Raw genomic sequence first — 226,187 nt, forward strand, 5'->3', positions numbered from 1 at the left:
AAAGCTAACCAAAGAAAAGGGCTCTCCTTGCAAGGGCACAGGCCACGAGTGCGATGCCGACGCCGGGATTTTTCGATAGGACATCCCTGTCCTATCGAAAAACGGCGCACGTCCTGTGCGCCGCCCTACGGGTCTACTGTTGACCGGTAAAGCAGATCAAAATCTCGGCAACGGCAACGGCAACGGCAACGGCAACGGCAACGGCAACGGCAACGGCAACGGCTGCCGTGCTCTTAGGGTAGGAGCGGCGCGAGCCGCGACCGCGAATCTACGGCCGGCGCGGGCGATCGTGGCTGTGCGGTCGCGGCTCGCGCCGCTCCTACTCCTTGTATCGTCGTGGCCGCAGGATCGCTGTTGCTGTTGCTGTTGCTGTTGCTGCTGCTGTGCGCCTCTACGCACTACAAAGGCAATAGAAGACCCGGAGGGCGGCCTGCAGGGATGCAGGCCGTTTTTCATCGGGACAGGGATGTCCCGTATGTAGATCCCTGCGGAGGCACCGCTCGTGCGGGCCTGTGATTCAAAACAAAGCATTTTTCTTTGGTTAGCTTTCTTTTGTTGCTTATGACAAAAGAAAGTAACCCGCCGCTTTAGCGGCGGAAGCTTTAGGCGTTTGATCTAGATCTAGATCTTGCATGAGCGTTGCGCCGCAAGACCAAAACAGCGTGGTCGCGGCTCGCGCCGCTCCTACCCTCGCGAAACTACGCCGCCTCAATGGCGGGCATCAGCGCTGTCGCCGCAGGGCGTAGCGGTCGCGGCTTACGCCGCTCCTACACGGGGCTGCGGCAAGTGGCGTCGCGAGATTGAAGCAGCGCGGTCGCGGCTCGCGCCGCGCCTACCCTCAAAGGCCAATTCCGCCGGAAGCGACGAACCGCTCAGCCGAAGCGCGCGCGGACCTCGGCGTCGCGCGGCATCGCCGCGGCTGCGCCGACGCGTTCGGTCGACAGGCCGGCGTAGCGGTTGGCGTAGGCGACATGCGTCGCGAACGGGGCCTCGCCGGGAGCGGCGAGCGAGGCGGCGAGAGCGCCGTTGAAGGCGTCGCCGGCGCCGGTGGTGTCGATCGCCTTGACCGCTGCCGCGGGGCAGCGGTAGTACGCGCGGTCGTCGCCGTGCAGGGCGCCGTCGGCATGGGATACGAAGCAGCCGGCCTTGCCCAGGGTCACGATCACGCTGCCATGCCCGAGCAGGCGGCGGCAATGCGCGTGCAGCTCGGCGTCGGGCAGGGCGCTGAGGCTGTCGGGATCGAGCGCGCTGCCGGTGCGCAGGCGCAGTTGCGCGCAGAACTCGGTTTCGTTCGGGGTGATCACGTCGGCCAGCGCCCACAGCGCGTCGCTGGCGACGGCGTCGGCCGGGGCCGGGTTGAGCAGGGTCAGGGCACCGATGCGGCGCGCCGCGGCGAACGCGGCCGCGGCCGATTCGACCGGCGTCTCCAACTGGCTCAACACCACCTGCGCGGTGCCGAGCAGGGCGTCGTGGCTGTCGACGAACTCGGGCGAGAGTTCGGCATTGGCGCCGGGGCCGATGACGATGGTGTTGCGGCCGTCGGCGTCGACGTAGATGCCGGCGGTGCCGGTCGGCGCGTCGCTGCGCAGATCGCGCAGGTCGATGCCGTCGGCGGCGGCGAGCGCGTGCGCGAGCTGGCCGCCGACGTCCTCGCCCAGGGCGCAGATGAAGCTGGCCTGCGCACCGGCGCGCGCGGCCGCGGTGGCCTGGTTGAAGCCCTTGCCGCCGGGGCCGGTGTGGTAGGTGCCGGCGAGGGTTTCGCCGGGCTGCGGCAGCGCGGCGAGGGTCCAGACGTGGTCGACGTTGAACGAGCCGACGACGACGACGCGACCTGCGGTGGCTTGGCTCATGGGCTTAGGCGGAGAAGTGGGTCAGCACGCCGGCGATGGTCGCGGTCATGAAGGTCGCGATCGAACCGCCGAGCACGGCGCGCAGGCCGAAACGCGCGAGGTCCTGGCGACGTTCCGGGGCCAGGCCGCCGATGCCGCCGATCTGGATCGCGATCGAGCTGAAGTTGGCGAAGCCGCACAGGGCGTAGGTGGCGATCAAACGGCCTTCGTCGCTGAGGGCGACGCCGGCGACCTTGCCGTTGACGATGTCGGCCAGGTGGGTATAGGCCACGAACTCGTTGAGCACCACCTTCTCGCCGATCAGGCCGCCGACCACGTTGGCGTCGGCCCAGGGCGTGCCGATCACCCAGGCGATCGGCGCCAGCAGGAAGCCGAGCAGGGTCGACAGGTCGGTCGGCTTGCCGATCGCCGCGGCCAGGCCGGTCTGTTCGCCGATCCAGGTCAGCGGCGCGTTGACCAGCGCGATCAGGGCGATGAAGGCCAGCAGCATCGCGCCGATATTGAGCGCGAGGCGCAGGCCGTCGCCGGCGCCGGCGGCGGCGGCGTCGATGATGTTGGCGGTGTTCTTCTCGACTTCCATCTTGACCGTGCCGCGGGTCAGCGGCTCACCGGTCTCGGGAACGAGGATCTTGGCGATCACCAGGGTCGCCGGCGCGGCCATGATCGAAGCGGCCAGCAGGTGTTTGGCGTAGAAAGCCTGGGCGTCCTGGTCGCCGGCGCCGAGCATGCCGACGTAGGCGGCGAGCACGCCGCCGGCGATGTGGGCCATGCCGCCGATCATCATCGTGATCAGCTCGGATTCGGTCATCTTGGGGATGTACGGCCGTACGGTCAGCGGCGCTTCGGTCTGGCCGATGAAGACGCTGGCGCAGACGCTGGTGGTCTCGGCGCCGGACACGCGCATCACCTTGGTGATCGCCCAGGCCATCGCCCGCACCACCGCCTGCATCACGCCGAGGTGGTAGAGCACGCCCATCAGGGCCGAGAAGAAGATGATCGTCGGCAGCACCTGGAAGGCGAAGATGAAGCCGAATTTGCTGACGTCCATGAGGTCGCCGAAGATGAACTTCGAGCCGGCGCCGACGAATTCCAGCACGTGCACGAAGCCCTTGCCGATCGCGTCGAACACGTCCTTGCCGCCCGGCACCAGCAGCACCACCGAGGCGAAGGCGATCTGCAGGGAGATGCCGATGGCGACCAGCTTCCAGTCGACCGAACGGCGGTTGACCGAGAACACCCACGCAATGCCGACGAGCACCGCCAAACCGAACAGGCCGAAGGCCACGCGCGTAATCGAATCCACTCCACTCTCCCCGGGCGCCGGAGCCCCGGCGGCTTGTTAGCGACTTATTAATCGGGGCAGCCTAGTGCAGTGACGGCGCCAGCGGCAAGCTGCGCCGCCGGGCTTGCCAGGGCCGGCTCGTTCAGATATCGCGGGCAACCACGCGATTGCGGCCGGATTGTTTGGCCCGCTGCAGGCGCAGGTCGGCGCGGCGGAGCAGGCGCGAGAGGTCGCCGCCTTCCTGCGGAAACGTCACCAGGCCGGCGCTGAAGCTCAGCCACAGCGGCTCGGCGCCGCGGCCGGGCTCGAACGGGCGCTCGGCGACGGTGCGGCGGATCGCGTCGACTTCCTCGAAGGCGGTGCCCAAGGGTTTGCGCATCACCAGCAGGAATTCGCCGCCGCTCAGGCGCACCAGCCATTCGCTGGGTTCGGCCTGCTCGCGCAGCACCGCGACCAGGTGGCGCAGGCTGCGGTCGCCGAGGCGGTGGCCGTAGTCGTCGTTGATGCGTTTGAAATGGTCCAGGTCGATCAGGGCCAGGGTCAGGCTGCCGCCGTCGCGGCGCACGGTGTCGAACAGGCGCGGGATGCGGTGGGTCAGCCAGGTGCGGTTCGGCAGCCGGGTCAGGCCGTCGGTGCCGGACATCTCGATCAGGCGCTGCATCCGGTACACGACCATCGAGGTGGCGATGGTCACCATCGCCAACAGGACGATGCGCTGCGACTGGCTGCCGACGGTGACCGCGCCGTAGTCGCTGGACATCAGTTCTTCCGGCGAGTCGGCGGCGGCGAATACGGCCACGATCAGCACAGCGTACTGGAGCAGGGCGAGCAGGCCGGCGAACAGGGTGACGCGGCCGTCGCTGCGCAGCGCGGTCATCAGGATCGCGAACAGATAGCCGCACCAGACGATCAGGCTGTTGAGCCCGGCCGGCAGGTGCTGGGCCGCGAGCGCGGCCAGGACCAGGGTGGTGGCGGTGACGTCGAAGCCGGCGGTGGTGAAGGGCAGCCAGCGGTAGCGGCGCTGGCGCCGGGCCAGGGCCAGCCACAGTTGCGAGAACACGTTGACGAAGACCGCCCCGCCCAGGCCGATCATGGTTTCCTTGACGCTGCCGCCGCCGATCGCGTTGAACAGCGGCAACAGCAGCAGCATCGCGGCGAGCACCGCGCGCAGTCGCGCCACCAGCAGTTCGCCGCCGGCGCCGATCTCCAGCATGATTTCGTCCGGCCGCAGCAACAGCGCCACCAGTACGCCGCGCAACCTTCCGCCGATGCCGTGCATCCCTACGCGATCCCCTTGCCGTCCGCGGCGAGCATAGCGCGAGAGCCGGTCGCCCGGCTCCTGCGTGAGCGACGGTGAGGCGGCCGATCAGCCGATTCCGCGCACCGCGACCCAGATCGCCAGTGCCGCGAACACGGTCGCGGCGACGTAGCGCGCGGTTTTCAACGGCAGGCGGTCGGCAAAGCGGCTGCCGAGCAGCGCCACCGGTACGTTGGCGAGCAGCATGCCGACGGTGGTGCCGGCGATCACCGCCCATAGCGGTTCGTAGCGGGTCGCCAGCAGCACGGTGGCGACCTGGGTCTTGTCGCCGATCTCGGCGAAGAAGAAGGCGATGGTGGTGGCGAGGAAGGCGCCGCGCGCCGAGAACTGGGGTTCCTCGTCGAGCCGGTCGGGCTTGAGCGTCCACAGCGCGACCGCCAGGAAGCTCGCCGCGACGATCCAGCGCAGCACTTCGGGCTGCAGCCACTGCGCGACCAGGGTGCCGAACCAGGCGGCGAGGGCATGGTTGAGCAGGGTGGCGACGAGGATGCCGGCGATGATCGGCCAGGGCTTGCGGAAGCGCGCGGCCAGCAGCAGGGCGAGCAACTGGGTCTTGTCGCCGATTTCGGCGAGCGCGACGGTGCCCGTCGAGACGAGGGTGGTGACGACCGAGGCCGGGAGAAAGGACAGATCCATGACAACTCCGGGGTCGGGCATTCGCGTGGACGCGAAGGCGGACGATGCACGGCCCGACCCGGGTTGCGCGCAACGCCTGCCTTCGGTCTTGCCCGTGGTCGCTAGCGCTCGGCGATGGGGTCGTGGACCCGGATCGTTCGCGCTGGCTGCCGCTCATGCGCCATGGCCGGTGGGCCAAGTGTGTTGACGCATGTCCCCGCGGGCCTTGGCGGCTGCGGGTGGGCTACTCCCCGGAGGAGGAAAGTGGGGCGGATTGTAGCTGGATCGAGGGGGTGGGTGGGGAATGAGAATCTTTCGCTGTTGGGGCCGTCGCGTTGGCGGCGTGGATCCATACGGAGCGCGTTTGCGCCATGGGCGCAGTACCCGATGGGACGAGGCCTTGGCATTTCAGGGTAGGAGCGGCGCAAGCCGCGACCAAGGGACGCGCAGAAAATCCAGCGCCGACATCATTGCTCGAAGCCACGAATCTTCGCGTGTAGGAGCGGCGCAAGCCGCGACCGCGTCGTTTCAATCTCGCGGCGTTCCCGGCCGTAGCCTGTGTAGGAGCGGCGCAAGCCGCGACCAAGGGACGCGCAGAAAATCCAGCGCCGAGGTCATTGCTCGAAGCCACGAATCTTCGCGTGTAGGAGCGGCGCAAGCCGCGACCGCGTCGTTTCAATCTCGCGGCGTTCCCGGCCGTAGCCTGTGTAGGAGCGGCGCAAGCCGCGACCAAGGGACGCGCAGAAAATCCAGCGCCGAGGTCATTGCTCGAAGCCACGAATCTTCGCGTGTAGGAGCGGCGCAAGCCGCGACCGGGTCGTTTCCCGTTGCGGCGTTTCTGGTCGTATGGCGTTGAAGCCACAGCTACAGCAAAGCTTCCGCCCGCTGACGCGGCCGGGTTACTTTCTTTTGCTAAGCCCAAAAGAAAGCTAACCAAAGAAAAGGGCTCTCCTTGCAAGGGCACAGGCCACGAGTGCGATGCTCGCGCCGGGATTTTTCGATAAGACGTCCCTGTCTTATCGAAAAACGGCGCACGTCCTGTGCGCCGCCCTCCGGGTCTCCACTTGACCGGCAAAGCAGCAAAGCAGATCAAAATCACGGCAACGGCAACGGCAACGGCAACCGCGAATCTCGCTCTAAGGGTAGGAGCGGCGTCCGACTGGATTTCCTTCGGTCGCAAGCCGCGACCGCGTAACCACGATCACCCGCGCCGGCCGCCATGGCTCGCGGTCGCGGCTCACCGCTCCTACCCCGGCGAAGGCACGTTGCTTCGATGGATAGCGTTGGCTTTGTTACTTCGGCGCGTCTTCTGGTCGCGGCTCACGCCGCTCCTACAGGGGATGGCGACGCCACAGTCCGATTCCCTCGATGGTTTTGGCTTTGGCTGTGGCTGTGCGTCGCCACGCATTAGCGAAGGCCATGGAAGACCCGAAGGGCGGCCTGCACGGATGCAGGCCGTTTTTCATCGGGACAGGGATGTCCCGTATGAAAAATCCCTGCGTCGGCATCGCTCGTGCGGGCCTGTGATTCAAAACAAAAGCATTTTTCTTTGGTGACTTTCTTTTGTTGCTTTAGACAAAAGAAAGTTACCCGCCGCTTTAGTGGCGGAAGCTCTTGGCGTTTGATCTAGATCTAGATATTGACCTTGATCTTGATCTGGCTTGAGCGATGCTTCGCAAGCCATCGCCGCCCTTATCCATGCGCGCGTCGAATCCACCGGCCACAACAACCACGTCACTGCGAACACGGGCTCTCGACGTTCTCGTCCGCATACAACGAGGCGAAGCCGGCCGGCATCACGCGCGGCATGCGTTGCAACGGCGGTTTCAGGGTCGGGAAGTAGTCGCGCTGCCATTGCGCGGCCAGGGCGACGGCGGCCGGTTCCAGTGCGGCATGGCGCGCTTCCGGGCGGTCGGCGGGCTTGCCGGAGAGACGGCCGATCAGCAGGCGCATGGCGCGGGCCTTGGTCGGGTCGTTCGGGATCAGGCCGGTAATCGGCGAGGAGTTGTCGCTATAGCCGACCATCAGGTCGAACACCGAGGGCAGGTAACCGGCTTCGAACGAGAGCTGCATCATGTTGCCGGCTTCCGCGCGCCAGCGGTCGAACTCGGGCGTGCCCATGCGCGAGTAGTCGATCAGCACCGAGTCGCCGCGGGCGTAGCGGTACATCGCTTCGGGTTCGCCTGCGAGGGCGGCCTGGCGCAGGTAGTGATTGCCTTGTTTCCAGGCATCGGCGGGCGCACTGCGGCATTCGGCGACCATGTGCCGCGCGCGGTTTTCGAGTTTGCTCATATAGGCGCGTTGCTCGGCCGGCATGTCCGGACGGGCGTTGTCGTCGGCCGCGGCCAGCACCTGCTCGGCGGCGGACAGGTCGGTGCAACGTAGCAGTTCCATGCCGAGCTGGCAGGAGGCGCGGCTGTCGCCGGCGTCGGCGCGGTTCTTCAGCTCGGCCAGGGCCGGGTTGCGGTAGTCGCCGGCGACAGGCTGGATCTTGCGCGGCGTGACGGCGGCCTCTGCGCTGTCGGTCGCTTCGGGCGCGTCGTCGGCGATGTCGGCCTGGATGGCGTCCGGTTCCGGCATCGCCGGCGCCGGCGTGCGCAGGCGCGATAGTTGCCAGGCCAACAATGCGACGGCGATCGCGATGAAGATCACGATCAGGCCTCGGGTTTTCAGGTTCGTCGTCGCCACATGCAGTCCTTTGTCGCATCGTCCAGGGGCGTAGCATGACGGCAGTCACCGCTCAGATTGGAGTGCATCCATGCAGTACCGTCGCCTCGGTTCATCCGGCCTCCAGATTTCGGCGCTGTCGTTCGGCGCCTGGGTCACCTTCGGCGCACAGATCGGCCGCGACACCGCCCGCGAGCTGATCGCCGCGGCCTGGGACCACGGGATCAATTTCTTCGACAACGCCGAAGGCTATGCCAACGGCGAGGCGGAGCGGGTGATGGGCGAGGCGATCGCCGATCTTCGCCTGCCGCGCGACGGCTACTGCGTGTCGAGCAAGGTCATGTTCGGCTCGGTCGAGGAGCCGGGGCCGACCCAGAAGGGATTGTCGCGCAAGCATGTCACCGAAGCCTGCCACGACGCGCTGCGTCGGCTGCGTGTCGAGCATCTCGATCTGTACTACTGCCATCGCCCCGATCCGGACGTGCCGGTCGAGGAAACCGTGTGGGCGATGGATGCGCTGATCCGCCAGGGCAAGGTCTTGTATTGGGGCACTTCGGAATGGCCGGCAGCGCTGATCCGCGAGGCGCACAAGATCGCCCGCGCTCACCATCTGCATGCGCCGACCATGGAGCAGCCGCAGTACAACCTGCTGCACCGCGAGCGGGTCGAGCTGGAATACGCGCCGCTGTATGCGGAACTCGGCCTCGGCACGACGATCTGGTCGCCGCTCGCGTCGGGCTTGCTGACCGGCAAATACCGCGACGGCATTTCCGCGCAAAGCCGGCTCGGCCAGGCCGACCAGCAATGGCTGCAACGGATCGTGCTCGGCAGCTCGGACCAGCGGCGGCCGCAACGCGCCGACGCCTTCGTCGCGGTCGCGCGCGAGCTCGGCGCGGAGCCGGCGCCGTTGGCGATCGCCTGGTGTCTGCGCAACCCGCACGTCTCCAGCGTGATCCTCGGCGCCAGCCGCACCGAGCAACTGCTGCAGAACCTGCAGGCGCTGGACTGGGTCGATCGCATCGACGAGGCCGGTTGGCAGCGGGTGGAGCGCGCGACGGCCTGAGACGGCCTGACGCGGCCTAAGTCGGGGAGGAGCGGACCGCGCATGACCGGGGTCGCAGAACCGGCGGTTGGGGTGTTGACTGTCAAATGAGAATCATTATCATTCTTGTCGAGCCCACCCCCAACGAGCCACCGTCATGTCTCTGCGCAATCCGGTGCTGCAATTGAAACCCCGTAGCGATCGCCCCCTGGCTGCCGTCGCGGCGCCCGTCGCCGTGCCCTCCATCGCTTCGGCCTCGGCGACCTCGGCCGTCGTCGCCGCCGCCCAGGGCGTCCTGGTCGAAAGCACGGCCTTGCTTCGCGGCGCGCGTGAAGTGTTGATCCGCCATGGCGGCGAGGTCTATCGCTTGCGTCACACCCGCAACGACAAGCTGATCCTCACGAAGTAATCCTGCGATGCAGTTCCACGTAACACCGCGATCGGCGTAATCCAAGTCACCCGGCGATTGGCGCGGTCCAGCCAAGCCCGTCCGGTCCCATCCGTTCTTTGAATGAGGATGGTGGATCGATGTCCGGATCGACGTTTGGATCTATGGCTCCATCGACGGTCCCAAGCCGATCGCAACGCAACGCCCGCGTCATCCGCCATACCGCGCTCCCGGCAGGAGGGCGGTATGGCGCGTCGGCTCCGGCCGACCCGCCAGCACCTTCTCTCTCAAGGCTGCCAGCCCCTCCGCTTTGCACAGTCGTTGCAACGGACGCCCGCTCGCCTCGGCCAATCCACTACCGAGTCCGACCGAATGTCCTGCGTTCTTACTACTGCTGTGCCCGCTCGTTCCGCTTCCCCGTCCCTGCGCGTACCGGCGCGCTGCGCGCTCGTCCTGGCCTTGTTGCTGGCCTTGCCGGCAGTGGCCGCCGCGGCCGATGCCGCCGACAGCGCCGACAGCGCCGACGTCAACGAACTCCAGCGCGTCGTGGTCAGCGCCACCCGCACCGAGCGTGCCGTGGAGGACGTGGCGGCGACGGTCGGCGCGATCGACCGCGAACGCATGGACCGCGAACTGGTCCGCGACCTGAAGGATCTGTTCCGCTACGAGCCCGGCATCGAAGTCGGCGCGAACAGCGAGCGCTTCGGCCTCGGCGACATCCGCATCCGCGGCCTCGGCGGCAACCGCGTGCGGGTGTTGGTCGACGGCATCTCGGTGTCCGACAGCTTCTCGATCGGCAGCTTCTCGAATGCCGGGCGCAATTTCGTCGACCTCGATACGGTCAAGGAAGTCGAGGTCGTGCGCGGCCCGAGCAGCGCTCTGCACGGTTCCGACGCGCTCGGCGGCGTGGTGTCGTTCGTGACCAAGGACCCGGCCGACTACCTCAAGGACGACGCCGGCAGCTACTTCGGCCTCAAGGCCGGTTACGACGGCAAGAACGAAAGCCTGTTCGGCGGCGCCACCGCAGCGTTCGGCGGCGAGCGCTGGTCCGGCCTGGTCGTGCTCAATCATCACCAGGGCGAGGAGACCGGCAACCAGGGCGGAAACGCCGCGCTGGACGCACGCCGCACCCGCCCCAACCCGCAGAGCAACGAAGGCCGCAGCCTGCTGACCAAGCTGGTGTACGCGCCCATCGACCGTGAGCGCTTCCGCCTGACCCTGGAAGGCAGCGAAGACCAGACCGATACCCAGGTCTTCAGTGCCCGCGGCACCGCCTTGTCGATGCCGGGCGCGCCGCAGGTGCGGGTGTTGTCGCAGACCGGCGACGACCACCAGACCCGCGCACGGGTCGCGTTCGCGCACGAAATCGACAGCCTCGACAGCGTGCTGGCCGATTCGCTGCGCTGGCAGGTCTATCGCCAGGACAGCGAGACTACCCAGCGCACTCGCGAGCAGCGCGTCAGCGTGATCGGCGGTCGCGAAGTCAGCCCGACCCTGCGCCTGCGCGAGTTCAGTTTCGACCAGCGCGTGTACGGCGCCGAGGCCACCGCGCACAAGGATTTCGCGACCGGCGCGGTCGAGCACACGTTGACCTACGGTTTCGAGTACGAGGACACCGAATTCCGGCAGAAGCGCGACGGCCGCGCGGTCAACCTGACCACCGGCGCGGTCAGCAGCGTGATTTCGCCCGATACCTTCCCGGTGCGCGATTTCCCGGTCAGCAAGACCCGCAACGCCGGCGTGTTCGTGCAGGACGAGATCCGCTTCGCCGACGGCAAGTTCCGCCTGGTGCCGGCGGTGCGCGTGGACCGTTACGAACTGCGTCCGCAGCAGGACCCGATCTGGAACGCCGACAACCCGGGGGTGAAGATCAGCGACCTCAGCAAGACCAGCGTCTCGCCCAAGCTCGGCGCAGTCTGGCACTTCGCCCAGGACTGGTCGTTGTTCGGCGGCTACCAGCGCGGTTTCCGCGCGCCGCCCTACAACGACGTCAACCTGGGCTTCACCAATCTGCAGTTCGGCTACACCGCCATCCCGAACCCGGACCTCAAGCCCGAGACCAGCGACGGTTATGAGCTCGGCCTGCGTTTCAGCGCCGCGGCCGCCTATGCGCAGTTGTCGGTGTACTCCAACGACTATAAGGACTTCATCGAATCCAACCGCCAGGTCAGCGCGCCGCCGCAGACGCCGCTGATCGTGTTCCAGTCGCAGAACGTCGCCAAGGCGCGCATCCGCGGCGTCGAGCTGCGCGGCGGGGTCGACTTCGGCCAACTCTCCGACCGCCTTGCCGGTTGGTCGCTGCGCGGCGCGGCGGCCTGGAGCGAGGGCGAGGACAAGACCGCCGACCGGCCTCTGGAGTCGATCGCGCCGTTGACTGCCACGCTCGGCGTGGCCTACGACCGCGCCAGTTGGGGCGTCGAACTCGCCGGGCGTTTCGCTCACCGCAAGACCGACCTGCCGGCGCCGAACCGCTTCGCCACGCCCGGTTACGGCGTGCTCGATCTGCTCGCGCACTGGGACTTCGCGCCCGGCGCCAAGTTCAACGTCGGCGTGTTCAATCTTGCCGACAAGAAGTACTGGGACGGCGCCAATCTGCCGGGCCTCAGCGCCGGCAGCGCCATCGTCGACCGCTACACCGCGCCCGGCCGCAACCTCGGCATGAGCGTGGCGGTGAGCTGGTAAGCCATGCGCGCGCCGTCGCCGACCGCCACGTTCGACCGCGCCGGCTTGCCGGCGCCGGAACGCTTGGCGGCGGTCGCGACGGTGTTGTGCGTGTATCCCTCGCGTCATCGCGACGCCCTCGACGGCTGGCTGCAGGCGCACAGCGCCGAGCGGCTGGTGCGTCACGACGGCGAAGCCTCGTGCGAGGCCTTGCTGTTCCGCAACGGCGCCGGCCGCGCCTGCTGGCGTTTGTATCTGCTGCCGGACAGCGATTTCCTGGCCTGGGACGATGCCGCCGCCGACTTGCCGGTGCATCGCGGCGCGGAGGCGCGCAGCGGCCTGGGGCCGCGCCTGCGGCGACGCTGGTGGCGCCGTCTGCGCGGCCGCTGGTGCGCCGAGGTCCTGCGCCTGCATGTGCTGCACGACGAAGCCGGGCACTGCGTCCTGCTCGCCGATGCGGCCGAGCTGTCTGACCTCGGGCATGCGCACGCGCGCCGCATCGCCGCCGGCGAGGGCGCGCGCCTGAGCCCGCAGGCGCACGTGTGCTGCTGCATGGCCTCGGGCCTGCGCGACGGCGCGCCGCCGCAGTACGCCTGAACCGACCGCTTCGTCTGTTTATTCCCAATCCTTCAGCCAACCGAGAACCATCGAGTTCAGCCATGACCCGACGTCTGTACCCCGCCAGCCTGCTGGCCATCACCGTTCTTGCCAGCCCCGCCGTGCTGGCCTTGTCTCCCGTGCCGGCCGCCGAGGCCTCGACCGAGCGCGACCGCGCTTCGATCCTGGCGATGAAGGGCGAATACATCGTCGACTTCGCCTTCGACGAAACCGTGCTGCTCAAACCCGGCTACGAGCGCGCCCCGGCGATGCGCAGCGGCGGCAACGAGACCGTCATCGTGGTCGAGGACAGCCCGCGCAAGCTCGTGCTGCAGCACATCCTGGTCGATGCCAAGAGCGGCCACGTGACCAAGCACTGGCGCCAGGATTGGGTCTATGAGGCGCCGCAGCGTTTCGAGTTCAGCGCCGATCAGACCTGGCACGTGCGCAAGATTCCGGCCGAACTCAATCGCGGCGCCTGGACCCAGTGCGTGTACGAGGTCAGCGATGCGCCGCGTTATTGCGGCACCGGGCGCTGGGAGTATCGCAACGGCACCGCGACCTGGACCAGCGACGCCAGCTGGCGCCCGCTGCCGCGACGCGAGTACACCAAGCGCAGCGACTACAACGCGGTCTCGGCGGTCAATCGCCACACCATCACGCCGAACGGCTGGACCCACGAGCAGTTCAACACCAAGGTGCTGCGCAAGCCCGACGGCAGCCAGGAAGAGCTGGCGCGCGAGTTCGGCTTCAACGATTACCAGAAGACCGCCGAGGTCGATTTCAAGCCGGCCTATACCTATTGGAAGGCGACCGAAGGTTTCTGGGGCAAGGTCCGGACGCATTGGGACCGTTATCTGCAGCGCGCGCCGGGCGTGCGGCTCAAGACCAAGATCGACGGCATGGCGATGATCATTCCCTTGTTCGAGCAGGCCGGAAAACTCGAGGACGGCAAGAGCGTCGGCGACGGCGAGATCGATGCGGTGTTCGCCAAGTGGGTGACGGCCGCGCCTGCGGAATAAGCGGCGCCGCTCGGCGCGGTGCGTCAGGCCGCGCGGAACGCGAACCAGAAACAGGAAAGGCCGGGCGGATCGCCAGGCCTTTCTTTTTACCTCTGCAGGCCGCTTCGCCCGGCTCAGTAGACCCGGTGCACGTGGGTGCCGCGAGCTATCGCCCAGGCCGGCGGTGCGGGCGGCGGCGGAGGCGCCTTGGCCTGCGGTGGCGTCGGCGGGGGCGGCGGTGCGGGCGGCGCAGGCGGCAGCGGCGCACGAGGTGCGGCCGGCGGCGCAGGCGGCAGCGGCGGGCGCGGCGGCGTCCACTGCACCGCCTTGGGCACCTTGAGCTTGGTGCTGGCGGTGGTGCGGTCGCGCAGATAGCCGACCTCGACCTGGGCGCCCTCGGCCTGGTTGCGCAGCGCTTCCATGGTTTGCCGCGGGGTGTCGACGCGCCGGCCGTCGATGCTCTGGATCACGTCGCCGGGTTCCAGGCCTTTCAGCTCGGGACCGGTGCTGAGCACCAGCACGCCGCGTTCGGCGCCGAAATAACGCCCGAGCTTGGCGTCGACCGAAGCCAGGTTGAGGCCGTTCCAACGCAGGGCGTCGCTGATCGTCGGCAGCAGGCAGGGCTTGTCTTTGCAATCCTCCGGGCCGAGCCGAACGATCTCGGTGCGCAGGCGTGGGGCGACCACGGCATCGGCCGGGGTGAATTCCATGCGGTCGCCGGAGACCTCCATCTCGCCGTCGACGGAACGGCGGATCATGACTTGGCCGCTGGTGACGAATTGCGAGCCGTCGCCGCTCTCGAACACCATCACCCGTTCGCCGAGCTGCGGGGTGACCTCGACCGTGACGTCGCGGCCGTCGCGTTGATAACGGATGCGCATCGGCTTGCGCGCTTCGAGCCGGCCGAGCAGCGCACGGGCGTCGGCCAGGCGCGCGTCGCCATCGGCGCCGGCGATGGTCTTGCCGCCGATCGCGAGCAGGCGGTCGCCGCTGCGCAGGCCGGCCTTGACCGCGGCGCTGTCGGGGGTGACCGCGATGATGCGCGCGCCGGCCTTGTCGTCCGGCGCCAGGATCACGCCCAACTGCGGGCCGCGAATCTCGTCGCGGATCAACACCGGCTTGGTCACCGGATCGGGCAGGCCGCGGATCTGTTGGACGACCTGCGGGCGCACCTGGGCGATCACCAGCGGACGCTCGCCGTGCGAGCGGCGCACGATCACTCTCGGGGAGGCATCGTCCTGCGGTGCCGGCGTATGGGCCGCTGCGCCGTTCGGCGTGCCTGCCGGCGCGTAGGCCAGGGCGCTGCCGATCGCGGTGGACAGCAGCAGTGCAGTCAGAGTGAAGCGGTGCATAAAGGTCTCCGGTGCCGCATGAAAGGGATCAGTCGACGCGAACCAGGGCGTCGTCGTAGCGTTCGCCGCGAGCGGCGAACCAGCGTTGCGTGCTTTCCACGCCGGCCAGGGTGCGCAGCGCGCCGACGCGCTGCTGCCACAGCGACAGGCGTTGCGCCGCAGGCAGCGAACCGGCGATCAGCGTGGCGTCGATCAGGCGCACGCGTTCGTCGAGTTCGGAACTCATCACCGTCGCCGAGGCGCTGCCGACCTGCTCGTCGCGGGTCAGTGCGACCAGGGCTTCGAGCTGCGCCGACTCGGCCTGCAGCTCGCCGAGTTCGCGCAGCAGGCGGGCTTCGCCGTCGGCGGAGGCGAGCGCGGTCGCGGCGATCGACGCCGTCTCCAGGGGTGTGGGTGCAGTCGCCGGCGTCGTGGTCGCAGCAACCTGGATCGAGGCGGGATCGGTGGCTGCGCCAGCGTCGTGTGCGGCCGAGCGAGTCGGCGGGGTTTGCGAGCGCCGCGGTACCGGTGTGGACGCGATGCGGTCGGTCGCCGGGCTCGGCGAGCGCACCGGCTTGGTCGCCATTGTCGGAACCTCCCGTGACGAGGCCTTCGGGGTCGACGCGTCGGCGATCCGGGTCGCAGGCACGGTGGCGCCGTGCCGCGGATCGAGGCCAGCGTCGGCGGCGGGCTTCGCGGTCGCTGGCTTCGCAGTTGGAGCGGCGCTGGAATGCGCGACGGCTTCCGCGCCGACGCCGGTCGGGTCCGAGTCGTGATTGCGCAGCGACAGCCACAGACCCAGGGGCAGGGCCGCGGCCAGCATCGCGGCCATCATCCAGCGCTGGCGCGGCCGTGCGTTCGCCGCGGCGCGCCGCGGTTCGACTTGGGCCGAACCGTTCCTTAAAGGATGCGAGCGGATCGGTTCGGCCGCGGAGGATTCGCCCGGCGTCGGCAGGACGCCGCGCTGGGCGAGAGTCGCGGCGATACGCGACCAGCCATCGGCCGGCGGCATCTCCGGCGGCAATTGCGCGAACGCCGACGACCAGTCCTGCGGCGCGGAAGGGGTGCGGTCAGGCATGGGCCTGCTCCAGATCGTTGTGCTTGATGCCCGACTCCAGCAACTGGCGCAGGCGTCGACCGCCACGAGCGAGTTGCGATTTGGAGAAGCTCGGCGTGCGCTGCATCAGCGCCGCGATCTCCTCGTGGGTGTAGCCCTCGGCGTGGTACAGCCAGAGCACGCTGCGGGTCGGCGCCGGCAACTGCGCCAGGGCGCGGCCCAGCGCTGCCGCATCGGCCGCCGCGGGCGGGGGCGGGGTGCGGTCGTCGGCGAGGTGTTCGTCCTCCGGCTCGACCGCATGCTCGTGGCGACGCTGACTGCGCAGGCGCATCAGCGATTCGTTGACCGCGATCTGCCGCAGCCAGCCCCAGAACGGGGTGCCGCTGCCGTCGCGGTGGCCGCGGAAGTCGCCGATCCGCGTCAGCACTTTGAGCATGGTGTCCTGCAGCACTTCGGTGGCCTCGTCGCGGTCGCCGGCGATCCGCATCGCCAGGGTGAAAACCGGCCGCTCGAACCAGCGGTAGATCTGCTCGAACGCGGCGCCCTCGCCGGAGCGGGCGCGGCTCAGCAACGCCTCCGGAACATCGATGGCGAAGCTCGACAGCGGGCGCGCCGGCTCGGGCGGGATGGACGGCAATGGCGGGGATTCGGTCGGCATTCCAGGGCAAGGATGCGCCAGGGGCGTGAAGGGTCGCAGCCGCAGCCAAGGCCTATACTGAGTCAACGGACAGGGAGGAGGGGAGACATGGGACCGACGTTGCTCGCTGCAGTGCTGGTGTTCGCCGGCGTGGTGCTGTTGTTCAAGACCGTGCGCATGGTGCCGCAGGGCTATCAATGGACGGTCGAGCGCTTCGGCCGCTACACCCACACCATGGACCCGGGCCTGCATTTCCTGATCCCGGTGATCTACGGGGTCGGCCGCAAGATCAACATGATGGAGCAGGTCCTCGAAGTGCCGAGCCAGGACGTGATCACCAAGGACAACGCGGTGGTCAAGGTCGACGGCATCGTGTTCTTCCAGGTCCAGGATGCGGCCAAGGCCGCCTACGAGGTCGCGACGCTCGAGATCGCGATCCTGAACCTGGTCATGACCAACATCCGCACCGCGATCGGTTCGATGGACCTGGACGAGTCGCTGTCCAAGCGCGACGAGATCAACACCAAGGTGCTCAACGCGGTCGACGCGGCGACCCATCCCTGGGGCTTGAAGGTCAACCGCATCGAGCTCAAGGACATCCAGCCGCCGCGCGACCTGGTCGACTCGATGGCGCGGCAGATGAAGGCCGAGCGCGAGAAGCGCGCCAACATCCTCGAAGCCGAGGGCTTCCGCCAGGCGGCGATCCTCAAGGCCGAAGGCGAGAAGCAGTCGGTGATCCTCGAAGCCGAAGGCGAGAAGGAAGCCGCGTTCCGCCAGGCCGAAGCGCGCGAGCGCCTGGCCCAGGCCGAAGCCAAGGCGACCGAGGTGGTGTCCAACGCGATCGCCCAGGGCAACGTGCAGGCGATCAACTACTTCATCGCGCAGAAATACATCGAGGCCTTCAAGTCGCTGGCCGAAGCGCCGAACCAGAAGTTCGTGATGATGCCGATGGAATCGGCCGGCATCATCGGCTCGCTGGCCGGCATCGGCGAGTTGGCCAAGGAAGCGCTGGAGCGCCAGCCCAGCCGCGCACCGGCGACGCCGCCGTTGCCGCCGCGCAGCGGAGGCTGAGCCATGTCGTGGAACTGGCAGACGGTGACCTGGGCCGCGATCGCGTTGCTGCTGTTCGCGGCCGAAGCCATGGCGCCCGGCGCCTTCATGCTCTGGCTCGGCCTCGCCGCGGCGGTCGTGTTCGGGCTGGTGTTGGTGTTCCCCGGGTTGACCGTGCTGGCCCAGGTGGCCGCATTCGTGTTGCTCAGCTTTGTCTCGATCCAGGTCTACCGCACCTGGTTCCGCGGCCGCGAGCGCCAGAGCGACCGGCCCTTGCTCAACCGCCGCGCCGAACAACTGGTCGGTCGCGTGGTGACCCTGGAGCGCGGCATCGTCCAGGGCAGCGGGCGGGTGCAGATCGCCGACGCGTACTGGGACGTGACCGGCCCGGAGCTGCCGGCCGGCGCCGCGGTGCGGGTGATCGGCACCGACGGCATGACCCTGCGGGTCGAAGCGGTGACCTGAGGCGATGACGGCCCTGCGCACATCGGCGATGGTCGCGTTGCTGTGCACGGTCGTTCCCTGCCCGGCCGGCGAACCGAACGGCAGCGAGACCTGGATCGGGCGCGTGGTGCCGCCGTTCCCGGACGGCTTCAAATCCAACACCGGCGGCTGCGTCGGCTCCGGCCGCAGCGCCGAGCAGATCTGCGCGCGCAGCATCGGCACCATCGACGACGCCGAGGACCGCTCGCTGAAGTTCTACGCCGCCGAGCTGGTCGGCCGTATCGGCAACGAGGCGCGCTGGAAGATCACCGACGTGGTGCCGTACCCCAAGCTGCTGCGCGGCGAACGCGTGTCGATTTCGACCTGTGTCATCGATGGCGTCGGCGATCCGGGTGTGATCGCCGTCATCGATACCGCGGTCGAAAACGCCGAAGCGCGCGAGATGTTCGAGGCCTCGCGTTGGGCGGTGCGCCTGGACCGCAATAAAGGTCGCTTCGTCGAAGTCCGGCCAACCGAAGTGAGCTGTTACAACGAAGGCGCCGAAGGGGAATAGCGCCGGCTGCGCAACAGCAGCCACCGTGCGACCGCGAAGACCGTCGCAGGGCCTCAGTTCCCGGCTCCGGCATCAGGTCGCCGCGAACCCTTCGCTGCCTGGCAGGAGCGATGCGAGTCGCGAGTGCAAGCCCTCGTTTTGGACCTCGCGCGTCGTCGGCACAGTTTCGCGGTCGCGGCTCGCGCCGTTCCTGCCCACTCCTAGAGCACGCGGCGCGCTTCCATGCGCTTGCGTACCGAAAATACGTTGCCACGGGCGGCGCGCGCTTCTGGGATAATCGCCGGCTCAACCTCCCCAGCAGAGCAGGCAGCGCCCCATGAGCCAGAAGACCATCCTCAACGACGCCCATCGCGCACTCGGCGCCAAGATGGTGGATTTCGGCGGCTGGGACATGCCGATCAGCTACGGCTCGCAGATCGAAGAGCATCACCAGGTGCGTCGCGACGCCGGCATGTTCGACGTCAGCCACATGACCGTGGTCGACCTGCGCGGCGCGCGCGTGCGCGAGTTCCTGCGCCACCTGGTCGCCAACTCGATCGACAAGCTGCAGAAGTCGGGCAAGGCGCTGTACACCTGCATGCTCAATCCGCAGGGCGGCGTCATCGACGATCTGATCGTGTATTTCCTCGAGGAAGAATTCTTCCGCCTGGTAGTCAACGCCGCCACCCGCGAAAAAGACCTGGCCTGGATCGGCGAGCAGGCCAAGGCCTTCGGCGTCGAGGTCAAGGAGCGTCCGGAACTGGCGATGATCGCGGTGCAGGGCCCGAGCGCGCGCGACAAGCTCATCGGCCTGCTGCGCGAGGAAGACCGCGCCCGCGTCGGCAAGCTCGGCAAGTTCGTCGCCGGGCAGGCCCAGACCGCCGACGGCATCGAACTGTTCGTCGCCCGCACCGGCTACACCGGCGAAGACGGTTTCGAAGTGGTCGTGCCGGAAGACCGGGCGGTCGCGCTGTGGGATGCGCTGCTCGCCGCTGGCGTGAAGCCGGCCGGCCTCGGCGCGCGCGACACCCTGCGCCTGGAAGCCGGCATGAACCTCTACGGCCAGGACATGGACGACAGCGTGTCGCCGTACGAAGCCGCGCTGGCCTGGACCATCGCCCTCGACGAAGGCCGCGACTTCATCGGCCGCCAGCCGCTCGAACAGCTCAAGGCCAGCGGCGCCGCGCGCCAGATGATCGGCCTGGTCATGGACGAGAAGGGCGTGCTGCGCCACGGCCAGAAAGTACTGACCGCGCATGGCGAGGGCGAGATCCTCTCGGGCACCTTCTCGCCGACGCTGAACAAGTCGATCGCGTTCGCGCGCGTGCCGGCCGGCGAGATTCCGCTCGGCAGCGCCGGCAACGTCCGCGTCGACATCCGCGGCAAGGAAGTGCCGGTGCGGGTGGTGAAGTTCCCGTTCGTGCGCGACGGCCAGGCCCAGGACGGCGTGCTGGTCTGACCCGCGCTGCGGCCATGGTCTTCGTCGACTACTACTTCAGCCTGATCTCGCCCTATGCCTACCTCGGGCACGCCGCCGTGCTCGAGGCGGCGCGGGCGAGCGGTGCGCGCCTGGTCTACAAGCCGGTGCGCATCTTCGAGCTGTTCGCCGCCAACGGCGGCCTGCCGCTCGGCCAGCGCGCGCCGGCCCGGCAGCGTTACCGTCTGTACGAGTTGCAGCGCGCACGCGAGCAGCGCGCGCTGCCCTTGAACCTGGCGCCGAAGTTCTTCCCGGTGGATCCCGGCCTGGCCGATCGTTGCGCGATCGCCCTGGTCGAGGCCGGCGCCGATCCGGCCGCCTACATGGACGCCGCGTTCCGGGCGATCTGGGCGCACGACCAGGACCTGGCCGATCGCGACACGGTCGCGCGCCTGTTGCGCGATCACGGTCACGATGCGGAGGCGACGATCGCCGCCGCCGAGACCGCCGAGGTCGCTGCGCGCTATCGGGATTACACCGCACAGGCGATCGCCGCCGACCTGCCGGGCCTGCCCGGCTACGTGCTGCACGGCGAACCGTTCTGGGGCCAGGATCGCGTCGAGGCGCTGCGCGAGGCGCTGCTCAGCGCTCGCGCGCCGTACCGGATCGACCACGGCGGGAGGGCGAGTTGAATGCGCCCGTCGCCCTCCCGGCCGCCGCCCCTGTGGCATGTCGCGCCCGCATCGTTAAACTACCCGCCATTACCAGCCGCTCCCGTCACGTTCGAGGCCAGCCATGAGTGAAATCCCCGGCGATCTGAAGTTTATGAAATCCCACGAGTGGGCCCGCGTCGAAGGCGACGGCAAAGTCACGGTCGGTATCTCCGACCATGCCCAAGGCCTGCTCGGCGACCTGGTCTACGTCGAACTGCCGAACATCGGCGACCGCGTCGAAGCCGGCACCGCCTCGGCGGTGGTCGAGTCGGTCAAGGCCGCCTCCGACGTTTATTCGCCGGTCTCCGGCACCGTGACCGCGGTCAACGCCGCGCTGGCGGACAAGCCGGAAACGATCAACGAAGACGCCTACGGCGAGGGTTGGATCTTCACCGTCGAGATCGACGAGCCGGACCAGCTCAACGAACTGCTCGCTCCGGACGACTACGCCGAGCTGCTCGAAGAAGACGACCACTGATCCCAGCCGATCCGGCACCGTCGCCCTGAGGGCGGCGGCAGCGGGGAGCGCAGAACCGGACCGCGATCGCGGCAGCCGGCTCTCCGCTCCCCGTTTTCGTTTTGGGCGGCGCGGCGGCGCGCGCGTTCGACTCCGGCTTCGCCGCGGCGCCCGGCGAACGCGGCCGACGAGCGGTCGATGTGGAGCGACGAGGCGGCGCCGAGCCGACGCCGAACCGGAGGTCGGCCGACGCGTTCCGGCGGCGGTCGACATCGCGACGCCGCCGATGCCGTCGCGTGCGTCGCCGGTTTGCCGGAACCCGCTCGCGTCGTCGCGAACCCGGCCGACGACGGCGCCTCACGCCGACACGACGTCCGAGCGCGACGCGTGGACTCGACGTGAAGAGCACGCCGCTCGCTCGCCGCGAACCTCGCGTCGCCGGCCTTCGCTGCCGCTCGCACCGAGTCGCAGCGGCGCGGTCGAGACCGGCGCGGCGCGCCCCTTGGCGTGCTCGTCGAGGCAGCGGGCCGAGTCGTGAGCGATCGATGCGCGCAACGCGGCAGTGCCGAAAACAAGCGGTTTTTTGCGAGCCGGCGAATCGTCGCGACGGGCCGGCGATGCCGTCGACGAACGCCGGACGCGGTCGTCGGGTCGGTCGTCGCGGCTGGCGGAAAACGCTTTCCACTTCGGCGCGTTCGCACCGCGTGGAGGTGCGAACGCGGCGGCTTCGGCAGACGAACGGTCGTCGCCTCGCGCGCCGATGTTGCCGTTCGTCGGCGCCGCCGAGGTGCTGGCACACATGCTCGGCGACGTCGTTCGTCGCCGTCGTTCGAGCGAGCGAGTCGTCGCGTCGGCATGCTCGTCGCTCCGACGAGGCGGTCGTCGAACGTCGCCGGAGGCCGAAAACGGTTCGCGCAGTTTCGCGCAATTCGGCTTGTGCGACGCGAAATCCGCGGCCGTCGCGGACCGGAATTTTTTCTTCCGGATTCGCCTTCGCAGATCGCCTTCGACAGCCTCGCGCGGCGATGCGCGTTATCGAAAAAACTCCGCGCGAAAAAACATCGCATCGCCGAAACCCGCGCCACGCTTGGGTTTCAGCGATGTCGAAAGAAACGCGTCGCGAATCGGTCGGATGCGCGCGCGCGCACTCGGCGAACGCGTGCGCCGCCGATGCCGCCGCCGTCGGGGCGGGCGGCCCGGAAAAAAAATAGGCTCGGTTGTTGACAGTATGAAAAAGCGTGATTAGGTTTCGCCCAGCAGACGTTTCCTGCAGACGAGAGTGAGAAAACCCAGCGCGACAACATGCAGCACAAAACGGACCTCCGCCCGGACAGTCAAAACGGTGGACGCAGGATTCGCTTCCTCTGCAGAAATGTTGACCGCACTCTCTTCGCCGATGACATCCAAAACCCAGATGACATCGTTGGCGTCCTGTTCCAAGCAACCCGGTTCGCGTTCGGCGGGCCGGGTTTTTGTTTGGCCGCGCCCCTTTGCGGCCCCTTCCGTCCGCCTTCCGGGCGGATGCGCCATCGGTCCCGCCGCGCCTGCGGCCGGATGCGATCCCCGATCCGTTCCGGCGCGCAGTGCGCGTCGGCGGTTGCACGCGGGTCCGACTCCCGCGGCTCTGTCTTCACAGAGTCCCTTTCCACTGGGCTTACCGCACCACCACTGATCAATCCCTGATCACCACTGACGAGGAGCCATCACATGGCCGTTAAGAAAGCTGCTAAGAAGTCCGCCGCCAAGAAGGCGACGAAGAAGGCTGTCAAGAAAGCTGGCGCGAAGAAGGTTGCCAAGAAGGCCACCAAGAAGACCGCCAAGAAGGCAGCCAAGAAGACCGTGAAGAAGGCCGCCAAGAAGACCGCACGCAAGGCCACCAAGAAGACGGCCAAGAAGACTGCGAAGAAGGCGACCAAGAAGACTGCTAAGAAGGCAGCCAAGAAGGCGACCAAGAAGACCGCCAAGAAGGCTGTGAAGAAGGCCGCCAAGAAGACCGCCAAGAAGGCGGCTAAGAAGGCTCCGAAGAAGGCTGCCAAGAAGACTGCCAAGAAGGCCGCCAAGAAGACTGCTAAGAAGGCCGCCAAGAAGGCCCCGAAGAAGGCTGCCAAGAAGGCCCGCAAGTCCAAGGCTGCAGCTGCGTTGCCGGCCACCCCGGCTCCGCTGATCTAAATAAGAAAAACCCCGATTAAGCCGTAATCAAGCTCTCTCCCCGCAGCCCAGGCGGGGGGAGAGTTTTTTTTTGGGGTGAGCAAAGGCGCTTGCGAGCCACTGGCTCGCGCCTTTGCGAACGCCCGAGCGCTACGCGCGAGGGCCGGGCGGGCGAACAGTTCCAGCCGGGTCGGCTTTTGCTTTCGCGGACACCCGGCTGCCACACGCTGGGGCACCAAGAGCAAATCTCCCCCACCCCCTCTTTTCCAAAGAGGGGAGTGCTGGCGCTGGGGCGGGTGAGTGAGCGAAGACTTCCGGCGCCACAGGCTGACACCGTCGCGAACGTCGGAAGGCCGAACGGGCCATGGGCACCAAGAGCAAATCTCCCCCACCCCCTCTTTTCCAAAGAGGGGAGTGCTGGCGCTGGGGCGGGTGAGTGAGCGAAGACTTCCGGCGCCACAGGCTGACACCGTCGCGAACGTCGGAAGGCCGAACGGGCCATGGGCACCAAGAGCAAATCTCCCCCACCCCCTCTTTTCCAAAGAGGGGAGTGCTGGCGCTGGGGCGGGTGAGTGAGCGAAGACTTCCGGCGCCACAGGCTGACACCGTCGCGAACGTCGGAAGGCCGAACGGGCCATGGGCACCAAGAGCAAATCTCCCCCACCCCCTCTTTTCCAAAGAGGGGAGTGCTGGCGCTGGGGCGGGTGAGTGAGCGAAGACTTCCGGCGCCACAGGCTGACACCGTCGCGAACGTCGGAAGGCCGAACGGGCCATGGGCACCAAGAGCAAATCTCCCCCACCCCCTCTTTTCCAAAGAGGGGAGTGCTGGCGCTGGGGCGGGTGAGTGAGCGAAGACTTCCGGCGCCACAGGCTGACACCGTCGCAAACGTCCGAACGCCGAACGCGGGGCATGGCGCCAAGAGCAAATCTCCCCCAACCCTTCTTCTTCAAAGAGGGGAGCAGTGGCGTTGGGGTGGAGTGCTGACGTGGGGTCGGGCTCCCGTACCGGGTCTCGGAAGGCCCCTGCGATCACCGTCGGCCATCGCCCCTGTCCGTCGTCGCAACTCATTCCGCCCGCGTGCTTTCAGCCGTCATCCCCGCGAAGGCGGGGATCCAGAGACTTCAGACCCATGCCTCGGTGAAGCCCTGGATTCGACTCCGCCGAAGTAAAGCGGAGCCCGCCTGCGCGGGAACGACAGCAGGTGGTGCGGTAACTCTCCCAGCCGTCATCCCCGCGAAGGCGGGGATCCAGAGACTTCACCGTTCTGCCGTGGAAAGCCCCTGTCGTCGGACTCAGCCAAAGTTAGGTGGAGCCCGCCGTCTCGCAGTGACGACCGCCAGGCGGCGCATCTGCGCTCTCATGTCGCGCCGCCGCCTCTCGTCGGCGAGCTTGCCGCAACCGCTTCCGATCGCCTCAGCAGCGGTTAGGATCGGGCCTGGTCCAACGCCCGGGAAGCGCCATGAAAGCCTTGCTGAAGGGATTGCTGTATCTCGTCGTACTGCTTGCTCTGGTGTTCGTGGTCGGCGGCTTCCTGCTGCCGGACAAGACCCACGTCGAACGATCGATCGCGATCGACCGGCCGCCCGGCGAAGTCCACGCCATGCTCGATTCCTACAAGCGCTTCAACGAGTGGTCGCCGTGGTACGAGCTGGAGCCGACCGCGAAATACGTCTACAGCGGTCCCGAAGCCGGCGTCGGCGCGTCGCTTGCCTGGGAGGGCAAGAAGGTCGGCAAGGGCAGCCAGCGCATCGCCGAGTCGGTGCCGCAGCAGAAGGTCGTCAACGCGCTCGACTTCGACGGCACCCAGGCGGTCGGCACCTTCGACCTCAAGGCTGAGGGCGACGGTACCCGCGTGACCTGGTCGCTCGACAGCGCGCACGGCAACAATCTGGTCTCGCGCTGGTTCGGCCTGGTGCTCGACAAGATGGTCGGCAAGGACTACGACAAGGGCCTGGCCAAGCTCAAGCGGGTGCTCGAAGAACAGCCGCGCTGACGGCGAGCCTGTGATCGGCGGGCGGCCCACGTTCGGGGCGCATCGCGGCCGCGCCAGCGGGTTTGAAACTCGGTCGCGCCATCGACACGCACCCAGCTCGAAACGAAACGGGCCGCGGCATTGCCGCGGCCCGTTTCGTATCCGGCCACCGGCCACGCCGGTGGTGCGCTCGCGCCTCAGCGCGGCGCGGCGGTCGATTTCTGCGCGTTGCTGCCGTTGGGATCGCGCTGCTGGGTCGGGTTGGACTCGGCGGCGTACAGACCCGGGTCGTCGAAGCCGACATCGATCCAGCGCTCCGGCGGCAGGCCGATGGCGCGGTCGAGGATCGTCGGCAGCAAGCCGGTCGGCAAACCGCTTTCGCTGTTCCACAACAGGGCGATGCCGAGGTCGCGTTCGGGCAGCAGGGCGACCACGCCGCGATAACCCTGCACCGCGCCGGCATGGAACACCATGCGGTGGCCGGCGTAGTCGTAGACGCGCCAGCCCAGGGCGTAGCCGGCCGAGCTCAGGCGCTGACGTCGCCAGCTCGAACCGCGGATCTCGGTCGGGGTGTCTACCAAGGGCTGGTGCAGCGTCGCCAGCAAGGGCAGCGGCAGCACATCGGGACGGTGGCCGGTCTGCGCGATCAGCCACTGCGCCATGTCGCTGGCGCTGGCGTTGACGCCGGCGGCCGGGGGCAGTTGGTAATAGGTCGGCTTCGGCGTCAGCGAGGCCCAGCCGCCGCGAGCGCGCACGTGCGGCTTGGCCCAGCGCGCGCTGGCGGTGATGCCTTCCAGGCCGAGGCTGGCGTCGTTCATGCCGAGCGGCTTGAACAGGCGGCGCTGCACTTCCTGGCTGTAGAAGTCGCCGGTCGCGGCGAACACGACGTCGCCGATCAGGCTGAAGGCGATGTTCTGGTAGCCGTAGCAGGTGCCCGGCTGGCAGGTCATCGGCGCATAGGCCAGCTTCTGGGTCAGCACGCGGTAGTCGGCGTAGTTTTCCAGATCGCGGTCGTAGGTGTTGTGGGTCAGGCCGACGCGATGGCTGAGCAGGTCGGCGACGGTGATCTGGCGCGCGGCGTTCGGATCGACCAACTGGAAGCTGGGCATGTAGTCGACCAGCTTGCTGTCCCAACGCAGGGTGCCGTCGTTGACGAGCAGGCCGGTCAGAGTGCCGGCGAAGCTCTTCGACAGCGAGGCCAGGCGGAACACGGTGTGGGCGTCGATCGGCTCGGCGTTGCGCACGTCGGTGATGCCGTAGCCGCGCGCGCTGAGGACCTGGCCGTTGTGCACGACCGCCATGGCCATGCCGGGAATGCGTTGGTCGGCGACGAGCTGCTGCGCCATCGCCTCGAATTGGCGGACGTCGAAATCGCTGGCGAGCGGTAACACGCGGCCGGCGGCATTCTGCGCCGGGACGATGTGCTGGCCCGGCGCGAGCGTGCCGTCGAAACCTTGCGCGCGCGCGACCGGTGCCTGCGGCTGCGGACTCTGCCAGCGCAGGGAAGTTTGTGCGGTCGAACCCAGGGTCAAGGTCAGCAGGGCAGCGAGCGTGCCGAGGCGCCAGGGATTGAGTGACCGCCGGGGCGAGCCCGGATTCTTGTCGTGTTTCATCGGTCGCAGCGCCTGCGTGAGCCGGGTTACAACGATTCTAGCGCCGATCTCAGGGAATTGGACAACAAGCGCATTCAGGATTCTGATTTTTCAGGCTTTAATGGCCTCATGAACCGGCCTTGTCGCGGCCTGGTTCAGGAACTTGTCGGCGCAGGCGACGAGCGGTTGCGGTGGCCCGACTGCAGGCCGCCGCGGTGGTGCCGCGACGCCCCGATTCGCCCGCCACCTTGCCTCAGATGCGCCCGCTGATCAGGTCCGAGGCGCGCTCGGCGATCATCATCGTCGGCGCGTTGGTGTTGCCGCCGATCAGGCTCGGCATGACCGAGGCGTCGACCACGCGCAGCCCTTCGACCCCGCGCACGCGCAGCCGCGAGTCGACCACCGAGGCGGCGTCGTCGCCCATGCGGCAGGTGCCGACCGGGTGGTAGACACTCTCGGCCTTGGCGCGGACGAACTCGACCAGCTCGGCGTCGCTGAGTTCGTCGCGGGCCGGGAAGATCGGTGCGCCGCGATACGGGTCGAAGGCTTTCTGCGCGAACACGGTGCGCGAGAGCTTGGCGCACTCGAGCATCATCTTCAGGTCGAAGCCTTCCGCATCGCTCAGGTAGTTGGCTTCGATGCGCGCCTTGTCGCCGGCGCTGGCGCTGGCCAGGCCGATGCGGCCGCGGCTGCGCGGACGCAGGAAGCAGGCGTGGGCGGTGTAGCCGTCGCCGGGCAGTCGGTGGCGGCCGTGGTCGTCGAGCATGGCCGGGACGAAATGCATCTGGATGTCGGCGCGCTCGTCCGGCGCCAGCGCCGAACGCACGAAGGCGCCGGCTTCGGCGATGTTGCTGCTGCCCGGGCCGCTGTGGCCGCGCAGGTAATAGTCGAAGGCGATGCGCACATCGCTGACGCGGTCGTAGGTCACGCGTCGGGTCGAGTGCTGCAGGGTGCAGATGTCGAGATGGTCCTGCAGGTTCTGTCCGACCTGCGGCGCGTCGTGCAGCACTTCGATGCCGTGCCGGCGCAATTCCTCGGCCGGGCCGATGCCCGACAGCATCAGCAACTGCGGCGAATTGATCGCGCCGCCGCTCAGCAGCACCTCGCGCGTCGCGTGCTGATGATAGGCGCGGCCGCCGACGCTGTAGGTCACGCCGGTGGCGCGGCCGCGTTCGATGGTGATGCGGTTGACCAGGGCGCCGGTGACGATGTGCAGGTTGTGGCGTTCGCGCGCCGGGTCCAGGTAGGCGACCGCGCTCGAACAGCGCGCGCCGTTCTTCTGGGTCACCTGGTAAAGACCGAAGCCTTGCTGTTCCGGGCCGTTGAAATCCGGGTTGGCGGTATAGCCGGCCTGTTGTCCGGCTTCGATGAAGACGCCCGACAGCGGATTGGTGTAACGCAGGTCGGAGACGTACAGCGGGCCGTGACTGCCGTGCAGGGCGCTGTCGCCGCGGCTGTTGCGCTCGCTACGGCGGAAGTACGGCAGTACGTCGTTCCAGCCCCAACCGCTGGCGCCGGACGCGGCCCAGTCGTCGTAGTCGCCGGGCACGCCGCGGATGTAGCACATGGCGTTGATCGAGCTGGAACCGCCGAGCACCTTGCCGCGCGGCCACCACAGCACGCGCCGGTTGAGCTGCGCCTCCGGGGCGGTGTCGTAATCCCAGTTCACCCCTTTCTTGCCGACCAGCTTGGCCAGCCCGGCGGGCATGTGGATGAAGGGATGACGGTCGCGCGGACCGGCCTCGATCAACAGCACTCGGGCGTCGGGATCTTCGCTGAGGCGGTTGGCCAGCACGCAACCGGCCGAACCGGCGCCGACGATGATGTAGTCGAACTCTTGGGGCATTCTCGGGCTGCTCTGCATCGGTCGCTTTACCGTGCGGCGAACGTAAGCGCCAAAACTAGAGCATATGCTCCCAATGGCGATGTCGCAGCCGCCAGACGCCGTGCTGGCGGTGTGGGACGCCTTCGGCTACCGTGCCGGCAACGAACGGGGCCGGCGCTGTCCGGCACCGCCAGCGGCGAGGATACCGGGCCCGGCCCGGCCGCGCCGATGACCCGCCAACCGTCGGCCATGCCGGCAGTCCCACACGGAGCGACGGAATGTCGGCAGTCCAAGGCGCCAGCCTGCAGACCGGGCGCGTCCACAGCGGGGAATGGCGCGCGGTCGCGTTCTCGCTGGCGTATTTCTTCTGCGTGCTGACCGCGTACTACGTGATCCGCCCGGTCCGCGACCAGCTCAGCGCCGCGGTCGGTTCGACCCAACTGCCCTGGTTCTACGCGGCGACCTTCGTCGCGACGCTGGCGCTGACGCCGGTGTTCTCGGCCCTGGTCTCGCGCTACCCGCGTCGGGTGGTGGTGCCGCTGGTGTACGGCTTCTTCATCGCCTGCCTGCTCGCCTTCGTGCCCTTGTTTAGCGCCCATGGCGTGCTCAGCCCGCGCGCGCTAGGCACCGTGTTCTTCGTCTGGATCAGCGTGTTCAATTTGTTCGTGGTGTCGGTGTTCTGGAGTTTCATGACCGACATCTGGAGCGAGGGCCAGGCGCGGCGTCTGTTCCCGTTGATCGCGGTCGCCGGCACGCTCGGTTCGCTCGCCGGTCCGGTCCTGACCCGGTTGCTGGTCGGTGTGATCGGCGTGGCGCCGCTGCTGATGGTCTCGGCCAGCCTGCTCGGCCTGGCCTTGGTGTTCGTCGCTTTGCTCGGGCGCTGGTCGCGCATCCACGGCACTCGCCGCTTCGAGGCCTCGCACGAATCGGCGATCGGCGGCGGCATGCTCGACGGCCTCAAGCAGGTGTTCGCCAATCCCTTCATGCGCTCGATGGCGATCCTGCTGTTGCTCGGCGACTGGATCGGCACGGTCAACTACGGCCTGGTGGTGGACTACTCGAAGGCGACCTTCGTCGATGCGGTCGCGCGCACCCGTTTCGCCGCCGACTTGGACCTGATGACCAACATGATCGCGCTGGCGGCGCAGTTGCTGTTGACGCCTTGGTTGCTGGCGCGACGCGGCGCGGCCACGGTGATCGGGGTGTGGTCGGTGGTGACGGTGTCGATCCTGGCGTTGGTTGCGCTGGTCGCCGACCCGCATGCGCCGCTGACGCATTTGTTCCCGGGCTACGGCGCGCTGGTGGCGATGCTGCCGCAGGGCATGGCGGCGATGCTGCTGCCGATGCCGGCAGTGGCGATGGCGTTGGTGATCAGCCGTGGGCTCGCCTACGGCATGGTCGGCCCGGCCCGCGAAAGTCTGTTCAGCAGCGCCGCGCGCACCCTGCGCTACAAGGGCAAGAACGCGGTCGACACCGCCGCCTGGCGCTTCGGCGACGTCGCCGTGGCGACGGCGATGGTCGGCTTGCGCGGCGTCGGTGTCGGTGTCGCCGGCCTGGCCGGGATCAGCGCCGCGGTCGCCGCCGGCGCCGGCTTGATCGGTTGGAACGTCGCGCGCTGGGTGCAGCGTGGCGGCGCCTCGGACACCCAAGAGACCCCGAAAGCATGAAACGCGGTTGGCGGCCGTGGCCGCGCCAGTTGTGGCTGCAGCGCTTGTTCGTCGGCGTGGTCCTGTCCGGTGTCGGATGCTTCGCCTGGGGGTTCTTCTGGGAACCGCGGCAACTGGTCGAGCGCGATTACGAATTCCGCCTGCCGCACTGGTCGCGCGACTGCGATGGCCTGCGCATCGACGTGGTCGCCGACCTGCATACCGGCTCGCCGCACAACGGCCTCGACCGGCTAGACCATATCGTCGAGCGGCTGGTCGCGAGCGACGCGCAGGCGGTGTTGATGGCCGGCGACTACGTGATCCTCAGCGTGCTCGGCGGCACCTACATCTCGGCCGAGCGGATGGCGCCGCATCTGCGGCCCCTGACCGGACGCAAGCCGGTCTACGCCGTGCTCGGCAACCACGACTGGTGGAAGGACGGCGTGCAGGTGCGCGCCGCGCTGGAGTCGGCCGGGGTGATCGTGCTTGAAGACCAGGCGCAGGCGGTGCAGCTCGGCGCCTGCCGGGTGTGGATGGTCGGCATCGGCGACAAATGGGAAGCCGCCCACGACATCGACCGCGCCTTCGCCGGCGTCGCCGACGATGCGCCGGTGCTGGCCTTGACCCACAACCCCGACCTGTTTCCCGAGGTCCCGCCACGCGCGTCGTTGACCGTCGCCGGACACACTCATGGCGGCCAGGTACGCCTGCCGTGGATCGGCACCCCGGTGCTGCCGGCCGACCAACGCTATGCCGGTGGCTATCTGATCGAAGACGGCAAGTCCCTGTTCGTCTCGACCGGCATCGGCACCAGCATCCTGCCGGTCCGCTTCGGCGTGCCGCCTGAGATTTCGCGCTTGACGCTGCGCGCGGCCGTGCCAGGTCGGGAGCGACGCGCGCCCGATTGAGCCGTTGTCTCAAGCTGGGACTACGGACTTTCGATAGGCGTCAGCGGCAGTCGAGCAGCGGTGTCGTCGAATCGTCCGGCCGGACCGGACCGGACTGGACTGGACCGGACCGAGGACGGCGCCGGTCCGGACCGAGCGACAGGCGCCTCAGCGCGCGATGGCCTGCGGTTGCGGATCGTTCGGGCCGCGCAGGCTCTGCGCTTCCTGCGCCTGCGAGGTTTGTGCCTGGAGCTTGCTCAGTCCCTGCGAAACCTGCTCCATCGGCGGGGATTGCGCAGGATCGGAGCTGATATGAAAGCCGGGAGTATGGCCGCCGACCCAGATCTTGCCGCCCACCAGGCCGATCTCGTTCGAGTTCACTTTCGATGGGTCGGTCAGGCCGCCTTGCTTGGCCAGCAACATCGCATGCGCCACGGCATTGTCCGGCACGCTGGCCGGCAGCTTGTCGCGCAGCAGTTGGAAGTAGCCGTTGTCCGGGTGGCCGAGGTCGCGGAAATCGCGCGAGGCCGTTGCAGGTGCGCTCGCCGCGGTTGGGGTGACCGGTGCCGGGGACTCGGCCGGAGCAGGCACGGCTGGGGTCGGGCGGGCCAGGCTCGGACTGGTATCGGTAAAGCTCGGCGGCAATCTGAGGCCGGTAAGGCCCAGTTCCTTGAGGTTGACCTTGATCTCAGGTGCGGGGTGGCTGGGGTTGCCGACTCTGGCGGCGGCCAGGGTCTCGCTCTCTATCTTGTTGATGAGGGCCAGAGACCGCGGGCCGTAGACCTTCGGGTAGCCGTTGGCCTCGTAGAAATGCTCGCCGATGGCATCGACATTCGCCTTCGTCGCGGCGATCTTGCCGTTCTTGTCGATCGTCAGCCCGGCTTTCGGTGTGTACTTTTCCTTTCCCGGCGTGCCGCTGACATCGAAGTACTGCTCCATCTGGTTGGAGGAGTGAAACAACTTGTCGTAAAGCTGTTCCTTGCTGGCTTTCGGGTTTTCCCTGCGCACGTGCGCGGCCAGCACGTTGAACCCGGCGATCTGGTCGTTCGCCTCGCGCTTGCGGCTCTCGGTATCGCGGTCTTTGACGAGAGTCGTGTAATCGTGCGGCGCCGGACCTTCGGCGATCTTCCTGACCTTGTCCTCGAATGCTTTGTTGCCGTCGGCGATGGCCTGCTTGTTGACGGAGTGTTCGATCTCGTGGCCGAACACCAGCCGCAGCGTATTGGCGTTGCGGGGATTGGTGTCGGCGCTGTTGAGCATGTCCATCGGCAGCGCGATGGATTTGTCGACCGGATTGAAACCGCCCATGACGCCTCTGGAGCGCAGGGCAGGGTCGAGCGGTTTGATCGTGTCGAGGTTGCCGAGTTCGATCGACTTGACGATGCGCGCTTGCAACTCGGGCGTGGTCTTGAGCAGGTCGCGCAGGTTCTTGCCACCGGCTGCGTTGGCACTCTCGAAATCCGTGAGCATCGCTTCCAGTTTTTCGGCGGGCGTGGCCATGGCGGGCTCCTTCAGGCCTGGGTGCTGACGGCGAGACTGGAAATGCAGGCTCGACCTTGCTCAGGGTCCTTATTGCCGTGGGTGTAGATCGCCACTTCGACCTTTCCGCGAACGAAGCTCCAGGGCTCGACCCCGCGGTAGCCGAAGCCGGGGTCGCTGCCGTCGCTGCTCGGCAAGCTCTGGGCCTGGAAGCCCGCCGAGGTCAATGCCTGGCTGTAGTCCTTGAAGTCCATGCTGCAAATCGGTGCGATGTCGACGGCGCCTTGGGCCTGGCTCAGGAAGCGGAAATCCAGCCGCGTGGGTTTTTCCCCCTGCCTGTACGACACCGAGGTCAGGCTGTACGACCACTCGTTCGTCAGCGCGCCGCCGAAGCCGTATTCGGTGCGGTCCTCGGAATGGATCTCGACCTTGATGCCGGTCTGCTTTTCGATGTTCTCGGGAGAGAGGTCCTGGGCACCGTGAATGCTGTCGATCAGTTTCAGCACGCGCTTGCCGATTTGTTCGGCATCGAGCCGAGCGCTGTCGGCGAGGGTCGGCGATTGCGTGGTCATGGCGGCATTCTCCTTGGCCGATGCCTGGGGCTGGGGCGTGGTGGTGCAGGATGCGGTCAGTGCGCAGAACATCAGTGTGCAGAACAGGGCCGGAAGCAGGCCGGCTCGAGCGGCGGTCGCTGCGGTCGCGCGCATGGGCATCCTCCGTTGATGCGATGGGGAATCCGCAGGCTACTGCCGCGGTGCCCCCTGGACAATCGAACCGGCGCCGAAACCGTGTTTTTCGGACGGCCGATTCAGGCTTTTCCTACAAATCACGCACATCGGCACGGAAACGACGGCCGGCTTCGCCGAGCTCGTTCAGGCCCAGGGGCGTTCGCTCGATCCGTTTGGGAACCGGACTGCGTCCCCGATCACGGCTTGCGTACGCCGAGGCTCGGAGCGTCCCCACCATGCCGAAGGTCGGTATGACCATCCGCAGGGGCCGCGCGCGGGTCCCGCGGCTAGTTTGAGCGGGGGAACGGGAGCAGCGACGATGCGCAAGCCGAGCGGGCACGACGGGGGTGGACGCGTATCCGCGTCGTTCGCCACGCGCTGTGCTCGTGCCGATGCGATCAGGGCACGGACATGAGCGCTGCGTCTGCCAATGCGCATCCGAGCCGGCGCCTGTCTTCGAATGCGCCGCTGTGGTGGTCGCTGCTGTACTTCTTCAGCCTGCTCTGCGGCTATTACGTGTTGCGGCCGGTGCGCGATGCGATGGGCGCTTCGGCCGATGCGGCCACGGTGTTTCCGCAGGCGATGATCGCCTGGGCCCAGGCGCACGGTCTGCAGCTCAAGGACTTCGTGCTGCAGGTGTTGTTCACCTGCACCTTCGTGACCATGCTGGCCTTGCAGCCGGTCTACGGCGCCCTGGTCGCGCGATTCCCGCGGCGGGTGTTTCTGCCGGTGGTCTACGTGCTGTTCATCGCCTGCCTGCTGGCCTTCCACTGGGCGTTCAATGCCGGCGTGCCCGGGCGGGGCATGGTGTTCTTCGTCTGGACCGCGGTGTTCAACCTGTTCGCGGTGACCGTGTTCTGGAGTTACATGGCCGACGTGTTCGACGATGCCCAGGCGCGTCGTTTGTACGGCTATATCGGCGCGGGCGGCACCGCCGGCGCGGTGCTCGGGCCGATCCTGACCCAGTGGCTGGTGCAGCCCTTGGGCGTGGCCAATCTGTTGTTGGTCTCGGTGGCGTTCCTGTCGATCTGCGTGCTGTGCATCGTGCGCCTGCGGCCGTGGGCGATCCGGCGCGAACGCGAGCACGGCCTCGACAGCGGCGAGGGCGCGATGGGCGGCTCGATCTGGGCCGGCCTCAAACTGGTCTGGCAGCGACCGGTGTTGCGGGCGATGGCGATCACCCTGTTCTTCAGCGTCGGCGCGGCGACCTTGCTCTACAACCAGCAGGCGGCGATCGCGCGCGAGTTCTATCCCAGCGCCGAGGCCGCGACGCGCTATTTCGCCCGCATCGACAGCGCGGTCAATCTGCTTGCGATCCTCACTCAGTTGCTGCTGACCCGCTGGCTGTTGAATCGCCACGGCGTCGCCCCGGCCTTGTTGATGCCGGGGCTGACCTTATTGCTCGGCTTCGGCGTGCTGCTGGCCTCGCCGTTGCCGGTGATGGTCGCGATTGTGCAGGTGCTGCAGCGCGCCGGCGAGTTCGCCCTGGCCAAGCCGGCCCGCGAGACCTTGTACACGCGGGTCGACCGGCCCTCGCGCTACAAGGGCAAGGCGGTGATCGACACCGCGGTGTTCCGCGGCACCGACCTGGCCTTCGTCTGGATCCACAAGGGCGTGGCCCTGTTCGGCACCCAGGCCGTATTCGCGGCCGGCGTGCTCGCCGCCGCCGGCATGACCGCGAGCGCCTGGAGCATCGTGCGAGCCCAGCGCGGCCTGCCGGGTGCCGCCTCGAATCTTCCTTCCGATATCCGCTCTCTACGAGGTGAAGCATGAAAACCAGTCGTCGTGATTTCCTGGTGGCCGGCGCGGCCGGTGCCGGGCTGCTTGCCTTGCCGTCGTTCGCACGCAGCCTACGCAAGCCGGCGCCGCTGAAACTGCTCGTGCTCGGCGGCACCGGTTTTCTCGGCCCGCATTTCGTCGAGGCTGCGCGCAAGCACGGCCACAGCCTGACCCTGTTCAATCGCGGCAAGACCAATCCCGGCAAGTTCTCCGGCGAGCAGTTCAGCGACATCGAGCAACTGCATGGCGATCGCAAGACCGACATGAAGGCGCTGGAAGGCGAGCGGCGGTGGGACGCGGTGCTGGACACTTCCGCGTATTTGCCGGCGGACGTGACGCGCTCGGCCAAGTTGCTGGCGCCGAGGGTGAAGCAGTACGTGCTGGTGTCGACGATCTCGGTCTACGCCAAGAACGATGCGCCCAGCGACGAGAATTCGCCGCTCGCGGTGCTGGCCGATCCCGACGTCACCGAGGTCACCGGCGAAACCTACGGCGGCCTCAAGGCCCTGTGCGAGCAAGCCGCCGAGCGCGAACTGCCCAAGCGCACCACCGTGGTTCGTCCGGGGCTGATCGTCGGTCCCGGCGACACCACCGATCGTTTCACTTATTGGCCGGCGCGCGCCGACCGCGGCGGCGAGATCCTCGCGCCCGGCAGCGCGCAGGACCCGACCCAGTTCATCGACGTGCGCGATCTGGCGGCGTTCCTGCTGGCGACGATCGAGCACGGCCACTTCGGCATCTATAACGCCGATGCCGCGCCCGGCGCCCTGAGCATGGGCGCGGTGCTGGCCGAATCGCAGCGCGCGGCCAAGGCGAAGTCGACCGTCACCTGGGTGCCGGCGGATTTTCTCGAAGCGCAGAAGGTGGCGCCATGGCAGGACATGCCGGCCTGGATTCCGGCGCGCGGCGAGTACGCCGGCTTCGGCCGCACGTCGGTGGCGAAGGCGCGCGCGGCCGGCCTGAGCTATCGGCCGCTGCGCGAGACCGTGCGCGACACGCTCGCTTATTGGCAGGGTCTGCCGGCCGAACGCCGCGCCAAGCCCAAGGCCGGGATCGCGCCGCAACGCGAGGCGGAGGTGTTGAAGGCCTGGCATGCGAGCGCAGACGCGGCGAAGGGGAAGGAGTAGGAGTAGGAGAAGTGAGTGCGGAGGAGTGAGAAATGAGCGAAAGCCGGCCGCCCGGGGCTTTACTCGTTCCTCACTCCTCGTTCCTCACTCCTTGGCGCCGACTCCCCCAGCTGCGCGGCGCCGGGCCGAGGCCTTATGCTGCGGTTCCGACACTCGCCTTAGCCTAGGAGCCAGCCGATGCACTGGATCGCCGTCGCCCTGATCGTTCTGGTCGCGCTGCTGCACCTGTACTTCATGGTCCTGGAGATGTTCCTGTGGACCCGGCCGCTCGGGCTCAAGGTGTTCCGTCAGAGCCTGGAGAAGGCCGAGCAGTCGAAAGTGCTGGCGGCGAACCAGGGTCTCTACAACGGTTTCCTCGCCGCCGGCCTGATCTGGTCGCTGCTGTGCACGCGCCAGGACGTCGCCTTGTTCTTCCTGGCCTGTGTGGTGATCGCCGGCGTGTACGGCGCGGCCACGGTCAATCGCCGCATCTTCTTCATCCAGGCCTTGCCGGCCTTGCTCGGCTTTCTCGCGGTGTGGCTGCACTGAGCGCGCTCGCCGCCTGGCGCGACACGGCCTGCCGGCTGCGGGCAGGCCGAATCCGTTTTGCGACCTCAGCCGCGCAGGATCGAATCGCCCGCGGCGAGGCGCCTGAGCACGCGGTCTTCGTCGAGCACGACGAACTCGTCGATGTCCTGGCCTTCGCGTTCGTCCGCGTCCAGGCCGTCCCATTCCTCGCGATCGAGCACGCCGTCGTCGACGAGTTCGCTGAGGCTGTGCGGAGGCAAGGGCAGGGGTTGCTCGTCGACGATGACGTAGGCGCTGGTACGCGCCACGCGCAGGCCGTCGGCGCGGTCGAGGGTCAACCAGCCGGCATCGCCGGACAGCAGCACCGGCGCCTGCACCGCGCCGGCGACATGGGCGGTGCTGTCGCGGAGGTCGGCGACCACGGCTTCGCTCGCGATCAGATCGCCGGTGACGACCAGATGGAAATCCTGGGCCACGACCAGGTTGCGGCAACGCAGGTCGCCGAGCACGATCAAGGCGCCGTGGTCGTGCTCGCCGGTGCCGATGACCGCATTGCCGGCGAGGTCGAGCGAGCCTTCGACGATCAGAAAGGCTTGGCTGGGGCGCCAGGCCGCGGCGGACGAGGCCTGGCCCCGGATCGAGGCCCAGTCGACATCCATAGCCAATAGCTCCCGTGCCTGAGTGGCGGCGGCGCCCTCGCCGATCAGCGGCAGGCGTTCGATCAATTCTCGTGCGGGAGACGACATCGTTGCGTTCCTTCGACAGGTGCGGGTCCGTGCGCGGCGGGACTGCATGCCGGGAAGCGGCTGCCGATGCGGCGCCGGAGAAGCGCGCAATGCCATCGGCAGTACCTGTCACACTCTACGTACGCAATCGCGTGGCCGACAGGGCCATGGTTTGCCGTAATCGGCCGAAATCCGCCGAAATTGGCCCGAATGGGCTGCAGCCGTCCGCGGTCGGCAACGAACCGGTGAGGCGACAGTCACACCGCCCTGCCGGTCGCCTGGCCGGTGTCGCTCGCTCAACCGTGCAGTTTCCTGGTTACCTCGGCGACTTCGCGGCCCTGGTAGCGCGCCGCGTCGAGTTCGTTGTCGCTGGGCTTGCGCGCGCCGTCGCTGCCGGCGATGGTGGTGCTGCCGTAGGGCGCGCCGCCGGTGACTTCATCCAGGCGCGTCTGCCCCGGGAAACCGTAGTTGAGGCCGACGATCACCATGCCGAAGTGCAACAAGTTGGTGATGATCGAGAACAAGGTGGTTTCCTGGCCGCCGTGCTGGGTCGCGGTCGAAGTGAAGGCGGCGCCGACCTTGCCGTGCAATACGCCCGAGGCCCACAGGCCGCCGGCCTGGTCGAGAAAATTGGCCATCTGCGACGACATGCGGCCGAAACGGGTGCCGGTGCCGATGACGATCGCGTCGTAGTCGGCCAACTCGGCGATCTTCGCGATCGGCGCCTGCTGGTCGAGCTTGTAGTGGGACTTGCGCGCGACCTCGTCCGGCACCAGTTCGGGTACGCGCTTGATATCGACCTGCGCACCGGCTTCGCGCGCGCCCTCGGCGATGGCCTGCGCCATCGTCTCGATGTGGCCATAGGCCGAGTAATAGAGCACCAGGATCTTCGCCATCGCCGTAACCTCGTCGCCGAATAGGACATCGAGCCTAGGCCGGCGCTGTTCGAGGTCGCGTGAGGGTTCGATGGCGCGGTGTGACGGCGATGCTGCCTCGTCAGCGACTCAGGCCCGATAGCCTGCCGTATCGCGTCGCTACCGACTAGAGCGCGATCCGGGATTGACAGTCCCGAATCGTCGTTAACCCGCGAATGCATGCGACGGCGCGGCTTGCGGCGATCGTTCGCTGTCCGGAACGATGAAAGCATGGCGATGCGGTTTATCCGCGCGTCGCGATTTTCTAGATTGGCCCCATGCGCCGCACACGGCGCGCTGCGATCTTCCCCCTCGTCCTTCCGCGCCGGCCCGAGCGATCGGGCCGTTGCGTCTTCGTCCCCGGAGCTTGTCGTGCTACTGCCCCTTCTATTGCTGTCGGCGGCCGGTTTCACCGTGCTGACGACCGAATTCATCCTGGTCGGCCTGCTGCCGTCGCTGGCGCGCGATCTCGGCGTCAGCGTGTCGCAGGCCGGCTTGCTGGTGACCGTGTTCGCCTTCGCGGTCGCCGCCAGCGGTCCGTTCCTGACCGCGTATTTCTCCCGCTTCGAACGCAAACGCTTGTTCATCGTGGTGCTGCTGTTGTTCGCGGCCTCGAACGCGGTCGCGGCGATGGCGCCCAACCTCGGCGTGATGGCGTTCGCGCGGCTGATCCCGGCGCTCGGCGTGCCGGTGTTCTGGGCCCTGGCCAGCGAGACCGCGGTCGACCTGGCCGGCCAGGAACGCGCCGGCCGCGCGATCTCGGTGATTTCCTTCGGCGTGATCTGCGCCACCGTGATCGGCGTGCCGACCGGCACCCTGATCGCCGATGCCTTCGGCTGGCGCGCGGCCTTCGTCGCCCTGTCGATCGCCTCGTTGCTGAAGGCGACCTTGTTGTTCGTGTTCCTGCCGGACAGCCGCATGGACAAGCCGCAGGTGAAGCTGAGCCAGCAGTTCCGGGTGTTGCGCGATCCGCGGGTGAGCGGGCACGTGCTGCTGTCGGTGCTGCTGTTCACCGGCATGTTCACCGCCTACACCTACCTGGCCGACATGTTCGAGCGCCTGGCCGGCTTCGACGGTTCGGTGGTCGGCTGGGCGCTGATGGCGTTCGGTGCGGTCGGCCTGATCGGCAACACCCTCGGCGGCCGCATCGTCGACCGCAATCCGCTGGCCGCCTCGATGATCTTCAGCGTGCCGATGGCGCTCGGCCTGGTGCTGGTGGTGCCGTCGATCCACTCGCTGCCGCTGTTCGCCGCCACGCTGGCGTTGTGGGGCGTCACCCAGGCGGCCTTGTTCCCGGTCAGCCATGTGCGGGTGATGAAGTCCGCGCCCGAGGCGCCGGCGTTCGCGGCATCGCTGAACATTTCCGGTGCCAACCTCGGCATGGGCGTCGGTGCCATCGTCGGTGGACGGGTGATCGATGCGATCGGCGTCGGCGGCCTGGGCTATGTCGCCTCGGCGATCGTGGGGGTGTCGGTGGTGCTGGGCCTGGTGCTGATGTCGGTGGGTGCCCGGCCGGAGCCGGTCGAGGCGGTGGATTGCGCGACGTGAGCGGCGATGGGTCGCGCGGTTCCGCCCGGTCGAATCGCGCGATCCTTATTCGAGCGGCAGGCTCGAACGAAAACTGTTCAACGAAAAACTGCCGAGAAGGCAAAACGGAAGGAATCGAAAACTGGGTCAGAGTGCCTTTCCGACAACGAAAAGGGGCTCTGACCCGGTTTTGGTGGAACGTCAGGTCAGCGTGCTTTTCTATAGAGTGGGGTGACGATTTCCTATAGCTGGGGGGATCAGCATCTTTGCTAAGAGCGGGGTGGAATGCTTTTTCGATAGGGCGCTGGAGTCGAGTGCGCCCGCGACCAGCATTTTGTCGATTTGCATAGGTCTATACTTGCTCGGCTACGACGCCGGCGGCAATGCGGTCAGCCGCACCTTCTTCCGGGGCAGCGTGGTGAGGGTGCAGAGCAAAACGGGGTCAGAGCCCCTTTTCCTGGAATTACCTCAATGACGCCGAGCGTGGCAATGGCCGCTGATATCGCTACTTCCTCCCGCTGCTATAGAACCATGGCTACCGGGCTAGGTTTAGTGGCATGCGCCTGCAATTCGTTCGCCGACGAGGCTTCAGCCGGAGACGAATACATGTACTCGGCAGGTATCGCGATGTATTTGGTGGGCTTCTACAGCATCCAACTGCTGGTCACGCTGGCGTTATCCGCATGGAAGCTTTTCGGAAAAGACCTTGGATCGGCCGCATCAATATTCGGCAGATCCCTTGTTTCGATGGCGGGTTCGTTGCTCGCGATCTGGATGCTGTCGCAAATGCTACCGGACTCGTTATTCGTGCTGTTTCTTTTTGCTATAGCCGTGTTGCCGCCTGCTTTCTGGTATCTGTCGTTCAGGCTGCGCCGTCGCTGAACGAACCAAAACGGGGGTTAGAGCCCCTTTGCGATAGAGCCAGCAGTTGAAAAGTAGCTCTGACCCCGTTTTCCCGCTTCGGGCTCGATCTCGTTCAGTCCCAATGGAGCCATCACCGCACTTCCCCAGGGATTTCGTTGAATGAAAACTTGCATCATTGACTCCGTGGAAATCGAGCCCGCGCTGATTAGAGTCGGCTCGGTTTCGTTCGGGCGAAATCCGGGAGTGGATTCGCTGCCCTACAGCATCCGCGTCGACGTGGACACGGCGGACGGCTGCTTTGGCGCGTACTTCAGCGACTTCCTGGATAGAGAGAGCGAAGACGACGGCTCGGGCTATGAGCCCAGCGGGATTTATCTGGAACTCAAATCCGCCGGTTATCCTGCTTTTCCAATAATGGCCGAGCGCGAGCCAGGGCTTCTGGCCCGATTGATTCTGGAGCAATTGCCCGCGGAGTTCGTCGGCTACCTGTACCAGGACAACGAATCGTCGTTCGAAAGCAAGAAATATATTCTTCAGACGCTTGAAGACGCATCCGTGTCCGAGGGCGTCATTACTTGCTCCGGTCTTGCGTTCGCCAATCCAAGATACGTGGGTTGAACGAGGTGGCGGTGAGTCGTCGACGCGGCTCGGTCCGGCCGTCGTGACGGCATGAGCGGTCTTTGCGACTTCAACTTCGCCGAAACCTCTGTAAGGCGGCCGAGCTGCAACTGCAGCAGTTGAAAAGAAGCTCCGACCCCATTTTCCTGCCTCGTAACAGTCAATCCATGTGGTAGAAGAAAGTAATGAGCGAGCGAGATGCCGTGCTTGATGATGTGCTAAGAAAAATAGACAAGTGCATGCTCGATTTTAATTATCTCGAGCTGGCGCAAGACATCTGGGCAGCTTCGAGGGAAATGGTTGCGCAGGAAGACAAGGTGTTTAGAGAGTACCTCCAGTGGCTGGAGGGAAATCTGGATACTTTGGTTCATATTGATGCGCCGAGCGACGCGTTGAATTCATTTTTGAGCAAGCAAAGGGACTTGTTGCGCATGGCCATGCGGGACGTCAATGTGCTGGAATCCGCGCATTGGGAAGGGGCGATTGAATATGTGGAGGGCAAGAACAGCAGCCAGGCATAGCGTCCACGACGCTCGATGCCTTGCCGTTGTATTAGCTGCCTTCCCGATGCGAGGCACATGCGTAGGGTGTGCCGAAAATCGCAGGCATGAAAAACCACCGGTGTTTCGGAGGCGTTGTGGGAGGAGTTTCTACGCTCCTTGGCGAAGATTGCTATCGCCAGAACACAGTATCAACTGTCGTATGCGCGACGATATTGAATGTGTTGAAACTACGGAATCGATAGTCACCCTCAGGGTGCAATCATGCCACTAGCAACAAAGGTATCGCGAAGATCGCAGCGCCGAGCACGAACAGCGCAGTCAACACATGAATCATCGGCCGGTTGATCCGCAGAAATACGAACTGCTCGATGGTTCGCCCGACCCAGAACAGCGACATGCCTGCCAGCACCGCGCGGCCGAGTGCGGTGCTGTGCAGTTCGTCGGTATAGACGAAGCACAACACAGCAATGCCGAGCAGTATGTAAATCAGGCGCAGATTGAGAATCTGCAGGATGGCGCGGTCGGCGACGGTGGCGGTCTGCAGGCTGCGGCGCCAGCCGAACAGTTTCCAGAACGCCATGTGGAAGACGGCGAAAGCCAGGCTGTGCAGGCCGCCTAGCCAGATCCAGGCGCTTGCGCTCATGAGGGGGCTCCCGGTGCGGATTGCTTCGGTTGGATGCTACGCCGGGCCCCGGCCGCGCGCTGTGCCGGGGGCGCGAATCAGCCGCGCTTGGGCTTGGGCGAGACGCGCATCGCGATGCGGGCGCGGAACACCGTGTCGCCGGCGGGGTCGGTGACGACGACCTCGACCGGCAGGTCGTAGGCGCTGTCGGATTCGACGATGGGGGCGGCCGGGGTGGCGACGGCGCGGACGCTGCCGACCGCCTTCTTGAGGTATTCCACGCTCATGCCGACCGGGATCCAGCGCATCGAGCGCGGGATACTGACGTCGGTCATGACACCGCCGGTGAGTTCGGCCAGGTTACACATGGCGATGGCGTGCACGGTGCCGAGGTGGTTGGTGATCTTGCGGCGGTGGCGCATGGTCGCGCTGCAGCGGCCGGGTTCGAGCGACTCGAAGCGCGGCGAGATGCTGGCGAAGTAGGGCGCGTTCCAGCAGATGGCGCGCGAGAACAGCCAGTGGCCGGCCGGCCAGCGGCTCATCTTGTTGTACAGGGACAGGACGTCGGTGCTCATGGGCGGTGGCCGGATGGGTGGTGGAGGGGGCGCGCGTTATTTCTTGCCCTCGTCCCCGCGCAGAAGGGGCGAATGGATGCGTTTGCGAGCCGCTGGCTCGCGCATCCATGAACGCCAGGGTGCTGTGCGCCCTGGCCGGGCGGCAGAGACTTCAGAGCCATGTCGCGATGGAGCCCTGGATCCCCGCCTTCGCGGGGATGACGGCAGGAGAAGACGTGGTGCGGTGTGGGTGCTGGAAACCGAGTTGTCGTTGAAGGTTTGAGTGCGGTGATATTTTCAGATCGTCGTCCCCGCGCAGGCGGGGACCCAGGGCTTTATCGCGACATAACTCTGAAGTCTCTGGATCCCCGCCTGCGCGGGGATGACGGTAGAAAGTAGTGCCGATGCGGGCCGGGAAACCCGGTGCGGATAGGCGGTCAGCCCGCAGGCCGGCTCGGCTTCAAACTAAAAACGGCGGACCCGAAGGCCCGCCGTTTCGTTCAAGCGTCGCGTCGCATGCGCGATTCCCGGGTCAGGCCGCGGCGCGGGCGTCGCCGTGGTCGGCTGCGTGCTGCGCCTTGTAGCCGGCCGAACGCAGCTCGGCGGCGTCGAAGTCGTCGACGCTGATCGCATCGATGGTCATCTCGCGCAGCTCTTCCAGTTGCTTGCGTTCTTCCGCGGTGATCCAGCCTTCGCGCACGCCCTCGTCGAGCTGGCTCGGGAAGTCCAGCGCTTCGATGTCGCTGTTCTTGAGCGCCTTGAGGAACTTGCGCTCGACCGGTTCGGCCAAGATGACCTTCTGCAGGTAGCTGTTGATGCGGCCGGCCGGGTTGTTCTCGCAGGGGGTGATGAACAGACCCTCGGCGAGGCGGTCGCGCGCGTCGTTCGGCGACATCAGCAAGGACGCGGCGCGGTGGCCGAGGCGGTCGCTCGGCGCCTGGGCGCGGCGGCCCCAGGGGAAGATCAGCGCCCACAGCAGCCAGCCGACCGGACGGATCGGGAAGTTGCGCAACGCGCCCGACAGCGCCAGTTCGATCTTGTGCACGGCGTCGTGGAAGGCCCAGGCCAGCAGCGGCTGGTCGCCGGCCGGACGGCCCTGGTCTTCGTAACGCTTGAGCATGCTGCTGGCGATGTAGAGCTGGCTCAGCACGTCGCCGAGGCGGCCCGACAGCGATTCCTTGAACTTGAGCTTGCCGCCGAGCAACAGCATCGAGGTGTCGGCCATCACCGCCAGGGTCGCCGAATAACGGTTGAGCTTGCGGTAGTAGCGGCGGGTGTAGGCATCGCCCGGGGCGGCGCCGATGCGCGCGGCGGTCAGGCCGTACCACCAACTGCGCACGGCGTTGGAGATGGCGAAGCCGATGTGGCCGAACAGGTTCTTGTCGAACTCGCGCAGGCGCTCGGTTTCGTCGGGCAGCATCGCCGCCTTCATTTCCTTGAGCACCCACGGGTGGCACAGGATCGCGCCCTGGCCGAAGATCATCAGCGAGCGCGTCATGATGTTCGCGCCTTCCACCGTGATCATGATCGGCAGTGCCTGCCAGTTGCGGCCGGCGTAGTTCTTCGGCCCCAGGATGATGCCCTTGCCGCCGTGGATGTCCATGACGTCCTTGGCGACTTCGCGGGCCATCTCGGTGCAGTGGTACTTGGCGATGGTCGAGGGCACGGCCGGGTTTTCGCCGCGCGCGACTGCGGCGGCGGTGGCCTGCGACAACGCGCTGACCGCGAAGGCATGGCCGGCGATGCGCGCCAGCGCTTCCTCGACGCCTTCGAAACGGCCGACCGACAGGCCGAACTGCTTGCGGATGCGGGCATAGGCGCCGGTGACGATGGCGCCCATCTTGGCGCCGCCGCTGCCCGAGGAGGGCAGGGTGATCGAACGGCCGATCGACAGGCACTCGACCAGCATCTGCCAACCCTTGCCGGCGTAGGCTTCGCCGCCGATCAGCTGGCTCAACGGAATGAACACTTCCTTGCCGCGGATCGGGCCGTTCTGGAAGGTGCAGTTGAGCGGGAAGTGGCGACGGCCGACTTCGACGCCGGCGGTGTCGCGCGGCAGCAGCGCCAGGGTGATGCCGATATCGCGCTTGTCGCCGATCAGGCCGTCCGGGTCGTACATGCGGAAGGCCAGGCCGATCAGGGTCGCGACCGGGGCCAGGGTGATGTAGCGCTTGTCGAAGGTCAGCTTGACGCCGACCACGCGCGCGCCGTTCCAGTCGCCCATGGTGACGATGCCGAAGTCCGGGATCGAGGTCGCATCCGAACCGGCCCAGGGGCCGGTCAGGCCGAAGCAGGGCACTTCACGGCCGTCGGCGAGGCGCGGCAGGTAGTGATCCTTCTGTTCCTGGGTGCCGTAATGCATCAACAGCTCGGCCGGGCCGAGCGAATTCGGCACGCCGACGGTCGAGCTGACCACGCTGGAGACCGACGCGAGCTTCTGGATCACCTTGTGGTTGGCGAGCGCGGTGAAGCCCAGGCCGCCGTATTCCTTCGGGATGTTGAGGCCGAAGAACTTGTTCTTCTTGATGTAGCCCCACAGCTCCGGCGACAGATCGGCATCGATGTGGGTGATCTGCCAATCGTTGGTCATCTTGCACAGCTCTTCGACCGGGCCGTCGAGGAAGGCTTGCTCCTCGGCGCTCAGTACCGGCTTGGGCTGGGACAGCAGTTGCTGCCAGTCGGGCTTGCCCGAGAACAGTTCGCCTTCGAACCCGACCGTGCCGGCCTCGAGCGCGGTGCGCTCGGTTTCCGACAGCGGCGGCAGGATCTTGGTGTAGAAGCCGAGCAGCGGCTTGGTGATCAGCGGCAGGCGGATCGCCGGCACCAGCAGCGGCACCGCGATCAGCGCGACCAGGGCCGCGGCGACGATGGTCGCGACCGGATTGGCGCCCAGCAGATAACAGCCCACCAGCACCGTCGCGGTCAGCGCGGCCCAGACCGGCAGGCGCAGGCGGTGATAGGCGGCGATGGCGCCGACCAGAAGGAAGGCAAGGAAGGGGATCGCGATACTCATGGCGGCGCTCCGGAGGATGCGGCTAAGACTCAAGCTGAGATTCAAGCTAATGGGGCATGTGTGATGTCAGTGCGGATAGCGATGCTCCCTGGCCGGCAAGCCGATCGGCATTCAAACGCTGGCATCAAACACTTAACATACGGCCGAGTATGGAATCGCCGTTTCGAGCTGTCAACCGAGGCGGGAATCGGGAATCGAGAATCGGCAATCGGCGTTGGGCACGCAGGCCGGCGCGGTTTCTCTGAATTGGGCTGCAGCTCTTTATTTGAACGATTCCCGACTCCCCATTCCCGATTCCCGTCGTTTTTGCTGCACTGCGTACTGTTCCCGACCGTGGCGTATGGTTAAACTTGTCATCCATGAACCAGCCTGCCTCGAACAAGCCCGAGCCGAAGCTCGACACCCCGCCCGCCGTCTCGGCCGCCGACGCCAAGCCGGAGGCTAAGCCTGAGCGCAGCGGCCGCCTCAGCGCCGACGACTGGGCCCAGGCCGCCCTCGACTTGATCGCCGAACAAGGCGTCGCTGCGGTCGCGGTCGAACCGCTCGCGCGACGTCTCGGCGTCACCAAGGGCAGCTTCTACTGGCACTTCCCGTCGCGCGATGCGTTGCTCGTCGCCGCGCTGGAGCGCTGGGAAAAAGTCGAACAGGAAACCGTGTTCGGCCAGCTCGAGCCGATTCCCGATCCGCGCCAGCGCCTGCGTTCGTTGTTCCACCTCGTCGCCCACGAGGTCAAGTCGCACATCATCTATTCCGAGTTGCTCAAGGCGCTGGACCATCCCGCCGTGCAGCCGGTGATCGGGCGCGTGTCCGAACGCCGCCTGGATTACCTCACCGCTTCCTTCCGCCAGGCCGGCCTCAGCCGCACCGATGCCCAGCATCGCGCGCGCCTGCTCTACGCCGCCTATGTCGGCTTCCTGCAACTGAACCTGCAGTTGCACCAGACCCGCATGCAACACGACGAATTCGAGGCCTATGTCGAGCACATGATGGCCACGCTGATTCCTTCGTCATGACCCTTGTTTCCACTTGATTCGCTTTTTTTCCCGTTCCCCCGGCTGGAGAGCAATGCCGTGAATGCCAATTTGAAAGACGCCGCCCCCGCGACTGCCGTGCCGGGGAGCGCGGGCAGCCTGCTGGTCGCACTCAACGAATGGGTCGCGCAAGTTGCTGCGCTGACCCGTCCCGACAAGATTCACTGGTGCGATGGCAGCGATGCCGAATACGACGCCCTGGTCGCCCGGATGCTGGCCGACGGCACCCTCGAAACGCTGAATCAGGACACGCACCCGGGCAGCTATCTGCACCGCTCGCATCCCGACGACGTGGCCCGTGTCGAACACCTGACCTTCGTCTGCACCAACGAGCGCGAAGACGCCGGTCCGAACAACCACTGGATGGCGCCGGCGCAGGCGCACGCCCAGATGGACGCCCTGTTCGACGGTTGCATGCGCGGCCGCACCCTGTACGTGATTCCGTACTGCATGGGCCCGATCGACTCGCCGCTGGCGCGTTGCGGCGTGGAAATCACCGATTCGCCGTACGTGGTCGCCAACATGCGCGTGATGACGCGCATGGGCGCGCAGGCGCTGGCCCGCATCGAGCGCGAAGGCAGCTTCGTGCGCGGCCTGCATTCGATCGGCGAGCTCGATCCCGAGCGCCGTTTCATCATGCATTTCCCCGACGAACTGGCGATCAAGTCGTTCGGTTCGGGCTACGGCGGTAATGCCTTGCTCGGCAAGAAATGCCACGCGCTGCGCATCGCCTCGCACCAGGCGCGCAACGAGGGCTGGCTCGCCGAACACATGCTGATCGTCGGCATCGAGAACCCGATCGGCGAGACCCATTACGTCGCCGCCGCGTTCCCGTCGGCCTGCGGCAAGACCAACCTGGCCATGCTGATTCCGCCGGAAGGCTATCGCCACGCCGGTTGGAAGGTGTGGACGGTCGGCGACGACATCTGCTGGATGCGTCCCGGTGCCGATGGCCGCCTGTACGCGATCAATCCCGAAGCCGGTTATTTCGGCGTCGCGCCGGGCACCTCGGCCAAGTCGAACCCGAACGCGCTCAAGTCGATCCAGAGCAACACCATCTTCACCAACGTCGGTGTGACCGCCGACGGCCAGCCGTGGTGGGAAGGCCTCGACAACGGGCAGACGCCGGTCACCGACTGGCGCGGCAACCCGTATGACGCCGCCAAGGGACCGGCCGCGCATCCGAACGCACGCTTCACCGTGTCGGCCAAGCAGTGCCCGAGCTATTCGCCGGAAGCGGAAAACCCCGCCGGCGTGCCGATCTCGGCGATCGTGTTCGGCGGCCGCCGCGCTTCGCTGGTGCCGCTGGTGTTCGAGGCCCGCGACTGGACCCACGGCGTGCTGGTCGGCGCCGCGATGGGCTCGGAAACCACCGCTGCCGCGACCGGCGCGGTCGGCGTCATGCGCCGCGACCCGATGGCGATGAAGCCGTTCTGCGGCTACAACTTCGCCGACTACTTCAACCATTGGCTGTCGTTCGACCGCGAAGGCGCGCAGCTGCCGAAGGTGTTTCACGTCAACTGGTTCCGCAAGGGCGACGACGGCAAGTTCCTGTGGCCGGGCTTCGGCGACAACCTGCGCGTGATCGAGTGGATGATCGGCCGCGTCAAGGGCGAGGCCGGCGCCACCGAGACCCCGATCGGCCACCTGCCGGATGCGCAGGACCTCAACCTGGCCGGTGTCAGCCTCAGCGACGAGGCCTACGCCAAGCTGTTCGGCTTCGACCACGCCGCTTGGACCGCCGAATTCGACAGCATCGGCGACTACCTGCGCGAGTACGGCCCTCGCATGCCGCAGGCCCTGCACGACGAGCAGCAGCGCATCGCGGCGGCTTTGAAGGCCTAAGCCACCCGCTGTTCCCTTCTCCCGCGCAGCGGGAGAAGGCGCCCGACAGGGCGGAGCAGGGCGAGCGAATCCAAGCGGCCCGCGTTGGCGCGGGCTAGCCCTCACCCCAACCCCTCTCCCGCAAGCGGGAGAGGGGTTCATCGTCAGGCCCGACGGGCCTGACCTGGCGGACCGGCGCCCCGTCGCTCAAGGCCGCAATTCTTCCTGTCAGCGCTTAAACCCTGGGCCGCGATCGCGCATCGGACTCAGTATGCTGACCGCCGTGAACGACCACATGCCAGACACCGCAGCCTCGATCGAAGTCGACGACGACCGTGCCCTGGTCGCCGCCGCGGCGGCGGGCGGCGTCGCCGCCTTCGAAGCGCTCTACCGCCGCCACGCCGGCCGGGTCCAGGGTGTGATCGCCCGCCTGGTCGGTTACCACGGCGCCCGCGCCGAGGACCTGACCCAGGAGGCCTTCGTCCGCGCCTGGCAGGCCCTGCCGAACTTCCGCTTCGAATCGGCGTTCGGCACCTGGCTGCACCGGCTGGCGGTCAATACCGCCCTGATGGAACTGCGCGGGCGGCGCAGCCGGCCGTTCGAGGACAGCGACGAGGAGGCCTTCGAGCTGATCGGCAGCGTCGACTCGGCCGGCCATGTGATGGCCTTGTCGATGGATCTGGAACGCGCCGTCGCTACGCTGCCGCCCCGCGCCCGTGCCGTGTTGGTGCTGTACGACGTCGAAGGCTGGAAGCATGAGGAGATCGCCGCCGAGCTCGGCATGGCGGTCGGCAGTTCCAAAGCACAGTTGCATCGCGCCCGCAGTCTGCTGCGGTCGCGACTTGGAGAGCAGGCATGAGCGACCACAACCGAACCCCAGAAGCGAACACCCCGGAAGGCGAGCTGCCCGACGCCTTGCGCTGGCAGCTGCGTGCGCTGCGCCGGGATGCGCCGCCGACGCGCGATCTGTGGCCCGGCATCGCCGCGCGCCTCGGCGAGCAGGCCCCGCCGGCCGCCGCGCATACGCCGGCGGTTGCCGCCGAGGCGCAAGCCACCGCGCCGGTGACTGCCCTGCGAGCGCGTGAAACCACCCGCAACCGTTGGATGGCGCCGTTCGCGCTGGCCGCCAGCGTCGCCGCATTGGCGATCGGCATTGCTGGGCAGTACCGCGCCCAGCCCGAAACGTCGGTGCCGGTCGCCGCTCAGGCCAAGGGGCCTGCGAGCCTGGTGCAGCGCGAAGCCGACGGCATGACCCGCCAGTACCAGGCTGCGATCCGAGAGATCGCCCCGGCCACCGAACAAGCGAAAGTGATGCAGCCGGCGTTCGACGAACTCGACCGCAACGCCGCGCTGATTCTCGATGCGCTCGCCCACGACCCCGATTCGCGACTGTTGCTCGAACAACTGCGCCGCACTTACGCCCGCCGCCTCGCGCTCGCACAGCGCGTGGTTTACACCTGATCCACGGAGGACGCCACGATGACCACCGCTCACCCCCGCAACCGCAGCGCTCTCCGCAATCGCCGCCATATCGCTCCCGTGCTCGGCCTGTTGGCATTGGCCCTGGTCGCGGCGATGCCCGCCTGCGCCGCGACGCCGATCAACGAGACCCGTCCGCTCGACCCGATGGGCAGCATCGATATCGACAACGTCAAAGGCCTGATCCAGGTCCGCGCCTGGGACCGTCCCGAGGTCAGGATCGAGGGCAGCCTCGGCGAAGGCGTCGAGAAGCTCGAGATCGAAGGCGACCGCGAGCATCTGTCGATCAAGGTCCGCTACCCCAACCGCGGCAGCGGCATGGGTTTCCTGGTCGGCGGCGACAAGAGCGAGCCGACCGAACTGCGCCTGACCGTGCCGCTGCAGGCCAAGCTGGAGATCGATGCGGTCTCGGCCACCGTCGACGTCAACGGCGTCGCGCCGCGCGATCTCAGCATCGACAGTGTCAGCGGCGATGTGATCGTCGCCGCGGCCCCGCGCGAGGCCGAAATCGAAAGCGTCAGCGGCGACCTGCGCCTGACCCTCAACAGCGCGAAAGTCTCGGCCCAGACCGTCAGCGGCGACCTCAGCCTGCGCGGTCGGCTCAATGGCGAGGTCGACATCGAGACCGTGTCCGGCAAGGTCGACGTGACTACCCGCGAATCGCGTCTGGCCAAGCTGTCGGGCAACTCGGTGTCGGGCGACCTGCGCGTGACCGGTGCCTTGGCCGACGGCGGCGAGATCTCGCTGGAAACGGTCAGCGGCGACGTCCGCCTGTCGCTGCCGCGCGCGCTGTCGGCGACCGTGCGCGGACAGAGCTTCAGCGGCGACCTGAGCGCGCCCGATGCGCAGATCGTCCGGCCCAAGCACGGCCCGGGTTCGAGCTTCGAGCATCGTTACGGCAACGGCAGCGGTTCGATCAAGATCGAGACCTTCTCCGGCGACGCGACGCTGGAGCTGAACTGAGCGCTGTGCGCGCGCCGAGACCGCCGGAATCGCCTATTCGTCCGGTGCGCAGGCCGTAACCGCGCACCCTGTGCGGCGCAACGCCGCCGGTGTATGTTCCTCGCCTAGGCGCGTCAGCCGCGCCATCGATGCAGTGCCGATCGCGCCCCTGGGACGCGGTCGCAGTTCCGTCCGGCGAGGGAAGCGGTCTTGAACGAACAGGTCAATCAACTCGTCCAGGCCGCCGGCCTGGCCTCGCGTGCGGGCCGGTGGCAGGAAGCCGAAGCGCTCTGGAGCCAGGTGCGCAGCCTCGCGCCGCAGCACCCGCTGGCGCTCTACAGCCTCGGCATCCACGCCCTGCAGCGCGGCGACACCCGCGGCGCGGTCGAACTGCTGCAGGCCGCGCATCGCGCCGCGCCGAACGATCCGATGATCCTGCTCTCGATCGGCATGGTCCAACGCGAACGCGGCGACGCCACCGCCGAGTGGGAGGCGATCAGCGCCGCGCTCGTCGCCGATCCGTATTTCCTGGCCGGCCTGTTGGCCAAGGCCGCCTTCCTCGAACGCACCGGCAAGTCGCGGGCGGCGGCGCAGGCCTATCGCAACGCCTTGACGGTCGCGCCGCCGGAGCCGCATTGGCCGGACATGCTGAAGACCCAGTTGCTCCACGCCCAGAGCAAGGTCCAGCAGTATTCCGACGAGTTCAGCGAGTTTCTCGCCCATCGCGTCGGCGGTCCGCGCGCCGCGCTGGAGGCCGGCGTGCATGGGCGCTGGGACGAGGCCGCCTCGATCATGGTCGGGCGCAGCAAGCCGTATCACGCCGACTGCAACCAGCTGTGGATACCGCGGCTGCCGGCGATCCCGTTCTACGACCGCGCCCAGTTCCCCTGGGTGCCCGAACTGGAAGCGCGCACCTACGAGATCCAGCGCGAGATGCGCGAGGTGCTGCGCAACGAGCAGGCCGAGTTCACGCCCTATATCGAATACCAGCCCGGCGACCCGGTCAACCAGTGGCAGGAGCTCAATCACTCGAGGCGCTGGAGCACCTACAAACTGTGGAGCTACGCGCAGCCGGTGCACGAGCACCTGGCGCTATGCCCGCAGACCCGTGCCGCGCTGGAAGCGGTGGAGATGGCGCAGATCGCGGACGTCTGCCCGAACGCGATGTTTTCGGCGTTGGCGCCGCACACCCACATCCCGCCGCACCACGGCGAGACCAATGCGCGCCTGGTGGTGCATTTGCCGCTGATCGTGCCCGAGCGTTGCCGTTACCGGGTCGGTTTCGAGCGGCGCGAATGGAAGGTCGGCGAAGTACTGATCTTCGACGACTCGATCGAGCACGAAGCGCACAACGACAGCGACGAACTGCGCGTGGTGTTGATCTTCGACGTCTGGAACCCGCTGTTGTCGCTGGCCGAACGCGACATGGTCGACGCGATGATGCGGGCGCACAGGGATTTCCTGGCGGGCTGACGGTGCTTTCGATAGGCCGGGGCGCCGAGTTGATGCTTGGCCCGGCTGGGTGCCGTTCCAGTTTCAGATTCGTTGCTAGCCCAGCCTGGCTCTAGCCGTGGCCGTGGCCGTGGCCGTGGCCGTGGCTGTTGCCGTAATGATTTTGCTGTTGCTGTGCGCCGATTCGCACTAGCGAAGGCAATAGAAGACCCGGAGGGCGGCGCGCAGGGATGCGCGCCGTTTTTCATCGGGACAGGGATGTCCCGTATGTAGATCCCCGCGTTGGCACCGTTCGTGCGGGCTTGTGCCCTTAAAGAAAAGCCCTTTTCTTTGGTTACTTTCTTTTGGGGCTTATGCCAAAAGAAAGTTACCCGCACCCTTTAGGGGGCGGAAGCTCTGCACTTTCTTGAAGAAAGGGCGCGCGTCCAGTTGGAGCGGCGTGAGCCGCGACCACGGGACGCATAGAGACGACAAGGCCGATGTCATCCATCGAAGCGGAGTGCTTTCGCGGGTAGGAGCGGCGCGAGCCGCGACCGCGTTGTGACAATCTGCGGCGTATCGCTCAAGAAAGATCAGGATCTAGATCAAACGCCAAGAGCTTCCGCCACTAAAGCGGCGGGTTACTTTCTTTTGTCATAAGCAACAAAAGAAAGGTAACCAAAGAAAAATGCTTTTCTTTGAATCACAGGCCCGCACGAGCGATGCCGACGCAGGGATTTTTCATACGGGACATCCCTGTCCCGATGAAAAACGGCCCGCATCCATGCGGGCCGCCCTCCGGGTCTTCTATTGCCTTCGCTAGTGCATCGCGACGCACAACAACTGCAAATCTTTACGGCAAGGGCAACGCCCAGGGCCAGAGCCAGAGCCAGGGCAGGGCACATCCCGATTACTTTTCCTCGCCCACAAAAAAAGGCGGGCCGAAGCCCGCCTCAATTCGACTCGGATGATGCTTTTTATTAGAAGCGCATCGTCAGGCCCAGGGTGTAGTAGCGACCCAGGGTGTCGTAGTACTGCGGGAACGTGTTGCCGCTGTTGAAGCCGGTGCTGCCGATGTTGCTGCCCACGACCGGCGGCTTCTTGTCGGCGACGTTGTTCACGGTGAAGTTGATGCGAGCGTTCCACGGCAGTTCATAGGCCATGGTCAGGTCGAAGTAGTCGTACGAATCGATCGAGGTGTAGTCCGGGAACCACTCGATCGGACCCGGTTCGACGTCGACTGCGCTCAGGTGACGCCAGTTGAAGCCGAGCTCGAAGTCCTTGATCGACCACACCGCGCGGAAGTTCGACTTGTAGTCGTACACGATGCCGGCGATGACGTTGCACGAGACGCCGTAGACGCCGACGCAGTCGTGCTTGCCGACCTGCGGGTCGCCCTGGTAGTCGTAGGTGTCGGTCTTGGTCAGATCGAGCGCGAAGTCCAGACGGCCCCAATCGTTGCTCAGCGGGATGCCGTAGCGAACGCCCAGGTCCCAACCGTCGGTGGTGATGCGGCCCTTGTTCGAGCGGTTGAGGAACGGACCGCGCGCTTCGCCGTTGAGCGAACCGTCGACCACTTCGCGCGCGCCGATCATCAGCTGGCACATCGGGTGGGTGATGCTGAGGGTCGGGTTGAACTCGCGGTCGTAGCAACCGAACAGCGCATCGCCGAGCACCGGACGGGTGATCGCGTCCTTGATGTCGATCTTCCAGTAGTCGAGGGTGATCGACAGCTCTTCCATCGGCTGCCAGACCAGACCCAGGGTCTGGGTGTCGGCCTTTTCCGGGCCCAGGATCGGGTTGCCGCCGATGAAGGCGTTAGCCTGACCCGCGCTCGGACCGTCGACGCCGCCCTGGCTGTCGAGGATCGCCTGCGGCACGCCGGTGGCGACGCAGAGCGCTGCGACCGAACCGGTCACGCCGCCATTGAGAGCCAGCTGCGAAGCTTCGCAGGGATCGACCGCGGTGTTGTCCAGACCGGTGACGACCGGCTGGAACAGCTCGTTGATGTTCGGGGCGCGGGTCGCGCGCTGGAACATGCCGCGGAAGCGCAGCGTTTCGATCGGAGCCCATTCCAGGCCGTACTTGTAGCTGCCGTAGTCGGTGTCGGTCTGGCCCGACTTGAACTCGGTGTGGCGGTAGCCGGCTTCGAAGTTCAAGGCGTGCGCGCCGGTCTTGCCGCTGATCAGCGGCACGATCGTTTCGAAGTAGGCTTCACGCAACTTCAGGCTGCCTTCGACGTCGGGATTGGCGCCGCCCGAGCCCTGCACTTCTTCCGGATCGCGCGAAGCCGCGTCGGCGCGGTTCAGCGCCGTCATCTTGCGGCCTTCCAAGCCGAACGCCATACCGATCGGGTAATCGGCCCACGGGCTCTTGAAGTTGTCGCCCAGGTCGCCGTTGACCGAACCGGACCAGACTTCCTGTTCGACGCGCTGGGTGGCGAAGGTCAACACTTCGAGGAACTTCTTCGAGTTCGGGCTGATCGTGCCTTCCACGCCCCACAGGTTCAGCGGGGTGCAGCCGTTGGTCGGGTCGACGCAGTTGACGCCGTCGGTCGACAACAGGGCCTGCTGGGTGCGGGCCTTGGACAGGAAGCCGGCCGACACGGTCAGCTGATCGGCTTCGCCGTGCGACCAATAGGCGTCATAACGCCAGCGGTCGTTGATCTCGCCGCGCAGGCCCAGGGTGGCCTGGAAGACCTTGTTCTGGAAGTCGGTCGAGCGGGTGCCGAGCTCGGTCGTACGACGGTTCAAGGTGGTGTTGACGGTGGTCGGGCTGCCGACGACGCAGTCGCCCGCGGCCACGCCGAACTGGGTGCAGATCTGCTGACGCGCCGGCTCCGGAATCAGCGGGTTGCCGATGCCCAGATCGAAACGGCCGCCGAACAGGCCGCCCGGGGCGATCTGCGAGAACACGTTCGAGCGCGTGTAGAGCAGCTGGGTGTAGGCCTCGGCGTGCTCGTTGATCTCGTAGCGGCCCAGTGCGGTGGCCTGCCAACGATCCAGCGCGGTCTGGTTGAAGTTGAACGGGTTGTAGTTGAACGGCGTGACGATGCGATCGAAACGGCCGGTGGCCGGATTGATCTGGCCGAGCGGGCCGACGCGGGTCGGGATCGAGGTGCCCGAACCGCCGGCTTCGCCGTTGGTCGAGTCGAGGTTGAACTCGGAGAAGCCGCGCGAACCCTGCAGCAGCGGGTCGTTGTCGGTCTTGCCCAGGCTCAGCACGAAGTTGCCGCGGCCGTCGTCCAGGTTCATGCCCAGGGTGACGGTGGTGTTGCGGCGGTCGCCGTCCTGCTTGCTGGACTGGCCGTAGCTGGTGTTGACCTCGACGCCTTCGAAGTTGCGCTTGAGGACGAAGTTGACCACGCCCGAGACGGCGTCGGCGCCGTACACGGCCGATGCGCCGCCGGTGACCAGGTCGACGCTGTCGATCAGCGCGACCGGGATGACGTTGGTGTCGACCACGCCGAACAGGTTGAACGGAACGACGCGGCGGCCGTCCATCAGCACCACGGTGCGGTTGTCGCCGAGGCCGCGCAGGTTGATCGTGGCGCCGCCGTTGGCGCCGTTGTTGGTGCCGGGACCGATGGCCGGCACGGCGCCGGGCAGGACCTTGAGGAAGTCTTCGGCGGTGACCGGCTGGTTGCGGTCGATCTCTTCGCGATCGACGGTCATGACCGGGCTGTTGGTGGTCAGGCCGGGAATGGAAATGCGGCTACCGGTGACCTGGATGCGATCCAGGGTGGTGGCGTCTTCAGCGGGCGCTGCGGCGGGTGCCGCGGCGTCCTGGGCGGAGGCAAGGCCGGTGCCGGCCAGGCTGGTCGCGCCCACGCACAACGCGAATACGATCGCGTCGCGCAGTTTGGTGGTCTTCAGGGTCATCTCTCTCTCCAAGTCTGTCCTGAACGAACGGGTCCCAAGCAAAGGGGCTAGCCAAACGGCGCATACGTAAAGGCCTAAATTGGCAAAGCCGGCCCGATAGTAGACGCCTTGGCCGAGTAATTAAAGTGTTGTTAAGTGCTTTTTTGTCGCAAAAGCCCCTGCGACCAGGTTTTCGGGGCACAAAAGAAAACGGCCTCCCGAAGGAGGCCGTTCTCGTGTTGCGGCAACGCGTGGTGCTTAGAAGCGCTGCTGGTACTTCATGTACACGAAGCGACCGATGTCGAACTGGCCCTGGTAGGACACGTTCGCGCTCGGCTGGCTGTACACGGTCGGGCCGACGTGATCGAACACGTTGTTGGCGCCGAGCGCGACAGTCGCATTCCACGGGGTCGCGAAGCGGACTTCGAGGTCGTGGAAGGTGTTGGAACCGAGCTTGTTGGTCGGACGGGTCTGAGCCGGGTTGGCGGCGCGGAAGGTCGGGTTGTCGCACTCGCTCGGGAAGAGCGTGGCCGACAAGCAGGTTTCCTTCATCGACGAGTAGTAACGCGCACCCCAGGTCGCGCTGACCGGGCCCTTCTCCCAGCTCAGGCTGGCGTTGGAGCGGACGCGGAACGTGCCGACGAAGCCCGGCGACGTCGCGTAGCCGACCAGCTGCTGCGGCAGGGTCGTCGGGTTGGTGTCGGTCTTGATCTCGTCCTGAGTGGTGTACGTCGTCTGCCAGTTCAGGTTGAAATTGCCGACCTGCGTGGGCAGGCGATAGTTCAACTCGAAGTCGTAGCCTTCGGTCTCGCGATAACCAGCGTTGATGCTGGTGAAGTTCAGGCTGTTGACATAGCCCAGGACCGGATCGCGGGTGAAGCCGGCGCAACGCGCAGCGTCGTTCTGAAGGTAGCAGTCGTTGAGCATCTGCGTCGGCGTGTCGGCGACGATGGTGTCTTCGATCTTGATCGTCCACCAGTCGAGGCTGACGTTCAGGCCTTCGACGAAGCCCGGGCTCCAGACCAGACCCAGCGTCTTCGATTCCGAGGTTTCCGGAATCAGGTTCGGGTTCGCACCGGAGAAGAACGCCACCGGCGTCTGCGCGTTGGTGCCCGTCGCCGGGACGAAGCCCTGCTGCAGCTGACGGAAGGCCGCTGCGTTGACGATATCGGCCGAGCAACGCGCGTTGCCGCGAGCGGCGCCGAAGGTCGTGTCGCAGGGATCGGTGAAGAACGAGAAGGTCTGCGAACCGCCACCGTACAGATCGTTGATGGTCGGAGCGCGGAAGCCTTCAGCCCAGGTGCCGCGGACCAACAACGAGTCGATCGGCTTCCACTTGAAACCGAACTTGTTGTTGACCGTGTCGCCGAAGGTGTCGTAGTCGGAGTAACGGCTGGCGACGCTGAAGCTCAGCTCCTTCGCGCCCGGCAGATCGGCGAGCAGCGGGATCGCGAGTTCGACGAAGAACTCGTCGACCTTGTACGAACCTTGGGTCGGACCGCCGGCGAGGGTGGTCGAGTTGCCGGTCACGGCCTGCGCGTCCGGGATGAAGCGACCTTCTTCCTTACGGTGTTCATAGCCGACCGCGAAGCCCAGGTCGCCGCCCGGCAGGGCGAACAACGAGCCGGCGAGGTTGGCGCTGTACACGCTGGTTTCGGTCTCGCCGCTGGAGTTCAGGCGCTGGAACAGGAAGTCCTGCAGTGCCTGGTTGCCGGTGAGGCCGCCGTCGCCGGTACGGCCGAACGGGATGTACGGATTCCACGGCACGCACTGGGTCAGCGGGATCGGCGATGCGGCCGAACCGCACTGGACCACGCCGTTGGCGTTGAGGAACGACGGGCCCACCGCTTGCTTGGTGCGCTCGATGTTCAGGTTGCCGTAGTTTTCCTGGGTAACCTTGTTGTTGTTGTACAGGTAGCCCACGTCCCAGTCGAAAGTGCGCTCGCCGATATCGAAGTTGCCTTCAAGGCCGGCAGCGAAACGCCAGGTGGTCGAGGTGGGCTTGTCGGTGCGCGGGATTTCCCAGGTACGGCGCCAGAAATTGACGTCCTGCGGGGCGCCATAGCCGTGGTGGCTGCCGACCGGGTTGTAGTAGCTGTCGCGCGACATGCGGAAGCCGCCCGGGATCGGACCGGCCGAGGCGCTCTGGAACGGATAGCCGGCGACCTGACGCTCTGCATCGCGCGACGAGTACAGGATGTCGCTGCGGAAGCGCAGCTTGTCGTTGATGTCGAACACGCCGTTGACGAACAGCGAGCGGCTTTCCAGCGGCGTACGCAGGTGCGTCTGCAGGTTGGTGTTGCTCTTGTCGATCGGCGAACCGTTCGGATCGGCAGCGGTGCCGCCGGTGTTGCCGTTCTGGGCGTGGTAGTTGGCGATGTTGCGGTAGTCGGCACCGGCGTTCAGCACGCGGTTGCCGCCGAGCGCGGTCGGCAGGTTGATCACGCCCCACTGGCTGACCGTGGTCCAGCCGCGGGTCGGGTGCATGCCGCCCTGCGGATAGGCCGAGAATTCGCGGTCGCCCGAGAACACGGCTTCTTCCTTGCGGTATTCGACGGCGGCGGTCAGCGAACCGCGGTCACCGGTGAAACCGAGGACGAAATCGGCTCGCGTGGTTGCGCCGTCGCCCTGGCTGTACTGGCCGTAGTAGGCGTTGGCGGTGGCGCCTTCGAAGTTGGTGCGGGTGATGATGTTGACCACGCCGGCGATGGCGTCGGAGCCGTAGATCGACGAGGCGCCGTCCTTCAGCACTTCGATGCGCTCGACCGCGGCGGTCGGGATCAGCGAGACGTCCTGGAGACCGCTGGTGCTGATGCCCAGGCGCTTGCCGTTGACGAGGATCAGGGTGCGGGTGGCACCGAGGTTACGCATGCTGATGAACTGGCCGCCGACGTTTTCGCCGGCCGACAGCGGCATGGCGCGGCTGATCGCCGGTGCGCCGACTGCAGAGATGTTCTGCAGGATTTCGGCGACCGACTGGAAGCCTTGCTTTTCGATATCCGCGCGGGTGATCGACAGAACCGGCTGTGCGGTTTCGAGATCGACCTGACGGATGCGCGAACCGGTGACCTCGATGCGATCGAGGGTGGTCGCTTCCTTCTGGGCGGGGGCGCTCGCTTCCTGCGCGCCGGCGGCACCTGCGAGGGCCGTCGAGCCCACTGCGAGCGCGAAGGTAATCGCGTCGCGGAGCTTGGTGGTTTTAAAAGTCATTCTCTCTCTCCGAATCGGTCTGGTGTACCCGTGTATCCCGCCGGAGGAGTCAAATCAGACGCCAAGGCCGGCAAGGTTCGCCGATCCTAACCGCGCCTTCGGAAAAATTAAAGTGTCGTTAAGTGTCTATTTGTGACGTATGCGGTGCGAGGGCTGTGAGCCCGTCTCCACCGTACTTTCGCGTACATTTTCTGGGAGCGGCCATCACGTTCGGCTAATGTGCCTATTCAGCTAGCTGACGCGGTCGAGTGGCGCGGGCATGGTTGGCGGCAGGCCTGAGGCGATATCCGCCGCGCCGTCGATGGAGCGAGGTCCGCTCGTCGAAAAGTTTGCCCCTGAATGATCGCTTCGCCGCCGCGAGCAGGCAGAACGGCTGGCGAGGCCAGGCCGATGCGCAGTTCTTCACCGCCGCGGCCGTCATGGCCGAGGTCGCTCAGGAGATGTTTTGAAGGAGGCGTGCCGCCTCGGATCGAAATAGCCGGTCGGGTCGGAACCCGATCAGAGATCCTGCTCGTAGCGGACGTAGGGCACGGTGCCTTCGTCCTTCTCGCCGTTGCCCGGGGCGAACGGATTCTTGCCGCGCGTGACGACGTTTTCGGCGCCGACGGTGAGCTGGCCGCTCCACGGCGTGCGCCAGGTCAGGCCGACCCCGAGGCCTTCCCATGGGGCTGCTTGGCCGGGGGTGTCGACGACGCGGCCGACGATGTTGGCGCCGAAATTACCGACACCGATTCCGAGGGTGATGCTCTTGCTGCTCCAGCGATCGGCCACGCTGGGCATCTCGCCGGCAGGGATCAGGCGCGCACGCGCCCAGGTGCCGCCGATCGAGACCAGGGCGTCGCCGCTACCGACGTTCTTCTGGCCGTAGACGGTGAGGGTGTTCTGGTCGACGCGGTTGGTGCGGCTGTTCGGGCTCAACCAGGCGGGCATGGTGTCGCGTCCGTTGCCGACGGCGACACCGACGCGGCCGCCGGGGCGGCTGATGCTGGCGCCCACGGAGACCTGACGGCTGTCGTTGCGAGCGTCGTCGTCGTCGAGAGAGGCGAGCAGGCAGTGATTGGCGAGGTTGCCGACCACGCCGGCCAGGCCGGCCTTGCGATCGCAGACCAGGCCGAGGCCGTCGCCCCCGTCGAGGCCGAGCGCGGCGTTGAAGGTGTTGTTGCCGACTTTGAAGCGCGTACCGGCGGCTCGGTTGCTGTCGGGTTCCAGCTGCAGCAGGTATTCCAGCTTGCCGTTGCTCTGGTTCCAGACCGGCAGATAGGTGGCATCCGCACGCTTGCCCGGCAGTGCCTGCGCATGCGCGCCCGCAGCCACGCCGAAGGCGAGCGACAGGACAAGCGGCAATTGGCGCAGGTGCTTGAGCATGGATTCTTTAGGAGTGCGGACCGTCGTTATGACCGGGTGAAGCCGGCCAAGTTCCCCATTTCTTGCCGGTCGACTATAGCCGGTTTATGTTTATTTAACAATCGGAGCGATGTCTCAAATCCGACCGATTCACCCTCACTGTAGTCGGTCCGGAGCCTCTATTTCATGGGCCGCGGCGGCAAACAGGCCGGCAATTTGGTTGCGGTCGAAACCATAGCGTTGGCCGCAGAACTCGCAGCGGATCTCGGCCTCGCCGTCGGCCGCGGCGGCCTCGGCCTCCTCCTGGCCGAGCGAGACCAGCATGGCCTCGACCCGCTCGCGCGAGCACGAGCAGGCGAAGCCCAATGGCTTGCCGCCGAGCAACTGGATGCCGTCCTCGTGGAACAGCCGGGTCAGCAGGGTGTCGGTCGGCAGTTCGAGCAATTCCCCGGCGCTCAGGGTGTCGAACAGGGCGCCGACCCGGACCCAGCCGTCGTCGTCGCCCTCGTCGCCGGGCAGCTTCTGCAGCATCAGGCCGGCGGCCTGCCGTTCGTCGGCGGCCAGCAGCAGGCGGGTCGGCAACTGCTCGGATTGGCGGAAATAGCCCTCGAAAGCGCCGGCGAGCGAGTCGGATTCCAGCCCGACCAGGCCTTGGTAACGAACCGGTTCGCGGCCGTGCAGGCCGGGGTTCTCGATGGTGATGGCGAGCATCGCGTCTGGCCCCATGCCGCGCAGGTCGCGCGACACCGTGCCGGCGTCCTCGTCGAGCTGGGCGATGCCGCGCAGGGTGCCGGCGGCCGTGCATTCGGCGAACAGGGTGCGCAGCGCGCCATTACCGCGCAACTGCACCGAGAGCCGGCCGTCGACCTTGGCGTGGCCGGTGAACAACGCCGCCGCCGCGGCCGCCTCGCCGAGCAACTCGGCCGCGGCGGCCGGGTAATCCGAGCGTTCGCGGATCTGCTGCCAGGTATCGTGCAGGTGGACGCGCACGCCGCGGACGCCGGCGCCTTCGATCAGAAAGCGGGTCAGGCGGTCGCGGTCGTCGGTGTGGGCGGCGGGGCGGGCTTCGGTCATCGTCGTACTCTCGGTCGCGCGGATCGTGCGGTTATGCGAATGCGGGACGCGGCATCGCGGATAATGCGCGGGTTCCTGTGAAGGGGGGAGGTAAAGCATGCCGATGCGTTCGGAGCGAATTTCAGCCGTGCCGGCATATGGGCGCTTGCGCGGCCACCGGGCAAGAGTGGGGACGGAGGCGATGCGGTGCAAGGCTTGACCGAGCGTATGGCCGCGCCTCCCGGAGGCGAGCCGGCCGCGCCGGCACCGCGCCCGCGGCGTCTGCGGCGTTGGCTGCGCTGGCTGGTCGCCCTGCCGTTCCTGTTCGTGCTGGCCTCGGTGCTGCAGGTCGCCACCCTGCGCTTCGTCGACCCGCCGTTCTCGGCCTTCATGATGATCCGCCAGCTCGAAGCCTGGGGCTCGGGCGATTTCGGGTTTCGTCTCGCCCACGATTGGCGCGACCTCGAGGAGATGTCCTCGAACGTGCCGGTCGCGCTGGTGGCGTCGGAAGACCAGAATTTCGCCGAGCATTTCGGCTTCGACCTCAAGGCGATCGAGAAGGCGCGCAAGAACAACGCGCGCGGCCGCAAGGTCCGCGGCGGCAGCACCATCAGCCAGCAGACCGCGAAGAACCTGTTCCTGTGGAGTGGCCGCAGTTGGATCCGCAAGGGCGTCGAGGCCTGGTACACCTTGCTGATCGAATCGATGTGGTCCAAGCACCGGATCATCGAGATGTACGCCAACTTCGCCGAGTTCGGCGATGGCGTATACGGCGCCCAGGCGGCGGCGCGCACCTATTACCGCAAGGACGCGCGCCAGCTCGGCGCAGCCGAAGCCGCGCGCATGGCCGCGGTGCTGCCGAACCCGAAGCGCTACAGCATTTCCCGGCCCGGCCCCTACGTGCAGCGCCGCGCCGGCGCGATCCAGCGGCAGATGCGTTCGATCGGCGGCAACGGCTATCTGAAACAAATCGAGTGAGTCCGGATCGAATGCGTCCGGATTGAATGAGCAGGGTCGAGCGGGCCGCGGCCCGGCGGATCGGCCTGAGGTCGCGGCGTCTGCGCCACCGCCGATCGGCGATCACATCGGCGCGGCAGGCGTCGCCGCTACTATGTCGGGCATGAATCGCGATCTAGTCACCGTCGTCCTGGCCGCCTTCGACGAGGCGGCCAGCCTGCCGTTGCTGCAGCCGCGCATCGCCGCGGCCCTGGATGCGCTGGCCGCGCAGGGCGTCGACGGGCGGGTGCTGTATATCGACGACGGCAGCCGCGACCGCACGTGGGAGATCCTGCAAGGCATCGCCGCGGCCGATCCGCGGGTCGCGCTGCTGCGGCTGTCGCGCAATTTCGGCAAGGAAGCGGCCTTGACCGCGGGCCTGGACCGGGTCGAGCAAGGCGCCGCCCTGATCCTCGACGCCGACGGCCAGGACCCGCCGGAACTGATCCCGCAGTTCGTCGCCAAGTGGCGCGAAGGCTACGACGACGTCTACGGCACGCGCCTGGAGCGCGAGGGCGAAGGTTGGTTCAAGCGCGCCACCGCGCATGCCTTCTATCGCGTGATCGGGCGGCTCTCGCGCACCCCGATCCCGGCCGACACCGGCGACTTCCGCCTGCTGTCGCCGCGCGCGCTCGACGCGCTGCGGCAACTGCGCGAGCGCCACCGCTTCATGAAGGGCCTGTTCGGCTGGGTCGGCTACAACCGCATCGCCTTGCCCTATCACCGCGAAGCGCGCGTGGCGGGGACCAGCAAGTTCAACCTGTGGCGGTTGTGGAACCTGGCCTTGGAAGGCATCACCAGTTTCTCGACCGCGCCGCTGCGCCTGGCGACCTACCTGGGCCTGGCGACCGCGCTGGTGGCGTTCGCGTTCGGCGCCAAGGTCGTGCTGAAGGCGCTGCTGTTCGGCGACCAGGTCCAGGGCTGGCCGACGATGATGGCGGTGATCCTGTTCCTGGGCGGCGTGCAGCTGATCGCGCTGGGCCTGATCGGCGAATACCTGGGCCGGCTGTACGAAGAATCGAAACAGCGGCCGCTTTACCTCATCGACACCTGGCAGCCCGCGCCAGGAGTATCCTCGGACCAGACACGGTTTCCCCAGTTCGCGGAAGGAGACAGTCATGCGCACCGTAAGACAGTTGTTGGAGGCGAAAGCGCCTGAGATCCATGCGATCGGCCCCGACGCGCCGGTCATCGACGCGATCCGGCTGATGGCCGAGAAACGCATCGGTGCGGTGCTGGTGATGGACGGCGCGCGATTGGCCGGGATCCTGTCCGAGCGCGACTACGCCCGCAAGATCGTCTTGCAGGGCCGGTCCTCGGCCGATACGCCGGTGCGCGCCATCATGACCGCCGAGGTCGTGGTGGTCGGGTTGGGCGACAGCGCCGACCATTGCATGCAACTGGTCACCGACCAGCGCATCCGTCACCTGCCGGTGGTCGACGGCGGCCGCGTCATCGGCGTGGTATCGATCGGCGACCTGGTCAAGGCGGTGATCGAGGACCAGCAGGTCGAGCTGGATCAGCTGCAGCGTTACATCGCCAGTTAAAAGCCTCGCCAGTTAAGAGCCGCGCCAGTTAAGGGCGACGCCAGTTAAGAGCGGCGCCAGCTGAGGGTGGGCGGCAGGCGATGCCGCCGCGCCGCGATTCGCTGGCGGCGCCTGGCAGTGCGCGCACGGCCGCGACGGCGACGATCCATTCGCAGGAAGCCTGCGCGCGATGGGATGATGTCCGTCCCGCGTCATCCCTGTGAAGGATCACCATGAGCCGAAACCGTTTCGCCGCCTTGCGCCTGCCCGTCGCCGGCCTTTTTGTCGCGGCCCTGGTCGCCGCCGCGGCGGCAGGATGCGCGGCGTCGTCCGACGCGCCTGTCGAGGCGACCAAGACACCGGGCAAGACACCGGACAAAACCGGCGCGGCGAAGCCGCCGGGCCCGCCGCAGCGCCCGGCGCAGGCGACCGTCGCCGACGGCGGCAAGCGCATCGATGTGGCGACGGCGGTGCTCGATTTCCCGATCGATTTGAAGTCGGTGTTCGACGAACGCGCAGTGCGCATCGACCGCGTCGCAATCCTCGGGCAGGAAGATCGCGGCGAGCGGTTCGACCTGTTGTTGCGCATCGAAGGGCCGAGCGATCCGAAGGCCGAGGGCGGGCGCTGCCGCGACGGGCGCGAGATCGTACTGCGGGAGATTTCCTTCGACGGCAACGACAACATGGTCACCGGTTCGCAGAGCTTCGAGTCCTGCCTGAAGCGGATCCGCCCGGTCGCCGAACGCCGCTTTCCCGACGGGCGTGTCGAGTACGACCTCAAGCAGACTTATCCGGCAGGCGATACCTGGGATGTGTATCTGGAGTACGACTTGGTCCATCCGGGGGCTGGCGTGACGATGTAGGCGCGCAGCCGGATTCCACCCGATGTCGTGGATCCACCCTCTGTAGGAGCGACGTGAGTCGCGACCGCGGGACGCGCAGAGACAACAACGCCGATACCCGCTCATCGAAGCGGCATGCCGTCGCGAGGGTAGGAGCGGCGCGAGCCGCGACCGCGGGGTTCCCAGCCGCCGCGGTCCTTTCGATGCTGTCGCTGTCGCTGTCGCTGTCGCTGTCGCTCTCGCTCTCGCTCTCGCTGTCGCCGTTGCCTTGGCCTTGGCTGTTGCTGTGCGCCAATTCGCACTCGCGAAGGCAATCGAAGACCCGGAGGGCGGCCCGCATGGATGCGGGCCGTTTTTCATCGGGACAAGGATGACCCGTATGAAAAATCCCTGCGTCGGCATCGATCGTGCGGGCTGGTGATTCAAAACAAAAGCATTTTTCTTTGGTGACTTTCTTTTGTTGCTTTAGACAAAAGAAAGTTACCCGCCGCTTTAGTGGCGGAAGCTTTTATCGTTTGGTCTTGCTTCCATTAAAGCCACAGGCAAGTGCGAAGTACCCCTGTAGGAGCGACGTAAGTTGCGACCACGCTCTGCCGGCCTCCGGCACAACCCTTCAAGAAAGAGCAGAGCTTCCGTCCGCTACGCGGTCGGGTTACTTTCTTTTGCTAAGCCCAAAAGAAATGTAACCAAAGAAAAGGGCTCTCCTTGCAAGGGCACAGGCCACGAGTGCGATGCCCGCGCCGGGATTTTCCGATAAGACGTCCCTGTCTTATCGGAAAACGCCGCACGTCCTGTGCGGCGCCCTCCGGGTCTCCACTTGACCGGCAAAGCGGCAAAGCAGATCAAAATCTCGGCAACGGCAACGGCAACGGCAACGGCAACGGCAACGGCAACGGCAACGGCCACAGCCACAGCCACAGCCACAGCCACAGCCACAGCCACAGCGGTGCCGGATGTTTAGGTCATGGTTTAAACGTCAAACGACGACCGCTCAATTCACCACATGCCCCGCACAGCCCGCATCCTTGCCCGGGCCGAGTTCGATCGTGGCCAGCAATGCCGCCGGCGGCGCGATGCTGCCCAGCGCCACTGCGACGGCGCCGCGCAGGCCGAGGCGTTTGAAATCCGGGCGGGCGTTGGGGTGCTTGAAGCTGCCGGTGACGGTCAGCGGCGTGCGCAATGCGAACAGGCTGCGGTCTTTCGGGCGCGGACGGATCAGCAGGTCGAGTTTTTCCTCGCCCAGATCGATCGTGCCGCTGCCGACCAGGATCGTGTCGCTGGTGTCGAAGGCCAGCGCGCGCGCGGTCATGACGCCGTCGGCGACGGTGAAGTCGCCGAAGGCGCAGCGGATCGGGATCTTGCGGTCCTGGGTCAGCTTGAACTTGAGGATCTCGGCCAGGTCGAGTCCGGCGAATTCCATCAGCAGGTTGCTGATCTGGCCTTGGCCCATGCCGACGGCGACGTTGCCGTCGCTGCTGGCGAGCATCGTCGCGATCGAATTGCCATTGCCGGTCAGGGCGATGCGCCCGCCGACCTTGCCGACCGCGTCCTGCGCCAGCTTCACCTTCGGCACCAGCTTGGCGAGGGTCAGTTTGCGCGCGGTGATGTCGGCGCGGGTGCGGATCGGGGTGCGGCGCGCGTCCATCGTGACGATCGAGCGGATGTCGCCGTCGGCGACGCCGAAGTTCAGCGGGTCGAGTTTCAACAGGCCGTTCTCGAGCAGCAGATGCGCCTGCATGTCGTCGAGCGGCCAACCCGGCGCTTCGATACGCGCGGCCTTGAGCTTTACGTCCGCATCCATCGCCCGCAACTTGTCGAGCCGATACGGCGTGGCGGGCAACAGCTTCGGGCTCGCGTCCAGGCGCGCATGTTCGGCGGCGAGTTCGGGGTTGGTGCTTTCGCCGCGCCCGGTCTGCGGGGGCGCTCCGACGAAGCCGGCGAGGTCGTCGAGATCCAGGCGCTTGGACACCAGGTCGGCGCGCAGATAGGGACGCGGGCCGCCGGTATCGACGCTGGCGCTGCCGGCCAGATCGCTGTCGCCGACCTTGCCGGTGAAGCGGTCGTAATGCCAGCGCACGCCATCGCGGCTCAGGCGGCCGTCGAGCGCATAAGGCGGCGTCGGCGGAATCGCGATGCCGATCAGCGGATACAGATCGGCCAGGTTCTTGCCGGCGAGGGCGAGTTGCAGATCGAAATCGCGCAGATGGAAGGGATCGACGAGTTCGCCGCGCGCGTGCGCACGGGTGGCGCCGGCCGCGGCGCGCAGGTTCAGTCGATACGGGCGTTGCGCATCGCGCAGCGCCAGCGGCGATTCGGCGCGGCCTTCGAGGGTGAAGCGGTTGTTCTTCCAGCGTCCGCCGCCTTCGATCTCGACCGGCGGCGCGGCATCCTCGCGTTGCGCCGCACGGCTGGCGACGGCCAGGTCGATGTCGGTCTTGCCGGCGGCGTCGAGGAATTGCAGACGCCCGTCGTCGATCCAGACGCGTCGGAACACCGGCAATTCGCCGTTGCCGGCGCGATCGAACACCCAGTTGCCGCCGTGCTTGGGATCGGTCTGCAGATTCACTCGCGGCCGGATCAGGCGGATGTCGGGGATGCGGATGTCGCCCTTGAGCAAGGGCCAAAATTCCACCGCGATTTCCAGACGCTGCGCCGAAGCCATCAACGGTTGCTTGGCCCACTCGGCATTGGCGAAGCTCAGGCCGTCGGCGCGGATGACCGGCACGCGCCCAAGATCGACATCGAGATTGCCGGCGATCTCGAAACGCCGGCCGGTGCGCGCTTCGACCTGGCGTTCGACCGTGCCCTTGAACCAGTTCCAGTCCCACAGCAGGAGCAGCACGACGATGGCGAGCGCGAGCACGCCGAGCAGCGCGCGCCAGGGATGGCGGCGCAGATGGGTCCGCCACGACTGCTCGGCAGGCGCGGGCGCGGACGGGGGTGTCGGAGAGTCGCTCATGGCATGAAGCGCTTGGGCCGATCGTGCCGGCGATACCTACGCCATCGGCCCGCGCGGCGGGACCTGGTCGCTACGATGGCCTCACCATTGCGGCAGGGCGGTAAAGCGAAGGTGAATACGCCGTGGACGCGACGTGCGGTGTTCAGGCCGGCGGAGTTCAGGCCGGCGAGGGGACGACCTGGGCGAACACCGAGATGTAATGGCAGACGCTGCCGGCGACCACGAACAAATGCCAGATCGCATGTGAATAGCGCAGCGAGGGACGGTGATAGAACACCGTGCCGAGCGTGTAGCACAGGCCGCCGGCCAGCAACCAGCTCAGGGTCCAGACGTCGAGCGCGTTGAGCAGAGGTTTGATCGCGACCAGCACCAGCCAGCCCATCGCGATGTAGATCATCGTCGACAGCAGCTTGAAGCGGCCGGTATAGAACAGCTTGAACACGATGCCGGCGAAGGCCAGGCCCCAGATCGCCGCGAACAGGCCCCAGCCCCAGGGGCCTCGCAGGCCGATCAGGGTGAAGGGCGTGTAGGTGCCGGCGATCAGCAGATAGATCGCGCAATGGTCGAAGACCTTGAGCCGCCCCTTGAGCACGGGATGTTGGATCGCGTGGTACAGGGTCGAGGCCAGATACAGCAGCAGCAGGCTGATCCCGAATACGATCGCGCTGCCGAGTTGCCAGGCGTCGCCGTAGATCGCGGTCAGGGTGATCATGACGGCGCCGCCGGCCAATGCGGCGGTGGCGCCGAGACCGTGGGTCAGCGCGTTGGCGATCTCTTCGCGGATCGAGTGGTCGCCGTGAGCGGGGGCATGGGCGATAGGCATGGTCCCAGCATCCTAGCGCGGTCTGGAGCCAATGCTCGCAGTCAGGATGAAAGGACAGGGACGGTAAGGTGCCCGCGGTTCGGTTTCGCGACCCGGGTCACGGGCGCAGACAGGCCGGAGCGTCGGGCCTGCCGGAAGCACGGCCCTCGCGGAGGGCAGGGCGGGTCGATCCGGCCCGAAGCGGCGAGCCCCGGGCCGGATCGGACCGGAGACGCGGGTCAGGCGGCCGGGACCGCGGCCATGTGGCTCATCGACGGCATGCCGACGATCAACAGGACGATGCCGACGATGTAGATGATCAGCGGAATCTTGTTCTGGGCGAAGTTCATGATCGCAAATACCACGGCCACGAACGGAATCAGCAGCGAACCCAGTCCCCACCAGATGTTCTTGCGAAACGCGTTGACGACGATCCACAGGCCGCCGATCAGGCACAACACGATACCCAAGTAATACATACGTCCCCCTCCAGGTTGGATGCCGGCTCGACTGCCCGACGGGCCGATGCTAGTCGATGCTGCCGCGCAGCATCGGCGAAACGCGCGGCGTCGTCGCAAACACGCAGGGGAAACCGGACCGCAGAGCGTGGCGGGCGGCGACAGGCCGTATCAGGGGGCGTAGACCACGTTGTCGGAGAAGTACATCTGCGCGATGTTGATCGCAAAAAGCACGGATCCGGCGGCGGACAGCAGCAGCGGGGTCTTGCTCTTGTGCCAATGAACGATGCCGAAGACGAGCAGGACGGGTGAAACGAGCAACGAACCCAGTCCCCACCAGATGTTTTCCTGGAAGGCCAACACCAACAGCCATAGACCGCCGATCGCGAGCAGGGCCAGGCCGAGAACCAATAGCGCCAACATCATGTCGAACTCTCCTTGTGGCCGGCGTCCTGCCGGCGCGGCCATGCTAGCGAATTTCGAGTGTGCAGGGAGCGCCACTGGAAGGCCGCAGCGCCCAAGCGAGGGCCGCTTTCGCAGTGCCATGAGTGCGGACCGGAGCGTCGGAACCGCTGGGTCGCGGCGACCGGATCGTTCCGGTTCGATCAGTCGAGCGTGTTCAAACGGCGGACCCGGCGCAGTCGCCGCAGAATCTTGTGCGGCCGGTCGAAGCGGTATTCCTCGACTTCGACCGTCAGCCCGCTGTCTTCGCCGAGCGCCTCGCGCATCGCGTAGAGGCGGCCGTTGCCTTCGAAGGCGAGCCAGCGCTCGCCGTCGCGCACGACCTTGATCTGCGAAACCGAAGGGATGATCTCGTTCAAGGTCGCCAGGTCGAGTTGGCCGCGTGCGAGCAGTTCCTCGCGTCGCCCCCGCAAGGCCTGCGCCCGCGCATGGGTGGCTTGCAGCGCCGATTCGCGGTCGATGCGGTGGATCGGCTGCAGGGCGCGCAGCGGAACCATGGCCTGGGCCTTGCCGCTGCGCAGGCGATGGATGTCCATCACCACCTTGGCCATGTAGGCGTCTTTATAGTCGAGCGCGGCGACTTCGCTGCGCTTGCCCATCAAGTACAGCCACCACCGCCGCAGCGCCGACATCAGTCCAGCGCCACCGCGTGCGCGTGTTCGCGCGTGGCGAGGAATTCGACGCCCGGCGCACGCTCCTGGGCGAGCTGCAGGTTGACCCGGGTCGGCGCCAGATAGACCAGTTGCCCGGCCGCGTCGAGCGACAGGTTCAGCGCGTTCTTGTCGCGGAATTCCTCGAGCTTCTTGGCGTCGCTGCAACGGATCCAGCGCGCAGTCGCCACGCCGACCTGCTCGAAGCTCGCGTCCACGCCGTACTCGTCCTTGAGGCGATAGGCGACTACGTCGAACTGCAGCACGCCGACGGCGCCGAGGATCAGGTCGTTGCTCATCAGCGGCCGGAAGAACTGGGTCGCGCCTTCTTCCGACAACTGCGCCAGGCCCTTCTGCAACTGCTTGAGCTTGAGCGGATCGCGCAGGCGCGCGCGGCGGAACAGCTCCGGGGCGAAGTTCGGGATGCCGGTGAAGGCGAGCTGTTCGCCTTCGCTGAAGCTGTCGCCGATCGAGATGGTGCCGTGGTTGTGGATGCCGATCACGTCGCCCGGGAACGCGCTTTCGGCGATCTCGCGGTCGCTGGCCATGAAGGTCAGGGCGTTGGCGAGCTTCACTTCCTTGCCGGTGCGGGCATGGAAGGCCTTCATGCCGGCGCTGAACTTGCCCGAGCAGATGCGCATGAAGGCGACCCGGTCGCGGTGTTGCGGGTCCATGTTGGCCTGGATCTTGAACACGAAGCCGCTGAGCTTGTTTTCCGCGGGCTGCACTTCGCGGGTGGTGGTCTCGCGCGGCTTCGGCGACGGGGCGTGCTCGATGAAGAAATCCAGCAGCAGCTGCACGCCGAAGTTGTTGACCGCCGAGCCGAAGAACACCGGGGTCTGTTCGCCGGCCAGGTACTTGGCCTTGTCGAACGGATGCGAGGCGCCTTCGACCAGTTCCAGTTCCTCGCGCAGCTCGGCCAGCATCGCCGCGCCGATGCGCGCCTCGAACGCCGGATCGTCGATGGAGGCGTAGATGGTCGAGTCCTGGCGGGTGAAGTTGCGGCCCTGCTCGTACAGATGCACTTCGCCGCTGATCAGGTGGACCACGCCCTTGAGGCGCTGGCCCATGCCGATCGGCCAGGTGATCGGCGCGCATTGGATGCCGAGCACCGATTCGACCTCGTCGAGCAGATCGATGGGGTTCTTGCCTTCGCGGTCGAGCTTGTTGATGAAGCTCATGATCGGCGTGTCGCGCAGGCGGCAGACTTCCATGAGCTTGATCGTGCGCTCCTCGACGCCCTTGGCGACGTCGATGACCATCAGCGCCGAGTCGACCGCGGTCAGCACGCGGTAGGTGTCCTCGCCGAAGTCGGCGTGGCCGGGGGTGTCGAGCAGGTTGACGATGCGGCCCTCGTAGGGGAACTGCATCACCGAGGAGGTGACCGAGATGCCGCGTTCCTTTTCCAGGGCCATCCAGTCCGAGGTGGCATGGCGCGCGGCCTTGCGGCCCTTGACCGAGCCGGCCATCTGGATGGCGCCGCCGAACAGCAACAGCTTTTCGGTCAACGTGGTCTTGCCGGCGTCGGGGTGCGAAATGATCGCGAACGTGCGGCGGCGGAGGGCTTCTTGGGAGACTTCGGACATGGGAACGGCGCGCCCGGGGCGCGTCGGGAGGCAAGAGGAAGGGCGGAAGTATACCCGGGCGGCGCGCCGGGGCCGGGCGGGGCGTCGGCGATGGCCGGATCGCCGAGGGTGGGGCTCTTCGGGTAGGAGCGGCGCGAGCCGCGACCGCGGGGCTGCGTGCGTGGCGGTGGGGTCGCGGCTCGCGCCGTTCCCGCAGGGAGGCAGCCGGCAGGTGCCGGGGGTAGGAGCAGGTCTGCGGAGAGTCGCGCGGCGGTGAGGTGGGGCGCGGTCGCGGCTTATGCCGCTCCTACACGGACCCTCGCGTGCGGGCGCCTCAGCGCGTACCGCCGCTCAGGCGCAGCGGGCCCTGTGGGCCGCTCATGCGGAAGGGGATCGATTCGAGCTTCATGCCGCGATTGATCTGCACGGCGAAATGCAGGTGCGGGCCGGTGCTGAAGCCGGTGTTGCCGGACAGGCCGATCTGCTGGCCGGCGCGCACGCGCTGACCGGTGCGGACCAGCACGCCGCCGTCGGCCTTGAGGTGGGCGTACAGGGCCATGCTGCCGTCGTCGTGGAGGATGCGGACGAAATTGGCGCGGTCGCCGAACTTTTCCAGATTGAGCCCGGCCTTGTCGAAATCGGACTCGACCTGCATCACCGAGCCGTCGCGCGCGGCCAGCACCGGCGTGCCGATGTCGGCGGCGAAATCGACGGCGTAACGGTGTTCGGGTTCGGTATGGCTGAAATGGCCGCCATAGCCCTGGTCGATGCGGAATTGCTGCTGTTGCAACGGCAGCAGGTAATCGACGTTCTGCGCGCGCGCCGCCGGGTCGCCCGGCGTGCTGCGCAGGCTCAATTCGAAGTCGCCGCCGCGGGTCGGGTCCTGGGCGCTGAGCACCGCCACTACCGCACTGCCGCGTGCGGCAACGGTCGCGTAGGCGGGCAACGAGGGCGAGCCGGCGATGTTGTTGCTGTGGGTGAAGTCGAGGCGGACTTCGATCGGCCCGGACAGGCTGTTGTCGGCCCAGGCCAGGTAGCGGTCGCCGTCCTGCTGCACGCGCAGGCGCGCGATCGCGCCGGGTTCGGTGCGGAACGGGATCACCTGGACTTCCGACGGCGGCGCCGCCCCCGGCGGACGATCGCCGTAATGGCTGATGCCGCTGCGGTCGGTCCAGCGGTAAAGCTTGGCCGCCTGCACCACCGGTACGGCGAGCAGGCTGGCGCAAAGGAGGGTGGCGAGCAGGGCGGAAAGGCGCGGCATGGTCGGGTTCGGGTAACGGCGTCGGTGCAGCGTGGGACGGTCGATGCCTGGTGTTAGCTCAACGAGCGTCAGTTCAAACAGCCGGACTGCAGTTGCAGCGAGCGGGCGATGTCGCCGAGGTCGAACGCGGTCACCGAACGGTCGTCGTGCACCGCATACAAGGCGCCGGTCGGGAACGCGGTCGTGCCGGCGGCGTGCAGGGCGATGCCGTCGGTGTGGGCGGTGACCTCGCCGCTGAAGCTGCCTTGCGGCACCAGGGTGACGCGGTCGAACACATGGAAGATCGTACGCGGCATCAGCTGGTCCACGGCGATCCAGTATCCGGCGCCGTTCGGGCAACTCCACAAGGCCACGCCTTCGGCCTGGGCGTCGAAGCTGCGGTCGGGCAGGCGGCGGCCGGTGTAACGGCCGGCCAGGGTGTATTCGCGCAGGGTCGAGAGATGGCGGTCGTCTTCGTCGGCGATCAGCAGGCGGTCGTTGGCGGGGTCGCCGGCGATCGACTCGACCACGCGCAGGGCGGCGTCCTCGGTGGTGTCGCCGAAGGAACCGACGTACTCGCTGCGCATCGCATCGCCGTCGTCGAAGTGGATCTTGTAGCGGCGCACGCGCTGATCGAGTTCGGTCAAGGCCGGCACCCGGTCGAACTTGTCGCCGTACATGAAGCTGTCGGTGATATAGGCCTCGAGCTCGCCCGGGGCGATCTCGTTGAGCCACACGCCGTAGGGGCTGCGCAACTCGGCGTCGCCGAAGCTGCCGAGCGGGGCGAAGTCGGGCAGGCGCAACACCTGCACGCGGTGGTTGTCGCGCTCGACCACGAACAGGTGATCGCCGAACACGGTCAGCCCGTTCGGGCGCTTGAACTGGCCGAGCGCCTGGCCCTTCGCTCCGACCGTGCGCAGGCGTTGGCCGCTGTCGGCGTCGTAGACCGCCAGGCGATGAGTCGACTTGGCGCTGGCGATCAGCCAGGTGGCGCCGTTCTCGGTCGGCCAGGTCGCCAGCGAATCGAGTTCGTCCTCCGGGCTTTCGGCCGAAACGAAGCGTTCGGGCACGATCCGCACCCCGGCCGGACCGGCGCTGGTGGTGCGGGTTTCCGATTCCAGGACGGGGCGGGTGGCGCAGGCCGACAGCAGGACGGTGGTCAGGACGGCGGCAACGAGGCGGCTATTCATCATTCCAAGTGTATGCGCGGGCGATGGCAACGGGGTGGCGACCGTGAAGGTCGAGTGAGGCCACATGATAAATCGCTATATGCGGATGAAGCGATTGACACGCCTTCCGCCGGTCGGCAGACTGAGGCCATCCATCGAGACCGGCTGAGGGACAGGCCCTTAGAAGCCGGGGCAACCCAGCGCAGCGCAAGCTGCGTGAAGGTGCCAATTCCTGCGGCCCGCCTCATGGCGTTGGTCGGAAGATGGTTGCGAAGTGCGCTTCCGGCGCACTTGCGACTTGCAAGCTCGGTGGGCCCGTTCACTTCGGATGACCGCCATGAGCTTCGCCAACAGCCCCGCCGCCACGTTCGAACGCAGCGACAGCTTCGTTTCCTATGCGTCGCCTGCAATCGTTTCCCCCGACGTGTTCGAGCGCACGGGCCGTGCCGCCGCCACCCGTGGCGAGATCGCCGTCGAACTGGACCTGCGCCATTCCGGCCGCCGCAGCCTGACCTTGCGCTACGAAACCCAGGGCGACCGCAGCCTGCCGGCCTTGTTCGTCGCCGGCGGCATTTCCGCCCATCGCCACCTCGCGCCGAGCCGCGAGTTCGGCGAGCAGGGCTGGTGGCAGAGCCAGGTCGGCCATGGCCGTTCGCTGGACCCGTCCCAGCATTACTTGATCTCGTTCGACTGGATCGGGGCCGACGGCACCGTCGACGTGGCGCTGGATCCGGCCGACCAGGCCGACGCCATCGCCGCATTGCTCGACGCGCTGCGCATCGAGCGCCTGCAGGCTTTCATCGGCTATTCCTATGGCGCCATGGTCGGCCTGCAGTTCGCTTCGAGGCATGCCGCGCGCCTGGGTGAACTGGTCTCGATCAGCGGCACTCACCGCGCCCATCCTTATGCCGCCGCCTGGCGTGCGCTGCAACGCCGTGCGGTCGCGCTGGGCGCGCTGCAGTGCGACGAAAGCCAGGGCCTGGCGCTGGCGCGCGAACTGGCGGTGCTGAGCTATCGCACCCCGGAAGAATTCGCCGAGCGTTTCGGCAATGCCGAAGTCCGCGACGGCCGCGTCCGCGTCGCCGCCGAAGACTATCTCGACCATTGCGGCAACAAGTACGTCGCGCGCACCCCGACCACCGCCTTCCTGCGCCTGTCCGAATCGATCGACCTGCAGCAGATCGATCCCTCGACGATCCAGGTGCCGGTCACCGTGGTCGCGGTCAGCGAGGATCGTTTGATCCCGCTCAGCGAGTCCTACGACCTGATCGAACGCCTGCGCGGCGAAACCCGCCTGCGCGTGCTGCGTTCCATCTACGGGCACGACGCGTGCCTGAAAGAAGAATCCGACATCAACACCATCCTGCGCGAAGCGCTGGCCGACTGTACGCAGGTGGCCGCATGAGCATTCAGAACAACGGAGCGGCACCAGTGACCACGACCCCCAGCACGACCCCCACCCGCAGCACCTGCACCGCCGCCGTGCGCGCCGGCATCGACCGCGACACCGCCTTTGGCGCGGTGACGCCGCCGATCGTGCTGTCGTCGAACTTCAGCTTCGCCGGCTTCAACGACAAGCGCCAATACGACTACACCCGTAGCGGCAACCCCACCCGCGACCTGCTCGGCGAAGCGCTGGCCGAACTCGAAGGCGGCGCCGGCGGCGTGATCACCTCGACCGGCATGTCCGCGATCACCCTGGTGCTGCACGCCTTCCTCAAGCCCGGCGACCGCATCGTGGTGCCGCACGACGGCTACGGCGGCAGCTGGCGCCTGTTCAATGCACTGGCCGCGAAGGGCGCGTTCGAGCTGGTCACCGCCGACCTGACCGACCCGCGTTCGCTGACCGAAGCGCTGGCGACCAAGCCGGCCGTGGTCTGGATCGAAACCCCGTCGAACCCGTTGCTGCGCATCACCGACCTGCGCTTCGTGATCGAGGCCGCGCACGCCCAGGGCGCGCTGACCGTGGTCGACAACACCTTCCTGTCGCCGGCGCTGCAGCGCCCGATCGCGTTCGGCGCCGACCTGGTCGTGCATTCGACCACCAAGTACATCAACGGCCACAGCGACGTCGTCGGCGGCGCCGTGGTCGCCAAGAGCGCCGAGCATCACCAGCAGCTGACCTGGTGGGCCAATGCGCTCGGCCTGACCGGCTCGCCGTTCGACGCCTTCCTGACCCTGCGCGGCCTGCGCACCCTCGAGGCGCGCCTGCGCGTGCACCAGGAAAACACCCTGGCCATCGCGACCCTGCTCGACAACCATCCGGCCGTGCGCGTGGTGCATTATCCGGGTCTGGAATCGCATCCGGGGCATGCGCTCGCCGCGCGCCAGCAGAAGGGCTTCGGCGCGATGCTCAGCGTCGAGATCGAAGGCGGCGAAGATGCGGTGCGGGCCTTCGTCGAGGGGCTGACCTGTTTCACCCTGGCCGAATCGTTGGGCGGCGTCGAAAGCCTGATCGCGCATCCGGCGACCATGACCCATGCCGCGATGTCGCTGGAAGCACGCACCGCCGCCGGCATCAGCGACGGCCTGTTGCGCCTGTCGATCGGCATCGAGCACGTCGACGACCTGGTCGCCGATCTCGAAGCCGCGCTCGAACGTGCCGCCGCTGCGGTGGCCACGGCGGCGCGCGTCAAACGATGAGCGTCGCGGCCAGCGCCCTGCACGGGCAGGTTTCGCAGGCGCGGCCGCGCTCGACGACCGCCGCGGCCCACGCTGCGCCGGCGCGGGTCGCCTTGCTCGGCACCGGCACGGTCGGCGGCGCGGTGATCGCGCGCCTGGCCTCGTGGCGCGGCACCGCGCTCGGCGAGCGCCTGTCGCTGGTGCATGTGGCGAACTCGCGCCGCGCCGCGGTCGGCCTCGACGGCATCGCGCCCGAGCGGGCGGTCGCCGCCCTGGCCGATTCGGCGCAGGCCAGTGCGCTGAGCGATATCGCCTTGGCGCTCGAAGGCGAAGGCGCGCGGGTGGTGATCGATGCGACCGCGAGCGAAGCGGTCGCCGAGCAGCACGCACAGTGGTTGGCGCAAGGCATCCATGTAGTCACCGCCTGCAAGATCGGCCAGGGCACCACCCTGGCGCGCTGGCGCGCGATCCGCGAAGCCTGTGCGCAGGGCGCCAGCGGCTATGGCGACAGCGCCACCGTCGGCGCCGGGTTGCCGCTGCTGCGCAGCCTGCGCGAGTTGCAGGCTGGCGGCGACCGCATCCATGCCGTCGCCGGCGTACTGTCGGGCTCGCTGGCCTGGCTGTTCAATCATTACGACGGCATGCGCCCGTTCTCGGCGCTGGTGCGCCAGGCGCGCGATGCCGGCTACACCGAGCCGGACCCGCGCGACGACCTGTCCGGCGAAGACGTGCGGCGCAAGCTGCTGATCCTTGCGCGCGCCGCCGGCGTGGCGCTGGACGTCGGCGACGTCGAAGTGTCCTCGCTGGTGCCGCCGGAGCTGGCGATTCTGTCGCGCGACGGCGTCGACGCGGCGCTGCCGGCGCTCGATGCCCCCCTGCGCGAACGCTATGCGGAGGCCTACAAGAACGGCGAGAAGCTGCGCTTCATCGCCCGCCTCGAACGTGGCGACGATGGCCGCGTTTCGGCGCGGGTCGGCCTGGAATCTTTGCCGGGCGACCATCCGCTGGCCGGCGGTGCGGGCACCGACAACAAGGTCGCCATCTGGTCGGATCGCTACAAAGTCCAGCCGCTGGTGATCCAGGGCCCGGGTGCGGGTGCGGAAGTCACCGCAGCCGGCTTGTTGGACGATGTGTTGCGGCTGGTGGGGTGAGTTGGGAGTGGTTGCGTGCCGCTTGCACGGGTAGGAGCGGCATCCGACAGGGATCTCCTGCGGGTCACAAGCCGCGAAGACGTCGTCGCGGATTTGTGTCGGTACCGTCCGAGACCTCTGTAGGAGCGACGTGAGTCGCGACCGCGGGACGCGCAGAGAGCGCAATGCCGATGACGCCCATCGAAGCGACAAGCTTTCGCAGGGGTAGGAGCGGCGCGAGCCGCGACCGCAGTGTTTCGGTCTTGCGGCGCATCCATCAAGCAATACCAAGATCAAACGCTAAGAGCTTCCGCCACTAAAGCGGCGGGTTACTTTCTTTTGTCATAAGCAACAAAAGAAAGGTAACCAAAGAAAAATGCTTTTCTTTGAATCACAGGCCCGCACGCTCGATGCCGACGCAGGGATTTTTCATACGGGACATCCCTGTCCCGATGAAAAACGGCCCGCATCCCTGCGGGCCGCCCTTTGGGTCTTCTTTTGCCCGTCGCGAGTGCGAGGCTGCGCACAGCAACAGCAACAGCAACAGCAACAGCAACAGCGCGACGGCTTGCTTGAGGCTTTTGGGGTAGGAGCGGCGTGAGCCGCGACCGCGAATCCGCGGGTGCCGGCGCGGGTGATCGTGGTTGCGTGGTCGCGGCTTGTGAGCGAAGGAAATCCAGTCGGGCGCCGCTCCTGCCCTAAGAGCGAGATTCGCCGTTGCCGTTGCCGTCGCTGTTGCCGTGAAGAGCTTGGCGTAGTACCGAGCTTGCGAGAACAGCTGGAGACCCGGAGGGCGGCGCACAGGACGTGCGCCGTTTTTCGATAAGACAGGGACGTCTTATCGAAAAATCCCGGCGCGAGCATCGCACTCGTGGCCTGTGCCCTTGCAAGGAGAGCCCTTTTCTTTGGTTAGCTTTCTTTTGGGCTTAGCAAAAGAAAGTAACCCGGCCGCGTTAGCGGACGGAAGCTCTGCGGTTGTTGTTGCTTCATCGCCTTACGGTGAGAGACGCCACGGGGGGATGCTGCGCAGTCGCGACTCGCGTCGCTCCTACCCTCGCGACAGTCTGCGGCCTCGATGAATAAGGGCAGCGATACAGCCTCTGCGCGTCCCGCGGTCGCGGCTCACGCCGCTCCTACAAGAGCAAGGCGTCCAGCGCAAAAAACCAACGCGATCACGCGCCTCCAAAAACGAAATCGGAGCGCCGATCGGGGGGATGATCGGCGCTCCGTTGCATATCACCGCGACGTATCGCTCGCCGCGGCTTTGCAAAACTGTACCGAGGACGCGCCAAGCGGCGAGCCTTCGTAAATCGTGTCGCGTAGAACGGTTGCGACATCCACCTGCGGTGGGATGCGCGATTCGATGTCCTCATCCGCTAGCCCTCTCCCACGAGGGAGAGGGCATTGCCGGGTGCGGATTACTTCATGTCCTCTTACTTCAGGCCGCTTTACTTCAGACCGTCGCTGACCGCTGTGGCCAAGCTGCCCTGGGCGTCGTCGCCGCTGAACTCCCAGAAGAACGCGCCGCCGAGGTTCTGCGCCTTGACGTAGGTCATCTTCTGGCCGATAACGGCCGGGGTGTCGTAGCTCCAGAACGTGGTGCCGTTGTACTTCCAGCTCGCAGTGGCGTTGGCGTCGGTGTGGACGGTGCCGGCGAGGTTCTTGAGGACCTTGTAGTCCTCGATGCCGGCTTCGTAGGTGCCCGGTGCCGCGGTGCCGCTCTGGTACAGGCCGTTATTCACATTCGGCACGTTGGTCCAGCCGCGGCCGTAGAAGCCTATGCCGAGGTTGAGCTTGGAGGCCGGCACGCCGCGCGACAGGAAGGCTTCGATGGCGTCGTTGGAGTTGTAGAACTTCTGGTCGCCGGTCGAAGGATCGTTCGGCGAGGCGAACAGTGCGGAGTGATGGTTGGTCTTCGGATCCCACGCGCCGTGGAAGTCGTAGGTCATCACGTTGATGAAGTCGAGGTACTGGTGATACGCGGCCGGGTCGGTGACGCGGATCTTGTCGATGCCGGCGCCCACTGCGACGGTCAGCAACAGGCCCGGACGCACTGCATCGAGCTGCTTGCGGAACTCGGCCATCAGCCCGTTGAAGTTGGCCTTGTCCTCCGGCGCGCCGCAGGAGATGCCGCAGGCGACCGGGTACTCCCAGTCGATGTCGATGCCGTCGAACACGCCGGCTGCGGCACCCGGGCCGCCCGCGCTGTCGGTGACCGGCAGGTTGCCCTTGATGTAGGCGTCGATGCACGAGGCCACGAAGGCCTGGCGGTTCTCCGGACGCGCCGCGCTCGAGAAGCCGCGCGACCAGGTCCAGCCGCCGAGCGAAATCAGCACCTTGAGGTTCGGGTGCTTGGCCTTGAGCTGCTTGAGCTGGTTCCAGTTGCCGCGCAGCTTCTGGTCCCAGGTGTCGCCGACGCCGCTGACGCTTTCGCCGGCGGGGAAGGACTTGGTGTAGTCGGCGAAGGCGTCGCCGCCGACGCCGGTGTTCGGATCGGAAGGCACGGTCAGGCCGACTTCGCAGCGGTTGTTGCGCACGTTGCCGAAGGCGTAGTTGATGTGGGTCATCTTCGCCGCCGAACCGCTGGTGTCGATGTTCTTGACCCGGTAGCCGCGGCCGTAGATGCCCCACTGGACGAAGTAGCCGATCACCTTCTTGTTGCCGCCCGGACCGGTCGGCTTGGTGGTCGCGCTGAACGATGCGCTTTGCGCCGAGGCGTTGCTGGCGTTGTCGCGCGCACGCACGGTGAAGCTGTAGCTGGTGCTGGCGGCCAGGCCGCTGCTGACATAGCTGTTGCCGCTCGGCGAGCCGACCAGGCTGCCGTTGCGGTAAACGTCGTAGCCGGCCACGCCGCTGCCGCCGGCGTTGTCGGTCGATGCGTTCCAGGCCAGCGAGATGCTGCTGGAGGTCTGCGACGGCGAGGACAGCCCGCTCGGCACGCTCGGCGGCGTGGTGTCGGTGGGGCCGGCGCCGACGGTGATGCTGACCGCGGACGAAGTGGTGGTCGCGTTCTGGTTGTCCTTGGCCACCGCGGTGAAGCTGTGGTTGCCGGCGGTCGCGTTGTTCCAGCTCACGCCGTAGGGCGAGCTGGTATCGACGCCGAGCGAGGCGGTGCCGCGGAAGAACTCGACGCTGGCGATGCTGCCGTCGCTGTCGGCGGCGTTGGCGCTGACGGCGATGTTGGCGCCGGCGTTGTAGTTGGCGCCGTTGCTCGGTGCGGTCAGCGAAACGGTCGGCGATTGATTGCCGGGGCCGGTGCCGCAGACGCCCAGGTCGACGTACCAGCCGCAGCTAGGACAATGCGTCGGCGGCGTGTTCCAGATCTGCGTGGCGGCTTGATAGAGATGGTTCTGGTACGTCAGCTTGTCGCCGGCGTTGTAGATCGTGGATGGGTTCCAGGCAGGAACCCCGGTGCAGGACGCGCCCTGCGCATACGCCGTCGATAGCGACGACGCGGCGAGCATGGCGGACAGCAACAGCAGGTTGGCGGACCGTGCGTGTCTCATGATGCTTCCTCTCTCCCGTGCATAGTCAAGACAGTGCCGGCCATGACCGGCCAGCGGCAGTTCCCCGCCGTGTTTGAAGAAAGGCCGTGGCCTTCCGTCCTGCATGGGAGGCTCGTGCCTCCTCGAGTGATCGGCGCTCGCGCCGTCGTGTGCTGTGCTGCGGTCCTGCGGCGTACTGCCGCCGTGGCGGCGCGACCGGTGCGATAGGCCGGTCGTACGCGGTGTCGCTGTGCGGCTGGGCCGCGATCCCTCGGCATCCTCCCTGCGATGACGCTGCGTTGGGTACGCCCGGACGGGCGCCTGCTCGCTGGTGGGCAAACTGGGCTCGTGTGACAACGTTGTCAACTCGTCATTCAAGCCTTTGCGCTCTGGTTCACAGAACGCCATGACAACGTTCGCCGAATGCGAAGGAATTTGCTGCGTCGCAGCGCGAAACGAAACTTGTTGATCTTGAAAAACAGTGACATAGAGTGATGTCTCAAAGACATTACTGCCCATCGCAAGTCATTGCCGGCGCCAGTCGCGCGCTATGGCGCGGTGCAGCATCGGGAGTGCGCGAGATTGCGGCGATGCCGCGGGGCGTCGATGAGGCGTGCCGCCGGCGGCGCGCGATCGCGGCGCCGGCAGGATCGGTGCGACGTCGTCTTGGAAGACCGCTGTAGGAGCGGCGTCCTACCGGATTTCCTTCGGTCATAAGCCGCGACTGTGACCTGTCAATTTCGCGTCGATGCCGGTCTTAGCCTGTCAGGGTAGGAGCGGCGCGAGCCGCGACCAAGGAACGCGCAGAGACAGCAAGGCCGATGTCATCCATCGAAGCGGCGTGCCGTCGCAGGGTAGGAGCGGCGTGAGCCGCGACCGCGGGACGCGCAGAGGCGACAAGGCCGGCGGCGCGCATCGAAGCGGCGCGCTTTCGCCTGGGTAGGAGCGGCGTCCCACTGGATTTCCTTCGGTTACAAGCCGCGACCGCGCGGTTTCGGGTTTGCTGCGTTTCTCTCAAGCAAGATCAAGATCAAACGCCTAAAGCTTCCGCCGCTAAAGCGGCGGGTTACTTTCTTTTGTCATAAGCAACAAAAGAAAGGTAACCAAAGAAAAATGCTTTTCTTTGAATCACAAGCCCGCACGAGCGATGCCTCCGCAGGGATTTTTCATACGGGACATCCCTGTCCCGATGAAAAACGGCCCGCATCCATGCGGGCCGCCCTCCGGGTCTTCGATTGCCTTCGCTAGTGCGAAGCTGCGCACAGCAACAGCAACAGCAACAGCAACAGCAACAGCAACGGCAACGGCAACGGTAATCGTACGGCTGCGACGGCTTGGGGGTAGGAGCGGCGTCCGATTGGATCTACTTCGGTCACAAGCCGCGACTGCTGGGTGCGGCGAGTGCTTCGATGAGGCGGCGATTGAAGCGCTCGGGCGCTTCGGCTTGCGGCGAATGGCGGAGGTCGTCGAATTCGATCAAGGTCGAGCGCGCGAGCAGCGCCGGCAATGCGGCGATCGGGCAAGCCGACGCCCGGGCGACAGCATCGAGATCTGTTACAAATCGCCGCGCCGCTTGCCCCTATAGTCCGAGGCTTCCGGCGCACGGCCGGCCACCAGGGGACGAGCATGGATCTGCGAGTGTTGGGCGCTGTGGCGTTATGCGGTTTGATGGGGGCGATGCCCGCCTTGGCGACGCCGCCGGTGATCGTCGAAGCGCCGAGCTGTCCCCATCGAAAGCTCGATACGGTCGAGATCGAAGCCGGCAGCCGGGTCAGCGAGGGCACGATCGACCGTATGCCGACGCCGGTGAGTTACCGGCTGGCCTTCAACCGTCTCGCCGAGGTGGCGCAGGAAAAAGGCGCCAACGCGGTGGTGCTGCGCGGCCATCGCGCCACCTACTTCACCCGCGATGGCCGACGTTCGAAACAGGCCGTGCACGTGCAACTGCGGGGCGCCGCGATCCTGATCGAAGGCGATCCGGCGGACTGCGCGATGAAGCTGGTCAGCCCGCGCGACTACGCCACCCGCCCCGACGATCCGCGCATCGTCGAAACGCCATCGACCCAGGCCTACGACGACTGATGCCGGTGCGTTCGCCAGCGCCGGCGGCTTGAGCGCCGGCCGGGCTCAACGATGCTCCGACTCCGGCGTTGCCGAACGCAGCGCGTGTACGCGATCAGCGAGCACCGGCTCGTCGCGGCCGCCGTAGCGGGCGCGCAGCCAGTTCGCGAGTTCGGCGATCTGGGCGTCGTCGAGTTGCTCGGCGAAGCCCGGCATGTCCTGCATGCGTTCCAAGCCCGGGAGGTCGTGCTCGGGCATGCCGTCGAGAATGGCGACGATCAGGTTGTGCGGATTCGCATCGCGCAGGCTGCTGTTGCCGTGCAGGGCCGGGGCGACGTGCGGCACGCCTTGGCCGTCGCGGCCGTGGCAGCCGGCGCATAGGGCGAAATAGCGATCCTGCGCAAGCGAGGGGGCGGCTGCGGCGGTCGGGTGCGCAAGCGTCGTGGCGGGGCGGGGCGAATCGCCGGTCAGATAGGTTGCGATGGCATCGAGGTCCTTGCCGTCGAGCCGGCTGGTCGACAGGTTCACAACCTTGAGCATTTCGTCCGAGGCCACCGCTGGCACGGCGGTGCCCGTGGCGAGATAAGCGCGCAGGCTCGCGCGGTCCCAGCCTCGCGCCGCCAGGCCGGTTGGGGTGAGGTCGGGCGCGGCAAAGCGACCGAGCTCGTCGTTGCCGGTCAACGGGCGGTCGCGGTCGACCTGGCCGAGCCAACCGCGCGGGCTGTGGCATTCGCCGCAATGGCCGAGCGTTTCGACCAGGTACTCGCCGCGCTTCCACGCCGCCGAACTGCCTTGCGAGGCCGGCCGCGCGTCGGCGCCGGCGAACAGCAGGTTCCAGGCATGGATGCCGGTGCGGATGTTGAAGGGGAAGCCGACGCCGTTGGCGCGGTTCTCCTGCGGCACCGCCGGGCGCGTCATCAGATAGGCATAGATCGCATCGCTGTCGGCCCGCGCCAGGGTCTTGTAGGAGACGTAGGGCATGGCCGGATACAGCTGATGGCCGTCGCGCGCCTCGCCGCGGGTGATCGCGTGGAAAAATTCGTCGGCGCTGTAACGGCCGATGCCGGTCTGCGCATCCGGGGTGATGTTGGTGCCGTGGATGACGCCGAACGGCGAGGCCAGCGGCACCCCGCCGGCGAACGGCGCGCCGTCATCGGCGGTGTGGCAGGCCGCACAGTCGCCGGCCGCGACCAAGTAGCGGCCACGTTCGATCTGTTCGGCGCTGGCCTGGACCTGCACCGCCGGGCCGCGCTGATACCAGCGCTGTACCAGCCAACTGCCGAGCAGCCACACCAGCACGATCGCGGCGATCACCAGCGCCCAGACCAGCAGGCGTTTCCAGCGGCGCCGGCTCATGGCGTGCCCTCCCGTGGTTTGCGTGTGGACTCGGCATCGCGGACCAGACCGGGCGTTTCCAGCACCAGTTGTTTCACCGCCTGGTAATAGCGCACGTAACCGGTGCAGCGGCACAGATGCGGATCGAGCGCGTCGGTGATGGTGCGCTCGACCTCGCTGTGGGCGATGGGCCGCTTGGCCAGGCGTTCGAGCAGGACCGTCGCGGCGTTGACGAAACCGGGCGTGCAATAGCCGCACTGGAAACTGAAGTGATCGAGAAAGGCTTGCTGCACCGGCGACAGCGCCTTGAGCCTGCCGCTGTCGTCGCGTTCGGCGTGGCCTTCGACGGTGCGGATGCGCTTGCCGTTGAAGTAGTGCGCGCCGGTGATGCAACTGCGCACTTCGCGCGGCCCGTGTTCGTCGTCGACGATGACCGTGCAGGCGCGGCACACGCCCTGGCCGCAGCCGAAGCGGGTGCCGGTGAGGCCGAGATATTCGTGCAGGACATCGACCAGCATCATGTCCTCGGGCACCTCGAGCGGCCCGTGGCGGCGACCGTTGATGTCCAACGCGAGCGGGCGGGTGCGGATCGGCGAGGCGCTCATGCGCGGGCCTCCCGGGCGGCGCCGGCGGTCGAGTCGCTGGCGGCCGCGTCTTCGCCGGCCGCGCCTTTGCTGGCCTGGGCGGCGAGGATCTTGTCGGGAGTGACCGGCAGTTCGCGGAAACGGTGGCCGGTGGCATGGGCGATGGCGTTCACGATGGCCGGCACCACCGCGATCATCACCACCTCGGCCATGCCCTTGGGCGCATCGGTCTGCGACAGCGGCGGCAGGATGTCGCTGCTCTGCCGCCATACCGCGACGTCGTGCGCGCGCGGCAGCGTGTAGCGGTTGAAGTTCCAGGTGCCGTTGCCGGGGCCGTCTTCGTACAGCGGCAGGAATTCGTGCAGGGCGTGGCCGATGCCCATCGCCAGGCCGCCCTGCAATTGGCTGGACACCAGCTCGGGCACGATCGGCGTGCCGCATTCGAGGATCGAATGGTGGTCGAGCAGTTCGACCCGGCCGGTGGCGGTGTCGACCGCGACTTCGGCGAGGGTGCCGATGGCGCTGTAGTAGACGACGCCGGCGTTGTTGCGTTGCGGCGGCGGGTAGAACACCCGCGTGCGTTCGACCATGCGATAGCCGCTCGCGGTCGGCGTGCCGGGCCGTTCGCCCGGCGGCGGATCGGCGCCGTCGCCCCAGCGCAAGGCCAGGCCGTCCAGCGGCAGGCGCGCGTCGTCGCGCAGCGGGAATTCCGCCTCGGCCCATTGCCAGCGATTGAAGGTGTGCACGATCGCGCCGGTGGCGAGGCCCAGCTCGTAGGCTTTCGCGGCGAGTTGCTGCAGGTCCAATGGCGCCAGGCCGCCGGCGGTGAGTCGGCCTTCGACCCAACGCGCGTCCTCGCGCCGTATCGCCAGCGGCGAGAGTTGGCCGCCGCCGAAGCCCTGGCTCCAGATCGCCTGCGCGGCCGGCCACAGGCCCTGGGTGAAGAGCAGTCGCGCCGCTTCGCGGGTGGCGTGACTGAAGAAATACGCCGAATTGCTGGCGCTGCTGGGGCTGGCGTAGTTCGGCGTCCAGCGCGGATCGCCGACGTGGGCGTCCTGCACTGCGGCCGACATCAACCAGGGGTCGTCGGTGGCGAACATCGGCAGCTCGCGCCAGTCGGTTTCGCCGGTGCGGATCTCGTCGGCGGGCCGGCCCAGCCACTGCGCGCAGACCGCGGCCTGGCTGGTGGCCATGCCGGTGCCCATCTCGATGCCGATGTGGCGCAGGACGATGCGGCCGCCGCGGTCGAGCGCGACTTCGGCGAACGCGGCCTCGGCGCCGGTGCCGTAGTCCTTCTGCACACAGCCGAAGCCGACCCCGTAGCGCTTGCCCGGGTGCGCCGCCTCGTACTCACGCTTGCGCGTCGCGCGCCCGCTCCACAGCGGATGCTCGCGCGCCTTGCGCAGGATTTCTTCGGCGCGTTGCAAGCCGCCGGGGATCGCGCCCTGGGTGTTCTTCATACCGGTGGCGAAGACATTGCGCAGGCGCAGTTCGATCGGGTCGAGCCCGAGTTCGGCGGCGACCTCGTCGACCAGCATCTCGGTCGCGCCCATGCTCTGCAGGGTGCCGTAGCCGCGCGCCGAACCGGCATCGAGCGCATGCGAGGCGATCACCGTGCTGGCGAGGTCGCTGCGCGGAAAGTAATAGATCGATTGCGCCGCAGTCGCCGCCACCAGGCAGACCGAGGGCGAGAAATTCATGCGGCCGCCGCCGTCGCCCTGCATACGCCCCTGGAACACCTCGAACTTGCCGCTGGCGCGATCGAGCTTGAGCCGGTAGTGCATGCGGAAGCTGTGGCGTTTGAGGCTCGATTGGAATTGCTCGTAGCGGTCGTTGGCGAGCCGCACCGGCCGGCCGTCGCCGTACAGCGCGGCCATCAGCGCATAGAACGGGTAGGGATTGTGGTCCTTGGAGCCATAGCCGACCGTGTAGCAGGGATGCAAGACCAGGCGCTTCACCGCGAAGCGGCTGGCGGCGAGCATGCGCGCGCCGTCTTCGGCCACTTCGTTGGGCGATTGCGTCGCCGACACCGCATGCAGGGTGCCGCTGGCGGCGTCGAACCAACCATTGCCGTTGTCGAGTTCCATCGCCGCGGTGTCGATCGATTGCGAGAAGTACTCGCGCTCGAACACCTGCTTGCCGGCGCCGGGCCGGTCGAGTTCGGCCGCCATCGTCTCGGCATGGGCCATGCCTTGCGCATCGATCGCGCCCATCGCATCTGCGAGCGGCCACTGCGGCGTCTGCTTGCGGTAGCCGGACGGGAACAACGGCGTGTCTTTGAGGCTGGAGTACGCGTCGTCGTCGAACGGCGTCGCCCCGCCCACGCGCACGTAGCGGAAGCTGGCCCAGGGCGCGCGTTCGAGCGGGCCGCTCTGCGTGCCCCAGCGGATCAGCTCGTCGCGGAACTTGAGCCGGCTCTTGGCGGCGCGGAAGCGGGCGAAATCGTGCCAGATCAACAAGGCCACGGCGTGGCCCAGGTAGGCCGGGGTCTTGCCGGGCGGCAGCAGCATGTCCTCGCCGTAGAACTTCGGGAAGGCGACGCCGTCGCGTTGCAGGTCGGTGGCGGTGACGACGCGGTCGGGCTGCAGGCCGGGGTCGAGCGAGGACAGGTCGAAGCTTTCGAACACGCGATCGGCGCGGGTCACCCGCAGCAGCATCGCGTGGGCCTGTTCGCGCGGCCAGCCGGGCAGGTCGCGCGAGCGCATGTCGTAGCTGAAGAGCTTTTCGCCGGTGACCTTGGCGGTGGCGTCGCTGCGGTAGCGGATGTGCCCGGTCTTGGCGTCCCAGGGCAGCGGCCGGATGCGTTCGCGCTCGAACAGGGCGGCGATGGCGGCGCTGCCCGGGGCGGCGATGTACACCGTGATCCCGGCCACCAGGCTGCCTTTGAGGAAATCGCGACGGCTCAAGCGGGCTGGCATGGAGGCGACTCCGGCTGGCGCTGGCCGATAGTAGTCACATGTTGCGCGGCAAAATGCGGTGAAATCGCCGGGTCCCGGCAAACGGCGCATGCCGCTCACACAGCGAGGCCGGGCCGCGCCGTCGCGGGCCGGGCCTCAGTCGCCGCCTGCGCTCGCGAACTCGTCGCGCCAGGCGCGTATGGCCGCCGCCGCAGCGGGCGCGCGGGCCTGCAGCAGGAAATGCGGCGCGTCGATCTCGATGCAGCGCGCGTCCGGCCGGGCCTCGGCGACGCGCCGCCAGCTGTCGCGAGACACCAGGCGGTCGTGGCGGGCGCGCAGGTACAGCAGCGGGCAGGGGATCTCGGCCAGGGCCGCAGTGACGTCGGCCGCGCCGCCTTCGCGCAGGCGATGGCGCATCACCGCCGGGTCGAGCGAAGCCAGCAGCGGGCCCAGGCGCGCGCGCCATTGCGGCGAGGACCAGCGGCCGAGCATGGTCGCGGCGATCCAGCGCGTCGGCATGCGGGCCAGCGGCAGCAGCCCGGCGAGCCGCGCCAGCGTCGCGGCGTTCAAGGGCGAGCCCGGCGGCCGCGGCGCGCGGGCGAACGATGCGCACAACACCAGGCCGATGAGCCGCGGCGGCTTCGATGCGGCGAGGCGGATCGCGATGGGGCCGGAGAACGACTCGCCGATCAGCAGATAGGGTCCGTCGGCCGGCAACCGCGGCCGCACGAGTTCGACCAGTTCGTCGTAACCCAGGATGCGGTCGCGCGGGTAGGCGACGACCTCGGTGTCGAAGGCCGGCGCCATCGCCGCGACGAAATCCGACAGCAGTTCGCCGGTGCCGTCCATGCCGGGCAGGACGATGCAGCGCATCGGCGTCATGCGCGCTTAGGTGGGAACATCAGCGCGGCGAGCCGGTCGAGCGACTTCAGCATCAGCGGACGATGGCGCGCGAGTTTCATCCAGGTCGGCAGCCGCGAGATCATGCTCCGGTTGGCTACGATCCGGCGTTCGCGCTGGTCGGCGGCGATGTAGCGGCGCAGTTCGTCGAGGTGTTGCGCGTTATAGACCCATAGCAGGCCGGCTCGGGTCGTTTCGACCAGCCGCAGCGGCAGACCGAAATGCGGGTCGAGTCCGTCGCCTCCGCGTCGGCGCATGGCGTCGATCTTCACCTCGCTGCTGCGCTTGCAGATCGGGCATTGCACCGGCAGCGATTCGTCCAGCCCCGAAGGCGAACATTCATGCACGTGCCGGGCTTGCGTCGAAGCGGGGCGTATCCGGTCGATCCGCAGCCATTGATGGCCGCAGTAGCCGCAGGGTCTTCTTCCGTAGACACAGACCTCGCCGAACCAGTCGCAGCGTTCGTTGCGGGCCTCGAGCGCGCAATGCGTACAGACGAAGAGCGCATGCCATTGGCGGTCGCGCCAATCGGCGCGTACGACGCCGGCCTGACCGCAACGAGGGCAGGACACCTCGATGCGATCGGCGAAGACGCCGAGGCTGCGGCCTTCGTCCCGGTGCCGGAGCGGCGTGCTCACCCGTGCCTCAGCACTCGATGACGTTGACCGCCAGGCCGCCGCGCGAGGTTTCCTTGTACTTGTCCTGCATGTCGCGGCCGGTGTCGCGCATGGTCTTGATGACCTTGTCGAGGCTGACCTTGTGCTTGCCATCGCCGCGCATGGCCATGCGGTAGGCGTTGATCGCCTTGACCGCGCCCATCGCGTTGCGCTCGATGCAGGGAATCTGCACCAGGCCGCCGATCGGGTCGCAGGTCAGGCCGAGGTTGTGCTCCATGCCGATTTCGGCGGCGTTCTCGATCTGGCTCGGGGTGCCGCCGAGGGCGCCGACCAAACCCGCCGCGGCCATCGAACAAGCCACGCCGACCTCGCCCTGGCAGCCGACTTCGGCGCCGCTGATCGAGGCGTTTTCCTTGTACAGGATGCCGACCGCGGCCGCGGTCAGCAGGAAATTGCGCACGCCCTGCAGGTTGGCGCCAGGGCAGAAGCGGTCGTAGTAGTGCAGCACCGAGGGGATGATGCCGGCGGCGCCGTTGGTCGGGGCGGTGACGACGCGCCCGCCGGCGGCGTTCTCTTCGTTGACCGCGAGTGCGTACAGGTTGACCCAGTCGAGCACGGTCAGCGGATCGCGCATCGCCGCTTCGGGCTTGCTCGACAGTTCGTCGAACAAGGCCGGCGCGCGGCGCGAAACGTGCAGGCCGCCGGGCAGGGTGCCGGTTTCGCGGATGCCGCGCGCGACGCAAGACTGCATCGCGGTCCAGATCGCGTCGAGGCCGTCGTTGATTTCTTCGGTGCTGCGCCAGACCCGCTCGTTGGCCATCATCATCTCGGCGATGCTGAGGCCGCTGCGTTGCGCCTGCGCCAACAGCTCGTCGCCGGAATGAAAGGGATAGGGCTGGTCGGTGGTGTCGGCGACGATGCGGTCTTCGGCCGCTTCGTCCTGGTTGACCACGAAGCCGCCGCCGACCGAGTAGTAGTCGCGCGTGGCGATGACTTCGCCGGCCGCGTCGTAGGCGGTGAAGCGCATGCCGTTGGTGTGGAACGGCAGCTTCTGGCGCTTGTTCATGATCAGATCGTGCTTCTCGTCGAAGCCGATCTCGTGGCGGCCGAACAAACGGATGCGCTTGGTGCTGCGGATGCGTTCGAGCGCGGCCGGGATGATGTCGGGATCGATCAGGTTCGGCCAATGGCCTTCCAGCCCCATCAGCACGGCCTTGTCGGTGCCGTGGCCGCGGCCGGTCAGCGCGAGCGAGCCGAACACTTCGGCGCGCACGCGCGCGGTGCGGGCGAGGTCGGCGCCTTCGGCTTCGCTGTTGCAGCCTTCGATGAGCCAGCGCTCGATGAAGCGCGCGGCGGCGCGCATCGGGCCGACGGTGTGGGACGAGCTCGGGCCGATGCCGATCTTGAACAGGTCGAAACTGCTGACTGCCACGGGCTTGCTGCTCCAACGAAGGAAGAAGTCGGACGATGCTGGCGGACCGCGCGCCGCCGGCATCCGGACCGCGATGCCGCGGGAGGCGCGGAGCCGCTTATTCTACGCAGGTCGACCTGTTCCCGACGCCATACTGCGCCGCATTGCCGTGATCACGACCGCTCCTGCCTTGACCCTGTTCCAGCGCGACGACTGCCACCTGTGCGATCTCGCGCTGGAGGTGCTGGCGCAGGCGCGCGCGCCCGAGTTCGAGAGCGTCTTCATCGACGAGGACGAGGGCCTGGAGGCGCTGTACGGGATGCGGGTGCCGGTTTTGCGGGATGAGGCGGGTGGGGTGGAGTTGGATTGGCCGTTCGATGCGGCGGCGGTGGCGCTGTTGTTGGGGCGGACGGGTGAGGAATGAGGGATCGGTTTGCGTCTACTGGTTCTCGGCTGTCGTGTGCCGGGGGCTGAGCGACCACACGCTCCTCAGCGTGGACATTATTGAAATCCGGATTTGATGTTCTTCCACGGCCACGGCCACGGCCACGGCCACGGCTGTTGCTGTTGCTGTGCGCAGCCGAGCACTAGCGAAGGCAATCGAAGACCCGGAGGGCGGCGCGCAGGGATGCGCGCCGTTTTTTATCGGGACAGGGATGTCCCGTATGAAAAAGCCCTGCGTCGGCATCGCTCGTGCGGGCTTGTGATTCAAAGAAAAGCATTTTTCTTTGGTTACTTTCTTTTGTTGCTTTAGACAAAAGAAAGTTACCCGCCGCTTTAGTGGCGGAAGCTTTAGGCGTTTGATCTTGCTTCTCATCGAGAAGTCACAAGCAAGTGCAGAGCTTCCGCCCGCTACGCGGCCGGGTTACTTTCTTTTGCTAAGCCCAAAAGAAAGCTAACCAAAGAAAAGGGCTCTCCTTGCAAGGGCACAGGCCACGAGTGCGATGCCGGCGCCGGGATTTTCCGATAAGACGTCCCTGTCTTATCGGAAAACGGCGCACGTCCTGTGCGCCGCCCTCCGGGTCTCCACTTGACCGGAAAAACGGCAAAGCAGATCAAAATCACGGCAACGGCTGATGCCTGCCTCACGCTCGCTACCGCGCGCCGCCCACGAACTCACTTCGCCGGGGCGAAGATCACCTTGGTGCTGACCGCGACTTCGTTCGGGATGATCGAGGTGTCGGCCCAATCGCCCCCGCCCACGCCGAAGTCCAGGCGCTTGACGGTGGCCTTGCCGGTCAACACCGGCTTGGCGCCCGCGGCCCAGGTGAAGGTCAGGGTGACCGGCTTGGTCGCGCCGCGCAGGTTGAGGCTGCCGTCGGCGGCGTAGTTGTTGCCGCCCAGGCTGCGGAACTTGGTCGCGGTGAAACGGGCCTGCGGAAACTTGGCGATGCTGAAGAAATCCACGCCCTTCAGGGTGTCGTCGCGCTCGCTGTTCTTGGTGTTGGCGCCGGCCAGCGGGATCACCACGTCGAGCTTGGAGGTGTTCAGCTGCGCCGGATCGAAGCTCAGGCGGGCGGTGAAGCCGGGAAAGTTACCGGCGAAGACTTCGCCCTGGTACTTGGTGGCGAAGGTCAGGCTGGAACCGGTCTGCTGGACGTAGTCGGCGGCGAATGCGGGCGCGGTGGCGGCGAACAGCAGGCCGGCCAGGGCGAGGGATTTAATCGGCATCGGGGTGCTCCGGAACTTGCGAAAGAGAGGGGGAAGGCGAGGCGGCCGGGACGGGCTGCGGTTTGCGACGGCCCGGCAGCATCCGCGTCAGGGTGGCGTCGTTCTGGAACAGGTGGTGATAGAAGGCGGCGCCGGCATGCGCCAGGACCAGGGCGAGCAGCAGCCAGAAGCCGTATTCGTGGATGTCGTGGCTCAGGCGCGACAGGTCTTCGCTGCGTTCGGCGATGCGCGGCAGGTTGAACCAGCCGAAATACTGCAGCGGGTAACCGGAAGAAGAGTTGAACACCCAGCCGGAGATCGGCAGGGCGAACATCAGCGCGTACAAGGCCCAATGGGTCAGCGAGGCGATGCGCTCCTGCCAGTGCGGCGTGCCCGCGACCGGGCGTGGGGTGCCGGCATAGAAGCGCCACAGCAGGCGCAGCACGACCAGACTCAACAGGGTCAGGCCCAGCGACTTGTGCAGCGCGTAGATCTTGATCTTCGACGGGCCGTTGCTCATGTCGGTCATGGTCAGGCCGATGATGGCGATGGCGGCGATCAACAGCACGACCGCCCAGTGCAGCAACTGGCTGATCGGACCCCAGCGGTCGGCGGTGTTCTTGAGAGTCATCGGCGGGGCTCCGGTTCGGGCGTGGCTGCGCTGGAAGAGGGGTTGGGCGGGGTGTCGGTCGGCGAAGGCGGCGGCGCGCCTGGGTCGGGAATCGGTTTGCTGTCGGCCGGGGCGCCGGGCTCGGCATCGAGATGCCGGTTGCGCACCGCTTCGGCTTCGATGCGCAGCTCGACCTCGTCGCCGATCACCGACTTCCAGGCGTCGATGCCGAACTCGGCGCGGCTCAGGCGCGCGGTCGCCGAGAAGCCGGCGGTGTGGCGGAACGGCGGCAGCGGATGGCGCTTATAGGCATTCAGACGCACGTCCATGCACAGCGGGCGGGTGACGCCGTGCAGGCTCAGGGCGCCACAGACCCGGGCCCGGTCGGACGGGTGTTCGCCCTCGCCCGGCAGCGGCTCGACGGTTTCGGAAACGAACCGGGCGAGCGGGTGGCGCTTGCCGTCGAGCAGGTTGGCGGCGAGGGTGGCGGCGTTCCACTTGGCGTCGCCGAGGTCGAGCCGGGCCAACGGCACGCTGACCTCGAGCCTGGCGCTGCGCCAGTCGTCGCGGTCGAATAACAAGCTGCCGCTGGCGCCGGACACCGTGCCGATGGCCTGGGAGAAGCCGGCATGCGAGACCGCGAACATCACTCGCGTGTGCACCGGGTCCAGGCCGTAGCGCTGCGGCTCGGCCGCGTGCGCTGCGGCCGCCGCCAGCGTGAGCGGCAGGACGGCCAGCGCGACGGGGACGACGGCGCAACGGCGGGTGAGAGGCATGACGGCTCCGGCAAGGTTCGGGAGGATTCTAGGCACAGCCGCGCAAAGTCGTGTCTAAGCACGCGCAACGATCCGTTTCGACCGCCCGCCCGCCAGGGAGTTCGGCCTCCGCGAGACGTGCCTCTTGCTTCGTACAGGCGGTATCGCCGAGCCTAGTGCCCGACGGAACGAACAAGACGGGCGCTGGGACGCCGCGTTCCACCCGGGGAAGGAACCGAATGCTGCGAGCGCTGCTAACCGCCTGTCTGTGCCTGGGCGCCTCTTGGGCGGCCGGGGCGGCCGTGCCCGAAGTGCCGCGCGCGCGCATCATCGGCGTTGCCGACGGGCTGCCGTCGAGCAAGGTCAACGGCATGGCTTTCGACCACGCCGGCTACCTGTGGCTGGCCACGACCGACGGCCTGGCGCGTTACGACGGCATCGGCATGAAGGTCTGGCGGCATACGCCCGGCGACCCGGCTTCGCTGCCCGGCAACGACCTGACCCTGGTTTCGGTCGACGATCGCGACCGCATCTGGGTCGCGGCCGAGGGCCGCGGCCTGAGCATGATGGACAGCAAGCGCGAGGGCTTCGTCCATTACCGCCAGGCCGAGCGCCCCGAGATCGGCAGCGACGACACCTTCGCCGTCGCCAGCCGCAACGGCGAGGTCTGGTTCGGTACCTACGGCGGCGGCCTGCATCGGCTCGATCGCGACGGCCGCATCACCCGATTCGTGCCCAAGCCCGGCGACCTGCGCAGCCTGCCGGCGGAAACGGTGCTGTCGCTGGCCTACGACGGCCGCGGCGATCTGTGGGTCGGCACCTTCAAGGGGCTGGCGCGCTGGACCGGCAGCGATTTCGAACGCGTCGCCGTGCCCGGCGAAGAGCCGGCGCCGTGGATCTTCTCGGTCACCCCGGTCGGCGATCAACTCTGGGTCGGCACCAAGACCGGCCTGTACCGGCGCGAAGGCGACGGCCGCTGGACCGATCCCGACTATTCGGTGATGTTCGGCCATCTCAATGCGGTGCTGACCCTGGCGCCCGACCGCGGCGGCAACTTCTGGCTCGGCACCCAGCGCAGCATCTGGCGGGTCGCGCCGAACGCGGTGCCGGTGCCGGCGACGCTCGGCCCGGCGCGGCCGGCGCGGCCGGTGCAGCAGATCGTCGGCCAGGAAGACGGTTCGTTCTGGTTTCCGTTCGCAGGCACCGGCGTGGGCTATCTGCGTTCGGACTGGCGCCGCATCGCTCAGTACTCGCGCGAGCGCGGCACCTTGTCGAGCGAGCTCTATCCATCGTTGGCGCCGTCGGCGAGCGGCGGGTTGTGGCTGCTCGGCGCGCGCGGCGAAATCGAACGCCTCGGCGCCGATGGCGTGGTCGAGCCGGTCAGCGACGGGCCGCACGATTCGATCGGCCACAGCGTGCCCAATGCCGCGGTCGAAGATCGCAAGGGCCGGTTGTGGGTCGCGACCAGCCGCAACAGCGTGGTGCGGATCGATCCTTCCGGGGTCTGGCGCGACTGGACCGTGGACACGCCCGAGCCTGCGCTCAACGGCGAACCCGAGCGGATGCTGATCGCGCGCGACGGCACGCTGTGGATTTCGTTCCTGACCCAGGGCCTGCAGCAGCGCGACACCGACACCGGCAAGGTCCTGTCGACGATCCTGGTCGGGCCCGAGCAGGGCATCGGCGTCGGCGACCTGGGCTCGATGAAGCTCGCGCCCGACGGCGTGCTGTGGGTCGCCTCGGGGCAGGGCATGTTGCGTCACGATGCCGCCGGCAACCGCATGCAATCGGTGCAGGGCCTGCCTCGCGAGCGCGTGTTCGGCTTCGTTTTCGACGCTGCCGACAGTCTGTGGCTGCAGACCCTCAAGGGACTCGAGCATTATCGCCGCGACGGCAAGCAGTGGCGCCTGCAAGCGCAGATCGGCGTCGCCGAGGGCATTCCCGCGGTCGAGGCCACCGACCTGTTCCGCGACCGCCTCGGCCGCATCTGGATGCCGACCTCGCGCGGCCTGTTCCGCTGGGACCCCAAGCACCGGCAACTGCGTCACTTCGGCGTGCAGAACGGCATGAGCAGCCAGGAATTCATCCGCCGCGGTTCGACCATGACCCCCGGCGGCGTGCTCGCCTCGGCGCTGTCGGACGGCAGCGTGGTGTTGGTCGATACCGAACTGGCCGACCCGCCGCCGCGCCAGCCGCGCCTGCAGTGGCATCAGCTCGACGTGCGCCGGCACGGGCGCTGGGTGCCATTGCCGCTGCAGGGCTCGTCCCTGCCGGCGGGGGCGACGCGCGCGGCGCGCTACGCGACGATTCCGTCGCTGGCGCCGGACGACCGCGAGATGCGCGTGCAACTGCGCCTGCTGTCGTTCGACGATCCGCAGGCCAATCGCTACTACACCCGCCTGGAAGGCTACGACAGCGATTGGGTGTCGGTCGGCAACAGCGGCGAGCGCGTGTTCGCCGGTCTGCCGTCGGGCAGCTACGTGCTGCATGCGCGCGCGGTCGACGCCAACGGCAACGCCGCGGTCGAGCGCACCCTCGAATTCAACGTGCGCCCGCCGTGGTGGCGCACGCCGCCGGCGCTGGCGGCGTTGGCCGGGCTGGTCGCCTTGCTGGTGTGGTGGATCGCCGCCTCGTACCGGCGCCGCCTGCAACGCCGGCTGTCCTGGCAGGCCGCCGAGCACGAACGCGAAGTCGCCAAGCAGGCCTCGCTGGCGAAGACGCGTTTTCTCGCCACCCTCGGTCATGAAGTGCGCACGCCGATGACCGGCGTGCTCGGCATGAGCGAGTTGCTGCTGGATACGCCCTTGAACGAGCGCCAGCGCGGCTACACCGAATCGATCCTGCGCGCCGGCCAGCATTTGCTGCGCCTGGTCAACGACGCCCTGGACCTGGCCCGGATCGAATCGGGCAAGCTCGAACTCGCCGACGAGTCCTTCGATCTGCGCGCCCTGATCGAACAGGCCGCCGAGCTGATGAGGCCGCTCGCGCAGCAACGCGGGCTCGCCTTCGAAGTGCTGATCGCGCCGAGCGCGCCGCGCGGCCTGCGCGGCGATGCCAGCCGCGTCTGCCAGATTCTGCTGAACCTGCTCGGCAACGCGATCAAGTTCACCGAACAGGGCAAGGTCAGCCTGATCGTCGACGCGCTGGCGCCGCAGGGCGTGCGTTTCGAGGTCGCCGACACCGGCCCGGGCTTGAACGAGGAACAGAAGGCGCGATTGTTCCGCCGCTTCGAGCAGGCCGACGGCGCGCGCACCGCGGCGCGCTACGGCGGCAGCGGCTTGGGCCTGGCGATCTGCCAGGAGCTGGCGGCGGCGATGGAAGGGCATATCGCCGTGCACAGCGAACCCGGCCAGGGTGCGCATTTCGTCTTCGAGCTGCCGTTGCCGAACGCCGAGCCGCCGGCGAGCACGAAATCGCCCGAGACCGCGACGCGGGGGCCGCAGGTCGGTCCGCTGGCCTTGCTGCTCGTCGAAGACGACCCGACCGTGGCCGAAGTGATCGCCGGCCTGCTGCGCGCCCAGGGCCACCGGGTGACGCACGTGGCCAATGGTCTGGCGGCGCTTGCCGAAGTGACCACGGCGCATTTCGACCTGGCCTTGCTCGACCTCGACCTGCCCGGCATCACCGGCCTCGACCTGGCCCGGCAACTGCGTGCGCAAGGGTTTGCGGCGCCTTTGGTCGCGGTGACCGCGCGCGCCGATGCCGATGCCGAGCCGCAGGCGAGCGAGGCCGGCTTCGATCGCTTCCTGCGCAAGCCGGTGACCGGCGCGATGCTCGCCGACACTGTGGCCGCGGTGCAGGCGGCGAAGCATTGATCGCTGCAGCGCCGGCACGCACGCAATCGTGACACGATGCGCAGTTGCGGCCCGCGCAGTCGCTCCGGGCGTTTCGATGAACCGGATGGATGTCGCACAATGAGCCGCGCTTGCGCCTGCTCGAAGCCGTTGCGACGATAGCGTTCGACCGCACCGGGGCTTCGCTCGCGGTCCAGGAGGAACCCGTGCTGGGACGTTGTCTGTGTCTGCTGATGTTGCTGTTCGCCATGCAGGCAGAGGCACGCCTTCCCGAAACGCCGCGTTTCCGCCGTTACGGCCAGGAACAGGGGCTGCCGAAGTCGGTCGTGAGCATGGACCTGGACCGCCAGGGCTATCTGTGGATCGCGACCGAAGACGGCCTGGCGCGCTACGACGGTGTCGAATTCACGGTCTGGCGCCACATCATCGGCCTGTCCGGTTCGCTGCCGGACAATATGATCGAAGACGTCTACGTCGATGGCCGCGACCGCGTCTGGGTCGCCAGCCGCGACGGACTGAGCTGGCTCGGCAGCGATCGCAAGGAATTCGTCCGCGTCGTCTTCGAAGGCCAGGACGCTTCGTGCAGCGACGATGTCTCGTACATGACCGGCACCCCCGACGGCGCGATCTGGACCGCGACCTACGACGGCGAGATGTGCCGCATCGACGCCGATGGCCGCTTGTCGCGCTACACCCCCGGCGTCGGCGCCGGCGAACGCCTGCCGCCGGGGCCGGTGACGGCCTTGCTCAGCGACGATCACGGCCGCTTGCTGGTCGGCACCATGCACGGCCTGGTGCGCTTCGAGCGCGGCCGCTTCGGCCCGATCGGCCGCGACGAGACTGCCGGCGTGCGCATCGGCGAGCTGTCGCGCGAAACCGACGGTTCGATCTGGGTCGGCAGCCAGCGCGGCCTGTTCCGGCTCGGCACCGACGACCGCATGACCGCGGCGCCGTGGGCGCTCGGCGAGCAGACCACCAATGCCATCGTCGTCGGCGATCAATCCGGCGGACGCTGGATCGGCACCACCGCCGGCCTCTACCGCGTCGACCGCAACGGCGAGGCGCGTTTGTTGCAGGACGATGCCGGCGACGGCATCTGGGATCGGCGCAGCGGCCTGCAGCAGATGCTGCGCGACGGCGAAGGCGGGCTGTGGCTGGTGACCTATTCGCAGGGGCTGGTTTATCTGCCCCCGGACTGGAATCGTTTCGCTTCGATCACCTCGGTCGGCGGCATCCAGATCGACCGCCTCGACGTGCGCGACATCGCGCCCGACGGCGAGGGCGGCTTCTGGATGCTGTCGGCGACCGACCTGTATCGCCTGCGCCGCGATGCGCGCGTGCTGGAACCGGTCGCCGACAACCAACAGCTCGGCCTGAAGTGGATGCATACCCTGTATCTGCGGCCCGACGGCAAGCTGTGGATCGGTCATTCCAGCGGCTTGAGCCTGTTCGACCCGGCCACGCGCCAAGCGCGCAACTGGCCGTTCGGCGCCGGCGAACTCGGCACCACGGTGTGGTTCCTGCACGAACTGCCCGACGGCGGTCTGTGGCTGTGGTTCTCCGACGGCAGTGCGCGCCGTTACAACGCCGCCGGCGAGCGCCTGCCGTCCGGCGAGATCGAGCGCGTGTTCTCCACCGCCGGTTTCACCACCGGCGCCGCGACCTTCGTGGTCGGCCCCGAGGAGCAGCCCTGGTTCGCCGGTACCGCCGGTTTGCTGCGTTGGGACGGCAAGCGCTTCGTCGCCGTGCCTGGCGGCGCGTTCGGCGACGTCCAGGCGATGGCCTTCGCCGGCCCGCATCGGTTGTGGATCGCGCGCAATGGCGCGCTGGAATCGTATCGCTGGGCCGAAGGCCAGCTTGCGTTCGAGCAACGCATCGACAACAGCGCCGGTTATCCCGACACCAGCGTGTCCGGCTTGCTGGTCAGCGACGCCGGCATGGTCTGGGCGACCACCTCGCGCGGTTTGCTGCTGGTCTCGCCGAAGGACAAGCGCCTGCGTCTGTTCGGCCTGGGCGACGGCATTCCCAACGTCGAGTTGAACCGCACTGCGCCGCAGCGCGGCGCCAAGGGCATCGCCGCGTCCTTGTCGCTCGACGGCCTGGTGCTGTTCGATCTCAATACGCCGTTCCCGCGTTCGCGGCCGCCGCGGCTGTCGCTGGAAAGCCTGAGCGTGCGCCGCGAAGAGGACGAGTGGTCGTTGCCGGTCCAGCACGACACCGTGCAACTGGAATCCGACGATCGCGATTTCCGCGTGGTCGCGCGGCTGATGTCCTTCCTCGATCCGCGCTCGCATACCTATCGCTTCAAGCTCGGTGGCTACGACCCGGACTGGATCGAGCAGCGCGCCAACGGCGAGCGCGTGTTCTCGCGTCTGGAGCCGGGCGAATACCGATTGCAGGTGAAGGCCGCCGGCGCCGACGGCATCTGGTCCGATCCGGTCGCCTTCACCCTGCACGTCAAGCCGCCGTGGTGGCGCGCGACCTGGGCCCAGGTCGGTTTCGTATTGATCGCCCTGCTGCTGCTCGGGATCGGCGCGCTGGTGTACCGGCGCCGCCTCGGCCGACGCAGCGATTGGCAACTGGCCGTGCACAAACGCGAACTCGCCGAACAGGCCTCGTTGGCGAAGACGCGCTTCCTGGCCACTCTGGGGCATGAGGTGCGCACGCCGATGACCGGCGTGCTCGGCATGAGCGAGTTGCTGCTGGACACGCCGCTCGACCCGCGCCAGCGCAGTTACACCGAGGCGATCCGCCGCGCCGGCGAGCACTTGCTACGGCTGGTCAACGACGCCCTGGACCTGGCGCGGATCGAATCGGGCAAGCTCGAACTCGAAGACCGGCCGTTCGACCTGCGCGGGCTGGTCGACGAAGTCACCGGGCTGATGCAGCCGCTCGCGCGCCAGCGCGGGCTGGCCTTCGATGTCGTCATCACTTCGAGCGCGCCGCAGGGCCTGCGCGGCGATCCGAGCCGTGTCTGTCAGATCCTGTTGAACCTGCTCGGCAACGCGATCAAGTTCACCGAACAGGGCAAGGTCAGCCTGATCGTCGACGCGCTGGCGCCGCAGGGCGTGCGCTTCGAGGTCGTCGACACCGGCCCGGGCTTGAACGAAGAACAGAAGACGCGGCTGTTCCGGCGCTTCGAGCAGGCCGAAGGCGCGCGCACCGCGGCGCGTTACGGCGGCAGCGGCCTGGGCCTGGCGATCTGCCAGGAGCTGGCCGCGGCGATGGAAGGGCATATCGCGGTGCAGAGCGAACCCGGGCAGGGCGCGCGCTTCATCTTCGACGTGCCGCTGCTGCCGGTGGCGCCGCCGCCGCCGAGCGCCGATTCGGAGACCGCGCCGACGGTGACGCGCCGTTCGCAACCGCGCGCGATCCTGCTCGTCGAAGACGACGCCACCGTGGCCGAAGTCATCGCCGGCCTGCTGCGCGCGCAAGGCCATCGCGTGACCCATGTCGCCAACGGGCTGGCCGCCCTGGCCGAAGTGGCGACCGGGCATTTCGATCTGGCCTTGCTCGATCTCGACCTGCCCGGGCTCAACGGCCTGGACCTGGCGCGGCAGTTGCGCGCGCAGGGTTTCGAGCGGCCATTGATCGCGGTGACCGCGCGCACCGATCCGGACGCCGAGCCGCAGACGCGCGAGGCCGGCATCGACCGTTTCCTGCGCAAGCCGGTGACCGGCGCGATGCTGGCCGAGGCGGTCGCCGCGGCGATGGGGCACGCGCCGCCCGAGTAAACCCAGCGCCGGCGTTCGCGGCCGCGGGCGGATGGGCGACGGATTTGGCTGCGGCCGCGCTTGCGCGAGAACACACACATTGCGACGATCCCGGATCGCCGCGCGTTGTGGCGAGGGAGTTCGGATGCGGCGCACTATTCGATGGCTGTTCGCGCTGACCGTGGCGGCGCTGTCTTGCGTGGCGCTGCCGCCCGGCTTGATCTCGACCGCCATGGCCGGCTTGCCCGAGACGCCGCGTCCGCGCCAGCTCACGGTCGCCGACGGCCTGCCGTCCAACACCGTCAACCGCATCGCCGAAGACCGCCAAGGCTATCTGTGGCTGGCCACCAGCGAAGGCCTCGCCCGCTACGACGGCAGTGGCTACCGGGTCTGGCGGCGCGAACAAGGCCTGCGCGACAACTTCCTGTGGGCGGTGCACGTCGATGCGCGCAACCGGGTCTGGATCGGCACCAGCCAGTCCGGCCTGGCTATGCTCGACGCCGACCGCAAGCAGTTCCGCTACTACGACCGGGCCAATACGCCGGCGTTGCGCGACAACAACATCTGGTCGATCGCCTCCACGCCCGACGGCGCGCTGTGGTTCGGCACCGCCCACGGCGGCCTGCACCGGATGGCGGCCGACGGCAGCATCACCCGTTATGTGGCCCGCGAAGGCGATCCGCGCAGCCTGCCCAGCGACGGCATCGCCAACCTCAGCGTCGCCCCCGACGGCACGCTGTGGGTGAGTACGCTGGCCGGCGCGGCGCGTTGGACCGGGCGCGATTTCGAGCGCGTACCCGACAAAGCGCTGACCTCGGTCATCGTCAACACCATCACCTTCGAGAGCGACGGCACCGCCTGGTTCGGCACGCCGCACGGCGTCGGCGTGCGCCGTCCCAACGGCCGCTACGAAGCGCAACCGTGGGCGCGTTTTGCCCCCGGCAAGACCATCATCGATGTGCTGCGCCGCGATCGTAGCGGCCAGTACTGGTTCGATCTGCCCGAAGGCCTGGGCATCGGCAACGCCGAAGGGGTTGCGGTCGTGCCCTTGTTCAGCAGCACCAGCCAGGGCCTGGTGCGGCCGAACTGGTCGGGCGCCTACGAGGATCGCGAGGGCGGTCTGTGGTTCGCCAGCAACGGCCACGGCCTGTGGTATCTGCCGCCGAACTGGCGCCAGTTCTCGGTGCTGACGCGGCGCATCGACGACCCCGCGACCCTGGGCAACGCCAGCGTGCGCGGCATCGCCCCGGCGCAGGGCGGCGATATGTGGCTGGTCGGCAGCGGCGGCGCGCTCGACCGCCTCGATCCGGAGACCGGGCATGTCGTGCATGTCGCCAAGGGATTCAGCGGCAACCTCGGCCTGGACCGGGTGCTGCAGGATCGCGCCGGCCAGGTCTGGGTGACTTATTACGGCGGCCTGGCGCGCATCGATCCGGCCACCGGCGCGCACCGCAACTGGAGCCTGGACAGCGCCCGCGATCCGACCATCGGCGGCACCACCGCCGAGTTGGTCGAAAGCCAAGGCTTGATCTGGCTGCTCGGCAGCGACGGCGATCTGCAGGCGCGCGATCTCGACGGTCGCGTGCGCGAGTCGTTCGCCTTCGGCGAGCGCGGCCTGCCGAAGGACGCGGTTCTCGAACAAAGCGGTAACGGCCCCGACGGCGCCTTGTGGGTCTCCAGCTCGCAAGGGTTGTGGCGCTGGGACGCCGCCGCGCGCCGCTTCGATGCGGTGCCGGGTTCACCGGCGCAGCCGGTGCACGCTTTCGCCTTCGAGGGGCGCACGCGGATGTGGGCGGCCGGTTTCGGCACGCTCGAGGCTTATCGCTGGGACGGCGTGCGCCTGCAACGCGAATCGAGTCTCGGCGCTCGCGCCGGCCTGCCGATGACCGAAGCGCGCGGCCTGATCGTCGATAGCGCCGGCTTGGTCTGGATGACCACCACACGGGGCCTGGTGCGGGTCGACCCGCAACTGCGTTCGGTACGCGTGTACGGGGTCAAGGACGGTTTGCCGAGCCAGGAATTCCTGGAACGGCCGCAGGCGCGCCCGAGCGACGGCCGCATCCTGGTCGGCAGCCCGGAAGGCCTGATCCTGTTCGACCCGGCGGTGGTGCGGCCGATCGACCGCGCGCCGCCGCTGATCATCGAAACCATCGAAGTGCGGCGGCGCAACGAGCGCATCGCGTTTCCGGTGGCGAATGCGGCGGCCGCGGTCGCTGCGGTCGAGCGAGTGTCGATCGCGCTCGAAGGGATTTGGTCCGATGGCGTTCCTCCTGTAACGACGGCCGACGGCATCTCGAGGGTCGCCATAGCCGATGGCATCGCGCCGATCACGATCGCCGACGGCATCGCGCCCATTACGACAGCCGACGGCATCGCGCCTATTACGATCGCCGATGGCGATCGCGACCTCCGCATCGTGGCGCGGCTGTTGTCGTTCAACAATGCACAGACCAACCGTTACCGGTTTCGGCTCAGCAACTACGATCCCGGTTGGGTCGATGTCGGCGCCAGCGGCGAACGCAGCTTCTCGCAGCTCGCACCCGGCGACTACCGCCTGGAAGTCAAAGCCAAGAGCGCCGACAACGTGTGGACGCCGGTGCAGGTCATCGCTTTCCATGTCGATTCGCCGTGGTGGTGGAGCCCATGGGCGATCACCGGTTTCATCGCCCTGGTGCTGTCGCTGCTCGGCCTGCTCTGGTTTGCCTACCGCCGGCGTGCGCGCCGCCGCCTGGCCTGGCAGCGCGCCGAACACGAACGCGAAGTCGCCAAGCAGGCCTCGCTGGCGAAGACGCGTTTTCTCGCCACCCTCGGCCATGAAGTGCGCACGCCGATGACCGGTGTGCTCGGCATGAGCGAGCTCCTGCTCGACACCCCGCTCGACGATCGCCAGCGCAGCTACACCCTGGCGGTGCGCCGCGCCGGCGAGCACTTGCTGCGCCTGGTCAACGACGCGTTGGACCTGGCGCGGATCGAATCGGGCAAGCTCGAACTCGCCGACGAAGCCTTCGACCTGCGTGCGCTGGTGGAGGAAGCCTGCAATCTGATGGCGCCGCTGGCGCGCCAGCGCCGCCTCGCGTTCGAGATCGACATCTCATCGGGCGCGCCGGCGGGTTTGCGCGGCGACGTCAGCCGGGTCTGCCAGATCCTGCTCAATCTGCTCGGCAATGCGATCAAGTTCACCGACGAAGGCAAGGTCAGTCTGCGCGTGGAAGCGTTGCAGCCGCAGGGCGTGCGCTTCGAGATCGCCGACACCGGCCCCGGCCTCAACGAAGAACAGAAGAACCGCTTGTTCCGCCGCTTCGAACAAGGCGACGGCGCCCGCACCGCGGCGCGCTACGGCGGCAGCGGCCTGGGGCTGGCGATCTGCCAGGAACTGGCGGCGGCGATGGACGGCCACATCACCGTCTACAGCGAACCGGGGCAGGGCGCGCGTTTCGTCTTCGACCTGCCGTTGCAGAACGTCGCGCCGCCGCTGCGCAGGCACGACGAATCCGCGTCGATCGCCTACGCCGCGCCGCTGTCGCTGTTGCTCGTCGAAGACGATGCGACCGTGGCCGAAGTCATCGCCGGTCTGTTGCGCGCGCAGGGGCATCGCGTCGCCCATGTCGGCAACGGCCTGGCGGCCTTGACCGAAGTGGCGACCGGGCACTTCGACCTGGCCTTGCTCGATCTCGACCTGCCCGGCATCAACGGCCTCGACCTGGCCCGCCAGCTGCGCTCGCAGGGTTTCGCACAGCCCTTGATCGCGGTGACCGCACGCGCCGATGCCGACGCCGAACCGCAGGCCACTGCGGCCGGCTTCGATCGTTTCCTGCGCAAGCCGGTGACCGGCACCCTGCTGCGCGAAGCCATGGACGCGGTGCTGTCGCGCAAGACGAGCGGCTGAGTTCAGCCTGGACGACTGCGCTTAGCCCTCTCCCGTTCACGGGAGAGGGGTTGGGGCGAGGGCACCAGCTCAGTGCGTACCCTCACCGATCGAACGAGCCTCAGCGCGCACTCAGCTCGTGCACCGCCGCGACCATCGCCGCGACGTGTTCGGGCTGCATGTCCGGCGACATGCCGTGGCCGAGATTGAAGACGTGACCTTCGCGCGAGCCGCCGTTGCCATCGCGGTAATCGTCGAGCGCGCGGCCGACTTCGCCGCGGATCGTTTCGGGCGTGGCGTACAAGGTGACCGGGTCCAGGTTGCCCTGAATCGCGACCTGGCCGCCGATACGGCGCGCGGTGTCGCCCAGGCCGATGGTCCAGTCCACACCCACCGCTTCCGCGCCACTGGCGGCGAGGTCTTCGATGTAGGGATCGTTGCCCTTGCCGAACAGGATCAGCGGCGCGCGTTCGTCGCCTTCGCCGCGCGGCAGTTCGGCGGCGATGCGTTGCAGATAGCGCAACGAGAACTCGCGGTACATCGACGGCGACAGCACGCCGCCCCAGGTGTCGAACACTTGCAGCGCCTGCGCGCCGCTGGCGTGCTGGGCCTTGAGGTACTCGATCACCGCATCGGTGACCACGCTCAGCAGACGGTGCATCGCCGCCGGATCGTTGAGGGCGAGCGATTTCACCTTCGAGTAGTTGTCGCTGCCGCCGCCTTCGACCATGTAGCAGGCCAGCGTCCACGGGCTGCCGGAGAAACCGATCAAGGGCACCGAGCCGTTCAATTCGCGGCGGATCGTGCTCACCGCATCCATCACATAGCGCAGTTCCTGGCCCATGTCGGGCACGGCAAGGCGGTCGATGTCGGCGGTGGAGCGGATCGGGCGCTCGAACTTCGGGCCTTCGCCGTCGGCGAAGTACAGGCCCAGGCCCATCGCATCGGGCACGGTCAGGATGTCGGAGAACAGGATCGCCGCATCGAGCGGAAACCGGCGCAGCGGCTGCAGGGTGACCTCGCAGGCCAGCTCCGGGTTCTTGGCCAGGTTGAGGAAGCTGCCGGCCTGGGCGCGGGTGGCGCGGTACTCCGGCAGATAGCGGCCGGCCTGGCGCATCAGCCAGACCGGCGTGCGGTCGACGGGTTGGCGACGCAAGGCGCGCAGAAAGCGGTCGTTGACGGGAGAGGGATTGGACATGAGAGAACCGTGGCGAAGTACGCCGTCAATGGGAGGGAAAGGTGGAATGCGGCGAGCCGGTGGGGCTGCGCGGGAATGGGGTGGGCGGGCGGTCGTGGCCAGCTAAAGCAAATTCCCCTCGATCCCCCTTTTCCAAAGGGGGAAGACCTGTCGATGGGAGAACACCCACCTTCGCAATATCGTCGCAGCGACAAGGTAGCGGCCAGCGACCAAGCGTCGCGCCGCTACACGCTGTTCCCCCCTTGGTAAAAGGGGGGCAGGGGGGATTTGCTGTTCCCGCCCGACCGGACCGAACCACGGAAAGCCTCATCGCGGCGCTTCGGCGCCCTGCGAGAACATCAGGTGGAAGCCGCGCTTGAGCTGTTGGTCGCGGGCCTGTTCCAGCGCCGCCAGGGCGCTGTCGTGGTTCATGAACTGCTCGCGCCGGACCGTGCTGCGGCCGCCGATCTGGCCGGTTTCGCGCACCAGCGTCCAGCCGCCGAGCAAGTCGGGCTGCAGCATCAGCTGTACGAAGCGGGGGGCTTCGCGGCCTTCCGGCCGTTGTTGGAGAAGGAGGCGCACCCGGCGATTGTAGCGGTTGCGGGGCCCGCGCCGAGCGGGCCCGTTGTCGCGGTCCGCACGCCGGAGCGTTGCGTCGGCGGTACTTTCAGGCGCCGCGGAAACCGCGTCGGTAGGCCGAGGGCGAGGTGCCTAGCTGGGCGGCGAAGTGTTGGCGCAACGAGGCCGGGGTGCCGAAGCCGGTCTCGGCGGCGATCGTGTCCAGGCTGACGTCGCTGGTTTCCAGCAGGCGCTGCGCGCGCGCCAGGCGTTGGCCGGTCAGCCATTGCCCGACCGTGGTGCCGGTGCTGTCGCGGAAGCGGCGGGTGAAGGTGCGCCGGCTCATCAGCGCGCGTTCGGCCAGGGCGTCCAGGCTGTGCGGCTGGTCCAGGTGGGCCAACGCCCAGGCCAGCACCGTGGCCAGGCGGTCGTCCTGGGCCGAGGCCGGCAGCGGTTGTTCGATGTACTGGGCCTGCCCGCCCTGACGATGCGGCGCGACCACCAGGCGGCGGGCGACGCGGTTGGCGATCTCGGCGCCGTGCATGCCGCGCAGCAGGTGCAGGCAACAATCCAACGCCGCGGCGGTGCCGGCCGAGGTGGTGATGCGTTCGTCGTCGACATAGAGCACGTCGCGTTGCAGCGCGACCTGCGGATAGCGCGCGGCGAAGTGCTCGCTCCAATGCCAGTGCGTGGTCGCGCGGCGACCGTCGAGCAGGCCGGCTTCAGCCAGCACGTAAGCGCCCAGGCACAGGCCGACGATGCGCGCGCCGCGCGCGTGGGCGCTGCGCAAGGCCTTGAGCAAGGGCTCCGGCGGGCGCTCGTCGGCGTCGCGCCAGGACGGCACGATGATGGTGTCGGCGCTGCGCAGCGCCTGCAGGCCGTGGCGCGTCTCGATGCTGAAACCGGCGCGGGTGCGCAGGCGACCGGGCTCGGCGGCGCAGACGCGCAGGTCGAACTGCGGCAGGTCGAGGTCGCGGTCGCCCTCGCGGTTGTCGAACACCAGGCAGGGCACCGACAGGTGGAAGGGGCTGATGCGGTCGAAGGCGACCACGGCCAGGCGGCGGGAAGCGGCGGATTCGTTCATGGCCCGATTCTACATGGCCCGATCCTATCGAATATTGTCATTCGGGCCAGTATCGGCCGGATCGGCAAAGACGAACAATGAGCCCACTTCGCAGCCACCCCTTCCCCGGAGACCACTCATGAACGCTTCGTCCAACAGCCGCAAACGCGCCCTGGTCGTGATCGATGTCCAGAACGACTATTTCGCCGACGGCCTGCCGATCGAATATCCGCCGGTCGCCAAGACCCTGCCCAACATCGGCCGTGCCATGGACGCTGCGCGCGCCGCCGGGGTGCCGGTGGTGGTGGTGCAGAACACCGCGCCGGCCGGCTCGCCGGTGTTCGACAAGGGCACCCCGGGCTGGGAGCTCAACGACGTCGTCGCCAGCCGCCCGCGCGATCACTACATCGAGAAGAACTTTCCGAGCGTGTTCACCGGCACCGACTTCAAACAGTGGATCGAGCGCAACGGCATCGACACCCTCAGCGTGATTGGCTACATGACCCACAACTGCGACGCGTCCACGGTGTTCGAGGCCGCGCATCTGAACTTGAACGTGGAGTTCCTGCACGACGCCAGCGGTTCGCTGTCGTACGAGAACAGCGCCGGCCATGCCAGCGCCGAGGAGATCCACCGCGTGTTCAGCGTGGTGTTCCAAAGCCGCTTCGCCGCGGTGCTGAGCACCGAGGAATGGATCGATGCGCTGCACACCGGTGCGGTGCCCTACCTCGACAACCCGCATGCGTCGAACCAGCGCGCACGGGCACGCAACAAAGCCGCCGCCTGAGGTTCGCTGCCGCCATCCGGACCCGGCCCGGGTTCGAGCCGGTCTTGCGATGTGCGGCGTTGCAATGCGAAGCCCCGCCCAGGCGGGGCTTCGTCTGTCGGTGGCTCGGCGACTTCAGAACGACGGCGGGTTCTTGAGTTGGACCTGCTGCACCCAGGTGCCGAAACCGGTGTCCAGGTGCACGATCTCGCCGAGCAACTGCGCACCAAGCGCCTCGGCCTTGATGAAGACCGAACCGTTGTTGTACTCGTTGATCTCGTACTCCGGCCGGCCGCGCACGATGGTGCGCGAGGCGTTCACGTACTGCAGGCCGGTCACGACGATGTTCCACTGATTGCCGTTGGCGTTCAGGGTGGCGAAGGCCGAGCTGTCGTAGACGCCGCCGTTGGTGTAGTTCAGCACCGCATGTTTGATCGCGTCGGTGAGCGCGTTCCAGCTGACGTTGAAAATCACCGTGCTGGTGCGCGCGTTCGGGTAGTTGCCGAAGCGCTCGTAGGCGGCCTGTGCGGCGCTCTCGGGTAGGTCGGTCGGCTCGAAATGCTTGTCGAGGAATTGGAACTGGTTGGCCATGGACGGCTCCTTGGTGGTGACGGCGGCGGGTTGTGCGGAAGTGGGCTGGCCGGCGCCCGCCGCATCCGTCGCGGGCGAGGACCGGGTCAGGGCGTTGTGCAGAAGCAGCAGTTCGAGGGGGTTCAAGGCCATGCGGTGCCGATCCTCAGCGCGGGCGGTGCACATCTGGAAACGCGAGGGCGGGGGTGTTGTGAAGCGCGGCGGCGCGCCGCGACGGAGTTCACAGGGGCGGCGCGGCTGCGTTAGTTCGGGCAGTGGATGCAGGCGGGCCGTTCGTTGCGAGCGCACCGCTTTCGATCTTGTCCCGACCGCCAGGAGCCCGCCCCGATGCCCGTATTGACCGCCGCACAACTGCAAGGACTCGCCAGCAACAACCTCGGTGCCGGCACCGAGCTCGATCCCGATTGGCCCGATCCCTATCCCGATGCGCCGTGCTGGGGCTATGCATTGTTCGGAGGCCCGGGCGGGCATGCCGCCAACACGCCGCCGACGATCTTCGACCAGGCCTGGTCGTTCGATGCCGAGGCCGAAGACTTCGTGCTCAATCCGGGCTTCGTCGACTGGGTCCACGATACCTTCGGCAACGCCGCGGCCGATGCGCAGGCGCAGATCCTCGCGGCGAACGCCGCCACCGCCGGCAACGATGCCGCGCCCGGCAGCGCCGCGGCGAAACAGGCCTGCACGCGTGCACTCGCGCGCCTGTGCATGATCCTCAGCGGCCTGACCTTATCGGGCAACGGCGGAGCCGCGCCGACACAGTATTCCATCGTCATGGCCTCGGACGGTTGGCGGACTTGGGAACATTGGGCGCTGGGCCTGGCGAACAACGTCGGCGCGCCAGATAACCCGGCGGTCCAATACACCCAACGCGATGCCGGCGTGAATCCGGTCAATACGCGTTGCGGGATCGTCTGGGGGAATCATCCGATCCTCACCACGCTCTACGTCGCCGAGCTGCTGCCCGGGCATATCGAGTACCTGCAACACGCCGTCGGTTGGCCGTGAGCCAAGTCGCGTGATACGTGACGCGTGACGCGTGATACATGATGCGTGACACAGGACGGATGCGGCCGCCGTCGGGCCGCATCCGCGTAGTGCGATCAACCGGCGGCGAGCACCGACAGCACCGCGTCGTCGGGCACGCCGGCGACGATCCGCGCCGCGCCGGCCTTGTCCCACAGGATGAAACGCAGGCCGTCGGCGTCGGCCTTCTTGTCCAGGCGCATGCGTCCCAGCAAGGCTTGCGGTGCCAGGCCGTCGGGAATCGAGGTCGGCAGGTCCAGCCGTTCCAGCAAATGCTTCAGGCGATCGACGTCGGCTGCGCTTGCGCGTCCGAGCACCGCCGACAGGCGCGCCGCCAAGACCATGCCGACCGCGACCGCTTCGCCGTGGTTGAGGCCATCGCCGCGGGTGCCGGCATAGCCTTGTTCGGTTTCGATCGCGTGGCCGAAGGTGTGGCCGAAATTGAGCATGGCGCGGTCGCCGTGTTCGTACAGATCGCGTGCGACCACGTCGGCCTTGTAGCGGCAGCTGCGCGCGACCGCTTCGGCCAGGGCTTCGTCGTCGCGGGCCAGCAAGGCCTCCGCGTGCGCTTCCAGCCAATCGAGAAAACTGGCGTCGAAGATCGCGCCGTACTTCACCACTTCGGCCAGGCCGGCGCGCAGTTCGCGATCGGGCAGGGTGCGCAAGGCGGCGGTGTCGGCGATCACCGCGCGCGGCGGATGGAAGGCGCCGACCAGGTTCTTGCCGCTGGGCAGGTCGACCGCGGTCTTGCCGCCGACCGAGGAGTCGACCATCGCCAACAAGGTGGTCGGCATCTGCACGCAGTCGATGCCGCGCATCCAGCAGGCCGCGGCGAAGCCGGCCAGGTCGCCGACCACGCCGCCGCCGAGCGCGATCACGCTGGCGTCGCGGGTGGCGCCGAGCGCGGCGAGCGCGGCCAGGCATTCGCCGAACCGGGCCAGGGTCTTTTCGTGTTCGCCGGGGGGGATCACGAAATGCGCCACGCTCAGGCCCGGCTTGGCCGCATGCAGGGCGGCTTCGACGCGGGCGAGGTAAAGCGGGGCGACGTTCTCGTCGCTGACGATCAGCGCGTGGCGTCCGCGCACGGTGCGAGCCAGGCGTGCGCCGTCGTCGAGCAGGCCGGCGCCGATCTCGATGCTGTAGGTGGGCCCGCCCGATACTTCGACCCTGCGTATCGCGCTCATGCGTTGACTCCGGAATAGGGGTGGGGCGCCGACGAGGCCTGCGGGCGTCGCCAGAGCCGATCGAGTTGCTCGGCGAGCCGAGTCGCGGCCTCGGCCGAGGTCAGCGCGCCGGTGTCGAAGCGCAGGTCGGCGACTTGCGCGTACAGCGGCGCGCGTTGCTCGGCCAGCGTGCGCAGCACCTGCTCGCGGTCGCTGCCGGCGAGCAGGGGGCGGCTGCGGTCCTGGGCCAGGCGTTCGAGCTGCTGCTCGACGGTGACCAGCAACTGCACCACGAAACCGCGTTCGCTTAGCAAGCGCCGGTTGTCGGCGGCGAGCACCGCGCCGCCGCCGGTGGCGAGCAGCAGGCCGTCGCCTGCGAGCAGCTCGGCCAGCACCGCGCTTTCACGGGCGCGGAAACCGGCTTCGCCTTCGTGTTCGAAGATCGCCGCCACGCTGCTGCCGGTGCGTTGCTCGATCTCGCGGTCGGCATCGGCCAGGCGCAGGCCGAAATGCTCGGCGAGGCGTTTGCCGATGCAGGTCTTGCCGGCGCCCATGGGGCCGACCAGGATCAGGTTGCTGGCGGGGTTCATGCGCCGATTGTAGGGCACGCAATAGGGCGGCCGTGCGACGGTGCTTGCGTCGTCTTAACAGGCACCGGCCTAGGCTCGGATCTCCGTCGCCGCGCAGGCGGCGGGCGGTCCTCCGGGACGCCCCATTCGCAGCACCCATCAGGAGAAAGACATGGCGGTCGCCAAAGTCATCGAACTCAATACCTCGTCCACCATCGGCATCGAGGACGCGGTCAAGACCGGTCTGGCCAAATGTGCCGAGTCGGTCAAGAACATCCAGGGCGCCTGGGTCAACGACGTCAAGGTGGTCACCGACGGTTCCGGCAACATCACCGAATGGCGAGTCAACCTGAAAGTGACGTTCGTCGTGAAGTAAGCGCGACCGCTGCGACCGATCGGGAGTGACGAAGCCGGCATTGCCGTCGCTTCGTCACTCGCTGCGTCACTGCCGGTTCGCGGCTGAGACAACTCGTCGCGAGGCATCCAGGCGCAGACTCGCATCGGCGATCTGCGGCAGCCGCGCCAGCGCCTGCCGGCTGACCCGTTCGAACAGGCTCACGAAGCGCTCCACCTGCGCCCGCGTCATCGCCTGGCGGCTGGGCCGCCGCGCCTGCATCGCGCATTCCTGCTGCCAGCGCCAATCGGCGACGACCTCGAAACCCGGCGGCTGCAGGAACAGCAAGCGATCCAGCCGCGACCACAGCGCCGGATAATCGCGGCCCAAGGCGGCGTTGCAGTAGCCGCGCCAGCGGCCGTCGCCGTCCTCATCGCGTTCGAGTGCATTGATCGGTGCGACCAGTTCGGCCGCAGTCTGCATCGGCGTCTTCAGGAACCAGCCTTCGAACAGGATCAGGTCGACGGCTTCGGCCTGTGCCCAACGCGACGGCACGACCCGCGTATCGCGCAGCTTGTCGAAGCGCGGCCAGCGCACCGCGGCGCCGGCACGCAAGTGGTCGAGCACCTCGCAGGCCAGATCGACTTCGTGGGTGCCCGGCGGACCGCGCGTGGCCAGCAGTGGGTGGACCTCGCGACCCAGGCGCAGGCGTTCGCGCCGGCCGAGATAGAAGTCGTCGATCGACAACACCGCCACGCGCAGCCCGCGCGACCGCGCGAGCGCCGCCACCTGCGCCGCCAGCGTCGATTTGCCGCTGCCCTGCAGGCCGCAGATGGCGTAGACGCGGGCGTTCGCGGTAAGCGCGTCGTCGAGCACGTGGGCGACGCAGGCTGGTTCAAAGCCGGCCGGTGCAAAGCCGGCCGGTTCGAAGCCGGCCGCTGCGGCCGGCTCGTGGCCCGGCGCTTTGCCGGATAGGGCTGACGGATGCAGGCGCGACGACATCGGCTCACAATAGCGCAATGACCACGACCCACGACCTGCTCAACGAAGCCCTCGCCACCTTCGATACGCTGTTCGAAGAAGCCCGCACCGCCGGCGAGCCCGACCCGACCGCGATGACCGTCGCCACCGCCTCGCTCGATGCGCGGCCGTCGGCGCGCACCGTGCTGCTGAAGGCCCACGACGCGCGCGGTTTCGTCTTCTACACCCACCTCGACGGGCGCAAGGGCCGCGAATTGCAGGCCAACCCGCATGCGGCGCTGTTGTTCCATTGGCCGCGCGTGCGCCACGGCGTGCAGGTGCGCATCGAGGGCGCGGTGGAAGTGGTCGGCGATGCCGAGGCCGATGCTTATTTCGCCACCCGCGCGCGCGGCAGCCAGCTCGGCGCCTGGGCCTCGAAGCAGTCCGAGACCCTCGCCGACCGCGAGACCTTCGAGCAGCGCCTGGCCCAGACCGAACAGCAGTTCGAGGGCCGCGACGTGCCGCGCCCGCCGCGTTGGACCGGCCTGCGCGTGCGCGCCGAGAAGATCGAGTTCTGGTACGGCGCCGACTTCCGCCTGCACGAGCGCTGGTCCTACGAATGCGACCGCGCCGGCGACTGGAACAAGCGGATGTTGTATCCGTGACGCCGGCCTGGCGCGTGCGCGCCGCGATCGCCGCCGATGCCGGCGCCTGGTCGAGGCTGCGCCAAGCGCTTTGGCCCGAGGCCGACCCGAGCCAGCACGCAGGCGACATCGAACAGATGCTCGCCCGGCCGGACAGCGCCGTCGCGTTCGTGGTCGTCGATGACGACGGCGAAATGCGCGGCTTCGCCGAAGCCAGTCTGCGCCGCGATTACGTCAACGGCACCGAAAGCTCGCCGGTGGGGTTTCTGGAAGGCTGGTACGTGCAGGCCGATTGGCGCGGCCGCGGCGCCGGCCGCGCTCTGATCGACGCGGTCGAGCAGTGGACCTTGCAGCGCGGCGCCAGCGAATTGGCCTCGGATGCCTTGCTCGATAATCACGCCAGCCACCGTGCCCATGCGGCCTGCGGTTTCGACGAGACCGAGCGCGTCGTGTATTTCCGCAAGCGCCTGCACGACTGATGCGGAGCGACTGCAGCTGCGTTGACCGCGATGCGCGAAACGAACCTCGGCTTGCGTCTCAGTACTCGCGCTTGTACCAGAAGGTGTCGGGCATCCGCGCCATGCCGGCGCGTTCGTAGAAGCCGACCGCGTCCGGCACCGAGGCCAGGACTACGCTGACGCTCGGCCCGACTTGACGGCGGACTTCGTCGAGCAGGCCTTTGCCGATGCCGAGCCCCTGCGCCGAAGCCGACACCGCCAGTTCCGACAGATAACAGCACCAGGAAAAATCGGTGACGCAGCGGGCCACGCCGACCAAGGTCGCATCGGCCCGGTCCAGGCGCGCGGTGACGATCAGGTTCGCCGCCGACAGCATCGCCTGCAGGCGCGGCTCGTCGGCGACCGGACGGATGGTGCCGAGGCCGGAACGTTCGAGCACCTGCCGGAACTCGGCGACCTCGACCGTCGGTTCGCGGGCATAGACGATGCGGATGGGTTCGGCCATGGCCGGCACCTTCGCACCGCCCGCGCCGCGGTGCAAACGCGCGTTAGGCGCGCGCTCAGCGGTGTCAGCGCTGTTTGGCCGACCAGGCCTGGATGATGCCGCTCAGGGCGTCCAAGCCCGCGGTCAGCGCGGCCGGGCCGGGCTGCAGGATGATCGGCGACTTGATCTCGTGCAGTTCGCCGTCGCGCACCGCCGGAATCGCGTCCCAGCCCTCGCGCGCCGCCACCTGTTCGGGGCGGAATTTCTTGCCGCACCAACTGCCGAGGATCAGATCCGGCGCGCGCCGCACCACTTCGAGCGGGTCGGCCAGGATCCGGTCGCGCGCCAGCGACATCGCCGCGCGTTCGGGAAAGACGTCGTCGCCGCCGGCGATGCCGACCAGCTCGGAGACCCAGCGGATGCCGGTGATCGGCGGCGTGTCCCATTCCTCGAAATACACCCGCGGCCGGCGCGGCATCGCCGCGGCGCGCGCCTGCATGTCGGCGATGCGCCGCTCGTATTCGTTGGCCAGGGCATCGGCGCGGTCGCCGGCGCCGACCAGGGCGCCGAGGCGGCGGATGTAGTCGAGGATGCCGGCGACGCTGCGGTGATTGCTGATCCAGACTTCGATGCCGTGCTTGATCAGCTCGCTGGCGATCTCGGCCTGAATGTCGGAGAAGCCGACCACGAAGTCGGGCTGCAGCTTGAGGATCTCGCCGATCTTGGCGCTGGTGAAGGCGCTGACCTTAGGTTTTTCCTTGCGCGCGATCGCCGGCCGCACGGTGAACCCGCTGATGCCGACGATGCGGTGTTGTTCGCCGAGCAGGTACAGGGTTTCGGTGGGCTCTTCGGTGAGGCAGACGATGCGTTGCGGGCCCATGGGGTTCCGATGCTGACGGCGAAGCGGGGATTGTCGGCCAAGCCGGCGATCCGCGGCGAGGGGCCATGGCCGGCGGCAGGGCAACTCGGCGCAGATTTGGGTGCAGCGCAGCAATCGCAGGCCCCTCCAGGCCGGGTAAACGGCGGAATCGCACGGCGGGATCACAGTTCGTCTCCGTATGGTGCAGCGCGGCGTGTGTTGACCATACCGCTTCGTACAGTCGGGCCGTCGGTGCCTGCCGACGTCCACCCACCATCGGAGGGATCATGTCGCGACTTCACTACCGGCGCCTGTTGCGCGCACCGCTGCTGCTGGCCTGTCTGCTGTTGGCCGGGGTGCTCCCGGCATCGGCCGACGATTACACCCGGACCCGCCACCCGGTGGTGCTGGTGCACGGCCTGTTCGGCTTCGATGCGATCGGCGGCGTCTACGGTTACTGGTTCGGCATTCCCGAGGCCCTGCGCGCCGGCGGCGCCCGCGTGCACGTCGCGCAAGTAGCCGCGACCCAATCCAACGAAGTCCGTGGCGAAGCCCTGATCGACCAGCTCGAACACCTGCAGGCTCTGCACGGCTACGGCAAGTTCAATCTGATCGGCCACAGCCAGGGCGGCCCGACCGCGCGCTATGTCGCGGCGGTGCGTCCCGACCTGGTCGCATCGATGACTTCGGTCGGCTCGCCGCATGCCGGCAGCAAGGTCGCCGATTTCGTCGGCACGACCCTGCCCGAAGGCTCGCCGCTGCGGCCCCTGGTCGCATCGTTCGTCAACGCCTTCGCCGGCCTGATCGGTCTGTTGTCGGGCAGCGACGACACCCAGGATTCGCTGGCGGCATTGGCCGCGCTGGAAAGCGCCGGTTCGGCGCGGTTCAACGCGCGCTACCCGCAGGGCGCGCCGACCACCGCCTGCGGTTCCGGCGCCGCAAGCGTCAACGGCATTCGCTATTACTCGCTCGGCGGCACCTCGCGCGGCACCCACCTGCTCGACGCTTCCGACGTGGCGATGGTCGCCGGCGGCCTGTTGTTCGGCGGCGAAGCCAACGACGGCCTGGTCGGGCGCTGCTCCTCGCATTGGGGCCAGGTGATCCGCGACGACTACGCTTGGAACCATCTCGACGAGGTCAACCAGATCGCCGGCCTGCGCGGCCTCTTCAGTTCCAGCCCGACCAGCGTTTATCGCAGTCAGGTCAACCGCCTCAAGAACGCCGGTCTGTAAGCGATGCGGCCGGTGCCGGGCATGCTCGTGGCGGCGTGTGCCCTCGCCGCCATGCTGGCGGGCGGGTGGTGGCTGTCGACCCGCGACGGCGGGTCGGCGATCACCACCGCGGCGATGACCGCGGTGCGCGACATCGATCCGCCCTTGCTCGTTGCGGCCCCTGCGGGCGGCCCGGCGATTGGTACGACAGCAACGTCGCCGACCGACTCCCTGCGCGACACCGACGTCGACGGCGCTGTGCGCGTCGACGCGCAGGGGCGTCCGCAGCCGGATCGCGAGTTGCGGCGTTTGTTCGATTACTTCCTCAGCCGCACCGGCGAGCAATCGCCGGAAGCGATCCGCGTCGCCCTGATCGCGCATCTGCAGCCGCGCCTGGCCGCCGATGCCTTGGCGACGGTGCTGGCCTGGTTCGATGCTTATGTCGCCCTGGAGCGCGACTCGGTCGTGGCCGGACACGAGGCCCGCGACATGACGGCCGCGGTGGCGCGGGTGCGTTCGCTGCGCCTCGAACGCCTCGGCGCCGAACTCGCGCAGGCCTGGTACGGTGAGGAAGAACGCGCCTACGACGACGTGCTCGCACGGCGCGGGTTGTTGGCCGACCGCAGTCTCGACCAGGCCACACGCGCAAGGCGCCTGGCCGAACTGGACGCGCGCTTGGACCCGCAACGGCAGGTCGTGCAGGCGCAAGGTCTGGAACTCGACAGCGCCGTGCGGCAAAGCCGCGATTTCGAACTGCGCCAGGTCGATGCCGCCACGCGTTACGCCGAACGCGAAGCCTTGTTCGGGCGCGAGGCCGCGCAGCGCCTGGCCGCTCTGGATGCGCGCAAGGCGCAATGGCAGGAGCGCTTGCGCCGCTATGCCGCGCAGCGCCGACGCGTGCTGGCCGATACCGCGCTCAGCGACAGCCAGCGCCAGCAGCGCATGGCTTCGCTATTACAGGGGTTCGACGCCAACGAACGCCGCCGTGTCGATGTGTTGACGCGCAATGGGTTGTTGCCGGGGCCGTAGAGCTTGCGTCGGCGGTCGTAGTGTCGTGGTCGCGGCTCGCGCCGCTCCTACCCCTTGCCGCGTCGCCAAGGGGTAGGAGCGGCGTCCTACTGGATTTCCTGCGGTCACGAGCCGCGACCGCCATGGTCAACGATTGCGCTGCGCAAGGACCCGTTATATCCAAACGTCCAGCGCCCTTGCCCGTCATCCCGGCGAAAGCGGGGTGAATGGATGTGCGACCGACAACCTCAGAAAAAATCCCGATTGAACTGCAAGGTATAACGCTGCCCCTGTTCGCCCACGGCCTTGACGTCGAAGCGCAAGGTATCCGGCGGCGAGATCGCGACCACGCCGACGTAGTCGAGCAGGTCGCCGTCGCGCATCTCGCGCATGCTCAAGGCCTGCTTGCGGCCGAGCAGATCGACGCTGATCACCGTGACCTTGGCCGGCACCGACACCGAGGTCGCGTCGTCGCCCTTGCGCAGCGACACCACCACCAGCACCGTGCGTTCGTCGTGGCTGGCGCCGTAGCGTTGCGCGATCGCCGGCGACAACTGCTTGGCCTGGATGGCACTGGCGCGCACGCTGATGTCGCCGACGCGCACCACTTCCTCGCTGCGCGCGGCATTCGGGTTCTGCGCCGGCGCCGGGCCTTCGCCGCCGCAGCCGGCGAGCAGCGCCAGCATCAATCCCGCCGCGGCCTTGCCTGCGAAGCCGTTCATTCGTTCGCCGCCGACAACTGGCGGCCGCGCTCGGTCGCCGCAGCGATCGCGCGGTCGACCAGGGCGCGGAAACCGCCGGCCTCGAAAGTTTCGATCGCGGCCTGGGTGGTGCCGCCCGGCGAGGTCACGCGTGCGCGCAGCACTTCGGCCGGGTCCTCGCTATGGGTCAGCATGGTCGCCGCGCCGAGCAGGGTCTGTCGGACCAGGGCGCGCGCTGCCTCGGCGCTCAGCCCCTGGGCCTGGCCGGCCTGCTGCATCGCTTCGGCGAGCAGGAACACGTAGGCCGGGCCGCTGCCGGAGACCGCGGTCACCGCATCCATCTGCGCTTCCTCGTCGATGCGCACGGTCGGCCCGACCGCATCGAGCAGGCTCGCCGCCTGGTCGAATCGCGGGGCCGCGGCGGCGTTGGCATACAGCCCGGTGATGCCGGCGCCGAGCAGGGCGGGGGTGTTGGGCATCGCCCGCACCACTGCGGCACCGCCGCCCAGCCAGCGGTCGAGCTGGCCGGCGGTGATGCCGGCGGCGATCGAGATGGCCAGCGGACGTTGCGCGACCGCCTGCGCCGACAGGCTCGCGCAGACCTCGCGCATGACCTGCGGCTTGACCGCGAGCAACCACACCGCCGCGCCCTCGGCTGCGACGCCGGCGTTGTCGAAGCACTGCACGCCGAAATCGCGTTGCAAAGCCTCGCGCAAGGCTTCGACCGGTTCGGCCACGCGCAGGTCGCGTGCGGCGACGCCGCGGGCGAGCAGGCCGCCGATCAGGCTGCGCGCCATGTTGCCGCCGCCGATGAAGGCGATCGGCGCGGAGGGTAGGGAAGCGGATTCGGACATATTCGACCACTGCGGAGACCGGCTCGCAGGATAACAACCGGCGTCGGCGGCGTCCGCGCTGCCCGCTTGGACGCCCGGGCACCCAGGCGTTGGGTGGTCAGGCCTGCGGCTTGGTCCGCGCGCCGAACAGGGCGGTGCCGATCCGGACCATGGTCGAGCCCTCGGCGATCGCCACGGCGTAGTCGTCGCTCATGCCCATCGACAAGGTGTCGACGCTGCGGTGAGATTGAGTGAGCGAGTCGAACAACTGCTTACTGCGCCGGAACGCCGGGCGCAGCAGCTCCGGCTCGTCGTGCGGCGCCGGGATCACCATCAGTCCGCGCAGGCACAGCCGCGGCTCGGCGGCGATCGCCGTCGCCAGCGCCTCCACTTCCTCGGGACGGCAGCCGTGCTTGCTGGCTTCGTCGTCGATATTCACTTGAATCAATACGTTGAGCGCGGCCTGGTCGGCGCGCCGGTGCCGGGCCAGCGCCGTCACCAGCTTCAGGCGGTCGACGGTCTGGACCCAATCGAAGCGCGTGGCGGCCTCGGCGGCCTTGTTCGACTGCAGGTGGCCGATCAGGTGCCACTCCAGGGGCAGGCCCGCTGCGGCGGTCCCGGCCATCGCGGTTTGCTTGGCCAGGGCCTCCTGAACGTAGTTCTCGCCGAACGCGGTTTGCCCTTTCAGCGCCAGATTCGCGACCGCCGTCTCATCCCGGGTCTTACTGACCGCAAGCAATCGAGGTACCGGCCTTCCGGCGTCATGCGCCGCATGCGTCAACTGATGCAAGATGTCGTGCAGGACGTGCTCGTGCACGAGGGGAATCCTGTAGTGAAAGGGCTGGATCGGACATGCCGTGAGGGGGCTATACTGCCTCGCAGGGGTGGTTTGGTTCCAGCTTGAAGTTGCAATCAAGCCCTTGAGGCTGGCTTTTCACGGACCCGGTTGACGGGTCCCTGCAGTGCGGGGAGCACGCATGGATATCGCCGAACTTCTGGCGTTTTCGGTCAAGAACAAAGCATCCGATCTTCATCTGTCGGCAGGTCTGCCGCCGATGATCCGGGTCGACGGCGACGTACGCCGCATCAACATCCCGGCCCTGGACCACAAACAGGTCCATGCGCTCGTCTACGACATCATGTCGGACAAGCAGCGCCGCGACTTCGAAGAATTCCTCGAGGTCGACTTCTCGTTCGAGATTCCCGGCCTGGCGCGTTTCCGCGTCAACGCCTTCAATCAGAACCGCGGCGCCGGTGCGGTGTTCCGTACCATTCCGTCGGAAGTGCTGTCGCTGGAAGACCTCGGCTGCCCGCCGATCTTCCGCCAGCTGATCGAGCAGCCGCAGGGCCTGATCCTGGTGACCGGCCCGACCGGTTCGGGCAAGTCGACCACGCTCGCGGCGATGATCGACCACATCAACAAGAACGAGTACGCGCACATCCTGTCGGTCGAAGACCCGATCGAGTTCGTGCACACCTCGCAGAAGTGCCTGATCAACCAGCGCGAAGTCCACCGCGACACCCACGGCTTCAACGAGGCCCTGCGTTCGGCCTTGCGCGAAGACCCCGACTACATCCTGGTCGGCGAGTTGCGCGACCTGGAAACCATCCGCCTGGCGCTGACCGCGGCCGAGACCGGCCACTTGGTGTTCGGCACCCTGCATACCTCGTCGGCGGCCAAGACCGTCGACCGCATCATCGACGTGTTCCCCGCCGGCGAAAAGCCGATGGTGCGTTCGATGCTGTCGGAGTCCTTGCGCGCGGTGATCTCGCAGGCCCTGCTCAAGAAGGTCGGCGGCGGTCGTACCGCGGCGTGGGAGATCATGGTCGGCATCCCCGCCATCCGTAACCTGATCCGCGAAGACAAGGTCGCGCAGATGTACTCGGCGATCCAGACCGGCCAGAGCCACGGCATGATGACGCTCGACCAGCACCTGCAAGACCTCGTCAAGCGCGGCATGATCCTGCGGCCGCAGGCGCGCGAGTACGCGAAGGACAAGCGTTTGTTCGACTGATGCGCCCGCCGGCGAAGTTTCCCGCTTCGCCGGCCTCCGCACCGCGCCGATCGCCGCTTGCGCACGACTTCCCCTAGTTCCAGACCTCCCGAGGAGGTAGCCCCATGAACAACCCAGCCAATCCCAATCCGGCCAGCCCCGCCACCGGCGCCATCGACTTCACCTCGTTCCTCAAGCTGATGGCGCACCAGCGCGCCTCGGACTTGTTCATCACCTCGGGCATGCCGCCGTCGATGAAGGTCCATGGCAAGATCAGCCCGATCACCCAGAACCCGCTGACGCCGCAGCAGAGCCGCGATCTGGTGCTCAACGTGATGAGCCCGCAGCAGCGCGAAGAGTTCGAAAAGACCCACGAGTGCAACTTCGCCATCGGCGTGACCGGCGTCGGCCGCTTCCGCGTGAGCTGCTTCTACCAGCGCAACCAGGTCGGCATGGTCCTGCGCCGCATCGAGACCAAGATCCCGACCGTCGAAGAGCTGAACCTGCCGCCGATCATCAAGACGCTGGCGATGACCAAGCGCGGCATCATCATCTTCGTCGGCGCGACCGGCACCGGTAAGTCGACCTCGCTCGCGGCGATGATCGGCTACCGCAACCAGAACTCGACCGGCCACATCATCACCATCGAAGACCCGATCGAATTCGTCCACCGCCACGAAGGCTGCATCATCACCCAGCGCGAAGTCGGCATCGACACCGACAGCTGGGAGAACGCGCTCAAGAACACCCTGCGCCAGGCGCCGGACGTGATCATGATCGGCGAGGTGCGCACCCGCGAAGGCATGGACCACGCCATCGCCTTCGCCGAAACCGGCCACCTGGTGCTGTGCACGCTGCACGCCAACAACGCCAACCAGGCGATGGACCGCATCATCAACTTCTTCCCAGAGGACCGCCGCGACCAGTTGCTGATGGACTTGTCGCTGAACCTCAAGGGCGTGGTCGCCCAGCAGCTGATCCCGACCCCGGACGGCAAGGGCCGCCGCGTCGCCATGGAAATTCTGCTCGGCACCCCGCTGGCCCAGGACTACATCCGCGACGGCGAGATCCACAAGCTCAAGGAGCTGATGAAGGAATCCGTGCAGCTCGGCATGAAGACCTTCGACCAGGCCTTGTTCGAGCTCTATCAGGCCGGCGAAATCGGCTACGAAGACGCCCTGCGCTACGCCGACTCGCAGAACGAAGTGCGTCTGCGCATCAAGCTCGCCCAGGGCGGCGACGCGCGCACCTTGTCGCAAGGCATGGACGGCGTGGAAGTGGCCGAAGTGCGCTGAGGCATCGGCGACATCGTCAGAAATGAAGAACCCGGCTTCGGCCGGGTTTTTTTTGCGGTCGAGCGGCAGAGCCGTCGATGAGGCTATTTCGATCCCCACCAGCCCGTGCGCACGCACGGTGCCGCGCAGGGTCGGGCCAACCGCAATGGTCCGAGTTTGCCGGCTTAGTGTGATATTCGTGAACTGCTTACGCCGTCCGAATTCTTGAGACGGCCGTCAAGGATCATCGCGCCGGGCCTCAGCCCTCCGGTCGCCCGTTCGTCGACACCGGCACATTGCCATCGTACGTACAGGACCCAGGATGTCCGGCCGCTGCGGCGGCGCATTCATCGGAAGAACCCGCCATGCCCTCCAGTTTTGCCCTTCGTCTTCCCGCCATCGTTTGCCTGGCGCTTGCCGCGTGGCTAGTGCCCGGAGGCGCGCGCGCTGCCAACGAATACTGCGCGACACGTTACATGCCTGCGCAGGAGAATGCCTGCTTCAACACGCTCGCGGAAGCGGAAAGCTACATCCGCACCGAACCTGCGACGCCGCGAGGCAATGCGTTCCTGGAAAAGATCGAAGAGCGCTCCTTCGGCGAGGGTGCCTTTGCCCGCGAGTACAAGGTCAAGCCGCGCGCGCCTACGTATGTAGGCGACTTTTACCGCGCGTCTACCGTCGGCACACGTAGCCGCGGCTGCGGCTCGGATAATTCGGTGGGGGGCGAGGCGGCTCCGAATGGCGAGATCTGGTGCAAGGACGAGTCGGCGATGGAGGCCGACATCTACAAATCCAGTCTTTATGAAACGCCACCACCGCCCGGTTATTTCACCGGTTCCTATGACGAAGGCACGCCGCGTGGCTGGGGGCCCGAAGGGCGATTCTTGTACCAGGCGCGCGACTATATTTCGAGCGATACCCGCGCGCGTTTTCTGAACGTCAATCCCATTCCGACGGTGACCCATCAGTGGCATATCGCGCGGCACGACTGGTACGAATGCCCGATGCTGTTCTATGCCGGCTGGCCGAATCCGGGCGTCAACTGGCCGAACGTCTGCTTCAACGACACCTATGCGCAGATCATTGTGCGATCCAAGCAATTCGACTCGTGCTGCAAGGACGGAAATCCGGTCGTCGCCGCTACCGGGAACAAGGAGCATCGCGAAGAAGATTTCGACTGGGAAGGTCAAGCGTTCATTCGCGCTTACAACTCGATCGGCGATTTCGAGTTGGGCTCCGGTTTGACCGATCATTGGGCGCATTCGTACTCGGCCCGCCTGATGTTGTACCAGGGGCTGCCTGATACCTTGTTGGGCTCGGACGGCTACTACGAACTGATGGGGAAGGTAAACGACACCTCCTATCGCTCAGCCAATCGTCCCGGCGCGATCATGATCCGCGAGCCCGACGCCATTGCCGCGAACAAGGGCCGCTGGCGGCTGTCGACCTCGTCCAGGCTGGAATGGTTCGACGACCTTGGGCGTCTGAGCGCCTACGAGGTGAGCGGACGCCTGTACCGCTTGGACTACTGCACCCCGTCCGACGTGCAGGCGGGCAGCTGTCCGGCCCCGGGCAAGCTGCTGCGCGTGCGCAGCCCCTCGGGTCGCGAACTCGGCTTCGAGTACGTATCGGCCACCACCGCCAAGCCCGGTGACGACGGTTTACGAATCGCCCGCATCGGAAGCGCCGGCGCTTGGTTGGTCGAGTACGTCTACGACACGGCCGGGCGTCTGACTCACGCCAGCAAGGGCGGCGTCGGAGCAGGCGAAGGCGTGCAGTACTTGTATGGCGAGAGTGACCGGGTTTGCCGTAATGCGGCCGGCCAAGCGATCGCTGGCTGCAATCCGGCTCTGTGGGGCAACAAACTAACCGGCATCATCGACGAAGCCGGGCAGCGTTTCGCCACTTACAGTTACGATGAGTCCGGCCGGACCACGACCAGCGAGCATGCTGGCGGTGCCGGTAGGGTTACTCACACTTACAACACTTCGGGTTCGGTGGCAGTCGCTCTGCCGACGGGTGCGAGCAAACTCTACGAGTTTTCCTCGGAAGCGTTCCGCTGGCCGACCCGTATCGCACTGTCGAGCACCGATGGATCGAACGCGGGCGTATCCACGGCTCAGTACTACAACGGGCGCATCTGGTGGCGCCAAGACGAGCGCGGCTACCGTACCGATTACGAGCACGACTCGTTCCAGGAAGTCAGCCGCATCGAAGGCCGCACGTCCGGGCAGGGCGTCACCCCCGTCACTCGCAAGATCCAGACCGACTGGAATCCGGGTTATACCAAGCCGACCGAACGTCGCACCCTCGACAACGCCAACGTCCTGGTCGCCAAGTCCAAGTGGACCCACAACGACCGCGGCCAAGTCGTGACCTCGACCCAGGTCGATCCGGTCACCAATGCCGAGCGCACCACCACGACGACCTACTGCGAGGCGGCCGACGTCGCCGCAGGCGGAAACTGCCCGGTGCTCGGCGCGGTCAAGGCCGTCGACGGGCCGCGCACCGATGTGGCCGACGTGACCGGTTACTCGTACTACGCCAGCGACGCCCCCGCGTGCGCCACATCGCCCGCAACCTGCGCCTACCGCAAGGGCGACCTGTGGAAGGTCACCGACGCGCTCGGCCACGCCACCGAATTCCTGCGTTACGACGTCGCCGGTCGCGCGCTGTCCAGCAAGGACGCGAACGGCGTCGTGACCGATCTGGAATACACACCGCGCGGTTGGTTGGCGGCACGCAAGGTGCGCGGCGCCAATAACGGCTCGGAAGCCGACGACGCCATCACCCGCATGGAGTACGACCTGATCGGACAGGTCAAGAAAGTCATCCAGCCCGACGGCATGTTCGTGCGCTACGAATACGACGCGGCGCATCGCCTGACCGACATCTACGACAACGCCGGCAACCGCATCCATTACACGCTCGATAGTGCGGGCAACCGGACCAAGGAAGACACGAACGACAGCAACGGGGCGCTGATGCGGACCCTGTCGCGCGTCTATAACCAGTTGGGCCAACTCAAGACGGCGAAGACAGCGCAGGGCCACGCCACCGGCTTCAGCTACGACGCCAGCGGCAACGGCGACGTCACTACCGATGCCCTGGGCCGCATGACCGACAACGACTACGATCCGCTCGACCGTCTCGCCAAGACCCTGCAGGACGTCGGCGGCATCAATGCCAAGATCGAGTTCAAACACGATGCGCTTGATCGTCTAACTGAGGTCAGTGATCCGAAGGGCCTGAAGACGGCATACGGGTACAACGGATTTGGCGATAAAGTCCGCCTATCGAGCCCGGACACGGGTGTCAGCACTTTCTTGTATGACAGTGCCGGTAACCTCAAGGGCGATACGGATGCGCGTGGTGTCGAGCGCACCTATAGCTACGACGCACTCAATCGTTTAGTCGCCGTCAGTTATCCGACTAGCGGCCTTAATGAGGCCTATGTCTACGACAGTGTGCCGGCCGTTTGCCCTGCAGGTGAAAATTTCACTCAAGGGCGTTTGACTTTGATGACCGACTTCAGTGGGAGTACGCAATATTGCTACGACCGCTTCGGTCATACAGTGCGTAAAGTGCAGACCACGAACGGTAAGGTATTTACCCTCCAGTACGCCTACGATTTGGCTGGACAGTTAAACCGCATCACCTATCCCAATGGTGCTACGGTCGACTATCAACGCGATGTGCAGGGGCGCATCAGCCGGATCGATGCCAAGGGCGGTGTCGGGGGAGTAACCGAGGTGTTGTTAAATCAGGTGAGCTATCACGCATTCGGCCCCGTTGCGGGTTGGATCTATGGTAATGGGCGCGTCATGTCGCGCCCAGTCGATCTTGATTATCGCCCTGTCGCGGTCTCCGATCCCGCTCCCGGTGGTTTGGCTTTCGGTCTTGGTTTCGATGCCGTCAGCAATATCAATAAATTGACCCCCGCAGGTGCAACAAATCCGCTATTGGCGTATGACTACGATGCGCTTAATCGCCTGACCCATCTTCGTGATGGGCCTACAAATGAGGCGATTGAGAGCTATACCTATGATGCGACAGGCAATCGTCTGAGCTTCGCGAACGCCGGAGGTGCTCACACATACACTTATCCAGCCGATAGTCATCGATTGATTCACGCAAACTCGGGCAGTTCTCGTAGCTACGATGCAAGCGGCAATGCCACGCAAGTCGATGGCAAAACCTTCGTCTATAACGATGCGGGTCGAAGCAGTGAGCTCAAACAAGGTCCGACATTGCTGAAAGCCTATTTCTATAATGGTCGCGGCGAGCAGGTTCGTAAACAGATCGGGAGCGGGAACTCCTATGCTATTTATGATGAGTCTGGCAGGTGGTTAGGAGAGTACGACGGCAATGGGGATGTGGTTCAGCAAGTCGTTTGGATGGAGCATCTTCCTGTTGGTTTGTTTGTCGGAAACAATGCGCTTCATTACATCGAGCCAGATCATTTGGCGACGCCGCGGGTCGTCATAGATGCGATACGGAATGTGGCTGTATGGAATTGGGATGTAAAGGGTGAAACGTTCGGCAATAGTTCGCCGAATCAAGATCCTGATCAGGATGGACGCGCTTTTGTGCTGGATATGAGATTCCCGGGGCAGCTTTATGACTCTGTGAGCGGGGTGAACTATAATTATTTCCGTGACTATGATGCAGCGGTCGGTAGGTATACTCAGAGTGATCCGATCGGCTTGAAAGGCGGGCTTAATACTTATGCATACTCAAATGCTTCTCCCCTTTCAGTATGGGATTTCTACGGGCTACGTCCGGTACTCGGTAATGGGTATGTTAGGGGGGGTGATGTTCTTGGGTGGGTCGCATGTTATGAAGGAAAGTTGGTTCCAATTTATAACGATAAAGCGCTTGAGCGGGATTATGGTCAGTGCCCCGGCCCTGTAAGGGACTGTGTCGTTGCTCATGAGAATGAGCATATAAAAAACGCCAAAGGTCTATCTTCTTCTATATGTACGGAGAGGTTTTGGGAAGATGGCTACGGAAGCGTGAGGTATCTCGGTGATGACGATCATGCGCAAAGAATGTTGAGTGAGTTCTCAGCGCATGCTGCCCAGTTGCGTTGCCTGGCGGCCAAGCTTAGGCAACTGGACAAGTGTGATGAAAAGTGCAGAAGGGTTATTCTCCGGGCGATTCGTGATACGGCAAGAAATATACCTTCGATAGCGAATGGTACATACGGTTTGAACTAGGTTTGGACGTTATGGGAATTTATGCTCTTCGTTATTTGAGCGCAGCATTGTTACTGGCGGCCTCGTCTTGCTCGACGGAAACGCATGCGCCAGGCGAACTTTGGGTTAGGGGTATAAGAGTCACAAGTTCCTTTGAGCTGTATAAGGACGGGACTTATATGTCTTCTGTGGACTGCGATATTTGCCCCGAGAGCAAACAATCAGGTACTTGGCGGAGAAATAGGCGGCGTCTAGTGCTCAATGAGGCCGGAGGCTCGGTCGAGCACGTTTTTGTGGAAGTGAAATATCGGGGCTGCAATGGCCTCGTCCCGGAGAAGAAGGTGCCCGAGCTGAGCAAGCTGTTTCCGACCGACATCTATTTCCGATGGCACGATGAGTGCCCCCGGGATCTGTGAGGATTCAACACTTGGGCCTCCTTTTGCGGTGGCGCATCGAATAGATTGGGCTGGATAGCGGCGCGAGCCTGAGTGCATTTCCTAAGGATCTGATCCGTAATGGAGTTCCGTATCTATCTTCGTGCGGAGGGCCGCGTCAGCGACTGCTCTCAGGCACTGCTTGAGTTCGCAAGCCGCATCGACGGACATATCCCCGGCATGCTGCGTCGCCGCAAGCATGATGGCTCGCCGTTGACGCTGGGCCTGTTGGATTACTGGATGAGCGACGAGGTCCGCGTAACATCGGGTCGGCCTGAGGATCGCTTGTTGACGATGCTCGAATCGTACGAGCCCGCCTTGACTGCTGCCGTATCCGGATTGGCAGTCGATTTCAGCGCACAGATCGTCGTGGAATACTGCGACGGCGAAGAGCCGTTCGGCTTCTTTCTTGATAGCCCCTTGCTCAAGCTGCTCGTTAAAATCGGTGCTACGTTGGATGTTGATGCGATGCAGGTTGGCTGAAGGGCAAGCCGCACCGGTCCGGCATCCGACTTCAGGCTCGTTCCATGAGCGATGGGACGAGGTTTACGCCACTCCTGCGGGGAGTGGCGATCAGGCGCAGTTGCGGCTACTCAGGTTTTGCAGCAGCCGGCGGATGACTTGCAACCTGGTTGGGTTCCTGTGAAACCCGTTCATTGATTTAATTTCAAAGGCCCTGCCTGATGAATTATGTCGATCTTGATAGGGAGATGGCCGTCGGAGATATTGTCCTGGTCGAGGGCGCAGTGCAGGGGCTTGTCGTCTGTGATTTTGAGCGTTGGCTTTGTCTCGATGGATATGAAGATTGGCTCACAAAGAAGGAAATGGTGGGCGGGGGTTATCTTTCGAACGGCGTGCTTGTCAAAACTGCCGAAATGGGAATGGTTCATTACGCGGTGCCGGATGCAACTATCGTTTTTGTTGAGTCTTCGAGCGGATAGGTGCGTGGCGCAGGGACGAGGCGCCTATCGACTTCGTGAGCTGGCTTTCTCAGCAGGGCGGCACACAGTTTCGGTCCCGCCTCGCTAGAGGTCGGAACGGTCTCTCATCGCGAAGCTTGGTCGCGGCTTACGCCGTTCCTACAAGGGAGCGACGATCAGGCGCAGTTAGGGTTACTCAGGTTTCGTAGCCGTGGCCGGCGCCGCCGCCTTCGCACGCTCCACGCGCTCAAGCTCCAGCCGAATCACTTCGCCGCCTTCGCCGAATTGATAATCGGCCCAGCGGCGGGGCACCGGACGGATGTCGCCTTTGCGCAGGGCCGGTTGGATCGCTTCGAAGCGGTCGCCGAGGTAGCTGCTGCCGATCTTGATCCAGGCTCCGTTCTCGAAGGCGTAGACGAAACAGCTGGCGCCGTATCGGTTGGTGTTGCACAGCAGGTAGTCGTTGCGGCCGTCGCGGTCGAGGTCGGGCGTGAACAGCAGGCATTCGGCGTGTTCGCCGAGGCAATCAGGCGTGAACAGCTTTCCGTCGAGCACGACCTGTAGCCAGGCCGGGTCGGGTGCGTCGGCGCCGGGTGCGGGTTTGATGTGTTCGCGCACCGCAGCGAGTGTGTTCGGCGACTTGTCGGGGCGGTTGGCCAGGTAATCCCAGGGGGTGTCGAGTTTGATGACGCGTTCGAGTTCGGCTTTCTCGACAGCCGTGGCGAACTTGGGATCCTTGCGCAGGGCCAGCAAGGCTTCGTAGCCGCGGCGGCCGCTATCGAAGCGCAGGTGCCTGAGGTCGAAATCTTCCGCGGCGATGCGGTCGTCGTGCAGGCGCGCGAGTTGGTCGCCGACGCTGAGCCGGTGCGGGTCCAGCAGCCAGGAGTTGGCGGCGATCGCGAATGCCAACGCGACCAATGAAACGATGACGTTGACCCGCATCAGCGGGCGCAACCAGCCTTGGCGCGGCCGCAGCGCGGCCCAGGCGTAGCCGAAGGCATAAGCGCTCAGCAGCAAGGAAGCGACCAGGGCCCAGAAACGGTCGCCGGTCCAGCCGTGCTGGGCGATGCGCAGGCCCAGCGCGTACAGGCCTAGTGCGGCGTAGATCGGCAAGCTCAGCAGGGCGGCCTCGACGATGCGCCGCAGCCACGCCGGGTAGGGCGGTTCGCCTTCGCCGTCCTGGTAGACCGCGTTGACGAACAACACCAGCAGGGCGATCAGGCACATCAGGATCAATGTCGCCGAGCGGGTGCGCCACAGCGCGTCAAGACCGGTGAACGGCAGGCTGACGACGAACAGCACCGCGATCAACGACAGCAGCGGCAACAGGCCCTTGAAGATCGCGAACAGGATCTGGCGTGCGACCTGCACCGGTCGCTGCTGGGTGCGCCCGACCAGGATGCCCAGGCCGACCATGGTGCCGGTGGCCAGATAGGCGAAACGCGGGTCCGAGAACAGGTCGCCGAAGAACTTGATGCCGATCAGCTCGAACAACACCGCGCACAAGGCCAGCACGCCCCAGCTGATGCCCACGAACACGCCGGTCAGGATCAGGGTCAGGGCGTTCTGCCAGCCGTACTCGAACAGGTCCGGGTAGGGCGCGCTCCAGCGCCGGTGGGCGATCCGGCATTGCAGGTAGGGCAGGGCGATGAACAAGGCGATCGCCACGCTCGCACCGAACGGCCACAGCACCGCGCCGGCCTTGATCTGCGGCACACCGGTGACGCTCCAGCCGGCCCACGCGGCCAGCACGGCATAGATCGCGGCCAGGCCGAGGCTCTGCTGCCAGAAGCGGCGGTCGCGCAACTCCTGCACCGACAGGATCATCGCGGTCGGCACCGACAGCACCAGGGCATACCAGCAGATTTGCGCGCTGTGGCCATCGAGGACGTGGCCGCTACGGGCCAGGTACAGCAACAGGCCTTGCAGCAGGGCGATCGCGACGATGAAGCCGCGGGTGGAACGGGGCAGCGCGGGGGCCGTGCTCATGTTCGGTCCTTGATCGATGGCCTGGGTCGTTATGGCGGTGCCCGCCGGCCGGCGAAGGCGGGTGCGGCACTGCCGTCCGTGACGTTCGGTTTCAGCCGCTCTGACGGGGTTTGCGCGCCGGCGCTTTGCTTACGGTCTTCTTCGCGGCCGTTTTTTTCGTGACCGCCTTTTTTGCCGCCGCTTTTTTGGCGGCCGGCTTGGGCGCGGCCTTGGGTCCAGCCGGGGGCGCGCTGGCCTGTGCCTGCGCTCGTTGCCAATACGGCCCTTGCTGCTCGATGCGGCGGTAGGCCGGGCAATCTTCGCGATGGGCCCCGGGCAGGTAGCCCAGGCTCATCAGGAACTCGTTGGTGATCTCGCCGCCGGTGAAACGAAAGGTCTGCTTGAACAGCTTGATCCACGCGGCCTTGTCGCGCGGCCGGCCGTCCAGCAGCAGGTGGGCGTCGAGCCACTGGGCGAAGCCGCCGTGGCTCGCGCGCAGACCCTGAACGACCTGGGCGTTGTGGATCGCGGCGTCGACCTTGAGGCGGTTGCGGATGATGCCGGCGTCTTCGAGCAGGCGCAGGCGGTCGTTCTCGCCGTAGCCGGCGACGGTGTCGACGTCGAAACCGCCGTAGGCGCGGCGGAAGCCGTCGCGCTTGCGCAGGATGGTTTCCCAGCTCAGGCCGGCCTGGTTGATCTCCAGGATCAGGCGCTCGAACAGCTCGGCTTCGTCGCGCCGCGCATAGCCGTATTCGTGATCGTGGTAGTGGCCGTGGACCGGGTGGCCCGGTGCGATGTCGCAATAGCCCGACATGGGAACCTCGTGGGATGCGGATCTGGATTGTGGTGCGCGGGCCCGGGGGAATCCAGGGGCTTGGACCGCGGACCGTATGGCCGGGCGCGGGCCGGACGCGGGCCGGGACATGTCCTGGATTCGGGACGCAGGCCCTCGGGGCTGGCCGCGGACCGTGCGTTTGCGGGTCCGAATTCGCGTCGGGGCGGTTAGAATGGGGCCATGTCCGTGATGCCCACACCCCTCGCCAATCAGGTCCTGATCGCGCTGTCCGCGCTGGCCGATACCAATTTCTCCCGCAGCGTGGCGCTGATCTGCCAGCACGACGACGACGGTGCGATGGGCATCGTGGTGAACCGCCCCTCCGAATACACGCTCGGCGAAGTGTTCGGGCAGATGGGCGTGGACGGCGGCGACGAGTCGCTGCGTTCGCAGGTCGTGCTGGCCGGCGGCCCGGTCCATCCCGAACGCGGCTTCGTGCTGCACGACGGCGGCACCCGCTGGGACTCGACCCTGGTGATCGGCAACGACCTGTTCCTGACCACCTCGCGCGACATCCTCGAGGCGATGGCCAAGGGCGAAGGCCCGGACAACGCCATCGTCGCGCTGGGCTGCGCCGGCTGGGGTTCGGGCCAGCTCGAACACGAGATCACCGAGAACGACTGGCTAACCGCGCCGGCCGACGCCGAGCTGTTGTTCGAGCTGCCGCTCGATGTGCGCTGGCAGGCGGCGGCGGGGCGCATCGGCGTCGATTTCGCTCACCTGGCCGACTACGCCGGTCACGCATGAGTTCGGTGGCGAGCAAGCCCGTCAGCATCCGCCGCGACGGCACCGTACTAGGGTTCGACGTGGGTTCGCGCCGCATCGGCGTCGCCGTCGGCAGCGCCTTCGGCCACGGCGCCCGTGCGTTGGCCGTCATCGATGTGCACGGCACCGGGCCCGACTGGGGCACCATCGACCGTCTGCACAAGGAATGGCGCCCCGACGGTTTCATCGTCGGCGACCCGATGACCCTGGAAGGCAACGATCAGCCGGCGCGGGTGCGCGCGATCGAGTTCGCCCGGCAACTGCGGGTGCGCTACAAACTTCCGGTGGTGCTGGTCGACGAGCGTTCCAGCTCGATCGAGGCCGCGCACCGCTTCGCCGCCGACCGCGCCGAAGGCCGCAAGCGCCGCCGCGATGCCGAGGCGCTGGATGCGGTGGCCGCGGCGGTGATCGTCGAACGCTGGCTGGCTTCACCCGACGACGCAACCGATATCGACGAGCTTCCGCACCTATGAACGCCCCTGTTTCCACCGTCGCCGGCTCGCGCCATCTGCTGAGCCTGGCCGATGCCTCGCGCGAGACGCTCGAAGCCCTGTTGATCCGCGCCCAGGCCTTCGCCGAGGGCCATTACGATCGCCGCGCGCTCGACGGCATCGCGGTCTGCACGCTGTTCTTCGAACCCTCCACGCGCACCCGCTTGAGCTTCCAGCTCGCCGCCCAGCAACTGGGCGCGCACGTGTTGAATTTCGACGCCTCGACCTCGTCGACCAGCAAGGGCGAGACCGCGCTCGACACCCTCAAGAACATCGAAGCGATGGGCGTGCGCGGTTTCATCGTCCGCCATCGCGAAGACGGCGCGGTTGCCGCGCTGGCCGAGCAGGCGCGCGAAGGCACCTGCCTGGTCAACGCCGGCGACGGCCGCAGCGCGCACCCGACCCAGGGCCTGCTCGACATGCTCAGCCTGCGCCAGGCCAAGGGCCGCGATTTCTCGGGCCTGCGCGTGGCGATGATCGGCGACGTCAAGCATTCGCGGGTCGCGCGCTCGGACTTGCAGGCCCTGCGTACGCTCGGCACCGGCGAGATCCGCGTCTGCGGCCCGGCCTCGCTGTTGCCCGACGACGGCACCCTCGACGGCTGCACCGTGACCCAGGACTTCGATGCCGCCCTCGACGGCGTCGACGCGGTGATGATGCTGCGCCTGCAACGCGAGCGCATGGAAGAAGGCCTGGTCAGTTCCTTGCAGGACTACCACCGCGACTACGGTTTGAGCGCGGCGCGCCTGAAGCGCGCGGCGGCCGATGCGGTGGTGATGCATCCGGGGCCGATGAATCGCGGCGTCGAGATCACCGACGAGGTCGCCGACGGCCCGCAATCGCTGATCCTGACCCAGGTTGCCAATGGCGTCGCCGTGCGCATGGCGGTGCTCGAGGCCCTGCTCAAGGGCTGATGTTTTTCGCCGCGCCGTCGTGGCGCGGCCGTTTACCGGATATCGACATGATCGTGAAAGACAGCAATGGCACCCCGCTCGCCGACGGCGACTCGGTGCTGCTCATCAAGGACCTGAAAGTGAAGGGCACCTCGGTGACCCTCAAACGCGGCACCTTGTGCAAGAACATCCGCCTGACCGACGAAGAAGGCGAGATCGAGTGCAACGTCGACAAGGTCAAGGGACTCGTGCTGAAGACCGAGTTCTTGAAGAAGGCTTGATTCGCTGGTTGTGCGGCGGCTGGTTGTTGCGCCGGGCGTAAGGGGAGAGCAAATCCCCCTCGGTCCCCCTTTTCCAAAGGGGGAAGGTCGTCTTGGCGGCTCGTCGCTATGCGGCTGGCACAACCTTGCTTGGTGCATGTCCAGGCAGGCCGCCGTTAGCGGTGCCGCTCACCAGCTCGCTGCATCACTCAACACCCATCGTTAGGCCTCCCCCTTTGCAAAAGGGGGATTGAGGGGGATTTGTTTTCCTCCAGCGAACGATGCGAATCCATCAAGGCTTGCGCTGCGCGAACAACCAAGGCCACAGCGCCGCGGTCGCATAGGCCGCGTCCCAACTGTTGTGCTTCGCTTCCGGGAATTCCGTGTAGCGCACCTCGGCACCGGCGCGCTTCAGGGCGGCCACCATCTGGCGCGAGTTGTCCACCGACACCACGTCGTCCTTCGCACCATGGAAGATCCAGAACGGAATGCCGCGCAGCTTCTGTGCGGCTTCGTCGTGGCTGGACACGCCGCCCAGCGCTTTGCGGCGCGCGACGAACTGCGCTTCCGGCGGGTCGAAGCCGCCGCAGATCGGCACGACCGCGGCGAAGCGCTCCGGTTGCATCAAGGCGAGCTCGAAACTCGCGTAGCCGCCCAGCGATAAACCGGTCAGCAACACCCGCTGCGGGTCGCCGCCGAACTCGGCCTGCACCGCATCGAGAATCGCGAAGGCCGTGTCGCCGAAGCGTTCGAGGTCGGCCTGGTCGGTATGCATCTGCGGGAACACGACGATCGCGGGAAACTCGTCGAGGCGCGAGCGAACCACCGGCCCGAGCCCGACCTCGACCTGTTTGCGGTTGTCGTCGCCGCGTTCGCCCGAGCCGTGCAGGAACATGATCAAGGCCGGCCGCTCGCCGCCGGCGCGGCGCGATGGCAGGAACACCTGATAGCGGTGGACGATGCCGTCGCGTTCGAGCTGGCGCGAAACGAAATGGCCGTGCGCTCGGATGTCGGACATGGGGGCGGCGCCGGGTCGGATGGAGGAGGACGTGCAAGCGGCAGCGAGAACGAGCGAGCCGACGATCAGCAAGGCGGCTGCAAGACGAAGCGGACGGCCATGCGGCATCGACGTTCTCCACCATAGACAGGAGCATCATCGGCGGCGAACAGTGTGCGATTCAAGCATCGGGTGGTAGATCCGTCTTTCCGCGGTCCGACTTGACTTGGGTGCGAACGGTCGGGGACTGGACGGCTTCGGGTTGAAACCCGTGGGCCTTGCCTTGGTCTGGCCAGAGATGGCCGCTGCTCCAGCCTCCCCGCGTTCCAACGGCTAGAAGCGCCGTGATTATCGATCCCGGCTCTCAGAGAACATCAGCTGTTCGATAGATTGGGGAGGGGGAGCAATGACGATTGTTAGCCTGGACGATCAGCTGAAGCTCGCTCAGATCAGGAAAGTACGTGTCGAAACAAAAAAAATGGCATGCGACATCGCCAATGCTCCGCGCCAGTTGCGTATCGGCATTGCCTCCGAATGGCTAAAGATCATTGCCGGCATCGTCGTGGGAGTAATCGGCAGCGTCGCCGTCTACTCGGAGTTTCGGGCTGGCAAGCTGGTCGTGGAGAACATCAAGAGGGAGGCCAGAGAGGCGGAAGCGCTTCGGGACAGAGCCAATGCCGAAGCCGGTAGCGCCAGGAAAGAACGGGATCAGGCTTTTCGCGACCGCGACCGCGCCATCAAGGAAGGTGCGACCGTTAGCAAGGAGTTGAAGCAAAAGCTCACCTATACCACTGCAGAGCTGGGTAAGGTTGCGCCGCAGTTGGTTCAATCGCGTCTGACCTACATCCAGTTCCGAGGTGCATTGCCTAGGGATTTGATCAATGATCTGCGGGCGAATTTGGGCAAGGATCATTTCGACGCACCCGGCGCCGAGCGCGTGGCGAAAGATTACTCCAGCCACATTAAGTACTTTTCACCTTCCGATCAGCCGGATGCGGAGCGCTTGAAGCAATCGGTCGTCGCCTTTTTCAACGCCAAGGGCTGTCCGTTGCTGAAGTTGCCAACGATCCTGCCGAAGGACGCGCCGGATAAGCCATTGCCGCTCGAAGTCTGGATATCGCATTCCTGCATACCGGTCGATTGACCAGTCAACTCGCCATTCACCGCGCGAGGGCGTTGTTGAACAGGGAAGGAGAAGACAGCGCAACTTTTGGCGTAGGCCGCTTCAATGAATCAAGATCAGCGTCGCCAGGCCGAGGAAGCTCAGGAAGCCCATCACGTCGGTGAGGGTGGTCAGCATCACGCCGCCGGCGAGGGCCGGGTCGAAACCGAGCCGCTTGAGCGTGATCGGCACCAACACGCCGCCCGCGGCGGCGGTCAGCAAGTTGATGGTCAACGCGGCGCCGATCACCAGCGACAGGCCGGGCTGGCGGAACCACGCCAGCACGATCAGGCCCAGGCCGACGCCGAGCACCAGGCCGTTGATCAATGCGACCATCAATTCCTTGCGCAGCAGCACGCCGACGTTGGAGGCGCCGATCTGGCCCAGGGCGAGGCCGCGGATCATCAGCGCGAGCACCTGGGTGCCGGCGTTGCCGCCCATGCCGGCGACGATCGGCATCAGTGCGGCCAGGGCGACCAGCTTGGCGATGCTGTCCTCGAACTGGCCGACCACGCTGGCGGCCAGGAAGGCCGTGCACAGATTGATCGACAGCCAGATCAGGCGGCGCCGGAACGCGCGCCGGACCGGGCTGAACAAGTCTTCGTCCTCGTCCAGGCCGGCCGCGCTCAAGGCCTGGTGCTCGGCCTGTTCGCGGATGATGTCGACGACGTCGTCGATGGTGATGCGGCCGAGCAGGATGTTGTTGTCGTCGACGACCGGGGCGCTGATCCAGTCGTGGTCGGAGAATTGGCGCGCGACTTCGGCGGCGGTTTCGCCCACGTCGATCGCCGGCTGTTCGTCGTCGATCAGCTTGTTGATCGCGGTGCCGGGCTCGTGGGTGAGCAGCGCGGCCAGGGCGATGCGGCCGAGGTACTGATGACGCCGGCTGACCACGTAGAGGTGGTCGGTGTGTTCGGGCAGTTCGCCGCGCAGGCGCAGGTAGCGCAGCACCACGTCGATGGTGGTGTCGGCGCGCACCGTCACCACGTCCGGGTTCATCAGGCGGCCGGCGGTGTCTTCCGGATACGACAGGACCTGTTCGAGCCGCTCGCGGTTCTCGCGGTCCATCGACTTGAGCACTTCGTCGATGACGGTATCGGGCAGGTCTTCGACCAGGTCGGCCAAGTCGTCGATGTCGAGGTCTTCGACCGCGGCGACGATCTCGTCGGTGTCCATGTCCGCGAGCAGGCTTTCGCGCACTTCCTCGCCGACGTGGACCAGCACCTCGCCGTCGTCTTCCGGATCGACCAAGCCCCACACCACCACGCGCTTGCCCGGAGGCAGCGATTCGAGCAGGTTGCCGATCTCGGCCGGGGAGAGGGTGTTGACCAGGCGCCGCACCGGCCCCAGACGACCGCTGTCGAGCGCGTCGGAGAGCAGGCGCAGCTGACGTGCGGTTTTGTCGTGGCGGACGGCTTCGGCCATACGGTACTTCCTGGCGGGTGACGGACGCGGCCACGAAGCCGGCGAGGGTCAGATGTTCATGCGGCGATTATCGCCCCTGCAGCTTACAAAGCCCAGCTTTCAGCCTTGCGTCGGAAGAAGGCGTGATTGCGGCGCCTGGAGATGAACGACGCGGCGCAGCGGCGCCGGGCCAAGGCCGCGCAGACCGCGCCCGCATATCGGCTGCGTGTCAGGCGCGCATCAGCCGCGCAGCCAGGCCTCGATGCCGGCGCGGTCGCGCGCCCGCAGCAGCGCCGGTGCGCGTTTGCGCAGCACGCTGAGGTCGAGCGAGCGGATCGCGCGGCGCAATTCCAGCAAGGTCGCCGGGTGCAGGCTGAATTCCTCCAGCCCCAGGGCCAGCAGCAGCGGCGCGAAGTTGGCGTCGCCGGCCATTTCGCCGCACACAGCGACCGGCTTGCCGCGCGCCTGGGCCAGGCGGATCACGTCGCGGATCACCCGCAGCACCGCCGGATGCAGCGGCGTGTAGAGCTCGCTCAGCGCTTCGTTGTTGCGATCGACCGCGAGCAGGTACTGGACCAGGTCGTTGGTGCCGATCGACAGGAAGTCGATGGTGTTGATGTAGCCGGGCAGCGCGATGGCCGCGGCCGGTACTTCGATCATGGCGCCGAGCGGCACGTTGTCGGCGATCTCCTGCCCCTGCCGGCGCAGGTCGGCGGCGACGCGGTTCAACAGCTCGCGCACACGGCGCATCTCTTCGGCCGAGCTGACCATCGGCACCAGGATCCGCACCGGGCCGTAGCCGGAGGCGCGCAGGATCGCGCGCAACTGGGTTTCGAGCAGGCCGTCGCGGGCCAGCGACAGGCGCACGCCGCGCACGCCGAGCGCCGGATTGGGCTCGTCGCGCAGGGCCAGGCCGGTCTTGTCGGCCTTGTCGGCGCCGAGGTCGAGGGTGCGGATGGTGACCATGCGGCCGGTCATGCCGAGGACGACGTCGCGGTAGACGCGGAACTGTTCGTCTTCGTCGGGCAGTTCGTTGCGCTGCAGGAACAGGAACTCGGTGCGGTACAGGCCGACGCCGGCGGCGCCGAGCGAATGCGCCTCGGCCACGTCTTCGCGCGACTCGGCGTTGGCGTAGAGCTTGATGTCGACGCCGTCGAGGGTGCGGGTCGGCTCGCGGCGCAGGCGGTGCAGCTGCTTGCGTTCGCGGGCGAGTTCGCGGGTGCGGGTGCGGTGGCTGCGCAGGTCCTCGGCATTGGGTTCGAGGATCACGGTGCCGGTGGCGCCGTCGACGACCAGGGCGTCGCCATCGTTGATCTTGAGCAGCGCCTGGGCGGTGCCGACCACCAGCGGCAGGTGCAGGCTGCGGGCGAGGATGGCGCTGTGCGACAGGGTGCTGCCGGCGGCGGTGACGATCGCCATCACCCCCTGGGCCTGCAACTGCGCCAGTTCGGCCGGGGCGACGTTGTCGGTGACCAAGATCTCGCCGGCTACCCCCGAGGTATCGTGATCGCGCCGATGCAGCGCCGCATGGATGCGCCCGATCACCTGGTCGATATCGTCGACGCGGCTGCGGAAGTAGGCGTCGTCCATGGCCTCGAACACCGAGGCGATGCGGTCGCGCTGCAGGCGCAGGGCGTAGTCGGCGGCGTAGTGGCCGCTGCGGATCAGTTCGTCGAGGCCGTGCAGCAGTTCCGGGTCGTCGAGCAGCAGGGTGTGCAGGTCGAGGAACTCGCCGACCTCGTGCGCCAGCGCGCCGTGCAGGCGGTCGCGCAGGGTATGCATTTCGTTGCGGACAGTGTCGATGGCGACGTGCAGGCGGGCCAGCTCGGCTTCGACCTGATCGTGGCCGATGCGTTCCTCGGCGACTTCCAGCGCATGCGGCAGGCGGACGCGAGCGCGGCCGAGCGCGCTGCCGCGCGATGCCCCATGACCCTGGAATTCCTGCCTCATGCGCGCCTCCGGCTCAGCTGTCTTCGTCGAAACGGCGGTCGAACAGGGCGATCACCGCGTCGGCGGCATTGGTTTCGTCCTCGCCCTCGACGCGCAGTTTGACGTGGGTGCCTTGTCCGGCGGCGAGCAGCATCACGCCCATGATGCTTTTGGCGTTGACCTCGCGGCCCTTGGCGGTCAGCGTGGCGTTGCTGCGGAAGGCCGACAGCACCTGCACCAGTTTGGCGGTGGCGCGGGCGTGCAGGCCGAGTCGGTTGGAAACAGTCAGGTCGCGTTCGATCATGTCGGGGTCCTCAGGCAATGGTCTTACGCGTCGTTGCGAGTCGCGTCATGCGGTCAGGCGTCATCCAGGATTACACCGTTGCGGGCGCCGGCGGCGGCGATCGCCGGCAGTTGGTCCAGTTCCAGCTCCGAGTAGTTCATAACCCGCAGCAGCATCGGCAGGTTCAAGGCCGACACGCGCCGCACCGGCGTGCCCAGCCGCGACACGCGCGCGGCGAGGTTGCTCGGCGAGGCGCCGTAGAGATCGGTCAACACCAGCACGCCGTCGCCGTCGTCGACGCGGCGCAGCGCCGCGCTCGCGAGCGGCAGCAGAGCGTCGGGGTCGGCGTCGAACGGGACCTCCAGCGCCTCGGTGCGCAACGGCAAGGGGTTGAGCAGGCGGTTGGCGACCGCGACGAGTGCGCTGCCGATACCGGAATGGGTGATGAGAAGGACGCCGACGGACATGCCTCCAACTTAACAGAGCGGAGTGACAAGCCGGAAGCGCCGAATGCGGCGGTCCGCGGGCAGGGCGACGGGCGCTCCGGGTCGAGGGCCGGAACGCGGCCGGCAACTGTTTGATTCTTCGAGTCCGCCCGCGGCGAATGCGGGGCGAGCGGTGCCGCGAGCGGGGCGCCCGGGGCGCGATGGAAGCGTGATCGAGGGGCGCCGCGGCCGATCGGGATCACAGCGCAGGCGGGCCGTGCTGTGACGGCCCGCTGCGCTGCGGATGGTGCCGCGTCACCGCATCGACGGTGCGCGGTCCTCGGACGGCGGTGGCGGCCCGGTCGGGTCGGTCGGCGTCGGTTGCGGGTTCTGCACCGGCGGGGTGTCGCTGGGGGTGTCGGTCGGCGGCGGCAGGTTCGCCGGCGGGAGGTCCCCCGGCGGCGTGGCGGTTGCCGGTGCCGGGTCGTTCGCGGGCGGCGCCGGCCCCGGATCGGTCGTGGCCGGGGCCGGCCCGCTCGATTCCATCGGCATCGGGTCGGGCTTGTTGCAACCGCCAAGCAGGCCGGCGGCGAACAGGGCGCTCAAGGCCGCGGCCAGCGCACGCGGGTGAGCGCGAGTGGTAAAGATATTCATGATGATCCTTGGCGGATGATCCTTGGCGGTCAGGAGAGGGCGCGATCGGCAGTGGACGCGGCGGCGTCATTTGTCGCCGCCGCGCTGGCCATGGCCGGCCTGGTATTCGGCCAGCGACAAGGCGCCGTCGCCGTCGTGATCGTGCGTGGCGAAGTTCGCGGCGAGGCGCGCATCGAGCGCGGCCTCGTCGCGGCTGATCTTGCTGTCGCCGTTGCGGTCGAGGTCGGCGAAACTCGCCGGTACGGTGGTGTCGGCCGGTGGCGGTATCGGTGCCTGGCCGCGTTGATCGTTGACCGGCGGCTCGGTGCGTTGCATCGCATCGCCCGGCGGTGCGGGTTGCGCCTGCGCCATTGCGGCCGGCGGCAAGGCGAGCGCACCGACCGCAAGCAGCATCGGCGCGAGGCGGCGGATCATGGCTTTCATGTCGTGGCTCCGTGGGGATTCACACGCACCGGAGCGCTCAGCGCCCGGCACAGCCCGAAACTAAGGCGAGGCTTGCAAGCGTTGCGACACGGCAATGGGAAAATTTTGTAAGGACGCCAAGCCGGTCGCGGGCGAGGCTCAGAGCGCGTTCAGATCGGGGGCGGCGCCCTGCGTGGTACGAAGTCGAATCGAAGACGGTTGATGCGGGGGATTTGTTTTGCGTGTGCGGCTTGACGGTGCTCAGAAGCAAATCCCCCCTAACCCCCCTTTTTCAAAGGGGGGAACGCGTTAGCCCCGCTTTGCAAGGCGCATGCATCAATTCGCCCCCTTTGCAGAAGGGGGCGGCGCCCGGCGTGGTAAGAGGCCTGTCGAAAGCGACTGGCGCGGGGGATTTACTCTGCGTGAGAGGCTTGACGGTGCCTACGAGCAAATCCCCCTTGCCCCCTTTGCAGAGGGGGGTGAAAGAGGGCTGCGTTAACGCGCTCGAGAAGAGGGGTGCGTTCGGGATTTGGATGAGCGGCGAAGGAGGGCTCAGTCGAGCTCGCGATGGTGCACGGCGACTTCGTTCCAGCCGCGGGTGCGGGCGTGTTCGGCCATGCGTTCGGCCAGGTATACCGAGCGATGGCGCCCGCCGGTGCAGCCGAAGGCGATGGTCGCGTAGCTGCGCGTGCTGTCGGCTTGCAGGCGCGGCAACCAGGTGTCGAGGAACTGGCTGATCTGCTCGACGTAGAGGTTCACGTCGGCCTGCGCTTCCAGGTAATCGCGCACGCCGCCGTCGCGGCCCGACAAGGGCCGCAGCGCCGGGTTCCAGTGCGGGTTCGGCAGGCCGCGCGCATCGAAGACGAAGTCGGCGTCGGCCGGCACGCCGCGACGATAGGCGAAGGACTCGAACAACAGCGACATGCCGGCGTCGCCGCCCATCGCGAATTCGGTGATGACGTGGCGGCGCAACTGATGAACGTTGAGCTCGCTGGTGTCGACGATCGCGTCGGCGATCTGGCGCAGCGGCTTGAGCACCTGGCGTTCGAGCGAGATCGCATCGGCCAGGGCCAGGCCGAACTGGCTCAGCGGGTGGCGGCGGCGGGTGTCGGCGTAACGCTTGAGCAGCACGCCGTCGCTGGATTCGAAGAACACCAGCCTGGGGTCGGCGCCGAGCGCGCCGACGGCCGACAGCCATTCGGGAATATTGGCCAGGTCGCTGTGGCGGTTGCGCACGTCGATGCCGACCGCGAGCTTGGTCGGCATGCCTTCCTCGGCCTTGATCACGTTCTGCACGAACTGCGGCAGCAGCTCCGCCGGCAGGTTGTCGACGCAGTAGAAACCCAGGTCTTCGAAGGTGTTCAGCGCCACCGACTTGCCCGAGCCGGACATGCCGCTGACGATGACCAGGGTGAAAGCGTTCGCCTCGGTCGAGCCGGTTTCGAAAGGGGAGTTGCTCACGATTCGCCGCGCTCCAGGAAGTTGCTGTGCCGGGCGATGAAGGCCGCGGCCGGGTCGAGGCCTTTCATGCGCAGGCTGTGCAGCCGCGTCGCCGCTTCGGTAAGCACGGCGAGGTTGCGGCCGGGCATGACCGGCAGGGTGATCATCGGCACGTCGAGATCGAGTACGCGGCGGATGCCGGTGTCGCCGGTCAGGCGCTCCATGCCGGCCGGCAGCGGTTCGCTCATCGGCTTGGTCAGGTGCACGATCAGGCGCAGGTATTTGTTGTTCTTGACCGCGGTGTCGCCGAACATCTGGCGGATGTTCAGCACGCCCAGGCCGCGCACTTCGAGCAAGTCCTGGAGCATGTCGGGGCAGGTGCCGTCGAGCACGTCGGGCGCGATCTGGGTGAATTCCGGCGCGTCGTCGGCGACCAGGCGATGGCCGCGCGTCACCAGTTCCAGTGCCAGTTCGCTCTTGCCCGATCCCGATTCGCCGGTAATCAGCACACCGATCGAGTAGATCTCCATGAACACCCCGTGCAGGGTGATCTGCGGCGCCAGCGCGCGCGCCAGATGGTATTGCAGGTGATTGAGCAACTCGTGGCCGCGGCGCGGCGAAACCCACAACGGGGTGTCGGTTTCCTCGGCGGCGATGCGCAGGTCTTCGGGGCAGGGCTGGTCCTTGCTGATGACCAGGGCCAGGGGCCGGAACTGGATGATCTTCTCGATCGTTTCCCAGCGCAGGCGCGAGTCCAGGCCGTCGAGCCAGGTCAGCTCTTCGGTGCCGAGGATCTGCACCTTGTTCGGATAGATCGCATTGAGATAGCCGGCCAGCGACGGGCGCCGCGCGACCGTATTGACCGCTTCGACCAGGCGGCCGTCGCCGCGTTGGCCGGCCACCCAGCGCAGGGCGAGGCGCTCGCGCTGCTGTTCGAACAGTTCGCCTGCACGGATGCTCTTGCTCATGGGCGGAAGTTTACGAGCAAAGCGATGGCAGTGTCCGCATCGGTGCGGACCCGGTCGCGTCCGCGGCGCGGTGTGAAGCAGATGGGGCGGGCGAGCCGATAGGCCGGCTCAGCGGCTCGGGGAACGAGCGGGGCTGGGATCGGTACGTCTCAGATCCGTACGCCTCGAATCGCCACAGCTCAGAACGGCACGGCTCAGGCCGCGCTGCGGCGAACGTGATCGAGCAGGCGATAGCTCAGCTCGGCGACGTTCGGCGCAGTGCGCAATCGCTCGAGAAAGCCGCTGTCGGCGAAGCGTTCGGCCAGTTCCGCCAGCAACTGCAGATGTTGTTGGACGTGGTGCTCGGGAATGGCCATGGCCAGGACCAGGTCGACCGGGCGCCCGTCGATGGCGCCGAAATCGATCGGCTGGGCCAATCTGAGAAAGGCGCCGCGGCTGTTTTCGAACAAGGGCGTGCGCGCGTGCGGAATGGCGACGCCGTGGCCGATGGCGGTGCTGGCGAGGCGTTCGCGTTCGCCCAGGCTTGCGCGCAGGGCGAACGCAGTGGAGGCATTGCCGTCGCAGAGCATGCGTGCGGCGACATCGAGCACGGTATTGCGATCGCCGGGTTCGACCACGATCGCGACCCGTTCCGCACTCAGTAATTCATAAAGCGGCATGACAGCGTGTCTGGATCGATGACCGGGTCCCGGGGGCCGGGTTCAGCCTACGAATTCGCCATTGCGTGCGAGGCTTTCGCCACGGTGATGGTCGACTTGCTTGCTCTTGTGCTTCATCAGCAGGCGGTCGAGCTTGTCGGCGAGCAGATCGATGGCGGCGTACATGTCGATGGCGGCGGCGTCGCAGTGCAGGGTACGGCCGGCGATGAGAACGGTGGCCTCGGCGCGATGGTCGGGCTTGTCGAGACTGAGCTGGGTACGCACGTCGAAGGGTTGGTCGAAATGGCGTTGCAGACGGGCCAGCTTGGTTTCCACATAGTCACGCAGGGCTGCAGTGACTTCCAGTTGCTGGCCGTGGGTTTCGATACGCATCGGAGACCTCCTTCACGTCGCGGGAGAATGCAGACTGGGCTCCGGACCGTCGGTCGTCGACGGCTCCGGGGCCTGATTGACGCCCTGGCCGGGGCCAGGGATTCCAGCATCTCACGCTCAGTTCCAGGTGCAAGTGGCAAGACCGCAACAATGGTCGTAGGCCATTGTTAAGTCACTGATTTGATGGGGAATAGAGGCCGAAATCCGGCGATTTTGCGGAATTTGGCGGGCTTCAGCCCATGCGCACGCGTTCCTGCGACGAGGGGATGCTCATCGCCTCGCGGTACTTGGCCACGGTGCGGCGTGCGACCGGCACGCCGGTGGCCTTGAGGGTTTCGGCCAGGCGCGCGTCGGACAAGGGTTTGCGCGGGTTCTCGGCCTCGATCAGGCGCCGGATCATGGCCTGGATCGCGGTGCTGGAGGCCTCGCCGCCGGAGCCGGTGTCGATGCCGGAGGCGAAGAAAGCTCGCAGCGGCATGGTCCCGCGCGGGGTGCGCGCGTACTTGCGGGCGATCGCGCGCGAGACCGTGGATTCGTGCAGGCCGACTTCGGTGGCGACCTCGCGCAGGGTCAGCGGGCGCAGCGCGCTGTCGCCGAACTCGAGGAAACCGGCCTGTTGCTTGAGCAGGCAGCGCGCGACCTTGAGCAAGGTGTCGCCGCGCGCTTCCAGGCTCTTGAGCAGCCAGCGCGCTTCCTGCAGATGGCCGCGCAGATAGCTGGCGTCGGAGGCGTTGGCGTGGCGGATCATGCTTTCGTAGCCGCGATGGATCGAGATGCGCGGACGCATCGCTTCCGACAGGGCCACGCGCCACAGGCCGTTCTGGCGCCAGATCACCACGTCGGGGGTGACATAGGTGTCGGTGGAGATCGCGCCCATCTGCGCGCCGGGGCGCGGATCGAGCGAGCGCAGCAACTGCACCGCGGTCTCGACCTCGGCGATGTCGCGCTTGAGTTCGCTGGCCAGGCCGGCCGCGCCGATCCGCGGCAGACGTTCCAGCGGCTCGCCGGCGATCACCAGGGCCAGGGCCTTGCCCGGGGTGTCGTCGGACAAGGTGTTGAGCTGCAGGCTCAGGCACTCGCTGAGCGAGCGCGCGCCGGAGCCGACCGGGTCGAAGCGCTGCACCTGGTGCAGCACGGTCGCGACTTCTTCTTCGCTGGCGCCCATCGCCAGCGACTCGACGATCGCGGCCAGGCTTTCGCGCAGGTAGCCGTCGTCGTCGATCGCCTCGATCAGGGCCACGCCGATGCTGCGGTCGCGCTGCGACAGCGGGCTGAGGTGCAGTTGCCACAGCAGATGGTCGTGCAGGGTCTCGGCCTCGGCGACCTGTTCGGCCGCGGGCGAGTCTTCATCGCCGTGGTCGGAGGGGCCGACCCGTTCGTACCAGGTCTCGCCGTCGTCCATGGTCCATTCGGGCTCGGCGGTCGGCGCTTCGGCGCCTTCCTCGGTGCTCGGCGGCGGACGCGGTTCGTCTTCGTTGACCGCGGACGGGTCGGTCCAGTCGAGCAGCGGATTGCTCTCGATCGCGGTAGCCAGTTCGGCTTCCAGTTCGACAGCCGACAACTGCAGCAGGCGAATCGCCTGCCGCAATTGCGGCGTCATCACCAACTGTTGTCCGAGCGAGGCTTGGAGGCGGGGCTTCATCATCGATTGCTAACGCGACCTGAGATGGCTGTCGGCCCGGGCCGCGCGTCGTGGGCGCCGTCCGCGCCCGGCAACCGCTAGGTTACAGACGGAACTGCTCACCCAGATAGACACGGCGGACATCGGGATTGGCCAGCAGCGCGTCCGGAGCCCCCTGCGCGAGCACGCCACCGTCGTTCAGGATATACGCCCGGTCGCAAATGCCCAAGGTTTCACGGACGTTATGGTCAGTGATCAACACTCCGATGCCGCGATTCTTGAGATGGCGCACGATTCGCTGGATCTCGCCGACCGAAATGGGGTCGACGCCGGCGAAGGGTTCGTCCAGCAGCATCAGACGCGGGCGGGCGGCCAGGGCGCGGGCGATCTCGACCCGGCGGCGCTCGCCGCCGGACAGGCTGGCGCCGAGCTGCTCGGCGACGTGGGTCACCTGCAGTTCGTCCATCAGGCTGGCCAACTCGCGCTCGATGCCGGCGCGGTCGAGGTCGTCGCGCAGTTCCAGCACCAGGCGCAGGTTGTCGGCGACGCTGAGCTTGCGGAACACCGAGGGTTCCTGCGGCAGGTAGCCGACGCCGTACTTGGCGCGGGCGTACATCGGCTCGGAGGTGATGTCCTTGCCGTCGAGGACGATCTGGCCGGCATCGGCCGGGACCAGGCCGACGATCATGTAGAAGCAGGTGGTCTTGCCGGCGCCGTTGGGGCCGAGCAGGCCGACCACTTCGCCCGCATCGAGGGTGAGGCCGAAGTCGCGCACCACTTCGCGCGAGCGGTAGGCCTTGCGCAGGCCTTGTGCGACCAGCATCAGCCGCCTCCCTTGGCCGGCGCGGCGGTCTTGCTCTTGGGCAGCATGCGAATGTTGACGCGACCGCCGGTGCCGCCGCTCTCGATCTGGCCGGTCTTGGAGTTGTAGACGATGCGTTCGCTCTTGATGGTGTCGCCGTTCTTGTCGACGTAGGCGTTGCCGGTCAGGACGATGGTGTCCTTCGGCATGTCGTATTCGATCTTGTTGGCGCGGCCGTTGAACGGCGAACCGTCGTCGAGCTCCTGCTTCAGCGTGGCCTGCGAGCCGGTCAGGGTGACGAAGCTGGGTTCGCCGCCGGCGCGCTTGATGTCGGCCTTGGCGGCATTGATGATCAAGGTGCCTTGGGTGATCTTGACGTCGCCGATGAGCACGCAAGGACCGGAATCGTTGCTGATCGAGCAATTGCTGCTGTTGGCGCCGGCATCCATGGGCTGGTTGCGGTCCGAAGAGCGCGCGAGCGCGGCCGCCGGCGCCAGCAGAAGGGCGACCAGGCACAGCGCCGGCAAGTTAGCGGGCTTTCGCTTCATAGCGGACCTTGACGTTGGGGATGGTGACGTTCTTGGTTTCGAGATCGGCCTGCAGTCCCGAGCCCGTCATTATAGTGCCGGGCTGAATCAACCTGACCGGAACGGCCGACGTGGCCTTGTTCGTGTCGGGGAACACGTTCAGTTCCTCGGTCGAGATATTGATCGCTTTGCCGGCGGCATTGGTGCTGTCGGCCTTGACCTGGCCGCGTAAACGCACCTCGTCGCCCTCGGCGCTGACCCAGCCGCGCTGCGAGCGCACTTCCCACGGCCCGCCGTTGCCGCCGGCCTTCGGCGGAATCAGGAACAGCGGGGTGGTGACGTCCAGGGTTTTTTCGTTCGGGTCGCGGGTCAGCTTGGGTGCGCGCAAGGTGAACGATTCCTTGCCCTCCTTGTTGAGCACGACCGCCTCGAACTGGTTGAGCACGTAGTCCGGGCGCGCCTCGGCGCGGCCGTCGCCGCCGTTCTTGTCGCGTTGCGACCACAGCGCCCAGCCGCTCAGCGCCGCGGCGGCCATCAGGATCAGAGTCAGCATGCCGCGCCAGCTCATCCGAGCGCACCTGTCAGCACGCGCTCGGCATGGCCTTGCGCGCCGAGCAGCAGATCGCACAGTTCGCGTGCCGCGCCTTCGCCGCCGCGCGCCACGGTGCGCCAATGCACGCGCTCGCGCACCCAGGGGTGGGCGTTGCCGGGGGCGACCGACAGGCCGACGTGGGGCAGGATCTTGAGGTCGGCGAGGTCGTCGCCCATGAAAGCGACCTGGTCCAGCGACAGCCCCAGGCCGGCGGCGATCTGCTGCACGCAGGCGAGCTTGTCGGCGACGTCGCCGTGGGCGGTGGCGCCGAGCTCGGCCGCGCGCTGGGCGGCGATGACGCCGCCGCGGGCGGTGACGAAATGCACGGCGATGCCGAATTTGCCGAGCAGCGACAGGCCCTGGCCGTCCTGCACATGGAAGCTCTTGAGCTCGCGCCCTTCGCTGTCGTAGGTGAGCCGGCCGTCGGTCAGCGTGCCGTCCACGTCGAAGCAGGCCAGCCGGATGCGGGCGGCGCGTTCGCGGATTTCAGCGGGGTAATCGTTGAGGTGGCTGTAGGGCACGGGATCGGGAATCGAGAATGGGGAATAGGGAATCGTCTGCACCGAATGGGGTGGGAATCGCGAGGAACCGCTTTGCGATTCCCTATTCTCGATTCTCCATTCCCGGCCGTTAAACCACTCTCGCACGCAACAAGTCGTGAATATTGAGAGCGCCGACTACGCGGCGTTCAGTGTCCACGACCAGCAGGCCGCTGATCTTGTGGGTTTCCATGAGCTGCGCCGCCTCGACCGCGAGCGCGTCGGCGCCGATGGTCTTGGGCGAGCGCGTCATGACCTCGGCGATGCGGGTCGAACGCAGGTCCACGCCGGCGTCGTCGAGGGTGCGGCGCAAGTCGCCGTCGGTGTACAGACCGATCAGGCGGCCGGCGTCGTCGACGATGGCGGTCATGCCCAGGCGCTTGTGGCTCATCTCGACCAGGGCCTCGCTGATGCTGGCGTCGGCATGGACCCGCGGCACCTCGTCGCCGGCGTGCATGATGTCGGTGATGTGCAGCAGCAAGCGGCGGCCCAATGCGCCGGCCGGGTGCGAGCGGGCGAAGTCGTCGGCGGTGAAGCCGCGCGCCTCGAGCAGTGCGACCGCGAGCGCGTCGCCCATCGCCAGCGAGGCGGTGGTGCTGGAGGTCGGCGCCAGGTCGAGCGGGCAGGCTTCGGCCGGCACGCTGACGTCGAGGTGCACGTCGGCTTCGCGCGCCAGGGTGGACTGCGGCCGGCCGGTCATCGCGATCAGGCGGTTGCCCTGGCGCTTGAGCACCGGCAGCAGCATCAGCACCTCGTCGCTTTCGCCCGAGTAGGACAGGGCCAGGACCACGTCGGCGTCGGTGATCATGCCCAGGTCGCCGTGGCCGGCTTCGCCGGGGTGGACGTAGAAGGCCGGGGTGCCGGTCGAGGCCAGGGTCGCGGCGATCTTGCGGGCGATATGGCCGGACTTGCCCATGCCGGTGCAGACGACCCGGCCGCGCGCGGCCAGGACCAGGGTGCAGGCGGCGGTGAAATCGCCGTCGATCCGGGCCGCGACGGCAGCCAGCGCCTGGGCCTCGATCTCGAACACGCGGCGGCCGCTCTGGGCCAGACCGGCCTGCGCCGCGGGCGATTGCAGGAAGGCGGGATCGAGGGCGGGGCGTGCGGTGCTGGTCATAGAGTGGCCGTTTCGAAGGTCGCCATTTCGGACCGGAGGGCTTTCCGCTAGGCTAATCCGTCAATTCTAAGCGGTTCGTCCGCCCAGCGCCGTCCCGCGCGGCAGATCCTGTCAGGCAAGGATCCGTCCCGGGCGGCGGCCACCCCGCATTCAGCCGGCTTCCGGCGCACGCAGCGCGTCTGCGTCGTCCGCATTGCCGCTTCATCCCTCGGCCCGCACGGCGGGCCGCATCACCCAGAGGCTCGAGTAGTGAACGCCGAAACCATCCGCTCCCTGATCGAACAAGGCCTGCCCGGCGCGCAAGCGCAAGTGAGCGGCGACGACGGCGTCCACTTCGAGGCCACCGTCATCGCCGAGGCGTTCCGCGGCAAGCTGCCGCTGGCGCGCCACCGCCTGGTCTATTCGACCCTGGGCGAGCGCATGGGCGGCGAGATCCACGCCCTGGCGCTGAAGACCCTGACCCCCGAAGAGGCCGGCAATCGCTGAAGCGGCCGCGCGGCGAGCGCTCGCCAGCGAGCCCGCGCCGCACCTGCGACCTGCCCCAGGCGGCACTTCACCGAGACCTCACCCGTCCCCGGCCGTCTGCTCTTACCATTGTTGATTCTTCATTTCCTATACCCGGCTCCCTAAATGCAAAAAATCGTGGTCGAAGGCGGGCAGCCGCTCAATGGCGAAGTCCAGATTTCCGGCGCCAAGAACGCCGTGTTGCCGATCCTGTGCGCGACCTTGCTGGCCGACGCGCCGGTGACGATCCGCAACGTGCCGCAACTGCACGACGTGCTGACCACCGCCAAGCTGCTCGGCGAGCTCGGTGCCGGCGTGCGCAGCGAAGGCGCGACGATCACGGTCGACCCGACCACGGTCAACAGCCATGTCGCGCCGTACGAGCTGGTCAAGACCATGCGCGCCTCGGTGCTGGTGCTCGGCCCGCTGCTGGCCAAGTACGGCGAAGCCGAAGTCTCGCTGCCGGGCGGTTGCGCGATCGGTTCGCGCCCGGTCGACCAGCACATCAAGGGCCTGCAGGCGCTCGGCGCCGAGATCACCGTCGAGAACGGCTACATCAAGGCGCAGCGTAAGGGCCGTCTGAAGGGCGCGCGTTTCGTCTTCGACGTGGTCACCGTCACCGGCACCGAGAACGTGCTGATGGCCGCGGTGCTCGCCGAGGGCACCAGCGTGCTCGAAAACGCCGCGATGGAGCCCGAGATCGTCGACCTGGCCGACTGCCTCAACGCCCTGGGCGCGCGCGTCGAGAACGCCGGCAGCGGCCGGATCGTCGTTCATGGCGTCGAAAAACTGCATGGCGGCAGCCACGACGTGCTGCCCGACCGCATCGAAACCGGCACCTTCCTGGTCGCCGCGGCGATGACCGGCGGCCGCGTCACCGTCACCCACAGCCGTGCCGACACGCTCGATTCGGTGCTCGACAAATTGCGCGATGCCGGCGCCCAGATCGAAGTCGACGGCGACCGCATCACCCTCGACATGGGCGGCCGTCGCGCCCGCGCCATCGACATGGTGACCGCGCCGTACCCGGCGTTCCCGACCGACATGCAGGCGCAATTCATGGCGCTCAACTGCGTGGCCGAAGGTGTGGGCGTGATCAACGAGACGATCTTCGAAAACCGCTTCATGCACGTCAACGAACTGCTGCGCCTGGGCGCCGACATCCGCGTCGACGGCCACACCGCGGTGATACGCGGCGTGCCCAAGCTCAGCGGCGCGCCGGTGATGGCGACCGACCTGCGCGCGTCCGCGTCGTTGATCTTGGCCGGCCTGGTGGCGCAGGGCGAAACCACGATCGACCGCATCTACCACCTCGACCGCGGCTACGAAAACATCGAAGCCAAGCTGTCCAAGCTGGGCGCGAAGATCCGCCGGGTGTAAGCGGGCGTTTCTCGATACGGCCTTGGTCGTTCGCTCCCTTTGAAATTCGCCCCCTTTGCAAAGGGGGCTGCGCCTTGCATGGCGCGGGTGCCGGTGAAACTGGCTGGCGCGGGGATTTGCGTCGATCCGTGAAGTAAGAGCAAATCCCCCCAAGCCCCCTTTTCCAAAGGGGGTAACAGCGGGGCGCGGCGGCTGTTCGCTGCGACGATGCGCCTTGAAGCGTCTGCACCAACGAAACTCTCTCGATGCAGCCACGATAGTTCGCCCCCTTTGAGTTCGCCCCCTTTGCAGAAGGGGGCTGCGCCTTGCGTCGCATGAAGTCGATTCGTCAGTGACTGGCGCGGGGGATTTGCTCTTGGTTCGGCGAAAGCTTGCCGTGGCAAAGCAGAGCAAGTCCCCAGGCCGCTGCGCGAAGGCGGAATCCCTCTGCGGAAGGATTGCCGAGGGTTTCGATGTCGTCCCGGCCGAATCGCCATGGCAACAAAAAAGCCCCGCCGAAGCGGGGCTTTTTCGTGCATCGCAGCTTAGCGATGCGAGCGTGGCCGAAGGCCTCAGCGCACCGATTGCACGCGCAGGTCGATCGCGTCGGCGCCCTTGTCGCGTTGCAGGATGCGCGCGGGCACCGGCATGCCGGGGACGACCCAGGCGATGGTTTCCTTGTCGCCGTTCTTGCTGACCAGCTTGGTCGCCTGCTGCGACTTGCCGCCGACGGTGATCGCTTCCTTGCCTTCGACGGTATAGGTCAATTGCTTGACTCGTCCGTCTTCGACCATGCGGTAGCTCATCGGTTTGCCGGCGGGCGCGTCGCGCACCAACGCCAGGTTGATCAACAACGCATCCAGATCGCCGGTCTCCAGCTTGATCGGGCCGGCGCGGTCGGGCTTGACGTCGCCGGTCCAGGTGGCGACGCCGCGCGCCCAGTCGTAGGTCGCGTTCTTGTTCTTGTTCTTGGTCAGCACCTTGCTGCTGTCGCTGCCGCTGATCGGGCGCAACTGGCCGGCCTTTTCCTCGAACACGGTCGACTGTTGCAGGTTGGCCAGCGGGCTGGTCACCGCCAGGCTGTACTTCCAGCGGTTCGCACCGGCGGCGGCGACGGTCATGCGGCCGTTGCCCTGCATGCCCATGTAGCTGGCCGAATAGTCGGCGCTGAACGGCTTGACCGCGAGCGCCGGAGCGCTGGCGAGGGTCAGCGCGGCCGCGAGCAAAGCAAAACGAATCTTGGGGATTCGACTATTCGTTTGGGTCGTCATTGTTCGTTGACTCCTTTGTATTCGACCAGACGCAGATCATAGGTGTCCTGGCCATTTTCGCGTTGCAGGATGCGCACCGGGGTGGGAACGCCGTCGACCACCCAGATCGAGGTTTCCTCGTTGCCGCTCTGCACGCGGTTGACGCGCATCGCGTTGAAGCTCATGTCGTCGACCTTGACGCCTTCCAGTTCCTGGGCCACCAGGTATTGATGGGGGCGGGCACGGCCGGAATCCACGAAGCGGTAATTCAGGGTCTTGCCGGGTTGGGCGTCTCGGACCACGGCGAGATTGATCAGCAGGCCGCTCATATCGCCGTCGGCCAGCGGAATCGGCTTGCGCCGGTGTTCCTTGACGTCGCCGCTCCACTGCGCGCTGCGCTTGTTCCAGTCGTAGACGCCGGTGATCGTGCGCTTGGAGAACAGCACCTTGCGCACCATGGTCTGGCTGAGCGGGCGATAGCCTCCGCCTGCGGTCTCGAACAAGGTGCTTTGCTGGGCGGCGGCGCCGGCCAGGCCCATCATGCCGCGTTCGGCATGGATGTTCAGGTCGATGCGCCAGTGGCCGCCCTCGGGCTTGACCTGCATGGTCGCGTCGCCGAGCGCTTTGCCGCTGTTGAAGACCTGGTAATTGGCCACGAACGGTTCCAGCGCGAAGGCGCTGCCGGGGAGGGCCGCGCCGATCAGCACGGCCAAGAGCAGGGGCAGGTGGGACTTCATGGGCGACGCGAAGATCCTGGAAGGGCTCGAGTGCAGCGCGTGGACGGCGTGTGCGAAACGCCTTCGACCCGTACCCGGGCGCGGAGTTCAGGCCGCGAGGCCGGTGGCCGGGTGGGTCAGATCGCCGGCGAAATCTAAACGCAGCGGCGTAAATAGCGGATGACCGTCGAGGGTGACGGTTGCGCCGTGTTCAGCCAGGCGGCCACTGGCGGCCAGTCTCATTACCGCGAGCAACAACGGGTGTTCGACCCCGAGCACGCGCTGCGCCAGGGCTTCCGGCGTATCGCCGGCTTCGATCGCGACGACCGCCTGGGCGATGACCGCGCCGGCGTCGAGTTCGGGAATGACGAAGTGCACGCTCGCGCCGTGTTCGCGCTCGCCCTCGGCGAGGGCGCGTGCATGGGTGTGCAGGCCGCGGAACTTCGGCAACAGCGAGGGATGGATGTTGATCGTGCGGCCGCGGAAACGCTCGACGAAGGCCGTGCCGAGGATGCGCAGATAACCCGCGCACAGGACCCAGTCGGGCCGGCAAGCGGCGACGGCGTCGGCGAGATCGGCGTCGAAGGCCTCGCGGCTCGGGTAGGCCTTGGCCGCAGCCGACCAGCGCAAACCCTCGGGCACGCGCTCCAGGGCAGCCGCGCCGGGCTTGTCGGAGAACACCCCGACCACTTCGGCGGCGAGCCGACCGGCGGCGATGGCGTCGAGCACGGCCTGCAGATTGCTGCCGCGGCCCGATGCGAGGACGGCGATCCGGGGAAGCGGCTGGGACATTACAGGCCATCAGGTCGAGACAGGCCGGCATTTTAAGCGATTCGCCGGGTGCGCGATCTGGCGGTTGGGGGGATGAGCGCTGCGGGAATGTGCCAATGACGGGGCGTCGGTGGCGAGCCTGGAGGGGGCGGCGATCGGCGAGGGCGCGGTCGCGGCGGGTGACCGAAGGAAATCCAGTAGGACGCTGCTCCTGCCCCAGCTTTCGGCCGGTCTCGCTCTCCCGCTGGCGGAACAGGGCCGGGGCCAGGAGCACGCGCCCGGCCGCTCGCGGCGCGACCCAATGGTCGCCGGCCTTAGTGGCCGGCGACTCCTCGCTCGAACCTCAGAACTTCGCATCCACCGACACGAACCACTGCCGCGGTGCGCCGGTCAGCAAGGTCTGGAACGTGCCCTTCGGGTCGTAGTCGCGGAAGCCGTTGCTGCCGAGCGTGGCGACATAGGTCTTGTCGAACAGGTTGTAGACGTTCAAGCCCACGCGCAGCGATTTGATCTGGCCGATGTCCTTGCGCTGCCAGCTCACGCCCGCATCCCACAGCCAGAACGCGTCGGTGCCGGCATCGTTGCTGTAGGTGTAATAGCGCTTGCCGGTGTACTTGCCGCCGAGGCGCAACTCGACATCGCCCAGGCCGTAGCTGAGTTCGGTCGCGAGCAGGGTCTTCGGCGTATCCACCATCTGCTTACCGCGCACCTCCACCACCTTGCCGCTGGTCGTGTAGTTGGAGCGGTACTGCGAATCGTTGTAGGCATAGCTGGCGAGCCAGCGCAGGCGTTCGGTCGGCGTCCAGACGAAGGCGAACTCGCCGCCGAGCGTGCGCGCCTTGCCGACGTTGGCGAACTGGTTCGGGCAACTGACCACGCCGGGGCAGGGCACGATCACCAGTTGCCGGTCGTCGAAGTTCACGCCGTACACGGTGGTTGACAGCTGGTAACGATCGTCGCCGTAGCGCCAGCCCAGTTCCAGGGTCTGGGACTGCTCGGGCTTGGCGTTGACGCGGCTGAGGTCGAACGCGGCCTGGGTCAGCGACCAGGCGCCGTTGACGCCGGGCCGGAACGCCGCCTGGTTTTCGGCGTAGTTGGCGAACACGTCGCTGTGCTCGCTGAGCTGCCAGGACGCGCCGATCTGCGGCAGGAAGTTGTCGCGCGTCTTCAAACGACCGCCGGCACGGCCGGCCACGACGACGGTGCCGTCGCTGACCACGTCCTGGCCCTTGAAGCCGAGGTTGACGGTCAGGCGTTCGTCGAACAGACGCATCGTGTCCTGCAGGAACCACTGGCGGGTGCGGGTATCGAAGCGCTGGCGGAACAGGCGCTGGGCGAATTCCTTCGGCTCGAAGAAACGCTGGTCGTCGATCGGCCGGTCGATGTGGACGAAGCTGCGGCCGGCGCCGTGCACGCTGTCTTCGAACCAGACGCCGCCTTCGATGGTGTGTTGGCCGATCTCGTAGGCCAGGCGCGCGTTGATGCCGCTGCGCTCGATGTCGTAGCTGGTGATGCGCAGGGCCATCGGGATCGTCGGCGAGGCGATATGCGGGGTGAACCAGTGGCCCTGGCCTTCGTTGCGGTGGTAGTAGGCGGTGGCGTTCAAGCGCAGGGCGTCGCTGAGAAAGAACTCGCCCGACAGGCTGGCGAGGTCGTCGTTGCGCAGGCCGCGCGCGAGGTAATAAGCGTCGTCCTTGCTCGTCACGCAGCCGCTGAAGCGGCCCTGGGCCGCGGCCAGTGCGCGCTGCCAGTCCGGCGCGTAGTTGTCCCAGCCGTAGCCGCAGCGGCGGATCAGGTCCAACGACAGGTCCGGGTCGTCGGTCTCGTTGCGGCGCGAGGTCGACAGCCATGCGGCGATGCGGCCGTTGTCCCACTGGTAGACGGCCTTGCCGTTGAACTGCTCTTGCTCCTGCACGCCCGCGCCCTTCCAGCGGTCGGCCTGGCTGTGCATGCCGGAGACGTAGGCGCTGAAGCCGTTGTGCTCGCCGGTGTCGATGCGCATGAAGGCGCGCAGGGTGGCGTTGTCGCCATAGGCCAGGTTGGCGCGCGCGCCGAATTCGTTTTCCGGATCGCTGGAATGCAGCAATAGCGCGCCGCCGAGGTTGCTGGTCGAGGGAATGCGCAGCGCGCCGGCGCCTTGCGCCAGTTCAAGTTCGGCGATGTTTTCCGGCAGGATCGCGCGGTTCGGCGACAGGCCGTTGTTGTTGGCGTAGCTGTTGTCGCCGAGCGGCAGGTCGTCGAGCGCATAGCCGAGCTGATTCTGGGCGAAGCCGCGGATGGCGATGCGGTTCGACCATTCGTAACTGCCCCAGGGGTCGGAGGAGACGAAATGCACGCCCGGCAGTTTTTCCAGCACCTTCACCGGGTTGGTGCCGAGTGCGGTGGCCTGCAGTTCGACCTTGCCGATGCGTTGGACCTGGCGGGTCTCGCGGCTGCCGATCACCGAGATCGTGTCCAGGGTCGCGGCGTCGTCGCGCGGCGCGCCGGCAGCTGCCGCGGTCGCCGTGCCGGTCTGGGCGCCGGTATCGACGGCGGCATCGACATTGGCGGTCAGCGGAGTCGCAGCCTGCGTTTGCGCGGTCAACGACAGCGCGGCGAGCAGGGCCAGCGCCAGGGGAGTACGGATCGGGGTGTTCATGCGGGTCTCTTGGAATGCGCGCCACGGTTGCGGCGTGATGGCGGCATTACAACGGCGCGATATGAAGGCTTCGGCGTTCGGTGCGGACTGCGCGAGCGACCTGTCTAGTCGCTCGTGACGGATCGCGGATTCAGCTGGCGATCGGGCGTTGTGCGGCGCTGCCGTGATAGTTGGCGCCCTTTGTAGAGGGGCTGCGCCTTGCGTGGTCGGAGTGCCGGCGACGTCTGCTGGCGCGGGGGATTTGCGTCGGATGGAGATGATCCTGGAAGCGGAACAAATCCCGCTGGCCCCTTTGGCTAAAGAGTGGAATCGTCTTGGGAGCGTCGAAAGGGGCTTGGACTTCGATGGGCTCAGTAACGGCGTTCGCCGCCGACCCAGACCGATTCGATGCGCGGCAGGTCGCGGACGACGCGCACGCGCAGCAGGTCGGCGCGCAGGCCGACCGCGAGTTCGCCGCGGTCGCGATAGCCGATCGCCTGCGCCGGGGTGCGCGTGACCATCGCCACCGCGTGCGCCAGGCCGATCCCGTCCCAGGCGCCGAGTTGGAACGCGGCGAGCAGCAGACTGCCCGGGACATAGTCCGAGGACAGTGCGTCGAGCGCACCGGCGCGGGCCAGGTCGGCGGCGGCGACATTGCCGCTGTGCGAACCGCCGCGCACCAGATTCGGCGCGCCGGCCAGTACCCGCAGCCCGGCCGCGCGCGCGGCGACCGCGGTGGCCAGGTTGACCGGGAATTCGGCGATGCAGGCGCCGGCCTCGACCGCTTCGACCACGTGGCTGAGTTCCGAATCGTCGTGGCTGGCCAACGGTAGGCCGAGTTCGCGCGCGAACGCGATCACCGCCTGTCGATGCGTGTCGGCATGTTGGCGCTGTAGTCGCTGCAGCTGCCGTACGCGCGCGCCGAATCCTGCGTCGTCGCGGGCATTGCCATGGCGCGCGCTGTAGCTGCGGTAACGCTCCAGGTCGTGGAACTGGCGCTGGCCGGGCGTGTGATCCATCAGCGACAGCAGGCGCAGTTCGGTCGCGCCGAGCAACGGCTGCAGACGCTGCGGCAGGTCGGGGCAGGGCAGTTCGCAGCGCAGGTGCACGGCGTGTTCGATGCGCAGGCCGCCGTCTTCGCGCGCGGCCTCCAGCGCGGCCAGTACCTGCGCGGGATCGACCGCTTCCTCGGCGTCCTCTTCGCCGACCGAGATGGCATTGAGCGCGGTGGTGATGCCGGCGGCGAGCAATTGCGCGTCGTGGGCGCGCAGCGCCGCCGCGGCCGGCCAATGCGCGCCCGGGCGCGGCAGCAGATGTTTTTCGAGGTTGTCGGTGTGCAACTCGACCAGGCCCGGCAACAGGTAATCGCCTTCGCAGTCGAGCGCGGCCGGTGAGGCGCTGCGACCTTCGCCGATGGCGCGGATGGTGCCGTCGGCGATCAGCAGGTGGCCGGACACGACCCGGTCGGGCAGCACCAGGCGCAGGTTATCGAGCAGCAGTTCGGGCATCGGCGACGGTCCTGGGCAGGTGGGCGCTAACTGTCATGGCCATGCAACGCAAGCGGGTTCTCATGGCCACTCGTGCGGGACTCGACCTGTCTAGTCAAGCAAGTGCAGATGGAAGGCGTATGACAACCGCTCGACTGAACATTGGCGATGCGCAGGTTTTCGGCGAAACCGTCGCTGCCCTCGCCGATACCAGGGACACCGCAGCCCAGCGCGATGCGGCGTTGCCGCTGTGGCAGCAGATCGAAGCCAGCCTGCTCAAGGACATCCGTTCCGGCGCGCTCAGCGAAGGCGACCGCCTGCCGTCGGCTTTCGATCTGGCGCGGCGCTTCGGGGTCAACCGCCACACCGTGCGACGCGCCATCGAAGCCCTGGAAGAACGCGGTTTCCTGCGCACCGAGACCGGCCGCGGCAGCTTCGTCCAGGAGCATCCGTATCACTATCCGATCGGCCGCCGCACGCGTTTCGGCAAGGCCATGCACGATCTCAACGTCGAAAGCCGCTACCGCCTGATCGAAACCGGCTTGCAAACGCCGCCGCGGCAAGTCGCGCGTTCGCTGGGGTTGATCTCCGGCGAGCGCGTGCACCGCGTGGTTTATTCCAGCGAGGTCGAAGGCCGCACCGTCGACCACAGCGAGGCCTGGTTCCCGGCCGCGCGCTTTCCGGGGCTGGACCGGGTGTTCGCCGAGCAACTGTCGGTGACCCGCACCCTGGCCGAGTTCGGCGTGCGCGACTACCTGCGCAAGCACACCGCGGTGATGGCGCGGCTGCCCACCGCCGAAGTCGCGCGCGTGCTCGGCCAATCGACGCGCCGGCCGGTGCTGTGCGTGCATTCGCTCAACGTCGACCCGCAAGGCGTGCCGGTGCAGTTCGGGGTGACTTCGTTCGCGGGCGACTGGGTGCAGTTGATGGTGATGACCGAACCGTGACAGATGCAGGGCCGCGGCCTCGCGTTGCGCGGTTTGCGTCACCGCAACGCGCGCGATCGCGGCCTAGCCTGCGGACTCCTTCCCACCGCAGGAGCGGACATGTCCCGTCACGGTTTTGCTTTCTCTTCGCTGGCCCTGGCTTGCGCGCTGGCCACAACGGCCCTGGTTCCGCTATCGGCGGCCGCCGGCCCCGTCGCAGCCAGGACGCCGAAGGTGTTGTTCATCGGCACCGACGGTTTCCGCGGCGACGTCTACGGCAGCGTCGCCACGCCGAATCTCGATGCCCTGGTCGCCGACGGCTATCTCGGCCGCGAGGGCCTGACCGCCGACACCGCGATCAGCGGCACCGGCTGGTCGTCGCTGTTCACCGGGGTGGAGCGAGACAAGCACGGCGTCTACGACAACAGCTTCAGCGGCAAGAACTACGCCGCCTGGCCGGACGTGCTGAGCCGCATCGAAGCGGTGGCGCCCGGCAAGCGCACCGCCGCCGCCGTGGCCTGGTCGCCGCTGGCGACGCAGATTCCGTGGCGCGCCGACAGCGTTTTCGATGCCGGCAGCGATGCGAAGGTCTTGAGCAAGGCCTTGGAATGGCTCGGCGATGCCGCCGCTCCCGACGTGCTGTTGCTGGACTTCAACGAACCCGACGGCGCCGGTCACGCCGGCGCTTATTTCAATCGCGACGCTTCCGGCTACACCGCGGCGATCCGCGGCATCGATGCCTCGATCGGCAAGCTGATGGCGGCGCTGCGCGCACGGCCGAACTATGCCAACGAAGACTGGTTGATCATCGTCGGCACCGATCACGGCGGCTCGGTCCACCACGGCCACAATACCCCGGAAGACCGCAAGATCCTGATCGCTTTCAGCGGCGATTCGGTGCCCGATCTCGGCCTGGAGCCGCTGCGCCTGGCGCCGCGCCAGGTCGACGTGGCGCCGAGCATCCTCGCCCACCTGGGTTTGGCGATCCCGAGCGGCCTCGACGGCCGGCCGATGCACCGCCCGACGCGCGAAGCGGCGCCGGCCCTGGGGATCAATCTGCTCGCCAACGGCGACGCCGAGTATTCGGTCGGGCGCATCGACCGCGCTTACGACAGCGACGTGCCGGGCTGGCGCAAGGGCCGTGGTGGGCAAGCGGTCGAGTACGCGCGCTATACCTGGCTGCCGGCGCCGCCGGCCGGCGCGGGCCGCAATCTGTTCATCGGCCGCGACACCGGCAAGAGCAACACCCTGAGTCAGCGCGTGGATCTGCGCGGCCTGGACTTGAGCAATGCGAACTTCGCCTTGTCGGCGAACCTGGGCGCAGCCAGCGGTCATCGCGCCCGCGTGTTCCTGCGTTTCTACGATCTGCGCGGCATGGCCAGCTTCAGTGCGGCCGGCGTCGGCCACGTGTTCCGCGGCGGCGATTACTACAAGTACGACATCGCCGCCGATCGCGTCGTCAGCGGTTATCCGCAGCCGATCGCGACGAACTGGCCGGGGCTGGAGACGTTCGCCGGCGGCGCGCGCAACCTCGACGCGGCGGTCGACGCCGGCAACGGCGAGGTCTATTTCTTCAAGGACGCGCAATACGTCCGTTACGACCTCGCCGCCGGCGCGGTCGACGCGGGCTATCCGGCGCCGATCGCCGGCCGCTGGCCGGGCCTGGAGAAATTCGCCGGCGGTGCGCGCGACCTCGACGCGGCCTTGTTCTTCAGCCGCAGCAAGCTGTACTTCTTCAAGGGCGACCAGTACATCCGCTACAACCTCGACAGCGACCGTGCCGACAGCTATTACCCGGCGTACCTGTCCGAGAGCACCTGGCCCAACAGCGGCTACTGGCCGGCGCATTGGTCCGGCGCCTTGAACTTCGCCAGCGGCAAGTCGTATGTATTCAAGCCCGGCGAGTACCTGCGCTACGACCGCGTCCTGGATCGCGCCGATGCCGGTTATCCGGCGCCGATCACCGCCTCGAACTGGCCGGGATTGCAGGCGTTGTACGCCGGCAGCGCGTTCGAGCTCGCACCGGGCGGCGGCAACGGCGCGTTCCAGCGTTACGAACTCAAAGGCAGCGTGCCGCAGGACGCGCAATGGGCCGAGGTCGAGATCCGTTTCGAACACGGCAACGCGACCGGCGATGCGTTCGCCGACAACCTCAGCCTGATCCTGCAGCGTTGAGTCTTGCGCAGATCTAGATCGCGATGATCCAGGTGCGGGGATGCACCGCGATGCAAGGCCGGATCGGTGTCTGCCGATCCGGCCTTCGGTGCGATTGCGACACAGGTCCGTAATTAATGTGACGCTTCGGGTGAAGCCGTCGACGAAGAAACACAAAGCGCGAAGCCACCCCGCTTCCGCTCGACCGCCGAATCGGCAAAGCTGCGGACTGCGGCAGCCGGGAGCGGGGCGTGGGCAAGGACTGGGCGAGGCGTGGGGCGTGGGCGGCGGTGATCGGTTTCTTGCCGCTGGCGGTATCGGCAGGCGTTTCGATGCAGGGGGCGGTGCGGGCCGCCGACGCGGCCGCCACGGCCTGCAAAGCCGCACCCGCGGCAGTGCCGGACGCGCGCAGTTGCGCGCTGCGCTTCAAGCTCGGTTCCGCCGGCGGCGAAGCGGTGCTGGCGACGCTCTACGAACGCAGCGTCGAAGCGCAGCATCGCGGCGATTTCGCCGGCGCCTCGGCCGCGCTCGACTGCGCGCAGGCCCTGGCCGGGCCCGAAGCCAGCGCCAGCGTGCGCTACGAACTCACCCGCCGCCGCGGCGTGCTCGATTACCGGCGCGAATGCACGGTCGAGGCCCTGAGCCAATTCAGGCAGGCCCTGCAACTGGCCCGGCACAACGAAGACCGCGCCGCTCAGTCCAAGGCCTGGAACAACATCGGCTCGGCCCTACGCCGGCTCGGCGATTACCGCGGCGCCTTGCAGGCCTTGCTGTCGAGCCTGGAGCTGCAGCGCGGGCTGGCCAAATCCGAGTCCAAGTCCGAAGCCGGACCGGTGCTCAACAACATCGCCGACCTCTACCGCGACCTCGGCGAAAGCGATAGCGCGGTGCGTCACTACGAACAGGCGCGGGCCGAGTTCCTGCGCGCCAGCAACGGCACCGAGGCCGCGCACGTGGCCTTGAGCATGGGCGTTCTGGCCCTGGATTCGGGCGATAACGCGCGCGGCGAGGCCTTGTTGCAGCAGGCGCGCAGCGAACTCGATCAAGCCGGCGAGCGCACCTACATCCTGCGCGCCTATGCCGAGCTCGGCCGCGCCGCATTGGCGCGCGGCGAGTTGGCCGCGGCGCGGGCGGCGACCGGGCGCGGCCTGGCGATCGCCGCGCAGGACGGCGCCGCGGCGCCGGCGCCCCTGCAGCTGCAGGCGGCGCGCGCGGAGCGCTTGCTCGGCCAGCCGCGCGCGGCGCAACAGCGCATCAGCGCGGCCTTGCGCAGCTTGCCGGCGCAGGACAGCGACCGCCCGGCGTTGCTGGCCGAATTGGCCGACGACTATGAAGCCCTCGGCGAATGGCCGCGGGCGATGGCGGCTTTGCGCGAATCCGAAACGGCGGCGCGGACCTTGCGCGAGGCGCGCTACGACCGCGAGATGAAATGGATGCAGGTCCGCTTCGAGACCGCCGAACGCGACCGCACCATCGCCGCGCTCGCCGCGGAGAACCAGGTCCGCGCCTTGAGCCTGAAGCAGCGCACCCTGGCCCTGTGGTTGACCGCGGTGTCTGCGGTCGCGGCCGTGCTCGGGCTGCTCGTGTTCTTCCTGCGCCGGCAACAGCGCGCGCGGCTCGCCGAAGCCGCGCGACAGGCGCGCTTGGCCGAGGAAGTGGAGTACTACCGTCGCGCCGCGGCCGAACTCGGCGTCGACCGCACGCGCCTGCAGGCCGCGCTCGACAGCCGCGACGACGCGGTGTTGATCCTCGACGCCGGCGGCCAGGTGCTCGCCGCCAACCGCAGTGCCGGGCAATTGCTGGGACAGGCCGGCGACAGTCTGCCCGGCCGTGCTTTCGGCGAATTGCTCGGCGAGTCGGACGCCTCGCGCTTCGCCCAGGCGATGGAACGGCTCGATGAGTCCTCGGCCTCGCAGCGCCTCGACTTCGGCCTCAGCGGCGGCGCCTTGCGCGCGCAGCTCAGCGAGACCGGGCAGGGCGAGGGTTTGATCGTGCTCGGACTGGACGCGCTCGGTGTCGGGCAGGTTGAGCGCGTCGGCCTGGAGCCGGTCGGTATCGATGCGGGCGCGGTCGAAGCGCTGGCCGACGTCGAGGCCGCCTCGGCGCTGGACGCTACCGCCAACGAGGCCATGCGCTCGTCGTTCCGCCGCGCCCTGGTCGAGCTGATGTTGGCCGTGGTCGAAGCCTGGGAACGCAGCACCGGCCAGGGGCGCCTGGAGTTGGCCGAGAAAAGCCGGATCTGGCGCGTCACCGTCGACGACGGCCGCTTGCGCGCGCGGGCCATGGAGCGTTACCTGAGCCTGTCCAAGCTGCCGCGCCAGCCGCGCTGGCGCGACGTGCTGCGCTCGGGCTACTACGTGCTGGCCGAGTGTCCGCTGGAAGAATCGGTGCGCAGCGAACTGCAGAAGCACGTCGATACCGTGCTGACGTATACGCGACGCCACGCGCTGGTGTGAGCGACTGCCTGCAGCTTGGGTTCTGCCTGCCTGGCACCGCTAGCCCGCGACAATTCAATCCGTTTTCCCAGCGAAAGCGGGGGTGAAGGGATCCGCTTGCGAGCCACTGGCTCGCGCATCCGTGAACGCCAGGGCGCTGTGCGCCCTGGCCGGGCCGCAGACTTCAGTTCGCGTGGAGTCACGGTTCGCACGACTGCGCCATCCGTCATCCCCGCGAAGGCGGGGATCCAGGGCTTTATCGGGGTATCCCTCTGAAGTCTCTGGATTCCCGCCTTCGCGGGAATGACGGTGGGTGGGTTTCGCCGCTTACGACTGATGGGGTTCGCCGTTTACAGAGGGTCGGCTTCGCTGCTTACGGCCGCAGCGCCTTCGTCGCCTTCGTCAACTTGATCGGCGTACTGCTGGGCACCTGGCAACGCACGCACAGGCCCTGCAGGTTCGGCGTGTTCGGGCCGAAGCTGTAGGCGGAGTGGTGCAGCAAGGTGTCGTTGTAGGTGGCCGGGGAGGTCACTTGGGCGATGCTGCCCGGTGCGATCTGCTCGCAGTACTGGAAGGCGCGGCGGGTCGCGACCGCCCAATGGTCGTCGACGATGCCGCAGCTGCTCGGCGTGCACATGCCGCCCGGCGGCACCCGGATGCCGCCGCCGAGTTCGCGTTGTTGGAATTCCAGCAGGTCCTGCGAGCTGAAATTGAACGAGCCGACCACGGTCATGCGTGCGCCTTCCTGTGCGCAGGCGCCGTCGGTGTCGTGGGCGATGGCGGCCGTGCTGAGCAACCCGGCCGCGAGAATGAATCCCTTGAGTGTCGTGCGCATGTCCGCCCCCTGTAGGCGAAGCTCGATGGAGGCCCAGCCTAAGAACCGCATCCAGGCCGCGTCCAAGCAATTCGGGGACCAAAGCGGGAACGAATCGGCGCTAACTTGTCGGACGACACGATCGCGCTGTGACCTGATTAGCGGTCTCCTTGTTCATCATCCCCGCCGACCGCGAAACGTTCCCGCCGCGTCCCGATTCGGTCCCTGAACGTTCCTCGCAAATCGACGCGCGCCGACGGTAAATGGAGAGGTCGCCGGCACGGTGTCGGCCTGGTCAACGCCGGGCTCGTCCACTGGAAGGACGCACCGCGATCGCGTCGACAGGGCGCGTCGGCATGCGCATCGGGTACCGCTCAGTCCCCGTCCGCATGCCGACGCGGCCGATTCATCGGCCGGCGCAGGGTCGAGGCGGATCGGCGATGACGGCGACGATGGGTGACGATGAACTTCGCGGCCCGCCGCGATCGCGCGCGCACGTCCCGCGACTCCAGGCGAGTCTCACGGGCGGGAACGCAGGCAGCGATCCGGTCGGGCCGGTGATGAGGCATAGGGACATGCCGCCCGCCCCGCGTCGGCCACGGACGGTCCGGCGCGGTCGCTGGCGCTGCGCGCGACGCGCGGCGCAGGCGGGAGCGATCGGTCCGACGGGGGAGCCAACGGGCTGGACGCAGCGGGCTATGGCGGGTCAGGCCGCCATAGCCCGCGCTGGATTGGGCGGGAATGGGGAATCGGTTAAAGCCGGTTTCGTCGCTTGCCGGTGTCGATCCCGACCCTCAAAGATTTAGCCTTTCCCGATTCCCGATTCCCGATTCCCGATTCCCGATTCCCGATTCCCGATTCCCGATTCCCGATTCCCGATTCCCGATTCCCGTCAGGCGGCCCTTCGCACCGCGCCGTAGCGGCCGTCGACGATTTCCTCGGCCAGGCCGAAGCTCAGGGTCATGCCGAGGCCGCCGCCGCCGATGGCGTTGACGATGGTCACGCCGGGCGCCGGCTCGGCGACGAATTCGCTGCTGCCGTCGGTGAGCTTGGGGTAGATGCCGTGCCAGGTCTGGATCACGCGCGGATCGGGCAGGCGGGCGAAGCGCGCCAGATAATCCAGCACCTTGCCGTTGATGGCCTGCTCGTCGAAGGGGTCGTGGGTGTGGGCATAGGCGTGCGAATCGCCGATGGTGATCTCGCCGCGGCCGTTCTGCGCCGCCATCACGTGGATGCCCAGTTCGATCAGATCGCCGAACTCGGCCTGATAGCGTGCGCGCAGCGGGGCCACGTCGGCGGCCTGCTGGAAACCGGCGTAATGCACCAGCGACAGGCCGCCGCACAGGGCCGCACCGAGACGGAAGCCGTCGGGCTGCGGCGCCAGGCGCATCATCTGCAGTTTGCATCGGGTCAACGGCGCGGCGGCGTAGACCTGCGGATACAGTTGTTCGAACTCCGGGCCGCTGCACACGAACACTTGATCGGCCTCGAAGCGGCGCGTGCCCGAATGCGCGCGACCGGCTTCGACCGCGGTGACCGGCGTGCGCCAATGGAACTCGACGCCGTAACGTCGGTGCAGAAAATCCGGCAGCACGCGCAGCGCTTCGCGCGGGTCGACGATCATCTCGTCGCGATTGAACAAGGCGCCGCGTAAACCCTCGCCGACCAGGGCCGGGGACTGGGCGAGGGCGCTGTCGCGGTCGAGCAGGCGGCAAGGGCGCAGGCCGCGGTTGGCGGCTTCGTATTGTTCCAGTACCTCCCATTCGTCTTGCGCATAGGCCATGTGCAGCGAGCCGCAAGGGTCGTGCCACAGCCCCGCTTCGGCGATGAGTTCCTGCCAGATCGCGCGCGAACGCAGCGCGCGTTCGTAGGCGGCGCCGTTGCTCACGCCGATCGGCCAGACCATGCCGAAATTGCGCACCGACGCGCCTACCGCGCGTTCGTAGCGTTCCAATACGGTGACGCGGTGGCCGCGCACGGCGAGCGCGCGGGCGATGGCCAGGCCGACGATGCCGGCGCCGATGACGAGAGCGGACTGAGATTTCATGCGTGGGAATCGATCGAGTGGGTCAGACGGGCGCGAGCGTCGGCGCAACGGCGCGGCGCGTGGCGCAATGATGGAAGTACAGCGCCGAAGCGAGCAGGCAGATGCTGCCGAGCGCGGCCAGGGCGAGCACGATCTGGGCGAAGAACTCGCTCCACGACAACTGCAGCCCGGAGAATTCCTTGGTCAGCAGCACCGCGACGCTGCCCAGGTAGCCGAAGGCATCGGACAGATACATCAGGAAGCCGACGTTGCCGGCGATGCGGAAGGTCGCGATCAGGCGTTCGTAGAACACGCAATTGAACGGCACGTAGGCCAGGTACAGGCCGAAGCCGACCAACGCCAGCCACCACAGCGGCGGCAGGGCGCCGGCCTGGAAGGCGAAGGTGCTGAGGCCGGCGACGGCCAGGCCGGCGAACATCAGGCCGTGCAGCGCCATCAGCCCGCGCAGGTTGTCGCGGAACCACGTCAGCCCGGCGGTCAACGCGAGCACCGCCAAAGCCACGGGCGTTTCGATCAATGCGAACACCGCCGCATTGCCGCCATAGCCCAGGTCGTTGAACAGCTCGGCCTCGAAGTTGTCGCGAAAATCGCGCACCACCGTCAGCGCCACGTAGCACAGGATCATCAAGGCCAGGCCCGGCAGGAACCGGCGCACGAAGGCGCGGCGTTCGCCGCGGCTCATCGGCAGGCGTTCGCTGCGTTCGCGCCGGTCGTCGGCGTCGGGCTCCGGCACGCGTTCCAGGTAGTGCACCGCGATGAACAGCGGCGGCACGAACAGCAGGCCGGTCACGAACGGCATCCAGAACTCGCTCACGCCCGACAGCAGCAGCCACTTGCCGACGCTCTTGACGATGCCGGAGGCCATGATGAAGCTCGAAGCCAGGATCGCGCCCATGGCTTCGGTGGTGCGGCGACCTTCCAGATAGCTGAACACCAGCCCCCAGACCATGCCGAGCGGCAGACCGTTGAGGAACAGGAAGGGGATGTTCCACGGCGCCGGAGTCAGCGCGAACCCCAGCAAGGCCAGCCAGGCGATGCCGATCAGCGCCAGCAGCAGCGGCGCGCGGCGTTCGCGGCGCAGACCGCCGATCACGCCGATGCCGATGAACTTGCTGCACATGTAGCCGAGCACCTGCGCGACCACCAGCCAGACCTTGTAGTCCACCTCGAACAGGTGCTGGCCTTCGAACGAAGCCGCCGCGAACGGTTTGCGGAAGGCGTACATGCTGGCGTACGCGACCAGCGCCGCGCTGCCGGCGAGCAGGGTCACCTGCCACTGGCGCGCGCGTTCGCTGCGCAGGGGCGACGCAGGGTTCATGCGGCGCTGCGCGCGTCGACCGCGTCGACGCCGAGCAAAGCCGGCAGCTCGAACAAGCCATCGATGATGCGGTCGGGCGAGTACGGCTCGAGTTCGGCGCGGGTGAAGGCGCCGGTGGTGACCGACACCACCAGGCCGACGGCGGCGCTGCGGCCTTCGCCGATGTCGACTTCGGTGTCGCCGATCTTGACGACCTCGCTGGGGTCGTCGATGCCGAAACGCTGCATCAGCGCATGGATCATGTGCGGCGCCGGCCGGCCTTGCGCGACTTCGTCGCTGGCGATCAGCGCATCGATGCGCTGCGCCCAGCCGAGGCGCTCGACGATGGCGTCGGCGATGTCGCGCGAGAAACCGGTGTTGAGCGCGACCTTGATGCCGTTGGCGCGGAGCAGGGCGAACACCGATTCGGCGCCGGCCAGCGGTTCGATGCCGGGCCATTCGCGGTAACAGACCAGCATGCGCTGGACGAAGTCGGCATGGATCGCGGCGACGGTGGCGTCATCGGCCTGCGCGCCGAGCAGGCGCGCGATCGCCAGCGGCTTGGGATAGCCCATCAACGGCCGGCAGGCCTCGTGATCGATCGGGTGGCCGGCGGCGGTCATCGCGCCGACGAAAGCCTGGGCGACGAAGCCCGGATCCGACACGGTGGTGCCGGCGATGTCGAACAGTGCGAGGCGGTAAGTCATGGGGGCGGGACGCGCTATGGAACAGGCGTCCAGCTTGGGCGGCGCGCGCAACCCGGTGATGACAGGGCAGGGACAACCGGGTGGACCTGTCTAGTCGGTCCGAGGCCGGCGCGGCGCTTCAGGCCGGCACGAGCCGGGCGGGGGCCGTGCAGCTGCGCACCCCGGCAGGACGGACGCGCCGGCGCCGGCCCGTCTCGATCCGCTCAGGGCTGGCTCAGTCGTCGGCCCTGGCGATCAACGACAACTCGTCGTGCTTGAAGCCGTTCGGATAGTGCACCAGCCCGCCGAAGTCGGTTTCGACGAGCACGCCGCGTTCCAGGTAGGCCCACTCGGCTTGCGGGAACTTCGCCGAGTATTCGCCGCGGTCGATCAGGGCCACGATCGTGCCGCGATTGAGTTCGTAGGACAGGACCTGGTCGCCGATCCTGACCTCGAATCCGTCGCTGTATCGCACCATGGCGGCTCCCATGTCGAAACCTTCCGATCAGCGTTCGCCGAACAGCGCCTTCACCGAAGGCCGGCTCAACACGATAAGGGTGAACACGCCCAACGCAGTGCCCAGCGGCACCGACAGGCAGGAAATGCAGGCGACGACCATGCACAGCGTGCGGCTGCGGCGCTGGCCTAGGCGGCGCGCGGCGATGAAGGTCAGGCTGCCGCCGATGATGGCCACCAGGAACAACGCCACCGCGAAGCCGATCAGGACATAGCCGCCGACCTCGTCGCCGGGTTGGCTTTGGATGCCGCCGTTGAGGATCGCCGCCCCCATGAAGACGTACAGGAAGGCCACCAGCAGCGGCAGCAGATACAGGGCGGCGAACACGTAGTGCAGGATGCTCAGCGTCTTGAGCTGCGAGGCGTCCTGCGGGTTTTCGACCGCCGATGCGGCTGGGACCTGGTTCATGGATGGATTTCCTGGGTGGGAGGTTGCGGCCGCATTCCGGGCTTGCGGCGACGGGGGCGAATCAACCGCGCGCGGCGAACTGCGCCTGCACCGACGGACGCGCCAATACGATGAAGGTGAACACGCCGAGCAAGGTGCCGAGCGGCACCGACAAACAGCTCAGGCCGGCGACGATCTGGCAGAAGCGGGGGCTGCGGCGTTCGCGCAAACGCCGCGCGGTCATGTACTGCAGCGCGGCACAGACCGCGCTGAAAACGAAGCCGGCCAGGATGATGAGCAGCGCGATCCCGGCCTCCATAGTGGAATCGCCGGTCGAGGTCGCCGAGCCCGCCGGTTGCCGGGCCGCGATCAGGACGACGGCGCCCACGAACAGCAGGCCCAGCAACAGCATGGCGGCGTTGAACCCGGCCAAGACGTAATACAGGATGCTGAGCGTATGCAGTTGCGAAGCGTCCGCCGCATCCGTCGCGGCGGCGAGGCTGTCGGCGGTGCTTGCTGTCGGATCGAACTCGGACATGGCGTCCCCCCCCTGCTCTTGACTGGATGTCTTGACTGGCATGCCTTGATTGGACGCCCCGATCGCGGGCAGGCTTGGCGGCTTCAGCGCCGCGCGCGCGGCCAAGCGGCGAGCGCGCCCAGTGTCGCAAGAAACATGTCGGTGTGGGCGTCCCAGACGTCGCCTTGCTGGCCGTTGTAGGACTCGGCGGCTTCCGGCGACATGGTCAGGGCGATCGCCCATTCGATCCACTCGTAGATCAAGCTGGTGCACATGATCGCGGCGATCGCGAGCACGAAGGCCTGACGCGGCGACAGCGCCGGCCAGCGCTGGCGCAGGTACTCGCGCACGGCCGGGGCGAAACAGACGCCGTAGAGGAAATGGATCAGCCGATCGAAATGGTTGCGCTCGAAGCCGAGTGCGCGATCCAGCGACCAGCCGCCGGTCAGCGACTGAATCCACTGGTCGTAGGGCACGTAGGAATACAGCCAGCGCGCGGCGATGCAGTGCGCCACCATGAAGCCGCAAATGGCGAGGAAGTGGCCGTCGCGCAGCGGCCAGCGGCGGTCGTGGCGCCACAGCCACAGCAGGCCGACCACGGTCAGCACGCTGTGCATGCCCTGCTCGAACGGGCTGCTCGGGGCGATCCAGGACAGTGCGAACACCGCCAGCACGACGGCCAGGGCGAATTTCTTGGCGACGCTCATGCGTCCTGCCGGCGTTGCGGTCATCGGGTTCGGGTTCTGCGAAGTGAGATGCATCGCACGCTACCCGAGCGCCGCAGAGAAAGAAACCGCGCCGCAGTACGCAAAAAAAACGGCGGGCCGCGGCCCGCCGTTCGATCTGTCGCGATCGTGCGCGGCTCAGCCGATGTGCACGCGCTCGCCTTCGGACTGGGCCACGACTTCGCCGATGCGCCAATGGGCCAGGCCCAGGCGCTGCAGGTCGCGTTCGGTCGCCGCGACCGCTTCTTCCGGCACCACCAGCACGAAGCCGATGCCGCAGTTGAAGGTGCGCCACATTTCCTCGCGCGGCACCGCGCCTTCGCGCTGCAGCCAGTCGAACACCGGCGGCAGGGTCCAGGTGGCGGTGCGGATGTCCAGGCCGAGGCCTTCGGGGATCACGCGGATGATGTTTTCGGTCAGGCCGCCGCCGGTGATGTGGGCCATGGCGTGGATCTGGTGCTCGCCGCCGTTGGCGCGCAGCAGTTCCAGCACCGGCTTGACGTACAGTGCGGTCGGCTCCATCAGTGCGTCGATCAGGCGCACGCCGCCGACGGCGACGTCGCCCGGACGGCCGGCGCGATCGAAGATGCGGCGGATCAGCGAGTAACCGTTGGAGTGCGGGCCGCTCGAGGCGATGCCGATCAGCACGTCGCCGCGGCGCACGCGCGCGCCGTCGAGCAACTGCGACTTCTCGACCGCGCCGACGGTGAAGCCGGCCAGGTCGTATTCGCCCGGCGGGTACATGTCGGGCATTTCCGCGGTCTCGCCGCCGATCAAGGCGCAGCCGGCGAGCTCGCAGCCCTTGGCGATGCCGCCGACCACGGCCACGGTGGTGTCGACATCGAGCTTGCCGGTGGCGAAATAATCGAGGAAGAACAGCGGCTCGGCGCCCTGCACCAGCACGTCGTTGACGCACATGCCGACCAGGTCGATGCCGATGGTGTCGTGGCGGTTGAGCTGCTGGGCGAGCTTGAGCTTGGTGCCGACGCCGTCGGTGCCCGAGACCAGGACCGGCTCGCGGTACTTGCCGGACAGATCGAACAAGGCGCCGAAGCCGCCCAGGCCGCCCATCACCTCGGGACGGAAGCTGCGCTTGACCAGGGGCTTGATGCGTTCGACGACCTGGTTGCCGGCGTCGATGTCGACGCCCGCGTCACGGTAGGTCAGCGGCTTGGGGGAGGTGTCGGAAGGAGATGCGGTCACGGCGGCCCCGGCGGTCGCGGAAGGAAACGTGGGATTTTAGCAGCCATGGGGCGTGCGAACCGGTTTGACCTGCAGCGGGGCTGCGTCCAGGCTGCGCAGAGCCTCCGCCAAGGCTAGGCATGGCCTCCACCAAGGTTCCGGCGGGCGTTGCCTGAACCGGTCCGTTCAGGCGCGCGAATGGACGTGCCGGCGCCACTACGGCAACATTTCGGACCTTGAGCACCGTTGGCGGAACGCACCCGCGACCGCCGGACCGAAGCAGGACGCGAGGTGGGCGAGGGCACGGCCTTCGCCCGCGGTGGTGGGTCCAGCGCTACGATGCCGGGCCCGCAGCCCGGCTCGCGACTGGAACGGCGGGCGGGACGCCGGTTTTTCTACATACAGTTAAGGATGGCGATGGTTCGGGCAATCCGGAGTTTTGTGGTCGCAGCGCTTATGCTGGCGAGCTTTGCCGCCGCCGCGCAGCGCGTCGAGGGCGACCGCGCCGAGGCGGCGGGCCCGTTCTCGGCCGAGGTGCAGGTCAACGGCCAGGGCGAAGCCGAGCGCAATGGCGCCATGGCGCGTGCCCTGGCCCAGGTGCTTGGCAAGATGTCCGGCGACCGCGCCGCGGCCAGCCGGCCGGGCGTCGGCCAGGAACTGCGCCGGGCCAAGGACTACGTCACCGGCTACGACTACCGCCAGGACGAGGGCGTGTCGCGCTCGACCGGCGCGCCGACCTTCCAGACCACGCTGGTGGTCAATTTCGACCAGACCAAGGTCGAGACTCTGGCCTCGACCCTCGGCCTGCCGATCTGGCCGCAGCCGCGTCCCAAGCCGGTGCTGTGGATGGCGATCGACGACGGCAGCGGCCCGCGCCTGGTCGGTCTGCCCCAGGTCAACGCCGCGCGTTCGGCGCTGAACCGCGCCATCGATCGCGGCTACCGCCTCGGCCTGCCGAGCGGCAATGCCGCCGAACAGGCCAGCGTCGGCGCCATCTGGCGCGGCGACGCCGCCGCGGTGGCCCGCGCATCGGCACGCTACAGCCCGCCGATGCAGCTGATCGGCAAGGTCTACCGGGTCAAGACCGGCGGTTGGAAGGGCGACTGGACCTTCGTCGACGGCGGCAAGGTGCTGGGCAGTTGGTCCAACACCGATCCCGACGCGCGCAAGGTCATGGCCGGCGGCGCCGACGGCGCGGCCGATGCGCTGATGAAGCGCTACGCCAAGCGCAGCGCGGCCGGTCCGGCCGGCGTCTACCGGGTGGTGTTCACCAACCTGCACAGCGCCGACGATTACATCCGCCTGTCCGGCTACCTGCAGGGGCTGGCGGTGATCCGCAAGATGACCCCGGTGCGCGCCACGCCCGACAGCGTCGAGTTCGACCTCGACCTGATCTCCGGTCTGTCCGGCCTCAAGCGCATGGCCGACAGCGGCGATACCCTCGAAGCGCTGGAAGGCCTCGAAGGTCAGCCGCCCGTGTACCGGTTGCACTGACGCATGGACCGCGCCCCGTTGGAAGACATCGCCCTGTTCCTGCGCCGCCTGCAATGGACGGCGCTCGGCGTCGGCGCCTGCTGGTTGCTGTGGGTGCTCGCGCCGGTGCTGACACCGTTCGTGATCGCCGCCATGCTCGGCTGGCTCGGCGACCCGCTGGTCGACCGGCTCGAACGCACCGGCCGCTCGCGCAATGTCGCCGTATCGCTGGTGTTCGGGCTGATGGCCTTGTTGGTGATCCTGGTGCTGGTGTTGCTGGTGCCGCTGATCGAACGCCAGATCTCGACCCTGATCGTGTCGCTGCCGCGCTACCGCGAATGGTTCACCGCCACCGCGATTCCGTGGCTGGAGCAGCGCAGCGGCTTCGAGATCAGCAACTGGCTCGACCTCAACCACCTGATCGAACTGGTACGCAGCAACTGGGAGCGCGCCGGCGGCGTCGCCACCACCCTGCTGGGCTATCTGTCGCGTTCGGGCTTCGCGATCATGGGCCTGATCGCCAACATCGCCCTGCTGCCGGTGCTGACCTTCTTCTTCCTGCGCGACTGGGACGTGCTGGTCGAGCGCGTCGCCTCGTTGATCCCGCGCGACCACCTCGCCACGGCGAGCCGTCTGGCCAGGGAATCCAGCGACGTGCTCGGCGCCTTCCTGCGCGGCCAGTTCCTGGTGATGCTGGCGCTCGGCGTGATGTACGGCCTGGGCCTGTGGGCGGTCGGCCTGGACCTGGGCATCCTGATCGGCATCATCGCCGGCCTGCTGACCTTCGTGCCGTACCTCGGTCCGGCCAGCGGCATCATCCTCGGCGTGATCGCCGCGCTGGTGCAGTACGGCGACTGGAAATACGTGGCCGGCGTGCTGGCGGTGTTCGGCGTCGGCCAGGTCGTCGAAAGCTATTGGCTGACGCCCAAGCTGGTCGGCGACCGCATCGGCCTGCATCCGGTCGCGGTGATCTTCGCCGTGCTCGCCGGCGGCACCCTGTTCGGTTTCCTCGGCATGCTGCTGGCCCTGCCGGTCGCCGCCGTCGCCAACGTGCTGCTGCGTTACGCGCAAGAGCGCTACACCCACAGCCGCCTGTATGCAGGCGACCACCCGACCATCCTGCTCGACCCGGCCACCGTGCCGGTGGTGCCGAAGGCCGAGCCCGCGGCGAAGAACAACGCGGAGCAGGCCGACCGCGCGGAGCGCGAAACGCAGTGAGCGTCCCGCAGTTGCCGCTGGCCCTGCGCTATCCGCCGGACCAGCGTTTGGACACCTATGTCGACGCGCCCGAAGGCGCGATCGCGCAATTGCGCGCCCTGGCCACGCAGACCCAGGAGACCGCCGGCTATATCGACCCCACCGGCGCCGATTGGGTGTACCTGGCCGGCCCGGCCGGGGTGGGCAAGACCCACCTGCTGCTGGGCGCCTGCGCCGCCGCCGAATCGGCCGGCCGCCGCGCCGCCTATCTGCCCTTGATGGCGGCCGCCGGGCGTCTGCGCGATGCCTTGTACGCACTCGAAGGCAACGACCTGCTGGCGCTGGACGGCATCGAAGCGATCGCCGGCAACCGCGACGACGAGATCGCCCTGTTCGACACCCACAACCGCGCGCGTGCCGCCGGCGCGTCGTTGATCTATGCCGCGCGCGACAACCCCGACGAACTCCCCTTGAGCCTGCCCGACCTGCGCTCGCGCCTGTCGCAGTGCACCCGCATCGTGCTGACCCCGCTCGACGACGCCGGCCGCGGCGAAGTGCTGCGCCAACGCGCCCAGCGCCGCGGCCTGGCCTTGGACGAAGCCGCGCTGGATTGGCTGCTCAAGCGCGTCGACCGCGACCTCGGCGGTTTGACCGCCTTGCTCGACAAATTGGATCGCGCCTCGCTCGCTGCGCAGCGGCGGATCACGGTGCCGTTCTTGCGGCAGACCTTGGGCGCGGAGTAGGCGCTGCCTAGGGTCGGGTTTGATCGGCGAGGATTCTCGGCTCGCTCCTGACACCCACTGTCGATTGCGGTTGTGGTCGCGTTTGAATCACATGCGAAGTTGCATCGCGACTGAGCGCGTGCGTGCGATTTTTTGCCTTGCCGTTGCCGTTGCCGTTGCTGTGCGCGGCTTGGCACTAGCGAAGGCAATCGAAGACCCGGAGGGCGGCCCGCATGGATGCGGGCCGTTTTTCATCGGGACAGGGATGTCCCGTATGAAAAATCCCCGCGTATGCATCGCTCGTGCGGGCCTGTGATTCAAAGCAAAAGCATTTTTCTTTGGTGACTTTCTTTTGTTGCTTTAGACAAAAGAAAGTTACCCGCCGCTTTAGTGGCGGAAGCTTTAGGCGTTTGATCTTGATCTTGCTTGATGGATACGCAGCAAGGCCGTCGCAACGATGTCGCGGCTTGCGCCGCTCCTACCCAGCGAAAGTGCACCGCTTCGATGGGTGACGTCGGCCTTGCTGCCTTTGCGCGTCCCGCGGTCGCGACTTACGTCGCTCCTACAGTGGATAGTGCATTGCACGTGCCTAAGCGACCCGGTACCGCGCCCGCACCCCTTGTAGGAGCGACGTGAGTCGCGACCGATCTCGCGGCGTTTCAATTAAGCAAGAGCAGAGCTTCCGTCCGCTAACGCGGCCGGGTTACTTTCTTTTGCTAAGCCCAAAAGTCCGTCTGGATTCCCTTCGGTCAAAGGTAACCAAAGAAAAGGGCTCTCCTTGCAAGGGCACAGGCCACGAGTGCAATGCTCGCGCCGGGATTTTTCGATAGGACATCCTTGTCCTATCGAAAAACGGCGCACGTCCTGTGCGCCGCCCTCCGGGTCTCCGCTTGACCGGCAAAGCAGAAAAGCGGCAAAGCAGATCAAAATCACGGCAATGGCAATGGCAATGGCAATGGCAACGGCAACGGCAAAGGCAACGGCAACGGCAACGGCAACGGCAACGGCAAAGGTATGCGCCGACGGCTCAACCCAACAACGCCTCGTACAACCCCCGATCCGTGGCAGAGAAACAACAAAACACCACTTCGCCGATCGTCGCATCGGCATGCGCCCGCACCGTGTCGACCGCGATCTGCGCGGCCGCATCGGCCGGATAGCCGAAGATGCCCGTGCTGATGCAGGGGAAGGCGACGCTCGCTAACCCTTGCCGCGCCGCCACCGCCAGCGCATTGCGATAACACGCGGCCAATAGCTCGGGCTCGCCGTGCTCGCCGCCGCGCCAGACCGGGCCGACGGTGTGGATGATGTAGCGAGCCGGCAGCCGGTGGCCGCGGGTGAGTTTGGCTTCGCCGGTCTTGCAGCCGCCCAGCAGGCGGCACTCGGCCACCAACTCCGGGCCGGCCGCGCGATGGATCGCACCGTCGACGCCGCCACCGCCGAGCAAGGAGGAGTTGGCGGCGTTGACGATCGCGTCGAGGCTCAGGGTGGTGATGTCGCCCTGGATCGCGCGCAGGAGCACTGGCTCAGCCTTCCGACGGCCAGTCGATGAATTCCGGCGCGACCGCGTCGGTCAGCCACACGCCGTTTTCGGATTGAAAGAAACTCAGGCCGCGCGCATGCATGTCGCGGGCGCGCACCGACAGCACCAGGGCCTTGCCGTGGCGGCTGCCGACCTTGATCGCGGTCTCGGCGTCGGAGGACAGATGCACGTGCTGGCGGCTCTGCTTGACCAGGCCCAGGTTGCGGATCGACTTGGCGAAGCGCGTGGCGGTGCCGTGGTAGAGCGTGGCCGGCGGTTCCAGCGCGGTCAGCGCCAGGTCGACCTCGATGGAGTGGCCCTGGTTGGCGCGGATGCGCGCACCGTCGGCGCTGATCGCGAAGCGTTGCTTGTCGTTGTCGCGCACGACTTGCTCGATCAGCGCGCGCGTCACCGGCTTGCCGCCGGCATTGGCCAGGCGGACCAGTTCGTCGAGGTCGGCCCAGCCGTTGTCGTCGAGGCTCAGGCCGATGGCTTCGGGTTCGTGGCGCAGCACCAGGCTGAGGAACTTGCTGGTCTTGGTGAGGTTTACGGCGGTCATGGGATTCCAGTTCGCAGGGGTGAGTGGCTGCGGTGGTTCAGGCCGCGCGATATCGATTCGTTGGTTGCGTTCAACCGTGCGCCGCCGCGGTCAGTGCGGCGTCTAGTTGTTGTAATCGTTCCGGCGTGCCGACGTCGGTCCAGCGGCCGCGATGATGCGATCCGCTCAAACGGCCGGCATCGGCGGCGGCGCGCAGCAAGGGCACGGTGCTGAAGCGCGGCGGCTGAAGTTGCGTGCCGGCGGCATCGCCGAGTCGCGCGTGCCAGCCGTCGAACAGCGAGGCGCGATACAGGCCGATGCCCGAGTAGGTCAGGCGCGGTTCGCCGTGGTTGTACAGGCGCCCGTCGTCGAGGCGGAAGTCGCCGTGCGGATGCTGCGGCGGATTGTCGACCAACAGCAGATGCGCATCGCCGTGGAACTCGCGCGGCAGGTCGGCAAAGTCGTAGTCGGTCCAGATGTCGCCGTTGGCGACCAGGAACGGCGCCTGCGGGTCGGCGTTTTCCTGCAGCAGTTGCAGCGCATGCAACATGCCGCCGCCGGTTTCCAGGGGCGTTTCGCCTTCGTAGGAATAGCGCAGGCGCAGGCCCCAGCGCGCGCCGTCGCCGAGCGTTTCGGGGAATTGCGGTGCGAGCCAGCTGGTGTTGATCACGACCTCATCGATGCCGAGTGCGGCGAACTTTTCCAGATGCCATTCGATCAGGCGCTTGCCGCCCACGCTCAACAAAGGCTTGGGCGTGTGCAGGGTGAGCGGGCGCATGCGCTCGCCGAGGCCGGCGGCGAAGATCAGCGCTTTCATGCCGGGTCGGCCGCAGCGGCCGCGATCAGGGCCGGGCGCACGTAGCGCTCGACGATGTCGGCGAGCGGCGCGAGTTCCGGGTAACGCGACAGGACCACGTCGAGGTAACCGAGAAAACGCGGCGCGTCGGCCAGGTACTTCGGCTTGCCGTCGCGATGGTGCAGGCGCGCGAACAGGCCGAGGATCTTGATGTGGCGCTGCAGGCCGGCGAAGTCGGCGTCGCGGCGGAAACGCGCGAGCTCCGGCAACGGAATGCCGGCCGCGGTGGCCCGCGCGTGATAGCGCGCGAGCCAGGCGTCGACGCGCGTCTCCGGCCAGCTCAGGAAGGCATCGCGGAACAGGCTGATCGGGTCGTAGGTGATCGGCCCGCGCAGCGCGCCCTGGAAGTCGATCACCGCCACCCCGCCGGGCACCGGCATCAGGTTGCGCGGCATGAAGTCGCGGTGCACGAAGATCTGGGTCTGGGCGAGCACGTTGTCGAGAATGCGGCGATAGGCCAGGTCGAGTTTTTCCAGGTCGTCGCAGCTCAGCTCTATGCCGAGGTGGCGGCCGAGGAACCATTCGTCGAACAAACGCAGTTCGCGGGCGAGGAAAGCCTCGTCGTAAGGGGGCAGGTCGTCGGGGCAGGGCAGGGCCTGGATCTTCAGCAACTGGGTGAAGGCATCGTCGAACAGCGCGTCGGCGTTGCCGTCGTCGATCACTTGCAGATAGGTGTCGCGGCCGAGGTCTTCGAGCAGCAGGAAACCGTGTTCGAGATCCTGGGCCCGCACGTCCGGCACGCGCACGCCGCCGGCGAGCAGGACCTCGCGCATGCGCAGCCAGGGGCGCGCGTCCTCGAGCTCGGGCGGCGAGTCCATGACGATGACGGTGGTTGGGTCGGCGCCGGCTGCGGTCGTCGCGCCCCGCCAGTAGCTGCGGAAACCGGCGTCGAACGAAGCGCGTACGAGTTCGAGGCGGTCGTCGCCGGTCGCGGCGCGGGCCCAATTCAGGCGGGCGAGGTCGCGATCGGTAGGGTGGGACTGGGTCATGCCTGCTCCGCGCGGCGGGTGCCGCAAGCGCACAGGGTAAACGTCCGCGGTCCGGGGGTGAATCCGTGCGGTCTTCCATTGCCGGCAGGAGAAGCGTCGGCCCGGCAGCTTTAGCCCTTCTCCCGCGGGTGGCGAGCGCAGCCACTGCAACGCTGGGAGGCGGGCGAGGGCTCAAGCTTCGTCGCCGCGCCGCCGGACAAAAAGATGTAGGGCGAAGCCCACGCCGCCGTCTTCCGGATGCAGTCGCCACCGCTGCCTCCGGCGTCTCGCCGTCGTGAGCCCCGCCCTACGGGTGCCCGGTTACCGCTGATGCGTTACTGAATAGAAGCGCGGGGCGGGGCCGGCGCGAAAGCCGATCCCGACGCGGCGGCACGTGCGCGCCAGAGGGCCGCGCTCGGCTCCGCCCCGCCTGTTGCTCAAGCCGCGACCGACTCCTCCCGATCCAGGGAAGCCAGCCACTCGTCGTCGGAGCCTTCGGCCACGCCTTCGAACAAGAAGGTCGACAGATAACGCTCGCCGGTGTCCGGCAGCATCGCCAGCAGCACCGAGCCTTCCGGCGCCTGTTCGGCCACCTGCAGGGCGGCGGCGACGGTCGCGCCGGCGGAGATGCCGACGAACACGCCTTCCTCGGCGGCCAGGCGGCGCGCGGTGTCGCGCGCGACGACGTCGTCGACAGGACGGATGTCGTCGGCGATGCCGCGATCGAGCACGCCGGGTACGAAGTCCGGGGTCCAGCCCTGGATCTTGTGCGGCTGCCAGGCGTTGCCGCTCAACAACGAAGCGCCGGCGGGTTCGGAGGTAATGATCTTCAGCTCGGGGCGCGCCAGTTTGAGCACCTGGCCGGCGCCGCTGAGCGTGCCGCCGGTGCCCCAGCCGGTGACGAAATAGTCGAGGCGCTTGCCGGCGAAGTCGCGCAGGATTTCCGGGCCGGTGGTGTTGCGGTGGTAGGCCGGGTTGGCCGGGTTGTCGAACTGGCGGGCGAGGAACCAGCCGTGTTTCTCGGCCAGCTCGGCGGCCTTGCGGACCATGCCGGTGCCGCGCTCGGCGGCTGGGGTCAGGATGACTTTCGCGCCGTACGCGCGCATCAGCTTGCGGCGCTCGATCGAGAAGGTTTCGGTCATCACCGCCACGAACGGATAGCCGCGGGCGGCGGCGACCATCGCCAGGGCGATGCCGGTGTTGCCCGAGGTCGCTTCGACGATGGTCTGGCCCGGCTTCAACGCGCCGCTGCGCTCGGCGTCGAGCACGATCGCCAGGGCGAGGCGGTCCTTAACCGAACCGCCGGGATTGAACGATTCGACCTTCGCATACAGCGTCACGTGTTTCGGCGCGATGCGATGCAGTTTGACGATCGGCGTGTTGCCGATGGTGTCGAGGATGTTGTCGTATAGGGGCATGAGTGAGTTCCCGTGGCGTGGGTGCGAATGAGGGGCGGTCAGGCGGCTACGGCGTAGGTTGCCGCCGGCGTCGGCGCCAGCGCTTGCGTCAGCGGCGCCTCGCCGAACCAGTGCAGGCGCTCGGCCAGCGCCGCGACTTCGCCGACGATCAGCAAGGCGGGCGACTGCACGCGATGCGCTTGTGCACGTTCGGCCAGTTCGGCCAGCGTGCCGGTGACCACGCGCTGTTCCGGGCGCGAGCCGTTTTCGATCAGGGCGAACGGCGTGCCGGCGGCGCGGCCGTGTTCGATCAGTTTGTCGCGCAGCACGTCCAGCCCGGACACGCCCATGTAGACCGCGAGCGTCTGCTTTTCCTGGGCGAGCGCGCGCCAGTCGAGGCCGTCGTTGGCGTCCTTCAGATGAGCGGTGACCAGACGCAGCGACTGCGCATGCTCGCGATGCGTCAGCGGGATGCCGGCATAGGCGCCGCAGGCCAGCGCGGCGGTGATGCCCGGCACGACCTCGAAGGCGATGCCGTGGTCGCGCAGCGCTTCGAGTTCTTCGCCGCCGCGTCCGAACACGAACGGGTCGCCGCCCTTGAGCCGCACCACGCGCTTGCCGGCGCGGGCGTGTTTGAGCATGAGGGAGTGGATGCGTTCCTGGGTGCTGTGATGGTTCGCCGGCGACAGCGTGCCGGCGAGCGGCTTGCCGACGTCGATCAGCTCGGCGTCGCGGCGCGCCAGTTGCAGCACCTGCGGGCTGACCAGGCGGTCGTGCAGGATCACGTCGGCCTCGTTGAGCACGCGCAGGCCGCGCAGGGTCAGCAGGCCCGGATCGCCGGGGCCGGCACCGACCAGGGCGACCGATCCGACTTGCGCGGCGGCTGCGTCGGATTCGACCAGCGCGGCGCCGAAGGCGCGTTGCGCTTCTTCGCCGCGGCCCTGGCGCAGCAGCGAGGGAATCGGCCCCGACAGCACGCGGTCGAAGAAGCGACGGCGCGCACCGAGGTCGGGATAGTGCTTGCGAATGCGCTCGCGTTCGCGCGACAACAGCTGTGCGAGTGCGCCGAGCGATTCGTCGAGTTGGGTTTCCAGGGTTTCGCGCAGATGGCGCGACAGCATCGGCACGCCGCCGCCGCTGGAGATCGCGATCTGCACCGGGCCGCGGACCACGCGCGCCGGGACGTGGAAGCTCGACGCCTCGACATCGTCGACGACGTTGACCCAGACCCGGCGCGCCTCGCCGGCTTCGGCGACGGCGCGGTTGACCGCGGCATCGTCGGTCGCGGCGATCGCCAGCCAGGCCTCGTCCAGCCACTGCGAGACGAACGGCCCCGGCAAGTGTTCGATGCGGCCCTCGGCGACCCAGGCGGCCAGGGCCGGGACCAGTTCGGGCGCGCCGACCCGGACCCGGGCGCCGGCCTCGAGCAAGGCCCCGGCCTTGCGCAGCGCCACCGTCCCGCCACCGACCACGAGCACGGTGCGTCCGCGCAGGTCGGCAAACAATGGGAACAGGGGGCTGGTCATGGCGGCGGGGCGACGATCCGGGGACGATGGGACGACCCTACGGCGCCCGGAGCGGGGCCGGAAATGACGTCGCCGCCTTTGCACATGCCGTCACGGCATGAGGCCCGGCAAGGCCGCCCAGGGGGCTGGACAAGGCGACCATACGCCGAATACGCTATAAATCGTTATATCCGAATAGAGCGATAAAGACGTGGATGCGATCCGCAAACGAATGTCCCGGCCGCACGACCCGGTCCGCTACGGCGCGGGCTGTTGCCGTCGTCTGCGCCGACATTCCGCCGCCGATCTCCCTCTTTTACGGATAGCCACGCCATGACCCTGACCCAGCTCCGCTACCTGGTCGCCATCGCCGATTCGGGCCTCAACATCACCCTGGCCGCCGAGCGCGTCCACGCGACCCAGCCGGGTTTGTCCAAGCAACTCAAGCAGCTCGAAGACGAACTGGGTTTTTTGTTGTTCGTGCGCAAGGGCCGCAGCCTGGAAGCGATCGCGCCGGCCGGCGAGCGCGTGCTCGAACACGCGCGCCGCATTCTCGAAGAGGCCAGCAACATCCGCGCCTACGCCGCCAACGAGCGCGGCCAGCACGCCGGCCGTCTGGTGCTGTCGACCACGCACACTCAGGCGCGCTACGTGCTGCCGCCGGTGATCGCCCAGGTCAAACGCGATTTCCCCCAAGTCAGCGTGCATCTGCAGGCGGCCGCCGATGGTGAAGTGCTGTCGCACCTGTCGCACGGCAACGCCGATCTGGCGGTGATCAGCACCGCGGGCGCCGCGCCCGAGGGCGGGCTCGCGGTGCCGTTGTTCCGTTGGCGCCGGGTGGTGCTGGTGCCGCGCACGCATGCGCTGGCCAAGCTCGATCGCGCGCCGACCTTGGCCGAACTGGCCGCGCACCCGCTGATCAGCTACGAATCCTCGACCCGCCCGGAATCCTCGCTGCGCCGCGCCTTCACCGCCGGCGGCCAGGAGCCGCAGCTGGCGATGACCGCGCGCGATGCCGATCTGATCAAGACCTATGTGCGTGCCGGCCTCGGCGTCGGTGTGTTGGCCGAGATGGCGGTGACCTCGCGCGACGACGACCTGAAGGCGCTGATCGCGCCGGACGCGTTCCCCGAGTGCATCACCTGGGCGGTGATTCCGCGTGCGCGGGTGCTGCGCGATTACGCGCTGGAGCTGTTGCACGGCCTGGCGCCGCAGATCGACCGCCGCGACCTGCGCCGCGTGCTCGAAGGCAACCTGGAACCGCAGTGGCCGAAGGCCCCGACCTGGACCGAGCTGACTCAGCCGATCAGTTCGTAAGCGGTCTGCGAGTCGTTGCCGAGCTTCGGCGGGCGTGTCGTTGTGGCTGAAGAGCAAATCCCCCTCGGTCCCCCTTTTCCAAAGGGGGAAGTCCGTTAGGACGTTGCGCGGGTGTGAGAGGCAGCCCGGATATCAACGAGCCTCGACAGAATCTCCCGTAAGCATTCCCCCCTTTGAAAAAGGGGGGCAGGGGGGATTTGCTTTCCGTTACGTTCGCCGCGCAACCCAACCTGCAGCCATCAAGCCGCCTGGTTCTCCGCCACCGGCTCGCTGTCGAAATGCAGGCCGCATTCGCGCTTGAGGCCGAAGAAACGGGTGTCCTCATCGCGCATGCCCGGTTCGAGCCGGCGGGTGGTGTGGATGTCGCCGATCGAGACGTAGCCGTCGTGCCACAGCGGGTGATACGGCAGGTCGTGCGTATGCAGGTATTGCCAGATGTCGCGGTCGCTCCAGTCGGCCAGCGGATGCAGTTTCCAGCGTCCGTCGCGCAACTGCAGGAACTCGATGTTGGCGCGGCTGCCCGACTGGCTGCGGCGTAGGCCGGCGATCCAGGTGCGCACGCCGAGGTCGTTGAGCGCGCGCTGCATCGGTTCGACCTTGCGCAGGCGGTTGTAGCGCTCGATGCCGTCCAGGCCCTGTTCCCACAAGCGGCCGAAGCGCGCTTCCATCCAGGCCACGCCGATCTGCGGGCGATAGACCTTGAGATTGAGCTGGAGCCGCTCGCCGAGTTCGTCGATGAAGCGGTAGGTCTCCGGGAACAGATAGCCGGTGTCGACCACGATCACCGGGATCCGCGGCGCCTGCCTGGTCACCATGTGCAGCGACACCGCCGACTGGGCGCCGAAGCTCGACGACAGCGCGTGCTCGCCGGCGGTGTTTTCCAGGGCCCAGGCGACGCGTTGCTCGGCGCTTTGCGTGGCCAGCCAGGCGTTGAGTTCGGCCAGCGCGCGCGGCGATTCGGCGGCGGTGACGGGATCGGTCGGAGCGCTCATGCGTAGGCCTCTGCAACCAGTGCGATCGGTATGCCGGTGGGGGTGGGATAGGGGATCGAGACGACCTGGTTGCGCACCAGGTAGTCGCCGAAACCTTCGTCGTCGTTGCGTCCGCTCGCATAGGCGGCGAACAGCGGGTCGAGCGCGGCGAGGATCTCCGGCTCGGCGATGTTTTCGCGGTACAGGGTGTTCAGGCGCTGGCCGCGGTGATCGGCGCCGAGCATCAGGTTGTAGCGGCCCGGCGCCTTGCCGACCAGGGCGATCTCGCCGAGGTAGGGGCGCGAGCAACCGTTGGGGCAACCGCTGATGCGCAGGTTGATCGATGCATCCGGGATCGAGTGCTTCGCCAGCAAAGCTTCGACGTGGCCGAGGAAATCCGGCAGGTAACGCTCGGCCTCGGCCATGGCCAGGCCGCAGGTCGGCAGCGACACGCAGGCCAGGGCGTTGCGGCGCAGCGGGCTGGCCTGGCGATAGGCATCGAGACCGTGCTGAGCGACCAGCGCATCGACCTGCGTGCGCAGCGCCGACGGCACGCCGGCGATCACCAGGTTCTGGTTCGGGGTCATGCGGAACTCGGCGCCGTCATGGCCGCTCAGCAACTGCGCGATCGCGCGCAGGCCGCTGAGGTGGGTCAGTTCGGGGCCGTGGCCGTCGAGCGCGCCGTCGACGATGCGTCCGGCCGGCAGGCGCAGAGTCAGGTGCGCGCGCGCTTCGCCGTTGCTGCCGGCATCGCTGTCGACCCAGCCGAAGCGGTCGCCGTTATGACGGAAGGCGAACGGCCGTGCCGGGAGGAGAGGGAACCCGGCACGGCGTTCGACTTCCGCTTTGAACCAGGCGAGCCCGCGGTCGTCGATGGTGTACTTGAGGCGGGCACGCTTGCGCACCGCGCGGTTGCCGAAATCGCGTTGCGCGGTGACCACCGCTTCGCCGACCGCGATGACCTGGTCGGGCGTCACGAAGCCGATCACGTCGGCGACGCGCGGATAGGTTTCGGCGTCGCCGTGGGTCGCGCCCATGCCGCCGCCGACGGTGACGTTGTAACCGAGCAGTTCGTCGGCGCCGGCGGCGTTCTTGGCGATGATCGCGATATAGCCCAGGTCCTGGGCGAACACGTCGACGTCGTTGTAGGGCGGAATGGCGAAGCCGATCTTGAACTTGCGCGGCAGGTAGACGTTGCCGTAGATCGGCTCGTCCTCGCTGCCGCTGCCGTCGACGCGTTCTTCGTCGAGCCAGATCTCGTAGTAGGCGCGGGTGTTCGGCAGCAGGTGCTCGGACAGCGCCGCTGCCTGCTTGAACACCTGCGCATGCGAGGCCGAGACCTGCGGGTTGGCGGCGACGGCGACGTTGCGGTTAACGTCGCCGCAGGCGGCCAGGGTGTCGATCAAGGCGGCGTTGATCGACTGCATGGTCGCCTTCAGCTCGGTCTTGATCACGCCATGGAACTGGAAGGCCTGGCGCGTGGTGACGCGCAGGCCGCGTTCGGCATAAGTCGTCGCGATGGCGTCGAGCTTGAGCCATTGCTCCGGGTTGACCACGCCGCCCGGCGTGCGGGTGCGGATCATGAAGCTGTAGGCCGGCTCCAGGCGCGCGATACGGCGCTCCTCGCGCACGTCGCGATCGTCCTGCTGGTAGCTGCCGTGGTACTTGATCAGGGTCTGGTCGTCGTCGCGCAGGGCGCCGGTGACCGGATCGGCCAGGCTTTCCAGCAGGCTGCCGCGCAGGCGCGCGCTGGAGCGCTTGATGTCTTCGACCGAATGCGCGCTCATGCCGGCGCTCCGGCGATTGCGGCGAAACGCAGCGAGTGGGCGCTGGAGGGATGCAGCCCGAATGGAGCGCGGCCCGGGCCCGGCGACGCGCTCTTGTCGGCGCGCGCTACCGGGGCGGCGTGGTTTCCTCGTTCCATCCGGGCCGCCGGGGCAAGCAGCGATCCGTTAACGACAGATCCGTCGAGCGCAGTAGACACGAAGCCGGATGCGTCGGCCTGCGACGCGCGACCCGGTTCGATGAAATGGCGATGGCGAAACAAATACATCAGTAAACGTCCCGGGCGTAGCGGCCCTGTCGCTGCAATTCGTTGAGATAGTCTTCGGCGCCTTCCTCGTCCTTGCCGCCGTGCTTGGCGATCGCCGCCAGCAATGCGGCGTGCACGTCCTTGGCCATGCGCGAGGCGTCGCCGCAGACGTACAGATGCGCGCCGCCTTCCAGCCAGTCGTACAGATCGCGGCCCTGTTCGCCGAGGCGATGCTGGACGTAGACCTTCTGCGCCTGGTCGCGCGAGAACGCCAGGTCGAGCTTGTGCAACTGGCCGGCCTTCAGCGCAGCCTGCCATTCGACCTGGTAGAGGAAGTCGGTGCGGAAATGCGGATTGCCGAACAGCAGCCAGTTGCGGCCGCTGGCGCCGTCGGCGACGCGTTCCTGGACGAAGCCGCGGAACGGCGCGACGCCGGTGCCCGGGCCGATCATGATCACATCGCGGCTGCCGTCGGCCGGCACCCGGAAGCGTTCGTTGTGTTCGATGAACACCGGCAGGCGCTCGCCTTCGTCGGCGCTCGCGAGCAAGTGCGAGGCCGCGCCCCAACGGGTGCCGCCGGCGCTTTGGTACTCGACGTGGGCGACGGTGAGGTGGGCTTCGTCGCCGACCAGCTTCTGGCTGGAGGCGATCGAGTACATGCGCGGAGTCAGCGGGCGCAGCGCGGCGACCAGTTCCTCGGCCGACCACTGGCCGTCATAGCGCTGCAGCAGGTCGATGACCTGGCTGTTGGCGAGCAGTTCGGCGAACTGGGCGGCCTGGTCGGGGGCGAGCAGGCGGTTGAGTTCGTCGCTGCGCGCATGCGCGGCATGGCTGGCGATGAACGGACGCGCCAGCTTGGTCAGCTCGCGCTTCTCGCTGAGCCACTGCCGCAGCGGCAGCGACTGGCCGCCGTGTTCGACGCCGGTGTTGCCGTCTAGTTCGAGCGTGCTCAGCACCGCCTCGACCAGGGCAGGCGGATTGCGCGGCCAAATGCCGAGCGAGTCGCCGGGCTGGTAATGCAGGCCCGAGCCCTCCAGCGAGATTTCGATGTGGCGGATGTCCTTGTCCGGCACGACCCGGTCGGAACCGCGCGCGATCAGGCGCTGATTGCTCAGCAACTCGGCGGCGAACGGCGCGTCGCGATGGAACGCCGGCGCAGCGGCGAGCGGACGCAGCGGCGTGACCGTGGCCAGATGCGTGGCGGCCGGCTTCAGCGCTTCCTTGGCCTGGCTCAGCGCCTGCTGCAGCCAGGGCGTGGAGACGGTTTCGAAATCCAGATCGGCGTCGCCGCGGGCGAACAAGCGGGTCGCGCCGAGTTCAGCGAGGCGCGCGTCGACCTTCTGGCCGATCGAGCAGAAATCCGGGTAGCTGGAATCGCCGAGACCGAGCACGGCGAAACTGAGGCCCTTGAGTTCGGGCGCGCGCTTGCCGGCGATGAAATCGATCAGACCGCGCGAGTCGTCCGGCGGGTCGCCGTCGCCCTGGGTGCTGATGACCACATAGAGCAGGCGTTCGTTCTTGAGCTCGCGGGTCGGGTAAGCGTCGGCGCGCAGCAGGCGCACGCTGAGGCCGGCGGCCTCGGCCTGGCCGGCGAGCTGCTCGGCCAAACGCTTGGCGTTGCCGGTCTGGCTGCCGTAGACGATGCTCAGGCGCTCGCTGGTGCGGGCCTCTGGCGCGGCGACCGCGGGGGCTGCGGCCGGAATCGCGAGGGTGGCGACGTTGCCGGCGCCGGCGCGGGCCAGGCCGGCGGCATAGCCCGACAACCACCATAGACTGTTGTGGTCCAGGCTCTCGGTGAGGCGGACGAGCGAATCGAGCCGGTCCGCGGGCAGCGGAGTGGCGAGCGAGGGCGGAGCGGACAGGACTGGAGCGGACAGGGCGGCGGCGGGCACGGCGGTCGGCTTCTGACTTCGGGAGACTGCAGGCTACGAGCGGCTCCCCGGCCGCGGAAAGGATGCTCGGTAATGCGCTCATGCCCGGCGCTTATTTCCTCCCCGAAACCGGGGGAATTCTAATGGCCGCAAGCTCAGCCGCCGGTCCGGCTAGGCTTGGACGGTCCGCAAGTCCGGGGCCGCCCGTCCGGTTTCCCGCTGTCGGCGGGTCGCCGCGACCGGTTTGCCCGGCTGGCGCGCGTCGTCCAGTCCGCCCTTTCGATACGCCCGCCGCCTTGATGAGTCCCTCCGAATGAGTGCGTCACCCGACCTGAGCCCGCCGCTGTCCGCTCCGCCGCCGCCGTTGTCCGCGCAGGCGTTGAGTCATCTGGACCGGCTCGAGGCCGAAAGCATCCACATCCTGCGCGAGGTGGCCTCGGAGTTCCGCAACCCGGTGATGCTGTACTCGGTCGGCAAGGACAGCTCGGTGCTGCTGCACCTGCTGCTCAAGGCCTTCTACCCGGCGCGCCCGCCGATCCCCTTGCTGCATGTCGACACCGGCTGGAAGTTCGGCGAGATGATCGCCTTCCGCGACCGCCGCGCCAGCGAGACCGGCGTCGACCTGCGCGTGCATATCAACCCCGACGGCCTGGCCCAGGGCATCGGCCCGGTCAGTCACGGCGCCAGCGTGCATACCGATGTGATGAAGACCCAGGGCCTCAAGCAGGCGCTGGACTGGAACAAGTTCGACGCCGCGATCGGCGGCGCGCGCCGCGACGAAGAGAAGTCGCGCGCCAAGGAACGGATCTTCTCCTTCCGCAATCCGCAGCACCGCTGGGACCCGAAGAACCAGCGCCCTGAGCTGTGGTCGCTGTTCAACACCCGCATCCATGCCGGCGAGAGCGTGCGTGTATTCCCGATCTCGAACTGGACCGAGCTCGACGTCTGGCTGTACATCTACCGCGAGAAGATCCCGGTGCCGTCGCTGTATTTCGCCGCCGAACGCCCGGTGGTGGAACGCGACGGCAGCCTGATCCTGGTCGACGACGAGCGCCTGCCGCTGCGCGACGGCGAAGTGCCGCAGACCCGCAAGGTGCGCTTCCGCACGCTCGGCTGCTACCCGCTGACCGGTGCGATCGAGTCCGAGGCCGACACGCTCGAAGCGATCATCGCCGAGATGCTGGTCGCGACCACCTCAGAGCGCCAGGGGCGGGTGATCGACCACGATCCTTCCGCTTCGATGGAACGCAAGAAACAAGAGGGCTACTTCTGATGAAGCCGGGATTCGCGAGTCGGCAGGCTGGGTTGGAGCAGGCTGGATTGGAGCAGGCTGGGTTGGAGCAGACTGGGTTGGAGCAGGCGGGGTTGGAGCAGACGGAGCGTGGCGACGTAGATGCGTTGGCGACAGTGAGCGGCAGCGTGGTGGCTTTTGCGAATCCCCAATCCCGAATCTCCCATCCCGTCGATGACACCATCGCCGGCTACCTGCAGCAGCACGAGCATAAGAGCCTGCTGCGCTTCATCACCTGCGGCAGTGTCGACGACGGCAAGAGCACCCTGATCGGGCGCCTGCTGCACGACACCCGCCTGCTGTTCGACGACCAATTGGCCGCGCTCGACGCCGACAGCCGCCGCCACGGCACCCAGAACGGCGAGATCGATTTCGCCCTGCTGGTCGACGGACTGGCCGCCGAGCGCGAGCAAGGCATCACCATCGACGTCGCCTACCGTTTCTTCGGCACCGAGAAACGCAAGTTCATCGTCGCCGACTGCCCGGGCCACGAGCAGTACACCCGCAACATGGCGACCGGCGCCTCGACCGCCGCGTTGGCGGTGGTGCTGGTCGATGCACGCAAGGGCCTGCTGACGCAGACGCGCCGGCACAGCTATATCGTGTCTTTGCTCGGCATCCGCCACGTGCTGCTCGCGGTCAACAAGATGGACCTGGTCGACTTCGACCAGGCCGTGTTCGAGCGCATCGCCGGTGAATACCGCGAGCTCGCCGCCCAGCTTGGCATCGAGCACGTCACCGCCGTGCCCTTGTCGGCCTTGCATGGCCACAACCTCACCGAACGCTCGGCGCAGACGCCGTGGTATCACGGCCCGAGCGTGCTCGAGCATCTGGAATCGGTCGACACCGAACGCAGCGCGGCCGAACTCGGCTTCCGCCTGCCGGTGCAATGGGTCAACCGCCCGAACCAGGATTTTCGCGGTTTCGCCGGCACCATTGCCGCCGGCACGGTGCGGCCCGGCGACGAAGTCGTCGCGCTGCCCTCGGGCCGCCGCTCGCAGGTGCGGCGCATCGTCACCGCCGACGGCGATCTCAAGGTCGCCGGTGCCGGCCAGGCGGTCACCCTGACCCTCGCCGACGAACTCGACATCAGTCGCGGCGACGTCATCGCCAACGCCGCGCAGCCTGCGCAGGTGGCCGACCAGTTCGCCGTGCATCTGCTGTGGATGGACACCCAGCCGCTGCTGCCGGGCCGCTCGTACTGGCTGAAGATCGGCGCGCGCACGGTCAGCGCCAGCATCACCGAGATCAAGCACAAGGTCGACGTCAACAGCCAGGCCCAGCTCGCGGCCAAGCACCTCGAACTCAACGAGGTTGCCTACTGCAATCTGAGCCTCGATCAGCCGATCGCATTCGAGGCCTATCTCGACAACCGCGAACTCGGCAGCTTCATCCTGATCGACCGCCAGAGCCACGCCACCGTCGCCGCCGGCACCGTGGATTTCGCCTTGCGCCGTGCCGGCAACATCCATTGGCAGCCGGTCGACGTCGACAAGGCCGCACGTGCGCGCAGCAAGCACCAGAAGCCGCGTTGCGTGTGGTTCACCGGTTTGTCCGGTTCGGGCAAGTCGACCATCGCCAACCTGGTCGACAAGCAACTGCACGCGCTCGGCCACCACAGCTTCGTGCTCGACGGCGACAACGTGCGGCATGGCCTCAACAAGGACCTCGGCTTCACCGACGAAGACCGGGTCGAGAACATCCGCCGCGTCGCCGAAGTCGCCAAGCTCATGACCGACGCCGGCCTGATCGTGCTGGTGAGCTTCATCTCGCCGTTCCGCGCCGAACGCCGGCTCGCGCGCGAGTTGTTCGAGGACGGTGAGTTCGTCGAAGTCTTCGTCGACACCCCGCTTGCCGAGGCCGAGCGCCGCGACGTCAAGGGCCTGTACGCGAAGGCCCGCGCCGGCAAGATCCCGAACTTCACCGGCATCGATTTGCCGTACGAAGCGCCGGAGGCGGCGGAGCTGCAGCTGGACACCCTCGAACACGATGCCCAGGCCTTGGCGCAGCGGGTGATCGATTACCTGCGCGATTGAGCATCTGCGACGCGGCCGTCTCGGCGCAGCGCCAGGCTGCCTACATGTCCGAAACGAAACACCCCGGCCTGAGCCGGGGTGTTCTGTTTTCGGCGAAGCGCAATGCCGCAGGTGCTTCAGGGTTTGGAGGTCTTGCTTCGGATCATCTCGTACAGGAACAGCAGCACGATGGCGCAGATGACCGAGACGATCAGACCGATCAGCCCGCCGCCGGCATAGAGCAGGCTGCCGATGTAGGCGCCGGCGATGCCGAGCAGGATGGTGAGTATCCAGCCCATCGGATCGGCGCCGGGCTTGAAGAAGCGTGCGAGGACGCCGATGACCGCGCCGATGATGATCGTGTAAAAGATGCCGCCTAGCATGGGCTTGCCCTCCTGGGGATGGTGGGTGACGCGGCTGGAGCATGTGGCGGCCAGCGTCGCCGCGGCGTGAGGGCGGGGCGGGTGGCTGGTAGGTCCTGCAGAGAGGGCAAGGAATCGGCTCTCGTACCGGCGCGACCCGCCTCGATCGGCATCGCTTCGTGCGACATCGTGGTCGCGGCTTACGCCGCTCCTACATAGGCCGGGGTCGTCTCCTTGTAGGAGCGGCGTAAGCCGCGACCGCGGGCGCGCAGAAAGCTCCTGTCCCACGCCGTCGACCGAAGCGGTCAAACATCCACCGCATCAGCCGGACGCAGCAAGCCCAGACAGACGTCGCGTCGTGCAGGAACGCGGTCGCGGCTCGCGCCGCTCCTACCCAAGGGCAACGCAGGCAAGAGGCAGGAGCGGCGCAAGCCGCGACCACGGGACGCGCAGAAGACGCTGGTCCAGCGTCATCGGTCGAAGCGCAAAGACGTTCACCGCTTGTAACTCGCGCCAAACAGAAAACGGGCCCGAAGGCCCGTTTCCTTTCACCACTGGCTAGCCGCAAAAATCAGCAGCAACCGTGCCCGCCATGCCGATCGCCGCTGTCGGCCACCGCGGCCACGCCGGTGGTCTCGCCGCGCTGGCTCGCCAGGTGATGCTCGGCGACCACGCGGGCCACGCAGGCGGTCACCCGCTTGCCCATCGGGATGTGCAGGAACTCGTTCGGGCCATGTGCGTTGGAATGCGGGCCGAGCACGCCGGTGATCATGAACTGCGCGCCCGGGAACTTCTCGCCGAGCATGCCCATGAACGGAATCGAGCCGCCTTCGCCCATGTACATCGCCGGCTGGCCGAAGAATTCGCGGCTCGATGCGTCGATCGCGTTCGACAGCCACGACGACATCGCCGGGGCGTTCCAACCGCTCGACGACTTCTCCAGTTCCAGGGTCACCTGGGCACCGTTCGGCGGATCGCGCAGCAGCACTTCCTTGAGCAACTCGCCGGCGCGCTTGCCGTCGAGAGTCGGCGGCAAACGCAGCGACAGCTTCACCGAGGTGTGCGGGCGCAGCACGTTGCCGGCCGAGGCCAGCGGCGGCATGCCGTCGACGCCGGTCACCGACAAGGCCGGGCGCCAGGTGCGGTTGAGCACCAGCTCGGCCAGGTCGTCGGGCGCGTTCTCCTTGAACATCGGCTGCATGCCGGGCAGGAGCGGGAACTTGTCGTAGACCGCGGTGCCGAGCACCTTGGCGGCCTGGCGTGCCTGCTCCAGGCGCTCGGGCGGCACGTCGACGTACAGGCCTTCGATCAGGATCTTGCCGTTGCTCTCGTCTTCCAGGCGCGACAGCAACTGGCGCAGCAGGCGGAAGCTCGACGGCACCACGCCGGAGGCATCGCCCGAATGCACGCCTTCGCTGAGCACCTTGACGGTGAAGTTGCCGCCGGCCAGGCCGCGCAGCGAAGTGGTGCACCACAATTGATCGTAGTTGCCGCAACCCGAGTCCAGACAGACGACCAACGAGGGCTTGCCGATGCGGTCGGCCAGGTGGTCGACGTAGGCGGGCAGGTCGTAGCTGCCGGACTCCTCGCAGGCCTCGATCAGGATCACGCAGCGCGCGTGCGGCTGCTGTTGTTCCTGCAGGGCCAGGATCGCCGCCAGCGAGCCGAAGATGGCGTAGCCGTCGTCGGCGCCGCCGCGGCCGTAGAGCTTGTCGCCCTTGATCACCGGCTTCCACGGGCCGAGGTCGTCGTCCCAGCCGGTCATCTCCGGCTGCTTGTCGAGGTGGCCGTAGAGCAGCACGCAATCCTCGTCGCTGCCGCCGTGGGCCGCCGGAATATCGATGAAGATCAACGGCGTGCGGCCTTCCAGGCGCACCACCTCGACCTGCATGCCCGGGATCGTCTGGGCGCGGGCCCAGGTTTCCATGAGCCTGACGGCATCGTCCATATAGCCGTGCTGGACCCAGTCGGCGTCGAACATCGGCGACTTGTTGGGGATGCGGATGTATTCGACCAGTTGCGGGACGATTTCGTCGTCCCACTTCTCGCTGACGTAGCGATCGACCTTGCTGGCGTCCATTGACGGACCTCTGGAGCGGGGAAGGGGGTCATTTTACGCCTCCCGGGCCGTGTAGGACTTTTCCTACCCTGCGCTGCGGCATCCCCCGGCTTCGCACAGGCGCCTGCGGCGATAACCTGTGCCGGTCGAGACATGGAGACTGTCTCCACCGGCGGACACAAGGACTCAAGGACGTAAGGCCGCCGGCCAGGAACGGAATCCACTCTCAGGAGCTTTAACCATGAAATCGTTTGCCCTCATCGCAAAGTCGCTGGTCCTGTCGCTGATGCTCGCCGGCAGTGCCTTCGCCTCGGAAAAGGTCAATATCAACAGCGCCGACGCGGCCACGTTGGACCGCGTACTGCTCAACATCGGGGCCTCCAAGGCCGAAGCCATCGTCGCTTACCGCAAGGCCAACGGGGCCTTCCGCAGCGTCGAGCAGCTGGCCCTGGTCAAGGGAATCGGTCTGAAGACGGTCGAAAAGAATCGGGAACGCATCGTGGTCGGCGGCGCCGCTCAGGTCCGCCCGACCAACACCGCCGGAGCCATCGCGGCCCCGCGCGCTGCCAGCAAGCGCTGAACAAGTCTGCCGATGCCGTAAGGACGCGGGGTCGGCAGCTAATCGGGCAAGGAAGCCCGAAAGGATTCGGGGGGAGGTCCCTGGACACGGAAGTACGTTGCCCCGCCCCAGAGGGATCTGCGGCGGGGCACACCCTTGTTCGGGATTCGGGATTCGGGATTCGGGAATCGGGAATCGGGAGTCGGGAGTCGGGAGTCGGGAGTCGGGAGGAGCTTCGGGCCTCTGGGCTTTGGGGTAGGAGCGGCGTCCTACTGGATTTCCTTCGGTCACAAGCCACGACCGCCATCCATCGGCCTCGGCCGATCCCCATGCAACCCCGCGCTCGCCCCCTGTAGGAGCGGCGTGAGCCGCGACCCAACCCCGACGGCGGCCACCGCGCGGCTCGGCCGCGCCTGCCTCGTCTATATGACCTTGGCGCGCCATCGTCCGCCGTCGTGCTTGCCTCGAACCCGCTTGGGCCAACCCGGCCCAACCACTAGACTGCGCCTTCGTTCAGCCGCAGCCACGCCCATGCCCGACCGTCTGACCTGGTCCATCCCCGCCAACGAATACCGCCGCGAACGCTGGCGCAACCAGTTCGGCTGGACCCGCGAGATCGTGCGCATGAGCCGCCAGAACGAGGCCGGGCTCGATCGCCCGATCCCCGGCGAGGACTGGGATTGGCGCCTGTCGATCGCCGAGATCGAGCGCGATGCGCCGTTCTCGGCGTTCCCGGGGATCGATCGCGAACTGGTCCTGCTCAGCGGCAACGGCCTGCGCCTGCGTTTCGACGACGGCGAGGTCCACGAACTGCTGCCGCCGCACGACAAACTGCGTTTCGCCGGCGAACGCGCGGTGCAGGGCGAGCTGCTCGACGGCCTGACCCACGACTTCAACCTGATGTGGCGGCGCGACCGGGTCCGTGCCGAGCTCTGGCACCGTCCGCTGGTCGGGCCGATGGTGATCTTCGCAGAGCCGGGCCAGACCTGGGCCGTGCATCTGCTGGCTGGCCAGGCGCGGTTCGCCGACGACTCCGGCCTGCCGCCGCTGCAAGCCGGCGACACCGCGATGCTTGCCGCCGGCAGCGAACGCCTGCGCAACGTGCTCGAAGGCGGTGGCGAGGTGCTGTTGGTGCGGGTGGCCCCGCTCGACTGAATCCGCACAGGACGGTCTGCACCTCACGCCGAGAGCCGTTACCGCTTCAATAGCGGTCATCCCCCAAGAGCCGTTACCCCCCAATAGCGGTCATCCCCAAGCCGTCATCCCCGCGTAGGCGGGGATCCAGAGATCTGGGCGTATTCCCCCGATCCGTTACGCCCTTGTTCGGCTGAGTCGGCCTGGGTGTATGCGAAGCAAACCAAAGCAAATCCCCTCGCTCCGAACCTCACTCAGCAGCGATGCGCGCGCCGGGCGTCGGCCCCCTTTGTCAAAGGGGGCGATGGTTCACGCGCTCGAGATCACTCAGTACGTATCGCGCCGAGAGTCGTCATCCCTTAAGAGCCGCCATCCCTCAAGAGCCGTCATCCCCGCGAAGGCGGGGATCCAGAGATCTGGGCGTATTCCCCCGATCCGTTACGCCCTTGTTCGGCTGAGTCGGCCTGGGTGTATGCGAAGCAAACCAAAGCAAATCCCCTCGCTCCGAACCTCACTCAGCAGCGATGCGCGCGCCGGGCGTCGGCCCCCTTTGTCAAAGGGGGCGATGGTTCACGCGCTCGAGATCACTCAGTACGTATCGCGCCGAGAGTCGTCATCCCTTAAGAGCCGTCATCCCTCAAAAGCCGTCATCCCCGCGAAGGCGGGGATCCAGAGATCTGGGCGTATTCCCCATCCGTTGCGCCCTTGTTCGGCTGAGTCGGCCTGGGTGTAAGCGAAGCCAAAGCAAATCCCCCACGCTCCGAACCTCACCCAGCAGCGACGCGCACGCCGGGCGTCGGCCCCCTTTTTCAAAGGGGGCGATGGTTGACGCGCCCGGGATCACTCCGTACCCCGGAACCCACATCCCCAGCAGCCACCATCTCAGGATCGGTCATCCCCGCGACGATTCACGCGCCCGAGATCGCTCAATACACATCGCGCCGATAGCGGCCGTCCGCGGCCATGGCCTCCAACGCGTCCACGCCGACCGCTTCGTGCAGCACCGCTTCCACGCCCGGCGCCATGCCTTCCAGGCTGCCGCAGACATAGACCGCGGTGCCTTGCGCGATCCATTCGCGCACCGCGTCCAGATGCCTGCGCAACACATCCTGCACATAGGTCCGCGATTCGCCGTCGCGCGAGAACGCGTAGTCGACGCGTTCGATCGCGCCATCGGCCTGCCAGGCGTCGAGTTCGGCGCGGTAGTGCAGGTCGCAGGCGGCGTTGCGTTCGCCGAACAGCAGCCAGTTGCGGCGATGCCCCGCGGCGATCCGGGTCTTGAGCAGCGCACGCAGGCCGGCCAGGCCGGTGCCGTTGCCGATCAACAACACCGAGCGCGCATCGCTCGGTGCATGGAAGGAGGGGTTGCTGCGGATGCGCAGGTCGATCGCGGTGCCCATCGCCGCATGTTCGGTCAGCCAGCCGCTGCCGCTGCCGTAGCGGCCATCCTCGTAACGCATCTGCCGGACCAAGAGTTGCAGCGAACCGTCGGCAGGCACCGAGGCGATCGAGTACTCGCGATGCGACAACAGCTTGAGCGCGTCGGCGATGGCCTGCGCGCCTTGCCCCCGCACGGCATTGGGATCGGGCAAACGCGAGCGCGACAGCAAGGCCGACAAGGGCTCCTGCGCATCTTCGTGCCGCACGATTTCGGCGCCGTCCAGGCTGAGCGTCGCCAGCCACTGCGCGACATCGGCGGCGCTGTTGCGCGGGCCGATCTCGGCGATATCGCCGGCGCGCCAGTCGAGCGCGTCGCCGTCGGCCGGCACCAGGCCCAGTCGGAACACCGGGCCGCCCACGCTGCCGGGGTTGGACAGCAGGCGTTCCTGCAGGCGCCAGGGGCGGTACGAGGGCGCGCTCCAGTCGGGCAGCTCGGTGTGGCCGGCCAACAGGCCCAGATGGTGCTGCCAATGGCGCAGGGCGCCGGGTTCGCTGTTGTCGACCTCGACCAGATCGAACAGGGATTGGGCTCCGGAATGCCGCAGCCAGTGGTCGAGACGATGGCCGAACGCGCAGTACTCGGTGTACTCGCGGTCGCCGAGGGCGAGCACGCCGTAGCGTGTGGCCGACAGTTCGCCTGCCTGCGCCATGACTCGTCGGACGAAGCCGGCCGCGCTGTCGGGCGCATCGCCTTCGCCGGTGGTGCTGACGACGAACAACACGCGCGGATACTGCGCCAGTTGCGCCGCGTCGAGGCTGCCGAGCACGGCGAGGTCGGCGCGCAGGCCGGCATCGCGCAAGGCCTCGTAACTGCGGCGTGCGAGTTGTTCGGCGAAACCTGTCTGGCTGGCGAAGGCGACCAGCCAATCGCCGCGTTGTTGCGTGGAGATCGCCGGCAAGGCCTGCGCGCGCGCATGTCGCGTCCGTGAGACGGCGATGGCGGCGACGAAGCCGGCATACAGCGTGGCGACCGCGCCCGCTGCCCACACACGGCCACGGCCGGGGAAGCTCCAACGCAAGGGTTCGGCCTGCCATTGCGCTAAACCGATCGCGAGCGCGACCAGCGCCAGCACGACCAGCAGATTGCCGAGGACGCCGAGGTCGAAGCGCCGGCGCGGTGCGGTCGCGACGCTGCTCATGCGCTGCGCTGCCGGGCGACGAACGCCGGCGTGGTGCGAGTGACGAAGCCCTCGCCCTCGCGCAGCACGAACAAGGCGGCCAGCCCGTGGCGGTTCGCGTAGGCCATGCCGGCATGCGCGCCGAGCACGGTCAAGGCGGTGGCGAGGGCGTCGGCCTGCATGCACTGCGCGTGCAGCACGGTGACCGAAGCCAGCGGGTGCGCGATCGGCCGGCCGCTGCGCGGATCGAGGGTGTGCGAATAACGCCGGCCGTCGGTGTCGAAATAACGGCGATAGTCGCCGGAGGTCGCGATGGCGAGGCCGTCGAGTGCGATCACTGCGGCGGCTTCGTCGTCGCTGCCGTCGGGTTGTTCGACCGCGACGCGCCACGGTGTCGCATCGGGTTTGCGCCCGTGCCCGCGCAACTCGCCGCCGACTTCGACCAGGCAATCGGCGACGCCTTGTTCGAGCAGATAGTCGGCGACGCGGTCGACGCCGTAGCCCTTGGCGATCGAGGACAGATCGACGTAGGCGCCGCCGGGTTGTTCGAGCGTGCGCGCGGCGGCGTCGAAGCGCAGCCGGCGCCAGCCCACACGCGCTTGCGCGTTCGCCAACACGATCGCGTCGGGTGCGGCCTCGCGTGCGCCGGCAGGGCCGAAACCCCACAGATCGACCAGTGGGCCGATGGTCGGGTCGTAGGCGCCGTCGCTGTCGGCGGCGAGCGCGAGCGCGGCCGCCATCACTTCGGCGAATTCGGCCGGCAGCGCGTGCACACTGCCGGCGCCGGAACGGTTGTAACGGCTGAGATCGGAACCGGCTTCCCAGGTGCTCATCTGGGCGACGACTTGATCGAGCCGCGCCTGGATGCCGCGTTCCAACATCGGCAGCGCGCTGGCGCGGGCGATCAACTTGACCGACCAGCGCGTGCCCATGGTGATGCCGTCGAGCGCGTGCAGCGACGCCGCTTCGGGCGCATCCCATGCGCCCGACCACGACCACGTCACCTGCGGCGTCGACACCGGCATCGGTTTACTGCGGCAGCACTTCGAACACGGCGACGTAGCTCAAACGACGCTGCTTGGCTTCGGGCAAGGTGGTCTTGGCGTCTTCGCTGGTGGTTTCCAGCCAGTACATGCCGGCCTGCGGCCACTTGACCTCGAACTTGCCGTCGTTGCCGGTGGTGACGTTGATTTCGTTCTGCTGGTCGCGATAACGGGTCGAGCCCGGCACGATTTCGACCTTGAGGCCCGCCGCCGGCTTGCCGTCGACGAGCAACTGGAAGCTCGCGGTTTCGCCGGCGAACAGATCGTTCGGATGGGTCACCGGCACCAGCTCGATGCCCTTGCCGGTGGTCTTGAACGCGGTCGTGCTCGGCTTGCCGACGGTGGCGAAGGTCTCGACGCGGCCGAGGCTTTCGGAGGCATTGACCTCGGTGGCGCCGGCCGGGATGCCGCTCTTGAACTCGCTGGCCTTGCCGCGCCAGCGCTTGGCTTCGCCGCCGAGCTTGTAGTTGGCGAACAGGCCTTCGTTGTTCATCGCGACCTTGTAGGTGCCTTCCTGCGACAGCTCGACGTCGAACACGCTGCGCAGCTTGCCGGTCGCGCCGTTCTGCGGTTGCACGGCGCTGCCGTCGGGCGCGGTGATCTGCAGGCGCTCCAGCGGCAACGGCACGTGGTTGAAATAGAACAGGTCGTTGGAGACCGCGGCGTCGACGGTCAGCCACGAGCCTTTGTCGGAGAACACGGTCTGCGAAGGTTGCAGCCAGGCCTTGTGCGCCTGGGCGGTGCCGGCGAGCGCGAAGGTGGCGACGACGGCGGCGGCTAGAAGTTTGAGGTTCATTTTTTTGTCCGGGATTGGTGATTCGGGATTCGGGATTGGCAAGAGCAGGAGCTGGATTCGCATCGGGGCTCGGTCGTCGCTGTTGCGAATCCCGAATCCCCAATCCCGAATCACGGCTTCACCACCACCTTCACCTTGCCGAGTTCGGTCTTGCCCTGCGCAGAGAGGTTCTGCGCCTTGGCCGGCCACTCGAATGGGATCGTCAGCATTTCGCGGCCGCCGACTTCGCGCGCGGCTTCCACGACCAGGGTGTAGCGGCCCGGCGCGAGGCCGGCGAGGGCCTTGCTGTTGCCCTTGAACGAAACCGCGTGCTGGCCGACCGGGCGGGTCGCGCCGCTGACGCCGTCGACCGGCATCTGCAGGGTGCGGCCGCTGCGGCGCCACCACTGGCGCATGTCCTTGAGCCACTTGGTGCCTTCGCCGTTCTTCATGTCGAGGTCGTACCAGACCGCGAGGTTGCTGGCGACGCTGTTGTCGGCCTTTTCGATCCAGGCCGCGACGTAGGGGCGGTGGTACTCGGCGGCGTTGATGCGCGGGATCTCGATGTTGAGTTCGAGATCGGCCGCGAGCGCCGGCATCGGCAGCACCATCGCCGGGATCAGCACTTTGAAAGACGACAGCTTCATGGATCGCTCCTGGGTTTCTAAAGCGTGGAATGCGTAAAGCGGATAAGTCAGTGCATGAACAGGATGATCAGCAGCAGCGGCACCGCCAGGCCCGCCGCGACCAGCGGCCAGGTCTTGCCGCGCTGGCGCGCGTGCAGTTGCAGCAGCCACAGGCCGGTCGAGGCGAACAACAGGCAGGCCACCGCGAACAGGTCGATGAACCAGCGCCAGGCCGCGCCGGTGTTGCGGCCCTTGTGCAGATCGTTGAGCCAGGCGATCCAGCCGCGGTCGGTGCGTTCGTATTCGATCGCGCCGCTCTCGCGGTCGATGCTGAGCCAGGCGTCGCCGCCGGGACGCGGCAGCGAGACGTAGACGTCGGCATCGGACCACTCGCCCTTGCGTTCGGCGGTGCGCACGTCCAACGCATCGGCGAGCCAGTCGTTGACAGCGCCGGGCAGGGGCGCGTCGGCGGCATGCTCGCGCTTGAGGCCGCGCAGCAGGCTCGCCGGCAAGGTTTCCTTGACGTTGACCACGACCGGTTCGGATTCGATCTGGGCGGCGTGGTTGAGGGTGATGCCGGTGACCGAGAACAGCAGCAGCGCGACCAGGCTCACCGCGGCGCTGATCCAGTGCCAGCGGTGCAGGGTCTTGAGCCAATAGGCGCGACGATTCGGATCGATCGTGCCCGAAGCGGCCTTGATCGGTTCGGCTTTGATCGAGCCGGTCTTGATCGCGCGATCGTCGCGGCTGGCCGCGCTCACGTCTGGCTCCAGCGCCGCAACAGGTTGTGATACACGCCGGTCAGCTGGACCAGCGCGGGATGATCGGGCACGTCGGCGGTCAGGCGCCGGATCGACACGTCCAGCTCGAACATCAGCCGGCGCTGCGAATCTTCGGCGAGCAGGCTCTGGATCCAGAAGAACGAGGCGAGACGTTCGCCGCGGGTGACCGGGGTGACCTTGTGCAGGCTGGTGCCGGGATACAGCACCAGGTCGCCGGCCGCCAGCTTCACCGGGTGGGTGCCGTAGGTGTCTTCGATGACGAGCTCGCCGCCGTCGTACTCCTCCGGCGCGCTCAGGAACAGCGTGGCCGACAGGTCGGTGCGCACCGCGTCCATGCCGCCGCGGCTGCGGTCGTAGCGGATCGCGTTGTCGACGTGGAAACCGAACGACTGGCCGCCGGCGTAGCGATTGAACAGCGGCGGGTAGACCCGCTGCGGCAGCGCCGCGGAAAAGAAGGTCGGGTTGCGCGACAGTGCGTCGAGGATGATCGGGCCGAGCTCGCGCGCGACCGGGTCGTTCTCGGGCAGTTGCGCGTTGTCCTTGGCCTTGGCCGACTGGTGGCCCGCGGTGATGCGGCCGTCGCTCCAACCGGCCTGGGCCAGGCGTTCGCGGCAATGGCCGACCTGTTCGGCGGTGAGCACCTTGGGCACGTGCAGCAGCATGGGTTTCCTCAATGCGGCCGCCCGGGAGGACCCGGGCGGCGCGCCTGGACGATGGAAGTCCGATTAGAACGTGAACTCGAGGTTCGATACCACTTAGAAGGCGAAGTTGGCGCTTAGCACCACCTGGCGTCCGTCGCCCGGGGTGGCCCAGCCGTTGTTGCGGATGCGGGTGAAGTACTCCTCGTCCGTGAGGTTGTTGATGTTGAGCTGCAGCGAGGCCTGGCGGTTGATCTTGTAGTTGACCATCGCGCGGTGGGTCCAGTAGCTGCCGTAGGTCGTCAGCGGGCCGTTGAGGTTGGTCGCGCTGTGCTGGGTCAGCCAGATCTTGCCCTGGAAGGTCGCGCCGTAACCGACCTGCCAACGCGGGCTGATGTCGTAGGTGGTCCACAGGCTGAAGGAGTCTTCCGGCACCTGGGTCAGACGATCGCCCTTGGTGTAGTCCCGGCCCAGGTTGGCCTGGAAGTCGGACACGCCCTGCAGCACTTCGCTGTCCAGACGCGCGTAGTTGGCGTAGACCGCCCACTGGTCGGTGATCAGGCCGGACAGGCCGATCATGAAGCCGTCGACGCGCGCGCTGCCGTCGAGCTGCTGCAGGCCGGACAGGTTGGCCGGGTTGTCGAGGTCGGCGACCTTGTAGTTCTCGCGCTCGTTGCGGAACACCGAGCCGGTCAGGGCGAGGCGGCCGTCGAGGAAGTCCCACTTGGTGCCGATTTCGTAATTGACCGCGGTTTCCGGATCGACCGAGCAGGTCTGCGCGGTGCACGAGCCGTTGACCGAGGCCTTCGACGGCGTCTTCGAATTGCCGTAGGCGACGTAGATGCTGCCGTTCTCGACCGGCTTGTAAACCAGACCGGCGCGGTAGGAGAACAGATCGTCGTTGCTCTTGAACGGCACGCCGTAGCCGGTGACGGTGCCGATCGGCTGGGCCGGCAGTGGCTGGTTGGCCGCGGTCGGCGCCTGCACGACCACCGCATTGATGGTCTCGCCTTCGTTGCGCTCGTAGCGCGCGCCCAGGCTCAGCTGCCACTGCTCGTTGAACTTGAGCGTGTCGAACACGTAGATCGCGCGGTTGTCGAGCTCGCCTTCGGTGCGGCCGGTCAGGGTGCGGTTGAGCGGGCCGCGGTAGGTGTGGTCCGGACGCGCGATGTTCATCTGCGGCAGGCCGGCGAGGAACGGGTTGCTGCCGTCGGGGTTGCGGAAATCGCTGGTGACGTCGAGGTCGAATTCTTCGTGCAGCACCGAGAAGCCGGCGACCAGGTTGTGCTCGACCGGGCCGGTGTTGAAGTTCACCGTCAGGTCGGTCTGGTTGTACAGCGTGGTGTTGCGGGTGTCGCGGCCGTAACCGCGCGGGCCGCTCGGGCTGTAGTTGCCGGGGCGGGTGCTGCCGCAGCTGGTGCCGGTCGGGGTGAGGTTGTTGGCCAGGCACCAGGTGCCCTGGACCGCGTCGACCAGCGAGAACTGGTCGGCCTGCTGCCAACGGGTCAGGTTACGGATCTTGAAATTGTCGTTGAAGGCGTGGTCGACGATCGAGGTGACCGAATCGAGCTGGATGTCCTGACGGTCGATGTTGCTGTAACCGTAGTAGTTGCCGCGGTCGATGCCCGGCAGCACGTCGCCGTTGAAGAACGGCAGGCCGTATTGCGGGGTGTTGTCGTCTTCCTGGTGCAGGTAGTTCAAAGTCCAGCTGGTGTCGCTGCCGAGGCCGAAGGCGAGCGATGCGGCCACGCCCCAACGCTCGTTCTGCTCGACGTCGCGGCCCGGCACGTCGTTCTGGTGCGCCATCGCGTTGAGGCGCAGCGCCGAGCCTTCGCCCAGCACGAAGTTGCTGTCGGTGGCGACGCGGGTGTAGCTGTCGGTGCCGGCGGCGATCGAGGCCTTGTGGAACTCGTTGAGGCCGGCGCTCTTGCTGACCAGGTTGACCGTGCCGCCGACCGAGCCGGCGCCGGAGTAGACCGAGTTGGCGCCGTTGACGACTTCGACCGCTTCCAGGTTGAACGGATCGGTGCGGCTGTAAAGGCCGCTGTCGCGCACGCCGTCGACGGTGATGTCGGTGCTGGCGTCGAAGCCGCGCAGGTTGATCTTGTCGCCGAAACCGCCGCCGCCTTCGCCCGCGCCGAAGGTGATGCCCGGCAGGGTGCTGAGGATGTCGGTCAACGACAGCAGGTTCTGGCCGTCGATGGTGGTGCGGTCGATCACGCTGATCGTCTGCGGGGTGTCGCGCAGGTTTGCGGTGTACTTGCCGCTGCTGGCCTTCTGCACGCGCTGGCCGTGCACCGCGACGCCGTCGAGGTCCTTGGCCTGGGGTTCGGGCGCCGGGGCGGCGAGCACGGGCAGACTGAGGGCGAGGGCAAGTGCACCGGCGAGCGGCGACACGACGAACTTCGTGGTCATGGGGGATCTCTGGATTGCGGATAGACGGCGCGGGGCCGCGTCAGTCCGCGATCTTAATGAGATGGATTCTCATTTGCAACGAATTGTGAACAATTCGAGGGTCTTGTAACCGTTTCCGGTATAAATGCGTGCGCAAACCGGGGCTTGGCGGGCGTAGGCGGGGCGCAGGGGGCCGCGATACAAGCGCTGGCATCGGTGCTTCAAAGAGTAGGAGCGGCGCAAGCCGCGAGCGTGAAGCACCGGACTCGCTTAACAACTTCTTGTAGGAGCGGCGTAAGCCGCGACCCAAAGCCCCGAGCTCGCGTAGTAGCCCGTCGCTCGACCGTCGCCCCCTGTGAGAAAGGGGCGAGCGCCGGAGGCAGGTACGAAGCCCGATGCGGTTTCGGCGCGGGGGATCTGCGCTTGCGCGCGTGGAGAAGAAGCGAAAGGCAAATCCCTCGGCCCCCTTTTCCAAAGGGGGGGGCACAGCAAAGACAAGGGCAGTCAGAGCAGCGGCAGCGAAGTGCTGCGACTGCGGTGCGGCGGCGGAAAGGGCAGCGACGGGACCAGCGCGACCTGTTGCCTCCTTTGACAAAGGGGGCGAGCGCCCGATGCAGGCACGAAGTTCGATGCTGTTTCGGCGCGGGGGGATTTGCTGTTGGGCTCAAAGAGAAGCGAAAGGCCCAGTCGCCCCCTTTCCAACGGGGAAACAGCCCCCAAAGGGAGAGAGCAACAACGGCGACAACGATCGAAACGAGGCGGCGCTTACTCGCGGTCGTCGCGGGTCCAGACCCCGCCGTCTTCGACCTTGACCGGGAACTTCACCACCGGTTCGTAGGCGGGCGCGCACAAGGGGCGGCCGTCGCGTACGTCGAAGCGGGCGCCGTGCAGGACGCATTCGACCGTGGCTTCCTCGCCGTCGAAGGCGCCTGCGGACAGCTCGAAGTCCTCGTGCGAGCAACGGTCTTCGAGGGCGTAGAAATCGCCGTCGTAGTTGCATACGAAGATCGCGGTGTCGCCGTCCCAGGCGACGGTCGATTCGCCGGGCAGCAATTGCGAGGTGGCGCAGACGAAAACCCAGTCGCCCATGGCTTGCTTTCCTGAAGAGCTGGCAGTGCGTTGCGAGGCATTGTAGAAGCGCGCAGGGCCGGTGTGCACGGCGCGCTTTGCCCTACCGATGGATGCGACCGGCCGAGGGATGCGGGCCGGATCGCAAAGCGGGCGAAGTGGAGACCAGGACAACGGGGCGGCGTTCTGACCCCGACGTCTCAACCAGGCCTCAGCCCACGGACATCAGAACGTCTTTTCCAGCACTTCGAAGCGCAGATCGTCGCGCTTGGGCAGGCCGAAACGCTCGTCGCCGTACGGGAAGGGCTTGTAGTGGCCGGTGCGGACGTAACCGCGGCGTTCGTAGAAGGCGATCAATTCGTTGCGGATGTCGATCACGGTCATGCGCATGGACGGCAGCTTCCAGTCTTCGCGGGCGATGCGTTCGGCTTCGTCGATCACGCGCTTGCCGATGCCGCCGCCCTGCAAGGTCGGCTTGACCGAGAACATGCCGAAGTAGCCGGCGCCGTCCTCGACCGCGACATGGGCGCAGGCGAGCAGTTCGGGTGCGGCGTCGGCGCCGTTGCGCTCGACGATCAGGATCACGCTCTGCGGACGGTCGAGGCAGGCCTTGATGTCGTCGGCGCCGGTACGGCGGCCGTCGAGGAAGTCGGCTTCGGTGGTCCAGCCGGCGCGGCTGGAATCGCCGCGATAAGCCGATTCGACCAGGTCGACGAGGGCGTCGGTGTCGGCCAGGGTGGCGGCGCGGAAGCTCAGGGAGTCTTGGGTCATGCGAGCAGTTTGCGGACTTTGTTCAGGGCGGCCACGAACGCGTCGATCTCGTCGTGGGTGTTGTAGAACGCGAGCGAGGCGCGGCAGGTCGCCGGCACGCCGAAGTGTTGCATGAGCGGATGCGCGCAGTGGTGGCCGGAACGGATCGCCACGCCTTCCAGGTCGAGCAGGGTCGCCAGGTCGTGCGCGTGTGCGCCTTCGACCAGGAAGCTGATCACCGCGGCCTTCTCCTGCGCCTGGCCGAAGATGCGCAGGCCGGGCACCTGCGACAAGGCTTCGTTGGCGTAGGCCAGCAGGGCCTGCTCGCGGGCATCGACGTGCGCCATGCCGAGCGCCGACAGGTAATCGACCGCCGCGCCCAGGCCGACGAAGCCGGCGATGTTCGGCGTGCCGGCTTCGAACTTGCGTGGGCCGTCGGCGAACACGGTGCCCTCGAAACGCACTTCCTTGATCATCTCGCCGCCGCCGATGAAGGGCGGCATCGCATCGAGGTGTTCGCGGCGCGCCCACAGCGCGCCGGTGCCGGTCGGGCCGCTCATCTTGTGGCCGGTGATCGCATAGAAATCGCAGCCGATCGCGGCGATGTCGAGCGGCCGGTGCGGCGCCGCCTGCGAGCCGTCGACGAGGGTGGCGATGCCGCGCTTGCGCGCTTCGCGGCAGATCTCGCGCACCGGGTTGACGGTGCCCAGCACGTTGGAGACGTGGGTCAGCGCGAGCAGCTTCACCTCGGGGGTCAGCAGCGCGTACAGCTGGTTGAGGTTGAGCTGGCCGCGTTCGTCGATCTCGGCGACCTTGATGGTCGCGCCGGTGCGCTGGGCGACCAGCTGCCAGGGCACGATGTTGGCGTGGTGCTCCATGCGCGTGAGCACGATCGCATCGCCGGGGCGCAAGCGCGGCAGCGCCCAGGAGTAGGCGACCAGGTTGATCGCGAAGGTCGTGCCGCTGCACAACACCAGTTCGTCGACGCGCACGTTGAGGAAGCGCGCGAGCTTGGCGCGCGCGCCTTCGTAAGCCTCGGTCGCCTCGCTGCCGAGCGCGTGCACGGCGCGGCTGACATTGGCGTTGTGGTGGCGATAGAAATCGTCGACCGCTTCGATCACCGCGGCCGGCTTCTGGCCGGTGTTGGCCGAGTCGAAATAGATCAACGGCTTGCCATGGACCTCGCGGGTCAGCACCGGGAAGTCGGCGCGGACGGCGGTCCAATCGGGGGCGGCGGGAAGTTGGGCGACGGTCATCGGTAAGGTCCGGTGGAGCCAGCAACGAGTGGAGAGGAGCGAGAAACGAGTAAGAGCGTGCTGGAACTCGTTACTCTCTCCTGCGCACTCGTTCTTCGTTTCAAACGACTTGCAGGCGTTCGAGGGCGAGGTTCAAGCGCACTTCGAGCATCGAACGCGCGCTCTCGTCCTCCAGCACCGACAAGGTCTCGCGACAGAACGCCGCGGTCAGCAATGAACGCGCCTGTTCGGCCGGCAAACCGCGCGAACGCAGATAGAACATCGCCTGGGGGTCGAGCTGGCCGACGGTGGCGCCGTGGGCGGCCTGAACTTCGTCGGCGTGGATCTCGAGCACCGGCTGGGTGTCGATCTCGGCGCCTTCGTTGAGCAGCAGGTTCTTGTTCGACAGCGCGGCATTGCTGCCGTCGGCGCCCTCGCGGATCAGGATGCCGCCGTGGAAGGCGGTACGCGAACGGCCGGCGCCGAGCCCGCGCCAGGTCAGCTGGCACTGGCTGTCGCGGCCGACGTGGTCGATGCCCAGGCGGGTGTCGAGATGGCGGCGGCCGGTCGCGAGCAGCACGCCGTTCGCATGCACCTGCGCGGCCTCGCCATGCAGCGCGGCGTTGAGTTCGTGACGCGACAGGGCCGCGCCGAGTTCGAGATCGATGCGGCGGTACTGTGCGGCGCGCGCGAGCACCGCGTCGGTGCGTGCGACTACGGTCGCGCCGGTCGCCTCGTCCTGCACGCGTGCATGCGACAGCGATGCGTTCGGCGCCAGGTGCACGTGGGTCAGGCTGTTGGACAGATGGGTGTGGCTGTCGGCCGCGAGCTGGTGCTCGACCAGGGTCAGGGACGCGCCTTCGCGCAACTCGACCAAATGGCGCAAATGCCAGGCGCGGTCGCCGGCGACCGGGCTGCCGACGAAGACGAAATGGATCGCGCCTTCGACCTGCACGCCGGCGTCGACGCGCAGCACCGCGCCTTCGTCGGCCAGGGCCGCGTTGAGGCGGGCGAAGATCTCGTCGCTGCGGTCGAAGCGGCGGGCGAGGAAATTGGTCTCGCGGGCGTCGTCGATCGCCAGCACCTGCGACAGCGGCTGCAGCGAAACGCCCTGCGGCAGGCCGCTGAGGTTGCTGTGCACGGCGTCGTAGCGGCCGTTGTGGAAGACGATCCGCGGAGTCGGGATGCCGGCGATGGCCGAGGCGTCGAAGCCGCCCGGGGCGAGATCGGCGGGGGCGAACGCGCGCCGGTCGAGCGCGCGCAGCGGCGTGTACTTCCAGGCTTCGTTGCGCGGGCCGGGCAGGCCGTCGCGCAGCACCGCGTCGAGCGCGGCGCGGCGGGTCGGGCCGAGCCCGGCGGCTTCGCGTGCCGACAATTGCTCGAACGAAGCGGCGAATCCTTCGAGTAGCAGACTCATGTCATTGTCCTCGCGCAGGCGCGGCGGAACGTGTCCGGGTCCGGGCCTGCGTATGCAAGTCGATGGCGGCGCGGCGGGGCGGGGTCACGCGGCGCTCTCCGGTGCGACGCGGTCCTTGAGCCACTCGTAGCCGTGCGCTTCCAGTTCCAGGGCGAGCTCCGGGCCGCCGCTCTCGACGATGCGGCCGTCGGCCAGCACGTGCACGACGTCGGGCTTGATGTAGTCGAGTAGGCGCTGGTAGTGGGTGATGACCAGGAAGGCGCGGTCGGGCGAACGCAGTGCGTTGACGCCGTCGGCGACGGCCTTGAGCGCGTCGATGTCGAGGCCGGAGTCGGTCTCGTCGAGGATCGCCAGCTTGGGTTCGAGCAGGGCGAGCTGGAAGATTTCGTTGCGCTTCTTCTCGCCGCCGCTGAAGCCTTCGTTGACGCCGCGGTGCAGCAACTCGTCCTTCAGGTGCAGCACGGCGAGCTTCTCGCGCACCAGCTTGAGGAACTGCATCGAGTCGAGCTCGGCCTCGCCGCGCGCCTTGCGCTGGGCGTTGAGCGCGGCGCGCAGGAAGTAGGTGTTGTTGACTCCGGCGATTTCGACCGGGTACTGGAAGGCCAGGAACACGCCGGCGGCGGCGCGTTCTTCCGGCTCCAGTTCGAGCAGGTTGCGCCCCTCGAATTCGACCGTGCCCTCGGTCACTTCATAGCCTTCGCGGCCGGCGAGGATATTGCCGAGCGTCGATTTGCCGGCGCCGTTCGGCCCCATGATCGCGTGCACCTGACCCGGCTGCAGGTCGAGCGACAGGCCCTTGAGGATGTCCTTGCCGGCGACTTGGACGTGGAGGTTTTCGATCTTCAGCATGGGGGTGTCCAGAAAACTGAGTGGCGCGGCGGCGCCGGTATCGGGTCGGAAGGCGGGCGGCGAGGGCCCGCGCTCAGGTACAGACGCCTTCGTAGGCGAGCTTGCGTTTGGTGCCGCCGGCATCGGCGTACTCCAGGCATTGCACGAAATCGGAGCCGGCGAAGGCTTTCAGCGTCGGGCAATCGAACAGGCGCGGTTCGGCCTCGGCGGCGACTTGCGCCGGCGCCAGGGTGCCGGCCGGGTCGGTCCACAGCAGTCGTTCGACGCCGTTGCCGTCGAGGCTGCGCAGGCGCAGGCGCTCGCCGTCGATGGCGACCACGTCGGCCTCGAAGGGCTTGCGCCAACGGCGCAGTTCCTGGCCGGCGTCGTCGATTTCGATCACCTCGTCGGCGATCAGCAGCTTGTCGTCGAGCGGCAGCGCGCGCACCCGCGCATACGGAGTCGCGCCGCAGGGGTGTTCGCTCCACTGCAGCACGCGCGGGTCGTGGGTCTCGGCTTTCTCGGGCGCGATGGTGAACGGCAACAGGTACTCGCCGGCGGCGAGCGCGTGTTTGATCGTGCCCGGCGGAGCCAGCGGCGCCTCGACCGGCGCGACCGCGGTGGCGGGCGTCGGAGCCGCGGCGGCCGTTGCCGCCGCTGCCGGAGCCGACGCTGCGGTCGGCGGGGCCGGCGCAGCCGAGCAGGCGGCGAGCGCCGCGGCCAGCAGCGCCGGGAGCAAGGGGGCGGGCTTCATCCGACCGAACCTTCCAGCGAGACTTCGAGCAGTTTCTTGGCCTCGACCGCGAACTCCATCGGCAGCTCGCGGAACACCGACTTGCAGAAGCCGTCGACGATCATCGACACCGCGTCTTCCTCGCCGATGCCGCGCGAACGGCAATAGAACAGCTGATCGTCGCTGATCTTGGAGGTGGTCGCTTCGTGCTCGACGGTCGCATCGGGGTGCTTGACCTCGATGTAGGGGAAGGTATGCGCGCCGCACTTCTTGCCGATCAACAGGCTGTCGCACTGGGTGTGGTTGCGCGCGCCGGCGGCGTTCTTCTCGATCTTGACCAGGCCGCGGTAGGTGTTCTGGCCGCGGCCGGCGCTGATGCCCTTGCTGATGATCTTCGACTTGGTGCGCTTGCCGATGTGGATCATCTTGGTGCCGGTGTCGGCCTGCTGGCGGTGATGGGTCAGCGCGACTGAATAGAACTCGCCGCTGGAATCGTCGCCGAGCAGCACGCAGCTGGGGTACTTCCAGGTGATCGCCGAACCGGTCTCGACCTGGGTCCAGCTGATCTTGCTGCGCGCGCCGCGGCATTCGCCGCGCTTGGTCACGAAGTTGTAGATGCCGCCGACGCCGTTCTCATCGCCGGGGTACCAGTTCTGCACGGTCGAGTACTTGATCTCGGCGTCTTCCAGCGCGACCAGTTCGACCACCGCCGCATGCAGCTGGTTCTCGTCGCGCATCGGCGCGGTGCAGCCTTCGAGGTACGAGACGTAGGCCTTGTCCTCGCAGATGATCAGGGTGCGCTCGAACTGGCCGGTGTGGCCGGCGTTGATGCGGAAATAGGTGCTCAGCTCCATCGGGCAACGCACGCCCTTGGGGATGAAGACGAAGCTGCCGTCGGAGAACACCGCCGAATTGAGCGCGGCGAAGAAGTTGTCGCCGGTCGGCACCACGCTGCCGAGGTACTTCTTCACCAGCTCGGGCTGCTCGCGGATCGCTTCCGACATCGAGCAGAAGATCACGCCCTTCTCGGCCAGTTCCTTGCGGAAGGTGGTGCCGACCGAGACCGAGTCGAACACCGCGTCGACCGCCACGCCGGCCAGCCGCGCGCGCTCGTGCAGCGGCACGCCCAGCTTGTCGTAGGTGGCGATGAGCTCTTCGGGCACTTCGTCGAGCGACTTGTACTTGGCTTTCGGCGCGCTGTAGTAGCTGAGCGCCTGGAAGTCGATCGCGGCGATGTTGAGCTTGGCCCAATGCGGCATCGGCATGGTCAGCCAGTGGCGATAAGCCTCCAGCCGCCACTGCGTCATCCATTCGGGCTCTTCCTTCTTGGCCGAGAGGGCACGGATGGTGTCCTCGTCGAGGCCCGGAGGCAGGCTGTCGGATTCGATGTCGGTGATGAAACCGGCCTCGTAGCGACGCCCGAGCTGCTCGTGGATCGCCTCGTTCTGAAGCGGACGATTAGCGGTGTCGCCCGAGGGAGCGGGCGTCTTGATGATGTCGGTGGCCATGGCGGCTGCCTACTGTCTAAGCGCCGGCCAGGCGCAGATCGATGCGCCGGCCGGCTGGTTCGGATGAAAAGGAAGGAGTGGGGGCGAGCATCTGGGCAAGGGTGACGTTGCTCAGGGCTTCGATGACCACGTCGTTGATGCGGCGCCAGTTGGCGCGCACGCCGCACTGGTGTTCGAGGCCGCAATTGCCTTCGTGGACGCTGCACTCGGTCATGCCGAGCGGGCCTTCCATTGCCTCGACGATCTCGATCAGGCCGATTTCGTCGGCGGGGCGGGCCAGGCGATAGCCGCCGTTGGCGCCGCGGAACCCCTCGACCAGGCCGGCCTGGGCCAGCGGCTTGAGCAGCTTGCTGACCGTCGGCGCCTCCAGACCCGCCCGCTCGGCCAGCTCCGACGCGCTCAGGACGCGGTCGGACTGGGCCGCCAGGACGGTCAGGACGACCGTGGCGTAGTCGGTGAGTTTGGTGACGCGGAGCATCGGCGGGCCGCTCGGGGGTAATTCGTACCGAAATTGTACGTTTTTCTCCGGGCGCGGCCAAGCCGGGGGGTTTTGCGCGATTCAGGCGTATCGCGGGAGGCGGTTCCGGCCTTGGCCGTGGCGAGCGGTCTGGCCCGAGGTCCGGCCCGGGCCCGGCCGGGATTAGGCCCGATGCATACAGGCCGTCGGCCGTGCGGGGAGGCCTGGATAGCGAAGGCCGTTCAAGCACGTCAGAATGCCGGTTCGTCATTTTGGGATTCGCTATGCCGCGCAAGATCGCCGCCCGTCGTTCCGCCATTCACGGCAATGGTGTGTTCGCCATTGCCCCGATCGCCAAGGGCGAGCGGGTCGTCGAATACAAGGGCAGCCGCCGCACCCACGAAGAGGTCGATGCGGGCGAGACCGGCGACGCCGACTCCGGCCATACCTTCCTGTTCACGCTCAACGACGAGTACGTGATCGACGCCAACCACGAAGGCAATACCGCGCGCTGGATCAACCACAGCTGCTCGCCGAACTGCGAGGCGGTGCTGGAAGAGGACGATGGCGACGACCGCCGCCGCGACCGCGTCTTCATCGAGGCGGTCCGCGACATCGCCGCGGGCGAGGAGCTGTCCTACAACTACGGCATCACCCTGGCCGAGAAGCACACCAAGGAACTCAAGAAGATCTGGGAGTGCCGCTGCGGCTCGGCGAACTGCACCGGGACCATGCTGCAGCCGAAGAAGGACAAGAAGGCGAAGAAGGACAAGGACAAGAAGAAAGACAAGAAGAAAAAGAAAGACAAGAAGAAGGGCAAGAAGAAGGATTGAGGCGTTTCCGGCCCGGCGCAGCTCCGGGCCGATGGCGTGCACCGCGGGCGTCGAGGCGGTCCTCGGGTGCCCGTCGTGCAGTCCGAAGGCGGCATCTCGCCCCTGTAGGAGCGGCGTCCTACTGGACTTCCTTCGGTCATAAGCCGCGACCGCGGGACGCGCAGAAGCCACAACGCCGATGCCATTCATCGAAGCGGCGTGCTGGCGCGGGGTAGGAGCGGCGTCCCACAGAGATTCGTGCGCTTACAAGCCGCGACCGACGCCGACCGCGAAGCCCGGCGTAGTCGTCATTGCCGTTGCTGTTGCCGTAAAGAGCTTGGCGCAGTTTCGACTTTGCGAGAACAGCCGTAGACCCGGAGGGCGCCGCACAGGACGTGCGGCGTTTTCCGATAAGACAGGGACGTCTTATCGGAAAATCCCGGCGACAGCACCGCACTCGTGGCCTGTGCCCTTGCAAGGAGAGCCCTTTTCTTTGGTTACCTTTCTTTTGGGCTTAGCAAAAGAAAGTAACCCGGCCGCGTCAGCGGACGGAAGCTTTGCTCTTGCTCAGGCTTCTAAAGAAACTAGATCAAACGCCAAGAGCTTCCGCCACTAAAGCGGCGGGTTACTTTCTTTTGTCATAAGCAACAAAAGAAAGGTAACCAAAGAAAAATGCTTTTCTGTGAATCAAGGGCCCGCGCGAGCGGTGCATCCGCGGGGCTTTTTCATACGGGACATCCCTGTCCCGATGAAAAACGGCCCGCATCCATGCGGGCCGCCCTCCGGGTCTCCCTTGTTCTCGCGAGGTCGAATCGGCGCCAAGCTCTTTAAGCAACGGCAACGGCAACGGCAGCGCTGCTTCGGGGTAGGAGCGGCGCAAGCCGCGACCGCGCGGCATCGGCGCGCGACGCGACCGCCCTGCAATCCTGGGTGCGGTCCCTAGGCCGGACTCCCACGCAGCCCCCCGTCGTCCTGAGCAACGCTCGGCCGATATCTTCGTGCCATCCCGCCCGATCCTGCAAAGCCCCCAGGCGGGTACGAAGGTCCGATAGCCGCTTTATCGCCGCGACGGGACACTGCGGTGCGCCGGCCGCCACGCCGCGATAACCTGCGGCGGCGACAATGGTCGCCGGTTCGCGCATCGCGCGGCGCAACGCCCTTTTCCCTTCGCACCGTATCCAGGAGTCGCCATGAGTTCGATCCAAGGCAAGGTCGCCGTCGTCACCGGGGCCGCCAGCGGCATCGGCAAGGAAATCGCCCACGAGCTGGCCCGCGCCGGCGCCGCGATCGCGATCGCCGATCTCAACCAGGCCGGGGCCCAGGCCGTCGCCGACGAGATCGCCGGCAACGGCGGCCGCGCGATCGGCGTGGCCATGGACGTCACCGACGAGGTCGCGGTCAACGCCGGCATCGAACGCGTGGTCGCCGAACTCGGCGGCATCGACATCCTGGTGTCGAACGCCGGCATCCAGATCGTCAATCCGATCGAGAACTACGCCTTCGCCGACTGGAAGAAGATGCTCGCGATCCACCTCGACGGCGCTTTCCTGACCACCAAGGCGGCGCTGCCGCATATGTACAAGGACAACAAAGGCGGCACCGTGATCTACATGGGCTCGGTGCATTCGCACGAGGCCTCGCCGCTGAAGTCGGCCTACGTCACCGCCAAGCACGGCCTGCTGGGCCTGTCGCGGGTGCTGGCGAAGGAAGGCGCCAAACACGGCGTGCGCAGCCATGTGGTCTGCCCGGGCTTCGTGCGCACCCCGCTGGTCGACAAGCAGATCCCCGAGCAAGCCAAGGAGCTCGGCATCAGCGAGGACGAGGTGATCAAGAAAGTCATGCTCGGCAACACCGTCGACGGCGTGTTCACCACGGTCGAGGACGTCGCCCAGACCGTGCGTTTCCTCGCCGAATTCCCGAGCGCGGCGCTGACCGGGCAGAGCTTCGTGGTCAGCCATGGTTGGTATATGCAGTAACGGGCGTCTGCGAAAGCAGCGTGGATGGGCTTCATCGTTACAAGACGCTGAAGCTTCTGCGGCTTCCTCCCTTTGAGGAGGGGGCAGGAGGGCTGCCCTTGCCCCTTGCTGCTTCGCCGTGCAATCGGTCTTCACGGCGATAACGGCGCAAGCGAAGCACCATGGGCGCCTGACCGCCGCGAAAGTTTCCGAAGAGGCAACCGCAATGCCCAGCAGCAAGCGCTCCACCGCCCGCACCGTTTCCCGCGCTGCACGCGCGGCCGCGGAACCGCCGCAGCGCGAACCCGCACCGCGGACGCCGGCCAAGCGCGATCCCAAGCCGGCGACGCCGGCCAAGAAAGATCCACCGACGAAGACCCCGGCCCGCAAGGAGCCGCCCAAGCAACCCTCCAGGCGCAGCAGCGCCGCCGCACGCTCACCCGTCGCACGCGCGCCGGCCAAGCGCGTGCCGAAGCCGGCGACTCCGCCCAAGCGCGCGGCCAGCAAGCAAGCCGCCTCGCGCGCGGCCAAGGCCGCGGGCGAACGCATCCGCGCCGAAACCTCGGTGTTGCCGGAGAACATCGCCCTGGTATTGCAGGGCGGCGGCGCGCTCGGCGCCTATCAGGCCGGCGTCTATCAAGGCTTGTACGAAGCCGGCATCGCGCCGAACTGGATCGCCGGCATTTCGATCGGCGCCTTCAACACCGCGATCATCGCCGGCAACCCGCCGGACAAACGCATGGACGCGCTGCGCGAGTTCTGGGCGACGATCTCGCAACCGACCCTGTTGCCCTCGACCACCTTCGGCCAGGAAGCGCGGTTCACCGATCTCGATGCCGACACCCGCGCCTGGCTCGACACCTGGGAAGCCTGGCGCGCCATCGTCGAGGGCCAACACGGCTTCTACCGCCCGCGCGCCTGGTTCGGGCAGGACCCGTTCACCGCGCCGGGGCCGGCCGCGGCGAGCTGGTACGACACCTCGCCGATGATCGCCACGCTCGAACGCATGGTCGATTTCGACCGGCTCAACGACGGCGGCATCCGGGTCTCGGTCGGCGCGGTCAACGTGCGCACCGGCAACCTGGAGTATTTCGACAACACCCGGATGCGTCTGGACGCGCGCCACATCCTGGCCTCGGGCGCCTTGCCGCCGGCGTTCCCGGCCATCGAGATCGACGGTGAGTATTACTGGGACGGCGGCCTGGTCTCGAACACCCCGCTGTCGCACGTGCTGACCTCGTCGCCGCGCAGCGACACCCTGGTGTTCCAGGTCGACCTGTGGAACGCGCGCGGCGACCTGCCGCAGACCCTGCTCGACGTCGCCGAGCGGCAGAAGGAAATCCAATACTCCAGCCGCACGCGCCTGATCACCGACACCCAGCGGGTGTTCCAGCATTACCGGCGTCTGCTGCGCGAACTGCTCGAGGAGATTCCCGAGGACGTGCGCGCGACCAACCCCTGGGCCCAGCACGCCGCCGAGCTGGCCTGCGACCGCCGCTACAGCGTGATCCACCTGATCTACCGCGACCGCGCCCGTATCGGCCACTTCAAGGACTACCAGTTCGGCCGCGTGGCCATGCGCGAGCACTGGCTGTCGGGCCAGTCCGACATCGCCCGGGCCCTGGCCCATCCGGACTGGATGCAACTGCCGGCCGGCGAATCGGCTTTCGTCACCCACGACGCCACCGCGCCCTGAGCGGGGCGCGTCGGGGCGCGACCGGGCGCGCATTCAGCCCTGGCGAGCCGGCCACCGAACTCAAGGATGCGCGCCGGCGGCCAAGGGTTGCCATGACTTACGCCATGCGGTGAAAAGCCGCCGCACCGCTAGTCTGCGCGGCATCGCGACGCCGTTCGCCGCGATCCGTCATCGACGAGGGCCGGGGCAGGCGCTCGCGATGCGGTCAATCCGCATCACCGGGGCTGCTGTATGCGCACGAATCTGTTCACCTCCCTGCTCGCGGCCTCGGCCGCGATCGCCTCTCCCTGCGCCTACGGGTTGGAGATCGACGGCCGTATCGACCCGGAGGAATGGCGCGGCGCCCAGCGCATCGACGACTTCCGCCTGACCCAGCCGCTGTCGCGCGCGGCCGCCTCGCAGCCGACCGAGGCCTGGCTGCTGGCGACCCCGGACGGGCTCGCCGTGGCCTTTCGCAATCACCAGCCGGCCGGCGTGCCGCGCCTGCGCCAGCACACCCAGCGCGACGGCAACGCCACCGTCGACCGGGTCAACCTCTACGTGGACTTCGACGGCGACGGCCGTGCCGGCTACAACTTCACCGTGACCCTGGCCAACAGCATCGTCGACACCACCATCACCAGCGAAAACCAGTTCAACGACGACTGGGACGGCGACTGGCGCCACGCCACCGCCGAAGACGAGGGCGGCTGGTCGGCGGAGATGCTGATCCCCTGGCATATCGCGCCGATGCGCGATGTCGCTGGCGACACCCGCACGCTCGGCATCGAACTCGACCGGGTGATCGCCTCGACCGGAGAGCGCACCTCGTGGCCGGCGGTGCACTACACCGAAGCGCGCTTCCTGTCCGCGTTCAACCGCATCGAAGTGCCGGCCTACAGCCAGTCGCTGCTGGCGATCACACCGTACGTGGTCGGGGTGGGCGACGCGGTCGGCCACGACAGCGACTTCGACGCCGGCGCCGACCTGTTCTGGAAGCCCAGCGGCAAGTTCCAGCTCAGCGCGACGATCAACCCCGACTTCGGCCAGGTCGAGAGCGACGAGCTGACCGTCAACTTCAGCGCCACCGAATCCTTCTTCAGCGACAAACGCCCGTTCTTCACCGAGAACCAGGGTTTCTTCGAGTTGCCCTTCGGTTCCTACAACAGCAACAGCCGTTTGATCTACACCCGCCGCGTCGGCGGCAAGACCGATGACGGCCTCGGCTCGGGCGACGTCACCGCCGCGCTCAAGCTCAACGGCAGCGCCGGCGGTTTCAATTACGGCCTGTTCGCGGCCAACGAAGGCGACGAGGTCGGCCGCGACTTCTACGCCGTGCGCGCGACCCGCGACTTCGCCGCAGTCGGTCTCGGCGCGATGATCACGCGCGTGGACCGCCCGTTCCTGGACCGCCAGGCCGACGTTTACGAGTTCGACCAGCGCTGGACGCCGAACCCGCAGTGGGCGATCCGCGGCACGCTGGTGGCTTCCGACGTCGAGCAAGGCGGTCGTGCCCTGCGCGACAGCGGTGGCCAGATCCGGGTCGATTACGACATGGGCGGCGGCTGGCGCCAACAGCTGTACGGCCTGCATTTGGGCAAGGATCTGCAGCTCAACGACTTCGGCTATCTGGAACGCAACAACTTCAACTACCTGCGTTACGACCTGGGCCGCCGCGTTACCGACCTGCCGGCCGATTCGTCCTATGCATCGCACGACTGGCACTACGCCGCTTCGCGCCGCTACAGCGACGACGGCGTGCACATCGCCGACGCGTTCGCGATCACCCGGCGCGGCGAGCTGCGAAATGGCGGCAACGAGTTCGCCGAGGTCGCGCTGTGGACGGCCGGCCACGACGACCTGATCACCCGCGGCAATGGTGTGTTGCGGGTGCCGTCGCGTTTGTTCGTCAACTACGAGCGCCTGATGCCGCGGCAGGGCGACAGCCCATGGTCGCTGGCCATCGAGGCCGGCTACAGCGCCGACGGCCTGGGCGGCATCGACGAGGGCGAAACCAGCCTGTACTTGGAGCCGAACTATCAGTTCAACGACCGCCTGATCCTGTTCGCCGGCATCGAGTACAGCCACGCGCCCGACTGGCTGTTGTGGCGCGGCGGCAACCGCCTCGGCGCGTTCCGTGCCGATACCCTGGTGCTGGACGCGGGCCTGCAGTGGTTCATCGACGACAAGCAGGAACTGCGCGTGCGCCTGGAAACCATCGGCTTGGATGCACGCCTGAAGCAGGCCTATCGCGTCGATGCCGGCGGCCGCGCGCTCGCGGTCGACGAAGCGATCCCGGATTTCCGCGTGCGCAACCTGGGCTTCCAGATCCGTTACCGCTACGAACTGGCGCCGCTGTCCTATCTCTACATCGCCTACGTGCGCGGCGGCGAGATGTTCGAGGAAGGGCGCATGGACCGCGGCGTCGGCCGCGAATTCCGCGATGCCTTCGACTTGCGCGACAGCGAGCAGTTGCTGGTCAAGCTGTCGTATCGGTTCGAGATCTGATTAAGCAGGTCGTTCGTCTTTGTCCGAGGGACGGTCGTCGAAGGCTTCTAGCTCATGTTTCTGTTTGATCCATGAGCGCACCTTGGCGACCGTTCTATTGCGGTGCTCGACCCAAAGAAGCTCGGCGCCATCGCCTAGTTGTTCGTATACGGGCAGGAGGCTGAGGAGTCCCTCGAATACCCAGCGCCCGGTCTGTCCGGTGTCGGGGTCGCTGAACTCGGTACAACCGGCGCGCCCCAGGGCGACTGCTTTGTCGTAGGCCATTTCGCGATCGGGCGCCTGGATCAGGACAGTGTTTTCCCAAGCCAGGCAACGCGTGTTCCCGGCCGGAGAGGGGTCATGGTCCCATGCGGCCCGCTCGACTTAGGTCGCGATCCACCAACCGTGTGGGGAGAGATTGCGGTAGGGGATCTTCTGTTCCATGGCGCTCGTTGTCTGCTGGCCGCGCCAGCATGATCCTGGTCGCGCGTGGTTCGTTCGCGACAAGGTAATGCCAGCAGATTCGTTGCGCTAGTTCGATCGCCATTCCAGGCCCAGGTAGACCGAGCGGCCGTCGCCGGGCAGGAAGTTGCGGCCGTCCTGGCCGCGCGCATCGGCGATCACGTTGCTGCTGGCGATCCATTTGCGGTCGCCGAGGTTGCGGGCGTCGGCGAACCACGACCAGTCCTTGGTGAACTTGCCGCCGATGCGCAGCCCGGCGATGGAGTAGCCCGGCGCCTTGAAGCTGTTGGCGTGGTCGATGTAGTAGCCCTGCGGCGTCCACTCGAGGTTCGGGGCGAGATAGAAGTACTCGCCCGGCGACCAGCGCAGTTCGGCGCGCAGCTGCTGCGGAGGTATCCCGGCGAGGTGGTTATCGCCGTAGATACGGTCTCGGTCGAAGCGGAAGTCGTTGTAGAGATAGTTCGCCGACAAGGTCCAGTGCTCGGCCGGGTGCCAACCCAGTCCGAGTTCGATGCCCTGGTGAATGGTGCGGTCGGCGTTGACGGTGCCGAGCGGATTGCCGCTGCCGTCGCTGAGCGAGAGCAGCTCGCCGTCGATGCGGGCGCGGTACAAGGCGACATCGAGCGACAGCCTGTCGCGATCCAGGCGCAGGCCGATTTCGCCGCCGGTCGCGCGTTGGCGGTCGACCTGGGTCACCCCAGGGCCGCCGCTGAGCTCGCCGAAACTCGGCGGCTCCAGGCTGCGGCTTATGTTGGCGTAAAGCTGGGCATGCGCATCGAGCAGATAGCGCAGGCCGAGCTTGGGGCTGATACCGGAATAGTCGCGGGAGAAACTCTCGTCGCGGCCGCCGGTGATGAAACGGTCCTGCGAGCGGCGCTGCGAACGCAGCGCCTGAGCGCCGACGGCCAGCACCCAGCTCGGCGCGAGCCAAGTCTGGTTCTCGGCATAGAGCTTGCCGTTGCGCGCGCGCTGACCGAAGCGATTGCTGCGCGCGCCGGCCTGGCCGGCGATGTTGAGGAAACGATCGTCCTCGATGTCGCCTTGGGCGAAGGCGGCGCCGGCGATCAGCACGTTGCGGCGGCCGAACCATTGCGACTCGCCGCGCCAACGTAGGTCGATACCGGTGTCGCGGCTTTCCTGGCGCAGCACCTGGAAGATCGGGTGGTCGAGCGATTTGTCGGCGTAGTAGAGCGAAAGCGTCAGCGTGCCGGTGTCGGACGCGGCCCAGGCGAGTTTGGCGGCGATGCGGTCGAGGCGGTAATCGCGGCGCTGGTTCAAGGCGAGATTGCCCGGCGCGGCGAGGGTGGGGTCGCGTCGCGATTCGGCCAGGCTCAGATTGCCCGGCAAGGCCGAGCGCGTGTCGACGTGGGTGAGGTAAACGCGGCCGTCGAGGGTGTCGCTGAAGCGGAAACCGGCGTTGCCGAACACGCGATAGTTTTCCTGCTCGGCATGATCGCGGAAGCCGTCCTGACGCAGACCGCTCAGGCTCAGATAGCCGTCGCCACGGCCGGACACACCGGCGAGTGCGACCTGGCCGCGACGATAGCCGAAGTCGCCGGCTTCGACGCGCAGGCTGATGGGGGCGGCGTCGTACCCAGTCGGCGAAACGAAGTTGATCGCGCCGCCGAGCGTGGCGGCACCGAACTCGAGTGCATTGGCGCCGCGATAGACCTCGATATAGTGCGACGACAAGGGCTCGACCGCCTGGAAGTCGAAACCGCCATCGGCGAGGTTGAGCGGGCTGCCGTCCTGCAACAGCTCCAAACCGCGGCCGTGGAAGGTGCGTTGCAGGCCCGAGCCGCGGATCGACAACCGCGCTTCTTCGGCGCCGAAACGCGGTTGCACGAACACACCGGCGGCGTAACCCAGCGCATCGGTCAGGGTGCTGACACGGCCGCCGCGATAAGACTCGCCGTCGACCAGCCCGGTCGCACCGGCGCGCTCGTCGAGACGCTCGCGCGCCCGCTCGATGTCGTCGACGGCAAGCGGCTGCCCCCTCAGGCCGAACACCCGCACCGAGTCGAGGGTCTTGGCCGACGACCGATGATCGGCCGAGGCCGAACCTCCGATGGCAGGTGTTTCCGTCGACTGTGCGTATGCGCGATGCGAGTGGAGAGCGAAGGTGAGAATCGTGGCCAGCGCGAGCAGGGAGGGGCGAAATGTGACGGCGCGCATGGCGGGGTCCGGGGTGGGAGCCGGCAAGCGTAGTCAGGCGGTTGTCGGGGTGGATGCGGCATAACGCCGCAGTGGGGTGCTCTTGGTTTGAGGGTAGGAGCAGTGCGAGCCGCGACCGCGTCGGTTCGATGGCCGACGTCGGTTACGGGGGCGAACGATAGGTAGCCGTGTTGCCGTTGTTGCCCCTGCCTTTGCTGTGGCTTTTGCCGTTGCTGTGCGTCGCTTTGCACTAGCGAAGGCAACAGAAGACCCGGAGGGCGGCGCGCAAGGATGCGCGCCGTTTTTCATCGGGACAGGGATGTCCCGTATGAAAAATCCCTGCGGAAGCATCGCTCGTGCGGGCCTGTGATTCAAAGCAAAAGCATTTTTCTTTGGTTACTTTCTTTTGTTGCTTTAGACAAAAGAAAGTTACCCGCCGCTTTAGTGGCGGAAGCTTTTATCGTTTGGTCTTGCTTCCATTAAAGCCACAGGCAAGTGCGAAGTACCCCTGTAGGAGCGACGTAAGTTGCGACCACGCTCTGCCGGCCTCCGGCACAACCCTTCAAGAAAGAGCAGAGCTTCCGTCCGCTACGCGGTCGGGTTACTTTCTTTTGCTAAGCCCAAAAGAAATGTAACCAAAGAAAAGGGCTCTCCTTGCAAGGGCACAGGCCACGAGTGCGATGCCCGCGCCGGGATTTTCCGATAAGACGTCCCTGTCTTATCGGAAAACGCCGCACGTCCTGTGCGGCGCCCTCCGGGTCTCCACCTGACCGGCAAAGCAGCAAAGCAGATCAAAATCTCGGCAACGGCAACGGCAACGGCAACGGCAACGGCAACGGCAGATGCGCCGGGACCATTTCCCTCAATGCGCCGAACAACTCTCCGCATTCGCCAAAGGCACCGGCTTCACCCGCAATGCCCAGATCACCCCCGCGATCAGCAAGGCGATGCCGATCAAGGTCAAGGGTTCCGGCATCCGGCCGCGCAGGATGAAGGCGTAACTCAGGGCGGCGATTGTCTCGAATACGATCAACTGGCCGGCCAGGGCGGTCGGCAGACGCTGGCTGGCTTCGTTCCAGCACAGGGTGCCGACCCAGGAGGCGAACAGGCCGATCGCCACCATCAGGCCGATGAAGAAGCCCGGGCGCGGGCCGAATGGCATGGGGAAATCGTGGCCGGTCGCGCTCATGAAGGTCCACAGCGCTATGTAGCCGAGCAAGGCCAGCGGCAGGACCGCCAAGCCTTGCGCGGTCGCCCAGGTGCGCGGGCTGCGGCCGGGGTGGTCGCGCAGCCAGTCGGCATTGCGCAGCGGGTACCAGGTCCAGCACGCGACCGCGCCGATGGCGAGCACGGCGCCGATGGCGTAGCGGCGCACGTCGGCGTCGGCATCCGCGCGCAAGGCCTGCAGTTCGACTTGGTTGACGCAGGCGATGCCGGCCGCGATCAGCGCCAGTGAAGGCAGCAGGCGCAGCCAGGGCAGGCGCCCGTCGCGGCGGGCGTTGCGCAGGTTCGCGCAGACCGCGATCACCACCGGCAAGGTGCCGATGATCATGGTCGGCAAGGGGCCGCCGGCGCGCTGGATGGCGCTGGCGAGGAACAGGTAATAGAGCAGGTTGCCGATCGCCGACAGCTTCAGCGCTTCGATCCAGTCGGCGCGGGTCAGCTGGCGCAAGGCGGCGCGGTCGAGCCAGGCGAGCGGCAAGGCGATCAGGCCGAAGGCGAGGTAGCGCCCGACCGACTGCAGCGCCGCCGGGTATTCCGGCAGCAATAGTGGGCCGACGAAGACCAGGCCCCAGATCAGGCCGGCCGCGAGCGCATAGAGGGTTCCTAGCCACATGCGATCAGCTTGGGCGAACCCGGCGGCGCGGTCTTGTATCAGATTGCTTTCGGCGCGGCTGCGCTCAGCGGCGGACTTGTTTCTGGTAACGCGCCGGGGTGATGCCGTAGCGGCGCGAGAACGC

Annotated in this window: 189 protein-coding genes, 4 pseudogenes and 1 riboswitch (1 of these 194 running past the window's edge); of the genes and pseudogenes, 74 read left to right on the forward strand and 119 right to left on the reverse strand. The window is 67.2% G+C overall.

The features are described 5' to 3' along the window. Window positions 1-872: 872 nt before the first annotated feature. From ACKN61_RS06395 to ACKN61_RS06420, 6 genes are all read right to left on the reverse strand, one after another. Window positions 873-1,850, reverse strand: a complete 978-nt coding sequence (locus ACKN61_RS06395; RefSeq protein WP_408952782.1) for a ribokinase — start codon at window positions 1,848-1,850, stop codon at window positions 873-875. A 4-nt stretch (window positions 1,851-1,854) separates the two neighbouring features. Further along, entirely contained in the window at window positions 1,855-3,153 is a 1,299-nt protein-coding gene (locus ACKN61_RS06400; protein WP_031374196.1) for a NupC/NupG family nucleoside CNT transporter, read from the reverse strand. 121 nt (window positions 3,154-3,274) lie between these two features. Next, window positions 3,275-4,411 (reverse strand): GGDEF domain-containing protein, encoded by a 1,137-nt coding sequence (locus tag ACKN61_RS06405; RefSeq protein ID WP_031374195.1) that lies wholly within the window; start codon window positions 4,409-4,411, stop codon window positions 3,275-3,277. Window positions 4,412-4,498: 87 nt separating this feature from the next. Then, window positions 4,499-5,086: a TMEM165/GDT1 family protein gene (locus ACKN61_RS06410; RefSeq protein ID WP_408952783.1), complete on the reverse strand. Its 588-nt coding sequence runs from the start codon at window positions 5,084-5,086 to the stop codon at window positions 4,499-4,501. A gap of 1,507 nt (window positions 5,087-6,593) precedes the next feature. Then, entirely contained in the window at window positions 6,594-6,812 is a 219-nt protein-coding gene (locus ACKN61_RS06415; protein WP_408952784.1) for a hypothetical protein, read from the reverse strand. Further along, entirely contained in the window at window positions 6,800-7,753 is a 954-nt protein-coding gene (locus tag ACKN61_RS06420) for a hypothetical protein (protein ID WP_408952785.1), read from the reverse strand. The genes ACKN61_RS06415 and ACKN61_RS06420 overlap by 13 nt, the downstream gene beginning before the upstream one ends. A gap of 70 nt (window positions 7,754-7,823) precedes the next feature. Between ACKN61_RS06420 and ACKN61_RS06425 the strand changes: the two genes are divergently transcribed. The 5 genes and pseudogenes from ACKN61_RS06425 to ACKN61_RS06445 all read left to right on the forward strand — a co-directional run bounded on the left by ACKN61_RS06425 (window position 7,824) and on the right by ACKN61_RS06445 (window position 13,442). Beyond that, on the forward strand, window positions 7,824-8,795 hold the full coding sequence (locus ACKN61_RS06425; protein WP_408952786.1) for an aldo/keto reductase: 972 nt from the start codon (window positions 7,824-7,826) through the stop codon (window positions 8,793-8,795). 280 nt (window positions 8,796-9,075) lie between these two features. Continuing rightward, window positions 9,076-9,183 (forward strand): annotated as a pseudogene (gene hemP / locus ACKN61_RS06430) (hemin uptake protein HemP); the annotation flags it as partial. A gap of 375 nt (window positions 9,184-9,558) precedes the next feature. Next, the gene (locus ACKN61_RS06435; RefSeq protein WP_408952787.1) at window positions 9,559-11,844 is read left to right on the forward strand and encodes a TonB-dependent hemoglobin/transferrin/lactoferrin family receptor; all 2,286 of its coding nucleotides are present in this window, start codon (window positions 9,559-9,561) and stop codon (window positions 11,842-11,844) included. 3 nt (window positions 11,845-11,847) lie between these two features. Beyond that, a complete protein-coding gene (locus tag ACKN61_RS06440; RefSeq protein ID WP_408952788.1) occupies window positions 11,848-12,420 on the forward strand; it encodes a Hemin transport protein in 573 nt (190 codons plus the stop codon). A gap of 62 nt (window positions 12,421-12,482) precedes the next feature. Next, window positions 12,483-13,442 (forward strand): DUF6607 family protein, encoded by a 960-nt coding sequence (locus ACKN61_RS06445; RefSeq protein ID WP_408952789.1) that lies wholly within the window; start codon window positions 12,483-12,485, stop codon window positions 13,440-13,442. A gap of 113 nt (window positions 13,443-13,555) precedes the next feature. On the opposite strand, the gene ACKN61_RS06450 is transcribed toward ACKN61_RS06445, so the two are convergent. The 3 genes from ACKN61_RS06450 to ACKN61_RS06460 are packed head-to-tail and all read right to left on the reverse strand — an operon-like array spanning window position 13,556 to window position 16,467. Further along, window positions 13,556-14,773 carry a PDZ domain-containing protein gene (locus ACKN61_RS06450; protein WP_408952790.1) on the reverse strand — a complete coding sequence of 406 codons (1,218 nt, stop codon included), beginning with the start codon at window positions 14,771-14,773 and terminating at the stop codon, window positions 13,556-13,558. A gap of 28 nt (window positions 14,774-14,801) precedes the next feature. Next, complete coding sequence (locus tag ACKN61_RS06455) at window positions 14,802-15,830, reverse strand: hypothetical protein (RefSeq protein ID WP_408952791.1); 1,029 nt, start codon at window positions 15,828-15,830, stop codon at window positions 14,802-14,804. Beyond that, window positions 15,823-16,467 carry a sigma-70 family RNA polymerase sigma factor gene (locus ACKN61_RS06460; protein ID WP_051885198.1) on the reverse strand — a complete coding sequence of 215 codons (645 nt, stop codon included), beginning with the start codon at window positions 16,465-16,467 and terminating at the stop codon, window positions 15,823-15,825. The genes ACKN61_RS06455 and ACKN61_RS06460 overlap by 8 nt, the downstream gene beginning before the upstream one ends. A gap of 87 nt (window positions 16,468-16,554) precedes the next feature. Here ACKN61_RS06460 and ACKN61_RS06465 point away from each other — a divergent pair, with 87 nt between their 5' ends. From ACKN61_RS06465 to gcvH, 6 genes are all read left to right on the forward strand, one after another. Then, complete coding sequence (locus tag ACKN61_RS06465) at window positions 16,555-17,517, forward strand: SPFH domain-containing protein (RefSeq protein ID WP_031373065.1); 963 nt, start codon at window positions 16,555-16,557, stop codon at window positions 17,515-17,517. A gap of 3 nt (window positions 17,518-17,520) precedes the next feature. Then, complete coding sequence (locus ACKN61_RS06470) at window positions 17,521-17,961, forward strand: NfeD family protein (protein WP_031373064.1); 441 nt, start codon at window positions 17,521-17,523, stop codon at window positions 17,959-17,961. Window positions 17,962-17,965: 4 nt separating this feature from the next. Beyond that, the gene (locus ACKN61_RS06475) at window positions 17,966-18,493 is read left to right on the forward strand and encodes a hypothetical protein (protein ID WP_152566314.1); all 528 of its coding nucleotides are present in this window, start codon (window positions 17,966-17,968) and stop codon (window positions 18,491-18,493) included. 316 nt (window positions 18,494-18,809) lie between these two features. Beyond that, window positions 18,810-19,931 (forward strand): glycine cleavage system aminomethyltransferase GcvT, encoded by a 1,122-nt coding sequence (gcvT, locus tag ACKN61_RS06480; protein ID WP_408952792.1) that lies wholly within the window; start codon window positions 18,810-18,812, stop codon window positions 19,929-19,931. A gap of 14 nt (window positions 19,932-19,945) precedes the next feature. Continuing rightward, on the forward strand, window positions 19,946-20,581 hold the full coding sequence (locus ACKN61_RS06485) for a 2-hydroxychromene-2-carboxylate isomerase (protein WP_408952793.1): 636 nt from the start codon (window positions 19,946-19,948) through the stop codon (window positions 20,579-20,581). Between the two features lie 103 nt (window positions 20,582-20,684). Next, a complete protein-coding gene (gene gcvH / locus ACKN61_RS06490; protein WP_031373060.1) occupies window positions 20,685-21,080 on the forward strand; it encodes a glycine cleavage system protein GcvH in 396 nt (131 codons plus the stop codon). A gap of 336 nt (window positions 21,081-21,416) precedes the next feature. Here gcvH and ACKN61_RS06495 read toward each other — a convergent pair whose 3' ends face one another. After that, entirely contained in the window at window positions 21,417-21,860 is a 444-nt protein-coding gene (locus tag ACKN61_RS06495) for a hypothetical protein (RefSeq protein ID WP_408952794.1), read from the reverse strand. Window positions 21,861-22,301: 441 nt separating this feature from the next. Next, complete coding sequence (locus ACKN61_RS06500) at window positions 22,302-22,499, reverse strand: hypothetical protein (RefSeq protein WP_057917171.1); 198 nt, start codon at window positions 22,497-22,499, stop codon at window positions 22,302-22,304. A 267-nt stretch (window positions 22,500-22,766) separates the two neighbouring features. Between ACKN61_RS06500 and ACKN61_RS06505 the strand changes: the two genes are divergently transcribed. Both ACKN61_RS06505 and ACKN61_RS06510 read left to right on the forward strand, forming a co-directional pair. Next, window positions 22,767-23,228 (forward strand): hypothetical protein, encoded by a 462-nt coding sequence (locus tag ACKN61_RS06505; protein ID WP_031373057.1) that lies wholly within the window; start codon window positions 22,767-22,769, stop codon window positions 23,226-23,228. Window positions 23,229-24,667: 1,439 nt separating this feature from the next. Beyond that, window positions 24,668-25,201, forward strand: coding sequence for an SRPBCC family protein (locus ACKN61_RS06510; RefSeq protein ID WP_408952795.1), 534 nt, complete (start codon window positions 24,668-24,670; stop codon window positions 25,199-25,201). Between the two features lie 176 nt (window positions 25,202-25,377). Here the strand turns inward: ACKN61_RS06510 and ACKN61_RS06515 are convergent, their stop codons facing one another. After that, window positions 25,378-26,793, reverse strand: coding sequence for a serine hydrolase domain-containing protein (locus tag ACKN61_RS06515; protein WP_408952796.1), 1,416 nt, complete (start codon window positions 26,791-26,793; stop codon window positions 25,378-25,380). 232 nt (window positions 26,794-27,025) lie between these two features. Beyond that, window positions 27,026-28,618: a GMC family oxidoreductase gene (locus ACKN61_RS06520; protein WP_408952797.1), complete on the reverse strand. Its 1,593-nt coding sequence runs from the start codon at window positions 28,616-28,618 to the stop codon at window positions 27,026-27,028. Window positions 28,619-28,875: 257 nt separating this feature from the next. Here ACKN61_RS06520 and ACKN61_RS06525 point away from each other — a divergent pair, with 257 nt between their 5' ends. Further along, window positions 28,876-30,264, forward strand: a complete 1,389-nt coding sequence (locus ACKN61_RS06525; RefSeq protein WP_408952798.1) for an NTP/NDP exchange transporter — start codon at window positions 28,876-28,878, stop codon at window positions 30,262-30,264. Then, a complete protein-coding gene (locus tag ACKN61_RS06530; protein ID WP_408952799.1) occupies window positions 30,261-31,151 on the forward strand; it encodes a metallophosphoesterase in 891 nt (296 codons plus the stop codon). The genes ACKN61_RS06525 and ACKN61_RS06530 overlap by 4 nt, the downstream gene beginning before the upstream one ends. Window positions 31,152-31,298: 147 nt before the next feature. On the opposite strand, the gene ACKN61_RS06535 is transcribed toward ACKN61_RS06530, so the two are convergent. Both ACKN61_RS06535 and ACKN61_RS06540 read right to left on the reverse strand, forming a co-directional pair. Then, a complete protein-coding gene (locus ACKN61_RS06535; RefSeq protein ID WP_408952800.1) occupies window positions 31,299-32,630 on the reverse strand; it encodes a hypothetical protein in 1,332 nt (443 codons plus the stop codon). A gap of 11 nt (window positions 32,631-32,641) precedes the next feature. Next, on the reverse strand, window positions 32,642-33,316 hold the full coding sequence (locus tag ACKN61_RS06540; protein WP_408952801.1) for a hypothetical protein: 675 nt from the start codon (window positions 33,314-33,316) through the stop codon (window positions 32,642-32,644). 432 nt (window positions 33,317-33,748) lie between these two features. Between ACKN61_RS06540 and ACKN61_RS06545 the strand changes: the two genes are divergently transcribed. From ACKN61_RS06545 to ACKN61_RS06555, 3 genes are all read left to right on the forward strand, one after another. Beyond that, complete coding sequence (locus ACKN61_RS06545; RefSeq protein ID WP_408952802.1) at window positions 33,749-35,110, forward strand: NTP/NDP exchange transporter; 1,362 nt, start codon at window positions 33,749-33,751, stop codon at window positions 35,108-35,110. Beyond that, window positions 35,107-36,243: an NAD-dependent epimerase/dehydratase family protein gene (locus ACKN61_RS06550; RefSeq protein ID WP_408952803.1), complete on the forward strand. Its 1,137-nt coding sequence runs from the start codon at window positions 35,107-35,109 to the stop codon at window positions 36,241-36,243. The genes ACKN61_RS06545 and ACKN61_RS06550 overlap by 4 nt, the downstream gene beginning before the upstream one ends. A 177-nt stretch (window positions 36,244-36,420) precedes the next feature. Further along, window positions 36,421-36,771: a DUF1304 domain-containing protein gene (locus tag ACKN61_RS06555; RefSeq protein ID WP_408952804.1), complete on the forward strand. Its 351-nt coding sequence runs from the start codon at window positions 36,421-36,423 to the stop codon at window positions 36,769-36,771. A 65-nt stretch (window positions 36,772-36,836) separates the two neighbouring features. Here the strand turns inward: ACKN61_RS06555 and ACKN61_RS06560 are convergent, their stop codons facing one another. Together ACKN61_RS06560 and wrbA are read right to left on the reverse strand one after the other, a co-directional pair. Next, entirely contained in the window at window positions 36,837-37,496 is a 660-nt protein-coding gene (locus ACKN61_RS06560; RefSeq protein WP_408952805.1) for a polymer-forming cytoskeletal protein, read from the reverse strand. Between the two features lie 275 nt (window positions 37,497-37,771). Further along, window positions 37,772-38,371: an NAD(P)H:quinone oxidoreductase gene (wrbA, locus tag ACKN61_RS06565; RefSeq protein ID WP_408952806.1), complete on the reverse strand. Its 600-nt coding sequence runs from the start codon at window positions 38,369-38,371 to the stop codon at window positions 37,772-37,774. 390 nt (window positions 38,372-38,761) lie between these two features. Here wrbA and ACKN61_RS06570 point away from each other — a divergent pair, with 390 nt between their 5' ends. The 4 genes from ACKN61_RS06570 to ACKN61_RS06585 all read left to right on the forward strand — a co-directional run bounded on the left by ACKN61_RS06570 (window position 38,762) and on the right by ACKN61_RS06585 (window position 41,919). Continuing rightward, complete coding sequence (locus ACKN61_RS06570; protein ID WP_408952807.1) at window positions 38,762-39,937, forward strand: MFS transporter; 1,176 nt, start codon at window positions 38,762-38,764, stop codon at window positions 39,935-39,937. Window positions 39,938-40,405: 468 nt separating this feature from the next. Next, complete coding sequence (locus ACKN61_RS06575) at window positions 40,406-40,798, forward strand: hypothetical protein (protein WP_408952808.1); 393 nt, start codon at window positions 40,406-40,408, stop codon at window positions 40,796-40,798. 141 nt (window positions 40,799-40,939) lie between these two features. Beyond that, a complete protein-coding gene (locus ACKN61_RS06580) occupies window positions 40,940-41,398 on the forward strand; it encodes a hypothetical protein (RefSeq protein WP_408952809.1) in 459 nt (152 codons plus the stop codon). A 185-nt stretch (window positions 41,399-41,583) separates the two neighbouring features. Continuing rightward, window positions 41,584-41,919, forward strand: coding sequence for a hypothetical protein (locus ACKN61_RS06585; protein ID WP_408952810.1), 336 nt, complete (start codon window positions 41,584-41,586; stop codon window positions 41,917-41,919). A 241-nt stretch (window positions 41,920-42,160) separates the two neighbouring features. Here ACKN61_RS06585 and ACKN61_RS06590 read toward each other — a convergent pair whose 3' ends face one another. The 3 genes from ACKN61_RS06590 to ACKN61_RS06600 all read right to left on the reverse strand — a co-directional run bounded on the left by ACKN61_RS06590 (window position 42,161) and on the right by ACKN61_RS06600 (window position 46,090). Continuing rightward, a complete protein-coding gene (locus tag ACKN61_RS06590) occupies window positions 42,161-42,544 on the reverse strand; it encodes a hypothetical protein (protein ID WP_408952811.1) in 384 nt (127 codons plus the stop codon). Window positions 42,545-42,621: 77 nt separating this feature from the next. Continuing rightward, window positions 42,622-43,098, reverse strand: coding sequence for a hotdog fold domain-containing protein (locus ACKN61_RS06595; protein ID WP_408952812.1), 477 nt, complete (start codon window positions 43,096-43,098; stop codon window positions 42,622-42,624). 511 nt (window positions 43,099-43,609) lie between these two features. Next, the gene (locus ACKN61_RS06600; RefSeq protein WP_408952813.1) at window positions 43,610-46,090 is read right to left on the reverse strand and encodes an acyl-CoA dehydrogenase; all 2,481 of its coding nucleotides are present in this window, start codon (window positions 46,088-46,090) and stop codon (window positions 43,610-43,612) included. A gap of 359 nt (window positions 46,091-46,449) precedes the next feature. Between ACKN61_RS06600 and ACKN61_RS06605 the strand changes: the two genes are divergently transcribed. From ACKN61_RS06605 to ACKN61_RS06630, 6 genes are all read left to right on the forward strand, one after another. Beyond that, a complete protein-coding gene (locus ACKN61_RS06605; protein ID WP_051885191.1) occupies window positions 46,450-47,103 on the forward strand; it encodes a TetR/AcrR family transcriptional regulator in 654 nt (217 codons plus the stop codon). Between the two features lie 57 nt (window positions 47,104-47,160). Further along, window positions 47,161-48,966 carry a phosphoenolpyruvate carboxykinase (GTP) gene (locus tag ACKN61_RS06610; protein WP_408952814.1) on the forward strand — a complete coding sequence of 602 codons (1,806 nt, stop codon included), beginning with the start codon at window positions 47,161-47,163 and terminating at the stop codon, window positions 48,964-48,966. Window positions 48,967-49,240: 274 nt separating this feature from the next. Further along, window positions 49,241-49,804, forward strand: a complete 564-nt coding sequence (locus tag ACKN61_RS06615) for an RNA polymerase sigma factor (RefSeq protein ID WP_408952815.1) — start codon at window positions 49,241-49,243, stop codon at window positions 49,802-49,804. Beyond that, window positions 49,801-50,406, forward strand: a complete 606-nt coding sequence (locus tag ACKN61_RS06620) for a hypothetical protein (protein ID WP_408952816.1) — start codon at window positions 49,801-49,803, stop codon at window positions 50,404-50,406. The genes ACKN61_RS06615 and ACKN61_RS06620 overlap by 4 nt, the downstream gene beginning before the upstream one ends. 18 nt (window positions 50,407-50,424) lie before the next feature. Next, on the forward strand, window positions 50,425-51,387 hold the full coding sequence (locus tag ACKN61_RS06625; RefSeq protein ID WP_081931105.1) for a DUF4097 family beta strand repeat-containing protein: 963 nt from the start codon (window positions 50,425-50,427) through the stop codon (window positions 51,385-51,387). 189 nt (window positions 51,388-51,576) lie between these two features. Then, the gene (locus ACKN61_RS06630; RefSeq protein WP_408952817.1) at window positions 51,577-52,839 is read left to right on the forward strand and encodes an aspartyl/asparaginyl beta-hydroxylase domain-containing protein; all 1,263 of its coding nucleotides are present in this window, start codon (window positions 51,577-51,579) and stop codon (window positions 52,837-52,839) included. 938 nt (window positions 52,840-53,777) lie between these two features. Here ACKN61_RS06630 and ACKN61_RS06635 read toward each other — a convergent pair. The 4 genes from ACKN61_RS06635 to ACKN61_RS06650 all read right to left on the reverse strand — a co-directional run bounded on the left by ACKN61_RS06635 (window position 53,778) and on the right by ACKN61_RS06650 (window position 62,285). Further along, window positions 53,778-56,678, reverse strand: coding sequence for a TonB-dependent receptor domain-containing protein (locus ACKN61_RS06635; protein ID WP_408952818.1), 2,901 nt, complete (start codon window positions 56,676-56,678; stop codon window positions 53,778-53,780). Window positions 56,679-56,915: 237 nt separating this feature from the next. Then, entirely contained in the window at window positions 56,916-59,867 is a 2,952-nt protein-coding gene (locus ACKN61_RS06640) for a TonB-dependent receptor (RefSeq protein ID WP_408952819.1), read from the reverse strand. A 498-nt stretch (window positions 59,868-60,365) separates the two neighbouring features. Then, window positions 60,366-61,232 (reverse strand): hypothetical protein, encoded by an 867-nt coding sequence (locus ACKN61_RS06645; protein WP_408952820.1) that lies wholly within the window; start codon window positions 61,230-61,232, stop codon window positions 60,366-60,368. A 135-nt stretch (window positions 61,233-61,367) separates the two neighbouring features. Beyond that, entirely contained in the window at window positions 61,368-62,285 is a 918-nt protein-coding gene (locus ACKN61_RS06650; protein ID WP_223619852.1) for an Hsp33 family molecular chaperone HslO, read from the reverse strand. Between the two features lie 207 nt (window positions 62,286-62,492). Between ACKN61_RS06650 and mtgA the strand changes: the two genes are divergently transcribed. The 4 genes from mtgA to ACKN61_RS06670 all read left to right on the forward strand — a co-directional run bounded on the left by mtgA (window position 62,493) and on the right by ACKN61_RS06670 (window position 65,649). Beyond that, window positions 62,493-63,242, forward strand: coding sequence for a monofunctional biosynthetic peptidoglycan transglycosylase (mtgA, locus tag ACKN61_RS06655; protein ID WP_408952821.1), 750 nt, complete (start codon window positions 62,493-62,495; stop codon window positions 63,240-63,242). A gap of 142 nt (window positions 63,243-63,384) precedes the next feature. Then, window positions 63,385-64,419, forward strand: a complete 1,035-nt coding sequence (locus tag ACKN61_RS06660; RefSeq protein WP_408952822.1) for a glycosyltransferase family 2 protein — start codon at window positions 63,385-63,387, stop codon at window positions 64,417-64,419. Further along, window positions 64,379-64,807, forward strand: coding sequence for a CBS domain-containing protein (locus tag ACKN61_RS06665; protein ID WP_408952823.1), 429 nt, complete (start codon window positions 64,379-64,381; stop codon window positions 64,805-64,807). The genes ACKN61_RS06660 and ACKN61_RS06665 overlap by 41 nt, the downstream gene beginning before the upstream one ends. A gap of 236 nt (window positions 64,808-65,043) precedes the next feature. Next, entirely contained in the window at window positions 65,044-65,649 is a 606-nt protein-coding gene (locus tag ACKN61_RS06670; RefSeq protein ID WP_408952824.1) for a hypothetical protein, read from the forward strand. Between the two features lie 970 nt (window positions 65,650-66,619). Here the strand turns inward: ACKN61_RS06670 and ACKN61_RS06675 are convergent. The 8 genes from ACKN61_RS06675 to ACKN61_RS06710 form a co-directional block, all read right to left on the reverse strand. Beyond that, window positions 66,620-68,587 carry an AsmA family protein gene (locus tag ACKN61_RS06675; RefSeq protein WP_408952825.1) on the reverse strand — a complete coding sequence of 656 codons (1,968 nt, stop codon included), beginning with the start codon at window positions 68,585-68,587 and terminating at the stop codon, window positions 66,620-66,622. Window positions 68,588-68,744: 157 nt separating this feature from the next. Further along, complete coding sequence (locus tag ACKN61_RS06680; protein WP_051885392.1) at window positions 68,745-69,410, reverse strand: PAQR family membrane homeostasis protein TrhA; 666 nt, start codon at window positions 69,408-69,410, stop codon at window positions 68,745-68,747. Window positions 69,411-69,628: 218 nt separating this feature from the next. Next, entirely contained in the window at window positions 69,629-69,868 is a 240-nt protein-coding gene (locus tag ACKN61_RS06685; protein WP_223619856.1) for a hypothetical protein, read from the reverse strand. A gap of 150 nt (window positions 69,869-70,018) precedes the next feature. After that, window positions 70,019-70,315, reverse strand: coding sequence for a hypothetical protein (locus tag ACKN61_RS06690; RefSeq protein WP_408952826.1), 297 nt, complete (start codon window positions 70,313-70,315; stop codon window positions 70,019-70,021). A 137-nt stretch (window positions 70,316-70,452) separates the two neighbouring features. After that, on the reverse strand, window positions 70,453-70,941 hold the full coding sequence (locus tag ACKN61_RS06695; protein ID WP_408952827.1) for a hypothetical protein: 489 nt from the start codon (window positions 70,939-70,941) through the stop codon (window positions 70,453-70,455). Next, entirely contained in the window at window positions 70,941-72,545 is a 1,605-nt protein-coding gene (locus tag ACKN61_RS06700) for a peptide chain release factor 3 (protein ID WP_408952828.1), read from the reverse strand. Before ACKN61_RS06700 ends, ACKN61_RS06695 begins: the two co-directional genes overlap by 1 nt. A 313-nt stretch (window positions 72,546-72,858) precedes the next feature. After that, window positions 72,859-73,785 carry a peptidoglycan DD-metalloendopeptidase family protein gene (locus ACKN61_RS06705; protein ID WP_408952829.1) on the reverse strand — a complete coding sequence of 309 codons (927 nt, stop codon included), beginning with the start codon at window positions 73,783-73,785 and terminating at the stop codon, window positions 72,859-72,861. A gap of 68 nt (window positions 73,786-73,853) precedes the next feature. Continuing rightward, a complete protein-coding gene (locus ACKN61_RS06710; protein ID WP_408952830.1) occupies window positions 73,854-74,954 on the reverse strand; it encodes a phytase in 1,101 nt (366 codons plus the stop codon). A 128-nt stretch (window positions 74,955-75,082) separates the two neighbouring features. Beyond that, a riboswitch (SAM riboswitch) is annotated at window positions 75,083-75,203 on the forward strand. A gap of 67 nt (window positions 75,204-75,270) precedes the next feature. Between ACKN61_RS06710 and ACKN61_RS06715 the strand changes: the two genes are divergently transcribed. The 3 genes from ACKN61_RS06715 to ACKN61_RS06725 are packed head-to-tail and all read left to right on the forward strand — an operon-like array spanning window position 75,271 to window position 78,706. Then, window positions 75,271-76,338, forward strand: a complete 1,068-nt coding sequence (locus tag ACKN61_RS06715) for a homoserine O-succinyltransferase (RefSeq protein ID WP_408952831.1) — start codon at window positions 75,271-75,273, stop codon at window positions 76,336-76,338. Next, on the forward strand, window positions 76,335-77,576 hold the full coding sequence (locus ACKN61_RS06720; RefSeq protein WP_408952832.1) for an O-succinylhomoserine (thiol)-lyase: 1,242 nt from the start codon (window positions 76,335-76,337) through the stop codon (window positions 77,574-77,576). The genes ACKN61_RS06715 and ACKN61_RS06720 overlap by 4 nt, the downstream gene beginning before the upstream one ends. Next, on the forward strand, window positions 77,573-78,706 hold the full coding sequence (locus ACKN61_RS06725; RefSeq protein ID WP_408952833.1) for a homoserine dehydrogenase: 1,134 nt from the start codon (window positions 77,573-77,575) through the stop codon (window positions 78,704-78,706). The genes ACKN61_RS06720 and ACKN61_RS06725 overlap by 4 nt, the downstream gene beginning before the upstream one ends. A gap of 1,427 nt (window positions 78,707-80,133) precedes the next feature. Here the strand turns inward: ACKN61_RS06725 and ACKN61_RS06730 are convergent. Continuing rightward, entirely contained in the window at window positions 80,134-82,191 is a 2,058-nt protein-coding gene (locus ACKN61_RS06730) for a glycosyl hydrolase family 18 protein (protein WP_408952834.1), read from the reverse strand. Between the two features lie 1,351 nt (window positions 82,192-83,542). Beyond that, on the reverse strand, window positions 83,543-83,677 hold the full coding sequence (locus ACKN61_RS06735) for a hypothetical protein (RefSeq protein WP_408952835.1): 135 nt from the start codon (window positions 83,675-83,677) through the stop codon (window positions 83,543-83,545). Window positions 83,678-83,838: 161 nt separating this feature from the next. On the opposite strand from ACKN61_RS06735, the gene ACKN61_RS06740 reads away from it, so the two are divergent. Continuing rightward, complete coding sequence (locus ACKN61_RS06740; RefSeq protein WP_408952836.1) at window positions 83,839-84,252, forward strand: hypothetical protein; 414 nt, start codon at window positions 83,839-83,841, stop codon at window positions 84,250-84,252. A gap of 45 nt (window positions 84,253-84,297) precedes the next feature. Here the strand turns inward: ACKN61_RS06740 and ACKN61_RS06745 are convergent, their stop codons facing one another. The 6 genes from ACKN61_RS06745 to ACKN61_RS06770 form a co-directional block, all read right to left on the reverse strand. Further along, window positions 84,298-85,587, reverse strand: a complete 1,290-nt coding sequence (locus ACKN61_RS06745; RefSeq protein WP_408952837.1) for a c-type cytochrome — start codon at window positions 85,585-85,587, stop codon at window positions 84,298-84,300. Then, window positions 85,584-86,171, reverse strand: a complete 588-nt coding sequence (locus ACKN61_RS06750; RefSeq protein ID WP_408952838.1) for a (2Fe-2S)-binding protein — start codon at window positions 86,169-86,171, stop codon at window positions 85,584-85,586. The genes ACKN61_RS06745 and ACKN61_RS06750 overlap by 4 nt, the downstream gene beginning before the upstream one ends. Further along, entirely contained in the window at window positions 86,168-89,068 is a 2,901-nt protein-coding gene (locus ACKN61_RS06755) for a xanthine dehydrogenase family protein molybdopterin-binding subunit (protein ID WP_408952839.1), read from the reverse strand. Before ACKN61_RS06755 ends, ACKN61_RS06750 begins: the two co-directional genes overlap by 4 nt. 135 nt (window positions 89,069-89,203) lie before the next feature. Continuing rightward, a complete protein-coding gene (locus ACKN61_RS06760) occupies window positions 89,204-89,929 on the reverse strand; it encodes an alpha/beta fold hydrolase (RefSeq protein ID WP_408952840.1) in 726 nt (241 codons plus the stop codon). Further along, complete coding sequence (locus ACKN61_RS06765; RefSeq protein ID WP_408952841.1) at window positions 89,926-90,585, reverse strand: hypothetical protein; 660 nt, start codon at window positions 90,583-90,585, stop codon at window positions 89,926-89,928. Before ACKN61_RS06765 ends, ACKN61_RS06760 begins: the two co-directional genes overlap by 4 nt. A gap of 7 nt (window positions 90,586-90,592) precedes the next feature. Beyond that, complete coding sequence (locus tag ACKN61_RS06770; RefSeq protein WP_408952842.1) at window positions 90,593-91,996, reverse strand: L-serine ammonia-lyase; 1,404 nt, start codon at window positions 91,994-91,996, stop codon at window positions 90,593-90,595. A 169-nt stretch (window positions 91,997-92,165) separates the two neighbouring features. On the opposite strand from ACKN61_RS06770, the gene ACKN61_RS06775 reads away from it, so the two are divergent. Continuing rightward, on the forward strand, window positions 92,166-92,399 hold the full coding sequence (locus tag ACKN61_RS06775) for a glutaredoxin family protein (RefSeq protein ID WP_036149863.1): 234 nt from the start codon (window positions 92,166-92,168) through the stop codon (window positions 92,397-92,399). A 692-nt stretch (window positions 92,400-93,091) separates the two neighbouring features. Here ACKN61_RS06775 and ACKN61_RS06780 read toward each other — a convergent pair. The 3 genes from ACKN61_RS06780 to ACKN61_RS06790 are packed head-to-tail and all read right to left on the reverse strand — an operon-like array spanning window position 93,092 to window position 95,011. After that, a complete protein-coding gene (locus ACKN61_RS06780; protein WP_408952843.1) occupies window positions 93,092-93,646 on the reverse strand; it encodes a YceI family protein in 555 nt (184 codons plus the stop codon). Further along, window positions 93,636-94,256: a cytochrome b gene (locus ACKN61_RS06785; RefSeq protein ID WP_408952844.1), complete on the reverse strand. Its 621-nt coding sequence runs from the start codon at window positions 94,254-94,256 to the stop codon at window positions 93,636-93,638. The genes ACKN61_RS06780 and ACKN61_RS06785 overlap by 11 nt, the downstream gene beginning before the upstream one ends. Next, window positions 94,253-95,011, reverse strand: coding sequence for a YceI family protein (locus ACKN61_RS06790; protein ID WP_408952845.1), 759 nt, complete (start codon window positions 95,009-95,011; stop codon window positions 94,253-94,255). Before ACKN61_RS06790 ends, ACKN61_RS06785 begins: the two co-directional genes overlap by 4 nt. Before the next feature lie 218 nt (window positions 95,012-95,229). Between ACKN61_RS06790 and ACKN61_RS06795 the strand changes: the two genes are divergently transcribed. From ACKN61_RS06795 to ACKN61_RS06805, 3 genes are all read left to right on the forward strand, one after another. Beyond that, a complete protein-coding gene (locus ACKN61_RS06795) occupies window positions 95,230-98,805 on the forward strand; it encodes an ATP-binding protein (protein ID WP_408952846.1) in 3,576 nt (1,191 codons plus the stop codon). 89 nt (window positions 98,806-98,894) lie between these two features. Further along, on the forward strand, window positions 98,895-102,518 hold the full coding sequence (locus ACKN61_RS06800) for an ATP-binding protein (RefSeq protein WP_408952847.1): 3,624 nt from the start codon (window positions 98,895-98,897) through the stop codon (window positions 102,516-102,518). Window positions 102,519-102,642: 124 nt separating this feature from the next. Beyond that, a complete protein-coding gene (locus ACKN61_RS06805) occupies window positions 102,643-106,383 on the forward strand; it encodes an ATP-binding protein (RefSeq protein ID WP_408952848.1) in 3,741 nt (1,246 codons plus the stop codon). 100 nt (window positions 106,384-106,483) lie between these two features. Here the strand turns inward: ACKN61_RS06805 and hemE are convergent, their stop codons facing one another. The 3 genes from hemE to ACKN61_RS06820 all read right to left on the reverse strand — a co-directional run bounded on the left by hemE (window position 106,484) and on the right by ACKN61_RS06820 (window position 109,181). Further along, window positions 106,484-107,560 (reverse strand): uroporphyrinogen decarboxylase, encoded by a 1,077-nt coding sequence (gene hemE, locus ACKN61_RS06810; RefSeq protein ID WP_408952849.1) that lies wholly within the window; start codon window positions 107,558-107,560, stop codon window positions 106,484-106,486. 306 nt (window positions 107,561-107,866) lie between these two features. Next, window positions 107,867-108,121, reverse strand: coding sequence for a WGR domain-containing protein (locus ACKN61_RS06815; protein ID WP_408952850.1), 255 nt, complete (start codon window positions 108,119-108,121; stop codon window positions 107,867-107,869). An 85-nt stretch (window positions 108,122-108,206) separates the two neighbouring features. Continuing rightward, window positions 108,207-109,181 carry a GlxA family transcriptional regulator gene (locus ACKN61_RS06820; RefSeq protein WP_408952851.1) on the reverse strand — a complete coding sequence of 325 codons (975 nt, stop codon included), beginning with the start codon at window positions 109,179-109,181 and terminating at the stop codon, window positions 108,207-108,209. A 118-nt stretch (window positions 109,182-109,299) separates the two neighbouring features. Here ACKN61_RS06820 and ACKN61_RS06825 point away from each other — a divergent pair, with 118 nt between their 5' ends. Then, a complete protein-coding gene (locus ACKN61_RS06825) occupies window positions 109,300-109,947 on the forward strand; it encodes a cysteine hydrolase family protein (RefSeq protein ID WP_408952852.1) in 648 nt (215 codons plus the stop codon). 114 nt (window positions 109,948-110,061) lie between these two features. Here ACKN61_RS06825 and ACKN61_RS06830 read toward each other — a convergent pair whose 3' ends face one another. Next, window positions 110,062-110,649 carry a hypothetical protein gene (locus ACKN61_RS06830; RefSeq protein ID WP_408952853.1) on the reverse strand — a complete coding sequence of 196 codons (588 nt, stop codon included), beginning with the start codon at window positions 110,647-110,649 and terminating at the stop codon, window positions 110,062-110,064. A gap of 195 nt (window positions 110,650-110,844) precedes the next feature. Between ACKN61_RS06830 and ACKN61_RS06835 the strand changes: the two genes are divergently transcribed. Further along, window positions 110,845-111,522: a hypothetical protein gene (locus ACKN61_RS06835; RefSeq protein ID WP_408952854.1), complete on the forward strand. Its 678-nt coding sequence runs from the start codon at window positions 110,845-110,847 to the stop codon at window positions 111,520-111,522. Window positions 111,523-111,617: 95 nt separating this feature from the next. Here ACKN61_RS06835 and aroB read toward each other — a convergent pair whose 3' ends face one another. Both aroB and ACKN61_RS06845 read right to left on the reverse strand, forming a co-directional pair. After that, window positions 111,618-112,724: a 3-dehydroquinate synthase gene (gene aroB / locus ACKN61_RS06840; RefSeq protein WP_408952855.1), complete on the reverse strand. Its 1,107-nt coding sequence runs from the start codon at window positions 112,722-112,724 to the stop codon at window positions 111,618-111,620. Continuing rightward, complete coding sequence (locus ACKN61_RS06845; RefSeq protein WP_408952856.1) at window positions 112,721-113,293, reverse strand: shikimate kinase; 573 nt, start codon at window positions 113,291-113,293, stop codon at window positions 112,721-112,723. Before ACKN61_RS06845 ends, aroB begins: the two co-directional genes overlap by 4 nt. Window positions 113,294-113,444: 151 nt before the next feature. Here ACKN61_RS06845 and ACKN61_RS06850 point away from each other — a divergent pair, with 151 nt between their 5' ends. Beyond that, window positions 113,445-113,648, forward strand: a complete 204-nt coding sequence (locus ACKN61_RS06850) for a dodecin family protein (RefSeq protein ID WP_031370969.1) — start codon at window positions 113,445-113,447, stop codon at window positions 113,646-113,648. A gap of 66 nt (window positions 113,649-113,714) precedes the next feature. Here ACKN61_RS06850 and ACKN61_RS06855 read toward each other — a convergent pair whose 3' ends face one another. Further along, window positions 113,715-114,608 carry a kinase gene (locus ACKN61_RS06855; RefSeq protein WP_408952857.1) on the reverse strand — a complete coding sequence of 298 codons (894 nt, stop codon included), beginning with the start codon at window positions 114,606-114,608 and terminating at the stop codon, window positions 113,715-113,717. Window positions 114,609-114,625: 17 nt separating this feature from the next. On the opposite strand from ACKN61_RS06855, the gene pdxH reads away from it, so the two are divergent. Both pdxH and aac(6') read left to right on the forward strand, forming a co-directional pair. Then, a complete protein-coding gene (gene pdxH / locus ACKN61_RS06860; protein ID WP_408952858.1) occupies window positions 114,626-115,231 on the forward strand; it encodes a pyridoxamine 5'-phosphate oxidase in 606 nt (201 codons plus the stop codon). Beyond that, window positions 115,186-115,689, forward strand: coding sequence for an aminoglycoside 6'-N-acetyltransferase (aac(6'), locus tag ACKN61_RS06865; protein ID WP_408952859.1), 504 nt, complete (start codon window positions 115,186-115,188; stop codon window positions 115,687-115,689). The genes pdxH and aac(6') overlap by 46 nt, the downstream gene beginning before the upstream one ends. Before the next feature lie 58 nt (window positions 115,690-115,747). Here aac(6') and ACKN61_RS06870 read toward each other — a convergent pair whose 3' ends face one another. Together ACKN61_RS06870 and ACKN61_RS06875 are read right to left on the reverse strand one after the other, a co-directional pair. Next, window positions 115,748-116,173 (reverse strand): GNAT family N-acetyltransferase, encoded by a 426-nt coding sequence (locus ACKN61_RS06870; RefSeq protein WP_408952860.1) that lies wholly within the window; start codon window positions 116,171-116,173, stop codon window positions 115,748-115,750. Between the two features lie 64 nt (window positions 116,174-116,237). Then, a complete protein-coding gene (locus ACKN61_RS06875) occupies window positions 116,238-117,032 on the reverse strand; it encodes a cobalamin-binding protein (protein ID WP_408952861.1) in 795 nt (264 codons plus the stop codon). A 266-nt stretch (window positions 117,033-117,298) separates the two neighbouring features. Between ACKN61_RS06875 and ACKN61_RS06880 the strand changes: the two genes are divergently transcribed. Further along, on the forward strand, window positions 117,299-118,243 hold the full coding sequence (locus tag ACKN61_RS06880) for a lipase family alpha/beta hydrolase (protein WP_408952862.1): 945 nt from the start codon (window positions 117,299-117,301) through the stop codon (window positions 118,241-118,243). A 27-nt stretch (window positions 118,244-118,270) separates the two neighbouring features. Beyond that, a complete protein-coding gene (locus ACKN61_RS06885; protein ID WP_408952863.1) occupies window positions 118,271-119,251 on the forward strand; it encodes a lipase secretion chaperone in 981 nt (326 codons plus the stop codon). Window positions 119,252-119,478: 227 nt separating this feature from the next. Here the strand turns inward: ACKN61_RS06885 and ACKN61_RS06890 are convergent, their stop codons facing one another. The 3 genes from ACKN61_RS06890 to ACKN61_RS06900 form a co-directional block, all read right to left on the reverse strand. After that, a complete protein-coding gene (locus ACKN61_RS06890) occupies window positions 119,479-119,952 on the reverse strand; it encodes a DUF4426 domain-containing protein (protein WP_408952864.1) in 474 nt (157 codons plus the stop codon). Further along, the gene (gene proC, locus ACKN61_RS06895; protein ID WP_408952865.1) at window positions 119,949-120,785 is read right to left on the reverse strand and encodes a pyrroline-5-carboxylate reductase; all 837 of its coding nucleotides are present in this window, start codon (window positions 120,783-120,785) and stop codon (window positions 119,949-119,951) included. Before proC ends, ACKN61_RS06890 begins: the two co-directional genes overlap by 4 nt. A 97-nt stretch (window positions 120,786-120,882) precedes the next feature. Further along, on the reverse strand, window positions 120,883-121,581 hold the full coding sequence (locus ACKN61_RS06900) for a YggS family pyridoxal phosphate-dependent enzyme (protein WP_408952866.1): 699 nt from the start codon (window positions 121,579-121,581) through the stop codon (window positions 120,883-120,885). A 160-nt stretch (window positions 121,582-121,741) separates the two neighbouring features. Between ACKN61_RS06900 and ACKN61_RS06905 the strand changes: the two genes are divergently transcribed. From ACKN61_RS06905 to ACKN61_RS06925, 5 genes are all read left to right on the forward strand, one after another. Further along, window positions 121,742-122,779: a type IV pilus twitching motility protein PilT gene (locus tag ACKN61_RS06905; RefSeq protein ID WP_031370959.1), complete on the forward strand. Its 1,038-nt coding sequence runs from the start codon at window positions 121,742-121,744 to the stop codon at window positions 122,777-122,779. A 104-nt stretch (window positions 122,780-122,883) separates the two neighbouring features. Then, entirely contained in the window at window positions 122,884-124,053 is a 1,170-nt protein-coding gene (locus tag ACKN61_RS06910; RefSeq protein WP_408952867.1) for a PilT/PilU family type 4a pilus ATPase, read from the forward strand. 344 nt (window positions 124,054-124,397) lie between these two features. Further along, window positions 124,398-129,251, forward strand: coding sequence for an RHS repeat-associated core domain-containing protein (locus ACKN61_RS06915; RefSeq protein ID WP_408952868.1), 4,854 nt, complete (start codon window positions 124,398-124,400; stop codon window positions 129,249-129,251). A gap of 494 nt (window positions 129,252-129,745) precedes the next feature. Then, complete coding sequence (locus ACKN61_RS06920) at window positions 129,746-130,147, forward strand: hypothetical protein (protein ID WP_408952869.1); 402 nt, start codon at window positions 129,746-129,748, stop codon at window positions 130,145-130,147. A 200-nt stretch (window positions 130,148-130,347) separates the two neighbouring features. Next, entirely contained in the window at window positions 130,348-130,605 is a 258-nt protein-coding gene (locus ACKN61_RS06925) for a hypothetical protein (protein WP_408952870.1), read from the forward strand. Window positions 130,606-130,776: 171 nt separating this feature from the next. Here ACKN61_RS06925 and ACKN61_RS06930 read toward each other — a convergent pair whose 3' ends face one another. Next, complete coding sequence (locus ACKN61_RS06930) at window positions 130,777-132,573, reverse strand: DUF4153 domain-containing protein (RefSeq protein WP_408952871.1); 1,797 nt, start codon at window positions 132,571-132,573, stop codon at window positions 130,777-130,779. Between the two features lie 229 nt (window positions 132,574-132,802). Continuing rightward, a pseudogene (locus ACKN61_RS06935) lies at window positions 132,803-133,366 on the reverse strand (DNA-3-methyladenine glycosylase I); the annotation flags it as partial. Window positions 133,367-133,567: 201 nt separating this feature from the next. Here ACKN61_RS06935 and ACKN61_RS06940 point away from each other — a divergent pair. From ACKN61_RS06940 to ACKN61_RS06955, 4 genes and pseudogenes are all read left to right on the forward strand, one after another. Continuing rightward, window positions 133,568-134,134 carry a YqgE/AlgH family protein gene (locus ACKN61_RS06940; RefSeq protein ID WP_031370954.1) on the forward strand — a complete coding sequence of 189 codons (567 nt, stop codon included), beginning with the start codon at window positions 133,568-133,570 and terminating at the stop codon, window positions 134,132-134,134. A 5-nt stretch (window positions 134,135-134,139) separates the two neighbouring features. Beyond that, the gene (gene ruvX, locus ACKN61_RS06945; protein ID WP_408952872.1) at window positions 134,140-134,625 is read left to right on the forward strand and encodes a Holliday junction resolvase RuvX; all 486 of its coding nucleotides are present in this window, start codon (window positions 134,140-134,142) and stop codon (window positions 134,623-134,625) included. Next, window positions 134,622-135,557 (forward strand): aspartate carbamoyltransferase catalytic subunit, encoded by a 936-nt coding sequence (locus ACKN61_RS06950; protein WP_408952873.1) that lies wholly within the window; start codon window positions 134,622-134,624, stop codon window positions 135,555-135,557. The genes ruvX and ACKN61_RS06950 overlap by 4 nt, the downstream gene beginning before the upstream one ends. A 50-nt stretch (window positions 135,558-135,607) precedes the next feature. Next, window positions 135,608-135,817, forward strand: a pseudogene (locus ACKN61_RS06955) (alkylphosphonate utilization protein); the annotation flags it as partial. A 271-nt stretch (window positions 135,818-136,088) separates the two neighbouring features. Here the strand turns inward: ACKN61_RS06955 and ACKN61_RS06960 are convergent. Continuing rightward, complete coding sequence (locus tag ACKN61_RS06960; protein ID WP_408952874.1) at window positions 136,089-136,814, reverse strand: prolyl oligopeptidase family serine peptidase; 726 nt, start codon at window positions 136,812-136,814, stop codon at window positions 136,089-136,091. 385 nt (window positions 136,815-137,199) lie between these two features. Between ACKN61_RS06960 and ACKN61_RS06965 the strand changes: the two genes are divergently transcribed. Then, on the forward strand, window positions 137,200-137,937 hold the full coding sequence (locus ACKN61_RS06965) for a hypothetical protein (RefSeq protein ID WP_408952875.1): 738 nt from the start codon (window positions 137,200-137,202) through the stop codon (window positions 137,935-137,937). Window positions 137,938-138,018: 81 nt separating this feature from the next. On the opposite strand, the gene mgtE is transcribed toward ACKN61_RS06965, so the two are convergent. The 16 genes from mgtE to ACKN61_RS07045 form a co-directional block, all read right to left on the reverse strand. Then, window positions 138,019-139,380, reverse strand: a complete 1,362-nt coding sequence (gene mgtE / locus ACKN61_RS06970) for a magnesium transporter (protein ID WP_031370948.1) — start codon at window positions 139,378-139,380, stop codon at window positions 138,019-138,021. A 219-nt stretch (window positions 139,381-139,599) separates the two neighbouring features. Beyond that, window positions 139,600-141,309: a phosphoenolpyruvate--protein phosphotransferase gene (gene ptsP, locus ACKN61_RS06975; RefSeq protein ID WP_408952876.1), complete on the reverse strand. Its 1,710-nt coding sequence runs from the start codon at window positions 141,307-141,309 to the stop codon at window positions 139,600-139,602. 13 nt (window positions 141,310-141,322) lie between these two features. Continuing rightward, on the reverse strand, window positions 141,323-141,592 hold the full coding sequence (locus tag ACKN61_RS06980) for an HPr family phosphocarrier protein (protein WP_031370946.1): 270 nt from the start codon (window positions 141,590-141,592) through the stop codon (window positions 141,323-141,325). A gap of 53 nt (window positions 141,593-141,645) precedes the next feature. Further along, on the reverse strand, window positions 141,646-142,038 hold the full coding sequence (locus ACKN61_RS06985) for a PTS sugar transporter subunit IIA (RefSeq protein ID WP_031370945.1): 393 nt from the start codon (window positions 142,036-142,038) through the stop codon (window positions 141,646-141,648). 273 nt (window positions 142,039-142,311) lie between these two features. Next, window positions 142,312-142,650, reverse strand: a complete 339-nt coding sequence (locus ACKN61_RS06990) for a hypothetical protein (protein WP_408952877.1) — start codon at window positions 142,648-142,650, stop codon at window positions 142,312-142,314. Between the two features lie 66 nt (window positions 142,651-142,716). After that, window positions 142,717-143,073 carry a hypothetical protein gene (locus ACKN61_RS06995; protein WP_408952878.1) on the reverse strand — a complete coding sequence of 119 codons (357 nt, stop codon included), beginning with the start codon at window positions 143,071-143,073 and terminating at the stop codon, window positions 142,717-142,719. A gap of 531 nt (window positions 143,074-143,604) precedes the next feature. Continuing rightward, complete coding sequence (gene rapZ / locus ACKN61_RS07000) at window positions 143,605-144,444, reverse strand: RNase adapter RapZ (protein ID WP_051884552.1); 840 nt, start codon at window positions 144,442-144,444, stop codon at window positions 143,605-143,607. A 65-nt stretch (window positions 144,445-144,509) separates the two neighbouring features. Beyond that, the gene (hprK, locus tag ACKN61_RS07005) at window positions 144,510-145,460 is read right to left on the reverse strand and encodes an HPr(Ser) kinase/phosphatase (RefSeq protein ID WP_031370941.1); all 951 of its coding nucleotides are present in this window, start codon (window positions 145,458-145,460) and stop codon (window positions 144,510-144,512) included. A 194-nt stretch (window positions 145,461-145,654) separates the two neighbouring features. Then, window positions 145,655-146,119, reverse strand: a complete 465-nt coding sequence (locus ACKN61_RS07010; protein WP_031370940.1) for a PTS sugar transporter subunit IIA — start codon at window positions 146,117-146,119, stop codon at window positions 145,655-145,657. Between the two features lie 42 nt (window positions 146,120-146,161). Then, on the reverse strand, window positions 146,162-146,491 hold the full coding sequence (gene hpf / locus ACKN61_RS07015; RefSeq protein WP_031370939.1) for a ribosome hibernation-promoting factor, HPF/YfiA family: 330 nt from the start codon (window positions 146,489-146,491) through the stop codon (window positions 146,162-146,164). Between the two features lie 232 nt (window positions 146,492-146,723). Continuing rightward, window positions 146,724-148,133 carry an RNA polymerase factor sigma-54 gene (locus tag ACKN61_RS07020; RefSeq protein ID WP_408952879.1) on the reverse strand — a complete coding sequence of 470 codons (1,410 nt, stop codon included), beginning with the start codon at window positions 148,131-148,133 and terminating at the stop codon, window positions 146,724-146,726. An 82-nt stretch (window positions 148,134-148,215) separates the two neighbouring features. Next, window positions 148,216-148,935: an LPS export ABC transporter ATP-binding protein gene (gene lptB, locus ACKN61_RS07025; protein WP_031370937.1), complete on the reverse strand. Its 720-nt coding sequence runs from the start codon at window positions 148,933-148,935 to the stop codon at window positions 148,216-148,218. Next, window positions 148,935-149,462, reverse strand: a complete 528-nt coding sequence (gene lptA, locus ACKN61_RS07030; RefSeq protein ID WP_408952880.1) for a lipopolysaccharide transport periplasmic protein LptA — start codon at window positions 149,460-149,462, stop codon at window positions 148,935-148,937. Before lptA ends, lptB begins: the two co-directional genes overlap by 1 nt. Next, window positions 149,443-150,009 carry an LPS export ABC transporter periplasmic protein LptC gene (lptC, locus tag ACKN61_RS07035; RefSeq protein ID WP_408952881.1) on the reverse strand — a complete coding sequence of 189 codons (567 nt, stop codon included), beginning with the start codon at window positions 150,007-150,009 and terminating at the stop codon, window positions 149,443-149,445. The genes lptA and lptC overlap by 20 nt, the downstream gene beginning before the upstream one ends. Continuing rightward, window positions 150,006-150,554: an HAD family hydrolase gene (locus ACKN61_RS07040; protein WP_031370934.1), complete on the reverse strand. Its 549-nt coding sequence runs from the start codon at window positions 150,552-150,554 to the stop codon at window positions 150,006-150,008. Before ACKN61_RS07040 ends, lptC begins: the two co-directional genes overlap by 4 nt. Window positions 150,555-150,663: 109 nt before the next feature. Next, complete coding sequence (locus ACKN61_RS07045) at window positions 150,664-151,689, reverse strand: KpsF/GutQ family sugar-phosphate isomerase (RefSeq protein WP_408952882.1); 1,026 nt, start codon at window positions 151,687-151,689, stop codon at window positions 150,664-150,666. Between the two features lie 249 nt (window positions 151,690-151,938). Between ACKN61_RS07045 and ACKN61_RS07050 the strand changes: the two genes are divergently transcribed. Continuing rightward, window positions 151,939-152,175, forward strand: a complete 237-nt coding sequence (locus tag ACKN61_RS07050; protein WP_031370932.1) for a BolA family protein — start codon at window positions 151,939-151,941, stop codon at window positions 152,173-152,175. Window positions 152,176-152,319: 144 nt separating this feature from the next. Beyond that, window positions 152,320-153,573, forward strand: coding sequence for a UDP-N-acetylglucosamine 1-carboxyvinyltransferase (gene murA / locus ACKN61_RS07055; RefSeq protein ID WP_031370931.1), 1,254 nt, complete (start codon window positions 152,320-152,322; stop codon window positions 153,571-153,573). Window positions 153,574-154,124: 551 nt separating this feature from the next. Here the strand turns inward: murA and ACKN61_RS07060 are convergent. From ACKN61_RS07060 to ACKN61_RS07080, 5 genes are all read right to left on the reverse strand, one after another. Further along, entirely contained in the window at window positions 154,125-154,823 is a 699-nt protein-coding gene (locus ACKN61_RS07060; RefSeq protein ID WP_408952883.1) for a DUF3108 domain-containing protein, read from the reverse strand. Then, window positions 154,820-155,539 carry a DUF3108 domain-containing protein gene (locus tag ACKN61_RS07065; RefSeq protein WP_408952884.1) on the reverse strand — a complete coding sequence of 240 codons (720 nt, stop codon included), beginning with the start codon at window positions 155,537-155,539 and terminating at the stop codon, window positions 154,820-154,822. Before ACKN61_RS07065 ends, ACKN61_RS07060 begins: the two co-directional genes overlap by 4 nt. A gap of 87 nt (window positions 155,540-155,626) precedes the next feature. After that, on the reverse strand, window positions 155,627-156,310 hold the full coding sequence (gene purN, locus ACKN61_RS07070) for a phosphoribosylglycinamide formyltransferase (protein ID WP_408952885.1): 684 nt from the start codon (window positions 156,308-156,310) through the stop codon (window positions 155,627-155,629). Between the two features lie 322 nt (window positions 156,311-156,632). Beyond that, window positions 156,633-158,927, reverse strand: a complete 2,295-nt coding sequence (locus tag ACKN61_RS07075; RefSeq protein ID WP_408952886.1) for a TonB-dependent receptor — start codon at window positions 158,925-158,927, stop codon at window positions 156,633-156,635. Window positions 158,928-159,277: 350 nt separating this feature from the next. Next, window positions 159,278-160,414, reverse strand: a complete 1,137-nt coding sequence (locus ACKN61_RS07080; RefSeq protein WP_408952887.1) for an alpha-D-ribose 1-methylphosphonate 5-triphosphate diphosphatase — start codon at window positions 160,412-160,414, stop codon at window positions 159,278-159,280. 119 nt (window positions 160,415-160,533) lie between these two features. On the opposite strand from ACKN61_RS07080, the gene phnF reads away from it, so the two are divergent. The 3 genes from phnF to ACKN61_RS07095 all read left to right on the forward strand — a co-directional run bounded on the left by phnF (window position 160,534) and on the right by ACKN61_RS07095 (window position 165,929). Continuing rightward, on the forward strand, window positions 160,534-161,340 hold the full coding sequence (gene phnF, locus ACKN61_RS07085; RefSeq protein ID WP_408952888.1) for a phosphonate metabolism transcriptional regulator PhnF: 807 nt from the start codon (window positions 160,534-160,536) through the stop codon (window positions 161,338-161,340). 99 nt (window positions 161,341-161,439) lie between these two features. After that, window positions 161,440-163,494 (forward strand): hemopexin repeat-containing protein, encoded by a 2,055-nt coding sequence (locus ACKN61_RS07090; protein ID WP_408952889.1) that lies wholly within the window; start codon window positions 161,440-161,442, stop codon window positions 163,492-163,494. A 230-nt stretch (window positions 163,495-163,724) separates the two neighbouring features. Beyond that, window positions 163,725-165,929: a PAS domain-containing protein gene (locus ACKN61_RS07095; RefSeq protein WP_408952890.1), complete on the forward strand. Its 2,205-nt coding sequence runs from the start codon at window positions 163,725-163,727 to the stop codon at window positions 165,927-165,929. A 352-nt stretch (window positions 165,930-166,281) separates the two neighbouring features. Here ACKN61_RS07095 and ACKN61_RS07100 read toward each other — a convergent pair whose 3' ends face one another. The 9 genes from ACKN61_RS07100 to purM all read right to left on the reverse strand — a co-directional run bounded on the left by ACKN61_RS07100 (window position 166,282) and on the right by purM (window position 174,101). After that, entirely contained in the window at window positions 166,282-166,743 is a 462-nt protein-coding gene (locus ACKN61_RS07100; RefSeq protein WP_408952891.1) for a hypothetical protein, read from the reverse strand. Between the two features lie 871 nt (window positions 166,744-167,614). Further along, window positions 167,615-168,769 carry a TIGR03364 family FAD-dependent oxidoreductase gene (locus ACKN61_RS07105; protein ID WP_408952892.1) on the reverse strand — a complete coding sequence of 385 codons (1,155 nt, stop codon included), beginning with the start codon at window positions 168,767-168,769 and terminating at the stop codon, window positions 167,615-167,617. Window positions 168,770-168,791: 22 nt separating this feature from the next. Then, the gene (locus ACKN61_RS07110; RefSeq protein WP_408952893.1) at window positions 168,792-170,087 is read right to left on the reverse strand and encodes a DUF5690 family protein; all 1,296 of its coding nucleotides are present in this window, start codon (window positions 170,085-170,087) and stop codon (window positions 168,792-168,794) included. Then, a complete protein-coding gene (locus ACKN61_RS07115; RefSeq protein ID WP_408952894.1) occupies window positions 170,084-170,773 on the reverse strand; it encodes an HAD family hydrolase in 690 nt (229 codons plus the stop codon). Before ACKN61_RS07115 ends, ACKN61_RS07110 begins: the two co-directional genes overlap by 4 nt. Window positions 170,774-170,987: 214 nt before the next feature. Continuing rightward, on the reverse strand, window positions 170,988-171,242 hold the full coding sequence (locus tag ACKN61_RS07120) for a hypothetical protein (protein WP_408952895.1): 255 nt from the start codon (window positions 171,240-171,242) through the stop codon (window positions 170,988-170,990). A 15-nt stretch (window positions 171,243-171,257) separates the two neighbouring features. After that, window positions 171,258-171,677, reverse strand: a complete 420-nt coding sequence (locus ACKN61_RS07125; RefSeq protein ID WP_031370923.1) for a hypothetical protein — start codon at window positions 171,675-171,677, stop codon at window positions 171,258-171,260. A gap of 61 nt (window positions 171,678-171,738) precedes the next feature. Next, window positions 171,739-172,194 carry a hypothetical protein gene (locus ACKN61_RS07130; RefSeq protein ID WP_408952896.1) on the reverse strand — a complete coding sequence of 152 codons (456 nt, stop codon included), beginning with the start codon at window positions 172,192-172,194 and terminating at the stop codon, window positions 171,739-171,741. An 83-nt stretch (window positions 172,195-172,277) separates the two neighbouring features. Further along, on the reverse strand, window positions 172,278-172,880 hold the full coding sequence (locus tag ACKN61_RS07135; protein WP_408953773.1) for a DUF2238 domain-containing protein: 603 nt from the start codon (window positions 172,878-172,880) through the stop codon (window positions 172,278-172,280). Between the two features lie 156 nt (window positions 172,881-173,036). After that, window positions 173,037-174,101: a phosphoribosylformylglycinamidine cyclo-ligase gene (gene purM / locus ACKN61_RS07140; RefSeq protein WP_408952897.1), complete on the reverse strand. Its 1,065-nt coding sequence runs from the start codon at window positions 174,099-174,101 to the stop codon at window positions 173,037-173,039. 390 nt (window positions 174,102-174,491) lie between these two features. On the opposite strand from purM, the gene ACKN61_RS07145 reads away from it, so the two are divergent. The 3 genes from ACKN61_RS07145 to hda are packed head-to-tail and all read left to right on the forward strand — an operon-like array spanning window position 174,492 to window position 177,493. Further along, on the forward strand, window positions 174,492-175,574 hold the full coding sequence (locus tag ACKN61_RS07145; RefSeq protein WP_408952898.1) for a DUF2066 domain-containing protein: 1,083 nt from the start codon (window positions 174,492-174,494) through the stop codon (window positions 175,572-175,574). Between the two features lie 3 nt (window positions 175,575-175,577). Beyond that, window positions 175,578-176,771: an AI-2E family transporter gene (locus ACKN61_RS07150; RefSeq protein WP_408952899.1), complete on the forward strand. Its 1,194-nt coding sequence runs from the start codon at window positions 175,578-175,580 to the stop codon at window positions 176,769-176,771. After that, window positions 176,768-177,493: a DnaA regulatory inactivator Hda gene (gene hda, locus ACKN61_RS07155; RefSeq protein WP_057917260.1), complete on the forward strand. Its 726-nt coding sequence runs from the start codon at window positions 176,768-176,770 to the stop codon at window positions 177,491-177,493. Before ACKN61_RS07150 ends, hda begins: the two co-directional genes overlap by 4 nt. 1,006 nt (window positions 177,494-178,499) lie before the next feature. Here hda and ACKN61_RS07160 read toward each other — a convergent pair. The 6 genes from ACKN61_RS07160 to cysG form a co-directional block, all read right to left on the reverse strand. Continuing rightward, entirely contained in the window at window positions 178,500-178,994 is a 495-nt protein-coding gene (locus ACKN61_RS07160; RefSeq protein WP_408952900.1) for an O-acetyl-ADP-ribose deacetylase, read from the reverse strand. A gap of 4 nt (window positions 178,995-178,998) precedes the next feature. Further along, a complete protein-coding gene (locus tag ACKN61_RS07165) occupies window positions 178,999-179,553 on the reverse strand; it encodes an RNA 2'-phosphotransferase (RefSeq protein ID WP_408952901.1) in 555 nt (184 codons plus the stop codon). A gap of 70 nt (window positions 179,554-179,623) precedes the next feature. Beyond that, window positions 179,624-180,349 carry an N-acetylmuramate alpha-1-phosphate uridylyltransferase MurU gene (gene murU / locus ACKN61_RS07170; protein ID WP_408952902.1) on the reverse strand — a complete coding sequence of 242 codons (726 nt, stop codon included), beginning with the start codon at window positions 180,347-180,349 and terminating at the stop codon, window positions 179,624-179,626. Continuing rightward, entirely contained in the window at window positions 180,346-181,377 is a 1,032-nt protein-coding gene (locus ACKN61_RS07175; RefSeq protein ID WP_408952903.1) for an aminoglycoside phosphotransferase family protein, read from the reverse strand. The genes murU and ACKN61_RS07175 overlap by 4 nt, the downstream gene beginning before the upstream one ends. Window positions 181,378-181,793: 416 nt before the next feature. Continuing rightward, window positions 181,794-182,774: a cysteine synthase A gene (gene cysK, locus ACKN61_RS07180; protein WP_408952904.1), complete on the reverse strand. Its 981-nt coding sequence runs from the start codon at window positions 182,772-182,774 to the stop codon at window positions 181,794-181,796. A gap of 38 nt (window positions 182,775-182,812) precedes the next feature. Beyond that, a complete protein-coding gene (cysG, locus tag ACKN61_RS07185; RefSeq protein ID WP_408952905.1) occupies window positions 182,813-184,279 on the reverse strand; it encodes a siroheme synthase CysG in 1,467 nt (488 codons plus the stop codon). A gap of 312 nt (window positions 184,280-184,591) precedes the next feature. Between cysG and ACKN61_RS07190 the strand changes: the two genes are divergently transcribed. Then, the gene (locus ACKN61_RS07190) at window positions 184,592-185,575 is read left to right on the forward strand and encodes a LysR family transcriptional regulator (protein WP_223619912.1); all 984 of its coding nucleotides are present in this window, start codon (window positions 184,592-184,594) and stop codon (window positions 185,573-185,575) included. 239 nt (window positions 185,576-185,814) lie between these two features. Here ACKN61_RS07190 and ACKN61_RS07195 read toward each other — a convergent pair whose 3' ends face one another. The 4 genes from ACKN61_RS07195 to ACKN61_RS07210 are packed head-to-tail and all read right to left on the reverse strand — an operon-like array spanning window position 185,815 to window position 190,455. Then, entirely contained in the window at window positions 185,815-186,567 is a 753-nt protein-coding gene (locus ACKN61_RS07195) for a phosphoadenylyl-sulfate reductase (RefSeq protein WP_408952906.1), read from the reverse strand. Continuing rightward, window positions 186,564-188,333 (reverse strand): assimilatory sulfite reductase (NADPH) hemoprotein subunit, encoded by a 1,770-nt coding sequence (cysI, locus tag ACKN61_RS07200; RefSeq protein ID WP_408952907.1) that lies wholly within the window; start codon window positions 188,331-188,333, stop codon window positions 186,564-186,566. The genes ACKN61_RS07195 and cysI overlap by 4 nt, the downstream gene beginning before the upstream one ends. Next, a complete protein-coding gene (locus tag ACKN61_RS07205; protein WP_408952908.1) occupies window positions 188,330-188,599 on the reverse strand; it encodes a hypothetical protein in 270 nt (89 codons plus the stop codon). Before ACKN61_RS07205 ends, cysI begins: the two co-directional genes overlap by 4 nt. Beyond that, window positions 188,599-190,455 carry an assimilatory sulfite reductase (NADPH) flavoprotein subunit gene (locus ACKN61_RS07210; protein ID WP_408953774.1) on the reverse strand — a complete coding sequence of 619 codons (1,857 nt, stop codon included), beginning with the start codon at window positions 190,453-190,455 and terminating at the stop codon, window positions 188,599-188,601. The genes ACKN61_RS07205 and ACKN61_RS07210 overlap by 1 nt, the downstream gene beginning before the upstream one ends. Before the next feature lie 307 nt (window positions 190,456-190,762). Here ACKN61_RS07210 and cysD point away from each other — a divergent pair, with 307 nt between their 5' ends. After that, on the forward strand, window positions 190,763-191,722 hold the full coding sequence (cysD, locus tag ACKN61_RS07215; protein ID WP_408952909.1) for a sulfate adenylyltransferase subunit CysD: 960 nt from the start codon (window positions 190,763-190,765) through the stop codon (window positions 191,720-191,722). A gap of 134 nt (window positions 191,723-191,856) precedes the next feature. After that, window positions 191,857-193,776 (forward strand): sulfate adenylyltransferase subunit CysN, encoded by a 1,920-nt coding sequence (gene cysN / locus ACKN61_RS07220; protein ID WP_408952910.1) that lies wholly within the window; start codon window positions 191,857-191,859, stop codon window positions 193,774-193,776. Between the two features lie 116 nt (window positions 193,777-193,892). Here cysN and ACKN61_RS07225 read toward each other — a convergent pair whose 3' ends face one another. Both ACKN61_RS07225 and ACKN61_RS07230 read right to left on the reverse strand, forming a co-directional pair. Beyond that, window positions 193,893-194,138 carry a GlsB/YeaQ/YmgE family stress response membrane protein gene (locus tag ACKN61_RS07225; RefSeq protein WP_031373682.1) on the reverse strand — a complete coding sequence of 82 codons (246 nt, stop codon included), beginning with the start codon at window positions 194,136-194,138 and terminating at the stop codon, window positions 193,893-193,895. 550 nt (window positions 194,139-194,688) lie between these two features. Next, window positions 194,689-196,197, reverse strand: a complete 1,509-nt coding sequence (locus ACKN61_RS07230) for a M20 family metallopeptidase (RefSeq protein WP_408952911.1) — start codon at window positions 196,195-196,197, stop codon at window positions 194,689-194,691. Window positions 196,198-196,417: 220 nt separating this feature from the next. Here ACKN61_RS07230 and ACKN61_RS07235 point away from each other — a divergent pair, with 220 nt between their 5' ends. After that, complete coding sequence (locus ACKN61_RS07235; RefSeq protein ID WP_036149553.1) at window positions 196,418-196,756, forward strand: ComEA family DNA-binding protein; 339 nt, start codon at window positions 196,418-196,420, stop codon at window positions 196,754-196,756. Between the two features lie 510 nt (window positions 196,757-197,266). Then, window positions 197,267-197,890 (forward strand): HutD family protein, encoded by a 624-nt coding sequence (locus ACKN61_RS07240; protein ID WP_408952912.1) that lies wholly within the window; start codon window positions 197,267-197,269, stop codon window positions 197,888-197,890. 905 nt (window positions 197,891-198,795) lie between these two features. On the opposite strand, the gene ACKN61_RS07245 is transcribed toward ACKN61_RS07240, so the two are convergent. From ACKN61_RS07245 to ACKN61_RS07315, 15 genes are all read right to left on the reverse strand, one after another. Continuing rightward, window positions 198,796-200,448: a sulfite reductase subunit alpha gene (locus ACKN61_RS07245; protein ID WP_408952913.1), complete on the reverse strand. Its 1,653-nt coding sequence runs from the start codon at window positions 200,446-200,448 to the stop codon at window positions 198,796-198,798. After that, window positions 200,445-201,452: an FAD:protein FMN transferase gene (locus ACKN61_RS07250; protein ID WP_408952914.1), complete on the reverse strand. Its 1,008-nt coding sequence runs from the start codon at window positions 201,450-201,452 to the stop codon at window positions 200,445-200,447. Before ACKN61_RS07250 ends, ACKN61_RS07245 begins: the two co-directional genes overlap by 4 nt. A gap of 4 nt (window positions 201,453-201,456) precedes the next feature. Then, on the reverse strand, window positions 201,457-202,266 hold the full coding sequence (locus ACKN61_RS07255; RefSeq protein ID WP_408952915.1) for a DUF4198 domain-containing protein: 810 nt from the start codon (window positions 202,264-202,266) through the stop codon (window positions 201,457-201,459). Window positions 202,267-202,376: 110 nt separating this feature from the next. Further along, complete coding sequence (locus ACKN61_RS07260; protein ID WP_031373865.1) at window positions 202,377-202,892, reverse strand: DUF2271 domain-containing protein; 516 nt, start codon at window positions 202,890-202,892, stop codon at window positions 202,377-202,379. A 47-nt stretch (window positions 202,893-202,939) separates the two neighbouring features. Continuing rightward, window positions 202,940-203,572 carry a PepSY-associated TM helix domain-containing protein gene (locus tag ACKN61_RS07265; RefSeq protein ID WP_031373864.1) on the reverse strand — a complete coding sequence of 211 codons (633 nt, stop codon included), beginning with the start codon at window positions 203,570-203,572 and terminating at the stop codon, window positions 202,940-202,942. A gap of 56 nt (window positions 203,573-203,628) precedes the next feature. Then, window positions 203,629-204,315 (reverse strand): Fe2+-dependent dioxygenase, encoded by a 687-nt coding sequence (locus ACKN61_RS07270; protein ID WP_031373863.1) that lies wholly within the window; start codon window positions 204,313-204,315, stop codon window positions 203,629-203,631. A 93-nt stretch (window positions 204,316-204,408) separates the two neighbouring features. Next, window positions 204,409-206,706, reverse strand: coding sequence for a TonB-dependent receptor (locus tag ACKN61_RS07275; RefSeq protein ID WP_408952916.1), 2,298 nt, complete (start codon window positions 206,704-206,706; stop codon window positions 204,409-204,411). 744 nt (window positions 206,707-207,450) lie between these two features. Further along, window positions 207,451-207,774, reverse strand: a complete 324-nt coding sequence (locus ACKN61_RS07280) for a non-heme iron oxygenase ferredoxin subunit (protein ID WP_031373861.1) — start codon at window positions 207,772-207,774, stop codon at window positions 207,451-207,453. 204 nt (window positions 207,775-207,978) lie between these two features. Next, window positions 207,979-208,524: a GNAT family N-acetyltransferase gene (locus tag ACKN61_RS07285; RefSeq protein ID WP_408952917.1), complete on the reverse strand. Its 546-nt coding sequence runs from the start codon at window positions 208,522-208,524 to the stop codon at window positions 207,979-207,981. Then, window positions 208,521-209,759, reverse strand: coding sequence for a cysteine desulfurase (locus ACKN61_RS07290; protein ID WP_408952918.1), 1,239 nt, complete (start codon window positions 209,757-209,759; stop codon window positions 208,521-208,523). Before ACKN61_RS07290 ends, ACKN61_RS07285 begins: the two co-directional genes overlap by 4 nt. A gap of 100 nt (window positions 209,760-209,859) precedes the next feature. Then, window positions 209,860-211,155: a Fe-S cluster assembly protein SufD gene (sufD, locus tag ACKN61_RS07295; RefSeq protein WP_408952919.1), complete on the reverse strand. Its 1,296-nt coding sequence runs from the start codon at window positions 211,153-211,155 to the stop codon at window positions 209,860-209,862. A gap of 84 nt (window positions 211,156-211,239) precedes the next feature. Further along, window positions 211,240-212,004 carry a Fe-S cluster assembly ATPase SufC gene (gene sufC / locus ACKN61_RS07300; protein ID WP_031373857.1) on the reverse strand — a complete coding sequence of 255 codons (765 nt, stop codon included), beginning with the start codon at window positions 212,002-212,004 and terminating at the stop codon, window positions 211,240-211,242. A 73-nt stretch (window positions 212,005-212,077) separates the two neighbouring features. Further along, window positions 212,078-212,737 (reverse strand): hypothetical protein, encoded by a 660-nt coding sequence (locus ACKN61_RS07305; protein ID WP_408952920.1) that lies wholly within the window; start codon window positions 212,735-212,737, stop codon window positions 212,078-212,080. Beyond that, the gene (gene sufB, locus ACKN61_RS07310) at window positions 212,734-214,224 is read right to left on the reverse strand and encodes a Fe-S cluster assembly protein SufB (RefSeq protein WP_408952921.1); all 1,491 of its coding nucleotides are present in this window, start codon (window positions 214,222-214,224) and stop codon (window positions 212,734-212,736) included. Before sufB ends, ACKN61_RS07305 begins: the two co-directional genes overlap by 4 nt. 16 nt (window positions 214,225-214,240) lie before the next feature. Beyond that, entirely contained in the window at window positions 214,241-214,702 is a 462-nt protein-coding gene (locus tag ACKN61_RS07315) for an SUF system Fe-S cluster assembly regulator (RefSeq protein WP_408952922.1), read from the reverse strand. Window positions 214,703-214,965: 263 nt separating this feature from the next. Here ACKN61_RS07315 and ACKN61_RS07320 point away from each other — a divergent pair. The 4 genes and pseudogenes from ACKN61_RS07320 to ACKN61_RS07335 all read left to right on the forward strand — a co-directional run. Beyond that, window positions 214,966-215,430: pseudogene (locus ACKN61_RS07320) on the forward strand (SET domain-containing protein); the annotation flags it as partial. Window positions 215,431-216,683: 1,253 nt separating this feature from the next. Beyond that, window positions 216,684-217,469 (forward strand): 3-hydroxybutyrate dehydrogenase, encoded by a 786-nt coding sequence (locus tag ACKN61_RS07325; protein WP_408952923.1) that lies wholly within the window; start codon window positions 216,684-216,686, stop codon window positions 217,467-217,469. A gap of 205 nt (window positions 217,470-217,674) precedes the next feature. Then, window positions 217,675-219,144: a DUF3734 domain-containing protein gene (locus tag ACKN61_RS07330; protein WP_408952924.1), complete on the forward strand. Its 1,470-nt coding sequence runs from the start codon at window positions 217,675-217,677 to the stop codon at window positions 219,142-219,144. Between the two features lie 231 nt (window positions 219,145-219,375). Then, a complete protein-coding gene (locus ACKN61_RS07335; RefSeq protein WP_408952925.1) occupies window positions 219,376-221,631 on the forward strand; it encodes a DUF5916 domain-containing protein in 2,256 nt (751 codons plus the stop codon). Here ACKN61_RS07335 and ACKN61_RS07340 read toward each other — a convergent pair whose 3' ends face one another. The 4 genes from ACKN61_RS07340 to ACKN61_RS07355 all read right to left on the reverse strand — a co-directional run. Further along, complete coding sequence (locus ACKN61_RS07340) at window positions 221,632-221,895, reverse strand: hypothetical protein (RefSeq protein WP_408952926.1); 264 nt, start codon at window positions 221,893-221,895, stop codon at window positions 221,632-221,634. 246 nt (window positions 221,896-222,141) lie between these two features. Continuing rightward, the gene (locus ACKN61_RS07345) at window positions 222,142-224,247 is read right to left on the reverse strand and encodes a TonB-dependent receptor family protein (RefSeq protein ID WP_408952927.1); all 2,106 of its coding nucleotides are present in this window, start codon (window positions 224,245-224,247) and stop codon (window positions 222,142-222,144) included. Window positions 224,248-225,088: 841 nt separating this feature from the next. Continuing rightward, window positions 225,089-226,063 carry a DMT family transporter gene (locus tag ACKN61_RS07350; protein WP_408952928.1) on the reverse strand — a complete coding sequence of 325 codons (975 nt, stop codon included), beginning with the start codon at window positions 226,061-226,063 and terminating at the stop codon, window positions 225,089-225,091. Between the two features lie 64 nt (window positions 226,064-226,127). Next, window positions 226,128-226,187, reverse strand: the end of a protein-coding gene (locus tag ACKN61_RS07355; RefSeq protein WP_408952929.1) for an AraC family ligand binding domain-containing protein. It continues 765 nt past the right edge of the window; 60 of the gene's 825 nt are visible here — the last part of the coding sequence; the start codon falls outside the window, past its right edge; its stop codon occupies window positions 226,128-226,130.

This window comes from Lysobacter sp. Hz25 (assembly GCF_046097045.1).
GTDB lineage: Bacteria > Pseudomonadota > Gammaproteobacteria > Xanthomonadales > Xanthomonadaceae > Lysobacter > Lysobacter antibioticus_B.

What these genes read in the sequence shown, in the direction of transcription:
- lptC (WP_408952881.1), bottom strand. Translation starts at nt 150,009, where the DNA reads ATGAGCTGGCGCGGCATGCTGACTCTGATCCTGATGGCCGCCGCGGCG.
- ACKN61_RS06760 (WP_408952840.1), bottom strand. Translation starts at nt 89,929, where the DNA reads ATGACGCCGATGCGCTGCATCGTCCTGCCCGGCATGGACGGCACCGGC.
- ACKN61_RS07195 (WP_408952906.1), bottom strand. Translation starts at nt 186,567, where the DNA reads ATGAGCGCTCCGACCGATCCCGTCACCGCCGCCGAATCGCCGCGCGCG.
- ACKN61_RS06545 (WP_408952802.1), top strand. Translation starts at nt 33,749, where the DNA reads ATGAGCGCTGCGTCTGCCAATGCGCATCCGAGCCGGCGCCTGTCTTCG.
- ACKN61_RS06520 (WP_408952797.1), bottom strand. Translation starts at nt 28,618, where the DNA reads ATGCCCCAAGAGTTCGACTACATCATCGTCGGCGCCGGTTCGGCCGGT.
- ACKN61_RS06620 (WP_408952816.1), top strand. Translation starts at nt 49,801, where the DNA reads ATGAGCGACCACAACCGAACCCCAGAAGCGAACACCCCGGAAGGCGAG.
- ACKN61_RS07010 (WP_031370940.1), bottom strand. Translation starts at nt 146,119, where the DNA reads ATGCCGCTTTATGAATTACTGAGTGCGGAACGGGTCGCGATCGTGGTC.
- sufB (WP_408952921.1), bottom strand. Translation starts at nt 214,224, where the DNA reads ATGGCCACCGACATCATCAAGACGCCCGCTCCCTCGGGCGACACCGCT.
- ACKN61_RS06875 (WP_408952861.1), bottom strand. Translation starts at nt 117,032, where the DNA reads ATGGGCCCGCAACGCATCGTCTGCCTCACCGAAGAGCCCACCGAAACC.
- ACKN61_RS07255 (WP_408952915.1), bottom strand. Translation starts at nt 202,266, where the DNA reads ATGAACCTCAAACTTCTAGCCGCCGCCGTCGTCGCCACCTTCGCGCTC.
- ACKN61_RS07080 (WP_408952887.1), bottom strand. Translation starts at nt 160,414, where the DNA reads ATGCCCGAACTGCTGCTCGATAACCTGCGCCTGGTGCTGCCCGACCGG.
- ACKN61_RS06940 (WP_031370954.1), top strand. Translation starts at nt 133,568, where the DNA reads ATGTCCGTGATGCCCACACCCCTCGCCAATCAGGTCCTGATCGCGCTG.
- ACKN61_RS07340 (WP_408952926.1), bottom strand. Translation starts at nt 221,895, where the DNA reads ATGGCCTACGACAAAGCAGTCGCCCTGGGGCGCGCCGGTTGTACCGAG.
- ACKN61_RS07150 (WP_408952899.1), top strand. Translation starts at nt 175,578, where the DNA reads ATGGACCGCGCCCCGTTGGAAGACATCGCCCTGTTCCTGCGCCGCCTG.
- phnF (WP_408952888.1), top strand. Translation starts at nt 160,534, where the DNA reads ATGACAACCGCTCGACTGAACATTGGCGATGCGCAGGTTTTCGGCGAA.
- ACKN61_RS06850 (WP_031370969.1), top strand. Translation starts at nt 113,445, where the DNA reads ATGGCGGTCGCCAAAGTCATCGAACTCAATACCTCGTCCACCATCGGC.
- ACKN61_RS06820 (WP_408952851.1), bottom strand. Translation starts at nt 109,181, where the DNA reads ATGAACGAATCCGCCGCTTCCCGCCGCCTGGCCGTGGTCGCCTTCGAC.
- ACKN61_RS07020 (WP_408952879.1), bottom strand. Translation starts at nt 148,133, where the DNA reads ATGAAGCCCCGCCTCCAAGCCTCGCTCGGACAACAGTTGGTGATGACG.
- ACKN61_RS07225 (WP_031373682.1), bottom strand. Translation starts at nt 194,138, where the DNA reads ATGCTAGGCGGCATCTTTTACACGATCATCATCGGCGCGGTCATCGGC.
- ACKN61_RS06510 (WP_408952795.1), top strand. Translation starts at nt 24,668, where the DNA reads ATGAAAGCCTTGCTGAAGGGATTGCTGTATCTCGTCGTACTGCTTGCT.
- ACKN61_RS06755 (WP_408952839.1), bottom strand. Translation starts at nt 89,068, where the DNA reads ATGCCAGCCCGCTTGAGCCGTCGCGATTTCCTCAAAGGCAGCCTGGTG.
- ACKN61_RS07335 (WP_408952925.1), top strand. Translation starts at nt 219,376, where the DNA reads ATGCGCACGAATCTGTTCACCTCCCTGCTCGCGGCCTCGGCCGCGATC.
- ACKN61_RS06950 (WP_408952873.1), top strand. Translation starts at nt 134,622, where the DNA reads ATGAACGCCCCTGTTTCCACCGTCGCCGGCTCGCGCCATCTGCTGAGC.
- ACKN61_RS06995 (WP_408952878.1), bottom strand. Translation starts at nt 143,073, where the DNA reads ATGAAAGCCATGATCCGCCGCCTCGCGCCGATGCTGCTTGCGGTCGGT.
- ACKN61_RS06445 (WP_408952789.1), top strand. Translation starts at nt 12,483, where the DNA reads ATGACCCGACGTCTGTACCCCGCCAGCCTGCTGGCCATCACCGTTCTT.
- ACKN61_RS07130 (WP_408952896.1), bottom strand. Translation starts at nt 172,194, where the DNA reads ATGTCCGAGTTCGATCCGACAGCAAGCACCGCCGACAGCCTCGCCGCC.
- ACKN61_RS07325 (WP_408952923.1), top strand. Translation starts at nt 216,684, where the DNA reads ATGAGTTCGATCCAAGGCAAGGTCGCCGTCGTCACCGGGGCCGCCAGC.
- purN (WP_408952885.1), bottom strand. Translation starts at nt 156,310, where the DNA reads ATGTCCCAGCCGCTTCCCCGGATCGCCGTCCTCGCATCGGGCCGCGGC.
- hpf (WP_031370939.1), bottom strand. Translation starts at nt 146,491, where the DNA reads ATGCGTATCGAAACCCACGGCCAGCAACTGGAAGTCACTGCAGCCCTG.
- ACKN61_RS07250 (WP_408952914.1), bottom strand. Translation starts at nt 201,452, where the DNA reads ATGCCGGTGTCGACGCCGCAGGTGACGTGGTCGTGGTCGGGCGCATGG.
- ACKN61_RS06535 (WP_408952800.1), bottom strand. Translation starts at nt 32,630, where the DNA reads ATGGCCACGCCCGCCGAAAAACTGGAAGCGATGCTCACGGATTTCGAG.
- ACKN61_RS06460 (WP_051885198.1), bottom strand. Translation starts at nt 16,467, where the DNA reads ATGCCGACCGAATCCCCGCCATTGCCGTCCATCCCGCCCGAGCCGGCG.
- ACKN61_RS06835 (WP_408952854.1), top strand. Translation starts at nt 110,845, where the DNA reads ATGCCCGTATTGACCGCCGCACAACTGCAAGGACTCGCCAGCAACAAC.
- sufC (WP_031373857.1), bottom strand. Translation starts at nt 212,004, where the DNA reads ATGCTGAAGATCGAAAACCTCCACGTCCAAGTCGCCGGCAAGGACATC.
- ACKN61_RS06985 (WP_031370945.1), bottom strand. Translation starts at nt 142,038, where the DNA reads ATGTCCGTCGGCGTCCTTCTCATCACCCATTCCGGTATCGGCAGCGCA.
- ACKN61_RS07135 (WP_408953773.1), bottom strand. Translation starts at nt 172,880, where the DNA reads ATGAGCGTCGCCAAGAAATTCGCCCTGGCCGTCGTGCTGGCGGTGTTC.
- ptsP (WP_408952876.1), bottom strand. Translation starts at nt 141,309, where the DNA reads ATGAGGCAGGAATTCCAGGGTCATGGGGCATCGCGCGGCAGCGCGCTC.
- ACKN61_RS07305 (WP_408952920.1), bottom strand. Translation starts at nt 212,737, where the DNA reads ATGAAGCCCGCCCCCTTGCTCCCGGCGCTGCTGGCCGCGGCGCTCGCC.
- ACKN61_RS06465 (WP_031373065.1), top strand. Translation starts at nt 16,555, where the DNA reads ATGGGACCGACGTTGCTCGCTGCAGTGCTGGTGTTCGCCGGCGTGGTG.
- ACKN61_RS06475 (WP_152566314.1), top strand. Translation starts at nt 17,966, where the DNA reads ATGACGGCCCTGCGCACATCGGCGATGGTCGCGTTGCTGTGCACGGTC.
- lptA (WP_408952880.1), bottom strand. Translation starts at nt 149,462, where the DNA reads ATGAAGCGAAAGCCCGCTAACTTGCCGGCGCTGTGCCTGGTCGCCCTT.
- ACKN61_RS06855 (WP_408952857.1), bottom strand. Translation starts at nt 114,608, where the DNA reads ATGTCGTCGCGCCTGCATCCGTCAGCCCTATCCGGCAAAGCGCCGGGC.
- ACKN61_RS06750 (WP_408952838.1), bottom strand. Translation starts at nt 86,171, where the DNA reads ATGAGCGCCTCGCCGATCCGCACCCGCCCGCTCGCGTTGGACATCAAC.
- murU (WP_408952902.1), bottom strand. Translation starts at nt 180,349, where the DNA reads ATGAAAGCGCTGATCTTCGCCGCCGGCCTCGGCGAGCGCATGCGCCCG.
- ACKN61_RS07060 (WP_408952883.1), bottom strand. Translation starts at nt 154,823, where the DNA reads ATGACGACCCAAACGAATAGTCGAATCCCCAAGATTCGTTTTGCTTTG.
- ACKN61_RS06890 (WP_408952864.1), bottom strand. Translation starts at nt 119,952, where the DNA reads ATGAACGGCTTCGCAGGCAAGGCCGCGGCGGGATTGATGCTGGCGCTG.
- ACKN61_RS06505 (WP_031373057.1), top strand. Translation starts at nt 22,767, where the DNA reads ATGGCCGTTAAGAAAGCTGCTAAGAAGTCCGCCGCCAAGAAGGCGACG.
- ACKN61_RS06880 (WP_408952862.1), top strand. Translation starts at nt 117,299, where the DNA reads ATGTCGCGACTTCACTACCGGCGCCTGTTGCGCGCACCGCTGCTGCTG.
- cysG (WP_408952905.1), bottom strand. Translation starts at nt 184,279, where the DNA reads ATGACCAGCCCCCTGTTCCCATTGTTTGCCGACCTGCGCGGACGCACC.
- ACKN61_RS07285 (WP_408952917.1), bottom strand. Translation starts at nt 208,524, where the DNA reads ATGACCCAAGACTCCCTGAGCTTCCGCGCCGCCACCCTGGCCGACACC.
- ACKN61_RS07240 (WP_408952912.1), top strand. Translation starts at nt 197,267, where the DNA reads ATGCCCGACCGTCTGACCTGGTCCATCCCCGCCAACGAATACCGCCGC.
- ACKN61_RS06450 (WP_408952790.1), bottom strand. Translation starts at nt 14,773, where the DNA reads ATGCACCGCTTCACTCTGACTGCACTGCTGCTGTCCACCGCGATCGGC.
- ACKN61_RS06625 (WP_081931105.1), top strand. Translation starts at nt 50,425, where the DNA reads ATGACCACCGCTCACCCCCGCAACCGCAGCGCTCTCCGCAATCGCCGC.
- sufD (WP_408952919.1), bottom strand. Translation starts at nt 211,155, where the DNA reads ATGAGTCTGCTACTCGAAGGATTCGCCGCTTCGTTCGAGCAATTGTCG.
- ACKN61_RS06560 (WP_408952805.1), bottom strand. Translation starts at nt 37,496, where the DNA reads ATGTCGTCTCCCGCACGAGAATTGATCGAACGCCTGCCGCTGATCGGC.
- ACKN61_RS06580 (WP_408952809.1), top strand. Translation starts at nt 40,940, where the DNA reads ATGAAAACTTGCATCATTGACTCCGTGGAAATCGAGCCCGCGCTGATT.
- mtgA (WP_408952821.1), top strand. Translation starts at nt 62,493, where the DNA reads ATGGCCGCGCCTCCCGGAGGCGAGCCGGCCGCGCCGGCACCGCGCCCG.
- ACKN61_RS07280 (WP_031373861.1), bottom strand. Translation starts at nt 207,774, where the DNA reads ATGGGCGACTGGGTTTTCGTCTGCGCCACCTCGCAATTGCTGCCCGGC.
- ACKN61_RS06825 (WP_408952852.1), top strand. Translation starts at nt 109,300, where the DNA reads ATGAACGCTTCGTCCAACAGCCGCAAACGCGCCCTGGTCGTGATCGAT.
- ACKN61_RS07205 (WP_408952908.1), bottom strand. Translation starts at nt 188,599, where the DNA reads ATGTATTTGTTTCGCCATCGCCATTTCATCGAACCGGGTCGCGCGTCG.
- ACKN61_RS06405 (WP_031374195.1), bottom strand. Translation starts at nt 4,411, where the DNA reads ATGCACGGCATCGGCGGAAGGTTGCGCGGCGTACTGGTGGCGCTGTTG.
- ACKN61_RS07275 (WP_408952916.1), bottom strand. Translation starts at nt 206,706, where the DNA reads ATGACCACGAAGTTCGTCGTGTCGCCGCTCGCCGGTGCACTTGCCCTC.
- hemE (WP_408952849.1), bottom strand. Translation starts at nt 107,560, where the DNA reads ATGTCCAATCCCTCTCCCGTCAACGACCGCTTTCTGCGCGCCTTGCGT.
- ACKN61_RS07100 (WP_408952891.1), bottom strand. Translation starts at nt 166,743, where the DNA reads ATGCGCACGACACTCAAGGGATTCATTCTCGCGGCCGGGTTGCTCAGC.
- ACKN61_RS06910 (WP_408952867.1), top strand. Translation starts at nt 122,884, where the DNA reads ATGAACAACCCAGCCAATCCCAATCCGGCCAGCCCCGCCACCGGCGCC.
- ACKN61_RS06410 (WP_408952783.1), bottom strand. Translation starts at nt 5,086, where the DNA reads ATGGATCTGTCCTTTCTCCCGGCCTCGGTCGTCACCACCCTCGTCTCG.
- ACKN61_RS07235 (WP_036149553.1), top strand. Translation starts at nt 196,418, where the DNA reads ATGAAATCGTTTGCCCTCATCGCAAAGTCGCTGGTCCTGTCGCTGATG.
- cysI (WP_408952907.1), bottom strand. Translation starts at nt 188,333, where the DNA reads ATGAGCGCGCATTCGGTCGAAGACATCAAGCGCTCCAGCGCGCGCCTG.
- ACKN61_RS07065 (WP_408952884.1), bottom strand. Translation starts at nt 155,539, where the DNA reads ATGAAGTCCCACCTGCCCCTGCTCTTGGCCGTGCTGATCGGCGCGGCC.
- cysK (WP_408952904.1), bottom strand. Translation starts at nt 182,774, where the DNA reads ATGCCCCTATACGACAACATCCTCGACACCATCGGCAACACGCCGATC.
- ACKN61_RS06395 (WP_408952782.1), bottom strand. Translation starts at nt 1,850, where the DNA reads ATGAGCCAAGCCACCGCAGGTCGCGTCGTCGTCGTCGGCTCGTTCAAC.
- ACKN61_RS06710 (WP_408952830.1), bottom strand. Translation starts at nt 74,954, where the DNA reads ATGAATAGCCGCCTCGTTGCCGCCGTCCTGACCACCGTCCTGCTGTCG.
- ACKN61_RS06680 (WP_051885392.1), bottom strand. Translation starts at nt 69,410, where the DNA reads ATGCCTATCGCCCATGCCCCCGCTCACGGCGACCACTCGATCCGCGAA.
- ACKN61_RS07245 (WP_408952913.1), bottom strand. Translation starts at nt 200,448, where the DNA reads ATGAGCAGCGTCGCGACCGCACCGCGCCGGCGCTTCGACCTCGGCGTC.
- ACKN61_RS06905 (WP_031370959.1), top strand. Translation starts at nt 121,742, where the DNA reads ATGGATATCGCCGAACTTCTGGCGTTTTCGGTCAAGAACAAAGCATCC.
- ACKN61_RS06605 (WP_051885191.1), top strand. Translation starts at nt 46,450, where the DNA reads ATGAACCAGCCTGCCTCGAACAAGCCCGAGCCGAAGCTCGACACCCCG.
- ACKN61_RS06645 (WP_408952820.1), bottom strand. Translation starts at nt 61,232, where the DNA reads ATGCTCAAGCACCTGCGCCAATTGCCGCTTGTCCTGTCGCTCGCCTTC.
- ACKN61_RS06585 (WP_408952810.1), top strand. Translation starts at nt 41,584, where the DNA reads ATGAGCGAGCGAGATGCCGTGCTTGATGATGTGCTAAGAAAAATAGAC.
- ACKN61_RS07045 (WP_408952882.1), bottom strand. Translation starts at nt 151,689, where the DNA reads ATGACCAGCACCGCACGCCCCGCCCTCGATCCCGCCTTCCTGCAATCG.
- ACKN61_RS06530 (WP_408952799.1), top strand. Translation starts at nt 30,261, where the DNA reads ATGAAACGCGGTTGGCGGCCGTGGCCGCGCCAGTTGTGGCTGCAGCGC.
- ACKN61_RS06930 (WP_408952871.1), bottom strand. Translation starts at nt 132,573, where the DNA reads ATGAGCACGGCCCCCGCGCTGCCCCGTTCCACCCGCGGCTTCATCGTC.
- ACKN61_RS06650 (WP_223619852.1), bottom strand. Translation starts at nt 62,285, where the DNA reads ATGACCGAAGCCCGCCCCGCCGCCCACACCGACGACCGCGACCGCCTG.
- ACKN61_RS06640 (WP_408952819.1), bottom strand. Translation starts at nt 59,867, where the DNA reads ATGACTTTTAAAACCACCAAGCTCCGCGACGCGATTACCTTCGCGCTC.
- ACKN61_RS06800 (WP_408952847.1), top strand. Translation starts at nt 98,895, where the DNA reads ATGTCGCACAATGAGCCGCGCTTGCGCCTGCTCGAAGCCGTTGCGACG.
- ACKN61_RS06965 (WP_408952875.1), top strand. Translation starts at nt 137,200, where the DNA reads ATGACGATTGTTAGCCTGGACGATCAGCTGAAGCTCGCTCAGATCAGG.
- gcvH (WP_031373060.1), top strand. Translation starts at nt 20,685, where the DNA reads ATGAGTGAAATCCCCGGCGATCTGAAGTTTATGAAATCCCACGAGTGG.
- ACKN61_RS06660 (WP_408952822.1), top strand. Translation starts at nt 63,385, where the DNA reads ATGAATCGCGATCTAGTCACCGTCGTCCTGGCCGCCTTCGACGAGGCG.
- ACKN61_RS07110 (WP_408952893.1), bottom strand. Translation starts at nt 170,087, where the DNA reads ATGAACCCTGCGTCGCCCCTGCGCAGCGAACGCGCGCGCCAGTGGCAG.
- ACKN61_RS06715 (WP_408952831.1), top strand. Translation starts at nt 75,271, where the DNA reads ATGAGCTTCGCCAACAGCCCCGCCGCCACGTTCGAACGCAGCGACAGC.
- ACKN61_RS06925 (WP_408952870.1), top strand. Translation starts at nt 130,348, where the DNA reads ATGAATTATGTCGATCTTGATAGGGAGATGGCCGTCGGAGATATTGTC.
- mgtE (WP_031370948.1), bottom strand. Translation starts at nt 139,380, where the DNA reads ATGGCCGAAGCCGTCCGCCACGACAAAACCGCACGTCAGCTGCGCCTG.
- ACKN61_RS06790 (WP_408952845.1), bottom strand. Translation starts at nt 95,011, where the DNA reads ATGCCTCTCACCCGCCGTTGCGCCGTCGTCCCCGTCGCGCTGGCCGTC.
- ACKN61_RS07105 (WP_408952892.1), bottom strand. Translation starts at nt 168,769, where the DNA reads ATGAAATCTCAGTCCGCTCTCGTCATCGGCGCCGGCATCGTCGGCCTG.
- ACKN61_RS06515 (WP_408952796.1), bottom strand. Translation starts at nt 26,793, where the DNA reads ATGAAACACGACAAGAATCCGGGCTCGCCCCGGCGGTCACTCAATCCC.
- ACKN61_RS06780 (WP_408952843.1), bottom strand. Translation starts at nt 93,646, where the DNA reads ATGCCGATTAAATCCCTCGCCCTGGCCGGCCTGCTGTTCGCCGCCACC.
- ACKN61_RS07290 (WP_408952918.1), bottom strand. Translation starts at nt 209,759, where the DNA reads ATGACCGTCGCCCAACTTCCCGCCGCCCCCGATTGGACCGCCGTCCGC.
- ACKN61_RS06440 (WP_408952788.1), top strand. Translation starts at nt 11,848, where the DNA reads ATGCGCGCGCCGTCGCCGACCGCCACGTTCGACCGCGCCGGCTTGCCG.
- ACKN61_RS06555 (WP_408952804.1), top strand. Translation starts at nt 36,421, where the DNA reads ATGCACTGGATCGCCGTCGCCCTGATCGTTCTGGTCGCGCTGCTGCAC.
- ACKN61_RS06990 (WP_408952877.1), bottom strand. Translation starts at nt 142,650, where the DNA reads ATGAATATCTTTACCACTCGCGCTCACCCGCGTGCGCTGGCCGCGGCC.
- aroB (WP_408952855.1), bottom strand. Translation starts at nt 112,724, where the DNA reads ATGAGCGCGATACGCAGGGTCGAAGTATCGGGCGGGCCCACCTACAGC.
- ACKN61_RS07165 (WP_408952901.1), bottom strand. Translation starts at nt 179,553, where the DNA reads ATGACCGCCGTAAACCTCACCAAGACCAGCAAGTTCCTCAGCCTGGTG.
- ACKN61_RS06595 (WP_408952812.1), bottom strand. Translation starts at nt 43,098, where the DNA reads ATGAGCACCGACGTCCTGTCCCTGTACAACAAGATGAGCCGCTGGCCG.
- ACKN61_RS06795 (WP_408952846.1), top strand. Translation starts at nt 95,230, where the DNA reads ATGCTGCGAGCGCTGCTAACCGCCTGTCTGTGCCTGGGCGCCTCTTGG.
- rapZ (WP_051884552.1), bottom strand. Translation starts at nt 144,444, where the DNA reads ATGTCCGGCTCGGGCAAGTCGGTGGCGCTGAACACCTTCGAAGACCTG.
- ACKN61_RS06740 (WP_408952836.1), top strand. Translation starts at nt 83,839, where the DNA reads ATGGGGGCGATGCCCGCCTTGGCGACGCCGCCGGTGATCGTCGAAGCG.
- murA (WP_031370931.1), top strand. Translation starts at nt 152,320, where the DNA reads ATGCAAAAAATCGTGGTCGAAGGCGGGCAGCCGCTCAATGGCGAAGTC.
- ACKN61_RS06915 (WP_408952868.1), top strand. Translation starts at nt 124,398, where the DNA reads ATGCCCTCCAGTTTTGCCCTTCGTCTTCCCGCCATCGTTTGCCTGGCG.
- ACKN61_RS06425 (WP_408952786.1), top strand. Translation starts at nt 7,824, where the DNA reads ATGCAGTACCGTCGCCTCGGTTCATCCGGCCTCCAGATTTCGGCGCTG.
- ACKN61_RS07075 (WP_408952886.1), bottom strand. Translation starts at nt 158,927, where the DNA reads ATGAACACCCCGATCCGTACTCCCCTGGCGCTGGCCCTGCTCGCCGCG.
- ACKN61_RS06495 (WP_408952794.1), bottom strand. Translation starts at nt 21,860, where the DNA reads ATGTGTGCCAGCACCTCGGCGGCGCCGACGAACGGCAACATCGGCGCG.
- ACKN61_RS06830 (WP_408952853.1), bottom strand. Translation starts at nt 110,649, where the DNA reads ATGGCCTTGAACCCCCTCGAACTGCTGCTTCTGCACAACGCCCTGACC.
- ACKN61_RS07090 (WP_408952889.1), top strand. Translation starts at nt 161,440, where the DNA reads ATGTCCCGTCACGGTTTTGCTTTCTCTTCGCTGGCCCTGGCTTGCGCG.
- gcvT (WP_408952792.1), top strand. Translation starts at nt 18,810, where the DNA reads ATGAGCCAGAAGACCATCCTCAACGACGCCCATCGCGCACTCGGCGCC.
- ACKN61_RS06720 (WP_408952832.1), top strand. Translation starts at nt 76,335, where the DNA reads ATGAGCATTCAGAACAACGGAGCGGCACCAGTGACCACGACCCCCAGC.
- ACKN61_RS06685 (WP_223619856.1), bottom strand. Translation starts at nt 69,868, where the DNA reads ATGTATTACTTGGGTATCGTGTTGTGCCTGATCGGCGGCCTGTGGATC.
- ACKN61_RS07345 (WP_408952927.1), bottom strand. Translation starts at nt 224,247, where the DNA reads ATGCGCGCCGTCACATTTCGCCCCTCCCTGCTCGCGCTGGCCACGATT.
- ACKN61_RS06805 (WP_408952848.1), top strand. Translation starts at nt 102,643, where the DNA reads ATGCGGCGCACTATTCGATGGCTGTTCGCGCTGACCGTGGCGGCGCTG.
- lptB (WP_031370937.1), bottom strand. Translation starts at nt 148,935, where the DNA reads ATGCTGGTCGCACAAGGCCTGCGCAAGGCCTACCGCTCGCGCGAAGTG.
- ACKN61_RS06470 (WP_031373064.1), top strand. Translation starts at nt 17,521, where the DNA reads ATGTCGTGGAACTGGCAGACGGTGACCTGGGCCGCGATCGCGTTGCTG.
- ACKN61_RS07315 (WP_408952922.1), bottom strand. Translation starts at nt 214,702, where the DNA reads ATGCTCCGCGTCACCAAACTCACCGACTACGCCACGGTCGTCCTGACC.
- cysD (WP_408952909.1), top strand. Translation starts at nt 190,763, where the DNA reads ATGAGTGCGTCACCCGACCTGAGCCCGCCGCTGTCCGCTCCGCCGCCG.
- ACKN61_RS07125 (WP_031370923.1), bottom strand. Translation starts at nt 171,677, where the DNA reads ATGAACCAGGTCCCAGCCGCATCGGCGGTCGAAAACCCGCAGGACGCC.
- ACKN61_RS07260 (WP_031373865.1), bottom strand. Translation starts at nt 202,892, where the DNA reads ATGAAGCTGTCGTCTTTCAAAGTGCTGATCCCGGCGATGGTGCTGCCG.
- ACKN61_RS06665 (WP_408952823.1), top strand. Translation starts at nt 64,379, where the DNA reads ATGCGCACCGTAAGACAGTTGTTGGAGGCGAAAGCGCCTGAGATCCAT.
- ACKN61_RS06785 (WP_408952844.1), bottom strand. Translation starts at nt 94,256, where the DNA reads ATGACTCTCAAGAACACCGCCGACCGCTGGGGTCCGATCAGCCAGTTG.
- ACKN61_RS07270 (WP_031373863.1), bottom strand. Translation starts at nt 204,315, where the DNA reads ATGCTGCTGCACGTGCCCAAGGTGCTCACCGCCGAACAGGTCGGCCAT.
- ACKN61_RS06485 (WP_408952793.1), top strand. Translation starts at nt 19,946, where the DNA reads ATGGTCTTCGTCGACTACTACTTCAGCCTGATCTCGCCCTATGCCTAC.
- ACKN61_RS06575 (WP_408952808.1), top strand. Translation starts at nt 40,406, where the DNA reads ATGGCCGCTGATATCGCTACTTCCTCCCGCTGCTATAGAACCATGGCT.
- ACKN61_RS07120 (WP_408952895.1), bottom strand. Translation starts at nt 171,242, where the DNA reads ATGGGAGCCGCCATGGTGCGATACAGCGACGGATTCGAGGTCAGGATC.
- proC (WP_408952865.1), bottom strand. Translation starts at nt 120,785, where the DNA reads ATGTCCGAATCCGCTTCCCTACCCTCCGCGCCGATCGCCTTCATCGGC.
- ACKN61_RS07330 (WP_408952924.1), top strand. Translation starts at nt 217,675, where the DNA reads ATGCCCAGCAGCAAGCGCTCCACCGCCCGCACCGTTTCCCGCGCTGCA.
- ACKN61_RS06745 (WP_408952837.1), bottom strand. Translation starts at nt 85,587, where the DNA reads ATGAGCCGGCGCCGCTGGAAACGCCTGCTGGTCTGGGCGCTGGTGATC.
- ACKN61_RS06455 (WP_408952791.1), bottom strand. Translation starts at nt 15,830, where the DNA reads ATGCCTGACCGCACCCCTTCCGCGCCGCAGGACTGGTCGTCGGCGTTC.
- ACKN61_RS06550 (WP_408952803.1), top strand. Translation starts at nt 35,107, where the DNA reads ATGAAAACCAGTCGTCGTGATTTCCTGGTGGCCGGCGCGGCCGGTGCC.
- ACKN61_RS07190 (WP_223619912.1), top strand. Translation starts at nt 184,592, where the DNA reads ATGACCCTGACCCAGCTCCGCTACCTGGTCGCCATCGCCGATTCGGGC.
- ACKN61_RS06960 (WP_408952874.1), bottom strand. Translation starts at nt 136,814, where the DNA reads ATGTCCGACATCCGAGCGCACGGCCATTTCGTTTCGCGCCAGCTCGAA.
- ACKN61_RS06540 (WP_408952801.1), bottom strand. Translation starts at nt 33,316, where the DNA reads ATGCGCGCGACCGCAGCGACCGCCGCTCGAGCCGGCCTGCTTCCGGCC.
- ACKN61_RS06980 (WP_031370946.1), bottom strand. Translation starts at nt 141,592, where the DNA reads ATGATCGAACGCGACCTGACTGTTTCCAACCGACTCGGCCTGCACGCC.
- ACKN61_RS06695 (WP_408952827.1), bottom strand. Translation starts at nt 70,941, where the DNA reads ATGTCGGCGCTGCGGCGGTGGTGGCTGTACTTGATGGGCAAGCGCAGC.
- ACKN61_RS07350 (WP_408952928.1), bottom strand. Translation starts at nt 226,063, where the DNA reads ATGTGGCTAGGAACCCTCTATGCGCTCGCGGCCGGCCTGATCTGGGGC.
- ACKN61_RS07230 (WP_408952911.1), bottom strand. Translation starts at nt 196,197, where the DNA reads ATGGACGCCAGCAAGGTCGATCGCTACGTCAGCGAGAAGTGGGACGAC.
- wrbA (WP_408952806.1), bottom strand. Translation starts at nt 38,371, where the DNA reads ATGGCGAAGATCCTGGTGCTCTATTACTCGGCCTATGGCCACATCGAG.
- ACKN61_RS06635 (WP_408952818.1), bottom strand. Translation starts at nt 56,678, where the DNA reads ATGACCCTGAAGACCACCAAACTGCGCGACGCGATCGTATTCGCGTTG.
- ACKN61_RS06730 (WP_408952834.1), bottom strand. Translation starts at nt 82,191, where the DNA reads ATGAGACACGCACGGTCCGCCAACCTGCTGTTGCTGTCCGCCATGCTC.
- ACKN61_RS06675 (WP_408952825.1), bottom strand. Translation starts at nt 68,587, where the DNA reads ATGAGCGACTCTCCGACACCCCCGTCCGCGCCCGCGCCTGCCGAGCAG.
- ACKN61_RS06615 (WP_408952815.1), top strand. Translation starts at nt 49,241, where the DNA reads ATGCCAGACACCGCAGCCTCGATCGAAGTCGACGACGACCGTGCCCTG.
- ACKN61_RS06845 (WP_408952856.1), bottom strand. Translation starts at nt 113,293, where the DNA reads ATGAACCCCGCCAGCAACCTGATCCTGGTCGGCCCCATGGGCGCCGGC.
- ACKN61_RS07175 (WP_408952903.1), bottom strand. Translation starts at nt 181,377, where the DNA reads ATGACCCAGTCCCACCCTACCGATCGCGACCTCGCCCGCCTGAATTGG.
- ACKN61_RS07115 (WP_408952894.1), bottom strand. Translation starts at nt 170,773, where the DNA reads ATGACTTACCGCCTCGCACTGTTCGACATCGCCGGCACCACCGTGTCG.
- ACKN61_RS06690 (WP_408952826.1), bottom strand. Translation starts at nt 70,315, where the DNA reads ATGGCCGCGCCGGCAGGACGCCGGCCACAAGGAGAGTTCGACATGATG.
- ACKN61_RS06600 (WP_408952813.1), bottom strand. Translation starts at nt 46,090, where the DNA reads ATGAGTATCGCGATCCCCTTCCTTGCCTTCCTTCTGGTCGGCGCCATC.
- ACKN61_RS06700 (WP_408952828.1), bottom strand. Translation starts at nt 72,545, where the DNA reads ATGTCCGAAGTCTCCCAAGAAGCCCTCCGCCGCCGCACGTTCGCGATC.
- ACKN61_RS06725 (WP_408952833.1), top strand. Translation starts at nt 77,573, where the DNA reads ATGAGCGTCGCGGCCAGCGCCCTGCACGGGCAGGTTTCGCAGGCGCGG.
- ACKN61_RS06590 (WP_408952811.1), bottom strand. Translation starts at nt 42,544, where the DNA reads ATGAGCGCAAGCGCCTGGATCTGGCTAGGCGGCCTGCACAGCCTGGCT.
- pdxH (WP_408952858.1), top strand. Translation starts at nt 114,626, where the DNA reads ATGACCACGACCCACGACCTGCTCAACGAAGCCCTCGCCACCTTCGAT.
- ACKN61_RS06920 (WP_408952869.1), top strand. Translation starts at nt 129,746, where the DNA reads ATGGAGTTCCGTATCTATCTTCGTGCGGAGGGCCGCGTCAGCGACTGC.
- ACKN61_RS06705 (WP_408952829.1), bottom strand. Translation starts at nt 73,785, where the DNA reads ATGCCGCGCCTTTCCGCCCTGCTCGCCACCCTCCTTTGCGCCAGCCTG.
- ACKN61_RS06870 (WP_408952860.1), bottom strand. Translation starts at nt 116,173, where the DNA reads ATGGCCGAACCCATCCGCATCGTCTATGCCCGCGAACCGACGGTCGAG.
- ACKN61_RS06525 (WP_408952798.1), top strand. Translation starts at nt 28,876, where the DNA reads ATGTCGGCAGTCCAAGGCGCCAGCCTGCAGACCGGGCGCGTCCACAGC.
- hprK (WP_031370941.1), bottom strand. Translation starts at nt 145,460, where the DNA reads ATGAGCAAGAGCATCCGTGCAGGCGAACTGTTCGAACAGCAGCGCGAG.
- ACKN61_RS07145 (WP_408952898.1), top strand. Translation starts at nt 174,492, where the DNA reads ATGGCGATGGTTCGGGCAATCCGGAGTTTTGTGGTCGCAGCGCTTATG.